Origin of the sequence: Micromonospora sp. ANENR4, from assembly GCF_015354395.1 — a bacterium.
Taxonomy (GTDB): Bacteria; Actinomycetota; Actinomycetes; order Mycobacteriales; family Micromonosporaceae; genus Micromonospora; species Micromonospora aurantiaca.
In genome coordinates this window covers 284,336-508,866 of sequence record NZ_JADKYQ010000002.1, presented here as the reverse complement: position 1 = coordinate 508,866, position 224,531 = coordinate 284,336, and the positions used below count along the sequence as shown (strand labels likewise).

Below are 224,531 nucleotides of genomic sequence, written 5' to 3'. Positions count from 1 at the left end.
GATGGCCGCCTGGAGCTGCCGCAGCACCGCGTCGTCGATCTGCCTGGTGTTGCGCAGCCGGGTGATCTCCTGCCGCTTGTGGTCGAGCACCCGCAGCCGCAGCCGCCGGGCCATCTCCCGCTCCGCCTCCGCGTCCTCACCGCCCGGGTCGCGGGCGTCGGCCAGGTGCTCCTCGTAGTCGGCGCGCAGCCGGTCCACCGTGTCCTGCGTGGCGCCCACGTCGTCGGCGGCCCGGGGCAGCGCCTCCAGGGCGGCCTCGGTGGCCCGGATCCGGGCCCAGCGCACCTCGTCGTCGCGTTCCCGATCGCCGGTCAGGCCGGCCCAGCTCACGACAGCGGGCAGGGTGGTGCCCTGCACCAGCATGATCACCACCACGGTCACGAAGATGATCAGGTCGCGTTCGCGCACGGCGCTGCCGTCGTGCATGGTGACCGGCACGGCGAGCGCGGCGGCGAGCGAGACGGCGCCGCGGAACCCGGCCCAGCCCACCGCGGTACGCATCCGGCCGTCGAAGTGCCGCGCGCGGCTCGACTCCCGCCGGTCCACCCGTTGCAGCGCCGACACCGACAGGTGCACCCAGACCAGCCGGATCACCACCACGACCAGGGCGACGAGCGCCGCGATGCCGAGCGACGCGGCCGGCGAGTGGCTGGTGATGCTGCGCAGCGAACGCGGCACCTGCGTGCCGAGCAGCACGAACAGGCCACCGTTGACCATGAAGGTGGAGAGGTCCCAGAACGCGAACGCGGTGACCCGGGAACGGGCCCGGATCACCCGGGGCGCGGCGTACGACAGCAGCAGCCCGGACACCACCACCGCGAGCACGCCGCTGGCGTGCACCGCGTCGGCGAGCAGGAAAGCGACGAACGGGGTGAGGATGCTCAGCCCGCCCTCGCGCATCGGATCGTCGACGTGTTTGCGGATCAGCACCACGACCGTGCCGACGAGCAGGCCGGCGGCCACCCCACCGGCCGACTTACCGACGAACTCGCCGGTGAGCGTCAGCGCTCCGGGCACCGTCCCGCCCGCGACAACGCCGGCCGCCACGGCGAACAGCACGAGCGCCGTACCGTCGTTGACCAGGCTCTCCGCGCGCAGTGTGGTGAGGATGCCACGCGGCATCCGCTTGGCCAGGCCGGCCACGGCTGCTGCGTCGGTCGGCGCCAGGACCGCGCCGAGCACCCACGCGGCGGCCGGCTGCACGCCGAGGGCCTGCGCGGTGAACGCGACGGCGGCCATCGTGACGATCACCAGCACGACGGCGAGGCCGATGATCACCACCAGGTTGGCCCGGATCTCGCGGAGGCTGATGACCAGGCTCTCCCGGTAGAGGATCGCCGGGAGGAACAGCACCAGCACGACCTCGGGTTCGAGGATCAGGTCGTCGAACGGCGGCAGCAGGCCGATCAGCGCGCCCATGGCGATCAGCAGGACCGGGGGCGCGACGCTGTAGCGACCGCCGATCGTGGTGCCGACGAGCACGGTGGCGCCCAGCACCGTGATCAGCACGAGTGCTTCCACGCCGTACCCCCGTCACCGTCCGCCGGGAATCACGGTGCCGTACGGCGGCGGCCGGGCGGGACGGAATCGGTGATCGCTACTCGAAGCGGGACGGATCTCCGGCGCCGTGGCGCAGGATCTCCGGCTCCGGGCCGGACAGGTCGACCACGGTCGTCGGCTCCAGCCCGCAGTCCCCGGCGTCGACCACCGCGTCGACGAGGTGGTCCAGCCGTTCCTTGATCTCCCAGCCCTGGGTCATCGGCTCGTCCTCGCCGGGCAGCAGCAGCGTGCTGGTCAGCAGCGGCTCGCCGAGTTCGGCGAGCAGCGCCTGGGTCACCGTGTGCCGGGGTACGCGCGCGCCGACCACCCGCCGCCGCGGGTCCTGCAACCGGCGCGGCACCTCGGCGGTGGCCGGGAGCAGGAACGTGTAGCTGCCCGGGATGACGGACTTCACCTGCCGGAAGACCGCGTTGCTGAGCTTGACGAACTGGCCGAGCTGGGCGAAGTCGGCGCACATCAGCGTGAACGGATGGCGGTCGTCGAGCCGCCGGATCTCCCGGATCCGCTCCACGCCGTCGCGGTTGCCGATCCGGCAGCCGAGCGCGTAGCAGGAGTCGGTCGGGTAGGCGATCACTCCGTCGGCGCGCAGCAGGTCCACCACCTGCCGGATCACGCGGGGCTGGGGGTTGTCCGGATGCAGGTCGTAGTACCTCGCCACGCCGGTCAGCCTATGTCCGCGCCCGGGCGGGCGCAGGTTTGGCCCGGGCGGTTTCCGGAAACAGGTGGGGGCCGTTCACGACAGGGGGACCGAATCATGTCCGAAGCCAGCACAGACCGCGTCGCCGACCGCCCCGCGGAGGTGACCGATCCGCTGCTGTGGGACCTGGCCGCCGCGGTGGCCGACGCGCACCAGCCGGACGACGAGCGCGTCTGCGCCAGCCCGAGCTGCGCCGGGGCGGCGTGGCCGTGCGCGGCCTGGAACAACGCGCAGGCGGGGCTGAGCGCCGCCCGGACGCCCCGGCAGTCCGCCGGCTCGCCGCAGTCCGCCTCGCGGCCGATCGCCGGGCAGCCGGGGACCGGCCGGGCCGGTGCCGCCGGCGAGCCGGGCACGGCCGCGGTACGCACCGACGCGCGGAGCCTCGCCGCCACCGCGGCCTGACTCAGCGTAGGCGCACACGTCCTCGCGCCGCCTCCGGTCGCCTCGGCCGGAGGCGGCGCTCGTGCGCGCCGTCGACGCTGGTCAGCGCGCTTCGCGAGGTGACCGGTGGAAGTTCCTCGCGCTTGGGAGAGCGCTCTCTTTGGTAACAAGACATTGACGGATCCGTAACCCGAACCTTACTGTCCCTTCTCAAGAGAGCGCTCTCACAACTGCCGGACCACCACTCCGTACCCCGCCTTCTCCTCGTGAAGGGGACCTCCATGACCCTCCTGCGGGACTTCTCCCCCGACCCCGTACCCCCGGCCCCGCCCGTCCCGTCCCCGGCCCGCCGGCGCGGCCTGCGGGCGACCGCCCTCGTCGCCGCGTCGGTGCTCGCCGCCGGCCTGCTCGGAGTCGTGGTCGGCGGTGGCGGCACCGCCACCGCCGGCGCCGTCGGCGCGGGCAGTTACACCGAGACCCGGCCGCCCGGCACCCTGCTGCCGAAGGGCTGCGGCGCGATCAGCACCGACCCGAGGACGTTCGTCACCGCCGACGCGCCGTCCGGCGCGATCCCCACGAACGACTGGTGGTCGTCGCTGATCTGGAAGCGCAACAACTGCACCGGCAGCGAGATCCTGCACGCGCACCCACTGGCCTTCAAGGCCGAGAACAACGGGCTCGGCCTGTCGTACACCACCACGCCGGCGATCAGCGGCACCGCTACCGGCGTCGGCGAGTTCCACTACCCGTACGGCGAGGACGTCCGCGTCGGGATGCCCGGGCTGTCCGCACCCGTGGTGAAGGCCGCCGGCTGGAGCGACTGGACGGTCACCGCCGACTGGAGCGACGGCAGCCGCACCATGCGCGCCACCATCGGCCACGGCCTGCCGTTCAGCTACTACACGGTCAGCGGCGGCACCGCGCAGCTCACCGCCACCGCGACGCCCACCGTGTGGCGCAACTCCGGCGCCACCATCGGCTTCACGGTCAACGGCCACGACTACGTCGCGTACGCCCCGGCCGGCGCGACCTGGACCGTCAACGGCGCCGGCATCAGCTCGACGCTGGCCGGCAAGGGGTACTTCTCGGTCGCGGTGCTGCCCGGCGGTGGCGACCGGGCGGCACTGGCCGACACGTACGCCCGGTACGCCCACGCCCACGTCACCGGCACCCGGATGAGCTACGCCTACGACCCGTCCGCCGGCACCGTGCGCACCACGTACGCGTTCACCACCACGCCCCGCGAGGGCAGCGAGACGAAGACAGTGGTGGCGCTCTACCCGCACCAGTGGCGCAGCCTCACCGGCGCCACCCCGATCAGCCCGACCTACGTCTCGGCGCGCGGCGCCATGCGGGTGCTCACCGGCGTGCCGTCGTTCACCACGTCCATGCGCTTCACCGGTGTGCTGCCCGAGGTGCCCGCCGTGGGCGACTCCAGCGGCGCGGACCTGTCCACGGTCACCGGCTACCTCAACGCCGAGCAGGGCAACCCGGAGGGCGTCAGCGGCACCGACACCTACTGGGCCGGCAAGGGACTCGGCCGGGCCGCCCGGATCGCCGAGATCGCCGACCAGCTCGGGCAGACCTCGGTCCGCGACGCGGCGCTGACCGCGATGCGGAACCGGCTGACCAACTGGCTCACCGCCGGCTCCGGCGAGACCGGGCAGCTTTTCTACTACGACCGCAACTGGGGCACGCTGATCGGCTACCCGGCCTCGTACGGCTCCGACGAGGACCTCAACGACCATCACTTCCACTACGGCTACTTCATCGCGGCCGCCGCCACGCTCGCGAAGTTCGACCCGGGCTGGGCCGACGACAGCCGCTACGGCGGCATGGTCGACCTGCTGATCCGCGACGCCAACAACTACGACCGCGCCGACAGCCGCTTCCCCTACCTGCGGGACTTCGACATCTACGCCGGGCACGACTGGGCCTCCGGGCTGGCGCCGTTCTTCGCCGGCAACAACCAGGAGTCCTCGTCGGAGGGGATGAACTTCGCCAACGCGCTGATCCAGTGGGGCCAGGCCACCGGCGACACCGCCGTCCGCGACGCCGGTGTCTACCTGTGGACCACCCAGTCCGCAGCGATCTCCGAATACTGGTTCGACGTGTACGACCAGAACTTCCCGGCCGCGTTCGGGCACAAGACGGTCGGCATGGTCTGGGGCGACGGCGGGGCCTACTCGACCTGGTTCTCCGCCGCGCCGGAGATGATCCAGGGCATCAACATGCTGCCGATCACCGGCGGTCACCTCTACCTGGGTGACTTCCCGGAGTACGTCAAGGCCAACTACGCCGAGCTGGTCACCAACAAGGGCGGCCCGCCGACCGTGTGGCAGGACATCGTCTGGGAGTTCCTGGCCCTCGGCGACGGCGAGCAGGCGCTGCGCAACTTCCGCGCCAACAGCGGGTTCACCAGCGAGGAGGGCGAGAGCAAGGCACACACGTTCCACTGGATCCGCAACCTGGCCGCGCTCGGCACCGTGGACACCACAGTCACGGCGAACCACCCGCTGGCGAAGGTGTTCGTCAAGAACGGCGTCCGCACCTACGTGGCCTCGAACATCACCGCCCGGCCGCTGACCGTCACGTTCTCCAACGGCACGACGCTCGCGGTGCCGGCCGGGAAGACCGCGACGTCCGGGGCGTACACGTGGAGCGGTGGCAACGCCACCGGCGGCGGCACCGTGCCGACCGGTCCCCCGCCGACCACGACGCCCACCCCGACCCCGACGGCGACCACCGCGAGTCCCACGCCGACCACCGCGAGTCCCACGCCGACCTCCGCGAGCCCCAGCCCGACGAGTACGGCCGGCCCGCTGACGCCGGTGCGGTACCTGCGGTCCGGCGGCGGGCTGGACGGCACCGCAGGCACCGCCGGCACGGTGAACGTGGCGGCGGCGACCGGCAACTCCGACGGCACGCCGACCAACCCGCAGGTGTTCACCGCCACCGGGCTGACCGGCACGTACACCGGCGGGGCGACCGCCTTCGACCTGGCCGTCGACGCGGGCACCGCGGTCGGCAACGGCGTCCAGATCCGGGTCTCCTACGACCTGACCGGCAACGGCAGCGTCGAGCGGGTGGAGACCTACAGGTACTTCGCCACCGACCCGATCCCGGGTGCGGAGCGGTACCGGCAGACCCAGGGCCTGCTCTCGTCCACCGGCACGCTGGGCAACCTGGCCGGCGGCACGGTACGCGTCGAGGTGTGGAACGCCATCGGTGGCGCACCCACGATCGTCGGCGTCGGCAACGCCTCGACGGTCACGCTGCCGTACGGCTCCTGACCCACGGTTCCGGCGCCCCGGCCCTCGCGGCCGGGGCGCCGGCGGCGGCAGCCCGGCGAGGTCAGGCGGTCACGTGGGCGCTGTCGCCCGCCGTCGCGGCGAACGACGTGCCGCTGACCATCCGCGCGGCGTCGGAGGCGAGGAACACGACGAGTGGCGCGACGTCCTCCGGTTCCACCCACGGCACGCCCAGCGGCGTCTTCGACCGCAGCGCCTGAATCGCGGCGTGTTCCACCTCGGCGAGGTCACCGGAGGCCGGCTTCCCCGCCTCGACCAGCGCCTGCACGTACCGGTCCCGATGCCGGGTCAGCGCGGTGTCGACCAGCCCCGGGATGACCGCGTTCACCGTCACGCCGTGCGGCCCGAGTTCCAGCGCGGCGGACTTGACCAGCCCGATCAGCCCCCACTTCGACGCCGAGTACGCGGACCCGTTCGTGGTGCCGTGCTGCCCCTGGGTGGACGACGTGACCACGATCCGGCCGCCGCCGCGGCGTACCAGCAGCGGCGCGAAGACCCGCAGCACGTTCGCCGCGCCCGTGAGGTTGACGTCGATCTGGTCGTGCCAATGCCGGTCGGTCATCTCCAGCAGCGGCGCGAACGCCTGGATACCGGCGTTGGCGAACAACACGTCCACGCCGCCGTGTTCGCGTTCCACCGCCTCGGCCACAGCGCGTACCGCGCCGATGTCGCGCTGGTCGGCCACGTGCGCGGACCAGCGGGCACCGGCCGCCGTCACCCGCCGGCCGGTCTCGGTCAGGTCCTCCGGGCCGGCGGGCGGCAGGTCCAGGATCGGGCTGACCGGCCCCGCGATGTCCATCCCGGCCACGTCCGCGCCCGCCTCGGCCAGCGCGACCGCCGCGGCCCGGCCGATCCCCCGCGCCGCGCCGGTGACCACAGCGACCCGTCCCGACAACATCCCGGCCGCCACCGCGTCACCCCTCCCGTGGACTCCCCTCTCGCACCGTAAGCCCTGCCGCCCCCGCCCCGCCCGCAATCGAGACCCCGGTACGCCCGCCCAGCTCACGGCGCCCGCTCCCCTCATCACCGACGCCTCCCTCAACCGGCACACCGCCCCACCGGCGGCGGCATCCCTTGGACGAAGCCAGCCGCCCCGCCCGACCTGGTGTCGATCACGCAACCACGCGCGCCCGGCCCGGCCAAGGTCAACACCATTACGGGGATGTGGTGCCATCCAACCCACCTGGACCCCGCCACCACCCCGAACTGGTGTCGATCATGAACCCCAGGGCGCACCCGGCCACGCGAAGATCAACACCATTGCGGGGAGGTGACCGCGTCCACCCCGCCCGGACCCCACCACTCCCCCGATCTGGCGTCGATCACGCGAGCAGTCGGCACCCACTCGACCACGGCCAAGGTCAAGGCCACCGCGGGGAAGTGGCGGTGTTGGCCCCGCGCGAACCAGACCACCTCCCGGACTGGTGTCGATCACGCGAGCAAACGGCACCCGGTCGAGGCCAAGGTCAACACCAGTACGGGGAAGTGGTGCCATCCAACCCACCCGGACCCCGCCACCAGCCCGAACTGGTGTTGATCACGCGAAAAGCCGGCACTCCGCGGACGTCGCTACGGCGAGGTGGCCTCGGCCAGCAACTCCAGCAGGTGCCGGTACGGCTGCCCGGTGGCCCGCGCCAGCCCGATCTCGCAGGTCCGGTTCACCGAGGCGTACCCGTCGAAGGGGCGTGCCGTGACGGCGGCGGCCTCGGCCCGGGTGGCCGACGCGGTCAGCTCCGGATGCAGCAGCCCCCGGTCCCCGGCGAAGCCGCAGCACTGCCAGCCCTCCGGGACCACCACCTCGTCGGCGACCGCGCGGGCCACTGTGAGCAGCGCGTCGTCCAGGCCGAGCCGGACCGACGAGCAGGTCGGGTGCAGCGCGAGCGAGCCGATCCGGCGGCGCACCGTCAGCCGGGGCAGCAGCGTGCCGGCGGTGTACGCGACCGCGTCCACGACCCGCACGTCCCCGGCGCCGTCGAGCAGCCGTTCGAAGCCCTCGGTGCAGGACGCGGCGTCGCTGACCACCGGCAGCGCACCGTCCCGGCTGGCCGCGCGCAGCACCGGCGGTACGCGGTCGCGCACCGCCCGGTAGCCCTCGGTGAGTCCCTTCGACGACCAGGGGGTGCCGCAGCACAGGTCACCGATGCCGTCGGGCACGAGCAGCCGTACGCCGGCCCGCTCGGCGAGCGTGAGCAGCGCGGCTGCCACGCCGGTGCCGCCCCGCTCCGGGGCGAACAGGGTGCCCAGGCAGGACGGGACGAACACCGCGTCCGGGTCGTCGGCCCGGTGCGGGCGGCGCGGGGTGCCGCCGCGCGGCAGGTCCCGTTGCCACCGCGGTACCCGGTCGGCGCCGAGCACCGCGCGGGCGGCCCGGGTGGCGGTCTCGGGCAGCGCGGGTGGCAGCGCCCCGGCCAGGTCGAGTCCCCGGGCCATGCCCCGGGTGGTGGCGCCCCAGCGGCGGGCGGCGCCGCGCCAGGCGGTCCCCGCCGCCCGGCCGTGCTCCTGCGCGCGCAGCCGCTTCACCAGGTCACCGGTGTTGATCAGCACCGGGCAGGCGGTGGCGCACATGCCGTCGACGGCGCAGGTCTGCACCGCGTCGTAGTCGTAGGCGTCGGTCAGTTCCCGGGCCAGCGCGGTGTCGCCGGCGGCCCGCGCGGCGGCGATCTCCCGGCGCAGCACGATGCGCTGCCGGGGCGTGGTGGTGAGGTCGCGGCTGGGGCAGACCGGCTCGCAGTAGCCGCACTCGACGCAGCGGTCCACCTCTTCCTCCACCGTCGGCACGGTCTTGAGGTGCCGCATGTGGATCTCCGGGTCGTCGCTGAGCAGCACGCCCGGGTTGAGGACGCCCTCCGGGTCGCAGAGCGCCTTCAGCTCCCGCATCACCTCGTACAGCTCGTCACCGAACTGGCGGCGCACGTACGGGGCCATCACCCGGCCGGTGCCGTGCTCGGCCTTGAGCGTCCCGCCGTGGCCGAGCACCAGGTCGACCATCTCCTCGGTGAAGTCGGCGTAGCGCGCCGGGGCCTCACCGCCGTCGAACCGCTCGTTGAGCATGAAGTGCAGGTTGCCGTCCTTGGCGTGGCCGAAGATGACGCTGTCGGCGTACAGGTGCCGGTCGAACAGCTCGGCCAGCGACGCGCACGTGCCGGCGAGCGCCTCGACCGGGACGGCGATGTCCTCCAGCAGCGCCGTGGTGCCGGACGGGCGGGCGCCGGCCACGGCCGCGTACAGGCCCTTGCGGATGTGCCACAGCGCGGCGCGGGCAGCGGGCTCGCCGCTGAGCCGGGCCGGTGCGCTCAGCGGCAGGCCGGCGAGCACCGGTTCGGCGCCGGCGACCCGGTCGGCGAGCGCCGCCGGGTCGGACTCCTGCCACTCGGCGAGCAGCGCGGCGTGCCCGCGCACGGCCAGGCCGCGCAGCGTGGCGTCCGCCTTCGGGTCGCGCTGGGCCACCCGCAGGGCGGCGGCGTCGAGCAGTTCGATCGCCGCCGGGCCGGCGGCCACCAGCGCCGGCATGGCGGCCATCGCCGCGCCCAGGGAGTCGAAGACCAGCAGGCCGGTCGCGGCGTGCCGGTGCACGGGTACGGTCCGGAACGTCGCCGAGGCGACGAACGCGAGCGTGCCCTCGCTGCCCACCACGAGCCGGGTGAGCAGGTCGGCCGGGTCGTCGTGGTCGAGGAACGCGTTCACGCCGTACCCCATGGTGTTCTTCATGGCGTACTGGGCGCGGATGCGGCGCACCGAGTCGGGGTTGCCGCGTACCCGGTCGCGCAGCCGCAGCAGCCCGGCGTGCAGTGCCGGTTCGGCGGCGCGCAGCCGGGCGTCGGCGTCCGGGGCGCCGGTGTCCAGCACGGTGCCGCTGGGCAGCGCGAGGACCAGCGACTCCAGCGTCCGGTACGTGTTGAACTCGGTCCCGCAGGTCATGCCGCTGGAGTTGTTGGCGACCACGCCGCCGACCGTGCACGCGGACTCGCTGGCCGGGTCGGGGCCGAGCTTGCGGCCGTACGGCGCGAGGCGCGCGTTCACCTGCCGCAGTACCACCCCGGGCTGCACCCGTACCCGCCGCCCGTCGTCGAGGACCGTCAGGTCGCGGAAGTGCCGCCGCACGTCGACGAGCAGCCGGTCGGTGACGGCCTGGCCGCTGAGGCTGGTACCGCCGGAGCGGAACGTCAGCGGGGTGCCGGTGCGGGCGCCGTACGCCAGCAGCGCGGCCACCTGACCGGCGTCGACCGGCGTGATCACCGCGCCGGGGTGCAGCAGGTAGTGCGAGGCGTCGTGGGCCATCCGCAGCCGGTCCGCGGCCCGGGTCGCCACGCCACCGGGCACCACCGACTCCAGTCCGGCCCGCGTGGACGCGCTCAGCTCCGTCATGATCACCGCACCTCCCCCGGCTCACAGTAGTCACGCGCGGCGGGGCTCACCGCGCGGTGATCCGGTCCAGCACCCGCCGCTGGAACGCGCGGGCGCCCGGGCCGGACGGCGGCGTGCCGCCGCCGCGTGCCTCGATCGAGGCGCGGATCAGCGCGGCGTCCGGGTCGTCGGCGGCGACCCGGAGCCCGGCGTCGACCTTGCCCAGCCAGACGCCGTCGCGGATGCGCACCAGCGCCCGGCAGGCGCCGAGCACCGCGTCCTCCGCGCCGGGGGCGGGTTCGTCGCCGGATGGCGTGGGCAGCGCCAGCCACCAGCGCAGCGCGTCGGCAAGCAGTGCCCGCAGCGCCTGCGGGGACGGGTCGGCGAACACGTCGGCGGCGGGCGGGCCGAGCAGCGTCAGGCCGGACTGGCGCAGGATGCTGCGGTCCAGCGCGTACCAGAACCGCCCGTCGGCGGCCGGCCGGTCGGCCGGGTCGTAGGTGGCGCGGAACGGCATGGTGGCGCCGGTGTTCAGCTCGACCTCGAAGCCCGGCTCCGCGGTGCCGGAGGCGGCCACGTCGCGGCGGTAGACGACCAGTTCCAGGCCGCGTGCCGGGCAGGGCAGCGACCCGTGCCGCAGCCGGTCCACGAGCAGGCGCTTGTCCGGCTCCGGCATCGGCCCGGCGGCCACCAGCGCCACGTCCACGTCGCTGCGGCCCGGCTGGTACGCGCCCAGCCCGACCGACCCGGCGGCGTACGCGCCGACCAGGTCGTCACCGAGCACGTCCCGGGAGCGGCGGACCACTTCGGCCAGGTAGTCGCGGATGTCGTCGCGCATTCCGGCATCCTGCCCCGGCCCGGGCGCGGTCAGTCCGCCGGGTCGGGACAGCACACGGTCAGCGCGCCCGGCACCACCTTCACCTTGAGGCGTTTCGCCTTGCCCCGGGCGCCGCCGTCCAGCTCGTACGTCTTCGGCGCGTCGAACCGCACCCTGATCTTGCGACCCCGGGTGATCCGCACGAACGGCGACTCCTCGGAGCGCCCGGCGGCCATCCGGCCCAGCGTGCGCGCCCAGTCCACCGCGCCGCTGGCGGTGGACACGCCGATCTCCAGCGCCCCGTCGTCCGGGCGGGCGTCGTCGAAGGCCGGGATGCCGCCGGTGATGGTGCCGACGTTGCCGAACAGCACGCAGCTCGCCTCGTCGTCGAACCAGTCGGCGCCGTCGACCCGGATCCGGGTCCGTACGCACTCGCCGCGCACGTGCCGCAGCCCGGTCCAGACGTACGCGATCCGGCCGAACCGGCCCTTGAGCTGCCGGTCGGCGTCCCGGATCAGGTCGCCGTCGAACCCGGCGCCGGCCATCACCGCGAAGTGCTCGCCGTTGATCCGGCCCAGGTCCAGCTCGCGCCGGCGGCCGTGCAGCGCGATGCGTACCGCCTCCGGCAGGTCGACCGGGATGCCCAGGTTCACCGCGAACAGGTTGGCCGTGCCGGCCGGCAGGATGCCCATCGGCACGCCGCTGCCGGCGAGCGCGTCGGCGCACCGCTGCACCATGCCGTCGCCGCCCCATACCAGCACCAGCTCGGCGCCCTCGTCCAATGCCGCGCGGACCCGCCTGGGTGCCTTCCGGCTCTTCGGCACCTCGTACCAGAGCAGCCGCCCGACCCCGGCGGCGACGAGCCGGGAGCGCAGCTCGTCGAGCCCTCCCCCGAACGTCTTCTTCCGGTGGGCGACGACAGCGACCACACCGGCCGGGGGCGCGGCGGGTGCGGGGGTGGTGTCCGGGCGTTCGGCCGTGCGCGTGTCCATGACCCGGCTGGTACCCGGACGCCGCGGATCCCACGCCTGCGCGCGACGCGCCCGACACCCGTCGGCGGCGTACTGTGCCCGGGCCGCCACGTTCGGTACAGTGCGGGACGTCGATCCGTGCCGCCGGGTGCGGGCGCGAAAGGTGTGGAATGTCGGGACAGGCCGGGCGGGTGGCGCGCTGCACGCTGCGCCTCGGTCTGCTGCTCGGCGGCGTGGCAGTGGTCTGGGGCGCCCACGAGGCCGCCTTCGGCTCGGCCGCCCACGCCGCCGAACGTCCGTCCGGCCCGCTCACCGCCACCGTCGGGGTGCTCACCCACACGCTCGGGACGGTGCTCGGCCTGCCCACGTCCGAACCCGGCGAGGCGCCCACCGCCGGTTCCGGCGGCGCCACGGCGGAACCGGCGACGCCAGCCGCGTCCGCACCTGCGCCCGCACCCGACGCGACCACGCCGAAGCCGGACACACCCGCGTCCGGCACGCCCGCGTCCGGCACCGGTCGGCCGAAGGCGCCGCCGGCCCCCGCGACCCCGGTCACCGGCCGGGTGGTCGAGGCGGTGGTGACGCCGGTACGCGACCGCGTGCTCGCGCCGGTCGCCGAGGGCCTGAGCCCGGTCACCGATCCGGTGCAGGCAGGCGTGCTCGACCCGGTGGCGGACCTGCTGTCGCCGGTCGTGGAGCCGCTGCGCCCGATCCTCGGCCCGGTCTGGCGGGGCCTGGAACCGGTACTCGACCCGCTGGCACCGGTGCTCGACCCGCTCAGCCCGGTGACCGATCTGCTCGACCCGCCGTCCGCGCCGGACCCCGGATCGCCTCCGGCACCCGGCGAGCCCGGGCCGGTCGAGCCGGGCCCACCGGCCGAGCCCGTTCATCCGGCCGACCCGGCCGCGACGCCCGCGCCCGCCGCCGAGCGTGCGCACGACAGACCGTCCCGCCTCGGCGGTCCGGTCCTCGCCGCCCCGGCGGCGCGCACCCTGACCGTCGTCGGCACCCGGTGGGCCGACCCGGCACAGAGCCGGGCACCGGCGGCTGTCGGCCCGGCGGTGCACGTCACGACCACGCCCGCCGTACCGCTGCCACCGCACGGCCTGAGCCACGGCGGCGGCGCGGTGCACAGCGAGGCGGCCGACGCGGACACGAACCGCTGGCGGCTGCCGACCCTGGCCCACCGTTACGCGCGGCCGACGGCCGATCCGCTGCCGCCGTCGCGTACGTCGCGCCCCGGCACCAGACCCGCCTGAGCGGACCCCACAGGCACCACCTCCGATCCGGAGCACGGGCGTGTCCCGCCCGTCTGCCGCATGCCGCGGCGGCGCCGTCGTCCGGCGCCCGCAACCGACCCGATCACGCCTGGACAACAGGAGTTCGTTCATGAGCACAGCCCTGCCCGTCGTCCGCGCCCGGTGGTGCGACATCGGCCGCATCGCCGATCTCGTCGCCGAGGCCCTCGCGCCCACCGCGCTGGCCGCCTGGCTCGTCCCCGACACCTCCCGCCGCCTGCCGGTCCTCGCCGCCGTGGCGCGGATCTGGACCGAACACGCGTTGCTGTTCGGCGACGCGTTCCTGCTGCCCGACGGCAGCGCCGCCACCGTGTGGTTCCACCGCTACCGCCCGATCCCCGCCCCCCACCGGTACGCCGACCGGCTCGCCGGCGCCGCCGGGCCGGACGAGGACCGGTTCCGCCGCCTCGGCGCGGAGCTGGCGGCACGCCGTCCGGCCGAGCCGCACAACCATCTGGCGCTGCTGGCCGCGCCCCGGGGCGGCGCGACGCAGGCGCTGTCCTCGGCGCAGCGCCGGATGGACACGTTGAGCCTGCCCACGTACGCGCATCCGTGCGCCGGTGAGCAGACGGAGGAGCTGCTGCGGCGGCACGGCTACGCCGAGCGGGAGACGTTCGCCGCCCCCGACGGCACGCCGGTGCGGTCCTTGTGGCGGTCGGCGCCGTTCCACGCCGGCGGCAACGACAGGTGGCGGACCCGCCGGGCCGCCCGCCGGGAACGCGACGGCCGCGCCGCCGGACGGGCGGCGCGCTGACCAGGTGAGCCCTCCGGGCCGGGGCGGCGCCCGTGCGCCCCGGCCGGAGCACGCCACACCATGCGGGTTCTTCGGCCGGTGCCGTCGGCGCTGCTCGGTTAGCCTGCGAGCCGGGCACGACTCAGCCGAGCAGTCGGAGGTAACGCATGCGGAACAGCGGATCCACAGCGGCACCGGGCGGCGCGGCACCGGTGCGCCCGAAACGCAAGCGGCGGCGTCTGCTCGTCGTCCTCGCGGTCTGCACGCTGCTGGCCGGCTGCGGGCTGGTCGCCGGCGGCTACTACTTCGACAGCGTGCCGACGCCCAGCGACCTGAAGCTGCCCGAGTCCACCACCGTCTACTACGCCGACGGCCGCACGCCGATGGCCAAGCTGGGCGCGCAGAACCGCACCATCGTGCCGTACGACGAGATGAACGACTCGGCCAAGCAGGCGATCGTGGCGGCCGAGGACCGCACGTTCTGGACGAACCAGGGCATCGACGTCAAGGGTGTGCTGCGGGCGGCCTGGGCCAACATCAGCGGCGGGCAGCGGCAGGGCGCGTCCACCCTCACCCAGCAGTACGCGCGCATCGCCGCGGACCTGCGCGGGGTCACCTACTCCCGCAAGCTGCGCGAGGCGGTGATCGCGTGGAAGCTCGACGACGCGTACTCCAAGGAGGAGATCCTCGGTTTCTACCTGAACACGGTGCCGTTCGGGCGGGGCGCGTACGGCATCGAGGCGGCCGCGCAGACGTACTTCGGCAAGACGGTACGCCGGGACGCGCCCGCCGCGCGGCAGCTCACGCCGGCCGAGGCGATGGTGCTCTGTGCGATGGTGAAGCAGCCGGAGGCGGACCCGGCCGACCCGGAGGGCTCGCCCGGCTACGACCCGCGCCGCAACGCGCTGGCCCGGCAGAACTCGATCGACAGGTGGAACTACATCCGCGACGGCATGGTCAAGCTCGGCTACCTGACGCCGCAGCAGGCGGCGGATCTCGCGTACCCGGACACGGTCCGGCCGATCGACAAGGACGCGGGCCGGTCCGACCTGGACCGGCCGACCGGCCTGGTGGTCAACCACGTGCTCGCCGAGCTGCGCGAGACCGAGCCGTTCCGCGGCAAGCCCGACGAGGTGATCCGCGACGGCGGCTACCGGATCGTCACCACCATCGACAAGCGGGTGCAGGACGCGGCCGAGGCGGCGGCGGACATCCGCCGCGACACCGCGCCGCAGGCGGTACGCGGCCAGCCGCGCAACTGGCAGGCGGCGCTGGTGGCGGTGGAGCCGGGCACCGGCCGGGTGCTCGGCTACTACGGCGGCGACAAGGGCTCGGGCGCGGACTACGCGGGGTGGTACTACGACGAGAACGGCGAGACCCGCGGGTTCGGCCAGCATCCGCCGGGGTCGTCGTTCAAGGTGTACGACCTGGCGGCGGCCGTCCGCGACGGGATCTCGGTGAAGCAGCGGTTCGACTCGCCGGACACCAAGGAGTTCCCCGCCTCGGGGCGCACCAAGGGCAGCGCGGCGGGGCCGATCCGCAACGCCGAGCGTGCGCCCTGCCAGCCGGACTGCGCGCTCTGGGAGGCGACCGTCGCCTCGCTGAACGTGACCTACTTCGAGCTGACCGAGAAGCTGGGCACCGACAAGGTGATCGAGATGGCCCGGCAGGCGGGCGTGGAGTCGATGTGGGAGACGGTCCGGGGCAATCCCCGGCCGCAGCGCGTCGACCTGCGCAGCGACCCGGCCGACGAGGTGGCGAAGCGGTTCTCCACCGAGGTCGGGATCGGGCAGTACGGCATCACCGTGCAGGACCACGCGAACGGCATGGCCACGTTCGCCGCAGGCGGCAAGCGTGCCGACGCGCACTTCGTCCGGTCGGTCGGCAAGGACGACGAGGACGTGTGGACCGAGCAGCTCCGTACGACGGATCTGGGCCTGGACCGGGAGGCGATCGACCAGCTCGACTGGACGCTGCGCCGGGTGCGGTCCGCCGAGCTGGGCAACGGCTGGGACTCCGCCGGCAAGACCGGCACCTGGCAGGCCGGGCAGAGCACCACGCAGAACGTGCACACCTGGATGGTGGGCTGGACCGGCGCGCTCGCCTCGGCCGTCTGGCTGGGCACCACCGACGGCAAGCCGCTGCGGACCAGGGGCGGCAGCTACGAGGTGTACGGCTCGACCGGTGCCGCGCCGATCTGGCGGCAGTTCATGACCCGGGCCACCGCGGCGATGAAGCTCGACCCGGACAAGTACCGCTTCGGTCAGCCGGCGTTCCCCGGCGAGACCCCGGAGCCGACGCGGTCGGCGCCGCCGCCGACCACCGCCGCGCCGACACCGTCGGAGTCGCCGAGCCCCAGCCCGTCCTCGTCGAGCCCGAGCCCGGATCCGACCGGGCGGCCGACCTCGCGGCCGACATCGACGCCGTCGCTGCCACCGCTGCCCACCGTGTCGCCGACGCGGACCCGCGGCCCGCGCTGACCCGCCCGGGCGCAGGGCGGCGGCCTCGCGTCTATGCGCGCCATTCGCACACAGCGGCAACGTCCGCAATTTGCACCGGCACCCATCCACCGTCGGCGATATTCGCCCTGATCAGGGCCTATTGAAGATCATGGTTGCCTGAATCGACGCGCGCGGCGACACGCCCGACTATCAGTCGTTGCCCAGGTCACTTATTGCTCCGGCCTCGCACGGCGTGTGATTGTGCACCAGCGAGCCGCCGACCCCCGGCGAATCGCGACGGTCGATCTGTCGACCCGGAGCCACGCCGGCAGCTCCGGTGACCGGCCGTCACCCTGCCTCGCACCACCGCGCCGCCCGTCCCCACCGGGCTCCGTGCGGCGCACCTGTAGAACAGGAGCAAACCCCCGTGAAACTCTCACCTCGCCTTGCTGCGCTCACCGGCGCGGCCGCGGCCGGCCTGCTCGCCGCAGGAACCGCCGCCGCCGTGCAGGCCGCGCCACCCGGGCCCGCCGCCCCGAACCCGGCGCAGGCCCGCGCGACCGCCGCCGACTCCGCCCGCGCCCTGGTCGCGAACCGCCCCGCCTACCTGCAGGCCGGCTCCGACGACGCGTTCGTCCAGAAGCCGGTCATCTCCTCCGAGGGCACCCAGTACGTGCCCTACGAGCGCACCTACAAGGGCCTTCCGGTGGTCGGCGGCGACTTCGTGCTCGCCACGGACTCGGCCGGCAACCTGAAGTACGCCTCGGTCGCCCAGCAGCGGCCCATCGGCGCCCTCGCCACCACGCCCGCGCTGACCCCGGCCGCCGCCGCGAGGACGGCGCGCGCACAGCTCAAGACCGTCGACGCGGTCGAGGGCACCACGCTCGTGGTCTACACGCTAGGCGCCGCACCGGCGCTGGCCTGGGAGAGCACTGTGCGCGGCACCGGCGCGGACGGCCCCAGCCGCCTCACCGTCGACGTCGACGCCCGCACCGGCGCGGTCCTGCGCAAGCAGGAGCACGTCGTGCGCGGCACCGGCACCGGCGCCTGGAACGGGCCCAGCCCGCTCACCCTCAACACCACCCAGTCGGGCTCCACGTACACCATGAAGGACCCGACCGTCACCAACCTGAGCTGCCAGGACGCGGCGAACAACACCACGTTCAGCGGCTCCGACGACGTGTGGGGCAACGGCACCGCCACCAACAAGGAGACCGGCTGCGTGGACGCGTTGTTCTCCGCGCAGACCGAGCACAAGATGCTCGCCCAGTGGCTGGGCCGCAACGGCGCCAACGGCAACGGCGGCTACTGGCCGATCCGGGTGGGCCTCAACGACCAGAACGCCTACTACGACGGCAGCCAGGTGCAGATCGGCAAGAACACCGCCGGCCAGTGGATCGGCTCGCTGGACGTGGTGGCGCACGAGATCGGCCACGGCATCGACGACAACACCCCCGGCGGCATCTCCGGCGGCGGCACGCAGGAGTTCGTGGCTGACACGTTCGGCGCGGCCACCGAGTGGTTCGCCAACGAGCCGTCCAGCTACGACGCGCCGGACTTCCTGGTCGGCGAGAAGATCAACCTGGTCGGCTCCGGCCCGATCCGCAACATGTACAACCCGTCCGCGCTCGGCGACCCGAACTGCTACTCCAGCAGCATCCCGTCGACCGAGGTGCACGCCGCGGCCGGCCCGGGCAACCACTGGTTCTACCTGCTCGCCAACGGCAGCAGCCCGACCAACGGGCAGCCGTCCAGCTCGACCTGCAACGGCAGCAGCGTGACCGGCCTGGGCATCCAGAAGGCCATGAAGATCATGTACAACGGCATGCTGCTGAAGACGTCGTCCTCGTCGTACCTGAAGTACCGCACCTGGACGCTGCAGGCGGCGAAGAACCTCTACCCGGGCAGCTGCGCGGAGTTCAACACGGTCAAGGCGGCCTGGGACGCGGTGAGCGTGCCGGCCCAGTCCGGCGACCCGACCTGTGCCGGCGGCACCCCGACGCCCACGCCGAGCACCACGACCACCCCGCCGTCGGGCGGCTGCTCCGGCAACAAGCTCGCCAACCCGGGCTTCGAGTCGGGCAACGTGAACTGGAGCGCCTCGTCCGGCGTCATCACCACCGACAGCGGCCAGGCCGCGCACGGCGGCTCGTACAAGGCGTGGCTGGACGGGTACGGCTCGTCGCACACCGACACGCTCAGTCAGTCGGTGACGATCCCGGCCGGATGCCGGGCGACGTTGAGCTTCTGGCTGCACATCGACAGCGCGGAGTCGACCACCAGCACCGCGTACGACAAGCTCACCGTCAAGGCGGGCAGCACCACGCTGGCCACCTACTCCAACCTGAACAAGGCCACCGGCTACGTGCAGCGGTCCTTCGACATCTCTTCGCTGGCGGGCACCACGGTGACCATCTCGTTCACCGGCGTGGAGGACAGCTCGTTGCAGACGTCCTTCGTCGTCGACGACACCGCGGTCACCCTGAGCTGACAGTGGCGTAGCGCGGCCGGTCGTCGTCCTCCCGGCGGCCGGCCGCCTCGTCGTGCCGGGGCGTGTGCGGTCGGGTCAGACCGCGCGCCCGGCCCGGGACCCGGCACCGCGGTCGCGGTGGATCCGCGCGGCCGCCTCGTGCATCGCGCGGCCGAACAGCTCGGCCTGGTCGCCCATGTTGCCGAGGCGGGCGGCGAGCGCGTCGGCGTCGGCCCGGGCCGACGCGCTGACCCGGTCGTCCAGCTCGGACAGCGCGGCGTTGGCGGCGGTGACGAGGTGTCCGCAGAGGACGTCGAGGGGCTCGCCGGCCAGCTCCGGGTCGATCGTCACGGACTCGAGCCGGCCACCCTGGACGGCGACCGCGCGAACCCGGCCGCCGGCTGCGGTGCCCTCGGCGAACAGCAGCTCACCCGGCTCGCCGTCGGCATGCGCCGAGGCCCGGGAGCGCATCGCGGTGAGCGCCTGCTGCGTGCGGGTCAGCAGCTCGTCGATGCTCGCGGCCGCCGAGAACGGGTCGTTGGTCATATCCGCGCTTTCTTCACGTCTTAGCCGAGCATGCGTGACCCTAGCAACCGGCTCCGACGAATCGCGGTCACCGGCCGGTCCGGGTCGCGTCCCGGCCCCGCGAGCAGGCCGGACACCGGCCACGCGGCGTGTCGCGGACGGCCGAGCGCCCGGCCGGGGCGAACCGGCCGGGCGCTCGGACGAGGTCAGCGCAGGCGCAGCTGCTGACCGGGGAAGATCAGGCCCGGGTCGTCGCCGACCACTGCCCGGTTGCGCTCGTGCAGGGCACGCCAGCCGCCGTCGACGCGCTGCGCCACGGCGATCTCCGACAGCGTGTCCCCGCGCCGGACCACGTACGTCCCGGCAGCGGAGGACGGCCGCGGCACCGCCTTCGTCGTGGCGCGTTCCGGCGCGGCCTTCGTCGCGGCGGCCCGCTTCGGCGCCGCCTTCTTCGGTGCCGCCTTCGTGGTCGCCCGCTCGGACCGGGTCGCCGCGCTCGCCGAGCCGCCCTTCTTGCCGCAGACCGGCCACGCGCCGATGCCCTGGCCGCGCAGCACCTTCTCCGCCACGGCGATCTGCTCGGACCGGCTGGCCAGGTCGGCGCGCGCGGCGTACTTCTGGCCGCCGTAGCCGTTCCAGGTGGCGCGGGAGAACTGGAGCCCGCCGTAGTAGCCGTTACCGGTGTTGATCTTCCAGTTGCCGCCGGACTCGCAGCGCGCGACCGCGTCCCAGTTGACGCCCGCGCTGGCCGGAGCGGCCGGGCCGAAGAGGGTCGCGGCGCCGACGGCGGCGCCGGCCAGGACCGCCCCGAGAGCGGTACGGCGGCTTCGGGCTGAGTATTCAGTTGCCATGTGGATTCCTCCACGCCGACGAGGTGAGCTGTCGGGTTCGGGCCGAGGAGCCCGGCCGCCGGTGGCGGCTTCACCCCGAGGTGACGATGCACCGTGGAACGTGTGGTTCCCCCGCTCCCGCACGAGGTTCGGTTACCGGGGCCGGCGGCGGGATTTGGCGTTTCCGGCACTCGGTGTCCGCGTCTGCGAACGAAACCGACGCTAGGAGCGATTTGCGACGATCGTCCACTTCTTGTGACGCTCTTCACCCGGCCGGGCGACCGGCGGCGGCGCTACGGTGGCAGGGCCAGGCAAGATCACGGGAGGGCTTGACGGATGACCGATCACGGACACGAGCTGACCTTCGGCGGCTTCATCACCCCCGCCGCCGCGCAGCCCGACCAGGTGGTGGCGCTGGCCCGGCTCTGCGAGCAGGTCGGGCTGGACCTGGTCACGTTCCAGGACCACCCCTACCAGCCGGGCTTCCTGGACACCTGGACGCTGATGTCCTACGTGGCCGCCGCGACCGAACGTGTCCGCCTGGCCGGAAACGTCCTCAACCTGCCGTTGCGCCAGCCGGTGGTGCTGGCCCGCAGCGTCGCCAGCCTGGACCTGCTCACCGGCGGCCGGGTCGAGCTCGGGCTCGGCGCGGGCGCGTTCTGGGACGCGATCGAGGCGGCCGGCGGGCGACGCCTGTCCCCCGGCGCCGCCGTCGAGGCCCTCGACGAGGCGATCCGGGTGATCCGCGAGGTCTGGGACACCGACCGTCGCGGCATGATCCGCGTCGACGGCGAGCACTACCGGGTGGTCGGCGCCAAGCGTGGCCCGGCGCCCGCGCACCCGGTGGGCATCTGGGTCGGCGCGTACAAGCCGCGCATGCTGCGCCTGGTCGGCCGCGCCGCGGACGGCTGGCTGCCGTCCCTGTCGTACCTGCCGAAGGGCCCCGACGAGCTGCCCGCCCTCAACGCGCTGGTCGACGAGGGCGCGGCGGCCGCGGGACGCGACCCGGCCGCGATCCGCCGCATGCTCAACGTGACCGGCACGTTCGCCCGCTCGTCGGCCGGTTTCCTGGCCGGGCCGCCGGAGCAGTGGGTGGAGGAGCTGGCCGGGCTCACCCTGGAGCACGGCATCACCACGTTCATCCTCGGCAGCGACGAGCCGCGCGCGATCCAGATCTTCGGCCAGGAGGTCGCGCCCGCCGTGCGGGAGCTGGTCGCCGCCGAGCGCGCCGCGCCCGCCGGCGGAACCCGCACGGCCGCCGACGAGCAGACCTCCGCCGGCGGCCCGAGCACGCTCGGCGTCACCCCCACCCCCGACCCGGGGGTACGCCTGAGCGCGCGCCGCCCGTGGGACGAGTCCACCCGCCCGAGCGCCCCGCCGCCGCCGGCCGGGCACGTCTACCCGGCCCGCGGACAGGCCGCCGGCCAGCACCTGGTGGACGTGCACGACCACCTGCGCCAGGAGCTGGCCCAGGTGCGCGACCTGCTGGAACAGGTCAAGCAGGGCTCTGTCACGCCGGGCCGGGCGCGGGCCGCGCTGAACGAGATGACCATGCGGCAGAACAACTGGACGCTCGGGGCGTACTGCGCGGCGTACTGCACGATGGTCACCCAGCACCACGGGCTGGAGGACGCCTCGATCTTCCCGCACCTGCGCCGCTCCGAGGCCGGGCTGGCGGCGGTGCTGGACCGCCTGGAGGAGGAGCACGTGGTGATCCACGGCGTGGTGGAGAGCGTCGACCGGGCGCTCGTGGAGCTGGTCCGCCGGCCCGGCGACTTCACCGGACTCCAGGAGGCGGTGGACCTGCTCACCGACACGCTGCTGTCGCACCTGTCGTACGAGGAGCACCAGATCGTCGAGCCGCTGGCCCGGCACGGATTCTTCCCCGGCCAGCTGTGAGGTAGCTGGCTTTTGCTTTCCTAAGTCAGGTGGGTACCGTTGACGCCATGACGGACCTCCTCGCGCAGCGTGACTCCTGGTCCACCGCCAACTGCTCGATCGCCCGGGCGCTGGAGGTGGTCGGCAACCGCACCACGCTGCTCCTGCTGCGGGAGGCGTCGTTCGGCACCCGCCGCTTCGACGACTTCGCCCGGCGGGTCGGCGTCAGCGAGCCGGTGGCCGCCGCTCGCCTCAAGCAGCTCGTCGCCGACGGGCTGCTCGACCGGCGTCCCTACCGCGAGCCCGGGCAGCGCACCCGCGACGAGTACGTGCTCACCGCCAAGGGCAGCGACCTGATCCCGGTGCTGGTCGCGCTGCGGCAGTGGGGCGACACGTACGCCGCCGACGAGGCGGGCCCGGCGGTCCGGGTGGCCCACGACGAGTGTGGCGCCCCGGTGCACGCCCGGCTGCGCTGCGACGCCGGGCACGACGTACCGCCCGGTGAGCTCGCCGTCCTGCCCGGTCCGGGCCTGCTGTCCGCCTGACTCCCTCCCTCACCACACCTCGGAGCGACACATGAAGATCGCTGGAAGCACCGCCCTGGTCACCGGCGCCAACCGCGGCTTCGGCCGGCACCTGGCCGCCGAACTCGCCGCGCGCGGCGCCACCGTCTGGGCCGCCGCCCGCAACCCGGACACCGTGGACCTGCCCGGCGTTACCCCGGTGCGCCTGGACGTCACCGACCCCGCGTCGGTCGCCGCCGCCGCGGAGCGGGCCGGTGACGTGACGCTGCTCGTCAACAACGCGGGCGTGAGCACCGGCACCGACCTGCTCGACGGCGACCTCGACAAGATCCGGCTGGAGCTGGAGACGCACTACCTCGGCACACTGTCGGTGGTACGGGCGTTCGCGCCCCGGATCGCCGCGAACGGCGGCGGCACGATCCTGAACGTGCTGTCCGCGCTGTCCTGGTTCACGTTCCCCGGCGTCGGCGCGTACGGCGCGGCCAAGGCCGCCGAGTGGTCGATGACGAACGCCCTGCGCCTGGAGCTGGCCGGCCGGGGCGTCCGCGTCGCCGGCCTGCACGTGGGCTACATGGACACCGAGATGGCCGCCGCCGTCCCCGGCCCGAAGGCGCACCCGGCCGACGTCGCCCGGCTCGCCGCCGACGGCATCGAGTCCGACAGCTACGAGATCCTGGCCGACGACGTGGCCCGCCGGGTCCAGGCGGGGCTGTCCGGCGGGGTGGCAGCGCTCTACCCAGCGCTCCCCTGAGCCGACCCGTCGTCGCCGAGGTGGCGGCGCCACCTCGGCAAGACAGTTCCGCTGCCACAACTACCGCCCGAGGTCCCTCCATCTGGGACCAGCCTCCCCCACTTTGGGACACCCCAGCGTCATCGACACCAGCTCGCCGAGGTGGCCGGGTCAGAGCCCGTGGGATGCCGCCACTTCGGCGCAGTGGTGTCGATCAAGCGGCTGCCACGACTACCGCCCGGGCACAGTCGATCAACAGCGGCGCTCCGCCATCCACCCCGACCCACACCTGTGCACCGGGGCAGCCCTGCCGATGCGGGCGGAAGCCCTCACCGCCCCGGGCATCCCTCCAGGTGGGATCGATCTTCCCCAGTCTGGGATACCCACCGTGATCATCACCAGTACGGCGAAATGGCGGGGTCAGAGCTCGTCCGATACCACCACTTCGGCGAGCTGGAGTGGATCATCAGCTGACCCGACACCCGCCCGACCATCGACTTTCCGAGCGGGGTCGACACCGGCTCGGCGAGGTGGCGGTATCGGAGGCATGCCGATACCGCCACCTCGGCGTCATGGAGTCGATCACGCCGGCCCGCCGGGGTTGGTCGGGCGAACCGGGTCGGGGTGGGGCTACAGCCCGCGGGCCAGGCGGTCGGCGAGGATGCGGGTGAACCGGGCCGGGTCGGCCAGCTCGCCGCCCTCGGCCAGCAACGCCATGCCGTACAGCAGCTCGGCGGTCTCGGTCAGCGCGGCCGTGTCGCCGCCCTCGCCGTGCGCCTTGCGCAGCCCGGTGACCAGCGGGTGGGCCGGGTTCAGCTCCAGGATCCGCTTGATCTGCGGCACCTCCTGGCCCATCGCCCGGTACATCTTCTCCAGCGTCGGCGTCATGTCGTGCGCGTCGCCCACCACGCAGGCCGGCGAGGTGGTCAGCCGGGTGGACAGCCGCACCTCCTTGACGCTGTCGGCCAGCGCGCCGCCGAGGAACGTGAGCAGGTCGGCGTACTCCTGCCGCTCGGCCTCGGCCTTCTCCTTCTCCTCCTCGGTCTCCAGGTCCACCTGCCCCTTGGCGACCGAGCGCAGGGTCTTCCCGTCGTACGCGCCGACGCGCTCGACCCACACCTCGTCCACCGGGTCGGTGAGGATCAGCACCTCGTAGCCCTTGGCGCGGAACGCCTCCAGGTGCGGCGAGTTCTCGATGGTGGCCCGGTTCTCGCCGGTGGCGTAGTAGATCTCGCTCTGGCCGTCCTTCATCCGCTCCACGTAGTCGCGCAGCGTGGTCGGCTCGGCCGGGTCATGGGTGCTGGCGGCCCGGACCAGCTCCAGCAGCGTCTCGGTGTTGTCCGGGTCCTCCAGCAGACCCTCCTTGACCACCGCGCCGAACTCGGTCCAGAACGTGCGGTACGACTCGGCGGACATGTCCTTGAGCGTGGCGAGCACCTTCTTGACCAGCCGGCGGCGCACCGCGCGGATCTGCCGGTCCTGCTGGAGGATCTCCCGGGAGATGTTCAGCGACAGGTCGTGCGCGTCCACCACGCCCTTGACGAAGCGCAGGTAGTTGGGCATCAGCGCGTCGCAGTCGTCCATGATGAACACGCGCTTGACGTAGAGCTGCACACCGCGGCGGCCCTGCGGGGAGAACAGGTCGAGCGGGGCGTGCGAGGGCAGGAACAGCAGCGCCTCGTACTCGAAGGTGCCCTCGCCGCGCATGTGGATCGTCTCGAGCGGGTCGGCCCAGTCGTGCGCGACGTGCCGGTAGAACTCCTTGTACTCGGCCTCGTCGACCTCGTCCCGCGAGCGCGCCCAGAGCGCCTTCATCGAGTTGAGCGTCTGCTCCTCGCGGGTGGTGGCGCCGTCCTCGCCGGGCTTGTCGACTGTCATCCGGATCGGCCACGAGATGAAGTCGGAGTACCGCTTGACGATCTCGCGGATCGTCCACTCGGCGGTGTAGTCGTGCAGGTTGTCCTCGGTGTCGACGGGCTTGAGGTGCAGCGTGACCGAGGTGCCCTGGGGGGCGTCCTCGACCTCCTCGATCGAGTACGTGCCCTCGCCCGCGGACTCCCAGCGGGTGCCGCCGGACTGCCCGGCGCGGCGGGTCAGCAGCGTCACCTTGTCGGCGACCATGAACGTGGCGTAGAAACCGACGCCGAACTGGCCGATCAGCTCCTGGGACGCGGCGGCGTCGGCGGACTCGCGCAGCTTGCGCAGCAGCTCGGCGGTGCCCGACTTGGCGATCGTGCCGATCAGGCCGACCACCTCGTCGCGGGTCATGCCGATGCCGTTGTCCCGCACGGTGAGCGTACGGGCGTCCTTGTCGACCTCGATCTCGATGTGCAGGTCGGACGTGTCGGCCGGCAGCTCCTTGTCGACGAGCGACTCCAGCCGCAGCTTGTCCAGCGCGTCGGACGCGTTCGAGATCAGTTCGCGCAGGAAGACGTCCTTGTTCGAGTAGATCGAGTGCACCATCAGCTGCAACAGCTGACGAGCTTCGGCCTGGAACTCCAACGTCTCGACCCGGTCGCTCACACCGACTCCCTTCCCTCTGGCGGGCCTACGGCGCAAAGGATACGAGGGGTGACCAAGGAGGCACGCACCGGCCGTCCTCGAAATCGACTGGTACAACCAGTTGACGGGTTGATGTGTTCGGGGCCACACTGCTGCACATGACCTTCGATCCCGCTCCCCGTGTCTCGGTCTCCGACCACGTCTTCGGGCGGCTGCGCGACGCGATCGTGTCCGGTCGCTACGCGCCGGACGAGACGCTGCCCGGCGAGCGGGAGCTGGCCGGGGCGTTCGCGGTCAACCGGCACGCCGTCCGGGAGGCGCTGCGCCGCCTGCAACAACTCGGCCTGGTCCGGGTCAGCCAGGGCGACGCGACCCGGGTGCTGGACTGGCGGGTCCACGCCGGACTGGACCTCGCGCTGTCCCTGGCCCGCTCCGGCGACGTACTCCCGGTCGAGACGCTGGTGCGCGACATGCTGGAGATGCGGGCGTGCGTCGGGATCGACGCGGCCCGGCTCTGCGCCGAGCGCGCGGACGCGGCGGTCGTCGCCGCCCTGGTCCGGGCCGCCGAGGAGTACGGCGACCTGGCCCCCGACCTGGACCTGATGAACGAGGCGAACATCGCCGTCTGGCGGCTGATCGTGCGCGGCAGCGGCAACACCGCCTACCAGCTCGCCTTCAACAGCCTGGTGGCCGGCACGTTCGCGGTCGGTGACGTCCCCCCGGACGCCCGAGCGGCCGAACTGCTCGACGTGGCCGGGCACCGCCGTCTCGCCGCGTCGATCGCCTCCGGTCAGGGTGCGGCGGCGGCCCGGCACGCCCGGGAGCTGCTGACCGCGCCGGTCACCACCCCCACCACCCCCGTCCCCGGAAGGGAAGCGCGCGCATGATCCCCGCCGTGCTGTACGCCGTCCCGGCGTTCCTGCTCCTGATCGTCATCGAGGCGGTCTCCTACCGCTTCCTGCCCGACGACGACGAACGCGGCTACGAGCTGCGCGACACCACCACCAGCCTGTCGATGGGGCTGGGCAGCCAGATCATCGGCTTCCCGTGGAAGCTGCTCACCGTCGGTGCGTTCGCCGCGCTGTGGACCGTGGCGCCGGTGCACCTGTCCCCCGGCGACTGGTGGACCTGGGTGATCCTGTTCTTCGCCGACGACCTGGCCTACTACTGGTTCCACCGCTCGCACCACGAGGTACGCGTGCTCTGGGCCAGCCACGTCGTGCACCACTCCAGCGTCTACTACAACTTCTCGACCGCGTTGCGGCAGAGCTGGACGCCGATGACCTCGCTGCCGTTCTGGCTGGCGCTGGCGCTGCTCGGCATCCCGCCGTGGATGATCTTCCTCCAGCAGTCGGTCAGCCTGCTGTACCAGTTCTTCCTGCACACCGAGCGGATCAGGGTGCTGCCCCGGCCGATCGAGTGGATCTTCAACACGCCGTCGCACCACCGCGTGCACCACGGCTCGAACACCGAGTACCTGGACCGCAACTACGGCGGCATCCTGATCATCTGGGACCGGCTGTTCGGCACGTTCGAGCCGGAGCGGGCCACCGCGCGCTACGGCCTGACCAAGAACATCGGCACCTACAACCCGCTGCGGGTGGCCACCCACGAGTTCACCGCGATCTGGTCCGACGTACGCCGGGCCGACTGCTGGCGGCACCGGCTGGGCTACCTGTTCGGCCGTCCCGGCTGGCAGCCGGCCCGATGAGGCGCTCCTGGCTGCTGCCCCTGTTCGGGCTGGTCGCGGCCGTCGAACTGGTCGGCGTCGCGCTCGACTCGGCAGCGCTCCAGTGGGTGGCCAAGCCGCTGCTGGCGCCGGTGCTGCTGGCGTACCTCTTGACGCACCGGCGCCGCGTCGACGCGGTGGCGGTCGGCCTGGTCGCCGCCACCGCAGGCGACGTCGCACTCCTCGTGGAGGGCGACACCGCGTTCCTGGCCGGGATGGGCTTCTTCCTGGTCACCCAGATCGCGTTCATCACCGCCTTCATCCGGCACCGGCGCGCGCCGGTCGTGGCCTGGGCCGGTTACCTGGTCGCCTGGGCCGGCGCGAACGCGCTGCTCTGGAGCATGCTCGGGCCGCTTCGGCTGCCGGTGCTCGGCTACAGCCTGGCCCTGTGCCTGATGGCCGCCGCCGCGACCGGGGTGTCGGCGCCTGTCGCCGCGGGCGGGGCGCTCTTCCTCGTCTCCGACCTGCTCATCGGCGTGGGCGCGGCCGGCGTGGACCTGCCTGGGCGAGGGCTGCTGGTGATGGTCACCTACTGCGCCGCGCTGCTGCTCATCACCACCGGCTGGGTGGCCGCGACGCGCCCGGCGACCGGCCCGCAACCGCCGCCTGCGGGTACCCTGCTCGCGTGGCCAGGGAGAACGGGCGCAAGCTGATCGCCTCGAACAAGAAGGCGCGGCACGACTACGACATCCTCAAGACGTACGAGGCGGGCATCGTGCTGGCCGGCACCGAGGTCAAGTCGCTGCGCGAGGGGCGGGTGTCGCTTGTCGACGCGTTCGCCCAGGAGCGCGACGGCGAGATCATGCTGTACGGCCTGCACATCGCCGAGTACGGCTTCGGCACCTGGACCAACCACGCGCCCCGGCGCACCCGCAAGCTGCTGCTGCACCGGGTGGAGATCGCCCGGATCCTGGAGAAGCTGCGCGACGGCGGCGTCACGCTGGTGCCGCTGTCGATGTACTTCGCCGACGGCTGGGCCAAGGTGGAGCTGGGCCTGGCCCGGGGCCGCCGGTCGTACGACAAGCGCCAGGCGCTGGCCGAGCGGGACGCGAAGAAGGAGATCGCCCGGGAGATGGGCCGCCGCCTCAAGGGCCGGACGGCGGCGCGGCGGGGCTGAGCGGGCCGTTTTCTGTCCCAGGGCGGTGGCACGCTGAGGCGCATGACCGATCTGACCTGGAACCCGCTGCTCCGCGAGCAGCTCACCTGGCACTGGACGTACCAGTTGCGCGATCGCCTCGCCGGGCTCACCGACGCCGAATACCTCTGGGAGCCGGTCCCCGGCTGCTGGAGCGTGCGGCCGCGCGGCGACGACGGCACCCCGGCGATCGACTTCGCGATGCCGCAGCCGGACCCGCCGCCGTTCACCACCATCGCCTGGCGGCTCGCCCACGTCGTCGTCGGCGTGCTGGCCATGCGCAACGCGTCGCACTTCGGCCGCGCGCCCGCCGACTACGCCTCGTTCCCCTACTCCCCGACCGCGGCCGGCGCGCTGGCCCAACTCGACGAGGAGTACGCCGCCTGGACGGCGGGGGTCGAGGCGCTCGGCGAGGAGGGCCTGGCCCGCCCCTGCGGCCCGGCGGAGGGGCCGTTCGCCGATGTCCCGATGGCCACGCTCGTGCTGCACATCAACCGGGAGGTGATCCACCACCTGTCCGAGGTGTGCCTGCTGCGCGACCTGTACCGCCACACGCCGGAGCCGACGCGATAAATACAAGACTCCTTGTACATCGTGTCTTGTAGGTCTAGCCTGGCGTCATGACTGACGGAACCGGCAACCGGCGCGTGAGCGACCCGCGAGCCATGCGGGCGCTGGCCCACCCCACCCGGCTGCGGCTGCTCGGCGAGCTGCGCCTGCGCGGCCCGCAGACGGTCGGCATGCTGAGCGAGCGGACCGGGGAGGCGATCGGGTCGGTCAGCTACCACGTCGGCAAGCTGGCCGAGCACGGCTTCGTGGCCGAGGCGCCCGAGCTGGCCCGGGACCGGCGCGAGCGGTGGTGGCGAGCCGCGCACGCCACCACCGACTGGGATCCCCTCGAACTGCTCGACGACCCGGAGCGCCGGCTCGCCGGCAACCTGCTGCGCCAGGCCGCCATGCAGCGCTACGTGGCCCGCTACCAGGCGTACCTGGACTCCGAGGCGAGCCTCGACCCGGCCTGGGTACGCGGCACCACCAGCAGCGACATCGTGCTGCGCCTGACGCCGGAGGAACTGGTCGAACTGCGCGACGAGTTGTCCGCACTGGGCCGGCGCTGGCAGGAGCGCGGCGCGCCCGGCCGGCCCGGCGCCGAGATGGTCACGCTCATCTGGCAGGCGTACCGGGGGCCGCAGTGACCCGCGACCGCCGGCCCCTGGCCGGACTGCTGATCGGGCACGCCGTCTCGCTGACCGGCAACGTGCTCACGCTCATCGCACTGCCGCTCTACGTGCTGGCCGAGACCGGCTCACCCGCCGCCACCGGGCTCGCCGGGGCGTTCGCCACCGCGCCGGTGGTGCTCGGCGGCGCGTTCGGCGGCGTCCTCGTCGACCGGATCGGCTACCGGCGCTCCAGCGTGCTCGCCGACGTGATCTCCGGCGTGACGATCGCCGCCGTACCCCTGTTGCACGCCACCGTCGGCCTGCCGTTCCCGGCGCTGCTTGCCCTGGTCTTCGCCAGCGGCCTGCTCGACACGCCGGGGCAGACCGCGCGCACGGCGTTGCTGCCGGAGGCCGCGGCGGCGGCCGGGGTGCCCATCGAGCGGGCGGTCGGCTGGGCGGAGGCGACCTCGCGCGGCGCCCGGATGATCGGCGCGCCGGTGGCCGGCCTGCTGGTCGGCGTGTTCGGCGCGCTGCCGGTGCTGGCGGTGGACGCGGTGACGTTCGCCGTGTCGGCGCTCGTGGTGGCGCTGCTGGTGCCGCGCGGCCTGAGCCCGTCCGGCGAGGAGAGCGAGCCGGAGACCGGCGGCTACTGGCGGCAGTTCGCCGCCGGGCTGCGCTTCCTGGTCCGCGAGCCGCTGCTGCGCGCGATGGTCCTGCTGGTGCTGGTGACCAACCTGTTCGACGCGGCCAAGAGCCAGGTGCTGCTGCCGGTGGTCGCCGACCGGGAACTCGGCGGACCGGCCGCGTTCGGCCTGCTGGTGGGTGTCATGGGCGGCGGGGCGCTGGTGGGCTCGCTGGTGTTCAGCGCGATCGGGCACCGGCTGCCCCGCCGGGCCACGTTCGTCACCGCGTACGTACTGTGCGGCGCACCCCCACTGTGGGCGCTCGCCGCCGCGCCGCCGCTGCCGGTGGTGGTAGCCGTGGTCGCGGTGGCCGGGCTGGCCGCCGGCTCGCTCAATCCGCTGATGGGCGCCGTCGAACTGGAGCGCGTGCCGCCCGCCATGCGGGCCCGGGTGTACGGGGTGATCGGCGCGGGCGCGTGGGCGGCGATGCCGGCCGGCGCGGTCGGCGCGGGATTCGCCGCGGACCGGTTCGGCCCCACGTCCACGCTCGTCGTGATGGGCGCCTGCTATCTGCTGGTGGTGCTGACGCCGCTGCTGGGCGGCCCGTGGCGGGACATGCGCCGGCCCACTGTGGTGCGGCAACGCGACCCGGAGCCCACATCGGAGCGACAGCGGGAAACGCTCTCTTGACATCGACCGACTTCGTTCATACCTTCATCGAAGTCTATCTGTATGGTTTGTTAACCGTTGGGCGGGGCCGGCCGCCGTGACGGGGAACGGCCACCGCCCCCGCAGGAGGCGCCCCGTGCGCACCATCCGTACCCTCGCCGCCCTGACGGTGACAGCGGTCGGTCTCACCGCCGCCCTCGCCGCCGTCCCCAGCACCCCGGCCGCCGCCGCCCCCGGCGCGGTCACCTGGTCCGACGACTTCAACGGCCCAGCCGGCGCCGCCCCCGACGCGAGCAAGTGGCGCTACGACATCGGTGGCGGCGGCTGGGGCAACAACGAGCTGCAGTACTACACCAACAGCACCCGCAACGCCGCGCTCGACGGCAACGGCAACCTGGTCATCACCGCCCGCAAGGAGAACCCGTCCGGCTACTCGTGCTGGTACGGAAGCTGCCAGTACACCTCGGCCCGGCTGCTCACAAACGGCACGTTCGCCCAGGCGTACGGGCGGTTCGAGGCGCGCATCAAGGTCCCGCGTGGTCAGGGGCTGTGGCCGGCGTTCTGGATGCTCGGCAACGACATCGGCACGAACCCGTGGCCCGGCAGCGGCGAGATCGACATCATGGAGAACGTCGGCTACGCGCCGTCGACCGTCTGGGGCACGCTGCACGGTCCCGGCTACTCCGGCGGCAGCGGCGTCGGCGCGTCCACCTCGCTACCAGGCGGCCAGGCGCTCGCCGACGCCTTCCACACGTTCGCGGTGGACTGGGCGCCGGACTCGATCACCTGGTACCTCGACGGCGTGGCGTACTCGCGCAAGACGCCCGCCGACATCGGCGGCAACCGCTGGGTCTTCGACCACCCGTTTTTCATGATCATGAACGTGGCGGTCGGCGGGAACTGGCCCGGCTCGCCGGACGGCAGCACCACGTTCCCGCAGACCATGACCATCGACTACGTCCGGGTGCAGGCGTGGGACAACGGTGGCGGGGGCACCGGCGGGCAGATCGCCGGGTACGGGAACAAGTGCGTCGACGTGGCGAGCGCCGGCACCGCGAACGGCACAGCGGTGCAGCTGTGGACCTGCAACGGCACCGCCGCCCAGCGCTGGACCTGGAACGCCGACGGCTCGGTACGCGCGCTCGGCAAGTGCCTCGACGTGGCCGCCGGATCGACGGCGAGCGGCGCCAAGGTGCAGCTCTACGACTGCAACGGCACCGGCGCGCAGAAGTGGGTGTTCAGCGCGGCCGGGGACATCGTGAACCCCCAGGCGAACAAGTGCCTGGACGCCACCGGTCCCAGCTCGGCCGACGGCACCCGGCTGCAGATCTGGGACTGCACCGGCGCCGCCAACCAGAAATGGCGCCGCTGACCGGCGTCCCGCCCCGCCACCCCTCCCCCGCGATCTTGCACTTTCGGCCCGAGCGGTGACGCGAATGTCCCATTCGCCCGGGCACAAACTGCAAGATCGCGAGGGCTGACCGCCTCGCCGGGGGCACGAATGGCGTTGCGGGCTGGGATACCGTGAGGTCCGTTTCGCTCCCGCGAGACCAGGTCATCGATCCCCTGGGAACCGCCATCATGGATGAACCGACCGGCGCGCTGCCGTCGACGAGCGGGTTCACGCCGGAGCCGATCTCCACCGCACGGCTGGACCTGCTGCCCCTGGCCGTCGAGCACGCCCGGGAGATGGCCGCCGCCCTCGCCGACCCGGCGCTGCACACGTTCATCGGCGGCGAGCCCGCTTCCCCCGCGGCGCTGCGGGCCCGCTACGAACGGCTGGTCGCCGGCTCCCCCGACCCGGCCGAGTCGTGGTGCAACTGGGTGATCCGGCTCCGGGACGACGGCCGGCTGGCCGGCTTCGTCCAGGCCACGGTCACCGGGCCACACGAGCCGGTGACGGACGCCGCCACGGCGGGCGCGCGGGCAGTCGGGCACCGGCACCTCGACGAGGCGACACCGGCCACCGCGGGACCGGTCGCGGAGATCGCATGGGTGGTGGGAACACAGTGGCAGGGCCGCGGGATCGCCACCGAGGCCGCCCGTGGGATGGCCGGCTGGCTGGGCCGGCGCGGTGTGCGTACCCTCGTGGCCCACGTCCATCCCGACCACCGCGCGTCGGCGGCGGTGGCCACGGCCTGCGGCCTGGCTCCCACCGACGTGTGGCAGGACGGCGAGGTCCGCTGGACCGGACCGGCTGCCCCGCCTCCCCCGCCTGCCCGGGGTTGACCAAGGGGTTCGTGTCGGAGACGGCGGGGATCAGAAGGGGGCGTCCACCGACAGGCGGCGGACCTGGGTCAGGTAGGGGTCCAGTTCGCCCACCTCGAAGCGGCACGTGCCGATGACGTGCCAGAACTGGCCGCCCGGGTCGCCGTCCAGCTTGTACCGGCCGTCCGGGCTGACCGCCGCCCACCCGTCGGGCAGGCCGATGAGCGTGGTCCGCAACTGGGCGTGCTCCGGGTCGGCCACGTCCCACAGCCGTACCGTGCCGTCGTCACCGGCGCTGGCGAGCAGGCTGCTGTCCGGGCTGAAGTGCACCGACCAGACGCGCCGGGTGTGTGCCGCAAGGGTGCCGTGCAGCCGGCCGGTGACCGGATCCCACAGCCGGATCACCAGGTCGTCGCCGGCGGTGGCGAGCAGGTTGCCGTCCGGGCTGAACGCGCAGGACCAGAGCCGCCCGTCGTGTTCGGTGAGCACGAGGCGCCGCTCGCCGGTGACCGCGTCCCAGACCACCGCCGTGCCGTCGTTGCCGGCGCTGGCGAGCAGCGTGCCCTCGCTGTTGAAGCCGACCGAGTAGACCCGGTCGGTGTGGTGTTCGAGGGTGAGCCGGCAGGTGGCGGTGGCGGCGTCCCAGAGCCGTACCGTCTGGTCGTCGCAGCCGGTGGCGATGGTCTCGCCGTCGGGGCTGAACGCGACGGTGCGCACGCGCCCCCGGTGCGGGGTGAGCGTGGCGAAGTGGCGGCCGGTACGGCGGTACCAGAGGCGCACCGTGTCGTCGTCGTTCGCGGTGGCGAGGGCGTCGCCGTCGGGGCTGAACGCGACCGCCCACACGTGGTCGGTGTCCACGTTGAGTTCCCGCTCGTCGGCGCCCGTGTCGGTGTTCCACAGATGCACGCCGCCGTCGCCGCTGGGCGTGGCCACCAGCGGCTCGTCGGGGCAGAACACCACCGACAGCAGCCGGTCGGCCGGGCTGGCGAGCTGCCGCAGCAGGCGGCCGGTACGCGGCTCCCAGAGGCGGATGACGCCGTCGTTGCCGCAGGCGGCCAGCACCTCGCCGTCGTCGCGGAAGGACAGCGCGGTGACCTTGCGGCCGTGCCCGCGCAGCGTGTGCTGGAGCTGCCCGCTGCGGACGTCCCACAGCCGGGTGGTGCCGTCGTTGCTGCTGGTCGCCACCTGGTTCTGGTCCGGCCGCCAGACCACCGGCCACACCGAGCCGCGGTGCCGGGTCAGCTCGTGCCGCACCTGCCCGTCGTCGGTGTCCCAGAGCTGGATCGCGCCGTCGCTGGCGGCGGTGGCGAGCAGGCTGCCGTCGCCGTTGAACCGGACGCTGTAGATCGCGCCGCGCTGCCGGCCGAGCACCCGCACCGGCCGGCCCGTCTCGGTCTCCCACAGCCGCAGCGCGCCGTGCGTGTCGCCGGTCGCCATCAGCGTGCCGTCGGGGTGGATGTCGAGGGCGTACACGTCGGCCTCGTGGCCGCGCGGCGCGCGCAGCAGCTCACCGTCGGTGGCCCGGCGGATCCAGATGCGGCCGTGCTGCCCGACGGCGGCCAGCAGCCGGCCGTCCGGTGAGTGCACGACCCGGTAGACCACCTCGGGCTCCTGCACCTCGAACGCCAGCTTGCCGGTCGGGATGTCCCACCCACGGACCGTGCCGGCGCTGTCGGCCACCACCACGCGCCGTCCGTCCGGGCTGAACGAGGTGCCCCAGATCGGCGCGGAGTGGCCGGGCCACTCGTGGCGCAGCCGGGCGCCGCGGGTGTCGTAGAGCCGCACCACGCCCGCGGCGTCGCCGACCACCAGGCGGCCGCGGCGGCCGTCGGTGAGCAGCGGCCACACCCAGCCGGTGAACACGTCCTCGATGACGTGCCGCACGTCGCCGTGGTCGGCGTCCCACAGCCGTACGGTGAGGTCGGCCGAGCCGGTGACGAGCTGGTGGGACGCGGCGTCGTAGCGGACCGCGTACACCCGGGACCGATGTCCCTGGAGCGTGCGTACCGGCAGCCCGGTGGCGGTGTCGCAGAGCAGCACACCGCCGTCGTCGCTGCCGACGGCGAGCACCGCGCCGTCCGGGCTGTACGCCACCGGCACCGGCAGCCGGCCCACCTCGAAGCCGTACCCGACGCCCACGGCGGGCGGGGCGAGGCCCGGCGCGACCGGCCGGCCCGGTGCGACGACGGCGCCGCGCAGTTCCGGGGCGCGCAGCAGCGCCGGGTCGGCGCTGACGTCGATCAGCGCGGTGCGGTGCCAGCTGCTGCCGGCCACGCGCGCGCCCCGCAGGTCGGTCCGGAACAGCCGGGCACCGGCCATCTCCGCGTCGCGCAGGTCCGCCCCGGCGAGGCGGGCCTGGTCCAGCCGGGCGCCGCGCAGCCGGGCGTGCTCCAGCCGCGCCTCGGTCAGGTTGGTGGCGATCAGCCGCGCGTCGGTCAGGTCGGCGCCGGTCAGGTCGGCGCCGGCGAGTTCGCGGTGCGACAGGTCCTCGCCGCGCAGCACCGCGCCGCGCAGGTCGGCCCGGTCCGGCAGGCGCAGCCGGGCGGACAGCCGCAGCGCGTTGGCGCGCAGCGTCTCCCCCGCCGACTCGTCACCGAGCACCCGCGCGGTCCACGCGGTGCAGCGGGCCGGGTCGGCGAGGTCGCCGAGGAACTCCACCGCGAGCGCGGACAGCGACCGTACCGCCAGCGCGCCCGGCTCCTCGCCCCTGTTGATCTGCTCGGCCACCCCCTCGGCGACGAGCCACTCCATCACCGAGGTGTGGATGAACCCGAACAGCCCGTCGTCGGTACGGACGAGCAGGCTGCCCGCGCCGACCGCGTGCGCCGCCTGCGGGCCGGACAGCCGCGAGTCGGCCCGGCCGGCGAGCCGGCCGGTGGACTCGGCCAGCTCGGCCAGGCGCAGGTACGCCTCGCCGCTCTCCCACAGCTGGAACGCCAGCCGGCTCACCGCCTGCCACAGCTCGGGCCGGCGCAGGCTCACCGGCGCGCCCGGGATGCCCTGGGTGCGGCGCTCCTCGAAGTCCAGCCAGGACTCCAGGATCTCCCGGTACAGCGCGGCGGCGCTGAACGTGCCGCCCGCCCCGGCCACGGCGGCGAGCCGCCCCTCGTCCAGGTTGGCGATGAAGCCGAGCATGCGGGGGTTGCGGGAGAGCCCGAGCAGGTCCTTCACGCCGGCGAGCAGGTCCATCCGCTCGCGGGCGGCCCGCTCGTCGCCGCCGTACCGGTTGCGCAGGAACGCCTCGATCTGCCCGGGGGTGAAGTCCTCCACGGCGAGTACGCGGCGGTGCGGCAGCAGGCCGACCCGCTCGCCGAGCGCGGTCAGCACCTGCGAGTTGGTCTTGAAGTGCTGGGTCCGGCTGCTCACCACGATCTTCGCGTTGCCCTCGGCGGCTTGGAGCAGCGTCTCCAGGTGGTCGGCCGCCCGGTCGTAGGTCACCCGGGCCACCAGCTCGTCGAAGCCGTCGAACAACAGCACGATGCGGCCCTGGCGCAGCATGTAGCGGAACGCCTTGAGGTCGATGACCTGCTCGCCGTGGTTGGCCAGGTGCGCGGCGACCAGGCCGTCCACGGAGTGCGCCTTGTCCAGCGCCCGCAGCTCGACCAGGATCGGGATCAGGTCCGGCGCGGCGGTGGGCAGCCGCCGGGCCACCTCCCGCAACGCGAACGTCTTGCCCCGGCCGAAGTCACCGAGCACCAGCACGAACCGGCCGTCCGGCGCGGACACGGTCTCCAGCAGCTCGTCCACCACGTCGTCGCGGACGCGCTGGTCGGCGCCGACGAGGTGGCGGTAGCGCTGCGGCACGTACTGCCCGGGCGGGTAGAGCCGGTCGGCCTGGAGCCGGGCGGTCTGCGCGGCGACGTACTCGCGCAGGTCGAGCAGGCCCTGGAACTCGGTCAGGTGCAGCACGCGTACGCCCCGGCGCTGCGCCTCCTCGGCCAGCCCGCGCGGCACCCGGTCGCCGTCGTAGACCAGCTCGGAGGCGATGTCCGGGTCGGTGGCGTGCACCCGCCGGGCGAAGACGTCCACGTCGGCGGCGGTGGGGGTGCCCACGTGCGCGCCGACGCGCTGCTGGCGGACCACCCCGTCGGAGCGGTAGCTGATGTACAGGTGCGGCGGGTCGGTGCCGACGCGGCGTACCACCACCCGGTCGTAGCGGGCCTCGCAGACCTCGGCTAGCCGGTCCAGCAGCCGCTGCACCGGGGCGACCGGCGCGGCGGCCACCGCCGCGCCCTGGGTGGCCCCCTCGACGGCGGCCGGGCGGCGCGGGTCGGGCACCTGCGCCGGGCCGGACGCGCCGAAGGTGGCCTCCGCGTGCGGCCAGGACACGGCGGTGACAGTGCCGCCGTCGAGCCGGTCGTCGCGGCCGAGCACCCAGCGGGTCATCCCGTCGCCGCCGAGCCGCAGCACCTGCGCCCGGCCGTCGCGGGGCGCGGCGGCCAGCGGCACCACCGGGTCGACCCGGGCCGACGGCGCGGCGTCGGAGAGCAGCAGGTTGAGCATCGGGCCGACCAGCCGGTTGACCGAGCCGCGGTCGCGCAGCGACACCGGGTCCGGGGGCACCTCGTCGGCGTACGGGCTGCGCGCCCCCGGCGCGTGCGCCATCGCGCCCAGCCGCAGCCAGCCGGACTGCTGGTAGTGGCGCAGCCGCTGGGCGAACCAGCTGGACTGCGCCTCGCCGAGGAAGCCGTACCGGTCCTCCTCGCGGTGGGTGATGGCGATGGTGGAGTTCAGCCCGGCCACCACCACCCGCAGGTCGGGTACCGGGAACAGTGTCCAGGGCTGCTCGCTGTCGAAGATCCGGTCGTCGAGCCCCTGGTAGAGGTCGTCGAACAGGCGCGCGTAGTGCCGCCACTTCGGCCAGTACGGCGGCTGCGGGTCGACGTCGTCGGCCTCACAGGTGGCGAAGTACGCGCGGCACGCGGCCATCGTCACGTCGCGCGGGCCGGGCACCACGACGAGGCGGTGCGGTTCCAGCCCGAGCAGCACCCGCAGGCCGGTGAGGAAGCTCAGCGCGTCGGAGAACTCGCGCGGGCTGCCCGACTCGGTGAGGTTGCCGGCGACGACGAGCAGGTCCGGCCGGGGCACGCCGTCGTTCATCAGCAGCGTGAGGTCGCCCATCAGGTGTTCCTGCACCTCACCCGGGGTGACCGGCGCGCCGGGGGTGATCACGCCCCGGCCGAAGCGCGGCCCGGCGACCTGGAGCACGGTGACGGTGTCCCGGGTGGTCGGTGGCGCCACCGCGGCGGGCGGGAACGGCGGCGGGTTGATCGGGGTACGCCGGGCGCGGCGGGGCGCGGGCGCGCCGGCGGCCGGCGCGGCGAGCACCCCGTGCGGGTCGGCCGGGTGGTGCGGGAACGCCGGCTGCCGCATCGGCTTGGCGCGGCCGTCGAGCGCCTCCCGGATCCGGTCGAGCACCCGGTTGCGGGCCTGCACCGGGTCGTCCACGCCGACCAGGTCCACATAGGTGATGGTGGCGAGGAGGCCGTCGATCGGGCAGTCCTCGACTCGTACCGTGACGAGCTTGTTGCCGGTGCCGTCCGGGTCGGCGCGCAGCGCGGCCTGCCACTCCAGCTTGCCGTACGTGGAGTGCAGGTAGCGTTCGGACAGCACCGCCACGACCACCTCGGCCTCGCGGACGCCGCGGTCCATGAAGTCGATGAAGTTGGTGCCGGCGACGAAGTCCCACGCCTGCAGCAGCGTGCGATAGCCGGCCGCCTCGAACTCCCACGCCAGCCACGTGGCCCAGCGTTCGTCGGCCGGTGAGTAGCTGATGAAGAAATCGATGGGTCGGTCGGACCGGGTGGGGTGCGCGCCTACAACCACATGGTCATTATGGCCACCGACGGTCAACAGATCGACACCCTCGGCAGCCCGGTTCGCGACCGCGTCGGGCTCCTGCCTCCGCACCGGCGTGTGGGAGGATCATCCCTCGTGGAGACCCCCGGCGATCCGCCGAACGCCGTGCCCGACCGCTCCCGCTGGGGCCGCCTGCACGTGCTGGACTGGATCGCGATCGGGCTCGCAGTGCTCGGCGTGGTGTTCGTGCTCACCGGGCTGCTGCCCCGCGCCGACGCCGAGGGCACGATGCGCCGGATCATCCCGATCCTGATCTTCCTCGGCACGGTCGTGGTGCTGGCCGAGCTGACCGCCGTGGCCGGGGTGTTCGACGCGCTCGCGACCCGGGTGGCGGTGACCGCGCGGGGCAGTTTCCGGGCCCTGTTCTGGCTCTGCGTCGGCTTCGCCTCGGTGACCACCATCGCGCTCAACCTGGACACCACGGCGGTGCTGCTCACGCCGGTGATGATCGCGCTGGCCCGGGCGCTGAACGTGCCGCCGACGCCGCTGGCGATGACCACCGTGTGGCTGGCGAACACGGCGAGCCTGCTGCTGCCGGTGTCCAACCTGACGAACATCCTGGCCAGCGACCGGGTCGACCTGGACCCGGTGCCGTGGGCGGCCCGGATGTGGTGGCCGCAGCTGGTGGCCGTGGCGGTGACCGCGCTGCTGCTCTGGTGGTGGTACTGGCGTCCGGCGCGCGCCGGGGCCGACCCGTTCGTCCCGCCGCCGTCGTACGTGCCGCCGGACCGGGTGCTCTACCGCACCGCGCTCGCCGCCTGCCTGCTGTTCGTCGCCGGGATCCTCGCCGGGGTGGAGATCGGCATCGCCTCGGCGGTGGCCGCCGCGATCCTGGTCGCCGGCTTCGCGGTGCGGGCCCGGCACCGGCTGCGGCTCGCGCTGGTGCCGTGGCGGCTGCTGGTCTTCGTGACCGGGCTGTTCCTGGTGGTGCAGACCATCGGCCGGCACGGCCTGGACACGGTGATGGGCACGCTCATCGGCACCGACCCGGGCGCGGAGGGGGCGCTGCGGGCGGGCGCGGTCGGCGCGCTGTTCAGCAACGTGGTGAACAACCTGCCCGCGTACCTGGCCGGCGAGGCGGTGATCGCGGCCGACCGGCACACCCAGTTGCTGGCGCTGCTGATCGGCACGAACGTGGGCCCGCTGGCCACGCCGTGGGCGTCGCTGGCCACACTGATCTGGTACGAGCGCTGCCGGGCCGCCGGGGTGGCCGTACCGCTGGGCCGGTTCGTGGCCACCAGCGCCGCGCTCGCCGTGCTCGCCACCGCCGCCACCGTGACGGCGCTTCTTGTCGGTCCCGGTGCCTAGCATCGCGACCATGAGCAACGCACCCGAGATCGTCCGCCGCTACTTCGCGCTCGCCGGCCAGGCCGACAAGGAGCCCTACCTCGCGCTGTTCGCCGACGACGCGGTGGTCGAGGACGAGGGACGCACCCACCGCGGCATCGACGAGATCCGCGCCTGGCGCAGCGGCACGCCGCTGGTGTCGTACGAGATCACCGACGTGGAGCAGACGCCGGCCGGGACCGTGGTGACGGCCACGATCAGCGGCGACTTCCCCGGCAGCCCGTTCGCCGGGCTGCGGTTCCGGTTCGAGGAGTACGACGACACCCGCATCCGCCGGCTGCGCATCGCCCCCTGAGCCGGGGCGGGAAAACCGGTACGGCCCGATCCCGGCCGGTGGCTACCGTGCCCACATGACCGCCGCGCCCACGCTGCACTTCTGCACCGACCCGGGCGAGTTCCTCGACGCCGCCGAGGCGTACCTGGCCGCCGACCCGGTGATCAACACGGTCGTCGCCAGCGTGACGCGCCGGATGGCGGCCCGCCGCGCCGAGGGCGTCGCGCTGCCCGAGGACGACTGGTGGCTGGTGGTGCGGGACGGCTCCGGGGCGGTGGTGGGCGCCGCGATGCGTACCGCGCCGTCCCCACCGCGACCGCCGTTCCTGCTGCCGATGCCACGGGAAGCAGCCGTGGCGCTGGCCCGGGCGTGGCACCGGCGCGGCGAGCGGGTCCGCGCGGTGAACGGCGCGCTCCCCGCCGCGCGCGCCTGCGCCGACGAGGTCGCACGCCTCGAGGGCGGGCGGGTCGCTGTGGCCCAGCACACCCGGCTGCACCTGCTCGGCCACCTGACGCCGCCCGCACCGGTGCCCGGCGCGCTGCGGAGCGCCACCGTCGACGACGCCGACCTGGTCGCCGCGTGGTTCGGCGCGTTCATGGCCGATGCCGACGAGCAGGCGGGCCGTCCGCGCGGGACGAGCGCCCACGAGGCGCCCGACCACGCCGAACTGCTGCACCGGATCCGGGACGGGCGGGTCTGGTTCTGGACCGACGGGTCGGGTGCTCCGGTACACCTGACCGCCGCCAACCCGACGTCGTTCGGCGTGGCCCGCGTCGGCCCGGTCTACACGCCACCCGAGCAGCGCGGGCGCGGCTGGGCCGGAAACGCCGTCGCCGAGGTCAGCCGGCTGCTCACCGCCGAGGGCGCACGGGTGTGCCTGTTCACCGACCAGGCCAACCCGGTGTCGAACCGGCTCTACGCCCGGCTCGGTTTCCGGCCGGTGGTCGACATGGCCAACCTGGTCGTCGCCGGCTGATCCGGGCGCCTCACGCCCCGGCCCGCTGGAGCGTCCGGCGCGTCGAGCGTCGCGGACGCCAGCAGCGCCAGCTTCTCGGCGTCGCCGGACCCGGCCTCCGGGTGGAAGACCACGAGCATCAGCGTCTCGGCGCCGCCGATGGCCAGCCGCTCCCGGTTGAGGGTCAGCTCCCCGAGCTGCGGGTGCCGCATCCGGATCGGCCCGCCGCTCTGTCCGCGTACCTCGTGCCGGGCCCAGAGCTGGCGGAACCGGGCGCTGGCGAGCGCCAGCTCCCTGGTGAGCTCGATGAACCGGGGGTCGTCCACGTCGGTGCCGACCGCCTGCCGCAGGTTCGCGACGAGGCATTCGGTGAGGTCCTGCCAGTCCGGGTAGCGGGCCTGCTCGGCCGGGTCCAGGAACATGTCCCGGAGCTGGTTGCCTCCGACGGCGAGCCGGGGCGACAGCGCGCGGGCGAGCGCGTTCGAGGCCAGGATGTCGAAGTACCGCCCCTCGATGTACGCGGGCTGGGCGAGTGAGTCCAGGAGCTTGAGCGCGCCCGGCGGCGGTGTCTCCCTCGGCGACCGGCGGCGCCGCCGGGGCTGCTCCGCGACGAGCGTCAGCAGGTGGGCGAGGTGGTCGTCGTCGAGGCGCAGCACCCGGGCGATCGACTCCAGCACCTGCACCGACGGGCGGCGGTCCCGGCCCCGCTCCAGCCGCAGGTAGTAGTCGGCGCTGATGCCGGCCAGCATGGCGACCTCCTCGCGCCGCAACCCGGGCACCCGCCGCACTCCCCCGTCCGGGATGCCCGCCTGCCGCGGGGTCACCAGTTCCCGCCGCGCCCGCAGGTACGCGCCGAGCGCGTTCGTCGTCTCGCTCACCGGACCACCGTACGGCGCGGCGACGCCCTCAGAGGGGGCCCTGTCAGGACCCCGGTCCGACAGGGCTCTGGCCGGTGCGGACGGCCGTTCGTAGCGTTCCCCGCGGCCAGTCCGGCCCACGTACCGCGAGGAGAGACATGACCGTCACACTGATCACCGGCGCCAACAGGGGCATCGGTTTCGAGACCGCCCGGCAGCTGCTCGACCTGGGCCACGTCGTGTACGTCGGCGCCCGGGACGTCGAACGGGGCGAGACGGCCGCGGCGACGCTCGGCGCGCGCTTCGTGCAGCTCGACGTGACCGACGACGCCTCGGTCACCGCCGCGCTGGCCGCGATCGACGCGGCCGAGGGCCGGCTCGACGTGCTCGTGCACAACGCGGGAGTGCTCGACGAGGCCGTCAGCGGCCCGACCGCCCTGCGTGTCTTCGACACCAACGCGGTGGGCGTCGTCCGGGTCACCGAGGCGGCGCTGCCCCTGCTGCGCCGGTCGCCGAACCCCACAGTGGTCACGGTGTCCAGCAGCGCCGGGTCCTTCTGGGCGACGACCAACCCGCAGCGCCCGGAGTACGGCATGCCGGCCCTGCTCTACGCCTCGTCCAAGGCGGCGGCCACCATGCTGACCCTCCAGTACGCCAAGGCGAACCCGGGCATCCGGTTCAACGCGGTCGAGCCCGGCTTCACCGACACCGACATGACCGCCGCGATGGCCGGCGGCCGGTCGCCGCGGGACAGCGCCCGGGTGATCGTACGGCTGGCGACGCCGGACGCGGACGGCCCGACCGGGACGTTGCAGGACGAGCACGGCGAGCTGCCCTGGTAGGACGCGGCTCAGCCGGCGAGGCCCAGCGCGGCCAGCCGGTGCGGGTCGGCGATCACGTCCACCGCCGCGATCCGGCCGCCGGTGACGGTGAACGCCATCACCGACAGCGGGCGGTCCCCGGCGCTCACCAGCACCCCGGCGGCGCCGTTGACGAGCACCGGCCGGGCGTGCGGGAAGAGCCGGCCGAACGTGGTCGCCTGCGCCGCCACGGTCGTCGCGCCGGTGAGCACGACCGTGTGGCGGGCGCGGGCGGTCCCGGCGTCGGAGCGCAGCACCACATCCGGGTGCAGCACCGCGATCAGCGCGTCGAGGTCGCCGTCGCGGGCGGCGGCGAGGAAGGCGTCCACCACCGCCCGCTGCCGGGTCAGGTCGGGATCGGGGGTGGGCGCCTGTCCGCGTACCCGGCGGCGGGCCCGGCTGGCGAGTTGCCGGGCCGCCGCCGGTGAGCGGTCGACGAGCGGGCCGATCTCGTCGAACGGCACGCCGAACATGTCGTGCAGCACGAACGCGAGCCGCTCGGCCGGGGTCAGCGTGTCCAGCACCACCAGCAGCGCCAGGCCCACCGAGTCGGCGAGCACCGCGGCGTGCGCCGGGTCGTCGGCGCCGGTCTCCACCACCGGGTCGGGCAGGCGTACGTCGAGGGGGTCCTCCCGGCGGGCGGCGCGGGACCGCAGCGTGTTGAGGCTGACCCGGGTGACCACAGTGGTGAGCCAGGCGTCCAGGTTGTCCACCGAGGCCGCGTCGGTACGGGACAACCGCAGCCAGGTCTCCTGCACCGCGTCCTCGGCGTCGGTGAGCGACCCGAGCAGCCGGTACGCCACCGCGCGCAACCGCTGCCGCTCCCGCTCGAACCGTTCCGCCAGCCCGGTGTCCATCACCTGAGCCTCCCCTCCCACACGCCGTCTCGACCCGCACCGGGTCACCGATGTGACCAGACGTGACGGCTGTCACATCCGTCACGTCGGCGGGCCGGCGCGGGTCGACGTGACAGCGCAGGCGACGGAAGGCGACACGATGAACAAACAGATCCTGGTCACCGGCGGCACCGGCACGATCGGCCGGCACGTCGTACCGCTGCTGCGCGCCTCCGGGCACCCCGTGCGGGTGCTCAGCCGGCGCGGCGGGCGGTCCGGCGACGGCGTCACCCATGTGACCGCCGACCTGCTCGGCGGCGCCGACCTCGGCCCCGCCCTGCGCGGGGTGTCCACGGTGCTGCACCTGGCCGGCGGCGCGAAGGGCGACGACCGCGCCACCGTACACCTGGCCCGCGCCGCGCACCGGGCCGGTGTGGCGCACCTGGTGCACATCTCGGTGACCGGCGCCGACCGGGTGCCGCTGGCCTGGATCCGGTCCAAGCTCGACGCCGAGCGCGCGGTGACGGACTCCGGCGTCCCGTGGACGGTGTTGCGCGCAGCGCAGGTGCACGACCTGGTGCTGACCATGCTGACGGCGATGGCCCGGCTGCCCGTGGTGCCGGTGCCGGGCGGGCTGCGGTTGCAGCCTGTCGACGCCGCCGAGGTGGCGGCCCGGCTGGCCGAGTTGACGCTGGGCGCACCGGCCGGGCTGGTGCCGGACCTGGCCGGGCCGGGCACCCACGGCATCGGCGAGCTGCTGACCGGCTACCTGACCGTCACCGGGAAGCGCCGGGCCCGGCTGCCGGTACGCATCCCCGGGCGAGCCGGCCGCGCGTACCGGGACGGCGCGAACCTCGCCCGGCCCGGTGCGGCGAGAGGCGTGCGGACCTGGGCCGACTTCCTGGCCGAGCGGGCGCCGTCGCGGCCGGTCAGCTGACGCGCTGCGGCAATTCAGGCGTCGGCGGCACGCGTGACGGGATGGAACTGCTCGAACATGACCTCGTAGCCGTCCGGGTCGAGCCCGTAGAAGATCCGCGCCCAGCCCACGTCCTCCGGCTCCAGCGTCACCGGCAGCCCTTCGTCGCGCCACAGCGCGTACGTGGCGTCCAGGTCGGCGGTGGGCACGGTGAGCACGACACCGAGCCCCGGCGGCCCGGCCTTGACCTCGCGTTCCCGCTCCGCGTTGTGGTGCCCGTGGCGGTGCAGGTCGGACAGGATCAGCCAGGTGTGGCCGAACGTGAGGTAGCGCAGGTTCGGCTGATCCGCGTTCGGGATCTCCTTGAAGCCGAGTCGCAGGTAGAGCCGGTGGGAACGGTCCAGGTCACGGACCCGGAGCCCGAGCTTGAGCTGTCTGGCGGCCATCCGGCCGAGGCTAGCCGACCCGGGTCACCAGCCCACCGAACCGAGGCCGACCGGGGTGAGGCGGCGCACCTGCGGCTCGATCCACTGTGCCGCGGTGACCAGCTTGACCAGCCGGTCGATGGTCTCCGGCGGCCCGGCCACGAAGCTGCGCCGGTCCGCCGGGCAGCCGTACCTGTCGTCGAACGTGCCGCCGTCGAGCGCGCGTACCGCCATGCCGGCCTCGACGGCGAGCAGCATCCCGGCGGGCAGATCGACCGCCTCGGGGCGGTAGCCGACGATGCCGTCGATGTCGCCGCGGGCCAGCATCACCCAGGACAGCAGCGGCGCCCACAGTTGCAGCACCCGGCGTGCGCTGGTGTCCAGCACCACCTTCAGCGCCCGGGCGGTGCTGTCGTCCCGGCGTACCTCGTGCCCCTGGGTCCAGGCCAGCACGGGCGCGGACGGGACCGGACGCTGCGCGGCGCGCAGCGGCCGCGCGGCCGGGCCGGACGCGTGCACGAACGCGCCCCGGCCGCGCACCGCCGACCAGGTACGGCCGGCGACCGGGTCGTGCACCACGCCGAGCACCGGCGAGCCGTTGTCGCACAGGGCGATCCCGACCACGTACGCGGGCAGCCCGATCGCCACGTTGTTCGTGCCGTCGAGCGGGTCGACGAGCCACGCCCAGGCGGTGTCCGGGGCGTACTCGCCGCCCTCCTCGGCGATCACGCCGTGCTCCGGCCAGCGGGCCCGGATCCGGTCGACGATCAGCCGCTCGGCGGCCAGGTCGAGGTCGGTCACCAGGTCACCGGTGTCGTTCTTGGCCCGGGCGTGCACCTCCCCCCGGGTGCCCCGGCGCAGCAGTCGGCCCGCCGCCTGCGCGGCCTCCACCGCGAACCGGTGCGCGTCGCGCAGGTCGGGCCCGCCTCTGCTCGGCTCCACGTCCATGGCTCCTCCAGCCAGTCAGCCCCGTGCCACAAGTCGCGCGATCTGCCGCGCCATCCGCGCGGTCTCCGCCGCGTCGCAGCGGTCCCGGCGAACCCGGTGGCTGCGCCCGTCCACCGCGCCGAGGCTCAGGTCGCACGCGCCGGGAGTGGTCCGGCCGAGCGCCACAGTCACCGCCGGCTCACCGGCGTCGACCTCCGAGGTGTGGAAACCGCCGGCGCGCAGCGCGTACGAGTCGCCTGCGGAGTGCGTCTCCACCGTCGCGGTCATCGCGGTCACCAGCCGGTCGGTGGCGGCCATCTCGTCCACCTCGCCGAGGCTGTGCACCTCGTAGATCCGCCAGGCCGGGTCGGCCGGCGCGTCGTCGACCTCGATCAGCTCGTTGCGGACGGTGCCGTGCAGCACGTGGCTGAGCAGGTCCCAGCTGTGCGAGTGCATGGTGGACGTGGTCGGGCGCACCGGCGGCGGGTCGGCCGGCCAGGCGTGCACGCAGATGCCGTCCGGGCCGTCGCGTTCCACCGGCAGGCAGGTGAAGCCGAGCGGATGCCGGACCGCGCGCAGCGGCCGACGCCCTTCGGCGACGTCGCCGAGCACGTCCAGCACCCAGCCGCGCAGCATCTCCGGCCGGGTGCCCCGGTCGATCTCCCGTTCGAGGTCGGCGTAACTGGTCATGAGTAGGGGTTCCTCGCCTGGACGGCCTTGCCGATGATGTCGGCGACCTCACGGTCGCCGAAGGACCGGGGCAGCGTCAGGCCGAGGGCGGTGAACAACCGCCGTACCTGCTCGACCGACGGCTCGTCGTCGAGCTTGACCTGGGCCGCCGCCTCGATCGGCACGCGCCGGCTCTGCCGGCGGCTGTAGTCCAGCTCGATGTTGAAACGGTTGTAGTAGACCTCGCCGCGGTCGATGCGCAGCGCGGGCGTCTGCGGGTTCTCCTGGGTGATGACGACGCAGGACGAGGAGAGGTCGTAGCGGAACGTGGTCATCTGCGCGGAGAGCCGGACGTCGACGGTGAGCAGGCCGGACCGCTGCAGGTGCCAGCAGGCGGCCAGCACCGTCGCGTACGACTCCTTGCGGGTGCGGTCGACGGTCCACGGTTCGCCCGGCGCGTCCGGGTCGAGGCTGCGCCGGAACCGCGCGTACCGTTCGCAGACCTCCTCGTCGGTCGGATCGATGATCTCGATCGCGACGGTGAGCGTGGCGTTGCGCCGCCGGGCGTGTTCCAGGCAGTCCGGCAGCGTGACCGCGCGCAGGAAGGTGCCGGTGCCGCCCTTGAAGCTCCACTGGTCGGTGTGCCGCCGCGCCTCGGCCAGCGCCTGCCCGACCTCGCTGCCGTGCAGCACGCGCACCATCGAGACACTGTCGATGGCCTCGCGGGCCCGGTTCAGCGCGCCTTCCGGCCCAGTGATCTCCTGCATCTGCGGGACCAGGTCGGTCAGCCGGTCACGGGTGTCCGAGATGACCTGACGGACCTCCCGCTCGGTGGTGCGCCGGCGCAGCCGGTCGCGCAGCATCGCCTGCGCGAGCAGGCCCAGGACCAGCAGGATCGCGCTGTTGACGACCTCCTGGTCGACCGCGTTGGTGAGGCCGAGCACGGACACCGTGAGCGCCAGGACGAGGCCGATGAACGCGTCGAGATTGGTCACGACCCAGGCGAGCAGGCGCGTCATGACATCCCCCGGTCGACGACGGAACCTCCATGATAGCCCGCTGTCAATGTCGCCATCACACCCTGTTTCGGGCCGGTGGCGGTCCGCCCTGCCGGCGGGCGGCGCAGATCAGCGAACCGCCCAGGCCGGGCGCGGCGCGGGCCAGCCGGCGCGAGGTCACCCACCGGCCGCCCGGCAGCCGCCAGCCGACCTCGTTCGAGCGCAGCGCCACCGGCGTGAACCCGGCCCGGCGCAGCGTCCGGCGCAGCAGCGAGGCGGTGAACGGGCGGATGTGCAGCCACAGGTACGGATGCAGCGGGTCGACCTGGCGCGGCGCCCGGCCGGCGAGAAACGCCAGCCGGTCCTGCACCGGCGCCAGGTTCGGGGTGGTGAGCACCAGCAGGCCGCCGGGCGCCAGCACCCGGTGGCACTCCCGCAGCAGCGCCAGCGGGTCGTACACGTGCTCGATCAGCTCCCCGGCGAGCAGCCCGGCGAAGCTGCCCGCCCGGAACGGCAGCCCACGGGTGGCGTCCAGGCAGACCGGCAGCGCCCGTCCGCAGGCCGCCGCGCGAGCAGTGCGCAGCGCCGTCTCGGCCGTGTCGGCGAGCATCACCGGGCCGGGCAGCGCAGCCGGCTCGAGCATGCCGCGCGGCCCGCAGCCCAGTTCCAGCACCGGCCCGCGGCCGGTCACCCCCTCGGCCATCAGCCGGGCCGCGACCGCGCGGCGCACCCGGTGGTACGGGTCGTCGACGTACCCGTCGACCTCGGCGCCGTCGTGGTAGCGGCGGTGGTTGGCGTGCCTGCCGTGCGCCTGCGCGCGGTGCGACGACGTCCCGGTCGGCGGCTCGGCCATCACCCCTCCACAGCGGACGCCGGCCCCGTCGGCGGCGTCCGCTCCAAGCCTCGCACCGGTCGCGCCCGGCGGCGCGCACATCCGTCGCCGGATGTGCGCGCGGCGGTACGTCAGATCGCCCGCGCCCAGTCCAGCCGGGTGCTGTCGTCGTACTCGTCGCCGGGGATCCACCACTGCTCGCCGAAGCCACTGGTGGACACGATGATGTTGCCGCCGTCCGGGTACTCGTTCTCCGGCGGGATCGACAGCGCGGCGCAGTAGCGGCCGTCCGGGGAGAACACCGGCGACAGGTAGAACCGGGGCTCGTCGGTGAGCTTCTTCAGCCCGGTGCCGCCGATGCGCACCGACGCCAGCGACTGGTTGTAGACCTCCCGGTCCAGGTGCCAGCGGTTGGTGCAGAAGACGACGCGCCCGGAGTCGGGCATGAAGACCGGCGAGATGAACATCTCGCCCGCCACCGGCGTGTAGACGGGCCGCACCGTGCCGGTCGCGAGTTCCAGCACCCGCAGTTGCCAGCCCTGCGAACGGCTACGCCACTTCACGACGATCATCGAGCCGTCCCGGGACCAGTCCGGGTCCCTCATGGAATGCCCCTCGACCAGCACGCGGGTGGCGCCGGTGACCACGTCCACAGCGATCAGCCGGTCGTTGTCCTGCCCGGTGACGAGCGCGATCTCGGAGCCGTCCGGTGACCAGGTCGGCGCGCCGTAGCGGACACCGAACGGGTCGGCGAGCAGAGTGCGCTTCTGGCCGGTGACCCGGTCGTACACGGCCACGAACGGCTCGAGCGTGCCGTCGCCCGAGCGCGCCGTGTTGACCCAGGCCACGTACCGGCCGTCCGGCGAAGCCTTCGCGTGGTCCCCGTTGGGCAGCAGCTCCCGCGGCGTGGTCCGGCCCGGGTCGACCTGGAGCACACCCCAGCCGACGCTGACCAGCCACGACCCGTTCACCGCGTCGGCGGCGGACACCGGTGCGGCGGACGCGGCGGAGGGCGCGGCTGCCAGCCCGGTCGCGGCGGCGAGCCCGGTCAGCGCGGCGGTACGCAGCAGGGCACGACGATTCAGTGCGGTCATTCGACAACCCCCGTGAGAGACGTGGCCCCAACCCTCCCGAGTGGATCGACGCACCGGAATCGGACGAGCGGCCGCTTCACGTTCGGCTGCTCGTCCATCACCGCCGGTGAGCCCGGAGCGGCCCGGTACGCTCGCCCCGATGACCTCCGACGCGCTGCACCGCGCCCTCACCGAGGCGGGCGACCCGCCGCTGCTCCCGCTCCCGGGCGTGGCGGTCGAGCTGCTGGCCGCGCTGGCCGCCCCGCCGCGCCTGGGCGCGCACCTGCGGCTGGTGCACGACGTCGCCTGGCACCTGACCGCCGCGTTCGCCGACCGGTTCGCCGCGGTGCCGTTCGACAGGCAGGCGGTGCTGTTCGGGGCCGCCGTGCACGACCTGGGCAAGGTCGAGCATCCCGGCGAGCTGACCGGCCCTGGATCGGCGCACGAGGAGGCGGGCTACCAGTTGCTGCTGCGCTTCGGCGTACCGGAGGAGCGGGCCCGTTTCGCCGTCACCCACGCCGCCTGGCACTCCCCCGGCGTGCAGCTGGAGGACCTGATGGTCAGCCTCGCCGACAAGGTGTGGAAGGGCCGCCGCGTCACCGACCTGGAGCAACTCGTGGTCGACCGGCTCGCCGGCATCACCGGCCAGGAGCGCTGGCAGACGTTCCTGGACCTCGACGACGTGCTCGCCGAGCTGGCCGCCGGCGCGGACCGCCGGCTGGCGTTCCAGGCCGAACATCCGGTGTACGGCTGACGCCGGACCGACGGCGGCGATGAGTCCGGCACCGGCCGGTGGTCTGCCCTGAGTCGGTGTTCTCCGATCTCCGGGAGGAAACATGAGCACAAGCGAAGCGCGGGGCCGGGTACGGGCGTTCGTCACCGTGTCCCTGGACGGCTACGTCACCGGTCCGGACGACCACGCCGGCCAGGGGCTCGGTGTCGGCGGCGAGCGGCTGCACCACTGGGTGATGGGTGGGCCGTGGACCTACGACACGCCACGCGAACCCGGCACCGGCATGACCGGTGCGGACCGCGCGTACTTCGACGAGCTGCTGGCGGGCGTCGGCGCCGCGCTGTGCGGCCGAGGCATGTACGACGCCGCCGGCGCGTGGGGCGGCCGCAACCCGTTCGAGGCGCCCCTGGTCGTGCTCACCCACCGCACCGCCGACCAGCCCGACCCGGACGCCGGCTTCCTCATGGTCGACGGGTTCGACGCGGCGCTGGCGGCGGCCCGGCGCACGGCCGGTGACGGCGCGGTGGTCATCGGCGGGGGCGCCGACGTGATCCGGCAGGCGCTCGCGGCCGGCGTGGTCGACGAGCTGGGCCTGTCCACCGCGCCGGTGATCCTCGGCCGCGGGAAGCGGCTGTTCGAGGGCTTCGACCGGGACGTCGACCTGGAGATCCGCGCCGTGCACCATTCGCGCCACGCCGTGCACGTCCGCTACGCCGTCGGCCGCCACGCGAGCGATACCGATTGACTTTCGATAGGTTCCGCGCGATAGTCGATGCATGCTTACGGCGCAACGCGCGGTCACACCACTCCGCGCCTTCCTGGTCCTGCTGTTCGCGATCCTGGTGCTGTTCCAGACCATGTCGCTGCCCGGGCAGTTCGCGCACATGGCGCGCGAGAACCCGGACATGGCGTACCTGCGGTGGCCCGCCACCGCGGTGACGATCTTCTGGGTGCTGTGCGTGCAGGTGGTGATCGTCTGCACCTGGCACCTGCTCACCCTGGTCAAACGCGACCGCATCTTCACCGAGGCGTCCCTGGGCTGGGTCGACGGGATCGTCTGGGCGGTCGCCGCCGCCTGGGTGGTGCTGGTCGGTGTGTTCCTCTACGTCGGCTTCAACGCCGACGACCCGGGCCTGCCGCTGCTGCTGTTCCTGCTGGTCACCGGCGTCAGCGTGCTGGGGCTGCTGATGGTCGTGCTGCGCGCGCTGCTGCGCCAGGCCACCACGCTGCGCACCGACATGGAAGCGGTGATCTGATGCCGATCGTCGTGCGCATCGACGTCGAACTGGCCAAGCGCAAGATGAGTGTCGGCGAGTTCGCCGAACGCGTCGGGCTCACCCCGGCCAACGTCGCCGTGCTCAAGAACGGCCGCGCCAAGGCCGTCCGGTTCAGCACCCTGGAGGCCATGTGCCGGGTGCTCGACTGCCAGCCCGGCGACCTGCTCGAATGGGTCGCCGACGAGGAGGAGCGATGAGATACCTGGCCGCCGTCGTCGCCCTGCTCGCCGTCGCGCTCGGCGTCGCCGGCTTCGTGTACGGAGAGGCCGACGACTCCCCCGGCCTGCAGCTCCTGTCCGCGCTGCTCGTCATCGGCGCGGTCGCCATCGGCGTCCGCGTCGTCCGGCGTACCCGGTAGGGCCGGCGCCCCCTCGACGCCGGCCCTGCCGCTCAACCCTTCACGCAGACGACCTGCTTGAGGTGGGCGACCACCTCGACCAGGTCGTCCTGCTGGGCCATCACCTCGGTGATGTCCTTGTACGCGCCGGGGATCTCGTCGACCACCCCGGCGTCCTTGCGGCACTCCACACCGGCGGTCTGCGCGGCCAGATCCGCCGTGCTGTACGTCCGCTTCGCCTGCCCCCGCGACATCCGCCGCCCGGCGCCGTGCGACGCCGAGCAGTACGCGTCCAGGTTCCCCTTGCCGCGCACGATGTACGAGCCGGTGCCCATCGAGCCGGGGATGATGCCCAGGTCCCCCTTGCCGGCCCGGATCGCGCCCTTGCGGGTCACCAGCACGTCCACCCCGTCGTAGCTCTCCTCCGCCACGTAGTTGTGGTGGCAGGAGATCGGCTCGTCGTAGCCGACGTGCGGGAACGCCTCCCGGACCACCTGGCTCAGCAGCGCGAGCATGACCGCCCGGTTGCGGCGGGCGTACTCCTGCGCCCACCACAGGTCCCGCCGGTACGCCTCCATCTCCGGCGTGCCGGTGAGGAACACCGCGAGGTCCCGGTCCGGCAGGTCGGTGTTGTGCGGCAGCCCTCGAGCCACCGCCATGTGCCGCTCGGCGAGTTCCTTGCCGATGTTGCGGGAACCGGAGTGCAGCATCAGCCAGACCCGGCCGTCGTCCGGGCCGCCCTGCTCCAGGCAGACCTCGATGAAGTGGTTGCCGCCGCCGAGCGTGCCGAGCTGCCGCTGCGCCCGCGTCTCGAGCTGGGCCACCTTCCGGTCCAGCGTGCCGAACCGCCGCCAGAAGTCGTCCCAGCCCGCCTGCTCCAGGCCCCGGACCCGGCGCGGATCGACCGCGTCGTCGCGCATCGCGAAGCCGACCGGGATCGCCGCCTCGATCGCCGACCGCAGCGGCGCGAGATCGTCGGGCAGGTCGGCGGCGGTCAGCGAGGTGCGCACCGCGGACATGCCGCAGCCGATGTCCACGCCGACCGCGGCCGGCGATACGGCCTGCCGCATCGCGATCACCGAGCCGACAGTGGCGCCCTTGCCGAAGTGCACGTCCGGCATCACCGCGACGCCCTGCACCCACGGCAGTGCGCCGATGTTGCGCAGCTGCCGGGCCGCCTGCGCCTCGATCGCGTACGGGTCGGTCCAGACCCGGACCGGTGCCCGGGTACCAGCCAGCGGGGTGAAACCCATCGTCGTCTCCTTGTTCGTGTCCGTCCTGGACAGGTGCCCCGGACACGGAGAACCGCCCGGCTCCGGTGTCGGGGCGGGCGGTTCGCGCGGATCGTCGCGCCGGCGCTAGACGCGCCACCACCCGGGTTGCCACTGCCGTCGCCGGCCCGTGCCCGATTCGGACAGCAGGACACCGGCGCGCGGCGCTTGCCGCTCGGCGCGGGTGCGGTTCTGCTGCGACACGGCAGGCTCCCTGGTGGATCGGATCGACGTTGCCCGTTCACCGTACGGGCGCCGCACACGGGCAGCAACGCGATATTCCTTCGCGCACGGATGAGCGGCGCAGGCGCGACGTGATGAGCGCCGGGCGGGTCCGGCGGCTAGCCGGCGTGCGCCACCGGGTGGCGGCGCATCTCCTCCATGAACGGGTAGCGCGCGGTCAGCTCGGCGAGCGTGATGCCGGCCCGCCACGCGGCGGCGACCTGCGCGACCTGGAGCAGGTCGGTGGCGTCACCCCGGGCCTGGACGTCGCCGTCCACCCGCAGGTCGATCATGAAGTAGCGGGCCTGGGAGCCGAGGCTGACGCAGACGACGCCCCGGGGGGAGGCCATCTCGGCGCAGGTGAACCGGCTGCGTCCCTGCTCGGGCGCGGTCACCTCGCCGACGTCGAGCTGGTTCGCGGCGGCGGTCGCCACGAGCGCGGGGGCGAGACCGCCGGGCTCGACCAGATCCGGGTAGAGGCGCACACCCAGTGCGGCGGACACGTCGCTCATGCCTGACTCCCACTTCCTCGTGACAGAGACCAGCAGCGCGCAGGTTACGAGTGTGTTTCCGGCACGCACGGCCATCCTTTCCCGTACGACCGTCCCGGGGCAATAGGAACGCCCTCATCGAACCCCTCCGAGGTACGCTGCCGCCTCATGGCGCTGATCCGGTGTGACTTCTTCTCCGAGGCGTTGGGCATGGGCACGTCGATGACGGTGCTGCTGCCCGATCGCGGCGCGGCCGGGATCGGCGTGCCGGGCGCGGCCGCCGACGGCGATCCGCCGGTGCTCTACCTGTTGCACGGCCTGACCGACGACGACACGGTGTGGACCCGGCGTACCGCGATCGAGCGGTACGTGGCGCCGCTGGGGCTGGCCGTGGTGATGCCGCAGGTGCAGCGGAGCTTCTACTGCGACGAGGCGCACGGCAACCGGTACTGGACGTTCCTCAGCGAGGAGCTGCCCGAGGTGTGCCGGTCGTTCTTCCGGCTGTCCGACCGGCGGGAGGACACGTTCGTCGCGGGCCTGTCGATGGGCGGCTACGGGGCGATGAAGTGGGCGCTGCGCCGCCCGGAGCGGTTCGCGGCGGCGGCGAGCCTGTCCGGCGCGCTGGACGTGACGCGCCGCCGCCACCATGCGACGCATCCGGTCGACCCGGCGGTCTGGCGCACCGTCTGGGGTGACGGCCCGGTGCCCGCCGACGACGACACGGTGGGGCTGCTGGAGCGCTCCGGCGAGGACCGGCCGGCACTCTACGTCGCCTGCGGCACGGAGGACTTCCTGTACGAGGACAGCATGCGGTTCCTGGACGTGGCCCGGAAGCGTGACGTGCCGGTCACCGTCGACTTCGGTCCGGGTGACCACGACTGGGCGTACTGGGACGCGCGGATCCAGGATGTGCTGGCCTGGCTGCCGCTGCGCACGCGCTGACCGGTGTGCGCGGGCGTCCGAGCGGGCTCAGACGCCCACGGTGCCGTCGATCGCCTCGCGGATGAGGTCGGCGTGCCCGTTGTGGCGGGCGTACTCGTGCAGCATGTGCAGCATGACCAGGCGCAGCGAGACGTCCTCGCCCCAGCGGGCCTGGTGACCTGTCACGTCGAGCGACTCGGCCTCCCGTTCGATGCGCCGGGCGTGCTCGATCTCGCGCCGCCACGCCTCGAACGCCTCCGCCACGTCGGCGTCGCGGGCGTCGTACGCCTGCTGGAAGTCGCCGCTGTCCGACCACACCAGCGGCACGTCCTCGGCGGCGATGACCCGGCGGAACCAGGTGCGCTCCACCTCGGCCATGTGCCGGACCAGGCCGAGCAGGGACAGCGCGGACGGCGGTGACGCCGCCCGGCGTAACTGCTCGTCGGTCAGGCCCTCGCACTTGAGGGCCAGCGTGGCCCGGTGGAAGTCGAGGAAGGCGCGCAGCGACTCCCGCTCGCCGGCGAGCAGCGGCGGGCCGATCCGTTCGGTCTCCATGAGCGCCGAGCCTAGCCGCGATCGATCTTGGTGGAACGACCGCGTCACCGCAGTGACGAACCGGCCACCGGGAAGTCGAACCAGGTGTCCGGGTACGGCTCGTCGACGTACCGGTAGTGCCACCACTCCAGCGGATAGTTCTCGAAGCCCTGCGCGGACATCAGCCGGCGCAGCAGGTCCCTGTTGTTCCGGGCGGTGTCGCTGATCCGCGCGTCGGCGGTGTGGGCGCGCGGGTCGAAGCAGTCGAACCCGGTGCCCATGTCGATCGAGTCGTCGGCGAAGCGGCGCCCGGCCGGTTCGGTGCAGGGCACGAGCGCCTGACCGGGCGTGTACGCCGGCTGCGGGGGCCCGGAGACCGGGACCAGGGTCAGGTCGACGGTGCTGCCCCGGCTGTGCGCGGTGGGGGCGCCGATGTAGCCGTCGGCGAACAGCCGGTCCTTGGGCACGCCGGGATAGAACTCGCCCTTCATCCGCTGCTCGCCGGGGAGTTTCGCCCAGGCGACGAAGTCGTCGGCGGCGCGCTGCGGGCGGTAGCAGTCGTACACCTTGAGGCTGTGCCCGCCGGCGAGCGCGGCGGTCTGCACCCGGTGCAGCGCCTGCGCCGCCGGGCGGGTGAGCAGGCAGCGCGGCTCGGCGTACCCGTCGATCGGGCGGCCGACGAAGTTGTGCGGACCCGCGTACCGGATGTCGGTGCGAACGGTGGGGTCGACGGCGGTGAGGTCCACGATGTCCGCCGGGGCCCGCGGGCCGGTCGGGGTCGGTGACGGCTGCGCGGACGGCGACGGCGACGGCGCGGGCCGCTGGCAGGCGGTGGCGATCAGCGCGGCCGCGACGGCCAGGACCGCCGTCGCGCGCATGCCGGTGCCCATCCGCCGTGTCTACCAGCCCTCGCGGGCCGGCGTCGGCGGAACGGTGGTCAGCCGCCCAGCACGGTACGCAGGAAGTCGACAGCGGCGGCGTCGTCGTCGATCGCGCCCGCCTCGTGGCCGTTGAACCGCCACACCGTCAGGTCCTTGTCGCCCCGGTAGTCGTGGTAGGCGGCGTAGACCGTCGACGGCGGCACGATGTCGTCCATCAGCGCGACGGAGAAGCGGACCGGCACCGTGGCGCGGCGGGCGAACGCGACGCCGTCGACGTAGCCGAGCGTGCGCAGCACCTGCTCCTCACGGTCGCGGTGCACGGCGAGGTAGTCGCGGATCTCCCGGAACGGCGTGGTGTCGGTGATCGTGATCGCGCGCGGGATGTCGCAGAGGAACGGCACGAGCGCCACCGCCGCCCGCACCTTCGGCGCCAGGGCCGCGGCGGCGAGCGCGGCCGCGCCGCCCTGGCTGTGCCCGAGTACGGCGATCCGGTCCGGGTCGACGCCCGGCAGCTCGCACGCGGCGTCCACGGCGCGGACCGCGTCGGTGAGGAAGCGCCGGTAGTAGTACCGGTTCGGGTCCTCGATGCCGCGGGTGGCCATGCCCGGCGCCTGCGGTCCGGCGGCGGCGATGTCCGGCGTGTCGCCCCGGCTCCACCCCGAGCCCTGACCGCGCGTGTCCATCTGGAGGTGGGCGAAGCCGGCGGCGGACCAGAGCAGGTTCTCCAGCGCGTGGCCGCGCCCGCCGCCGTACCCGACGTACTGCACGATCGTGGGCAGCGGCTCCGTCGCGCCGCGCGGCACCCGCAGCCAGGCGCGGATCGGCTGTCCGGCGAAGCCCGGGAAGGTCACGTCGAAGACGTCGACACCGGTCAGCGGCGTGGACAGCGGGGTCGCGGACACGGGGTCGCCGCAGGAGCGCGCCTGTGCGAGAGTGTCAGCCCAGAAGGCGTCGAAGTCCGGCGGTTCGTGCAGGTCGCTGCGGTAGGTGCGGAGTTCGGCCTCGGTCAGGTCGGTGAACACGCCTCGGTTTTCCTCGTCGTTCGTCGGGGGTGGACGGCGACTCGCCGGAAGATGACTGGCGCATTTCCGGAACGTTTCCGCAACTCGTGCGAACGCTAGGGCCGGTCCGGCCTGTCGTCAAGCCCTCGCCGTACGGCAAGATGTGCGTGGGGCGGGACGGTCTACCGGTCGGTTCCGGCAGCCGGCGAAGGGAACACGGGTGAGCGCGGACGACGAGCGCAGGGTGACCATCACCGCGATCGCACGGGAGGCCGGCGTCTCGGTCCCGACCGTGTCGCGCGTGCTGAACGGGCGTTCCGACGTCGCACCGGACACCCGGGAGCGCGTCGAGGAACTGCTGCGTCACCACGGCTACCGGCGCCGCGGCAGCCGTACGGTGCGCCGGGCGGACCTGGTCGACCTGGTCTTCAACGACCTGGACAGCCCGTGGGCCGTGGAGATCATCCGCGGCGTGGAGGACGTCAGCCACGCCGCCGGGGTGGGCACCGTCGTCTCGGCGATCCACCGCGAGTCCAGCTCCACCCGGCAGTGGCTGCACAACCTGCGCGCCCGCGCGTCCGACGGCGTGATCGTGGTGACCTCGCACCTGAGCCCGGCCGTGCAGGCCCAGCTGCGGCGCCTCAACGTGCCGGTGGTGGTGGTCGACCCGGCCGCCGGCGTGGCCGCCACGGACGTGCCGGCCATCGGCGCCACCAACTGGACCGGCGGCCTGGCCGCCACCGAGCACCTGCTCAAGCTCGGCCACCGCCGGATCGGGTTCGTGGCCGGCCCGCCGCACCTGCTGTGCAGCCGGGCCCGGCTGGACGGCTACCGGGCCGCGCTGGCCGCCGCCGGTGTGGCCGCCGACGACCGGCTGGTGCAGCCCGGCGACTTCTACCACGCCTCCGGGTTCACCGCCGGTGGCGCGCTGCTCGACCTGGACGACCCGCCGACCGCCATCTTCGCCGCCAGCGACCAGATGGCCTTCGGCGTGTACGAGGCGGTACGCCGCCGCGGACTGCGGGTCTGCGACGACGTGAGCGTGGTCGGCTTCGACGACCTGCCCGAGGCGCGCTGGGCCTCCCCGCCGCTGACCACTGTGCGCCAGCCGCTGGTCGAGATGGGCCGGCTGGCCGCACGTACCGTGCTGCGGCTGGCCCAGGGCGAGGAGATCGACTCGCCCCGGGTCGAACTGGCCACCGAACTGGTGGTGCGGGACAGCACCGCAGGACCCGCCTCCCGCTGATCCGGGCCCCCTGCTTTCACTCCTGTTCCGGAATTTCCGGCTCCCGCAGCGCCGACCCGGTCGACATGGCTACCACGGCGGCGTGGCGGCGCCGCCGGGCCAGCAGCAGCGCTCCCCCGGCCGTCAGCACCGCGCCCACCGCCACCGTCACCCCCGCGCCGGGCCGCGGCCCGGGCGCCGCCCCGCCGCCGCGCAGATCGGCGTGCCCGGCCAGCGCAGAGGCCGCCCCGCCCGCCGGTGGCGCCGAGCGCTCCAGTTCCCCCGGCTCGACGAGCCGGCCGACCTGCGCGTCGCGGGGCTGCGCGAACCCCCAGTCGAGCAGCGCCGCGCCCTGCTGCCAGCCCCGCTGGGTCGTCACCTCGGCACCGAGCAGCGTGACCACGAGGCGTCGGCCGCCGCGCTCGGCCGCGCCGACATAGGTGTGCCGGGCCAGGTCGGTGAAGCCGGTCTTGCCGCCGAGCGCGCCCGGATAGTGCTCCAGCAGCATGTTGTCGTTGGAGATGGCGAACCCCTTCGCCCGCTGCGCCGGCTGGGCCGGGATCTGCGCGACCCGGGTGGCGGCGTATTCGCGGAACGCCGGGTCGGCGAAGCACGCCCGCGCGATCAGCGCCATGTCGTACGCGCTGGTGAACTGCCCCGGTCCGTCCAGCCCGGACGGGGTGACCGCGTGCGTCTGCCGGGCCCCGAGCCGGTGCGCCTCCTCGTTCATCGCCCGCACCCCGCCGGCCAGCCCGTCCGGGCCGCCGCCGAGGCGGGCCAGCGCGTTCGCCGCCTCGTTGCCGGAACGCAGCAGCAGGCCGAGCCAGATCGTCTCGATCCGGTAGTGCCCGCCCTCGACCAGCCCCACCGCCGAGCTGCCCGGTTCCACGGCCAGGTCCCCCGCGGTCACAGTGACCTCCCGGTGCGGATCCAGCCGGGGCAGCATCGTGGCGGCGAGCAGCAGCTTCTGCACGCTCGCGGGCACGCCGTACTCGTGCGGGCCGCAGCCGCCGAGCACCGCGCCGCTGTCCAGGTCGGCGACCACCCAGGAGGTGGCGGTCACCGCCGGCGGCGCGCTGGACGCGGGCGGGACGACGAGGCCGGCGGTGTCGAGCGCGGCGCCACCGACGGCGCGCGCGGCCGGGTCGGGCGCGGGCGGCGGCTGCGGCGGCCGGGTCGCCGGGGCCGGCACGTTCGGGCAGGGCGGCGCAGCCGGCAGCCGGCGTACCGGCGCGCGGGCGGCGGCCGCCGCCGGTGTCACGGAGGCCGGCAGCAGCAGGGCGGCGGCCAGCGCCACGAAGGGTCCCCAGGTCCTCATGACCCGGACGCTAGCCACGCCGACCCGAACGGGTCACCGGCTCCGGGATTCGGGCCCCGGCACCGAGGTAAGGCGGTAGGCTCCGCGGCTCGCTCGCGGCTCAGCGCGCGCGGAGCCCGTGCCCGGCGAGCGGGCCGACCTGCCATCCACGGCGGCGGCACTCGGCCAGCACACGCGGGAGCGCGGCGAGACCGGCCCGCCAGGCGCCCGGCGCGGCGGTACGGGAGGAGTCGTGCAGCAGGATCGTGCCGCCCGCGTCCAGTCCGGCCAGCACGGTGCGCGCGACGGTGTCCGCGGTGGCGGTGGCGGTCCAGTCCCGGCCCCAGCAGCTCCACAGCACCGGCCGCAGCCGCAGCCGCCGGGCGGCCACCAGCGCGGCGGTGGTGAGCACGCCGTACGGCGGTCGCATGAACCCGGGCGGACGGCCGGTCACGTCGGTGACCAGGTCGTAGGCGCGGGTCAGGTCGCTGACGGTGCGGGCCGGGCCGCTCAGCAGCAGGTTGTCGTGCGTCCAGCCGTGCACGGCGATCTCGTGGCCCTCGCCGGCCGCCCGGCGGCCCAGCGCGGGGTGGCGCCGCAGCATCGCGCCGAGCACGAAGAACGTGGCGCGGACCCGGTGCGCCGCCAGCACGTCCAGGACGTGCCCGGTGGACTCCGGGTCCGGGCCGTCGTCGAAGGTCAGCGCGACCCGGCCGGGCGTCCCGAGCCCGTGCAGCCCGGGCAGCAGCCGTCGCCGCAGCGCGGGCAGCGCCGTCACCGCCGGTGCCGCGTGCAGCACCGGCAGCGCGAGCGCGGCGGCCCCCGCCAGGGTGACCGCTCTCATCGCAGGCCGCCGGTGGACTGCAGCAGCGCGGCGAGCACGGCGACGGCGTCTCCGACCGGGTCCAGCAGCGGGCGGCGCTTACCGGCCGGTCCGGCCGGCGGTGCCCGGCGCGCGGCCTCGGCGACCAGGCCCGCCGGGTCGCGGTACACGTCGTCGCGGGACGGGCTCACCGGTCCGGTCCCGATCACGGCCGCGAGGACCGGCCCGAGCTGCTGCGGTGTGGCCGCCCACCGGCTCAGGCCGGCCCGGGCCAGGATCGCGGCGTTGGCGCGCCCGTGCCCGGCGATGGGCCGGTACGTGACCACCGGCAGCCCGGCCGCCAGCGCCTCCTGGCAGGTCAGCCCGCCGGCGTTCTCCACCATGACGTCGACCGCGCGCATCAGCGCCGGCATGTCGTCGACCCAGCCCAGCACGTGCCGCCCGGCGCCGCGCAGCCGGTGACGCAGCGCCGCGTTGTGCCCGCACACCACCACCGGCCGGACGCCCGCGGCGGCGACCTCGGCCACCGTGGCCGCCACCTCGCCGGCGCCCCAGGAACCCGCGACGACCAGCGCGAGCACCCCGTCGGCCGGTAGGCCGAACCGCTGCCGGGCCCGCCGACGGTCCTCCGGGGCGGGCCGGGCGAAGGCGCGGGACACCAGCGGCTGCACGGCGGTGACGTCGGCGGCGCCGGTCCGGTGCGTCTCGGCGTGGCGGACCGCGCAGTACACGTCCACGCCCGGCGCGAGCCAGGTCGGGTGCACCACGAAGTCGGTCACATAGGTGATCACCGGGACACGGAGCCGCCCGCGCCGCCGCAGCGGACCGAGGAGCTGGTTGGCGAACGGATAGGTGGTGACCACGGCCCGGGTGTCGGGCGGGATGCGGCGGCGCAGGCGGCGGCGGAACGGCCGCATCAGCGCGCGGATCGCGCGTACGGCGGTCCGCGAGTTGCCGGTCAGCCGGAACAGCGCGTGGTAGCCCCAGGGGAGCCGGTGCAGCACCCCCCGGTACGTCTCGCGTACCGCCCGGTGCACCGGGCTGGGCAGCAGGTGCAGGAGGTTCAGCCGGTCCACCGCGAAGCCCCGCGCACGCAGCCGGTGCGCCAGCTCGTCGGCGGCCCGGTCGTGTCCGGCGCCGATGTCCGCCGAGACCACCACGATCCGGCCCGGGTGCTCCATGCCGGGCGCATACCCACGGAATCGGTGTCCACGCGATCCGCCGGGACGCCGGGTTCAGGCGCGGCGGCGTCCGCGACGGCGTGACCGGCTCCGGCGGGCGGCGAGCACCGCCGCCACCCCGCCGACGGTCAGTGCCAGCAGACCGGCGAGCGGCACGATCATCCGCCAGTCCCCGTCGCCGACGCGGCGCAGCGCGGTCCCGGCCGGTCCCCGCCAGGGCGGGGATGCGGTACGGCTCGGCTCCGCGGCCGCCGCCTGCTTGGGCTCCGCCGCCTCGGCGTCCCGTTCGCCCGGTTCGACCAGCCGGCCGACCGAAGCGTCCCGGGGCTGCCGGAAGCCCCAGTCGAGCAGCTGGGCGCCCTGCTGCCAGCCGCGTACCGGGCGGGCCTCGGCGCCGAGCAGCGTCACCACGAGGCGGCGTCCGTCGCGCTGGGCGGCGCCGACGTAGCTGTGCCGGGCCAGCTCGGTGAAGCCGGTCTTGCCGCCGAGCGCGCCGGGATAGCGGTAGATGAGCTGGTTCTCGTTCTGGATCTGGAACCCGCCCTTCTTCAGCGCGGGCTGGGCCGGGATCTGCGTGCGCTCGGTGCGCGCGTACCGGCGGAACGCGGCGTCGGCGAAGCAGGCCCGCGCGATGAGTGCCAGGTCGTACGCGCTGGTGAACTGGCCGGGGCCGTCGAGGCCGGACGGGGTGACCGCGTGCGTCTGGCCGGCGCCGAGCCGGCGGGCCTGCGCGTTCATCTCGGCGACGCCGGCCTGGGAGCTGCCGGCGCCGAGACGGGCCAGCATGTTCGCGGCGTCGTTACCGGACTGGAGCAGCAGGCCCAGCCACAGCGTCTCCACGCTGTAGCGGCCGCCGACGAGCAGGCCGACGGCCGAGCTGCCCGGCTCGATGTCCAGGTCGGCGCGGGTGGCGACGGCGACCTGCCTGGGGTCCAGTCGGCTCAGCATGGTGGCGGCCAGCAGCAGTTTCTGGGTGCTGGCCGGGGTGCCGGGGACGTGTGGGCCGCACGCGCCGAGGACCGCGCCGGTGTCCAGGTCCGCCACGAGCCAGGTGGCGGCGGTGACCGCCGGGGGCGCGGGGCTGCCGGGTGGCGTGACCAGCCCGGTACCGGCCAGCGCCTCGCCGCCCACCGCCGCCTGTTCGGGCGTCGTGGCCGGCGGCGTCGGGCGGGGCGGCCGGCTGACCTTCGGCGCGGGCAGGCGCGGGCAGGGCACGGGTGCGGCGGCCGGAGCGGCGGGTGCCGCGGCCGGCGCAGCCGCGGGCGTGCCGGCCGGGGCGCCTGTGGCCGGGGCCGGAACGCCGGTGGTGAGCAGGGTGACGGCGGTGGCGGCGGCCAGGACCCGGGCTCTCATGAGATGGCACCCTACCGAGCCGGATGATCAGGTCCGGACGGCTCACCGGTGTCGTGACACGGTGCCGATCACGCGGTCCCGGTCGGTGACCGATTGGCGCGTCAGCGCACGCCGCGCAGCCACCACCGCTGCCACGGCGTCTCGACCGCGCGCCTGTGGTAGCCGGACCGCACCCAGGCCACCGCCCGCGCGGGGGGCAGCCCGTCCAGCACGGCGAGGGCGGCCAGCGCGGTGCCGGTGCGCCCGACTCCGCCGTGACAGGCCACCTCGACCCGCTCCCCCGCGTACGCGCGCCGCCGCGCCTCCCGGAGCGCGTCCAGGGCATCGGCCCGGTCGGCCGGGATCCAGAAGTCGGGCCAGCGGACCCGCCGGGCCGGCCACTCCGGCTCGGGACCGGGCGCCAGCAGCAGGGCGAAGTCAGCCGGTGACGCGGGCCCGGCGACCCGGCGACCGCGCACGGTGGCGCCCCCGGGAAGCGTGAGCAGGCCGGTCCGGTCGGTCCACGGTGTCGCGTCCATCGGGTCATTGTGTCCCGGCGTCCGGACACGTGAGTGCCCGCCGGACGAGGTCCGGCGGGCACTCACGATCGAGCCGGGTCGTCCCCGGCGCACCCCGGATCAGCCGAGGCGACGGCGACGCCAGGCCATCGAGGCCAGAAGCAGCACCGCACCGGCGGCGGCGAGGCCCCCACCGAGCTTCAGCGGCGTGCCGATGCTGTCACCGGTGACCGGCAGCCCGCCGTGGTGCGGCGACTTGGTCGGCCGCGGCGGCAGGACGGTGCCGGTCGCGCTCGCGATCCGCCCGGACGTCAGGCCGGTGGCGGTGAACGTGTACCGGCCCGGCCGGGTCGGCCGGTAGGTGACGGTGAAGTTGCCGCTGGCGTCGGCCGTCACGGTGAACGTGGTCGGCGCGGGCTGCGGCTGGGCGCGGTTGGGCGTGTAGGCGACCGGCGCCATCGCCACCGTGCTGCCGTCGCTGCGCCGCGCGGTCCCCTCGGCCGGGGCGGCCGCGGGCAGACCCGAGATCGCCACGTCGATCCGCACCGACTCGTTCGGCGCGAAGTTCGAACCCCGCAGGGTGAACGTCTCGCCGAGCCGGATGGTCGTCGGTGAGACGGTCAGCGACGCGACCTCGGGCGGGTAGACCGGGGGCTGCGGCTGCGCCGCCCCGGCCGCGGTCGGCACGGCCGCTACGGCCAGGCCCACCGTGAGCGCCATGATGATGCGGGATAGCCGCATGATGGATTCCCTCCTACTGTTCACAGCTTGGTGCGTTGACTACTTGGGTGGTCCATGGGGTGACGGTGGGCGTGTGCACCAGCTCGGCGGTCCCGGCGCCGGTCTGGCCGGTGAGCACCGTGACGTCGAGCGTCCGGGTCTGCCCCGGGCGGGTCTCCACGTTCGCCACCGCCACCTGGCGGCGGCCGTCGGTGCCGCTGCCCATCGCGGTGTCCCGTCCGTCCAGCCGGCCGGTGAGCACGGCGCCGCCGGTGGGCGTGTGCACGGAGACGAAGGTGCGTGCGGTGTACTTGTCGCCGGCCAGGGCCAGCCCGGTGACCGACTTGCTCAGGCCCGACTTCGGGGCGGTGGAGTGCACCGTGACCCGCAGCCGCAGCTCGCGGCGCCCGTCCGGATGGCATTCACCGACCGTCACGGTGGCCGAGAACCTGAGGTAGTAGCCGAGCTTCGCGCCGCTGCCGTCGTTGAGGAACACGCCGACGGTCGGCACGGTGTCCTTCTCCGGGAGTTGACCGGCCAGCCGGCTGCCGGCCAGTGCGCGTTGCTCCTCAGATCGGACACTCCAGAACAATATCCGACGTTCATTGATTGAACGGGTAAAAACGGTCAAAAGCGCCCTCGGGTCTACCGTCTTGGTGAACAGCGTGTCGAAGACGCCCGACGCGGATCTGCTGAAGAACTCGTCCTGGTCCTTCGTCTCCAGATCCCGGTACGAGTCACTGAGCAGCGTCCGTACCGCGGTGGCGGCGGCCAGCGACGGCCCGTCCGGCACGGGCACCGGACCCACCACGCCGAGCAGGTACGACAGGACCACCGGGTCCACCGCCAGCACCCCGTCCACAGTGGTGCCGGTCCGTCGGCGCACCATGTCCCGGTAGAGCGCGGCGGCGGCCGGGAAGTCCGGCGTGAGGTTCACGTCCGCCGGATAGATGCCCGGCAGCTCACCCCAGAGCCGTTTCGCCTCCGCGCCGACCTTCAGCGGCGGGTCGAAGAGCCGCAGGTCGGACGAGCTGCCCTGCTTCACCAGGCGAATCCCTCCACCCTCGGCGCGCAGCACGGCGTACGCACCGAACATGCCGCCGGTGGCGCGCAGCTCGGCCGGGTTCTGCGAGACCAGCAGGTAGGTGCGCGGCCCGTCCGCGCCGAGCAGCGGCGGCAGCAGCCGGGCGCCCCGGTCGGCGGCCGAGGTCAGCTCGCCGAGCTGGTCCAGCTCGGTGCGCAACGCGACGACCGCGTCGCGTACCTGCGTCACGAGGTCGCCGGTGGGCACCTGCCGCAGCCGGTCGGCGGTGCGGCGCACGGCCTGGTCGGCGGCGGACACCTCGGCCGAGACGGCGCGCAGGCGGGCGAGATCCAGCTTGCCCTGCTTCGGCACCAGCGAGGCGAGGTCGACGCGCAGCAGCGTGGGGAACGCGAGCCGGGCCAGGTCGTCCACCGCCACCGAGATCTGCCGGACCGCGGCCAGGTTGTCCCCCGCGTACGGCGTCTGCTGGCCCACCCACCACACCGGATCGCCGGTCTCGCCGCGCGCGGCGGCGGCCTGCTCCTGCAACGCGGCGAGCGTGCGCTGGGCGCGGGCCACGTCGCCGTCGAGCACCTGGGCGCTGAGCTCCCGGGCCAGCCCGGCGGCGTTCACCAGGTGGGCGCGGGCCTGCCAGCCCCGGAACGCGACCCAGCCGCCGGCGCTGAGCAGCACCGACACGACGACCAGCCCGGTCAGCAGGATCCGGCGGACCCGGGCGCGCCGGCGCCGTCGCGAACGGCGCCGCCGGCCGGGCGTGGCACCAGGTCCGGTCACGGATTTCCCCCCTACGTGTCGGTCGAATCGGACACAATTCGCGATCGAGTGCTTTTTAGCACGAGAAAGTCCCTGTTCGAGGCGTTATTCGACACTCTGCCGTCTTATCGGCTGGGTGCGAGCTTCGTTCGGTTCGAGGACCGCTCGGCCGCCTCGTGCAGCAGCGCCTCGATCCGGTCCACCCCGGCTCGCAACGACATGTCCCGCAGGTACGCGTCGCGGCCCCGCCTGCCCATGTCGAGCCGGGCGGCCGGCGGAATGGCGGCGGCCAGCCAGAAGCGGTCGGCCAGCGCCGCCCAGTCCTCCGGCGGGCAGGACAGGCCGGCGCGGGCCCGCTCCACCAGCTCCGCCGTCTCCCCCGCCGCGGAGGCGACCACCGGTGCGGCGCAGGAGAGCGCGGCCTGCAGCTTGCCGGGCACCCGGCCCCGCAGCTCCGGCAGGTCGCGCTGGGCCACGAGCTGGTAGTCGGCGGCGGCGTACAGCTGCGGCATGTCCACCGCGGACCGTCGCTCCAGGAACCTGACGTTGTCCGCGCCGAGATCGGCGGCGAGCCCCCGCACCCGCCGCTCCTGCGGACCGGAACCGACGAGCACCAGATCCATCCGGTCGCCGAGCGCCGCAGCCGCCCGGACCGCCGTCTCCAGATCCTGGTGCGCGCCGATCGTCCCGGCGTGCATCACCACGCAGCGGTCGTCCCGGCGGACCAGCCGCCGCACCGCCGGACCGGCCTGGGTGGGGCGGAAGATGCGCTCGTCGGTCCAGTTCGGCACCGTGCGCACCCGGCCCGGGGCGGCCCCACCGGCGCGGACCAGATCCGCCATCGACGGCGAACCGACGGCCACCACCGCCGCCTCCCGGTAGAGGCGGCGGGAGGCGGACTCCAGCCGCGCCGACCAGCCGCCGTCCGGCGCCGCACGACCGTCCCGCTCCGTCCACACGTCCTGCACGTGCAGGACCGTCGGCGTACGGCCGAGCAGCCGCAGCAGCCCGGTGGCGGCGAACGTGACCGCCGGGTGCCCGTAGACGTAGAGCACATCGACGTCGCGCAGCAGGCCCCGTCCGGCGAGCGCGGCGCTGCCGGCGAAGGAGAGCCAGCTCGCGGTACGGGCACGGGCGGAGCCGTCGCCCGCGGCGTAGCGGGGCACCCGGCGCACGGTCAGCCGCTCGCTGTGCGTCTGGTGCCGCCAGCGCTGCCGCCAGCCGGGATAGACGTGACCGCCCGGGTAGTCCGGGAAGCCGGTAAGCACCCGTACCTCGTGACCCCGGGCCACCAGCTCCTCGGCCAGGCTGCCCGGGACGAACGCCGGCTCCGGCGGGAAGTGGTAGGTGAGGATGCCGACCCTCATGACCGCGCTCCCGGCGCGGCTTTCCGGACGGCCGGGCGCCGCACCGCGTACCATTCCCGCATCCCCTCTGCGTCCGGCCGCGACCGCCGGAAGAACGCCGTCGCGGCACCCTCCGTCGCGACCCTGCCGACGAGAGGGGTGCAGATGGTCGACGAGGTGCTCTTCGTCTGCCACGCGAACATGTGCCGGTCACCGATGGCGGAGTTCATCGCCCGCCGCATGCTGGCCGGCCTGCCGCTGACGGTGGCCAGCGCGGGAACCGACGCGATCGACGGGGCGGTCATGCACCCGTACGCGGTCGAGGTGACCGCGGCCACCGGCGCGGACCCGGCGGCCTTCCGGACCCGCCGGCTGCGCGCCGAGCACCTGACCGGTGCGGCGCTGGTGCTGACCGCGACCCGCCGGCAACGCTCGGCCTGTACCTCGCTGGCGCCGGCCGCGCTGACCCGGACGTTCACGCTGCGGCAGTTCGCCCGGCTGGCCGCGGAGGCCCGCCCTGCCGAGGCGGAGGCGGACGCGGGCACGCCGTTGCGCGCGGCGGTGTCGGCCGCGGTCCGCGCCCGGGGGCGGCTGCAACCCGCCGCCCCCGACGCGGAGGACCTGCACGACCCGATCGGCGGCTCGCCCGCCGACTTCCGGCGGTGTGCCGAGGAGATCGAGCGGTCGATCCGGCCCGTGCTCGCACTCATCGCGAAAGCCGGGTGAGTTCCTGCGTCCGGTCGCCCACGGCCTTCGCGCCCCGCCGGGTGCCGGCCCGGTCGGCCGGTACGGAGGGCGCCGCGGGTGGCACGACCACCTTGTACGCCTCGTACTGGTAGGCGTCCGCCTTGGCCACCTTGGCCATGTTGAGCACGCAGCCGAGCAGGCGCACCGACACCGAGCTGAGCGCGTGCGCCGCCGCGGCGACCTGGCTGCGGGAGGTACGCCCCTGCTGGGTCACCAGCAGCGCGCCGTCGGCCTGCACGGCCACCACCACACCGTCGGTGACCGCCAGCAGCGGCGCGGTGTCGATGACCACGATGTCCGCCGAGTCCCGCAGCGCGACCAGCAGGTCCGCCATGGACTTGGAGCCGAGCAGCTCGCTCGGGTTGGGCGGGGTGGCGCCGCTGGGCAGCACCAGCAGGGACTTCTCGCCCCAGCGCTGCACCACGTCACCGACCTGGACGTCACCGACGAGCACGTCGGTGAGGCCGACACCGCCGTCGAGCCCGAGGTAGTCGGCGACCTTGGGGCGGCGCAGGTCGGCGTCGATCAGCAGCACCCGCCAGCCCGCCTCGGCCAGCGCGATGGCGGTGTTGCAGGCCATCGTGGTCTTGCCCTCGCCCTGCAGCGCGCTGGTCACCGCGATGACCCGGGCCGGCTCGTGCACGTCCACGAAGCGCAGGTTGGTACGCAGCTTGCGGACCGCCTCGGCCCGGGCGGAGGTGGCCGCGTCGCCGACGATCAGCGGCGCCGACCGCGCGCCGGTCTCGTACGGGATCTCGCCGAGCAGCGGGCTGCCGGTCACCCGTTGCAGCCCGGCGCCGTCGCGCATCCGGACGTCGGCCACCCCGCGCAGCACTGCGAGGCCGGCGCCGAGCAGCAGGCCGAGCAGACCGCCCAGGACCAGGTTGCGGGTGGGCTGGGGCGAGACCGGGTCGGAGGTGACCCGGGGACCGCTGACCACCTCGATCTTGATGGGCGGGGCCTTGCCGTCAGGCGGCGTCTCGACCTTGCGGACCAGCTCGGTGAACTTGGTCGCGAGCATCTCGGTGGTCTTCAGCGCCCGGGTCTGGTCGGTGTCGGTGATCGTCGCCTGGAGCAGGACCGTGCCGGTCGTGGCGGTGGTGTGGATCCGGCTGCGCACCTGGTCGGCGGTCAGGCCGAGCGGCGCGTCGGCCACCACGCTCTGCGCCAGCCGGTCGCTGGTGAGCAGGTCACCGTAGGACTTCACCCGCTGCTGGAGGAATAGGCCGCCCTGGTAGGCGTCGGTGACCCCCTGGCTGGGCGTGGTGACGAAGAAGGTCACCGAGGCCTCGTACCGAGGCGCCGTCCGGACCGTCACCAGCGCGGCGGCGCCCAGACCGAGCATCACCGTCACCAGCACGATCCACCAGTGGCGTCGGACCAGGCGCAGGTAGCCGAGAACGTCCATCACGCTCCCCCTCGCGACACGCCGGTCTGCCGATGAAACTGCACGAAAGCCCCCTAAAAACCCCAGTTGCCGTGCCAGGATCGAATCGCCTATTCACGACGTTACGTGACTGGACGACAGTAAACGACCGAACAGGCACAGACGGTCTAATCCTTTCAATACGGATAGGACGTAGAGGGCAGCTCATGGATCGTGATGCGATCACAGCCGTTCGACCCCCCGGCCGGATCACCCACCGCGCCGCCACCCTTTCCCTGTTAACGCTGGACACGGCCGCGTGGTGCGGCGGTTTTCTCGGCGCCGCCTGGACGCGGTACGAGTTCGACCTCACCGCCGCCGCCAGCGCCCGTACGCTCGGCGTGGCGCTGGCCTGCGCCGCGCTGTACGCCGCGCTCACGCTGCTGCGGTCCCGGCTCTACGGCCGGTATCCGATCGGCAGCGCCGGCGACGCGCAGGGCCTGGCCACCACCGTCGCGCTCGTCGCGGCCGTCGGCTTCGTCGCCCTGCTGCCGTGGACGGAGCACCCGGTGCCGGCCAGCACGCCGCTGGTCGGCGGCGCGGTGGCGCTCGTGGTGATGGCGACCGCTCGCGGGCTCTGGCGGGCCCACGCCGACCGCCGGCCACCCGCCGCGGGACACGCCGAGCGCTGCCTGATCTACGGGGTGGACGCGGCGAGCGAGCGGCTCGTCCGGGCGCTGCTGCACGACCCGGACAGCAGCTACCGGCCGGTGGGTCTGCTCGACGACGCACCCGACAGCCGCGGCCTGCGGCTGGAGCGGCTGCGCGTGCTCGGCGGCCGGGAGCAGACCGGCATCGCCGTCCGGGCCACCCGGGCGAGCACCGTCATCTTCTCGATGAGCGGCTCCGACCCGCAGCTGCTGCGCGACGTGCGCACCCGCACGCTGGAGGCCGGGGCGGCGTTCAAGGTCCTGCCGCCGGTACGCGAGGTCCTCGACCGTCCGGTGGCCGCCACCGACGTACGCGACCTTCAGCTCACCGACCTGCTGGGCCGCGCGCACCGGGTGGCCGAGCTGAGCGTCGAGCGCGGCGGGCTGGCCGGACGCCGGGTGCTCGTCACCGGCGCCGGTGGCTCGATCGGCTCGGAACTGTGCCGGCAGATCGCCCGCTGCGAGCCGGACGAGCTGATGATGCTCGACCGGGACGAGTCCGCGCTGCACGCCCTGCAGATGTCCCTGCACGGGCGCGCGCTGCTGGACGGGCCGGAGCTGATCCTGGCCGACATCCGCGACGCCGAGGGCATCGCCCGGGTGATCGCCGACCGGCAGCCCGACGTGGTGTTCCACGCCGCGGCGCTGAAGCACCTCACGCTGCTCCAGCGCCACCCCGGGGAAGCGATCAAGACCAACATCCTGGGTACGCTGAACGTGCTGGAGGCGTGCCGGGACGTCGCCGAGTTCGTGAACATCTCCACCGACAAGGCGGCCAACCCGGCGAGCGTCCTCGGCTACTCCAAGCGGATCACCGAGCGGCTCACGGCGTACCACGCGCAGCGGCTCGGCGGCCGGTACCTGAGCGTCCGGTTCGGCAACGTGCTCAGCAGCCGCGGCTCGGTGCTCACCGCGTTCCAGGCGCAGATCCGCGCCGGGGTGCCGATCACCGTCACCCACCCCGACGTGACGCGGTACTTCATGACCGTGCAGGAGGCGGTGCACCTGGTGCTCCAGGCCGCGATGATCGGCCGGGGCGGCGAGGCGCTGGTGCTCGACATGGGCGAGCCGGTCCGGATCGCCGACGTGGCCCGCCGGCTCGCCGCCGAGGCGGACCGCCCGGTGGAGATCGTCTTCACCGGTCTGCGGCCGGGCGAGAAGCTGCACGAGCACCTGTTCGGCGCCGACGAGGTGGACACCCGGCCGCTGCACCCGCTGATCTCCCACGTACCGGTGCCCGAGCTGGACCCGGACGAGGTGCGCGGGCTCGACCCCTACGCCGACGCGGACGAGCTGATGAAGTGGATGGCCGCGTTCTGCGACCCGGTCGGGGCGTCCCTGCCGGCTCTGCCCGGGCAACGCTGACCCGCCGGCCGATGGGACGCTCCGCCCGAGTGGTGAGACGGGCGTCCCATCGGCCGGCACGGCTCGCCGCGGGTGGCGGCGCCCGTTAGGGTTGATCCCGGTGTGCCGGGAAGCCTGGTCGGCGATGGTTCCGCCGACCCCAGCTCCCGAACGGACGCCACATGCCCCAGCACACCCCGCACCGCTCGCGCCTGCTGTCCCGCCGCTCCTGGCCGGAGGCCCGCTTCCTGGCCGACGTACTGCGCACCGAGACCGTCGGCGGCGGCCTGCTGCTGCTCGGCGCGGTCCTCGCCCTGATCTGGGCCAACTCGCCGTGGCGCGCCGCGTACGCCGAACTGAGCCACTGGGTGCCCTGGCCCGGCGGCGCCGGGCTGCACCTCGACCTCGACCTGCGCACCTGGGCCGCCGACGGGCTGCTGGCGATCTTCTTCTTCGTGGTCGGCCTGGAGCTCAAGCGCGAGTTCGTCGCCGGTGACCTGCGCGACCCCCGGCGGGCCGCGTTGCCGGTGGTCGCCGCGCTCGGCGGCATGATCGCGCCGGCGTTGATCTACCTGGCCGTGACGCTCAGCGCCGGCGGCGCCGGCCTGCGCGGATGGGCCATCCCCACCGCCACCGACATCGCTTTCGCGCTCGCCGTGCTCGCCGTGATCAGCTCCCACCTGCCGCAGGGGCTGCGCGCGTTCCTGCTGACCCTCGCCGTGGTCGACGACCTCTTCGCGATCACCATCATCGCGGTCTTCTACACCGACGCGTTCCACCCGCTGCCGCTGCTCGCCGCGCTGCTGCCGATCGCCGCGTTCGGGCTGCTGGTGCAGCGGCGGCGGACCTGGTGGTGGGCGCTGATCCCGCTCGCGGTGGCCGCCTGGACGCTCGTGCACGCCTCCGGCGTGCACGCCACGGTGGCGGGCGTGCTGCTCGGTTTCACAGTGCCGGTGCTGCGCAGCCGCGACGGCGCGCCCGGCCTGGCCGAGCGGCTCGAGCACCGCTGGCGGCCGGTCTCCGCCGGCCTGGCCGTGCCGGTCTTCGCCTTCTTCGCCGCCGGGGTGACGCTGGTCGGCGTGGACGTGGGCGGCGTGCTCACCAACCCGGTGGTGATCGCGGTGGCCGCCGGGCTGGTGCTCGGCAAGGTGATCGGCGTCTTCGGGTCGACGTACCTGCTCGCCCGGTTCACCCGGGCCGAACTGGACGAGGAGATCACCTGGGCCGACCTGCTCGGGCTGGCGTTGCTGGCCGGCATCGGCTTCACCGTGTCGCTGCTCATCGGCGAACTGGCGTTCGGTGCCGGCAGCCCGGAGGAGGACGGCGTCAAGGTGGCCGTGCTGCTCGGCTCGTTGATCTCCGCCCTGCTGGCCTCGGTGGTGCTGGTGCGCCGCAACCGGGTCTACCGGCGGATCAGCGAGCGGGAGAGCCGGGACGCCGACGGTGACGGCGTACCGGACGTGTACCAGGAGGGCCCGGCCTGAACCGGCACGGCGGGCGCGACCATCCGGTCACGCCCGCCGCCACCCTCGACGCGGTACGCCTCAGCGACGGCGCTCGGCCGGCCGCGGCTCGCGCTTGCGCTCCGGTTCCTCGAGCGCCTCGGCGGCCGGCCCGGTGAGGTCGTCACCGGGCACTGCCACCTGCTCGGCGCGGTCCTGCTCGTCCTCGCGCCCGCCCGGCGGCGGCTCCGGCGCGGTGGCGCCTCCGGCGAAGCCGTACTCGTTGGGCTCGTCGTGCCTGCTCATGGGCGGAACCTCCCGGTCGTGCCGATTCGTCCTCCGCCGGGCGGTCACCGCCACGGCGCTCACCCGGGCTGCTTACCCACCGGAGCGCTCTCCGATCATCGGGCGCCGCCGCACCACTCACGTCAGGTCAGCTCGGAGACCGCCTCGAAGATCAGCCAGAGGCCGCAGATGGCGAACAGCACCGCCGCGCCGTAGCGGATGGTCCGCTCCGGGAGGTGCCGGCCGAGCATCCGGCCCACCAGGATCGCCAGCGCGTCCGCCGCCACCATGCCGAGCGTCGAGCCGAGCCAGGTGCCGAACCAGCCGTACTTGGTGGCCAGCGTGATGGTGGCGAGCATGGTCTTGTCGCCCAGCTCGGCCAGGAAGAACGCCACACCGACGGCGATGACCGCGGACCGGCCGCCGCGCTCGGCCTTGCGCTTCTCCTCCTCGGTCAGCTTGTCGCCGCGCAGCGTCCAGGCACCGAAGCCGAGGAACGCCAGACCGGCGATGAGCGAGATCCAGTCGGTGGGCAGGGCCGCGTTCAGGCCGTACCCGATGGCCACCGAGGCCAGGTGGACGACGGCGGTGGCGACAGTGATGCCGATGAGCACCGGCACCGGCTTGAACCGCGTGGCGAACGTCAGAGCCATGAGCTGGGACTTGTCGCCCAGCTCGGCGACGAAGATGACGCCGAAGCTGACCACCAGCGCGACGAGGAAACCCTCCATGTGAACCTTCCCGATCAAGCCGGGAGGAGGAACGGGGGCGCCCTCGACCCGGCTGCGACAGCCTGAGTCGAAGGTCTCGCCCGCCCCGGAGACCGGGGCCGCGTGGCCGGATGCGGAACGCACCAGTGTGTCGACCACGACATTGGGGGCTACTCCCCTTCGCGCCGCCAGCCTAACCGATCACCCGCCGCCCCGGTCACCGGGTGTGGCCGGGGCCACTGCGGCCCTCAGTCGGCGCGGGCCAGGTTCACCCCGAACAGCCCGTCCGGATCGGTCCAGAACGCCCGCCTGTCGAACCCGGCGGCGGTCAGCTCGGCCGCGATCCCCTCCGGCCGGAACTTGGCCGACACCTCGGTCCGCAGCTCCTCACCGGCGGCGAACACCACGTCGGTGTCCAGCACCCGCACCCGGGTCGGGTGCTCGGCGCGCAACCGCATCTCGATCCACTCCCGCTCGTTATCCCAGACCGCCACGTGCCGGAACGCGTCGACGTCGAAGTCCGCGCCCAGCTCGCGGTTGATCACCCGCAGCACGTTGCGGTTGAACTCGGCGGTCACGCCCGCCGCGTCGTCGTAGGCGGGCACGATCACGCCCGGGTCCTTGACCAGGTCGGTGCCGACCAGCAGCCAGTCGCCGGTCTCCAGCGCCGCGCGCATCGCGGTGAGGAACTCGGCCCGCTCCATCGGCAGCAGGTTGCCGATCGTGCCGCCGAGGAACGCCACCAGGCGCCGGCCGCCGGTGGGCAGCCGGTCCAGGTGGCGGGTGAAGTCGCCGACGATCCCCCGCACCCGCAGCCCCGGGTACGCGGCGGCGATCTGCTCGGTGGACGACCGCAGCGCGCTCACCGACACGTCCAGCGGCACGAACGTGCCCAGGTCGCCGTGGCGGGTGAACGCGTCGAGCAGCAGCCGGGTCTTCTCCGACGAGCCCGAACCCAGCTCGATCAGCGTCTTCGCGCCGGTCATGGTGGCGACGTCGTCGGCGTGCGCGGCCAGCACCGCCCGCTCGGCCCGGGTCGGGTAGTACTCCGGCAGGCGGGTGATCTCCTCGAACAGCTCGCTGCCCCGGGCGTCGTAGAACCACTTCGGCGGCAGCCACTTCGGCGCCGCGGCCAGCCCGACCCGTACGTCCTCCCGCAACCCACGGTCGAGGTCCTGCTGCTCCAGGTGGATCTCCAGCGGCTCCGCGCTCATCGAGTGTCCTCTCTTGCGGTGGGTACTGATCGTCAGGCGGCGGTCGTCTCCCGCACGTCGAGCCCGCCCGTGGTCGCCACCACGAGCCGGCCGTCCGGCACGGCCCGCCAGGCCGGGTCGTCGTCGAACGGTTCGGACGCCAGCAGCACCGAGTCCGCGCCGCGGCGCACCGACAGCGCGTGCCCGGCCGTGCTCGCCACCACCGTCGTACCGTCGGTGAGCAGCAGGTTCAGCCGCGAGCCGGGAGCGGCCGCGGTCACCGCCGCGACGGTGTCCGCCACCGCCTCGTCCGGCGGCACGCCGGCCCGCAGCCGGTGCCGGACCAGCGCCCACAGCAGCGCCGAGTCGGTCGGCACGTCCAGGGTGATCAGGTCGCGGACGGGCAGGCCGGCGGCGAGCGGGACCAGGCTGTCCGGCCAGCCCCGCACCACGCCGTTGTGGCTGAACAGCCACCGCCCCTCGGCGAAGGGGGCGGCGGCGGTCTCGTGCAGCGGCATGCCGACGGTGGCCGAGCGGACCGCGGCCAGCACCGCCCGCACCCGCGTCACGGCGGCCAGTTCCGGCAGCGTGGTGTCGCTCCACATCGGCTGGGCCCGCCGGTAGCGGACCGGGTCGCCGTCACCGGGATACCAGGCGACACCGAAGCCGTCGGCGTTGATGGTGCCGCCGCCGCGCATGTCACGCGGCGCCCACGACTGGCGCAGCAGCCCGTACGGCGGGTCGAACAGCAGGCTGGACAGCAGCACGGGTGGACCGAGGTACGCGAGGTGACGGCACATCGGGCCGGCTCACTCCTCCGGGCCGGCGTCACGGGCGCAGCGGAAACCGCTGAAGATCTGCCGCCGGATCGGGTAGTCCCAGTTGCGGAACGTGCCCCGGCAGGCGGATCGGTCGGTGCCGAACGAACCGCCCCGCAGCACCCGGTGGTCGTCGCCGAAGAAGACCTCCGAGTACTCCCGGTACGGGAACGCGGTGAAGCCCGGGTGACCCCGGAACGGCGAGGAGGTCCACTCCCACACGTCGCCGACGAGCTGGTGCACGCCCAGCGGCGAGGCGCCCGCCGGGTACGCGCCCACCGGCGCCGGCCACAGGTGACGCTGCCCCAGGTTGGCGTGCTCGGTGCCCGGATCCTCGTCCCCCCACGGGTAGCGCCGGGACCGGCCGGACGCCGGATCCCAGCGGGCCGCCTTCTCCCACTCCGCTTCAGTGGGCAGCCGCTTGCCGGCCCACGCCGCGTACGCCTGCGCCTCGTGCCAGCAGACGTGCACCACCGGCTCGTCGTCGCGTACCGGCGACCAGCGGCCGAACCGGCGGTACGCCCACCCGTCCCCGTCGCGCCGCCAGTGCATCGGCGCGCTCAGGTCCGCCTCGACGCGGTGCCGCCAGCCCGCCTCGCTCCACCAGCGCGGCTCGTCGTACCCGCCGTCGGCGATGAACGCCCGGTACTGACCGTTCGTCACCGGCGCGGCGTCGATGACGTACGCGGGCAGGTCGACGGTGTGCGCCGGGCGCTCGTTGTCCAGCGCCCACGGGTCGGTGGAGGTGCCCATGGTGAACGGCCCGGCCGGCACCCGTACCTCGCCGCCGACCCGGGCCCGGGGCTCCGGCGGGGGCGGCGCGTCCAGCACCGGGGCGCCCGCGCGTAGCTGGTGGGTGGCGAGCATGGTCTCGTCGTGCTGCTGCTCGTGCTGCACGATCATGCCGAACGCGAACCCGTCGGCGACGAGCGGACGCTCGGTGAAGCGGATGCCGTCGAGCAGGTCGAACACCTTGTCGCGGACCGTACGCACGTAGGCGCGGGCCTCGGCCGGCGGCAGCAGCGGCAGCGCCGGGCGGTCCTTGCGGGGCTGCTTGAACGCGTCGTACAGGTCGTCGATGTCGTGGCGCACCGGTTCGCGGCCGCCGACGTCGCGGACCAGCCACAGTTCCTCCTGGTTGCCGACGTGCGCCAGGTCCCAGACCAGCGGCGACATCAGCGTGGAGTGCTGCCGCACCAGGTCGTCGTCGTCCACCGCGTCGGTCAGCAGCGCGGTACGGGCCCGGGTCCGCTCCAGTTCCGCGGCGATCCGGTCGCGTAGTCGCTCGATGGTGGTCACCGGTGTCCCCTCTCCGCGGCGGCGCGGTGCCGCCGGATCGCTCGATCGGTCTCGTCGTGGATGCCCTCCGGCAGGCCGAGCCTCGGCAGGGCCGTCAGGGCCAGGTCGAACAGCGCCGCCGCGGCGCTCGCCAGCGGACGCTCGGCCAGCCCGCACCGGGCCGCCGCGCGCCACCGGTCGGCGACCGGGCCGGCCGCCGCCAGCGCGTCCCGGGTGGTGGCCGGGTCGGTGAAGAGCGACGTGAGCACGGCCAGCGGCACCGTCCACTCCGGGCCGGGCTGGGTGTCCAGGTAGCGCAGCTCCAGGTAGCCGCGCGGGCGGACCGGCGGGAACAGCGTGCTGAGGTGGTATTCCAGGTCGCCGGTGGTGGGCGGGCGGGGCAGTGCCCCGGCCAGCCAGTCGGCGAACGTGACACCGGGCGGCGCGGTCCAGTCCGGGCCGTCGCCACGTACGCACAGCAGCGGCGCGGCGAGCGCGTACCGGGTCCAGGTCGCCACCGGGTCCTCGTCGGCGCGCTCGGGCGACCAGACCGGACGGGTGCGGGCCGGGTCGATGGCCAGCCAGGTGGCCATCCGGGCGGAGGCCCAGCCGGTCCGGCGGCCCGCGTGCCGGTCGGCGGTGGCGAAGGCGGCGAGCAGCGGCGGGCCGACGGCGTGCGCGGCGGCCCAGCGCTGCGCCAGGTGCTCCGGCTCGCCCGCGTCCAGGCAGACCTGGAGCCCGGCGGTGCTGTACATCATCGCCCGTCCCGCCGGGCCACGCCGGTCGAAGGCGCAGCGCATGGCGCGGTACCGGGGGGTCTCCACGACGGGCCGGGGAAGGCGCCACGGGTCGATGCCGCTGCGGCCGAGCACCAGGCCGGCGGCGTCGAGCCGGGCCCGCAGCTCGGCGACGTCGGCCTCGGTGGCCAGGATGAGGGCGCCGACCGACGATCGCGGCGTCGCGGAGATCTCCACCTGCCCGCCGGGCTCCACGGTCACGGCGCCGCCGTGCCGGAGCTCGTCGGCCGGGCTGGTGGGGTCGAGGGTCACCGGGCTGTGCCGCCCCAGCGCCTCGCGTAGTCGCTCGCGGTCGACCGGCCGGGCCGGGTCCGCGGCGTCGTGCACGGTCCATTCCAGTTCGACGCCGACGAGTGCGGGTGGGCCGGTCTTGAAGCAGATCCGGGCGAGGTGGCCCCGGGCCGCCTCCTCGTCCCCCAGGACGACTGCGCGGTCCAGGTCCGGCGACATCACCACGGGACGGCTCCTCCTCGGCGATGGGCGACGACGTCGTCGCGACGCGCCGGCCGGGACGGCACGGCACGCCGCCCCACCATCCTCTGTCTAGCAGACGAGATCCGCTTGCCCGGAGAGATGAATTTTTGTCCGGAATCTGATTGCGCCGCGCCGCTCAGTCGTCCGCTTCCCGGCCCGGGCGCTCGGGCTCCGGCGCGTCGTCCGGGCTCTCCGGCGACGCGCCCACGAGGTTGCGGCAGTAGCTCTCCACCTGCTCGGGGCCGCCGGCGGCGGCCACCAGGTCGGCGAAGCCCGGCTTGGTGAGCGCCTTCTCCCGCTGTCGTTCCGGCTTGGCCAGGTAGGCGCGGCAGTGGCCGGCCAGGCTCGCCCCACCGTCCGGGGGCGCGGATGGCCGGCCCTTGGCGCTCGGCGTGCCGGACGGGGCCGGCACCGGCGGGGACTCCGCGCCGGACGCGTCACCGGCCGGCGTGCTCGGTGCCGGCCGGGACGGCCCGGTGACGGCGGGGCCGGTCCCCGTCGGTCCGGCGCCGGTGGGGGCGGCCGTCGTCGCGGGCGGCACCACCGGCTCCGGGTCGTGGTCCAGGCGCACGGCGGCGAACGCCACCCCGGCGACGGCGGTGGCGGCGAGACCGGCCAGCGCGGCGGCGATCCGCAGGCGCCGGCGCGGGCGCGGCGCGATCACCGGCGCCGGCGCGGTCCCGGCGCGGGCCGCCCGGAAGGCGGCGAGCGCCTGCTCCTCCCCGGCGACCTCGTCCGGGCCGGCCGGTCCGGCCGCAGCGGACAGCAGCCGGGTCAGCGGGTCGGCGTCGGCGCCCGGCGGCGTGCCGGCGCGAGCGGCGTCGAGCAGCCGGTCGGATTCCGCCCGGTCGGCGGGCCCGACGGACCGGCGAGCGTGCATGCCGTCGTCTCCCCTCACGTCAGCCCTCCGCCGGTTCGGCCTCGGGCGCGTGCGGCACCTGGCGCTCGGTCCGGGGACGCGGCGCGACGGCGTCCCGGGTGTCCGCCGGCGCGGCCTGCGCCGCCGAGCGCTCCAGCAGCGCGGCGAGCCGGCGCAGGCCGCGGTGCGCGGCGGTGCGCACCGCGCCGGCCCGCCGGCCCAGCACCCGCCCGGCGGTCTCCGCGTCCAGGCCGATGACGGCCCGCAGCATCACCGCCTCGGCCTCGGCCGGCGGCAGCGTACGGATCAGCGCGAGCGCGCTCTCGGTAGCGATGGCCTCACCGGCCCGGTCGGCGGTGTCGACGTCGGCGACCAGGTCGTTGAGGGCCTGCACCGGCACCGGCACGGAGGGCCGCCGCCGCTGCCGGCGCAGATGGTCCATGGCCCGGTTGCGGGCGATGGTGACCACCCAGGCGCGGAACTCGCCACCGGTGAACGACGGCAGGTCGCGGGAGATCTGGAGCCACGCCTCCGAGGCCACGTCCTCGGCGTCGGCGCCGACGAGGGCGGTCAGGTAGCGCAGCAGCGCGGGTTGCAGGCTGCGGTAGAGGAACCGGAACGCCTCCTCGTCCCCCGCCTGCGCCGCGGCGACCGCCTCGTTCAGTTCGGCCGTCACGCGCGCCGCCCCGGCCGGATGACGACCCGGAGCCGGGCGTCAACGGGTGCCAGTGACCACACCGCCATCCGCACTCGGCCCCCCGGTGAGCTGAATCAGGCACCCGCACGAGGGTGCGGTGCGCCGTGGACACTGCCGCGCGGCACGGGCGTCGGCGGGACATACCGTACCGGCGTCCGGGTGCGGCCGGGAGTCGGGCCGACGCCGGGGCGGGCGGGTCGCGTCGGCAAGCCTCCGCACGGCGGAGAAACAGAGAGAAATGTCTACCTGCATCACCGGCGTGTCGGGGTAACACCGACGGCGGTCGCGACGCTCCCCGGATCGGAACCCCGCCGGGGGCGGCGGGCCGCGAGCGCGGGGGCGCGTCACTTTCTGGCCGATCGTACCGGGTCGATCACGATCAGCCGATCGGCGTCCCGGGTGCCGGACACCCGGCCGAACGGCCGGCCGGACCGGCCACGGATATCGCGGGAAATACTTCGCGCCTGCTGTGGGTACGGTATGGGGGTGCTGTCCTCAGACGTCGTACTCAGCGGTCGGTACCGCCTCGATGACCGTGTCGCCACCGGCGGCATGGGCGACGTCTGGCGTGCCACCGACCTTGTCCTCGGTCGCCCGGTCGCGGTGAAGGTGCTGCTTCCCGCCCTGGTGTCCGACCCCGACTTCATCGCCCGGTTCCGTTCCGAGGCCCGGATCATGGCCTCGCTGCGCCACCCCGGCGTGGTCCAGGTCTTCGACTGCGGCGAGGACGACCTGCCCGGCGGCGGCCGGGCCGACTACCTGGTGATGGAGTTCGTCGCCGGTGAGCCGCTGTCGCGGCGGATCGAAACCGCCGGACAGCTCGAGGTCGCCGAGACCATGTCGATCGTGGCGCAGGTGGCGCAGGCGCTGCACGCGGCGCACGGCCGCGGCATCGTGCACCGGGACGTGAAGCCGAGCAACCTGCTCGTGCAGGACGACGGCACCGTGGTCCTGGTCGACTTCGGCGTGGCCCGGTCGACGAACGTCACGAGCATCACCAGCACGAACGCGGTGCCGGGCACCGCCCTCTACATGGCGCCGGAGCAGGCCGCCGGCCGGCCCGTCTCGGGCGCCACCGACGTGTACGCGCTCGGCGCCGTCGCGTACTGCTGCCTCACCGGCAGCCCGCCGTTCACCGGCGACAATCCGCTCCAGGTGGCCGTACGCCATCTCGACGACGAACCGCCGGAGCTGCCGGCGGAGATCCCGGCGTCGGTGCGGGAGCTGGTCTCCCGCGCGCTGGCCAAGGATCCGGCCGACCGTTACCTGAGCGCCGCGGCGATGGCCGACGCGGCGCGGGCCGCGCGTACCGACTCGCCGACCGCGACGGTGGCGCTGCGCGGCGCGGCGGGCTCGGCGCGGTCCCGCGACGACCAGCCGGCGGTCCGCCCGGGCGCCGCGGTGGCGACGTCGCGGCGGCGGGGCCGGCGTGGCACGCTCGTCGGCGCGCTGGGCGCGGTGCTGGTGGCGATGGGCGCGCTGGGCGCGCTCGTGGCCGCCGCCAACGACACCGCCGAACCGGCCACGAAGATCGACAAGACGGCGCCCGCGGTGGCGCCGAGCGACCCGGTCGCGGAGCCGGTCGCCGACGAGCCGTCGGCCGACGACGAGTACACCTACCGGCCGGTCGGCCCGGGTGGCCGGCCGTCGGCCACGCCCTCGGTGACGCCGAGCACCTCGGCGACCCCGTCGGCGCAGCCGAGCGTGACCGACGAGCCCGCCCCGTCGGCCGAGCCGAGCAGCACGCCGTCGAGCGCGCCGACGACGACGGAACCGGTCACGCCGACGACGACCCCACCGAGCACTCCGCCGACCGAAGGCGGCGGTGACACCGGCGGGCAGCCGGCCACCCAACCCTGACCCACCACGAGCCGGCCCCGCCCACGGCGGAGCCGGCTCGTCCGTGTCCGGGCGGCGGTGCTCAGTCCGCGCCGAGCGACGCCACCACCGGCCGGGACAGCGCCCGGCGGGCCGGCAGGACCGAGGCGAGCAGCGCGGCCACCACCGCCACCGCGACGATCAGTCCGATCCGTCCCCAGGGCAGCACCAGCGTGAAGTCGCCGCCGATGCGGGCCACCACTGCCATCGCCCCGGCCGCCGCTCCGGTGCCGAGCGCGATGCCGAGCAGCGTGCCGACGAGCGCGGTGAGCACCGCCTCGACCGCCAGCACGCCCCGCATCCCGGCCCGGCTCAGTCCGACCGCGCGCAGCACCGCGGTCTCCCGGGTGCGTTCCACCACCGACAGGCTGAGCGTGTTGGCGACCCCGACCAGCGAGATCACCACGGCCAGGCCGAGCAGCGCGGTGACGAACCCCAGCACCATGTCGACGGTGCCGGTGAGCATCTTCTTGTACGCGGCCTGGTCCATCACGTTCACCGTCGGATAGCGGGCCAGCACCGACTCGACGGCGGTCCGGGCGGCGTCGACACCCACCCCGGGGGCCGGGTCCACCTCGGCCAGGTAGCCGCGCTCGCTGGGGAACATGGCGGTGAAGTCGGTGTCCAGCACGTCCACCAGGTGACCGGCGGGCACCGGGCTGCCGGCCAGGACCGGCTCCTCGTCGGCCACCACCGCGACGACCCGGAACGGGCGGCCGGCGAGCGTGATCGCGGAGCCCGCCGTCCAGCCCCGCGCCGCAGCCAGCTCGCGGTGCACCAGCACCGAACCCGGCCCCAGGTCCGCCGGGTCACCGGCGTCCACCGCCGACAGCGTGCGCCGGACCAGCGCCGGATGCGCGGCGCGCAGCTGCACGTCGCCGACCACCCGGCTGCGCTGCTCGTGCACCACACCCAGCTCCGGGCGGGCGGCCAGATCGTCGGCGACGGTGGCCGGCAGGTCGCCCCCGATGCCGGTGACCAGGAAGTCCACCCCGATCCGGGCGTCCACCGCGCGTTCGATGCCGGACTTGACGCTCGCCGCGCCGACGACGAACGCGGAGACCAGCCCGATGCCGATCACCATGGCCGTCGCGGTGGCGGCGACCCGGCGCGGGTTGCGCACCGCGTTCGACACGGCCAGCCCGCCGGTGGCACCGAACGCCGCGCGGAACGGCCCGCCGAGCACCCGTACCAGGGCCGGCACCAGCACCGGGCCGAACGCCACGATGCCGCCGAAGGCCAGCAACGCGCCGGCCGCGACCAGCACCACCTGGCCGGTGGCACCCGCGCCGGCCAGCGCCGCCACACCGGCGGCGAGCGCCAGCGCGCCGACCGCCAGCCGGACCCGCCCGGCCGGGCGTACCGGGTTGATCGCCGCGTCGGTGAGCGCGGCAACCGGGGCGACGCGGGTGCCCTGCCAGGCCGGCAGCGCGGCCGACGCCACGGTGAGCAGCGTCCCCAGCCCCAGCGAGAGCAGCAGCGTCCGCGGGGTCAGGGTGAGCCCGCTGCCGAGCGGCGCGCCGGTGCCGGCGAGCAGGACGCCGAGACCGCCGGCCACCGCCGCGCCGGCCAGCACCCCGGCCGCGGAGGCGAACAGGCCGGTCACCGCCGCCTCGGACAGCGTGGCCCGGTAGATCTGCCCCCGGGTGGCGCCGACCAGGCGCAGCAGCGCGGTACGCCGGGAGCGCTGGGCGAGCACGATGGCGAAGGTGTTGGCGATCACGAAGCCGGCCACCACCACCGCCACCGCCGCGAACGTGCCCAGCAGCATGCCGAACTGCCGCAGGTCGCGGACCGCGTCGTCGACTGCCGCGTCGAGGATGGCGTCGCGGTCCCGGACCGTCACGTCCGGTCCCAGCACGGCACGGATCCGGTCGGCCAGCGCGGCCGTGTCCACCCCGGGCCGCGCCGCCACCATGATCCGGCCGTAGCCCTTCTCGCCGCTGACGGTGAGCGCGTCCGGTCCGATCAGCCCGATGTACGGGCCGCCGACGTCGCGGGAGCTGCCGTCCACGTCGACGGTGCCGACCAGGGTGTACGGGCGGGCCGCGCCGTCCTGCCCGCCGATCGACACCGGCCCGCCGACGGTGAAGCGCTGCTCGGCGACGGTCTCGTCGTCGAGCACCACCTCGCCGGGGCGCTGCGGCAGCCGCCCGGCGACCACGTCGTAGGACTGCAGGTCCGTCTCGGTGGGGATCGCGGCGAGGACCGCGTACCCGAGCACGGGACGGCCGTCGCGGCCGACCACCCCGGCGGAGCCGGTCAGTTCGCCCGCGGCGGCGGCCACCCCGTCGACGGCGCGCACCCGGTCCACGAGCGCCGGGGGCAGCGGGCTGGTCTCGGCGTACGCGGCCAGGTCGGTGTGCCTGTCGAACTCACCGGCCCGCTCGTACGCCCCGGCGCGCATGCCGTCGATGAACATCAGCGTGCCGGCGACGAACGCGACGCCGAGCACGATCGCCAGCGAGGACAGCAGCAGGCGCAGGCCGTCGGCGCGGACCTGGCGCAGGGTCAGGCGCAGCATCCCGGTCACCGCCCCGCCGGGGTCACGGCCGGGTCGAGCCGGCTGAGCGCGTCCCGGACCGCGCCGACCGTCGGCGCGTGCAGTTCGTCGACCAGCCGGCCGTCGGCGAGGAAGACCACCCGGTCGGCGTACGCGGCGGCGGCCGGGTCGTGGGTGACCATGACGACGGTCTGGCCGAGCGTGTCGACCGCCTCGCGCAGCAGCCGCAGCACCTCCGCGCCGGAGCGCGAGTCGAGGTTGCCGGTCGGCTCGTCGGCGAAGATCACCCACGGCCGGGTGATCAGGGCGCGGGCCACCGCGACGCGCTGCTGCTGGCCGCCGGACAGCTCCGCCGGGCGGTGCCCGAGGCGATCGGTCAGGCCCACCGCGGCCACCACCTGACGCAGCCAGGTCGCATCCGGCCGGCGGCCGGCGATGGCCAGCGGGAGGACGACGTTCTCCTCGGCGGTGAGCGTGGGCAGCAGATTGAACTTCTGGAAGACGAAGCCGATCCGGTCCCGGCGCAGCCGGGTGAGCCGCCGGTCGTCCAGGCCCGTCAGGTCGGCGTCGCCGATGTGGACCGCCCCGGCGGTCGGCCGGTCGAGGCCGGCGAGGCAGTGCAGCAGTGTGGACTTGCCGGAGCCGGACGGGCCCATCACGGCGGTGAACCGGGCGGCGGCCAAATCGAGGTCGACGCCGTCGAGCGCGACGACGCGGGACTGGCCGGCGCCGTACTCCTTGCGCAGCGCGCGGGCGGCGAGGGCGACGCCTGTGGTCGGTGGTGCGGACACTGTGGTGCTCCTGTCGGACACGGTCTGAAGACAGTTCCGACGCTAGGCCCGGCACCGCTGAGTCGATCTCCACCTGCGCGCTCGACCTCGGTGCGACCACGGTCGTCCCCCACCGGGGGAACCCGTACGACCTGAGACGTACGGCCGGTCAGCCGCCGGGCGTGACCAGGCCGCTCTCGTACGCCAGCACCACCGCCTGGACCCGGTCGCGGAGCTGGAGCTTGGCCAGGATGCGGCCCACGTGGGTCTTCACCGTCGCCTCCGCGACGTGCACCCGGGCGGCGATCTCGGCGTTGGAGAGCCCCTGCGCCACCAGCAGCAGCACCTCTCGCTCCCGCTCGGTGAGCTGGGCCAGCCGGGGGTCGGTGGCCGGCGCGGGACCGAGCTGCCCGGCGAACCGGTCGAGCAGCCGCCGGGTGATCGACGGTGCCACCACCGAGTCGCCCTGTGCCACCACCCGGATCGCCGCCATGAGTTCCTCCGGCGGCACGTTCTTGAGCAGGAACCCGCTCGCCCCGGCACGCAGCGCGGCGAACGCGTCGGCCTCGGTGTCGAACGTGGTGAGCACCAGCACGCGCGGGCCCCCGGCCGGCCGGGCGCAGATCCGCCGGGTCGCCTCCACCCCGTCCATGGTCGGCATCCGCAGGTCCATCACCACCACGTCGGCCTCGATCCGGTCCAGCACCCGCAGCGCGTCCGCGCCGTCGATGGCCTCGCCGACCACCTCCAGGTCCGGCTGGGAGTCGAGCACCATCCGGAACCCGGCCCGCACCAGCATCTGGTCGTCGACGATCATCACTCGCACGGTCACGCCGCCGCGCTCCCTTCCTCGGTGCCGGCGCCCGCCGGCAGTGGCAGCCGCGCCTGTACCCGCCAGCCACCGGCGAGTGTGGGTCCGGCGGCGAGGCTGCCGTCGTACACTCCGACCCGTTCCCGCATGCCGACCAGGCCGTGCCCGCCGGACGGCGCCGGCCGGACCACCGGAGCGCCGCCGCCGTCGTCGACCGCCCGGACCACGACGGCGTCGGCGGCCCAGTCCAGCGTCAGCTCCACCGACGCGCCGACGCCGGCGTGCTTGAGCGCGTTGGTCAGGCTCTCCTGCACCACCCGGTAGAGGGTCAGCTCCAGGCCGGGCGGCAGCGCCCGCGGTGTGCCGGCGCCGCCGCAGGTGATCCGCAGCCCGGCGGCGCGGAACCGGTCGAGCAACGCGGGCAGCTCCACCAGCGCGGGCCGCCGGTGCGCCGGTTCGGCGGCCGGCTGGTCCGCCGGCGCCGGCTCCGGGCGGTCCGGTTCCCGGAGTACGCCGACCAGCCGCCGCATCTCCTCCAGCGCCGCCCGGCCGGTGTCGGCGACCACCTTGGCCGCCTCCCGGGCGGTGGCCGGATCGCGGTCGAGCGTGAACCGCACCCCGTCGGCCTGCACGATCATCACGGCCATGCTGTGGGCGACCACGTCGTGCAGCTCACGGGCGATGCGAGTGCGTTCCTCGGCGACGGCGGCGCGCGCCTCGGCCTCCCGTTCCCGTTCCAGCGTGGCGGCGCGTTCCTCCAGGCTGAGCACGTAGAGCCGGCGGGTCCGCAGGTTCAGCCCGGCCAGGAAGACCGCGCCGACGATCAGGGTGTAGAAGACCGCGCCCATCCACCAGGGACCGGTGCCGGGCGTCTGGAGCGCGGCGAGCACCCCGCCGATCAGGGCGACGATCCCGGCGGCGATGCCGTCGCGGAGCCGGTCGGCGTACTTGACCACGCTGTAGAGGGCGATCAGCACGGCGATGTCGTAGCTGAGCGGGCCCCAGCCGGCGATCACCTGGACCAGCGCGAGCGCGGCCACCAGGGCGCCGACCGCCGACGGGTGGGTACGCCGGAGGAACAGCACCGCTGCCATCGCCAGGCCGACAGCGGTCGCCGGGATCCCGGTGTGCCCGGCGACGAAGCCGGACAGCGCGAAGAACGCGACGAGGCCGCAGACTGCCGCGTCGAACGCGACACCCCGCAGCGGTCGACCGAGGATCAGGCGGTTCACGACCTCCCAGCCTAGGCCCGCCCTTCGCCCCTCCCCCGCCCGCTCCCAGGTCAGCGGGTCAGGAGGGCCTGCATGCGGCTGATCTCGGCGGACTGCTCGACGGCCACCGAGGTGGCGAACTCCTGCATCGGCTGGTCGACGCCGACCTTCAGCAGGTCGGTGGACATAACGATCGCGCCCCGGTGGTGGTCGGACATCATCTGCACGAACAGCTTGTCGAACGCCGTGCCGCGGGCGTCGGCGAGCCGCCGCATCGCCTCCGGGGACTGCATCCCGCGCATGCTGCCGTGGTCGTGCCCGGGTACGTCGGCGGGCAGGTCGCGCGTGCTGAGCCAGGCCCGCAGCAGGCCGACCTCCGGCCCCTGCGCGGCACGGATCCGGTCGGCGACGGCGCGCACCCGTGCGTCGGCGGCGCGCCCGGGCGCGAGGGCGGCCATCTCCAGGGCCTGCTCATGGTGCGGGATCATCATCCGGACGTACCAGACGTCGAGGCTGTTCCAGCGCGGCGTGGTGGCGCCCCGGACCTGTTCGGCCGGGCGGGTCGCGGCGGGCTCCCCCGGGCGCCCCGGCACCACCACGGGCGGCGCCGACCCGGCGGCGCTCGCGCTCGGCGCGGCCGGCGCGGCGGTTCCGGCCGCCTCCGGGGTACGGGTGTCCTCGCGCCCGGTCAGCGCCAGTGCGCCGACCACCAGGAGGGTCACCAGTGCTGTGACGCCCACCCACACACGCGCCTGCCGGCTGGTCATACGACGCCTCCTCCGGTCAAGGTGAAAGCGATCCTATCCATAGACGAAAGTTCCCAAGTGTGACCCAGCTCACATTGATGACCGTCTCAAATAGGTAAGGTGTGGCGAATCATGACCCCCTTTCGAAGGGCGTTGCCGATGATCAGCCTCCGCACGTCCCGAATCCGGACCGTCAGCCTGGCCGCCGCCGGCCTGCTGCTCGCCGGTGTGTTCACCGCGCCCCCGAGCAGCGCGCAGGAGATCCCCCGCGCCCAGGCCGCGCCGGCCACCGTGGACAACGCCGTCCCCGGTGTCGACGAGATCTCCAGCAGCCCCAACCTGCGCCAGGTGGCGAACCTGCCGAAGCAGGCGCCGTTCGACACCACTGCCGCCCTCGGCACCGACATCGCCTTCCAGGGGCGGTACGCGTTCGTCGGCAACTACGACGGGTTCGTCGTCTACGACGTCTCCCGCCCGAACCGCCCGGCGATCGTGTCCCAGGTGCTCTGCCCCGGCTCGCAGAACGACATCTCGGTCCACGGCGACCTGCTGTTCCTGTCGACCGACTCCTCCCGCAGCGACGACTCCTGCGCCAGCACCACCCAGCCGGCGTCGGTGAAGGAGTCCTGGGAGGGCATCAAGATCTTCGACATCCGGGACAAGCGCAACCCGCGCTACATCAAGTCGGTGGAGACGGCGTGCGGCTCGCACACCCACACCCTGGTGCCCGGCAAGGACAAGCGGAACGTCTACCTGTACGTCTCCTCGTACAGCCCGCGGGCCGAGTTCCCGGACTGCCAGCCGCCGCACGACTCCATCTCCATCGTCAAGGTGCCGGTGAAGAACCCGACCACCGCCTCCGTGGTCGCCACGCCGAACCTGTTCCCGGACGGCGGCTACCCGGGCATCCCGGGTCAGTCGTCGGCCACCACCGGCTGCCACGACATCACCGCGTACCCGTCGAAGGACCTGGCCGCGGGCGCCTGCATGGGTGACGGCATCCTGCTGGACATCAAGAACCGTGAGGCGCCCCGGGTGATCGAGCGGGTCACCGACGCGGAGAACTTCGCGTTCTGGCACTCGGCCACGTTCAACAACGCCGGCACCAAGGTCGTCTTCACCGACGAGCTGGGCGGCGGCGGCGCGGCCACCTGCAACGAGGTGGTCGGCCCGAACCGCGGCGCGGACGCCATCTACGACATCACCGGCCGCGGCGACGCCCGCAAACTGGAGTTCCGCAGCTACTACAAGATCCCCCGGGTCAACGCCGACACGGAGAACTGCGTGGCCCACAACGGCTCGCTGATCCCGGTGCCCGGCCGCGACATCATGGTCCAGGCCTGGTACCAGGGCGGCATCTCGGTGTGGGACTTCACCGACTCGCGCAAGCCCAAGGAGATCGCCTACTGGGAGCGCGGGCCGCTGGACGCCTCGCAGCTGCGTACCGGCGGGTCGTGGTCAGCCTACTGGTACAACGGCCACATCTACTCCAGCGACATCCAGAAGGGACTGGACGTGCTGGAGCTGCGTGACCCGCGCACCTGGCTGGCGCAGTTCCTGCTGGTGCCCGAGCTGAACGTGCAGACCCAGGCCGGTTACCTGAGCTGGTGACCCGCTGACCCGTCCCGGGCCCGGCGCTCCCCTCGCGGGACGCCGGGCCCGGTGCGTGCGGCGGCCCGGAAACCCCTGGCCGCGCCGCCCGGCGCGGGCAATGCTGTCCGCGTGAAGCGGTACGTGAGCGACCCGCTCGACGGCGCCGCCGTCGTGCTCGTCGGGCTCTTTCCGGCCAAGGACAAGGACTACGAGGCCCGCCTCGACCGGCTCGCCGCCGTGGCCGAGGAACGCGGCGCCCGGGTGGTGGACCGGTTCGCGCAACGCCGAGGCGTCTCCGATCGGTGGCACGCGCGTCCCGGCGGGGCTGCCCGGATGTCCCGGCCCTTCTCCCGCCGGACACTGCTCACGCACGGCCGGATCCGCGAGATCGCCGACGCGTGCCGGGAGGCTGGCGTCGACGCCGCCATCTTCGTGAACACCCTGACGCCGGTCCAGCGGACCGTGCTCGCCGACCTGCTGGGCTGCCTCGTGATCAGCGGCGACGACCTGGGCCGGAGAGGCCGGGTCAGCTCATCGGCAGCCGGTAGTCGCGGGTGCCGCCGCCGGCCGTGACCACGCGCACCTCGCCGCTGCGCAGCCCGTACGTCACCGACCAGCGGGTGTGCGACTGACGTACCGCGTTCAGCAGCCGCAGCGCACCGGCGGCGTCGACCACCCCGCCGGTGCGGTCCAGCTCCTTCGCCAGCACCCCGTACCTGCGGTCCTGGCGCAGTTCCCGGTCCGGCACACCGACGGCCGGCACGTTCGTCAGCGCCTGCCACGGGCCGCTGCGCCGGTCCACCGTCATCTTCCCGTCGACGAACTCCACCACCGCGGACGCGCCGGTGGCGTCGGCCAGCAGGTAGTGCAGCGGCGGCCCGCCGTCGAAGTCCAGGTTGTAGCGCTTGAACACGGCGACCGCCTCGTCCACGGTCGCGGCCGAGTCGAGCACCAGGCGCAGGATGCGCACCGAGCCGACAGTCGGCAGGCCGGGCACCGGCTCGGCGCGGGCCCCGTCGTCGGCGGCCAGCCCGACCGCGAGACCGCGCTCGTTCATGCCGTCGAACGGCAGCAGCGGCGCGTCCAGCAGCCGCCGGTCCCCGGTCGGGTCGGCGGACACGCCCAGGTACGAGATGTCGACGAGGGAGATCGAGGCGTACCCGTCCGGCGGGTCGGTGCGCAGCACCAGCGCGGGATTCGGCTCCCAGTCGAAGTTGCGGGCGAACAGCGGGCGCTCCCGGTCGGCGAGCGCGGCGAACAGCGAGCAGCCGAACGGGCTCGGCGGCGTGGACCCGGCCAGCCCGGCGGTCGGGTCGTAGTCGCCGTCGTACGTCATCTCGTACATCGGCAGATCGTCGATCTTGCGGAGGCTGGCCAGCGTCCGTTCGACCTGGCCCGGGTCCTGCCGCGAGGAGGTCGGCGAGCCGGCCGCGGTCGGTGGGTCGGACCGGCGGCTCTCCCCGCAGGCCGTGGCGAGCAGGAGCAGCGCGAGCCCGCCGGCGATGAGGGTCCTCCGCATGACAGCGACGCTAGAAGAGGCGTGCGCCGATGTCCATCGGGGACCCGGTCAGCTCCGCACGACAGCGAACATCCAGCAGCCGTACACCACGTTGCGGCTGTGCAGCTGGTCCACCGCCGGGTCGGCGAACAGCTCCGCGATCACCGCCTCCGGATCGCCGCCGTCGTGTCGCCGTCCGCCCACGATGCGGCCCCGGCTGTCGTACGCGCGCAGCACCTGCTCCCGTCCGCGCCACCGCGACGGGTACGTCGTCACGTCGTCCGGGCCGGCGCAGCCGGCGGCGTGCGCGAACACCGGCCCCACCTCGCGGTACGGGCCGGGTGGCAGCGGCGGGGCGTACCCGAACAACAGCAGCGCCTCGTCCGGCCGGGCGTCGCGCAGGCAGCAGCGCAGCGGCTCGCCGCCGGTGGCGCGCCGGTGCTCGGGCGGCTGGCCGGTGGCGTCGCGGCCGGTGCGTCGCAGCTCGGCGAGCGTGCCGGCGGGCAGCGGGCGGATTCCGAACGCGGTACGGGTGGTCGTCACGGTCCCAGCCTGGCGCGGCCCCGGCCGCGGCGCTGGCGGCGATCGGACCTGGCGCTCGGGCGCCGCGAGATTGCGCGCCGAGCGGGCACCCGCCGGCCGCGTCCCACGCCGACAATGGCCGGATGGACGTCGACGACTACCGGACCCACTCGCCGTACAGCGATCCCCGTCACCACGCGGCGCTGCTCGACGCCGTGCCCGCCGACCTGCCGACCGTCGCGGCGACCGCCCGCAACGTGATCGTCCACTACCGCGCCGGCGGCGTGGAGCTGCCGGACGTCCGCCAGGCCGAGGTGAACCTGCGCTGGATGGACCGCATCCTCGACACCGACCAGTCTCGGTTCCCGCTGCCGCTGACCGCCGAGCGCCCGGCCGCCGAGCGGGTCGCCGGCTGCTGCCGGGACCACACGCTGTTCACCGTCGCGGCGCTGCGCGGGCACGGGATCCCGGCGCGCAGCCGGGTCGGGTTCGTGAGCTACTTCGCCCCGGACTGGCACCACGACCACGTGCTGGCGGAGTGGTGGAACGGCGAGCGCTGGGTCTGGTCCGACCCGGAGCTGGACCCGGCCGGCGAGCAGCCGTTCGACGGCTACGACATCGACCCGGAGGCGGGGCACTTCGAGTCGGCGGCCCGGGTGTGGCTGGCGTACCGGGCGGGCCGGATCGACCCGGACACCTATGGCGTCGACCCGTCGCTGCCGAGCCGGGGCGACTGGCTCGTCCACGCCTATGTGCTGCTGGAGCTGGCCCACCGGCACAAGGACGAGGTGCTGCTCTGGGACGGGTTCGGGGCGATGACCGAGGACCTGACCGGCGTCGATCTCACCCTCGTCGACGAGGTCGCCACGCTGCTGGTGGCCGCCGACCGCGGCGACGCCGCCGCCGGGCGTGAGCTGGCCCGGCGGTACGCCTCGGACGCCCGGTTGCGTCCGGGCCCGACGGTGCACTGCATGGACCCGGTCTCCGGGGTGGCCGCCGACGTGGACCTGCGACGCTGACCGGGCTCACCCGGGCAGGGGCGCCTCGTCGCCTCGGGTGCGGCGCGGGTTGACCAGCCGGCGGACCATCGGCGCGGCGTTCCACCGGGCAGCGCCGACCAGGTCCCGGGCGTGTTCCAGCACTGTGTAGTCGGGCCGGGCGATGCCCTCGGCGATGGCCCGGTCGAGGTCGTTGCCGCAGCGGGTGAGCACGCTGTCGAAGTCCCGGCGGACCGGTTCGAGCAGGTCGTAGCCGAAGGAGCGGTGCAGCCGGGCGAACAGCGGCTTGTAGAGGCGGGCGCGTTCGTGCAGTCCGGACGAGTACGACATCGGGTTCTTCGGCCGCTGCCGCACGTAGGAGGGCAGCAGGTCGGCGAAGGCCCGCCGGACGATCCACTTCTCCTGCCCGTCGCGCAGTTTCAGGTCCAGCGGCAGCCGCATGGCCAGTTCGACGACGCTGAGGTCGAGGAACGGCACCCGGGCCTCCACGCCGTGCGCCATGCTGGCCCGGTCCACCCGCTGCAGCTCGGTCCGGCACAGGTTGCGGATCTTGTGCAGGAACAGCCGTCGGGACCGCTCCGGCCCGACCTGGTGGTACATCGGGTACCCACCGAACAACTCGTCGGAACCGTCGCCGGTGAGCACCACCCGGACGCCCAGCTCGCGCAGCCGCCGGAAGATCGGCACCGAGACGACGGCGTTGATGATGTCGCCGTACTCGGTCAGCTCGGAGATCCGGATCGCCTCGCGGACGTCGGCGAGCCGGATGTCACGCGGCCGCAGCTCGATCACCTCGTGCGGGACGCCGAGGTCGGCAGCGAGCCGCCGGGCGTACGCGACGTCCGGGCTCTCCGGCACGCCGATGGTGACCGCCACGCAGTCCGGGTGCAGTTCCCGGGCGTGCAGCAGCGCCAGCGAGCTGTCCAGGCCGCCGGAGAGCACCACGCCGACGGTGAGGTCGGTGTCCAGCCGGGCGCGCATCGCGTCGGTCAGCGCGACGCGGACCAGCAGGGCCGCCTCGTCCGGGTCGTCGATCACCGGCAGGCCGTCGCCGAGGGTGAGCAGGTCGACGTGCGGGCCCAACCGGACCGGCCGGCCGGGCTCGACCCAGCCGTGGTGCCCGGGCGCCACCTCGCCGATCGGCGCGCCGTGCCCGACCAGCGCCTTGACCTCGGAGGCGAGGTGCAGGCAGCCGGGCAGGCGGGACCAGTACAGCGGCTTGACGCCGAGCGGGTCGCGGGCCAGGTACGCCCGGCCGGTGTCGCGCTCGACGATGACGAACGCGTACTCGCCGCGCAGCCGGCGGACCGCGTTCTCGCCCCACTGGCGGAACGCGGCGAGCACCACCTCGGTGTCGCCCGCGGTCCTGAACCGGTGCCCGAGGCGGGTCAGCTCGGCGCGCAGCTCGTGGTGGTTGAAGACCTCGCCGTTGAAGCAGAGCAGGTGCCGCTCGTCCGGCGACATCCACGGCTGGACGGACCGTTCCCGGTCCACGATCCTCAGCCGCCGTACGCCGGCGAGGAGGCCGTGTTCCTGCCGGGTCTCGGTGACCTCACCGCGCGGTGCTAGCGCGGCGAGCATCCGCCGGAATGTTGCCGGGTCCGCCTCGGGGCCGATGCTCAGCGCGATGCCGCACACCGGGTCACACCCCCATCTCGGCCTCGTACGCCCGCCGGTAGCGGCGGCGGACGGCCGGGGCGAGACACACGTGCCAGGCCTGTCCCTCGTCGACCACGTTCACCTCGCCCGCGTCCTGGCGGGCCAGCAGCAGCCCGGCCAGCGCCGGGCGGGCACCGAAGCGGTCGTACCACTCCAGTTCGACGTCGGCGGCCCAGCCGAGGCAGTGCCCGCTGGGCACCATCGCCGCGTACCCCAGGCGGCGCAGCCGGTACTGGTGCTCGGCGCTGCGGGCCAGGCTGGTCACCCAGAGCGGTGGCGTGCCGGCCGGCGCGGTCGCGGCGAACTCGCGGGCCAGGTCGTTGAGGAACGCGATCATCTCGCGGCGGGCCCGGCGGAACAGCAGTCCGGCGGTACGCGGGGTGGCGTCCGGACGCAGCCGCCGCCGGACCGCCCGCAGCCCGCGTCCCACCACTGTGGCGGGCTGTTCCTGGTATCGGAACTCGACCAGGCCGCGGCGGCGCAGCCATTCCAGGTCGACCAGTTCGGTGCTGGTGCGGACCTGGTCGTCGGTGAGGAACGTCGGGCTGTCCCGCCACCAGAGCACGTCGACGCGGGAGAGCAGGTAGATGCGGACCAGCGCGGTGAGGTCCTGCGCCGAGCTGCGCGCGTTGGGCTGGTAGCGGGCCATCTCCAGCAGCAACGTCTCCCGGGCGCCGATCAGGCCCTGCGGCGTGGCGTCGAGGACGGCGGCGACGGCCGGTTCACGCAGGCGCTGGTCGAGCAGCACCTGGCGGGCGGTGGTGGACGGCGCGTCGGCGAGCGCGCCCACCTCGACCAGGAGTTCCGCCACCGCCGCCCGGTACGCGGACAGGTCCGGCTCGGCGCCGGCGCGCCGGCCGCCGGGCACCCGCCGGGCGGGAGCGGTGGACGTGACGGCGGGACCGGGCTGGCGACCTGGGCTGCGGCTGGGCACTCGCATGGTCTCCGTCCCCTCTCGTTCAGGACACGGCGTGATTGGGCTTGCACACACCGTAAAGACCGGAGAAGGCGCGATTCCTCCCATCTCCCCCGAAGTGCCCGATCAGGTGGCGGACGGCGACACCAGGGCCTGCACCTCCTCGTATCCGGGCGGCGCCGGCAGGCCCGCGTCGCGCCCGGCGCCGATCGCGTCGGTCAGGTGCAGCGCGGCACCGAGCGCGGCCCGGAACAGCAGCGAGCCGGTGCTGACCCGGGCCACGCCGAGCCGTCCGAGGGCGGCGAGGTCCGGGCCGCCCGGCCGGTACAGCACGTTCAGCGGCAACCCCGCCTCGGCGGCGAGCAGGCCGACCAGGTCGTCGGGGGCGCCGGGCACGAACAGGCAGTCGGCCCCGGCGGCCCGGAACGCCGCCGCCCGCCGCCGTGCCTCGTCCAGCGGCGCCGGCACGCCCAGCCACCAGGCGTCGGTGCGGGCGTTGACGACCATCCGCGGCACTGCCGCGCGGACGGCCGCGATCACGGCGGCGACGTGCTCGGCCGGGGCCAGTCGCCCGTCCGGGCGCCCGTCCTCCAGGTTCACGCCGACCACGCCGAGCGCGGCCAGCTCGCCCACGAACCCGGCGACCTCCGCCGGGTCGTCGTGGAAGCCGTCCTCGATGTCCACCGTGAGCAGCGTCGGCAGGCCCCGCAGCCGGTACGCCAGATCCAGCGTCTGCGCGCGGGTCGCCCGGACGGCATCCGGCTGCCCGGCGGCCGCCGCCACGCCCAGGCTGGTAGTGCCGATCGCCTGATGGCCCCGGGCAGCGAGCGCCGCGGCGGAGGCGTGGTCCCAGGCGTTCGGCAGGAGCAGCGGTTCACCGGGCCGGTGCAGGTCACGGAATGCGCGGTACCTGTCGGTCATCGGAGGAACACCTCGAGTCGGGTCGTCGGGACGTCAGGGGTCGGGCGGGCGGGACGGCAGCGGCGGCGCAGCACGCCGACCACGCCGGCGGCCAGGGCGAGCGCGTGCCGCTGCCCGGGGCAGCCGCGGGGGCCCGCGCCGAACGTCAGCGCGGCGTTCGCCCGGCCGGCGCGGAAACGGTCCGGCTCCGGAAAGACCGCCGGGTCGCGGTTGGCGGCGTCGAACCGCAGCAGCAGCCGCTCCCCCGCGCGTACCACCTGGCCGCCCAGGCTCAGCGGGTCGGCGGCGACCCGGCGGGTGACCCGTACCGGCGGGTCGAGGCGCAGCACCTCGGCCAGCAGCGCGTCGGTCCCGAGCCCGTCCGGCGCGTCGAGCCCGTGCCGGACGGCGGCCACGATCAGCCCGGCGGTGGCGTCGGCGGCCTGCACCAGCAGCCCGAGCCGGTTCGCTGTCACCTCGGCCGGAGCGGGCGGCGACATGGCCAGCAGCGCCGGCACCGCCCGGTCCGCCCGCCGCACCGCCGCCGGGCCGGCGCCCGGGTGGTAGGCGGCGGCCACGGCCGTCACCTCCGCGACGGCCGCCGCCGGGTCGGCCAGGCCGAGCCGCTCCGCCAGCACCACAAGGGGTACGCGCCGAGCCAGGTCACCGGTCACGTCCACCCGGTCGCCGCCGTTGTCCGCGGTCGCGGCGCGGTCGAGGGTTCGCCCGGTCAGCCGTTCCGCGGCCACGCGCAGTTCCCGTGGGTCGAGCGTGTCGAGCGCCGCCACCCCGACGGCTCGCCGCGCGGCATGCCGGTCCGGCGGGCTGAATCGGCTCACCGAAGCGCGCAGCCATGCCAGGCCACCCTCCGGCGCCTCCTCGGCGGGCGGCACCACGCAGCGTGGATCGGTCAGGACGGAGACGACGTCAGCATACCGGGTGACCACCCAGCCGCCGTCGCCCGAGGTCGGCGGCCCGCAGGGCGGTGTGCCCGGAGCAGCCGTGATCGTCGGTGAATCCATCGCCCGACCGTAGGGCGCCGACAGTTCGGCCCGGACCGAACGGTCCGGCCGGGCACACCCGGCGGTCAGTCGCGGGCGGGACCGGTGCCGCGGGGCACGGGCGGGTCAGGCGCGCGCCGGGCCGGTGTCGCGGGTGGCGGGCGGGGCCAGCAGCGCCGGGTCGAGCCCGAGTGCCTCGGCCAGCGCGTCCCGCCCCGCCGGGGTGACCCGTACCGCCCGGCCGTTGCCGCGCGCGGTCCAGCCGAGGTCGAGGAAGCGCCCGCACAGCGCCGCCCCGACCGCGCCGGCCAGGTGCGGGCGCCGTTCGGTCCAGTCCAGGCAGTCGCGGACGAGCGGTCGCCGGGTGCCGCGCAGTGGTTCGACGGGTACGCCGAGACGGTCCAGCCAGCCCATGCCGGTCTCGGTCAGCGCGAGGCCGCCGGTACGGTCGAGCACGCCACGCTCGAGCAGGGCGTCGTGCAGCAGCACGCCGAGCCGCCCGGCCAGGTGGTCGTAGCAGGTGCGCGCGTACGCCAGGGCGGCGCCGGCCGACGCGGCGCGCAAGGTGCGGGGCGGGGTGACCGGTGCGGGCGCCCGCGCGGCCAGGTCCTCGACGAGCTGGGCGACGCCCGGGTCGGCGAGGCGGACGTACCGGTGGCGGCCCTGCCGCTGCTCGACCAGCAGACCGCCCGCCACCAGCCGGGTGAGGTGGCCGCTCGCGGTGGACGCGGCGACCCCGGCGGCGCGGGCCAGCTCCCCGGCGGTCCAGGCGCGGCCGTCGAGCAGGGCCAGGCAGAAGCCGGCCCGGGTGGGGTCGGCGAGCAGCGCGGCGAACCCGGCGAGTCCGCGGCCGTCGGCACCGGTGGTCATCGGCCCATGCTGACACGTGACCGGCGCGGCCACCGCCGGGCTGCGGCTGGTGGCGTGGGCGTCCGCGCCGGGCGCGGCCGGCTGAGCGCCGGCGCCGTGTCCACCGCGCTGCCCGCCAGCCTCGACCTGCGCGACCGGCACGATCTCGCGATCGAGGTACGCGGGCGGCGTCGCCACGCTCGGCCCGTCCCGCCTCGGCGACCCGGTCGCCCAGGTGTCGCTGCGGCTGCCGCGCCCCGCGACGGGTGAGCTGTCAGTGCGCGGCACCGGTGGTGACGGCCGAGTTCGACTACCTGCGCTTCCACCGCTGATCCGCACGGTACCCACAGCGGTTGCGGCCCTCGCCCCATACCGGGGGCGAGGGCCGCAGCGCGGCGGCTGCCAGCACAAGAGCCGAGATCGTAAGCGTCTGTGAGCAGGACCCAACAACGGCTCCACGCAGTTCAGGGTCGTCGCAAAGACCTCCGCGCGGACTCCATCGCATCAAGCCTTTGATTCAGTGCAGGCGGGAGCGCGTTGCGGCATTTCATGGCGATCTGCTCAACAGCTGTCGCAGCCACGATCAGTCGTCCGGTGTCAGATCCGTCTACCACCGGATCACCCAAGACCGACAGCGCCGGTCCGAGGTTCTCCTGGACCTCGTCGGGCATGGAGTCAAAAAGCTTCATGTCGTCCGTGAACATCAGATCGACGACCGCCTGTGCTGCTTCGCGAAACCTACGCTCATCGCTCACGATCACCTCCCTGCTTCTCGAACCTTCGCCGTTCACACCCAACAGCCTCTCCACGAGGTCATCGCTCGACCGGCAGCTCACCGCATCCGCCACCGCTTCAGCAGGCACCACCTCGGCTATCGGTGCGGGAACGCCGCCTCCCCACGTATCCCACCCCTCGACGAAAACGTGATCATCGAGAAACGCGCCGAGCAGGCCCGTGCGCCCCGCACGCCCCACTTCCATCTCGAGTTCTCCGAGCACCCGTCGGAGAGACTTCGCCGTTATCGCTTTCCCGGCGCCGATGCTCCAGCAGCCGAGCCAGCCACTTCCGGCCACCGGATCCTCCGGTGCCACGCACACCCAGAACCGGGTGGCGACAGCGGCGTCACCAGCGACGACTACAGCGATCAACCGCTGCTCGACGTGGAGCAAGACCTTGTACGTCGCCACGCTCAGCCGCCGGAACGCGGGCAGGCGGTGGTCAGCTCGCTGACGGTGCGGGTGTCGCCGTCGTAGCTGCGCGCCGCCACGAACGCCCCGGCCGGCGGGTGCGCACCGGCGACCGCCCGGGCCCGGCGCCGGTCGGCCGCGCCGAACCGCAGCGCCAGGCTCAGGTGCGGCACCCACCGGCCGGGCTGGTGCCACGAGTGCCCGCCGGACGCCTCGGCGAGCACGTCCCAGACCGCGCCGTGCAGCGCGACGAGCTGCGGTGTCGGGCGGACCAGCCACACCAGCGGCGCGCTGCCGTCGAGCACCGTCACCCGGCCCAGCCGCACCGGCAGCGGGAGCGCCGCGTCGCAGAGGTCGGCCAGGCGCTGCTCGGCGCCGGGCGGGAACTCCTCCACCGAGGCGAGCGTGAGGTGCGGCCGGTTCGTCTGGTGCGTGTTGCGGGCCAGGCTGGGCAGCCCGGCGGCGGCGAGCCGGTCCCAGGCAGCGCGAACCGCCGCTTCCAGTTCGGGAGAGCAGAGCAGTTCGACCGTCCGCACGTGATCAGGCTAGTCGCCGACGACCGCCCGCGACGCCCCGTACGTCAGAGCCAGCCGGCCTCCCGCGCCCGCCGGACCGCCTCGGCCCGGTCGGCGGCGCCGAGCTTCTGCACACAGGCGCTCAGGTGGTTGCGGACCGTGCCGGCGGCCAGGTGGGTCCGCCGGGCGATCACCGCGACCGGCGTGCCCAGCTCGGCCAGCCGCAGCGTCTCCAGCTCACGCGGCGTGAGCGGGCACTCCGGCAGGGTGAGCGCATCGGCCGCCAGCGCGGGATCGACGTAACGCGCCCCGGAGTGCACCCGGCGGATCACGTCAGCCAGCGCGCCGCCCGGGGCGCCCTTGGCGAGGAACCCGCGTACCCCGGCGGTGAGCGCCGGGCGGAGCTGGGCGGGCCGGCCGTGTCCGGTGAGGATCACCGGCGCGCAGCCGGGCAGCGCCCGGGTCAGCTCGGCGGCGACCTCGACGCCGCCGGGCGGCGGCATCTCCAGGTCGAGCACGGCGACGTCCGGGCGGTGGGCGAGCGCCGCGTCCAGGGCGCTGCGCCCGTCGCGGGCGTGCGCGACCACCTCGATGTCCGGTTCCAGGTCGAGCAGCGCGGCCAGGGCGAGCCGGATCAGCTCCTCGTCGTCGGCCAGCAGCACCCGGATCACGGCGTCACCGGCACTGTCGCCACCAGGCTGAACACGCCGTCGGCGGCCTCGGCCCGGACCCGTCCGCCGACCGGGGCGAGCCGGTCGGCCAGGCCGCGCAGGCCGCCGCTGAGCCGGTCCGGTCCGGCGTCGTCGCGGACACCGTCGTTGCGTACGGTCAGCGTCACCACGCCGTCCTCCCGGGTGATCTCGATCCGGCACCAGCCGGCCCGGCTGTGCCGCAGCACGTTGGTTCCGGCCTCACGCAGTACGGCGGCCAGGTCGGCGGCGACCGGCGCGGGCACCTCAGCGGCGGGCGGGACCACTGTCGTGCGGACGCCGCTGGAGCGCAGCACCTCCCCCACCGCAGCGGCCTGTTCGGCCAGGTCGACGGCGCGGTAGCCGTGCACCGCCGCCCGGACCCGGGTCAGCGCCGAGCCGGCCAGCCGCCGCGCCTCGGCCGCCTCGCGGGCGGCCCGGCCGGCGTCACGCGGCGCCAGCCGCTCCGCCAGCTCGGCCTTGAGCGCGATCACCGTGAGGTCGTGGCCGAGCAGATCGTGGACGTCGCGGGCGAAGCGCAACCGTTCCTCGGCGGCGGCGAGCCGCGCCTGGGCGGCCTGCCCCTGCCGGGCCTCGACGAGCAGGTCCCAGAACCAGACCTGGACCCAGGTGAGCGCGCCGATCCCGGCACCGACCAGGCCGGTGACCAGCAGCGCCGTGGTCACCGGCCCACCCGTCGCCCCGGTGACGGCGGCGGACACCGCGAGGACGCCGGCCGCCGCCACCGCCGCGACGGCGGGCCGGAACAGCAGCGGTGTCATGCCGACCAGTGAGGCGCCGAGCCACGCCCAGGTGGGCCAGGAGCCGGCCGCGACCGGGCCGAGCAGCGGCAGGCTGAGCAGCGCCGCCACGGTGAGCGCGGCGTGCCGGCGGCGGCGGGCCGGTACGGGCAGCCACGGCGTGACGGCCGCGTGCAGCACCGCGATCTGGGCGACGGTGAACGCGAGGAGCCCGGCGGCGCCGAGTGCGACGCGTACCGGGTCGGGTTCGCGGGCCAGGCCGACGGCGGGCAGCAGCACCGTGGTCCACACGTTGGTGGCCAGCGACAGCAGGGTGACCCGCCGGGCCCGGCGCAGCCGGTGGTCGGCGGAATCGACTGTCATGCCCGCCGATCCTAGGGCGTGCGCCGGCCCGCCCGCCCCTGCGAGATGTCACGGCCCGGTCGTGCGTTCCGCACGGTTTCCCGGTGACGGACGCGCCTTCTCCGGTGCGCCGGACGGCGGCAGGGTCGGGGCATGACGGAGATGACTGTGGTCGTACCCCGGCGGTGGGCCGGGTGGGCGCGGACCCGGCACCTGGCCGGGATGGTGGTGGCGATGCTGGCCGGGATGGTGCTGCTCGGGCCGCTGTGGCAGGTGGGCGGGAGCCTGCTGGGCGGCGCGGCGGTGCTGGCGCGGCCGGACGTGGGCGCGCTGGTGATGGCGACGAACATGGCGGCGGGCATGGCCGCGTGGATGTGGTACCGGGGGGACGGCCGGGCCGCCACCGCCGAGATGTCGGCGGCCATGTACGTGCCGTTCCTGCTGCTGCTCCCGCCCTGGTGGGCCGGGTGGGTCGGGGACGACACGCTGCTGCTCGGCGGCCACCTGCTGATGGTGCCGGCGATGCTGCTGGTGGCGCTGCGGCACCGGCACACGCCCGCGGCGCCGCCGCGCCGGCACCCGGTCGCCGCGGCCCTGGCGCGCGGGTGGCCGGCCGGGCTGGCGCTGCTCATGACCGTGGACATGTGGTTCGCGCCCACCGTCTTCGCGCCGTGGACGCTGCTGGTCCTGCCGGCCGGCTACCTGCTGATCGGCACCTGGCGGCGGCAGTGGGGCGACCGGCGCGCGCTGGCCGCGCAGCTCGCCGGGGCGGCCGTGTGGGGCGGCCTGGCGGTCGTGGCGATGATCGCGTCCGCCGACGTCGCCGGGGTTCTCGTCGGGGTGGGCTGGCTCGTCCACGCCGCCTGGGACGCCTGGTACCACCGCACCGGCGCGGTGGTGCCGCGCGGCTACGCGCTGTGGTGCGCGGTGTTCGACGTCGGTGTGGGCCTCACCACGCTCCTGGCCGTCCTGTCCCGGTGATCCGCTGCCCTGTCCGGGTGATCCGGCGAGGGCACGGGGCCGCGCCGGATCACCCGGAGGGGACGGCACCCGGGTGGCGCGGCGAACGTTTGCCCCGGTCGCCGCGACCGCCGCGCGGCGGTGATGAAAAACTTGTCGCATGACCGCCGCACCGACCCCGACCGACCCCGCCGTTCCCGACGACGCCGAGGACGCCATCGCCTTCGCCGATCTCGGGCTGCGCACCGAGTTGCTGGGCGCGCTGTCCGCGCTCGGGTACGAGGAACCGACGCCGATCCAGCGGGAGGCCATCCCTCCCTTGCTGGCCGGGCAGGATCTGCTGGGGCAGGCGGCGACCGGTACGGGCAAGACCGCCGCGTTCGCGCTGCCGCTGCTGCAGCGGATGCCGGTGGGGCGGGCCGAGGGCGACCCGGTGTCGCTGGTGCTGGTGCCGACGCGGGAACTGGCCGTGCAGGTCTCCGAGGCGTTCCACCGCTACGGCAAGGACCTGGGCGCCCGGGTGCTGCCGATCTACGGCGGGCAGCCGATCGGCCGGCAGTTGCGCGCGCTCGACCACGGGGTGGACGTGGTGGTGGCGACGCCGGGCCGGGCCCTGGACCACATCGCCCGGGGCACGCTGCGGCTCGGCGCGCTGAGCACGGTGGTGCTGGACGAGGCGGACGAGATGCTCGACATGGGCTTCGCCGAGGACATCGAGGCGATCCTGGAGCACGCCCCGGCCGGCCGGCAGACGGTGCTGTTCTCGGCCACCATGCCGGCCCGCATCGACGGGCTGGCCCGGCAGCACCTGACCGACCCGGTGCGCATCCGGATCGAGCGGGAGCGGCCGGTCGCCGGAGAGGCGCCCCGGGTGCGCCAGAGCGCGTACATCGTGGCCCGGGGGCACAAGCCGGCCGCGCTGGGCCGGGTGCTGGACGTGGAGTCGCCGACCGCGGCGATCGTGTTCTGCCGCAGCCGCGACGAGGTGGACCGGCTCACCGAGACGATGAACGGCCGGGGCTACCGGGCGGAGGCGCTGCACGGCGGGATGAGCCAGGAGCAGCGGGACCGGGTGATGGGCCGGCTGCGCGCCGGCACGGCGGACCTGCTGGTCGCCACCGACGTGGCCGCCCGAGGGCTGGACGTCGAGCAGCTCACCCACGTGGTCAACTACGACGTGCCGTCGGCCCCCGAGTCGTACGTGCACCGGATCGGGCGGGTCGGCCGGGCCGGACGGGAGGGTGTGGCGATCACGCTCGCCGAGCCGCGTGAGCACCGGATGCTCAAGACCATCGAGCGGGTCACCGGGCAGCGGATCGCCATCGACAAGATCCCCACTGTCGCCGACATGCGGACCCGGCGGCTGGAACTGACCCAGGCCGCGCTGCGGGAGAGCCTGCTGGAGGACGACCTCGACCCGTACCGGGCGATCGTGGAGTCGCTCACCGACGAGTTCGACCTGGTCGAGGTGGCGCTGGCGGCGGTGAAGCTGGCGCACGAGGCGACGTCACCGGGCTCGGACGACGAAGAGGAGATCCCGCAGGTTCCGGTCCGCGGCCCGCGCGAGGGCCGGCCGGAGACCGGCGGGCGGGGCGAGCGCCGGGGGCCGGGCCGTCCGCGTACCGGCGGGACCACCCAGGTCTTCATCGGGCTGGGCCGGCGGGCCGGGGTGCGGCCGCAGGACCTGGTCGGCGCGATCACCGGGGAGACCCGGATCAACGGCCGGGACATCGGCTCGATCGAGATCGCCGACCGGTTCTCCCTGGTCGAGGTGCCGCAGGCGGTGGCCGACGAGATCATCGCGGGGCTGCGCGGCACCACCATCAAGGGCCGCAAGGCGACGGTACGCCGGGACCGGGACGGCGGCGAGTCCGACGGCCGAGAGCGTCCCTTCGACGCCGGCCGCCGCGGCCGCCGCTGAGGCGTCCACCGCCGGCGGGTGCCCGTCACCGCCGGCGGTGACGGTCACCGGCCGTCCCCACCCGCCATGCGGTTCGTCAGCCGCCCGACGACGGTACGCGACCACGGACGGTACCTGGTGTTCTGGAACGCGGTCACGAGCCAGTCGTCCCCCTGGTGGACGAGGACGAACGTGACCGCCGAGAGCCGCTTCGCCGACGGCTCGGTACGGCCGCGCTGCCAGCGCATGATGATCCCGCCCAGCGCCCACACCACGGCGACGTCGGTGGCGACGTGCCGGATGCGCGGCTCTCGGACGGTCATGCGCGAGCCGCGCATGACGCCCCCGAACAGCGCCCGGTGACCGTCGGCGATTGCGCGCCGACCCGCCATCCGGGTGCCGTCGTAGGCCGTGTAGTCCGCGTCCTCGCTGAAGAGGGCCGCGTACCGGTCCGGGTCGCCCTCACCCCAGGCGTCGGCGACCCGGGCCAGGGCGCGGCGGACGCCGGCTTCCGTAGATTGATTCAGCATGCTAAACATTTTAGCGCACTGAAATGTTTTTGTCAGGCCCTGTCAGTCGAGGAGTCGGAGACACGGGAGGTCTGCTCCTGGAGGATGACCACCACGTTGCGGACGAAGTGCTCGACGGTGGCGAGCTGCGCCTCGGTGTACCCGCGGGTCAGCTCCCTGATCGCCGCACCCAGCGGCGCGAAGACCGGGCCCATCTCGGCGTCGAGCCGCTCCACGTCGGCGACGACGAACGTCTTGCGCCGGTCCGTCGCGTCCGGGCTGCGCCGTGCGTACCCGGCGCGGGAAAGCCGGTCCACCAGCCCGGTGACCGCTCCCGGCGTGAGCCCGAGCTGACGGGCGAGATCACCGGAGGTGAGCGGGCCACGCCGGGCCAGCAGATCGAGCGCCTTGTTCTCCGTGGCCGTCAGGCCACGCCGGGCGGCGACCGCCTCGTGGAACATCACCACGGCGGTGCTCAACTCCCGGCCCAGAAGATCGCCGAGGTCCGGAGTTCCGCTTCCCGGCGGATCCCCGTCAGTTGCTCTGCGCGCCACCTGACCAGCCCTCTCCGTGCGGCGTCCGTCGGTCCTGGCCGCACGCCGGCCAGTATGCCGGGCCGGGAACGGCTGTCGACGCTCCGGCCGGCCGGGGTGCCGGACGGACCATCCGGTCGCGCCGTGGAGCGGGGGTCCGGCTGTCACCGGACCCCCGCCCCCGCTCAGGCCGCGGCGAGCGTTCCCGCCTCGATCTCCGCCGGGCGCAGCGCCAGCGCGAGCACGTCCGCCACGTCGGACAGCGTGTGCACGGTCAGCGCCTCCCGCACCTGCGCCGGCAGGTCGTCCAGGTCCGGCTCGTTGCGCTTCGGGATGATCACCTCGGTGAGGCCGGCCCGGTGCGCGGCGAGCAGCTTCTGCTTCACCCCGCCGATCGGCAGCACCCGGCCGGAGAGCGTCACCTCGCCGGTCATCCCGAACTCGGGCCGCACCGGACGCCCGGTCACCAGTGAGGCCAGCGCGGTCACCATGGTGATGCCGGCGCTCGGGCCGTCCTTCGGCACCGCGCCCGCCGGGACGTGCAGGTGGATCCGCCGCCCGGCCAGCGCGTTCGGGTCCAGCCCGTAGCGCCGTCCGTTCGACCGCAGGTACGACCACGCGATGTGCGCGGACTCCTTCATCACGTCGCCGAGCTGGCCGGTCAGCGTCAGTCCCGGCTCACCCTCCATCGTGGTGGCCTCGATGAACAGCACGTCGCCACCGGCGCCGGTGACGGCCAGGCCGGTCGCCACGCCGGGCACGGCGGTGCGTTCGGCCGACTCCGGGGTGAACTTCGGCCGGCCCAGGTAGCGGGCCAGGTTCCCGGCGTCCACGTGCACCGGCGCGGGGTCCGTGGCGAGCGCGACGGCCACCTTGCGCAGGATCTTCGCCAGGGCTCGTTCGAGCTGCCGGACGCCGGCCTCCCGGGTGTACTCGCCCGCGATCAGCGCCAGCGCCTCGTCGGCGACGGTGACCTCCTCGCCGGTCAGCCCGGCCCGCTCCCGCTGCCGGGGCAGCAGGTGGTCCCGGGCGATGGCGACCTTCTCGTCCTCGGTGTAGCCGTCCAGCGCGACCAGCTCCATCCGGTCCAGCAGCGGGCCCGGGATCGCCTCGACCACGTTGGCGGTGGCGAGGAACAGCACGTCGGACAGGTCGAGGTCGACCTCCAGGTAGTGGTCGCGGAACGTGTGGTTCTGCGCCGGGTCGAGCACCTCGAGCAGGGCCGCCGCCGGGTCGCCGGAGTAGCCGGCGGCCAGCTTGTCGACCTCGTCGAGCAGCACGACCGGGTTCATCGAGCCGGCCTCGCGCAGCGCACGCACGATCCGGCCGGGCAGCGCGCCGACGTAGGTGCGCCGGTGGCCGCGGATCTCCGCCTCGTCCCGGACGCCGCCGAGGGAGACGCGGACGAAGTTGCGGCCCAGCGCCCGGGCGACCGACTCGCCGAGGCTGGTCTTGCCGACACCGGGCGGGCCGGCCAGGGCCAGCACCGCGCCGGAGCCGCGTCCGCCGACGACGCCGAGGTTGCGCTCCGCGCGCCGGTTGCGCACCGCGAGGTACTCCAGGATTCGGTCCTTCACGTCGGCCAGGCCGGCGTGGTCGGCGTCGAGCACGGCCCGGGCCGCGGCCAGGTCGGTGTTGTCCTGGGTACGCGTGCTCCACGGCATCTCCAGGACGGTGTCCAGCCAGGTACGGATCCAGCCCGCCTCGGGTGAGGCGTCACTGGCCCGCTCCAGCTTGCCGACCTCGCGCAGCGCCGCCTCGCGTACCTTCTCCGGCAGGTCGGCGGACTCCACCCGGGAGCGGTAGTCGGCGGAGCCGTCCGGCTCGTCCTCGCCGAGTTCCTTGCGGATCGCGGCGAGCTGCTGGCGCAGCAGGAACTCCCGCTGGGACTTCTCCAGCCCCTCGCGGACGTCGCTGTTGATCTGCTCGGTGACCTCCTGCTCGGCCAGGTGTTCCTTGACCCAGCCGACGAGCAGGTCCAGCCGGGCGGTGACGTCCGGCGCGGCGAGCAGTTCGGTCTTCTGGGTCAGGCTGAGCCAGGGCGCGTAACCGGCCGAGTCGGCCAGCTCGGACAGGTCGGTCATCCGCTCCATCGCGTCGATCACCTGCCAGGCGCCGCGCTGCTGCAGGACCGAGGTCATGAGCGCGCGGTACTCGCGGGCGAGTTCCCGGGCGCGGCCGGCCGGGGCGGGTTCGTCGAGTGTGGTCGCCTCGACCCAGAGCGCGGCGCCGGGACCGGGCACGCCGGAGCCGATGCGGGCACGGGCGAGACCGCGGACGACCGCCGCCGGTTCGCCGCTGGGCAGCCGGCCCACCTTCTCGATCGTGGCGACCACGCCGACGGAACCGTACTCGCCGTCGATGCGGGGCACGGCCAGGAGTTCCTTGTCGCCGGTGGCGCGGGCCGCGTCGACGGCGGCCTGGGTGGTCGGGTCGAGGGTCACCGGGACGACCATCCCGGGCAGCAGGACGGCGTCGGTCAGTGGGAGTACCGGAAGAGTTGCCATCGAACACCTGCCATCACGTTGGTTGAGCGTGTCTGGCTCAAGTAACAAAAGATGCCCCTTGTTCCTGGTTGTGACCCACGCCACGCCGAGCGCTCCCGTTCCGGCGCTCCGCGCCCAATGGCGGCACCGTTTACCGCGACCCGCCGAATGGAAACAGTCGGCTATTGTTGCGGGATTACCGCGCGGTAGGTCAAACTCTTAGCCACACCCCGCCCGACACAGGGAGTAATGGCGATGGCAAGGAAAGTAATCACCGTTCTGACCGACGACCTCGACGGCGGAAAGGCCGATCGGACCGTCGAGTTCAGCCTGGACGGCGTGGCGTACACGATCGACGTCTCCGACGAGAACGCGGGCGTCCTGCGCAAGGCCCTGGATCCGTACATCAGCGCTGGCAGGCGAATCGGCCGGGGAGCCGCCGAGATCACCCGCGGCGCCCGTCGCACGACCCGGCCGAGCACCTCGGGAATGGACCGCGAGCAGAACCGCGCCATCCGGGAATGGGCCGCCAAGAACGGGTTCGAGATTTCCGAGCGCGGGCGCATCCCGGTGTCGGTGGTCGAGGCGTACAAGAACCGCTGACCGTCACCGGTTCACCGTCGGGCATCCCGGGGTCACGCTGAGAAATCGGCGTGGCCCCGATCGGCATTCTCCGCACGGCGCTTTTCGTCCGGCGGATACCCACGGCACGAGATTTCCTCCGGGATCGCCTCCCACCGTTCCCGTACGCGGAAAGGCCGCGGCCGCCCGGAGGAGTCCCCCGGACGGCCGCGGCCGTCGCGTCGCTCAGTTGACCCGGATGCGCACCACGTCGATCGCGGGGGTCTGGTTCGCCCGCTCCATCATCGGGATGCGGTGCGAGCCGTCACCGGCCCAGACCGCGCACTGCGCCACGCCCGACTGCGCCAGGCCCGGGATCTGGATCAGCACGTCGTCCGGCTGGTTGCCACCCCGGCCGTCCTCGGTGGCGACGAAGAACGCCGGCACGTCCTGCGGGTTCGGGGGCTGCCGGGTGCTGCCGAGCATCCGGCAGGCGGTGTGGAAGTGACCGCGTACCAGGCCCTGGCCGTTGAGCAGCGAGCTCTCCAGGTAGTAGCCGCCCTGACCGGCGGCGAGGAAGCGGTCCCGCACCAGGTTCTTGGTGGTGACCCGGAGCGTGAACGGCTGGTTGCGCCGCACCTGGTTCGGGAACTGCGTGATCAGCAGCGACGGGTTGTTCGCCGCGGCACCCACCTCACCGAATGCGGTGCTCACACACCGGTTGCCGTTCTGGAAACCGTCGTGCGCCTGGAGCTGGCTGCCGGAGCAGTCCTTGGCGAGCACGTTCAGGCCGTTGTTGCCGCCGTTGTTCTGGCCGCCGCCGTTGTTGTTCCCGCCGCCGTTGTTCCCGCCGTTGTTCCCGCCGTTCTGGCCTCCGTTGTTGCCGCCGTTCTGACCGCCACCGTTCTGACCGCCGCTCTGCGGCGTGTCGCTCACCGCGCACCGGGCGAACTGGTCCAGGCCCTGCGGGCGCTGCGCGAACCGGCCGATGGCGGTGGCGATCCGGTTGAGCGCCGCGGTCCGCTTGTCCGCGAGCGGACCGAGGATCGCGTTGTCTATGAACTCACCGCCGTTGCGGCCCTCCGCCGCGAGCCGCCGGTTCGCCTCGGCGATCTGGCTCTCCAGCAGCGCCAGCGTGCGGTCCACCTCGGCACGGGCCCGGCCGGGCACCTGCGGCAGCCGGCCGCGGACGTCCGGGCAGGCCACCGTCGGGGTGCCGGCGCCGGCACCACCCGCGTTGGTCTGCTGGCACTCGGCCGGCGACATCTGACCGTCGCCCCAGTGGTTGCGGACCCAGCGGCCGTTCTGCCAGGTACGGGTGGTGCTGCCCTGGCCGTCCGGGGCGGTCGCCCCCGGGCTCGCGGGCACGCAGGACGCCGAGGCCGCGCGGGTGGTCGTCCGCCGGTCCTGGGCGGACGAGATCTGGGTGACGGCGACGATGCCGCCGAAGACCGCGAGCGTGCCGACCACTGCCAGCATCCGCTTGCTCCGCGCGTTACCGGATGACCGGCGCGCCCGTGTGGACCTGCGCATCGAATTGCTCTCCTTCTCGATCCGGTAGTTGACTGGTGATCCCGGCGGACCGACGAATTCGGGGTGTGAGATCACTGCGACGCTCAGTCGCGCGTCAATGGCCGACGGTGCCCTTTCCGCACCGTCTCCGCGCCGTCCGGGCGCGGCGGGGAAGATCTGCGTCCATTCCCGATGAGGTACGGAGCGCCGTCGGTGAAGGTTCAACCGGAGATCGGAAAAAAATCGAAAAGCCGCCGTCCGCTCCGGCGAGGACGGTTCAGTCGGCGCAGAGGTGGTCGAAGGCGAAGCCGCCGTCGAAGGAGTCCCGCCGGGCGGCGAGCGCACGGACCTGCCCGAGAAGCTCGTCCCGGTCCAGCAGGGACGGCACGGCGCCGTCGAGGCCTCGCAGCCGCTCCCCCAGCGCCACCACGGCCAGATCCTCGGCGAGCCGCCCCGCGTCGACCCCGCAGGCGAAGCCGCGCGAGGTCAGCCGGACCCGCTCCAGCAGGCAGCGGCCGGGCCGCACCTCGGCCCAGGCCCAGCCCTCCGCCGGCCCGTCGGTCCAGCGCACGTGCAGTCCGCGCACGATCGGGTCGGCGATCCGGCCCGCCACGTACGCCTCGACCGCCTCGACCCGGGCCAGCGCGCCGAGGTCGTTCACCGGTCCGCGCCGGCCGTCCGGCAGCCGGCCGATGATGTCCCGGAACCCGACCGCGTCGTCGGCGTCCGGGTCGGTGCCGTCGGCGTAGGCCCGCGCGTCCAGCACGTACCCGGCGAACCGAAGGACCTGCTCCGCGCCGCCCAGCGCCGGCGACTCGACGCGCACCAGCGGCAGGCCGACGGCGGCGCAGACCGCGTCGGTGAGCCGTTCCTCCCGCCGGGCCGGCGACCCGTCCGGAGCGGGCGTGGTGAACCGCACCGCGAAGCGCGGCAGCTCGGTGTCGGCGGCGCAGACCACCAGGTCGAGCGACGCCCGCCCGGCGGTGCTCCACTGACTGCCGGTGACCCCCGGCGGGCGGCCCTGCACCAGGTCACCGAGCCGCCGGCCGGCGTGACCGAGGTGGCCGGCCCGGACCAGGGACGGCGCGACGCCGGGCGGGACCGGCCGCAGCCAGGAGGCGGTCACGCTGCCTGTGCTCGTCATCTCGCCCCGATCCCCCTCGTCCGGTCGACCCCCGAGTCTAGGCGGTGCGGCGCAGTCGGTACGGCCGCCCGGTGCGCTACCGCGTCCGTCCCTCTAGGCTCTGCCCGTGCCCAGCGGACGGACCCCGGAACAGTTCACCAAACGCAGTCTCGTCGCCGTCTCCCACGCCATCGAACGCGCCGCGCTCGCCGAGGCCGAGGACGGCCCGCTCGTCGTGCTCGCGCTGTTCCAGCGGCTGCCGTACTTCGCCCGGGAGCGCGAGGTCTACCGGCGCATCGCCGGCCGTGCCGCCGTGACGGTGGTGGCGATGGTCGGCGGACCGCCGCCCGACCTGCCCGAAGGGGCGTACGGCGTGACCCTGGACGAGGCGGAGGCGCTGGCCCGGGAGTGGACGGTGGTCGCGCTGAGCCCGCGTTTCGGCGCCACACTCGTCGCGCACGACCGGGCCGAGGTGGCGCCCGCGCCGACGCTGGAGGCCGGCCGGCTGTTCGAGGGCCGCTGGGGTTTCCGCCGCGACGAGGCGCTGCACGAGGTGATCCGGCTGCGCGAGCAGCTCGCCGAGCGGCTGCCCGCCGCGGCGCGCACCGCGCTGGACGAGGCGATCGCCCGGGTGCGGGACATCCCGGCCGGGCCGGGCGAGCCGCGCGCCGAGGCGGCGCTGCGGATGCTGGCCCGCCGCGGCGACCGGAACCACCAGCCGGTCGAGCCGGCCGAGACCATGCTGGACGAATCAGGCCTGGCCCGGTGGTCCGGCGCGGACGGGGTGACCGCCTCCGGCACGCTGCCGGTGGCGCTGGTCGGCCTGCGGGTCGAGGCGCCGCCCGGCTCGCCGGAACGCTTCGGCCGGCGCGGTGTCGCCCGCGAGGGGCACGCCGTGCTCACCGCGATCACCGCCGTGCTGCGGCCGGTCGACCGCGCGGTGCGCGTCACCGAGAACGAGTTCCAGCTCGTCCTGCCCGGACTCGACGAACCGGCCGCGCTGGACGTGGTACGCCGGTTGCACGACGCGATCGGCGCGCTGGCCCGGTCGTACCCGTTCATGGCGTACATCGTGCACGCGGCGGTCGGGGTGACCACCCGGCGGCCGCTGCCCACCGCGGACCTGCGCGCCGCCGTCGACTGGGCGGTACGCAAGGGCCTGCCCGTGGCGGGCCTGCCGCCGGAGAACGCCGACGCCGTGCCCGCGCCGGCCCGCTGACCGGCCGGTCCGGTTCGAGGAGAGGGAGACGCGGTGCGGGTGGTGTCGCTGGTGCCGTCGCTGACCGAGGCGGTCGCGGCCACCCGCCCGGAGGTGCTGGTCGGTGCGACCGACTGGTGCACCCATCCGGCCGGGCTGGACGTCGCCCGAGTCGGTGGGACGAAGTACCCGGACCTGGAGCGGGTGCTCACGCTCGAGCCGGATCTGGTGCTGCTCAACGAGGAGGAGAACCGGCTGGCCGACGCCGAGGCGCTGCGCGCGGCCGGGGTGCCGGTCCGGGTCACCTTCCCGCGTACCGTGCCGGAGGCCCTCGACCAGCTGGGTGAGCTGGTCGTCGCGCTCGGCGTGCCGGCCGAGCCGCCGTGGTTGCGCGAGGCCCGCCACGCCTGGGCCGCGCTGCCCTCGCCGGGACACGTCCGCACCGCCGTGGTGCCGGTGTGGCGGCGCCCGTGGGTGGTGCTGGGACGGGACACGTTCGCCGGGGACGTGCTGGCCCGGCTGGGTGTGCGCAACGGCTGGGCCGGGGACGCGGAACGCTATCCCCGGCCCGGCCTGGACGAGCTGCGCGCCCGCGCGCCGGAGCTGGTGGTGCTGCCCGACGAGCCGTACCGGTTCACCGCCGACGACGGGCCGGAGGCGTTCCCCGGCGTGCCCGCGGCGCTGGTCTCCGGCCGGCACCTCACCTGGTACGGCCCCTCGCTGGCCGAGGCCCCGGCGCTGCTGGCCGCCCAGCTCGCCGCCGCGGGCCCCACCTGACCGGTGAGGCCCGGGTGACGGCGCTCAGGCGACCGGGGTGGCGTGCACCGGGTCCAGCTCCATCAGCGTGGTGTCGTCCACGTCGTACCCGATCGCGTTGTGCACCGCGACCACACCCGCGACCTGCGCGGCGAGGCGGCCGGCCAGCTCGACGGCGCTGCGCCGGTCCAGCCGCCCGTCCATGGTGACCTCGCCGCCGCGGACCTGGACCGTGACCAGGCCGTCGCGCACGGACAGCACGCGGCGCAGCACCTCGTGCACGACCTCCTCGCGGATCTCCGCGTCGGTACGCAGGTGCACGCGCAGCAGGTCACCGCGGGTGACGATGCCGGCGAGCCGGCCCAGGTCGTCCAGCACCGGGAGCCGCTTGACGGCCTCGTGGTCCATCAGCCGGGCGGTCGCCGCGAGCGACGCCCGCTCGTGGGTGGTGACCGCGGGCCCGGTCATCAGGTCCCGGGCGACGAGCGCGCCCGCCTTCTCCCGCGCGGTACGGCGGCGCCGTCCCTCGAAGACCCGCCGCTCGTCCGGGTGACCGGACCGCTCCACCTTGTGCAGCAGGTCCGCCTCGGAGATCACCCCGAGCACCCGGCGGAACGAGTCCACCACCGGCACACCGCTGATCCGCTGCCGCACCAGCACGTCGACGACCTCGCGGTACGGGGTCTCCTCCGTCACCGTGGCGACGTCCCTGGTCATCACGTCGGTAACCTGCCACGCCCTCATCACGACCTCCTCGTACCGGGTCTCCACCTACGACGGTAGGCCGCAGGCGTACGGCCTGGTCAGGGGCGGCGGACCGGCTGCGAGGGGCCGACCGGACCGGGTACGGACGGGACCAAGGACCCGGTCACGAGGGCACCTCTCGGCCCTGCTCCCGGACGCCGCGCGGCGGTGGAATGAATGTGCCACCGGGAAGCGCGGTGCGAGGCACAGGAAGGGACGTGGACACCATGACCGCGACAATCGAGCGGACCCCCGCCGTCAAGCGGACCCCCGCCGCCACCATCGCTCCGGCGGCGCACATCGAGACCACCCGGCAGAAGGCCACCCGGTACGTGTGGGCCGGTCTGCGGCTCGCGCTGGGCTGGATCTTCCTCTGGGCCTTCCTCGACAAGATGTTCGGCCTCGGCCACGAGACCCCGGCGAAGAACGCCTGGATCAACGGCGGCAGCCCGACCAAGGGCTTCCTGGGCAACGCGGTCGAGGGCCCGTTCGCGGACCTCTACCGGAACATCGCCGGCGCGGCCTGGGCGGACACCCTGTTCATGGTCGGTCTGCTCGGCATCGGTGTCGCCCTGATGCTCGGCATCGGCATCCGGATCGCCGCCGTGGCCGGCGGACTGCTCCTGGTCCTGATGTGGACGGCCGTGCTGCCCCCGGCGAACAACCCCTTCATGGACGACCACCTCATCTACGCGGGCCTGCTGGCCGGTCTGGCCCTGGTGGGCGCCGGCAACACCCTCGGCCTCGGCCGGATCTGGGCGAAGCTCCCCCTGGTCCAGCGTCTCCCCTGGCTGAAGTGAACCAGCCCGCTCCGGGGCGGGCGTCGCCGACAGGCGGCGCCCGCCCTCTTTCGTGTCCCCGCCACGCCGGTGTGCGGGGTCCGGCGCGTATCGGCCGGTCGCGATCCGGCAGGATCGACTGTGACCACACCGTCAGCACCGAGGAGACCCGCTCATGGACAAGCCCCAGATCGGCCCGATCGAGGGCGCGCCGCCCGCCGATCTGGTCGTCGAGGACATCACCGTCGGCGACGGCCCGGAGGCCCGCGCGGGCCAGCTGGTGAGCGTGCACTACGTGGGCGTGGCCCACTCGAACGGCCGCGAGTTCGACGCCTCGTGGAACCGGGGTGAGACGTTCGAGTTCCCGCTCGGCGGCGGCCAGGTCATCGCCGGCTGGGACCAGGGCGTCGTGGGCATGAAGGTCGGCGGCCGGCGCAAGCTCACCATCCCGCCGCACCTGGGCTACGGCGCCCGGGGCGCGGGCGGCGTCATCAAGCCGAACGAGACGCTCGTCTTCGTGGTGGACCTGCTCGGCGTGCGCTGAGCGCGACACCGTTCCCGTCGGGCCGCCGGCTTCCGGGCCGGCGGCCCGCCCTGTGCCCGGGCCGACGGTCCGCCGTTGCTCCGGCGGGCCGCCCGCGCCCGGGCCGCCGGCTGTTCAGGCCGCGCAGGCCACCAGCTCGCGAGCGCGGCCGGGCAGGTCCGGCGCGCGGTCGGGCAGGTTCTGGGCGCGGTCGGAGCAGCGCACCGGGAGCACCCGGTGCAGGCCGGTCACCCGCAGCACCCGGGCCACCACCGGGTCGGGGTCGGTGAGCACCAGCTCGCCGCCGCGGGAACGGACCCGCAGGTGGGTGGCGACCAGCGCGCGGACGCCGGCGGCGGAGAGCAGCCGCACACCGGACAGGTCGACCCGCAGCACCGGCCGGGCCGGCGCCGCCCAGAGCGCGGCCCGGAACGCCGTCACGGAGGCGATGTCGATCTCGCCGACCGGGCGCAGCTCGACCACGTGGTCGTGCACGTCCATCGCCACGTGGAAGCGCTCAACGCTGTGTACCATGCGGCCAAACCTACCCGGCCCCACCGACATTTCCGGGCCTCCCGGCGGGGGTTCCGGGTACTGTCCGGGACCCGACCCCGAGCCGCCTCAGGGTCATCCCGCAGCCGCCACGCCACGCCGCGCGGAACGCCGCGAAACGCCGTCGGGGACTGCCCGGCGCGACGCCGCCGGGCCACAATGAGCCGATGGTCGTCCCCCGCCCGCGCGCCCCACTGCTGATCCGGCCGGTCCGCGAGCCGGCGACGGTACCGCCGCCGCTCACCGGCCCCTGGTCGCCCGCAGACACCCGGCTCGACCGGGCCGACCTGCTGCCGCTGCCGGCCGGCGGGCACGGCCCGGAGGACGTCGTGGTCGACGGCGACGGCCGGGTGGTCAGCGGCGACGAGGACGGCCGGCTCTGGTGGTGGCCGGCCGACTCCCCGCCCGGCACGCCGCCGACCCTGCTGGCCGAGACCGGCGGCCGGCCGCTGGGCATCGAACGCGATCCGGTCGACGGCGGGTTGCTGGTCTGCGACGCGTACCGGGGGCTGCTGCGGGTCGACCCGGCCGGCCGGGTGCACGAGCTGACCGGGACCGCGCCGCCGGTGCACCTGGCCGACAACGCGGCGGTGGCGCGCGACGGCACCGTCTACTTCACCGACTCGTCCGACCGGTTCCCGCTCTCGCACTGGAAACGCGACCTGCTGGAGCACCGGCCCAACGGGCGGGTCCTCGCGTACGACAGGCGCACCGGGCGCACCGACGTGGTCGCGGACGGGCTCTACTTCCCCAACGGGCTCGCGCTCACCCCGGACGAGTCGGCGCTGATGCTCGCCGAGACCGCCACCCATCGGCTGCTCCGCCTCGACCTGCCGAGCGGGCGGGCCACGGTGCTCACCGACCTGCCCGCGTATCCGGACAACGTCTCGGGGGTCGGCGACGGCACGTACTGGGTCGCGCTGCCCAGCCCTCGGCTGCGGGCGATGGAACGGCTGCTGCCGCATCCCCGGGTCCGGCAGATCGTGGCCCTGCTGCCCGGCGCGGTGCAGCCGCAGCCGCGCCGCTACGGGCTGGTCGCGCTGGTCGACGGCGACGGCCGGGTGCTGCGCACGCTGCACGGCCCGAGCGGGGCGTACCCGATGGTCACCGGCGTGCGGCAGCACGGCCGCCACCTCTGGCTGGGCAGCCTGACCGCGGCCGGGGTGGCCCGCGTCGGCCTGGACTGAGACGACGCGGGGCCGGCCCGCGCGGACGCGGGCCGGCCCCGTGGCCGTTCCTCCCCAGGTTCAGCCGCCGCTGTTGCTCCGCGAGGGGGCCGGGGCCGGTGACGACCCGCCGGCCACCGCGCCCGGGTGCGGCGTGGCGCTCTGTGTGGGCTTCAGGCCCGCCGGTACGGGCAGCGCGCTGCCCTTGGCGAACTCGTCCCAGCTGACGTTCCAGGCGGTGAAGCCGTTGCCCTGGTCCAGCTTCACCTCGGTGCCCTTGACCGTCACCAGGTCACCGACCTGCGTGAAGCCCATCAGCCAGTCCGCGGCGGTGGCCGAGACGTTGGTGCAGCCGTGCGAGACGTTGGTGCTCCCCTGGTCGCCCTCCGACCACGGCGCCGAGTGGATGAACTCGCCGCCCCAGGTCAGCCGCTGGGCGTCGTCCACGTCGACCACGTAGCCGCCGTTCGGCTCACCCCGGGTGTCGAACGTGGTGTGCTCGTGCTTCTCCATGATCACCATGGTGCCGCTGGACGTCGGCGTGCTCTCCTTGCCGAGGCTGACCGGGATCTTCTTGAGCACCTTGCCGTCCTCGTAGACGGTCATCTGCTTCGTCCCGTTGTCGATGTCCAGGGTCACCTGCCGGCCGACCTTGGCGCTCGCGACCCGGTCGGAATCGCCGACCGCCTCCTTGCCGATGGGCAGCCCCTGCAGCGCGCTGCGCACGCTGATCTTCGTGCCCGGCTTCCAGCGGTCCGGCGCGCGGTACTCGGCCTGCTTGCCGTCGGCCACCCAGGACCAGGTGCCCGGCTGCGGCGGGTCGGTCTTCACGAACAGCCGGCGCTGCACGTCCGCGCGGGCCTCCTTCGGAATCGGCGGGTCGAATCCGAGCACGACCGGCATCGCCGTCCCGTACGTCTGATTCGGCCGGAAATACAATTCGCTGGTGACTGCCGGTTTGGTGGATTTGGCCATCGTCGTGAACGTCGTCTTCTGCGTGGCGGTCTTGCCGGAATCGCCGGTCGCGGTCACCTCCGCGGTGTACGTCCGGGAATTGGCGAGCGGCCGGTCCGGCACCCAGCCGGAACCGTCCTCCCGCGGCTGGGCCGGCACCGCGTTGCCCTTGTCGTCGGTCAGCTTGACGGCTGTCACCTTGCCGTTGCTCACCTTCGTGCCCACCTCCGCGCTGATCGGCACGTCCCGGGTACTGTCGGCCGGCGTCACGGAGACCGACGGCGGCGCCGCCTCGGCCCGCTTCGCCACCGACTTCGGGCCGGCGGTGCACGCGCCGACCGCCAGCGGCGCGGCTGCGACGGTCATCGCGAAAAGCGTCAGTCGGCGCCTCGCAAACATATTTCGCCCCCCATTTCCGAACCCTCTCGCCCACATTCTGTAGGCCCGGGATCGCGCCGTGGCACCTTCGGCGGAATTGCTCGGAAACGGTTGCGGAGAATCATGCCGGACAGGTAATTCCCGTCCCCGCTTGCGCCCCACGCGCCCTCCGCCCGGTTCGCCACCCCCTCGCTCGCCTCCCAGCACGCCCCGGCCCGTCGATCATGAAGTTGACGGCACACGGCGTCCGTTTTGTCCCCGCCAACCTCATGATCGACGGGACGGAGGCGATCCCACGCACCGGCACAACGGTCTCGCAAAGCGGGCAGCGCTGGAGGTGATCACCCCACGCCGCCCGCGTCATCGCCGCGATCTTGCAGTTGCAGCCCCGGACAAGAGTGCGAATCGGGCATATCGTGGACCGAAAGTGCAAGATCGCGGGCGGGCTGCGGGGACGGGCGCGGCCCCGGCCCTCCCACGGAGAGCCGGGGCCGGGAGCCGGACCGGTCAGACGTTGGCTACCAGGAGGGCCGGCTGCTCGACGCAGTCCGCCACGTGGCGCAGGAAGCCGCCGGCCACGCCGCCGTCGCAGACGCGGTGGTCGAAGGTGAGGCTGATCTGGGTCACCTTGCGGACGGCGAGCTGCCCGTCCACCACCCACGGCTTGTCCACGATCCGGCCGACGCCGAGCAGCGCCGCCTCCGGGTGGTTGATGATCGGCGTGGAACCGTCCACGCCGAACACGCCGTAGTTGTTGAGCGTGAACGTCCCGCCGGTCAGCCGCGCCGGCGGCAGCGTACCGGCCCGGGCCGCCGCAGTGGTCTCGGCGAGCGCGGCGGCCAGCTCCCGGGTGGTCAGCCGCTGCGCGTCGCGCAGCACCGGCACGACCAGGCCCCGGTCGGTCTGCGCGGCGATGCCCAGGTGCACGCCCCCGGACTGGACGATCCGCTGGCCCTCAGTGTCGACGTGCGCGTTGAGCTGCGGGTACCTCCGCAGGCCGCTGAGGCAGATCCGGGCCAGCAGCGCCAGGATGCTCACCGGCGAGTCCGGGTTGGCCGCGTTTATCGCGGCGCGCGTCTCCAGCAGGCCGGTGGCGTCCACGTCGACCCAGATGGTCACCTCGGGGATCTCCCGCCGGCTGCGGGAGAGCTTGTCGGCGATCACCTTGCGGATGCCGGTGAGCGGGATGACCGTGTCCCCGTCGCCCGCCGGGGCGAGCCCGACGTGGGCGGCCGGGGCGTCCGGCACCGCTGCGGGCCGGGTCGCCGGAGCGGGGGCGGTCACGGCGGCGTCCAGGTCGGCCCGGCGGATCACGCCGCCCGGCCCGGTGCCGCGCAGCGACGCCAGGTCGATGCCGTGCTCCTTGGCCAGGCGCCGCACGATCGGCGAGATGACCAGCGGCGCCGAAGCCGGAGAGCCAGTCGCCGGACCGGACGCGGGGCCCGTCGAGGCGGACGTGGCGGGCTCGGGGGCCAGCGCCAGCCGCGGCCGGCGCCGCCGCCGGCCCGATCCGCCGTGGCCGGTGCCGTAGCCGATCAGGACGTTGCCGGACCCGGCCCGCTCCTCCTCGCGGTAGGTGGCGTGCGGGTCGGGGGCGTCGTCGAGCGGGGCGATGGTGATCAGCGGCTGGCCGACCGGGCGTACCTCACCCGCGGCGCCGTGCAGGGCCACGACCCGTCCGGCGTACGGGCACGGCACGTCGACGACGGCCTTGGCGGTCTCCACCTCGACCACCGTCTGGTCCACGGTAACGACGTCGCCGACGGCGACCCGCCACTCGACGATCTCCGCCTCGCTCAGCCCTTCCCCGAGGTCCGGCAGGAGGAAGTCGCGGGTCCCAAGAGCCGTGCTCATGCCGTTCCGGCCGGGCATGCCCTCACGGCCCTCGCTCCGCTCGGTGCGTTCGGTCAGGCTGTGCTGACCGGGCATGCCCTCACGGCCCTCGCTCCGCTCGGTGCGTTCGGTCATGCCGCCACCCACCTCGTGTCGGGCTGGTCGTCCCACTGGAGCCGCGCCACGGCGTCCAGCACCCGGTCGACCGAGGGCAGGTGGGTGTGCTCCAGCATGGGCGCCGGGTACGGGATGTCCAGCCCGGACACCCGCAGCACCGGCGCGTGCAGCGCGTGGAAGCAGCGCTCCTGCACCCGGGCGGCGATCTCCGCCCCGACACCGGCGAAGCCCTGCGCCTCCTGGATCACCACGCATCGGCCGGTACGGCGGACCGAGGCGGTGACGGTGGCGTCGTCGAACGGCACGATGCTGCGGACGTCGACGACCTCCAGGTCCCAGCCCTCCTCGCGGGCGGCCTCGGCGGCGGCGAGCGCGACCGGCACCGCCGGGCCGTACGCGATCAGCGTGGCGTCGGTGCCGGGGCGGCGCACGACGGCGCTGCCGATCGGCGCGGTACGGGCCGGCAGTTCCGCTTCGGCGCTGGTGAAGTAGAGCTTCTTGGGCTCCAGGAACACCACCGGGTCGGGGTCGTCGATGGCGGCGCGCAGCAGCGAGTACGCGTCGTCCACAGTCGCGGGCGTGACCACCTTCAGGCCGGGCGTGTGCGCGTAGTACGCCTCGGACGAGTCGCAGTGGTGCTCCACGCCGCCGATGCCGCCGGCGTAGGGCACCCGGATGACGATCGGCACGCTCAACGCGCCACGGGTGCGGTTGCGCAGCTTCGCCACGTGCGAGGCGATCTGCTCGAACGCCGGGTACGCGAACGCGTCGAACTGCATCTCCACGACCGGCCGCAGCCCGGACATGGCGAGGCCGACGGCGAACCCGACGATGCCGGCCTCGGCGAGCGGGGTGTCGAAGCAGCGCTTGTCGCCGAACCGGGCCTGAAGCCCGTCGGTGATCCGGAAGACGCCGCCGAGCTGGCCGACGTCCTCACCAAAGACGAGCACGCGCTCGTCGTCGAGCATCGCGTCGGCGAGCGCCGCGTTGAGCGCCTTCGCCATGGTCATGGTGGCCATCAGGCGCTCCCCTCCGCGTCGGCGGCCAGCTCGGCCCGGACCATCTCGCGCTGCTCGACGAGTTGCGGCGTCGGCTCGGCGTACACGTGGTCGAACAGACTCAGCGGGTCCACGCTCGGCTGGGAGTCCATCCGGCGACGCAGCGTCGCGGCGTACTCCTCGGCCTCCTCGGCGACCGCCGCGACGGCGGCGTCGTCGAGCACGCCCTTGGCCCGCAGGTACGCCTCGAGCCGGGCGACCGGGTCGCGGTCGCGCCACGCCTCGACCTCGTCGGCGTCGCGGTAGCGGGTCTGGTCGTCGGCGTTCGTGTGCGGTTCCATCCGGTACGTGTGCGCCTCGACCAGGTAGGGGCCCTTGCCGGCGCGGGCGTGCGCGACGGCGCGCTCCAGCACCGCCAGGACGGCCACCGGGTCGTTGCCGTCGACCTGCTCGCTGGGTACGCCGTAGCCGACGCCCTTGTACGCGAGGCTGGGCGCGGCGGTCTGCCGGGACAGCGGCACGCTGATCGCGTACTTGTTGTTCTGCACGAGGTAGACGACGGGCGCCTTGAACACGGCGGCGAAGTTGATGCCCTCGTGGAAGTCGCCCTCGCTGGTGGCGCCGTCGCCGATGAACGCCAGCGCCACGGTGTCGCGACCCTGGTACGACTCGCCATAGGCCAGCCCGGCGGCGTGCACGCACTGGGTGGCGAGCGGGGTGCACTGCGGCGCGGTGTGCATGGCGGCCGGGTCGTACCCGCAGTGCCAGTCGCCGCGCAGCAGCGTGAGCACCTCGACCGGGTCGAGGCCGCGCGCGGTCAGCGCCATCGACTCGCGGTAGGTGGGGAACACCCAGTCGGTGTCGCGCAGCGCGAGGACGCCGCCGATCTGGCACGCCTCCTGGCCGCGCGCGGACGGGTAGACGGCGAGGCGGCCCTGCTTGGTGAGCGCGGTGGCCTGCACGTCGAAGCGGCGGCCGACGACCATCCGCCGGTACATCTCGCGCAGCGTCTCGACCGGCGGCTCCGGGTAGTCGTCGCGGGCCGGCAGCGGGGTCCCGTCGGGTTCGAGCAGCCGGACCGGTTCCCGCTGCGGCATGAAGCCGGCCGACGGGTCGGGTGCGGCCGGGGTGGTCTTCCGGCGGGTGCGCGGGGATGCCCTGCGGACCGCCTGGGGTGTGGTCGTCACGGCGGGGACCTCCTGGACGTGTGGTGGCCCTATGCTCCCGGTCGTGGATGATTGACTCAACATGCGGGATGAACGCGGGACGAATGGCACAGGAGGGCGGCTGAGATGAGCCAGGAGACCGGCGCCACACCGGGCGCGGCGGGCGGAACGGGACGTTCGGCCGGGCCGCTGGACGAGGTGGACCGGCGGATCCTCCGCGAACTGGTCCGCGACGCCCGCACGTCCATCCGTACGCTCGCCGAACGGGTGCACGTCTCCCGCACCAACGCGTACGCCCGGGTGGAGCGGCTGCTGCGCGACGGCGTGCTGACCGGGTTCACCGCGCGGGTCGCACCGGAGCCGGCCGGGCTGGGCACGTCGGCGTACATCGCGTTGACCATCGAGCAGAACACCTGGCGGGAGGTCTCCGCCGAGCTGGCCCGGGTGCGCTACATCGAGCACGCGGCGCTGCTCAGCGGCGAGCACGACGTCCTCGCCCTGGTCCGGGCACCCGACAACGCGACGTTGCGGGACGTGGTGCTGGACCGGGTGCAGAGCATCGCCGGCGTGCTGTCCACACGTACCTGGCTGGTGTTCGAGGAGTTCGACGGCACGCAGAGCCCCTGGGACTGACCGGTCAGCGCTCCGGCGGCGACTCCAGCCCTTCGGCGTCGGCCCGCTCCAGCAGCGCGTCCAGCGAGTACCGCCGCCCGTCCAGCCCGGCGTGCGGGTCGCCCCGCCCGGCGAACCGCTCGGGCATGCTGAGCACGTCGAAGTCCTCCGGCCGGGCGTCGTCCAGCTCGGCCCACTCCAGCGGCGCCGAGACCAGCGCCGCCGGGGTCGGCCGGATCGAGTACGCCGAGGTCATGGTGTGGTCGCGGGCCATCTGGTTGTAGTCGACGAAGACCGGCCGGTCCCGCTGGTCGCGCCACCACGTGGTGGTGACCAGGTCGGGCAGGCGGCGCTGCATCTCCCGGCCCAGCGCCAGCACCGCCCGCCGGCACTCGCCGAAGCTCCAGCGCGGCTCGATCGAGACGTAGACGTGGATGCCGCGCCCGCCGGTGGTCTTCGGGAAGCCCTCCAGGCCCAGCTCGGACAGGAACGCGCGTACCTCGTGCGCCACCGGCACCACCTGCGCGAAGTCGACACCGGGCATCGGGTCGAGGTCGATGCGCAGCTGGTCGGGGTGCTCCACGTCGTCCTTCGACACCGGCCACGGATGGAACCGCAGCGTGCCCAGGTTCGCCGCCCAGATCACCACGGCCAGCTCGCTCGGGGCGACCTCGTCGGCGGTACGCCCACTGGGGAACGTGATGTGCGCGGTACGGACCCAGTCGGGCGCGCCGGCCGGGAGCCGCTTCTGGTAGAACGCGTCACCCTTGTTCGTCTGCCGGGTGGCCACCTTGGCGCCCTCGAACACGCCGCGCGGCCAGCGTTCCAGCATGGTCGGCCGGTCCCGCAGCGCGCGCAGGATGCCGTCGCCGACGGACAGGAAGTAGCTGATCACGTCCAGCTTGGTCAGCCCGCGCTCCGGGAAGTAGGGCTTGTCGGGGCTGGAGACGCGGACCAGCCGCTTCCCCACCTGGATCTCCTGCGCCGCCGTGGTCGCCACCGTCACACCGTAGCGACCCGGCGCGGCCGTGGGGACCGGCTCACCGGGACTCCGCCGTCACCGACAGCCGGATCCAGGCGTCCACCCAGGCCCGTCCCGCCGGTTCGCCCGGGTCGGCGCCGAGCGCACCGGCCAGGCCCGCCACTGCCGCGCCGCAGCGATCCAGGCCGACTGCGGCGAGCCCGGCCGCCGTCGCGCGCAGCCGCTCCGGGAAGCCGGCCGGCAGGTGCCGCAGGCCGGTGTGCGCCGCCTGCGCGAGCAGCGCCGACGCCGCACCCAGCGCCGCGGCGACCGGGTCGGGCCGGGTGTCGACCGCGCCGGCCAGCCGGCCGTCGCCCACCCCGGGTGCCAGATCGGGTACGACCACCGCGTCGGCGACCACCGCCAGCGGCTCGACGACGAGTCCGTCGGCGCCCCGGCGCACCGTCCCGCTGACGTAGCGCGGCGGCCCGTGCGTGCCGTCCAGCGCCGCCGCGAGCGCGTCGAGTGCACCAGGGACGGCGGCGTGGTGGGTGGCGGTGATCGTCGCCGTGCCGCCGTCGGCCCCGGTCACCGTGGCGTGCAGGCGCTGCTCGCCGGCCGCGTACCCGATGGCGCGCACCTCGCCGAGCGCGAGGACCCGCACCGACTCGGCGGCGGTGCGGGGACCGCAGCGGCCGGGGTGGCCGCCCGGCCAGCTCGGCGGCGAGCGCGTCCGGGTCGCGGGTGAGCAGGCCGGGCGGCAGGCCGGACCACTCCCCCGCGCCGGGGGTGACAGTGGTGCGGGCCAGCCGGCCGGCGGCGATCCGGAGCCGGTGCGCGGCGCTGCGCACCGCCGACTCGGAGACCACGTTGCCGGTGGCCAGCGCGCCGAGCGTGGCGCCGGTGACGCGCCGTCCGGCCAGCTCGTGGCCGGTGGGCGGGCCGTCGTCGCCGGCGGGATAGGCGCGGTGCAGCACCAGCACGGAGACGGCCGCCGGGTGGGCGAGCACCACGTCCACGCCCACCTCGCCGCCGCTTTCGCGGACGCGGGCGCCGAGGCCGGTCAGCCGTACCCGCCGCAGCGGCGTCTCCGCCGGCTCGTGGGTGCCGAGTACCCGCTCCGCCGGAGTGGCACCCGCGTTCACCACCGCGCGCCGCCGGGCGGGCAACTCGGCGAGCAGGTCGGCGAGGGTCTCCGGCCGGTACCGGGCGCCGCGCGCGGCGTACGCCTCCAGCTGCCCGGCCAGGTCGTCCACCGCCAGCAGCGGCCAGCGCAGACCGGCCGCGTCGAGGTCACGCCGGACCGCCGCGAGCCGGGCGTCCACGCCGGAACCCAGGTGCGTGGCCCCGGTCAGCAGCACGTCGGCGGCCAACGCCACCGCCGCGTCCAGCGCCGGATGCTCCGTCACGGTGGCGGTTCCGCCGACTCGTACCTGCGCCTCGGGCCGGTCCGGCTGCTCCCGGTCGGCCGTCCGGCACGCCCACACGGCGAGGGCGATCGCCTCGCCGCCGTCGTCGGCCGCGTCGCCGCGCGCGTACCCGATCTGGCGCGGCACCAGGAAGCGCACAGTGCCGGTGGGCAGCTCCACGCGCGGCACCGGGTCGGCGGCGTCCGGCCGGTGGACCACGGCGGCGTAGCCGCGCCGCAGCCGCCGTCGCGCGGCGGTGAGCGCCGGCGCGCCGATCGCAGCGGCCAGTTCCTCGTCGGTGACGTCGCCCGGCGACCACCGCCACGGCTCGCTCCCGGCTGTGGCGTCCTCCCGGGCCGGCGCCGCAACCCGGCCCGGCGCGGCCTCGCGGTCCGGGGCGGCGGCGTGCGTGCGCTGGTAGGTCAGCACGACGGCGAGCAGGTGCCGGCACACGCCGGGCGCCGGGCAGGAGCAGATCCCGGCCGCGAGGCCGCCGCCCCCGGGCAGCGTCACAGTCACCCCGTCCGGGTACGCGGCACACACCGCACCGTCGGCGTCCTCGGTGAGCATCGGCCGCTCACCGGCGTCGACCTCCTTCGTGGCGCGCTTCACCAGGCCCCTGTTGCTCAGCGCGGCCAGCACGTCCGGGGTGAGCGCGATCAGGTCGTCACGGGTCATCCGGTCCCCCTACCGGCCCACGTGCTCGGCCACGAAGGCGGCCAGCTCGCCCGGCGTCATCGCGCCTACCGCAGCGCCCACGTCGGCCAGCCGCTGGGCGGTGGCCCGGTCGTACGCCGGGTCGGCCTCCTCGTCCAGCGCGGCCAGCGCGAGCACGTGCGTGCCCTGCTCCACGAGCTGCTTCACCGACCGGACCAGACGTCCGGCGTCGCCGCCCTCGTAGAAGTCGGACACCAGCGCGACGATCGTCCGGCGCGGGTTCTCCACGAGCTGCGCGCCGTACGCGACCGCGCGGGCGATGTCGGTGCCGCCGCCGAGCTGCACCTTCATCAGCAGCTCCACCGGGTCGTCCACGTCGGAGGTCAGGTCGACCACGTCGGTGTCGAAGGCGACCAGGTGGGTGCGGACGCCCGGCAGCCCCCACAGGCAGGCGGCGGTCACCGCGGCGTGGATCACCGAGCCGAGCATCGAGCCGGAGCACGATGGTCTGGCCGCTGCGGCGCAGGTCGTCGAGCAGGCGCCGGACGTCCTCACCGGACGCGGTGTCCAGCGCGCCGGTCGGCTCGTCGGCCAGCAGGAGCGTGGGCCGGTTGACCAGGGCGCGGGCGACGGCGACGCGCTGGCGCTCACCCCCGGAGAGGCGTCCCGGGTACGCGTGCGCGTGCCGGGCGATGCCGAGCGAGTCCAGCAGGGAGGCCGCGTGTTCGCGCGCCGCGCGGGCCGGCGCGCCGGCCAGTTGGGCGGGCAGCAGGACGTTGTCCAGCACGGTCAGGTCGTCGAGCAGGTTGAAGAACTGGAAGACCAGTCCCACGTGCGCGCGCCGGAACCGGGCCGACGCGGCCTCGCCGAGCTTGTCCAGCCGGGTGCCCGCGACGGTCACCGTGCCGGCGTCCGGCCGGTCGAGCGCGGCGAGCAGGTTGAGCAGTGTGGACTTCCCGCTGCCGGAGGGGCCGAGTACCGCCACGCACTCGCCGGGCCGGACGGTCAGCGACACGTCGTGCAGCGCGGGCGGTCCTTCGCCGTAGCGGCGGGTCACCCCGCGTACGTCGATCACCGGATCGGTCATGTGTCGCCCCTTGCGGTCGGGTCGGGCCGGTCTACTGGACGCCGTGACGTTAGGGGCGGATCCGGGGGCCGGGCATCGGTCCGGCGACGCATCGCCGTACCGCCGGAGGTGGATCTTCGCCCGGGGTCATCCCTGCGATGTAGTCGCACTGCACACCGGGGCCGATGCCCCGGCCGGGCACCGGCGGCGAGAATGGACGCGTGAGAGGCATCGTGGCGACCGGGCCGCTGCCGCGGCCGGGCTGGCGCGCGCTGCTGCTCGACGCGGCGCTGGCGGGGGTGCTCGGGCTGGTGTGCTTCCAGGCCGCCACCGACGACGTCGGCGTCCCGCCCCCGCCGTTGCCGCCGCCACTGCCGCTGCCGCCGTTGGCGGTCCCGCCGGAGACGCAGCCGGCGCAGCCCGGGTCGACGCTCGGGGCACTGCTGCTGGTCTTCGTCATGTGCGCGCCGCTGGTGCTGCGCCGCCGGTATCCGCTCGCGGTGCTCTGGGCGACGACGGCCGCCGCGTCACTGGTGCTGGTGACCGACGGGGAGCGGCAGCCGGCCCTGTACCCGTGCGTGGTGCTGACCTGCCTCGTCGCCGTCTACAGCGCGGCGGCGCACAGCCCGTACCGGCTGCCGGTGCTGGCATCGGTCCCGGCGGTGGCGCTGCTCGCCCTGGGGCTGCGGGAGCTGATGCCGGTCACGGTGCCCGCGGCCAACCTGCCGTTCGTCGTGCTGGCCCCGCTGGTGGCCGCCGCGGGCGGCCACCACGTGTGGCGGCGACGGGCGGGTGAGGACCGGCGGCGGCTCACCGCCGAGGCCCGCGCCCACGAGCAGGCGCTGCGCGACGCGGTCGCCGGTGAACGGGCCCGCATCGCCCGGGAACTGCACGACGTCGTGACGCACCACGTCAGCGTGATGGTCATCCAGGCCGGCGCCGCCCGGACGGTGCTCGCCGCCGCCCCGGATCAGGCGCGGGAGGCGCTGCTCGCCGTCGAGTCGACCGGCCGGTCCGCGCTCACCGAGCCGCGGCACGTCATGGGCCTGCTGGCGGATTCCGAACCGGACGACCCGGAGGACCCGCAGCCCGGGATCGAGGGCCTGCCCGAGCTGATCGAACGCGTGCGTGACGCCGGCGTGCCGGTACGGCTGACCATCTCCGGCGAGCGCCGGCCGGTCATCTCCGGTGTCGGGCTGACCGCCTACCGCGTGGTGCAGGAGGCGCTGACGAACATGGTCCGGCACGCGCCCGGCGCCGCGGGCACCGTCGTCGTCGAGTACTCGCCGGATAGCCTGCGGATCGAGGTCGGCAACACCGAGCCCGGCGTCCCGGCCGCCATCGGGGTCTCGGGCGGGCGCGGCCTGATCGGGCTGCGGGAGCGCCTCGCCGTCTACGGTGGGACGTTGCGCGCCGGCGCCCGGCCGGGCGCCGGCTACCACGTCGAGGCACTGATCCCGTGGGAGGCGCCATGACGGTACGAGTGGTGGTCGCCGACGACCAGGCACTGGTCCGTACCGGGTTCCGCATGATCCTCACGGCCGGTGGGGTGGACGTGGTGGCCGAGGCGGCGACGGGCGCGGAGGCGGTGGACGCGGTCCGCCGTACCCGGCCCGACGTGGTGCTCATGGACGTGCGCATGCCCGAGCTCGACGGTCTCGAGGCCACCCGCCGCATCCTCACCGGGGCCGTCGCGGCGCCCCGGATCATCATCCTCACCACGTTCGACCTGGATCAGTACGTCTACGCCGCGCTCGCCGCCGGGGCGAGCGGCTTCCTGCTCAAGGACGTGACGCGGAACACCTGGTCGCGGCCGTACGCATGGTGCAGGACGGTGACGCGCTGCTCGCGCCGGCCATCACCCGCCGGCTGGTGCGGCGCTTCGCCCGCCGCGACCCGGAGACGGCGGCGGTGCACCGCGACCTGGCCACGCTGACCCGTCGCGAGACGGAGGTCCTGCGCCTGCTGGCCGGCGGCCTGAGCAACGCCGAGCTGGCGGCGGCGCTGCACCTGTCCGAGGCGACGGTGAAGACCCACGTCGCCCGCATCCTCGCCAAGCTCCGTCTGCGCGACCGGGTCCAGGCGGTGGTGGTCGCCTACGAGACGGGCCTCGTGAGTCCCGGTTCGCCGGGGGACTGATCGGTCCGGCGACGGCCGTCACGTGCTCAGGTGATCAGCAGCGCACCGACGACGATCAGCGGCACCGAGACGAACAGGAAGATGCCGACGCCGGTGAGCACCCGCCCGCCGCCGCCGTCCTCCCGCTCGGGCGCCAGACCGAAGGTCGAACGGGCCGGCAGCATGCCGATGCGGCTCAGCGTGAGGTCGCCGGTCATCCCGATCACGGCGCCGACGATCATGAACGCCACGCCCAGCCGGTGCGTGAAGTCGCCGCCGCCGACCGCCACCCAGATGCCGACCGCCGCCGCGATCACCACGGCGGCGATCAGGAAGAGCACCAGCGCCTCCCGCAGACCCCGCACCACAGTCGCCATGTGCGCCTCCCTCGGACCCGAGCCGTCCGTCCCGCGTCGTGGGACATTGTGCCGGGTCGATGCACGGCGGCGTAGTCCCGCGCCGGGCCGGTCCGGCACGGTTATCCCCGGTCGAGCCCGGGTACCGGGAGCCGCATGGCGGAGTTGGGATCGCTCTGGATCGTCCGGCACGGCGAGAGCACGGCGAACGTGGCGGCCACGGCGGCCGAGACGTCCGGCGCCGAGCTGATCGACCTCAGCCACCGGGACGCGGACGTGCCGCTGTCGCCGACCGGCGAGGAGCAGGCGCGGGCGACCGCCCGCTGGCTGGCCGGGCTGCCGGAGTCGAGGCGGCCGGACGTGGCGGTGGTGTCGCCGTACCTGCGTGCGGTGCGCACGGCCGAGCTGGCGCTCGACGGCACCGGGATCCCGGCGAGCGTCGACGAGCGGCTGCGCGACCGGGAGCTGGGCGTCCTCGACGGGCTCACCGGCCACGGCGTGACCCGGCGCTACCCGGAGGAGGCGCAGCGGCGTACCCGCCTCGGCAAGTTCTACTACCGCCCGCCCGGCGGCGAGTCCTGGACCGATGTGGCGCTGCGGCTGCGGGCGCTGCTCGGCGACCTGCGCCGCGACCACGAGGGGGGCCGGGTGCTGCTGTTCGGCCACGACGCGCTGGTCTTCCTGCTGCGCTACCTGGTGGAGGGGCTCACCGAAGCGGAGCTGATGGCGCTGACCCGCGAGCACGTGATCGCCAACTGCTCGGTCACCGCCTGGCACGCCGACGACGCCGGCCGGCTCGTGCCGGAGGTGTTCAACGACGTCGCCCACCTGCACCGGCAGGGGGCGAAGCCCACCAGGGAGGACGAGGTCAATGCCGAGCCGGTCTGACGTGATCACCCCCGCGCTGCTGCGGGACTGGGCGCTGCCGGTGCCCACCGGCGGCAAGGAGGCGCGCGGCACCGTGCTGGTGGTCGGCGGCTCCCGGTTCACCCCCGGCGCGGTGCTGCTGGCCGGGGTGGCAGCGCTGCGGGCCGGCGCCGGCGTGCTCCAGCTCGCCGCGGCCGAGTCGACTGCGGCGTCGCTGAGCATCCAGGTGCCCGAGGCGCTCGTGATCGGCCTGCCGGAGACCGGCGACGGCGCGGTCCGCGGCGACCCGGGCGACCTGCTCCGCGGCCTGGTCACCGAGGCCGACGTGGTGGCGGTCGGACCCGGCCTGACGGACATCGAGGCCACCGGGGAGCTGCTGCGCCTGGTCCTGGACGCGGCCGGCCGGGAGACCGCGCTGGTGCTCGACGCGTACGCGCTCGGCGCGCTCAGCCACGCGCCGGATTTGCTGGCCGGGTCCGGCCGCAAGGCGGTGCTCACTCCCAACCTGACCGAGGCGCGGCACCTGCTGGGCCGCGATCCGGGCGACGACCTGGACGCCGAGGCGGTGGAACTGGCCGGCCGGTACGACGCGGTCGTCTCGCTGTACGGGCACATCGCGACGCCGGACGGCCGAGCCTGGCGGGAGGAGAGCGGAGACGCCGGACTGGGCACCTCGGGCAGTGGCGACGTGCGGGCCGGACTGCTCGCGGGTCTGCTCTCCCGGGGCGCCGACCCGGCGCAGGCGGCCTGCTGGGCGGCGTTCGCGCACGCGGTGAGCGGGCAACGGCTGGTCCCCCGGTACGGGCGGATCGGCTTCCTCGCCCGGGAACTGCTCGACGAGATCCCCTGCACGATCGCCACCGTCTGACGATCCACTTCACCGGGCTCCCACCACGTGTAACACCCCGGGAGGCGGTGGCGCTGGTCCGGGCGAGGCCGGTACTTCGCCGTGCCTCCGCCCGGACCGCAGCCCGCTCAGGGGTGCGGTCCACCCGCACGAACCCCTGGGAGTCTGTGTGAACAACCTCCGTCGCAAGACACTCGCCGCGGCGTCGGCAGTGACGCTCGGCGCCGGGCTCGCCCTCATCGGCGCCACGGCACCGGCCGCGGCCGTCGGACCGGAAACCTCTTACATCGTGCTCGCCCCGCAGGGCAACAGCACCGCCAAGGCCGCCGCCCGCGTGGCGGCCGCCGACGGCACCGTGGTGGCCGCGTACGACAAGATCGGTGTGCTGGTCGTGCGCTCGTCCGCCCCGGACTTCGCCACCCGGGTGGCGGGCGCCGGCGTCGAGTCGGTCGCCTCCACCGCCGGCCTGGGCACCGCCCTGGACGAGGGCGAGACGGTCGAGGTGCCGGCCGCCGCCGTCGCCGCGGCCACCGGCGACCCGACCGCCGAGCCGCTCTACAACCTGCAGTGGGACATGCCCCAGATCCGCGTCCCGCAGGCGCACGCCGTGACCGGCGGCAGCCCGTCGGTCGTGGTGGGTGTGCTGGACAGCGGCGTCTCCAGCAGCCACCCGGACCTGGCGACCCAGATCGCCAAGGACAAGAGCGCCTCCTGTGTGGGCGGCGTCCCGAACACCGCCGAGGCCGCGTGGAACCCCACCACCAGCGACCACGGCACGCACGTGGCCGGCACCATCGCCGCCGCCGTCAACGGCGTCGGTGTCACCGGTGTCGCGCCGGGCGTGAAGGTCGCCGCCGTCAAGGTGGTGAACGACGACGGCTACATCTTCCCGGAGGCCGCGGTCTGCGGGTTCATGTGGGCCGCCGAGCACGGCATGCAGCTGACCAACAACAGCTACTACATCGACCCGTGGGAGCTGAACTGCCGCAACGACGCGCGTCAGCGCCCGGTGTGGAAGGCCGTGCAGCGGGCCCTGCGCTACTCGCAGTCCCAGGGCGTGCTGCACGTCGCGTCGGCCGGTAACTCGAACTACGACCTCGCCCACAAGATCACCGACACCGGCAGCCCGAACAACGGCACGCCGGAGGAGCGCGAGAACCTCACCAACGCCTGCCTCGACCTGCCGGCCGAGGCGCCGGGCGTGGTGACCGTCGCGGCCGTCGGCCCGACCGGGGAGAAGAGCTACTACTCCTCGTACGGCCAGGGCGTGATCGACGTGACCGCGCCGGGTGGCGACACCCGGTTCCGGACCCAGGGCGCCCGCTCGACGTCCGCCGACGGCATCCTGTCCACCACCTTCAACACCGCCACCCGCACCAACGGGTGGGGCTACAAGCAGGGCACCTCGATGTCCAGCCCGCACGCTACCGGCGTCGCGGCGCTGGCGCTGTCCGCGCACCCGGGCATGACGCCGGGCCAGCTGGCCTCGTTCCTGGAGCGCACGGCGGTCGCGAAGTCCTGCCCGTCGGGCGTCTACAACCCCGTTCCGCTGATCCCGGCGGGCCCGAACGCGTACGACGCGACCTGCTCCGGCGGGAACCGCAACGGGTTCTACGGCGCCGGCGTCGTGGACGCGTACAACGCGGTGAAGTAACCGGTATCCGCGTGGACCGGGCCCGGCGATCACGCCGGGCCCGGCCTGTTTGTCCTGGTGGGGCGCCGGGTAGGGGGGCACCGTCAGCCGACTTAGGAGGTAACCGGTGTCCACCGATGCGATCGTCCTGCTCAAGGAGGACCACAAGGAGATCCGCCGCCTGTTCAAGGCCTTCCAGGAGGCCGAGGAGGGACCGGCGAGCAAGCGCGGGAAGATCGTCGGGCAGATCCTCGAAGCCCTCACGGTGCACACCTACCTCGAGAACGAGGTGATGTACCCGGAGGTCCGCGAACTGGTGCCCGACGTCGAGGACGACGTCCTGGAGTCGTACGAGGAGCACCACGTCGCGGACGTGCTCTGCTTCGAGCTGTTCACGATGGACGCCGGCGACGAGCGGTACAACGCCAAGACGACGGTGCTGATCGAGAACGTGCTGCACCACATCGAGGAGGAGGAGCAGGAGTGGTTCCCGAAGGTCCGCGAGGCGCTCGGCCGTAACCGGCTCCAGGAGATCGGCCGGCGGATGCTCGACCTGCGCCCGAAGGCGCCGAAGACGCCGACCGCCCCGAAGGCGCTGAAGAAGTCGCTGGACGCCGTGGTCGCCTGACACCGGCCGCGTTACGCGAGCGGGACCGCCCCTCGGCGAAGGGGCGGTCCCGCTCGCATGGTGGGGTCAGTCGCCGGAGCCGGGCTCGGCCATCTTGCGGTGCTGCTCGGCCTTCAGCCGATCCGGAACGATCTTCCCGGCCGCCACCTGGATCTTGTTGACCAACGAGCCGGCCGCGACCTTGTGCTCCCCCTTCATCAGCGCCTCGAACGCGTCCTCGGCCACCTTCCGGGGGTCGTCCTTGGGCCCCTGGCCGACCCGGGTGTCGGTCATGTCGGCACGGTCGAAGAACTCGGTGTCGGTCGGGCCCGGCATCAGCGAGGTGACCGTGACGCCGGTGTCCTTCAGCTCGTTGCGCACCCCCTCGGCGAAGGACTGCACGAACGACTTCGAGGCGTTGTAGACCGCCTGGTACGCCCCGGGCATGGTGGCGGCGATGGACGAGGTGAACAGCACCCGCCCGGCGCCCCGGCGGACCATGTCCGGCAGCAGCAGCTTCGCCAGGTGCACGGTCGATCGGACGTTCAGGTCGATCACGGTGAGCTCGTCGGCCAGGTCGGTGCCGCCGACGAAGTCGCCGCCCTCGCCGCGCCCGGCGTTGAGCGCCAGCGCGTCGACCGGCCGGCCCAGGCCGGTCACCTCGCCGGCCAGCCGGGTGACGCCCTCGGGCGTAGCCAGGTCCACCCGGACCGGGTACACCTCCGGGCCGCCGTCGCGCCGCAGGTCACCGGCCGCGCGCTCGATCGCCGCGTCCTCGGCGGCGACCACCACGTCGTAGCCGTGCTCGACGAACTGGACCGCAAGCTCGTACCCGATGCCGCTGGACGCGCCGGTCACCACGGCGAGCGGCCGTCCGGTGCTCGGTGTGGTCATGGTCGTGCCTCCTCTCCCCCGGGCCGGGCCGGGGCCGGCCCTCCCCCACGGTGTGCCCCGGGACGGGCGGCCCAACCCCGCAGGTCCCGGCCGGGCCGGTAGGATCGGCACGGGCCGTGACTGGCGCGTGGAGATGGAGCACCATCGGGGAGCGGCCTCGTCATGAGGACGCATGCCGAGCGCCTGGGCCTTCCGCACGTCACCTGGAGGTCGCATGTCGCGCAACGCCGAGTCCACCGCCTTCCGCAGCGCGCTGGAGGTCGTCCGCGGCGTCGAGCCGCGCGTGGCCGACGCCATCGCCGCGGAACTGGCCGACCAGCGCGAGTCGCTCAAGCTCATCGCCAGCGAGAACTACGCGTCGCCGGCGACGCTGCTGGCGATGGGCAACTGGTTCAGCGACAAGTACGCCGAGGGCACGGTCGGGCGCCGGTTCTACGCCGGCTGCCAGAACGTCGACACCGTCGAGGCGCTCGCCGCCGAGCACGCCCGGGAGCTGTTCGGCGCGTCGCACGCGTACGTGCAGCCGCACTCGGGCATCGACGCCAACCTGGTCGCGTTCTGGGCGATCCTGGCCGACCGGGTCGAGTCCCCCGCGCTCCGCAAGGCGCAGGCGCGGCAGGTCAACGACCTGACCGAGGCGGACTGGTTCGCGCTGCGCCGTGAGCTGGGCAACCAGCGGATGCTCGGCATGTCGCTCGACGCCGGCGGGCACCTCACCCACGGTTTCCGGCCGAACATCTCCGGCAAGATGTTCGACCAGCGCAGCTACGGCACCGACCCGGCCACCGGCCTGATCGACTACGACCGGGTGGCCGAGGCGGCCCGCGAGTTCAAGCCGCTGATCCTGGTCGCCGGTTACTCCGCGTACCCGCGGAAGGTCAACTTCCGGATCATGCGGGAGATCGCCGACTCGGTCGGCGCCACCTTCATGGTCGACATGGCCCACTTCGCCGGGCTGGTCGCCGGCAAGGTCTTCACCGGCGACTTCGACCCGGTGCCGCACGCCCACATCGTCACCACCACCACGCACAAGTCGCTGCGCGGCCCGCGCGGCGGCATGGTCCTCTGCGGGCCGGAGCTGGCCGACCAGGTCGACCGGGGCTGCCCGATGGTGCTCGGCGGGCCGCTGCCGCACGTGATGGCCGCCAAGGCGGTCGCGCTGGCCGAGGCGCGCCGCCCCGACTTCGCCGACTACGCCCAGCGGATCGTGGACAACGCGCAGGCGCTCGCCGACGGGTTGCTGCGCCGGGGCGCGACGCTTGTCACCGGCGGCACCGACAACCACCTGGTGCTCATCGACGTGTCCGGGTACGGCCTGACCGGCCGGCAGGCCGAGCAGGCGCTGCTGGACTCGGGCATCGTCACCAACCGCAACTCGGTGCCGCAGGACCCGAACGGCGCGTGGTACACCTCCGGCATCCGCATCGGCACCCCGGCGCTCACCACCCGGGGCCTCGGCGCCACGGAGATGGACGCCACCGCCGAGCTGATCCACACCGTGCTCAGCCAGACCACGCCCGGCACCGGCCCGGACGGCGCACCGTCGAAGGCGAAGTACGTGCTGGACCCGGCCGTCGCCGAGTCCGTCGGCAAGCAGGCCGCCGACCTGCTCACGCCGTTCCCGCTCTACCCCGCCGTGGACCTGGGCTGAGCCCGGCCGACACGACGGCGGCGCCCCGGGAGAACGAGTCTCCCGGGGCGCCGGTGTGAACGGGGTCAGCGCAGCGGGCGCTTCAGGTGGTAGCGGTGGACCTCGGTGCTGCCCTGCACGTTGTTCACGTCCTCGGCGGCGGAGACCAGCTCCCAGCCCTCCCGGCCGACCCGGTTGAGGTGCGCGATCGCGGTGTCGCCGTACGCGGTCACGTCGGTGCGTGACCCGTCCGGGCCGTACCACACGAACGAGACGTGGAAATTGCGACCCTGACCCTGATACCGACGAACGAGCAACGCGTACTCCCAGGCAACCATTCGTCCATTATCAACAGACGAACGGCATCAGGAAACACGCACTGTGCCGGAACCCTGACACTCCGGCGTCGCATCGCCGTTCATGGTGTCCGTGACCAGCGCGGCCAGCCGGTCCAGGCCGACATCGATCGACTCCGGTGTGACGGCGCTCACCGACAGCCGTAGCGCGTTGACCGGTGTGCCCGCGTCGTAGAAGTGCGCCATCGGCGTCCAGAGCACGCCGTACTCGCGGGCCGAACGGTGCAGCAGCGCGTCGTCGACAGCGAACGGCACGCTCACCACCACGAAGAATCCGCCCGCCGGCACCGTCCAGGTGACCGGCCCGCCGGCCGGGAAGCGCCGGGCCAGGCCGTCGGCCAGATGGCGCAGGTTGCGGGCGTACGCGGCCCGCTCCCGCACGTTCGCGGCCACCAGCGAGCAGTCGTGCGCCAGCAGCGCGCCGCCGATCACCGCCTGGCTGATCGGCGACGTGTTCACGGTGACCATGCTCTTGATCTTCGCGAGATGGTCGGCGAACGGGACCACGGTGCCGTCCGCCTCCCCCACCCGTTGGTCGGCGACCACGTAGCCGACCCGGGCGCCTGGCAGCACGGTCTTGGCAAACGACCCGAGGTAGACCACCCGCCGCGCGGTGTCGAGCGCCTTCAGGGTGGGCCGCCGCTCGGTGCCGTCGGCCGGGAACAGGCCGTACGGGTTGTCCTCGATCAGCAGCAGGTCCTCCTCGGCGGCCAGCTCCAGCAGCCGCCGCCGCTGCGCGGTGTCCATGCTGACGCCGGACGGGTTGGCGAAGTCGGGCATCACGTAGCAGCCCCGGGGCCGCAGCCCCTCCGCGCGGGCCCGGCGCACCCCGGCGCGCAGGTCGGCCAGGTCGACGCCGCCGGGTCCGCCGCCCACCGGGCGCACCGGCAGGTCGACCAGGCGGGCCGCGCCGGTGAGCCCGACGTACGTGGGCGCCACCGCGAACAGCACGTCGGCCGGACCGGTCCGCAGGGCGCGCAGCACCAGGAACATCGCCTCCTGGCAGCCGACCGTCACCACCATCGACTCCGGGTCGACGGCGAGGCCCTCGTCCACGGCGAGGTGCCGGGCGATCAGGTGGTGCACGATCCCCTTGGTGCGCCCGTACTGCAACAGCGTCCGGTCCACGCCGGCCCGGTCCAGCCCGACGTCCTCGGCGAGGTGGCGGCGGAAGCGGTCCAGGTGCGTGTGCAGCAGCGCGGAGTCGAAGAACTCCTCGTACGGCCGCCCGGCCGCCAGCGACACCGCGTCCGGGTAGTGCTGGGCCACCTCGTTGAGGAAGTTCATCGAGTTCAGCGCCGGGTCGCCGACGCTGCCGTGCAGCGCCGAGACGGCCAGGTCGACGGGTTCCACGTCAGCCTCCGATCCGGGTACGCAGCCGCCGGGCCGAGGCCGGGTCGGGGCAGCCGCTGAGGATGAGGGCGTCACGCAGCTCCGCCGCGAGCAGCGCCAGTGCCGCCTCGGCGCCGGCCCGGCCGCCCGCCGCGAGCGCCCAGAGCAGTGGCCGGCCCAGCAGCACGCCGTCCGCGCCGAGCGCCAGCGCGCGCAGCACGTCGACGCCGCCGCGGACGCCGCTGTCCAGCAGCACCTCGCACCGCTCGTCGACCGCCTCGACCACCTCGGGCAGCACTGCCGCGCTGGCCGGGGCGGCGTCGAGCTGCCGTCCGCCGTGGTTGGAAACCACCACGGCGTCGACGCCGGCGTCCGCCGCGCGGACCGCGTCGCGCGGGTCCAGGATGCCCTTGACGAGCAACGGCACCCGGGTACGCTCCCGCAACCACTCCAGGTCCGCCCAGCTCAGCGCCGGGGCGAACACCGCGCCGGTGTGCACCGCCACCGCCGAGACGCCGGGGGTGCCCTGGTGCGCCAGGTCGTCCCGGCCGCCGGGCAGGTTCGCGGCGGTGACGTGCGGCGGCAGCGCGAACCCGTTGCGGGCGTCGCGCAGGCGCCGCCCGAGCACCGGCACGTCCACAGTCACCATCACCGCCGCGCAGCCGGCCGCCTCCGCCCGGTCGAGCAGGTCGGCCACCAGCGCCCGGTCGCGCAGCCAGTAGAGCTGGAACCACACCGTCGCGCCGGTCGCCGCGATCTCCTCGATCGGCGTGCTGGACAGCGTGCTCGCCACGTACGGCACGCCCGCCGTCCGGGCCGCCGCCGCGAGCGCCGGCTCGCCGTCGGGGTGCAGCAGCCGCTGGTACGCCATCGGTGCGACAGCCACCGGCAACGCGGCCCGGCCGCCGGGCAGCACCGCCTCGGTGGACGGGTCGTCCACCCCGGCCAGCATCCGGGGCAGCACCGCCACCCGGTCCAGCGCGGCCCGGTTCGCCGCCAGGGCGGTCTCGGTGCCGCTGCCGCCGTCGACGAAGTCCCACACGTCGGCCGGCAGGACCGCCCGGGCGAGCGCGGCGAACTCGGCCAGGCTGGCCGGCGACACGAACCCGTCCGCCGGGTCAGCCATGATCGGCACCCGTCGCCACGTGCGCCGGGTCGAGCCCGAACACGCGGCGCAGGAAGGCGGCGGCCCGCTCCTGGGCCTGCCGTCCGGCGCCGAACACGCCGGGCATGGCGAAGAACCCGTGCACCATGCCCGGGTAGTCGTCCGTCTCGGTGGGCACACCGGACTCGCGCAGCCGCTCGGCGTACCGCAGGCCCTCGTCGCGTAGCGGATCGTGCCCGGCGGTGACCACGAACGCCGGGGGCAGGCCGGACAGGTCCTCGGCGAGCAGCGGCGACGCGAGCGGGTGGGCGGCGTCGCCGGGGTCGACGAGGTAGTGGCCGCGGTACCAGCCGACCGAGTGCCTGTTGAACAGCATCGGGTCCTCGTCGTCGCCCGGCCGGTGCCCGGGCCGCTGGTCGGTGTTCGGGTAGACGAGCAGCTGGGCGGCGAGCCGGGGACCGCCGTCGGCGCGCGCCAGCAGCGTCACCGCGGCGGCCAGGTTCCCGCCCGCGCTGTCCCCGCCCACCGCCAGCCGGTCGGCGTCGACACGGAACTCGGCGGCATGCGCGGCGAGGTGCCGCAGCGCGGCGTGGCAGTCCTCCACCGCCGCCGGGAACGGGTGCTCCGGGGCGAGCCGGTAGCCGACGGTCACGGTCTGGACGGTGGCCAGGTTGACCAGCCGCCGGCAGATCCCGTCGGCCGTGTCGACACTGCCGAGCGTCCAGCCGCCACCGAAGAAGTAGACGAGCGTGGGCAGCGGACCGTCACCGTCCGGCCGGTGGATCCGCACCGGCAGCGGCCCGGCCGGGCCGGGCACCGTCGTGTCGCGTACCTCGGCGACCGGCTCGACCGCGCCGGACCCGGCGCGGATCGCGGCGAGGTCGGCGGCGCGGGCCTCGGCCAGGGTCTGGGTGTAGAGCGGCACGGTGCCGGCGGCGGCGCGCGCGGCCCGCCACGCGACCACCTGCGGATCGAGTGTCATCCGGCCTCCCCGGTGGTGACGAAGAGTTTGTCGATTCCACGCAGGAACAGGCTCCCGCTGTACGTGTAGGGCTGGGTGACGGCGAGCCGGGGAAAACGCGCGAACAGGCGCGGCAGCGCCAGGCGGCCCTCCAGCCGGGACACCGCCGAGCCGAGGCAGAAGTGCAGCCCGACGCCGAAGGCCAGCGACGGCGGGCCGGCGCGGTGCGGATCGAAGCGGTCCGGGTCGGGGAACCGGGCCGGGTCGCGATTGGCGGCGGCGATGAGCAGCAGCACGTTGTCGTCGCGGCTGATCGGCACGCCGCCGAGGTCGACGCCGGCCGGCGCGGAGCGGGCCAGGAAGTGCACCGGACTCTCCATCCGCAGCACCTCCTCCACGCAGCCGCGCGCCAGCTCGTCGTCGCCTGGCAGCGCGGCGGTGACGTCCGGGTGGTCAAGCAGCAGCGGCAGACCGTTGCTGAACATGTAGACGGTGGTGACGAAGCTGGCGTTGAACAGCACGATCAGGTTGCTGATCAACTCCTCCTCGGTGAGGTCGACGCCACCCGCGTCGAGCACCTCGACCAGCCCGCTGATCAGGTCGTGGCCGGGCGTGCGGCGGCGGTGGGCGATCAGGTCCCGGTAGTAGACGCGCAGTTCCTCGGCGGCCTGGTTGGCCCGAGCCAGCCGCTCCGGCGTCTTGCCGGACACGTCCATGTACTCGTCGATCCAGTCGACCCGCTGCCGGTACCAGGTCAGGTCGGCCGCGGGCAGGCCGATGAACTCGGCCATCACCAGCGCCGGGACCGGGTACGCGAAGTCGGCCACGAAGTCCACCTCGTGCCCGCCCGCGCCCGCCTCGGCCAGGTGGTCCAGGCGTTCGGCGACGATCCGCTCGATCACCGGCTCCAGCGCGCCGAGGCGGCGCGGGGTGAACGTCTTGGCGAACACCGCGCGCATCCGGGTGTGGTCCGGCGGGTTGACGAACATCATCGAGGTGAGGAACGTGCGCAGGATCTCCTGCTCCTCCCAGCCGGGCGGGAAGCCCTTGTACCAGCCGGGATCGCGCAGGATCTGGTCCACCACGTCGTACCCGCCGGCGACCGCGCTCACGGTGCTGTGCTCGGCCCGGGCCGGCACGGCGTTTATCGGCCCGTGCTCGTGCAGGGCCGCGTAGAAGGGATAGGGGTTCTGCCGGCCCTGCTCGCTGTACAGGCCGGTCAGGATCTCGCTGACGTCCACTGTCTCTTCCTCCCCAGGAAAACGGTGGCGGGGGCGGCGTCGTGTCGACCGCCGCCCCCGCCCGGTGTCACAGTCCGAGCAGCTTCAGTGGTACGGCGTTGGCCATGACCGCGGCGCCCGTGTCGTTCGGGTGGATGTGGTCACCCGAGTCGTACGCCGGCAGCAGCCGACTCGGCTGGGCCGGATCCCGCATCACCGCGTCGAAGTCGACGATGCCGTCGAACTCGGCCCGGCCGGGCCCGCGCAGCCAGGTGTTCACCGCCTGGCGGGTGGCGTCCTTCTCCGGGGTCCACACGCCCGGCCCGCCGTTGCCCTCGTACGGCATGAGCGTGCCGGCGATGCTGGTCAGGCCCCGCGCCTGGACCTGCCGGTTGAGCTGGCGCAGCGCGGCGATGATCGCCTCGGGGCTGTCGCCGTTCATCCAGATGTCGTTGATGCCCAGGTGGGTGATGACGGTCCGCACCCCGGTCTGCGGGAACACGTCCTCGTTGAGCCGGGCCAGCGCGTTCGGGCCCAGCTCGTAGTAGCCGGGGAAGTTGTCCGCGCCGGGCTCGGTGCCCTCGTGGTTGAGCCGGTTGCCGGCCAGGCTGAGGTTGAGCACACCCGGCGTACGCGGCTCCGGGCGGGCGTCGATCAGCCGCTTGGCCAGCAGGTCGGACCAGCGCTGGTCGGCGTTGACGGTGCTGCCGTTGCCGTCGCTGATGGAGTCACCCAGCACCACCACCGAGCCGGGCGTGGCCTTGCGTTCCACGTCGATGCCGGACAGGAACATCCAGCAGCAGTTGGGCCGGATGGTGAAGCCGGTGCCCTCGGCCGCCGAGGTGAGGTCGGTGGCGCCGATGAAGTTGGTGACCCGGGACTGGCCGTGGAACGTGACCGGCCCGGTGAGCACCGGGAAGTACAGGGTGACGACCAGGTCCTCCTGCTCGGCCACCGGGAAGGCCACCGGGTCGCTGAGCAGTTCGGCGCCCTTGTTGATGGTCGCCGAGCCGGCGCCGGAGAACGTCAGCTGGCGGACGCTCGACCCGACGATGTCGGACAGGTCGTCCGGGGTGGCGGTGTTCGGCCGGGCGATGGTGGCGCGGCCGACCTGGACGGCCTGCTCGCCGTACAGGTTGGTCAGCCGCACCCGCAGGCGCGGGCCGCCCACCGAGGTCTGCACGGTCATCCGGATGCTCTGGTTGTTCAGGCCGGTGTTGGTCAGGCCCACTGTGTTCCCGCGGGTCACCGCGGCGGCCCAGGTCCCGGCCCACTCGGCGCGCCCGTGCCCGGCGCGCCCGTGCCCGGCGCGGTCGTTCCCGGTCGGGCCGGCGCTCGCCGTGACCGCCGGGGTGGCGGCGATCAGCAGCGTGACGGCGGAAGCTATGACGTGCCATCTCTTCGGGGTCGGCATCGATCCTCCATGGTCGGCAGCCCCGGGCGTGACGCGGTCGGCGGCACCGGCCCGGGCGATGGACCGGAAACTAGCTTCCGGCTGTGACGAGCGTCAATCAACCTGATCGACATGATCAAATGCCCGCGGGACGGGACGCAGCGACGATCGGCTCTGTCCGCCGTGGACCGCGGCTGCCTAGGCTCGGGGCTGGCGGCGGTGCGGTCGCCGACCCTGGCACCTGCCGTCTTGTCCCGGCCCTGACCTGGCCGGACGCCGCTCGCGGACCATGATGGGGGCTGCCCGATGACCGACCGGCCGAACTATGTGCACGAGGCGCTGGAGCTGTTCGCCGGGTTCGGCGACCGGGAGGCGCTCGTCGGCGGCGGACGCCGCCTCACCTACCCCCAGGTCGCCGCCGGGGTACGCGGCCTGGCCGCCGCGTTGCACCACCACGGGGTACGCCCCGGCGCCGCGGTGCTGGTGATGCTCGGCAACACGGTCGAGGGGCCGCTGCTGCAACTGGCCCTGCACCTGCTCGGCTGCCGGAGCATGTGGGTCGCCCCGGTGACCTCGCGGCGGGAGGTCGACGAGTTCGTCGCGCTGTCCGCGCCGGAGGCGTTCGTCCACGACCCACGTGACGCGCAGGCGGTGGAGATCGCGGCGGGCCTGTCCGGCGTACCGGTGCTCTGCCTCGGTCCCGGCGGCGCCGGACCGGACCTGACCGCCCGGGCCGCCGGGCCGGTCGCGGAACCGCCCGCCGGGGTGCCCGCGCCGGAATCGTTCCTGCAGACCAGCGGCACCACCGGCACGCCGAAGCTGGTGCACCACCGGGAGAGCTTCTACCGGCAGGTGCTCGCCCTGGCCGCCGACTTCCGGGGCGCCGGGTACCCGCTGCTGCGGCACCTGTCGCACTCCCCGATGTGGCTGGCCAGCGGCCAGATCACCACACTGTTCAACCTGTTCACCGGCGGCGTGCTGTTCCTGCGCGAGCAGTGGGATCCGGCCGCCTTCATCGCCACCGTGGACGCCGAGCGGCTCACCTCCACCTTCGTCACCCCGCCGATGCTCTACGAGGTGCTCGACCACCCCGACCTGCCGGGCGCCGACTTCTCCGCCATGTTCATGTTCAACGTGGGCGCCGGGCCCGCCGCGCCGGCCCGGCTGCGCCAGGCCATCGCCCGCTTCGGCCCGTGCCTGCGCATCGTGTACGGGCTCAGCGAGGCGGTGGTCATCTGTGCGCTGCCGGGGCTCACCGAGGACCCGGAGCACCCGGAGCGGCTGCGGTCCTGCGGCCGCCCGTACGGCGACGTGACGGTGGAGATCCGCGACGCCGACGGCCGGGCGCTGCCCGCCGGTTCCGACGGCGAGGTGTGGGTACGCACCAAGCTGAGCTTCGCCGGCTACCACGGCCGGCCGGAGCTGACCGCCGAGACGCTCGTCGACGGGTGGGTCCGCACCCGCGACATCGGGCACCTCGACGCCGACGGCTACCTCTACCTGGTCGACCGGTTACAGGACCGCATCCTCACCCGGCAGCGCAGCTGGCCGATCTACTCCCGCCCGATCGAGGACGCGCTCGCCGGCCACCCCGAGGTACGCGCCGCCGCCGTCATCGGCGTACCGGACCCGGTGGCCGGGGAACTGCCGCACGCGTACGTGGTGCCCGTGCCGGACGCGTCGGTGACCGGCGAGGAACTGATCGCACTCGTGGTCCGGGAACTGAGCGAGACGTGGGCGCCCGGCGCCGTCGAGTTCGTCGACGCGCTGCCGCTGAACCGGTCCGCGAAGGTGGACAAGCGCGCCTTGCGTGCCCGGTACGCCGCCGGTCATCCGGCCGGCGCCGACCCGATCGGCAGTCCGGCGTGAACCCGCGCCGGGAGTTGTACACCCTGGTCGGCGCCGACCTGCTGTCCAACCTCGGCACCCGGATCTCGGTGGTCGCCATCCCCTGGCTCGTGCTGGAGACCACCGGCAGCCCCACCAAGATGGGGCTCGTCGCCGCGGCGGAGACGCTTCCGTACATGCTCTCCAGCGCGCTCGCGACCCCGTGGGCGGACCGGTTCGGGGTACGCCGTACCTCGGTGTTCGTGGACGCGGCGAGCGCCGTCGCGATGGCCGTGGTGGCGCTGGCGCCCTGGCTCGGCTTCGGCACGCTGCTGGTGCTGGTGGCGATCGCCGGCGGGCTGCGCGGCATCGGCGACCGGGTCAAGCATGTGCTGTTCAAACCGGCGGCCGAGCGGGCCGGCGTGCCGCTGATCCGGCTCACCAGCGCCTACGACGGCCTGGCCCGGGGCATGACGCTGTTCGGCGCGGTGCTCGGCGGGCTGCTCATCGACTGGGTGGGGCTGACCCGGGCCATCTGGATCGACGCGGCCACGTTCGCGGTCTGCGCGCTGCTGATCGGCGTGCTGGTCCGGCCACCGGCACCGGCGCAACCGGCGCCCCGGGAGCCCTACCTGCGGGCGCTGCGCGGCGGCTTCGCGTACCTGCGCACCGACCGGACGCTGATGATCATGCTGATCGTGGTCTCGGTGTCGAACATGTTCGCCAACGCCAGCGTCGCGGTCTGGATCCCGCTCTGGGTCAACCAGGTGCTCGGCGACCCGGCCGGATTCGGTCTGCTGCTCGGCGTCTTCTCGGCCGGCGCGCTGCTGGGCAACCTGCTGTTCACGATGTTCGGCACCCGGCTGCCGGCCGGGACGACGTTCGCGCTCGGGCTGACGCTCAGCGGCGCACCCCGGCTGCTCGCACTGGCACTCAGCGACGACCTGGTCGTGGTGCTCGTCGTGACGTTCCTGTCCGGCATCGGCATCGCGGCGGTCAACCCGCTGCTCGGCGCCGCCCTGTACCAGCGGGTGCCGGGCGAACTCCAGACCCGGGTGCTGGGCATCTCCGGCTCGGTGGCGTTCCTCGGCCTGCCCGTCGGCGCGCTGCTCGGCGGCTGGTCGGTGGCGCTGCTCGACCTGACCCCGGCGCTGCTGGTGATGTCGGTGGTCTGCCTGGTGCTGACCGTCGGACCGCTGCTGCTGAATCGCGCGTCCCGCCGCCCAGCTGCGGAACCGGCCACGCCCACCCCGGTCTGAGCCCGCCGGGTCCGAGCCTGCCGGTCCGCTCTGAGCCTGCCGGTCCGGGCCGCGGTGTCGGGGGGCGGCGGTAGGGTCGGGGCCATGGCGACCTGGGACGACGTGCGGCGCATCGCGCTGGCGCTGCCGGAGACCACCGAACGACCCACGTACGACCAGGCGCCGGCCTGGCGCGTGCGCGACAAGTCGTTCGTCTGGGAACGGCCGCTGCGGCGCGGCGAACTCGAGTCGCTCGGCGACGCCGCGCCGGACGGCCCGATCCTCGGCGCGCGGGTGCCCGACCTGGGCGCCAAGGAGGCGCTGATCGCCGACGACCCGGCGGTCTACTTCACCACGCCGCACTTCGACGGCTACCCGGCAGTGCTGGTCCGGCTCGACCGCATCGGCGTGGACGAGCTGACCGAGCTGGTCACCGAGGCGTGGTACGCGCGTGCCCCGAAGCGGCTCGCCACCGCCCACCGGGCGGAGACCGCGTGACCGGCCCGGTGGAGGCGATCGTCTTCGACATGGACGGCACGCTCGTCGAGTCGCACGCGGTCGTGCCGGCGGCGTACCGGGCGGCGGTGCGGGCCGGCGGCGGCCCGTCGTACACCGACGCCGAGGTCATCGCCGGCTACTCGATCGGCTCCCCGGCGGACCTGCTGACGCACCTGCTGCGGCGGCCGGCCTCCGGCGACGACCTGGATCGCTACCACGCCGAGCTGGATGCGCTCGCCGGGCGGGTACGCGTCTACCCCGGCGTCGCGGACGCGCTCGCCGAGATCGCCGCCCGGGTGCCGGTCGGCGTGTTCACCGGCGCGAGCCACCGGGCCGCCGAGATCCTGCTCGACCGGGCGGGCCTGCTCGGCCACTTCCAGGTCGTCCTCGGCGGCGACCAGGTCGACCGCCCGAAACCGGCGCCCGACGGCGTGGAGGCGGCCTGCCGGCACCTCGGCGTGCCACCCGGCCGCGCCGCGTACGTGGGTGACTCACCACTGGACGTACGCGCCGCCCGGCACAGCGGCGCGGTCGCGGGGGCCGCCGCGTGGGGCCACCAGTACGACCCCGACGAGCCGGCCGACCTCAGCCTGTCCCGGCCCGGGGAGCTGCTGGCCCTGCTGCCCTGAGCCTCTTTCCCGGCGCGGGACGCTCGGCTAGCCTGCCGGTCATGCCATCGACGTTGACCGAGGCGACCGACCCGTGGTGCCTGCGTCCGGGAGAGGCCGCCGACCTGCTGCGCGGGCACCCGTGGCGCCGGTTCGTGGTGCTGGGCGACAGCGTCGCGGAAGGGCTGTGCGAGCCGGCCGACGGCTACCCCGACCTCCAGTGGGCCGACCGGATCGCGGCCGAGCTGCGCGCGGTCCGGCCGGAGCTGGCCTACCTCAACCTGGGCCGGCGCGGACTGCGCGCGCACGAGGTCCGGGCCACCCAGCTCGCCGACGCGCTGGCCTTCGAACCGGACCTGGCCCTGGTGGTGTGCGGCGGCAACGACGCGTTCCGGTCCGCCTACGACGCCGAAGCGGTCGACGCCGAGCTGACCGCCATCATCACCGCGCTACGGGAGGCGGGGGCGGACGTCATCACCGTGGGCATGTTCGACGTGTCGCACAGCCCGGCGGTGCCGGAGACGCTGCGCGCGGCGCTCGGCGAGCGGATGCGCCGGCTGTCCCGGCACACCCGGGGCGTGGCCGAACGGCTGGGCACGCTGCACGTCCACCTGACCGACCATCCGCTGGTGGCCGACCCGTCGCTGTACAGCAGCGACGGCCGCCACGGAAGTGCCCGCAGCGACGCCATAGCCACCGCCGAAACCCTGAAGGTCCTCGCCACCCACCTCCCCCACCCCTGACCCGCCCTCCCCCTGCCCGGCCCGGCCCAACCCAATCCGCCGATCATGAAGTTGGCGGCGCTGAGCGTCCGATTTGTTCCCGCCAACTTCATGATCAGCGGGGCCGGGGGCAAGGGTCGAGCGCCCGACCCCGGATCCACGTTGTTGACCAAGGAGTTCGGGTCGCTGACGCCTCCCCGTGAGGACAGAAACTCCTTGATCAACGCTGGGAGGGAGGGGGACGGGGGTGGACGGGGAAGGACCGGGGTCAGTCCGTCAGGAGGATGCCGGTCAGGAGGACGCCTCTCGCCAGGTTGAGCACCTCGTCGCAACCCGGGTAACCGACCCGCGCGAGCGCGCCGGACCCGGTGCGGTCGAACAGGTACGGAGCGAGGCTGTACGGGACGTCGGCGGTGACCGTCTCACCGGTCTCGATCTGCACGAAGTCCATCGCCACCCGGTCCGCCTCGTGGTAGCGCTGCAGGATGTTGCCGCCCTCGTCGATCGCCGCGCGTACCCCGTCCGCCCACGCCACAGGTGTCATCTCCCGGCCGATCAGCACGCCATGCCCGGCCGAGCCACCCGCCGGCTTGGCTACCAGGTCGGCCTGTTCGGCGAGCGCCCGGTCGAGCTGGTCGGCGGTGAGCGCTACGGTGTGCGGCACGTACCGGCGGATCAGCTTCCGGTCGTCCGCCGGCAGCAGGTCCAGGTCGTCCCAGAGCCAGGCGTAGTTCAGCTTGTTGCTGAGAAGCCAGGCGGCGCTGCTGACGAACATCGGCAGCGTGCCCGCGGCGAGCGCACCGGCCACCGCGTCCAGCCCGGCGCTCGGCGTGACCCGGTTGGGCACGAACAGCCGGAACAGGGCGTCCACCGGCGCGCCGCCGACGACCAGCCGGCTCTGCGCGTCCAGGGTGGCGGTGGCGACCGGGGCGATGACCAGGTCGATGCCGAACGGGCGGGCCTGGTCGATCAGCGGGGACAGGATCCGGATGAACGTCTCCGGGTCGTCCAGTCCCGGGTAGTCGGCGTCGAAGTCCATCAGCAGCGCCACCCGGGCGCCGTCGGGCAGGCCGAGCGTGTCCCGGATGGCCACGAACCGCTGGTCCAGCAGTGAGGGCGCGGGCCGGGTGCCGTCGAGCAGGTCATGGGTACGGTACAGCTCGGCGTACCGCTGGATCACCGTGTCGGCGTCGAAGCCGCCGCCGAGGCTGCTGTCGATGTTGTACTCCACGATGCACGGCACGCCGCCGGAGAACAGCACGTCCGGCCGGTACGCGGCGAGCAGCCCCTCGTGCAGTTCCTCGTCCGGATCGAGCAGCCGGGTCTCGCCGTCCGGCACGTCGAGCAGCAGGCGCAGCTCACCGGCGGTGCGGGCACGGCGCCGGCAGGCCTCCAGGATGAGCTGCGCGATGCGGTCGCAGACCTCGTTCAGCTCGCGGAACGCGTCGGCGGTGAACACCGGCGGGCGGGCCAGCCGCCACTGCTTGTTGTACGTGGCCCGGCCGTGGAAGATCTTCTCCCACGCCGCGGCACCGGTGGTCACCATCGCGGTACGGGTGGACTCGGGCAGGTCGGTCCACGCCTGGCCGAGCGGCGGCCACGTGTAGTTCGGGTCCATCGTTCATCCGTCCTTGAGGGTCAGTTGGATGGCGGCGGTGAGCTGTTCGCGGCCGGGTTGCACGGCCCGGTCGAGGGCGGGCGCGAAGGGCAGCACCGCGCCGTCGGGGCGGGTCACCCGGCGGGGCGGCGCGGCCAGCCGGACCCGCTCGACCACCGTGGCGATGATCTCCCCGGCGATGCCGCAGGAGCGGTTGCCGTCGTCGACGACGACGAGCCGCCCGGTGCGGCTCACCGACTCGACGAGACCGTCCCAGTCGAACGGGTAGAGCGTGCGGGGATCGAAGACCTCCACCGAGGCCTGTCCGGCGAGTTCCTCGGCGACGGCGAGCGCGTCGTGCACCAGGTGCCCGACGGCCACCACCGTCACGTCGGTACCGGCGCGGCGGACGATCCCGCGACCCAGCGGCACCGGCGCCGGGTCGGTGACGTCGGCGCGCAGGTCCAGGGCGCCTGCCGGGGCGAAGACCACCACCGGGTCGTCGCAGCGGATCGCGGAGACCAGCAGCCCGTACGCGTCGGCCGGGGTGGCCGGTACGACTGTGGTCACGCCGACGTGGGCGAACAACGCGTACGGGTGGTCGGAGTGCTGCCCGGCCCAGCCGGTGCGGGAGCCGGAGCCGGGCACCACGTAGGTCACCGGCACCGCACACTGGCCGCCGGTCATCAGCGGGAACTTGTGCGCGTGGTTGACGATCTGCTCGAAGACCAGGAACAACAGCGACGGGATCTGGAACTCCACCACCGGGCGGGCCCCGGCCAGCGCCGCGCCGGTGGCGAAGCTGGTGAACGCCTGCTCGGACAGGGGTGTGTCGCGGACCCGTTCCGGGCCGAACTTCTTCAGCAGGCCGGTGGTGACGTTCGCGGCGGCCACCCGGATGTCCTCGCCGAGCACCACGACCGACTCGTCGCGGGCCATCTCGTCGGACAGCGCCCGGGTGAGCGCCCTGCGGTAGGAGAGCCGGGGCATTCAGCCACCTCCGGTCCGGGCGGTGAGCCCGCTGGCGTACAGGTGGTCCAGGGCGGTGGCCGGGTCGGGGTGCGGCCCGGCGAGCGCGTAGGCGACGGCGGCGTCCAGTTCCGCCTCGACGGCGGCGTCCACCTCGGCGCGTGCCGCCGGGTCGAGTCGTGCGCCGGCGATGTCGACGGGATCGCGGGACCGTCCCTCGGCCACCTCCTCCGGCGGCCGGTAGTCGAGGCGTACCTGATGTTCGAAGGTGTGGTGGGCGTCGAAGCGGTAGGTGCGGGCCTCAACCAGCTCGGGGCCGCCGCCGGCGCGCATCCGCGCGACGGCGGCGGCGGTGACCTCGCGTACCGCCTCCGGGTCCTGCCCGTCGACGACGGCGGCCGGCATGCCGAAGGCGGCGGCCCGCCCGGCGATGGTGCCGGCGACCGCGCCGTCGACCGGCATGGTGGTGGCGTAGCCGTTGTTCTCGCAGACGAACAGCACCGGTATTCGCCAGAGCGCGGCCAGGTTGAACGCCTCCAGCAGCATGCCCTCGTTGACCGCGCCGTCGCCGAAGAAGGTGGCGCCGACGATGTCGGCGCCGCGCCGCCGGCGCTCCCACACCGCTCCGGTGAGGATCGCGCCGGCGGCTCCGACGATGGCGTTGGCGCCGAGGACGCCGACGCCGAAGTCGGCGGCGTGCATCGACCCGCCCCGGCCCCGGTTGAGCCCGGTGACCCGGCCGCACAGTTCGGCCAGCATCCGGGCCGGGTCGGCGCCCTTCGCGAGCACGTGCCCGTGCCCGCGGTGGGTGCCGGTCACCAGGTCCTCGGCGCCCAGCGCCGCGCAGACGCCGGCGGCGATCCCCTCCTGGCCGAGGTACGGGTGGATGCCGCCGACGATCTCGCCGGCGCGGACCAGCTCGATCGCGCGTTCCTCGAAGCGGCGGATCAGCCGGACCGTCCGGTAGAGCCGGAGCGGGTCGGAGCCGGTCACGCCGGACGGCCCTCCTTGACGGCGGCGAGGATGTCGTCCCAGAGGCGGGCGCGGGCGGCCAGCGCGGCGTTCACCGTGTCGGCGCACTCCTGCCACTTGGTGTCGTCGTCGCCGCACAGGTCGGCCAGCATCTGCATGGCCATCGGGGTGTGCTGCTCGCCGTCGACCTCGATGTGCCGCTCCAGGTAGTCGACGAACTTGTTCAGCCGGTTGCTGCGTTCGTTGACGGCGACGACCTGGGTGAACATCTCCGGGATGAGGTCCTCGCGGCCGAACGCGAACGCCGCGGCCTGGCAGTGCACCGGGGTGGTCTCGATGATCCGCCAGGTGGTGCCGGCGAACGCGGCGGACGCCGCGGGGACGCCTGCGGCGCCGAGCGCCTCGGTGACCGGGGTGCCGTCGCGCAGCAGGTCGACCAGCTTGTCGACGGCTGTGGTGTCGGCGCCGGCCTCGGTCATGCCCTGCACGTACAGCTCGAAGTGGCTGATGTAGCCGTCGCCGAGTTCGTCGCTCTCCTCGACCATGACGATGTCGTTGATCAGGCGGCGGCTGCCGGTCGGCCCGGTCGGGATCCACGGCACCGTGACGCAGGTGAGCTGCCGCTGCAGCGACTTCAGCAGGGACATGAAGTCCCAGACGGCGAAGACGTGGTGCTCCATGAACGTGACGAGCGCGTCGTGGGTGTCGAGGTTGGCGTAGAGGGGGTGCTTGACCACCACGTCGCGGCGCTCGGTCACCGCCCGCTCCAGCCGCTCGATGCCCGGGTGCGTCTTACCCCAGTCGTACCGTGACATTGTCAGCCTCCCTGCTGGGCGCGGTCGCGCCAGATGACCGGGCAGTAATCGGGGTCCGCGTAGTCCGGCCGGCCCTCGTGGGTGCGGCGGACCAGCACGTCGTGGTTGTACGCGGCGAGCGTGCCGTCGGAGAGCGGATACTCCCGCCAGGCGTTGTCGCCGTCCTGCAGGTGCAGCGAGATGGCCCGGCGGGGCCGTCCGCTGACGTTCGCACCGCTGCCGTGGTAGGTGCGGCAGTGGTGGAAACTCATGTGTCCCTTGGGGATCACCATGGGGATCTTGCGGATCTGCGCGCCGTTGTACGCCGCGTTCTCGGCGAGCATCGCCTCGAGCTGGTCGCGGTCGCGGTCGGCGAAGTGCCGCACCACCGTGTCGTCGGCGCCGATCTCCCGCCAGCGGTGGGAGCCGTCGACCATCGTGATCGTGCCCATCTCCTCGCCGCAGTCGTGGAACGGGATGAACGCGGTGAGCATGTTCTCCGACGACGAGGACGCCCAGTAGTGCTTGTCGAAGTGCCAGGGCACGATGTTCGACGGCTCACCGGCGATCGGCGGCTTCCAGATCAGCGTGGACTGGAAGATGCGGATCTCGGCGGCGCGGGCCAGCCGGGCGGCGACCGCTCCGATCAGCGGCTTGCGCAGGATGCGGGCGATGCCGTCGTGCTCGTGGTGGACGTAGTCGTTGTGCCGCTGCACGTCGCCCTTGGAGGGCTCCCAGTAGGCCAGCTTCGGCGGGCGTACCGGCAGGCGGCGGTCGCGTTCCCCGGCGTAATAGCCGTCGGTGGCGGCGACCAGCTCGTCCACCTCGTCGTCGGTGAGCAGCTTCTTCGACAGGTACCAGCCGTGCTCGGCGTAGTGCCGGACGTCCTCGTCGGAGGGAAGCAGCGCCTCCTCCTCGGCGGTCAGCCCGGGATCGATGGTGGTCATGCCGTAACCCCTTCCGCCGCGGCCAGCTCGCGTTCCTTGGCCTCGTAGAGCGCCTTGATGTTGCCGCTGCCGAAGGTGCGCGCCCCGCGCCGCTCGATGAGTTCGAGGAAGAGGGTGCGGCGCACGTGCATCGACTCGGTGAAGATCTGCAGCAGCTGCCCGTCGTGGTCGGAGTCGACCAGGATGCTCAGCTCGCGCAGCCGGTCCACCGGCGCGTCCAGCCGGCCGACCCGCTGCTCCAGGCCGTCGTAGTAGGCGCCGGGCGTGCTGGCGAAGCGCACCCCGCGCCCGGCGAGCGCGCCGACGGCGGTGACGATGTCGTCGGTACGCAGACCCAGGTGCTGCACCCCGGCGCCGGCGTGCCAGCGCAGGAAGTCCTCGATCTGCCCCGGCCGGGCGCCGGTGTCCGGCTCCAGCAGCACGAACGTGACGGTCCCGGAGGGGCTCTGCACCACCTTGGAGTTCATCGCCTGACCGGCGACCTCGATGTGCTCGGTGAAGATGTCGGCGAAGCCGAACACCTTCTCGTAGTGCGCGACGGTCTCGTCGAGCTGCCCCGGCGGCACGCAGATCGCCAGGTGGTCCACCTCGGCGAGCAGTGTGTCCGTGCCGTCCGGCGCGGTCACCGGCTCGATCGCGCCGGGCAGGAACACATTCGGGTCGCCGCGCCGCTCGACGAGGCGGTGCACCACGTCGCCGAAGCCGCCGACCTCGGCCACCACCACCTCGGCGTCCGCGCCGGTGAAGGTGCGCGGCGGGCTCAGCGCCGTCGCGCCACGGTCCACCAGTTCCGCGTACGCCCCGGCGGCGTCGTCCACGGCGAGGGCCACCACGGCGATGCCGTCGCCGTGCCGGTGCACGTACGTGGCCGCCGGGTGCTCGGCGGACAGTCCGGTGGTCAGCAGCAGCCGGATGCCGGCCTGGGCCAGCAGCAGCGACCGCTGCCCGTCCAGCCCGGTCTCCGGACCGCCCTGCCCGCACAGCCGGAAACCGACGGCGTTGTCGAAGTAGAAGGCCGCCTGCCGGGCGTCCCCCACGTACAGTTCGAGATGATCTATCCCGTTGATGGTCATATGGGCTTCCCCTGTTCCCCCCGTGATCGCGACCCGGACGGACGCCCGGGACTGGAGTCCGGTCAGCCCGCGGCCGGGGTGGCGGCCCGGCGGGCCGGCCCGGAGAGCCGGCGCAGGAGCAGACTGACGTTCTGGCCGCCGAACCCGAACGAGTTCGTCAGCGCGTGGCCGGCCCGGGTGGGCCGGGGCACGGCGCGGACGTGGTCCGCCTCGCACTCCGGGTCCGGGTCGTCCAGGTGGTAGGTGGGTGGCAGCAGGCCACTGTCGAGCGCCAGCGCGGTGGCGGCGGCCTCCAGCACCCCCGATGCGCCGAGCAAATGCCCGGTGAGCGCCTTTGTAGAGCTGACCGGCACGCCACCGGTGCCGAACACCCCGGCCAGCGCGACCGTCTCGGCGACGTCACCGAGCTTCGTGCCGGTGCCGTGCGCGTTGACGTACCCGACGTCGGCGGGCACGACCCCGCCTGCCGCGAGGGCCCGGCGCATGCACGCCGCCGCACCGGCGCCGTCCGGCCGTGGCGCGGTCGGGTGGTACGCGTCGGTGTTCGCCCCGAAGCCGGCGACCTCGGCGTAGCCGCGCACACCCCGGCCGTCGGCGTGACCGGCGCGCTCCAGCACCAGCAGTGCCGCTCCCTCGGCCAGTACGAACCCGTTGCGCCGCTTGTCGAACGGGCGGCTCGCCTCGGTGGGCTCGTCCCAGCCCCGGGCCAGCGCCCGGGCGTTGCCGAACGTGTCGGCGAACGTGCCGAACAGCGGCGCCTCGCTCGCCCCGCACACCACCACGTCGGCCTCGCCGGCGCGGATGAGGCGTACCCCGTCGGCGACGGCCTGGGCGCCGGAGGCGCAGGCCGTGCCGACCGACGAGCTGTAGCCGCGGATGCCGTGCGCGATGGCGATCCGCGCCGACGGCATGTTCGGCAGGATGCCCGTGAGCAGGTACGGGCTGACCGCCGCCCGGCCCCGTGCGGCCCGGGCGAGCACCTGGCCCTCCAGCGTGGACATTCCGCCGACACCGCCGACGATCACCGCGACGCGCTCCGGGTCGACGTCGCGGCCCACCTCGATGCCGGCGTCGGCGAGCGCCTCGGCGGCGGTGATCAGGGCGAGCAGCACCACCCGGTCGAGCACCTTCGTCTCCGGTCCGGAGGCGACGCTGCGCGGGTCGATGTCCGGCAGCACCCCGGCCACCTCCAGGCTGCCCGCCGCCGGGTGTCCCTCGGGCGGGCGGCGCAGCCCGGACCGGCCGGTGAGCAGGGCGTCGAACGTGTCCGCCGCGCCGCGCCCGGCCGGGGTGAACAGGCCCATACCGGTGATGACGGCGGTCACGACGGCGCCTCGGTCAGGTAGCGCTCGCGCAGCGCCACCTTGCGCACCTTGCCGGTGACGGTGACCGGGATGTCGTCGGCGCGTACCGGCACGATCCGGCGCAGCGTGGCGGCCACGTCCGGGCCGAGCGCGGTACGGATGCGCTCGGTGCGGTCCGCGTCGGGGTCGGCACCGGCGGCCAGTTCCAGCAGCACGTCGGTGGTGACGGTGCCGTCGTCCGCCTTGACGATCACCACTGTGCAGTCGGTGACGTCGGGGCTGGCGGCGAGGATGCGTTCCTCGGACAGCGCGGTGAAGAACCGCTTCCCGTCGCCGGTCTCGACCGAGTCGACCGCCCGGTCCAGGTGGTAGTAGCGGCCGTCGTCGTCGGCGTACACCAGGTCGCCGGTGAGGTACCAGCCGCGCAGCCGGAACCGGTACGTGGTGACCGAGTCGTTCCAGTAGCCGCGGAACAGCGACGGCGAGTCGATGCCGAGCCAGCCCACCTGCCCGGGCGGCAGTTCGTTGCCGTCGGCGTCGAGCACGGCGACCCTGGTGAACCGGTACGGGCGGCCGACGCAGCGGCCGTACCTGCCGGTGTCGGTGGTGTGGGTGATGTGGAACATCGAGTGGCCCATCTCGCTGGAGCCGAGGCCGTCGATGAACACCGACCCGGGTACCCGGGTGACGCCCTGACGGGTCACCACGTCCCGGGAGCCGACGGCGACCAGCCGCCGTACGTGCGGCTCGTGCGAGCAGTCGCCGGTGTTGAACCACAGCCGCACCGAGTCCAGGTCGTAACCGGACAGGTCGAAGCGGGCCAGCTCGGCCCAGGTGACCGAGAAGCCGAACACGCCGTCCGGGCGCCACCGCTGGATCGCGTCGAGCACCCGTTCGCCGCCCTGCTCGGAGAGCAGGAACATCTCCGCCCGGTTGCCGAGCGCCTGGTTGACCATGAGCACCGTGGCGGTGTGCGGTGCGGGCAGGGCGTTGAGGATGCGCGTGGTCCCCTGCGCCTGCGGCATGGACAGCAGGTGGCGGGTGGCGGCGAACAGGCTGGCGTGCGAGTGCAGCACCGCCTTCGGCACGCCCGTGGTGCCGGAGGTGTGGGTGATGACGATCGGGTCGTCCGGGTGGTGCCGGTAGTGCGCCGGTGCCGCGTCCGGGTCGCCGGTGCCCGCCTGCGCGGGTTCGCCGATCATCGGGGCGCCCAGGTCGTGCCCGGCCAGCGCCTGGGCGTGCGCGGCGTCGGCGAGCACCCCGGCGGCGCGTAGCCGGCGGATGTACTCGGCGGCGATCTCGGGGCGCAGCCTGCCGTTCATCAGCGCCGGGATGGCACCCAGGCGGGTCAGCGCCAGGAACGACAGCACCATGTCGGCGGCCGTACCGGCCCAGACGGCGATCGGGTCACGGGGTTTCACCCCGCGTTCGTGCAGCCAGGCCGCCCGGGCGGCGACCATCCGGTCGAGACGGCCCAGGGTCAGCGGGGTCTCGGCCGGGTGGCCGTCGATCTCGGTGTCGAACGTGAGCCCCGGCCCGTCCGGGTCGGCGCCGTGCGCCAGCACCCGGGCGAGCACGTTGCCCGCGCCCAGTTCCGCGTCGGCCGCGAGCGCGCCGCGCAGTCCCTTCGTCCTCATTGACGTGTTCCCTCCCCCAGCAGCACCGCGGTCGCCTCGCCCGGCGTACCGTCCGGTGCCAGTTCGATCAGGATCAGCAACGCCTGTGCGGCGTCGCCGTCGTACAGCAGCAGGTCCGCCTCGGCCTCCCCGTCGGCCCGCGGGTCGCCGGTCGGGCTCAGGCACACCACCGGCCCGTCCAGTCCCCAGCGCGCCGCGACGTGCCCGGCCACGCTGTTCGGCACCGACTGGAAGAAGAACAGCGGCCCGATCCGCCCGCCCGCGTCCACAGTGGCGCGGACGTGCGCCGCCCCGGCGGTGTCCCCGCCCGCGCTGACCAGCACCACAGCGATGCGGTTGCCCGGCGGCAACGGCCCGTCGCCGTACCGCCGCGCGAGGCACCGCTCGGCGACCGCGACCACGAGAGGCGCGAACGGCGAGTGCACGAACCCCGGCACCCCCGCCGGCCCTGCACCCTCATCCCCCGCCTCGGGCCACCGCGCCTCCGCGAGCGCCACCACCCCTGCGCGCGATCTTGCGGTTGGTGCCCCCTCGGCGGGCGTTGTGCCCGTTTCGCCGGGGCCGGAAGTGCAAGATCGCGGAGGGCTGGGCACGGAGGCGGTCATGGGACGCTCACCAGGAGGGCCGTGTTGGCGCCGCCGAAGGCGGCGTTGAGGGTCAGGGCGTGTCCGGTGCGCGCCGGGCGCGGGGCGTCGCGGATGACGTCCAGCGGGCACTGCGGGTCGGGGCCGAGCCAGCCGGCGGTGACCGGCAGCTTGCCGTGCCGCAGGGCCAGCACGGTGACGAGCAGCTCCAGCAGCCCGGACGCCTCCAGCGCGTGCCCGTGGACCGACTTCGTGGAGCTGACCGGCAGCCGCCCGGCGTCCTCGCCGAACACCCGGACCAGCGCCGCCGCCTCGGAGGCGTCGCTGAACGGGGTGCCGGTGGCGTTGGCGTTGACGTAGCCGATCGCGTCCGGGGGCAGCCCGCTGCGGCGCAGCGCCGCCTCGACCGCCCGGGCCAGCCCGAGCCCGTCCGGGTGCGGCTGGCACGGGTGGTACGCGTCCCCCGCCCGGCCCCACCCGGCCACGCTCGCCAGCGTCTCGGCGCCCCGCCGGGCGGCGGCACTCGCCGACTCCAGCACCACGGCGGCCACCCCGTCGCCCAGCAGCAGGCCCTTGCGGCCGGCGCTGAACGGGCGTACCGCGCCGTCGGCGGCGAGCGCCCGCCCGGCGTCGAACAGCGCGTACTGGTCCGGTTCGACCAGGTAGCCGGCCGCGACCACGACCCGCTCCAGGTCGCCCCGGCGGATCAGCGCCGCCGCGTCGGCGACCGCGCTGCTCGCCGACACGCAGGCGGTGGTGTAGATCCGGGTCCGCCCGCCCAGGCCGCACCGCGCAACCAGGTGACCGGCCAGCGCCGGCACGGTCGGCTCCTCCCATCCCTGCGGTACGGGCAGCGAGTACGGCCCGCCGTGGGTGGCCAGGAACAGCGCCGACTCCGCCCGCCCGGCCCGGTCCAGCCCGGCGGCCCGGGCGGCGGCGTCGATCGCCTCGGTCAGCTCGCCGGCGAGCGTGCCGACGTCGGGCACTGTGGCCGCCACCGTCACCCGGCGGCCGGTGGTGTCGAAACGGCGCACCGGCGCGAACGCCGGGGTACCGGTGAGCACCCCGGCCAGCAGCGCGTCGGCGCCCCTGCCGAGGGCGCTGAGCGCGTACGTGCCGGTGATCCGTACGGTCTCCCGCTCAGCCATCTGCGGGAGCGGTCAGAGAGCCACGGAACACCGCGAGCGCGTCGTCGACGGTGCGGATGCCGGCGAGTTCGTCGTCGCCCAGGTCCAGCCGGCGGTCGTACCGCTGCTCGACCATGTGCACGAGCCAGGCCAGCTCCATCGAGCCGAGCCGGTCCGGCACCTGGTCGGCGGGTTTCGCGGTCAGTTCGGCGAGCATGCTCACCAGGTCAGCTCGCCCCAGGTCGGGCTGACCGGACATCAGGACTTGTCGCTGTTCGCGGCCACCCGGTCGGCGACCATCGTGGTGAACTCGCCGACCGTCATCAACGCCATCTTCTCCGACTCGTCGTCGGCGAACTTCAGGCCGTACCGGTCCTCGACGCGGACCGCCAGGTCGGCCAGGGCCAGCGACTCCAGGTCGACGCCGGAGGGGCCGAGCGTGGTGTCGTCGTCGAGCTCCTCCACGTCGTAGTTCATGTCGGCGAGCTGTTCGACGACGAAGGTGCGGACCTCGTCTCGCATGGGTTCAGACCTCTTCTCCGTGTACCGGCTGACGGTGCCCGGTCGGGACACCGTGTGCGTGGGAACCGGCGGGGTCGGGCGCGCGGGTGGCGCGTTGCCCGGCCGGTCCGGGGCGGGAATCGGGGTGCACGGGACGCCCGGCGGGCGTCCGGTGGGTGTACGGCTCGTACAGCGGGCCGGTCACGACGCCGCGTCCCGCAGCGCCGGTACGGACCGGACCAGCTTCCCGGTGGTGGTGCGGGGCATCTGGTCGAGCAGCCGCAGGGTGCGGGGACGTTTGAAGCCGGCCAGCCGCTCGGCGATCAGCTTGTCCAGCGTGTCCTCGGTCAGTGAGCCGTCCGTCTGGACGTACGCGGTGATGCCGTCGTCCCAGACCACCACCGCGGCGGTGACGCCGGGCAGCCCGGCGACAGTGGCCTCCACCTCGGTCAGGTCGACCTTCAGGCCGCCCACCGACACCTGCGAGTCCAGCCGGCCCTTGATGGTGACCAGACCGGTGCCCGGGTCGACCACGCCGGCGTCGCGGGTGTGCAGCCAGCCGTCGGCCCACCGGGTCGGGTCGGCCAGTCCGACGTACGGGTTGTCCGGGCAGCTCACCCACAGCTCGCCGTCGCGCTCCCGCACCTCGATGCCGGGGGCGGGCGCGATGGCGGGACGGTGCCGCCCGTACAGGTCGGTGCCGATGACGCCGACCTCGGTCATCCCGTACATGTTGCCCAGCGGCACGCCGTAGCGGTCGGTGAACGCGTTCGCCACGGCGGCGGACACCAGCTCGCCGCCGGTGGTCATGCGCTTGAGCTGCGGCAGCGGCCCGGCGGGTGTGGTGGAGGCGAGCAGCCCGATGTGGAACGGGACGCCGAGCACCGTGGCCGGGGTGTCCTGGGCGGCGACGGCGGCGAGGATCGCGTCGCCGCTGAGCCGCTCCGGCGGGCACAGCTCGACGCCGGCGTGCAGCCCGTAGAGCAGGCCGCCGACCAGGCCGAGCACGTGCACCATGCTGGGGAGCAGGATGATCCGCTCACCGGGCAGCGCGACGCCGTCGATGCGGGTGTAGCGGTGCACCTCGCCGATCAGGTCGGCGGCGGTACGGCCGATCACCTTGGACGGCCCGGTGGAGCCGGAGCTGAGCTGGATCACCGCGTGCGGGCTGCCCGCCGGGCGGTCGGAGTACGCGCTGACCCCGGCGGTGACGTCGACGAAGATCCGCAGCGCGCCGCCGCCGGAGCGGACCGGTGCGACCACCACCTGCGGGCTGAGCCGGCGCAGCGCCTGGTCGACCTCGTGGTCGGTGAGCCGGTGGTCGAGCAGCACCGCCTGGGCGCCGGTACGCCAGGTGGCGAGCAGGTACGCCACGTACGCCAGCGAGGGCGGCAGGCGCAGCGCGGCCGCGCCTCCGGCACGGAGCCCGGCCCCGGCGAGCCGGTCCTGCGCCTCGCCGACGAGCCTGCGCAGCGTGCCCTTGTCGACCGGTTCGGGCAGGCGCAGGCAGACGTCGGTGTCGCGGCCGGTGAACAGGATGTCGTCCACCCAGTTCACCGTCGTCGAGGCAGGATCTTCCGCCACGGGATGTGCAGTCACGACCAGCCACCGTTCCACTGAGGAACTGGGCGGATCCGCCCAGCGGGTACGTCGTTCGGGGTATGGCGGAACCCTACGACGGCCCTCTTCTGCATCGCCAGATGCAAATGGCTAGATCCAAAACAGCGGCTGGGTGGATTGCTCAGGCTCGATCGGACAGGCAGGATCGAGGCCACGCCGGCAAGGTAGTCCGCCGGCCGCCGGATGCTGTGCGCGCGGGCTCCTGCGCGGACGGCCGGCGACTACGCTCCCGGTATGTTCCGTACCGCCCGGCCCGACGACTTCCCGCAGCTCATCCGCCTCTACCGGCAGCTGAACCCGGACGACCCGCACCTGAGCGACGGCTCCGACGAACGGGCCTTCTCGCGGATCCTGTCCACCGAAGGGCTGCACCTGTTCGTGCTCGACCTGGACGGCACGGTCGTCGCCACCACGTACCTCAACGTGATCCCCAACCTGAGCCGGTCGGCGTCGCCGTACGCGGTCGTCGAGAACGTGGTGGTCGACGAGTCGCGGCGCGGCACCGGCCTGGGCAGGCAGATCATGGCCGGCACGCTGCGGGCCGCCTGGGACGCGGGCTGCTACAAGGCGATGCTCATGACCGGGTCGCGCTCGCCCGCGACCCACGCCTTCTATCTGGCCTGTGGGTTCTCCGGCGACGCGAAGACCGCGTACCTGGCCCGGCCGTCGTGACGGTCAGCGTTCGCCGGCCGGTGGGGGCGCGGCGCCGCGCAGCACCAGCGCGCTGTTGAACCCGTCGAAGCCGCGCGCCCCGACCAGCGCGATCCGGCTGCGCGGCGGGCGGGGCCGCCGCAGGAACGTCAGCTCGCAGCCAGGCGCCGGCTCGTCCGGGCCGGCCGAGGCGGGCAGCATCCCGTGGCGGAACGCCAGCAGCGCGGTGGCCGCGTCCAGCGCGGACCCGCCCTGGTGCGCCCGGCCGGTCAGCGGCTTCTGCGTGGTCACCGGCGGGGTCCGGTCGCCGAACACGGTGTGCAGTGCCGCCGCCTCGGCCCGGTCGTACGCGGGCACGCCGAGCGCGTCCGGCCAGATCACGTCCACGTCGTGCGGCCGTACCCCGGCGCGCTCCAGCGCCAGCCGCAGCGCGCGGGCGTAGTGGGCCGGGTCCGGGCCGACCGCCGGGTCGGTGGGCGCGGCGTCGTGGGTGGCGGCCCAGCCGGTGACCTCCCCGTAGACGCGGGCACCCCGGGACAGCGCGTGGCCCAGTTCCTCCACCACGAAGACCGCACCGCCCTCGGCCGGCACGTACCCGCTCGCCGCGACGTCGAAGGGCCGGTACGCCCGCTCCGGGTCGGACACGTCGCTGAGCAGGCCGGAACGGAGCTGGCAGGCCAGCGCGTACGGGCTCAGCGGGCACTCGGTCGCCCCGGCGATCACCACGGGTGTGCCCCGGCGGATGGTGCGCACCGCGTGCGCCAGGCTGTCCAGCCCGCCGGCGGACTCGGACACGGTCACCCCGGACGGCCCCTTGAACTGGTGGCGGATCGACAGCTGCCCCACGCTCGCCGCGTAGAACCAGGCGATCGACTGGTACGCCCCGACGGTGCGGCTCGGCCCGCCCCAGAGCCGTTGCAGCTCCCGCTGCCCGAACAGGTTGCCGCCCGACGAGCTGGCGAGCGTGACCGCCCACTTGTACGGGTCGGGCGACACCTCGGGCAGCCCGGCGTCGGCGAGCGCCAGCTTGGTGGCGGCGAAGCCGAGGTGCGTCCACCTGTCCGTCTGCACCCGCTGCCGGGTGTCGCTGAACCCGGCCGGGTCGAAGCCGGCCACCTCCCCGGCCACCCGGGTCGGGTACCGCTCCGGGTCGAACAGCGTGATCGGCCCGGTGCGCCGGGTGCCCGCGAGCACGGTGTTCCAGTGCGCCTCGGCGCCGACGCCGCTGGGCGCGACCACGCCGATGCCGGTCACCACCGCACGCGCGGTCATGTCGGCACCGCCGCCAGCCGGCGGAACACCATCGCCGACTGGAAGCCGCCGAACCCGCTGCCCACCGACAACGCCACGTCCACCGGCACCTCCCGGGCCTCGTTCGGCACGTAGTCCAGGTCGCACTCCGGGTCGCGGGTGGTCCAGTTCGCGGTGGGCGGCACCACGCCGTACTCGATGGCGAGCGCGCAGGCAGCCATCTCGATCGAGCCGATGGCGCCGAGCGAGTGGCCGACCATCGACTTGATCGAGCTGATCGGCACCCGGTACGCCGTCTCCCCCAGCGCCCGCTTGAACGCCGCAGTCTCGTGCCTGTCGTTCTGCCGGGTGCCGGAGCCGTGCGCGCTGACGTACGACACGGCCGTCGGGGCCAGCCGGGCCTGCCGCAGCGCGTCGCTGATAGCCACCGCCATCTCCGCGCCGTCCGGGCGCAGCCCGGTCATGTGGAAGCCGTTGCTGCGGCTGGCGTACCCGGCGACCTCGCAGTAGACGTGCGCGCCCCGGCGGCGGGCGTGCTCGGCCTCCTCCAGCACCAGCACCGCGGCGCCCTCGGCGAGGACGAACCCGTGCCGGTCGGCGTCGAACGGCCGGGAGGCGTGCTCCGGGTCGTCGTTGTCCGGACTGGTCGCGCCGATCGCGTCGAACGAGGCGACGGTGACCGGGGAGATCGGCGAGTCGGCCGCGCCGGCCAGCACCACGTCGGCCTCGCCGTCGGCGACGAGCTGGTGGGCATACCCGATGGCGTCGATGCCGGAGGTACAACCGGTGGAGATCACCTGCGCCGGGCCGTGCAGGCCGTGCCGGCAGGCCACGTCGGCGGCCAGGCTGCTGGGCACCAGCGCCTGGTAGAGGTACGGCCCGCCGAGCGCGTGGTCGACCAGCCAGTGCCGGCCGGAGTCGCTGACCCGCACGTACTCCTGCTCCAGCGCCATGGTCCCGCCGACGGCGGTGCCGAGCACCACACCGGCGCGTTCCCGTTGCGCGTCGCTGAGGGCGAGGCCGCTGTCCGCGAGCGCCTCGGCGGAGCAGGCGAGCGCGAACTGCACGTACCGGTCGGCGCGCTGCCGTTCGGCGAGCGTGATCCCGGCGGCGTCCGGGTCGAAGTCGCACTCGGCGGCGATCTGCGACCGGAACGGCGACGGGTCGAAGAAGCTGATCCGTCGGGTCGCGGTACGTCCCTCGGTGATCGTCTTCCAGAAGCGGTCCCGGGTGGCTCCGCCGGGTGCGACGACGCCGATGCCGGTGACCACGGTACGGCGGCCGGTCACGACGGCTCCCGTGGCGGCGGTGCGGCGCTCTCGGTGTCGACGTGGCCGAGTTCCGGGCGGGGGGCGAGCGGTCCGAGGTGGAACACCACCTCGGCGGGCTCGTCGCCGGTGTTGCGCAGCCGGTGCCGCACGTCCTTCGGCACGTAGAGCGCCTCCCCGGCGGCGACCGGCACCGGCGTGTCGTCCAGGTCGACGGTGATCGCGCCGCGGGCGACGTAGAGGAACTCCTCGCTGTACGGGTGGTAGTGCTCGGCGATCCGCTCCCCCGGCGCGAGCGTGGCGACGCCCATGAATCCGGAGGTGCTGCCGACCGTCTTCGGGCCGAGCAGCACCCGCAGTTCCCCGCCCCGGCGGCGGTCGGCGGGTACGTCGTGGACGGAGACCCGGGCGGTGGTGGTGTCGGTCATCGCGCGCCTCCCGCGTGCGCCCGCTCGATCTTCTCCTTGATCACGGCGAGCTGGATCGTGCTGTTGGTGTTGATCCGGTCGGTCATGCCGGCGTTGTCGACGGGCGCGTCGGGCTTCATCGCGAAGTCCTGCGTCCAGGTCATCCGGGTGCCGCCGGGCGTCTCGTCGTAGCGCCAGTGGATGCGCATGTACTCGAACGGGCCGGTCTCGACGCGCCGGGCGTGCACCTCGCGGGTGGCCGGGTCGGCGGTGCGTTCGCTGACCCAGCTCCACGCCACGCCGTTGGAGTCCGGGTGCATGGTGAGCCGGAAGCGCACGGTGGCGCCGTCGCGGTGCAGGATCTCCGCGGTCGCGTACTCGGTGAACAGGTCCGGCCACCGGGCCACGTCGTTGGTGATCTCCCAGACCAGCGGCAGCGGCGCGGCGATCTCCACGGCGTTCTCGGTGTGCCCGGGCGGGTCCGCCTTGCGGGCCACCAGGTCGGCGACGCCGGCGATGCTGAGCTGCCCGGCCTGTTCGGGGATCTTCACCCGCCACCTGTCGGCCACCACCGCTGACAGTTCGAGCAGCGCCAGCGAGTCCATGCCCAGCTCCTCCAGGCTCGCGGCGGGCGCGCCGGCGGCGGCGTCCGGGTCCAGGCCGCAGTGCGTGACCAGGATGTCGGTGATCTCACGGGCGAGCGGGCGGTCGGGGGCGACGGTCATCGGTTCCTCCAGGTGGTCGGGCCGGCGGCGGGCACGGCGCTGACGGGGGTACGGCTGCCCGGCTCGGCCGCAGCGCGCGGGTCGGGCACGACGGCCCGCGCCGGGGGCGCCCCGGCCGCGTCGTCGGCGGGCGGGGCGAGCAGGCGTTCCACCAGGGCGGTGGTGTGCCGGGCGGCGCGGAACGCCGGGTCGCGCAGCACCCGCCGGGCGAACGGGATGGTGGTACGCACGCCGGGACCGGCCACGTCGAACTCGGCCAGCGCCCGGTCGAGCCGGTCCAGTGCGGCGTCGCGGTCCGGCGCCCACACCGCCACCTTCGCCAGCAGCGAGTCGTAGTGCGGGCTGACCAGGTAGCCGACGTGCCCGTGGGTGTCGACCCGGGTGAACGGGCCGCCCGGCGGGCGGAACCGGTCCAGCCGGCCCGGTGCGGGCGCGAAGTCGCGGTCCGGGTCCTCCACGTTGACCCGGCACTCGATCGCCACGCCGTCCAGCCGTACGTCGGACTGGCGCAGCCGCAGCGGCGTGCCGTACGCCACGTGCAACTGTTCCTGCACGAGGTCGATGCCGGTGACCATCTCGGTGACCGGGTGTTCCACCTGGATCCGGCAGTTGATCTCCAGGAAGTGGCAGCGTTCGGCCTCGTCGACCAGGAACTCCACCGTCCCGGCGCCGGTGAAGCCGACCGACAGCGCGCCGCGCAGCGCCACCTCGGCGACGGTGTCCAGGGTGGCCTGCCGCAGCGCGGGCGCGGGCGCCTCCTCGATCAGCTTCTGGTGCCGGCGCTGCACCGAGCAGTCCCGGGTGCCCAGGTGCACACCGTTGCCGTGGCCGTCGCAGAGCACCTGCACCTCGACGTGGCGCGCGTCGGCGAGATACCGCTCGACGTACACACGGTCGTCGCCGAACGCGACCTGCGCGGCCGCGCGGGTGCGGGCGTACGCGCGGGGCAGCTCGGCGGCCGAACGCACCACTGTCATGCCGCGCCCGCCACCGCCCGCCGCGGCCTTCACGATCACCGGGTAGCCCACCTCGGCGGCCACCTCCTGCGCCTCGCCGACGCTGGGCAGTGTCCGGACGCTTCCCGGCGGCAGCGGCAGCCCGGCTGCGCTCATCAGCGCGCGGGCGGTCGACTTGTCCGCCAGTGCGGCCATCACCTGCGGCGGCGGGCCGACGAAGACCAGCCCGTTCTCGGCGCAGATCTCGGCGAAGTCGGCGTCCTCGGACAGGAAGCCGTAGCCGGGGTGGACCGCCTGCGCGCCGGTCTGCCGGGCGGCCTCCACGATCGCCGCCGCGTTGAGGTAGCTGCGCCGGCTGGCCGCCGGGCCGATCCGTACCGCCTCGTCGGCGAGCCGTACCGGCAGCGAGTCGGCGTCGGCGCTGGAGTGCACCACCACCGTGCGCACGCCGAGTTCCCGGCAGGCGCGCAGCACTCGCAGCGCGATCTCGCCCCGGTTGGCGATCAGCACCTTGTCGAACATCAGGAGTCCTGTCCGGTGACCGGTTCCAGGGCGATCAGCGGCTGGTCGTACTCGACGGGCTTGCCGTCGTCGACAAGCACCTCGACCACCCGTCCGGCCTGGCCGGCGGTCACCTCGTTCATCAGCTTCATGGCCTCGACGATGCCGACCACCTGGCCCGGGCGGACCATGTCGCCGACCGCGACGAACGGCATCGCGCCGGGTTCGGGAGCGCGGTAGAACGTGCCGACCACCGGTGAGCGAACGACCGGCCGGTCGGTCGACGGCGCCGCACGCGCGGCGGGTTCGGCGGCCCGTGCCGGCAGCGCCCCGGCCGGTTCGGCGGCGCGCTGCGCCGGTGCCGCCGGGTCGTGCCACTCGACCTCCAGCACCGACTCGCCGGTGCGCAGCCGCACCCGGCGCACCGGCCCGGCCAGGTCGGCGACGAGCTTGCGGGCCTGCCGGCGCAGCCCGTCGAGCACCTGCTCGGCCTCGGCGTCCGCCATCACGCCACCTCCGCCCGGCCACCGGCCGGGGAGGCAGCCGGGGACGGTCCGGCCGCGCGGGCCGCGCCGAAGCGGCGGAAGCGCTGCCGGCGGCGGCGGACCAGCGTGGCCGGAGGGACGGTGAGCAGCGGGGCGAGGTTCGCCGCCACCGCCCGGCGCAGCAGCTCGGCCGCGCCGCCCGGGTCGGCGTGGGCGGCCGGGCGCGGCTCCGGCACCAGCTCGTCGACGACGCCGAGGCGGCACAGGTCGGCGCCGGTGAGCCGCAGCGCGCGGGCCGCCTGCGGGGCGGCCGAGCTGTCCGGCCAGAGGATCGCGGCGCAGCCCTCCGGGCTGATCACCGAGTAGACGGCGTGTTCCAGCATGAGCACCCGGTCGGCGACCGCGAGCGCGAGCGCGCCGCCGCTGCCGCCCTCCCCGGTGACCACCGCCACCACCGGCGTGGGCAGCACGGTGAGCGCGAGGATGTTCTCCGCGATCGCCGCCGCCTGGCCCTGCTGCTCGGCGCTCACCCCCGGGTCCGCGCCGGGCGTGTCCACGAGCGTCACCACCGGCAGCCGCAGCCGCGCCGCGAGACGCATCAGCCGCAGCGCCTTGCGGTGACCGGCGGGGCTGGCCATGCCGAAGTTGCGGGTCACCAGCTCGGCTGTGGTGTGCCCCTTCTGGTGGCCGATCACCATCACCGGCCGTCCGTCCAGGCGGGCGATGCCGCCGACGACAGCCGGGCAGTCCGCGCCGAGCCGGTCGCCGTGCAGCTCCACGAAACCGTCGAACGCGGTCTCCAGGTAGTCCAGTGTGGTCGGCCGGCCCGGGTGCCGCGCCGTGCGTACCGTCTCCCAGGGGTCGCGGTCCGGCCGCGTGGTCGCTGTGGGCGCGGTGGCCGGCGGGCGCGGGGCGGGCGCGGTCTCCGGGGCGCGGCGGCCCGCCTCGGCGGCGGCGAGCAGCGCCGCGAGCCGGCCCCGCAGCGCGTGCCGGGGCACCACCATGTCCACCTGGCCGTGCCGCAGCAGGTATTCCGCGGTCTGGAAGCCCTCCGGCAGCTTCGCGCCGGTGACCTGGCGGATCACTCGAGGGCCGGCGAAGCCCAGCCGGGCGCCGCTCTCGGCCAGCACCAGGTCGGTGTTCGTGGCGAAGGAGGCGGCCACCCCGCCGTACGTGGGATCGGTGACCACGCTGACAGTGAGCAGGCCCGCCTCCCGCATCCCGGCGAGGGCCTGGCTGACGGTGGCCATCTGCATCAGCGACAGCGCGCCCTCCTGCATCCGCGCCCCGCCCGACGCGGTCACCAGCACCAGCGGGATGCCGTCGGCGAGCGCCCGCTCGGCGGTCCGGGTGATCAGCTCACCGACCGCGCAGCCGAGGCTGCCGCCGAGGAAGCGGAAGTCCATCACCGCCAGCGCGACCGGGTGCCCGCCCAGCCGGGCGGTGCCGCAGAGCACCGCCTCGTCCAGGCCGGTCGCCGCGCGGGCCGCGCCGAGCCGGTGCGGGTACGGCAACTCGTCGACGAACTCGATCGGGTCGACGCGTACCGCCCGGTCCGGCAGCGGGACGAACGAGTCCGGGTCGGCCAGCTGCGCCACCCGGTCCGGCGCGTCCAGCCGCGCGTGCGAGCCGCACTCCGGGCAGACGTCCAGGTTCCGGCGCAGCCGCTTGCGGTAGAGCAGCGACGCGCATCCGTCGCACCTCGACCAGAGCTGCTCGTCGCGCGGGGCGGTCGTGGTCACAGTGGCCGCCCGGCGGTGTCGTACCGGTGGGCCGGCGCGTCGTAGCGGTAGAAGCAGTGCGCCATCGCGTCGCGCGGCGACCGCCAGGTCGGCAGGTACGGCGAGATGTACGGCCGCAGCCGCTCGCTGATCCGGATGAACTCCGGATGCCCGCGGTTGTCCTCCACCGCGCCCTGCGCGGGCGTCTCCGTCTCCAGCAGATGGACGTAGAGGTCGTGCAGCCGGTACAGCGAACGGTGCCGGACCCCGACCAGGCCGGGCAGCTCGGTCGCGTCGGACTCGGCGAAGATCTCGGCCACCCGGTCCTCGGCCGTCGGCACCACCTTGGCGACGATGAGCGAACGGTCCATTCGCGCCTCCTGGACGTCCCGGTGCGCGGCGAACCGGTCGCGCCGCACGGATTGCCACACGGTCGCGCCGACGGCGTCTACCGGGCGTCAACCGGGCCCCATCGGGCCACAAACATGGTGACGCTGCGTTGACGCAAGCTGTGCGCGAGCTATGGGAAGATCGCTTTCCGGCCCCCGGGTGACGACACTTCTTCGCAGATCACGGGCGTATTACCGAGCCCACTACGGATAGTCAGGTGACCGACCGACCGTTGACTGAGAGTAACAGGCGTTGATATTCTGCGTCTCGGTCAGCCCGGCCACGGTGGAGCTTCCGGCCGTGGCGGAGGCGTTCCGACACCGGCGTCGCGGGCGGCGGTCCGGGCAACGCGAAACGGTCGGGACGAGGGTTCCGGTGCTGGGGGGTGCGCCGTGTCGGGTGGATCGAGAATGCCGACGGCGGGCGAACCCGCCCCACGGGTGTCACTGCATCTGCTGGGCGGCTTCCAGCTGCTGCACGACGGCACGCCCGTGGTCGTACCCCGGGGGTTGCAACGCGTCATCGCGCTGATCGGCCTGCGCCCGGCCGCGACCCGCAGCCACCTCGCCGGGCTGCTGTGGCCCGAGACGCCTGAAGAGCGGGCGCTGTCGTCGCTGCGCACCGCGCTGTGGCGGCTGCGGCAGGATCCGTGCTGCCCGCTGCGCACCGACGGCGACACCGTCCGCCTCGGACCGACCGTCCGCCTCGACGTGGACGACCTGGTGGAGACCGCGGCGCTGGTCCGCGAGGGCGCCGTCCCGCGCGGCGCCGCCGGCGCCGGACGCCACGACCTGCTCCCCGGCTGGTACGACGACTGGGTGCTGCTGGAACGCGAACGGCTGCGCCAGCTGCGCCTGCACATGCTGGAGGAACTCGCCGGCAACCACCTCACCGCCGGACGGCACGGCGAGGCGCTGGAGGCGGCGCTGGAGGCGATGGCCGCCGAACCGCTGCGGGAGACCCCGCACCGCCTGGTGGTCCGCATCCACCTGGCCGAGGGCAACGCGTTCGAGGCGGTCCACTCCTTCTACGTCTACCGGGACCTGCTGCTGCGCGAGCTGCGCCTGGAGCCGTCCCCGGCGATGACCGCGCTGCTCGACGACACCCTCGCGCCGATCCGCCGGGCCAGCCGGTCGGACCCGCCGCCGCGCCGCACGGACCGGACCGCCAAACCGGCGCCGCGCGCCCCCGCCGCGCCGTCGCCACCACCATCAATGCCCCGGAGTACGCGGTGACGGCGAGGTGACAGCGCGACCGGCACGGTGAGGCCAGCACCGCGGCGGCGAGAGGGGTCACGATGAGTCGACTGTTGGTGGTCAGCCGGATCGTGCCGGGCGCACAGGGGCGGGTGGCGCAGATCTTCGCCGAGTCCGACGCCACCGAACTGCCCCACCTCACCGGCGTCCGGCACCGGTCGCTGTACTACCTGCACGACCTGTGCGTCCATCTGATGGAGACCGTCGACGTCGCCCCCGGCCTGACCGCGGAACTGCGCGACAACCCGCTCTACGAGCAGGTGAACAAGCGGCTCTCCGCGCACACCTCCCCGTACCTGCCGACCTGGCACTCCCCCCGCGACGCCGTGGCCGGCTGCTTCTACAGCTGGGACGCCGCCGGCTCGCCTGCGCCCGACCGGATCCACTGACCGGCCACGGGCGACGGACGGGGCGCCCCGGAACCACGCACGGCACCCAGGTTCCGGGGCGTCTCCCCGCCCTGTCGCGCCGCTCGACCCCGGTTTCCGGCACACGCTCGGTCATCCTCCGGGCACCGGCCGACACCGCCGGTCCCGCCGCCGTGGTCCGGCCCCGGCCTGCCTGTCGTGCGCCGCGCGCGTGTGCGAAGCTGCCCCGAGTCTTTCGCCACCGTCGTGCACGTACATACAAGGAGGTTGGCCATGCCGTCGAGCTTCGGGCAGTGGCTGTTCGTGATACTGGCCCTGCTCATCGGATTCGGTGCCGGCTGGGTGGTCGTCGGCCGCCGCCGGTCCGGCGCCCCGGCGACGCCCACGGTGGAGACCGCACCCGAGGTGACCGCCACCGTCGACGCGCCGCGTCCGGTGGCTGTGGTCGACGAGCCCCCGGCCGCAGCCACCGTGTCCGAGCCCGCCCCCGCCGAGTCCCCGACCGCCGAGCCGGCCGTCGCCACCGCCGCCCGTTCCGACGACGAGCCGGCCGCGTCCTCCCCCGCCGCCTCCGACGCGGCCGTCTCCGAGCCCGTAGTGTCCGAGCCCGTAGTATCGGAGCCGGTCGTGTCCGAGCCGGTCGTGTCCGAGCCGGTCGTGTCCGAGCCGGTCGTGTCCGAGCCGGTCGTGTCCGAGCCGGTCGTGTCCGAGCCGATGTCGGCGACGTCCGAGACCGAGCCGGTGTCCACCGAACCGGTTGCCGCGCCCGTGGCCGACGCCGAGCCGGTGACGGCTCCGGCCACCGCCGACGTGGACGAGCCGGTCGAGGAGAAGCAGCCCGCGATCGGCGCAACCATCGACGCGCCGGCCACCGAGGCCGCGCCGGTCGAGGCCACCGAGCCGGTCGCCGTGCCCGCCCCGCGTACCTCGGTCGAAAACGACGTACCCGCCGCGGCGGACACCGACGCGCCGGACGACTTCCGGCGGATCCAGGGCATCGGGCCGAAGCTGGCAACCGCCCTGCAGGACGCCGGGATCCGCACCTACCGGCAGCTCGCCGAGCTGGACGAGGCCTCGCTGCGGCAGACGGTGAAGGCCGCCGGCCTGCGCTCCGCGCCGGGTCTGGCCACCTGGCCGCAGCAGGCAAAGGTGCTGGGGGGTGCCGGCGCGGACGCCGACCGGGTGCTCCCGGCCGGCGCCGAGTAAACGCTCCCCCGTGTTCCAGGCCGGTGGTGACGATGGTCGCCACCGGCCTGGCGCGTTTCCCACCCGCCAGTACCGGACCGGCTACATCATCACCCCACCGACCCCGCCACCTCCCCGAACTGACGCATCGCCCACCAGAACCCCGAAGTGGTGACACCACCACCCACCCCATCACCCCAAGCCTGACCGGTATGCCGGAAAGCCGACCGTGCGGGGACGGGCGTCGCTACCGTCGGTGAAGGGCCGGGACGGCCCGCCGCGCGTACCGCCACCCGCAGGAGCATCTCGTGCCCACCGCAGCGCCGGAGCCCGCCGACCGGCGACCGCCGGTCCGCGATCCGGAGGCGCCGCGCCGGGTGACGCTGCTCGAACTCTTCTTCGACCTGGTCTACGTGGTGGCGCTGGCGTTGATCTCGCGCAACCTGGTCGGGTCGGTCACCTGGGAGCGGGCCGCCGAGTCGCTGGTCATGCTGATGGCGATCTGGTGGACGTGGGCGATCACCACGCTGGTCACCGACATCTACGACCCGCGGCGCACCGAGATCAAGCTGCTGATCGTGGCGGTGATGTTCGGCGCCCTGCTGATGACCACCGCCATCCCGGAGGCGTTCGGCGCCCGAGGGCTGGTGTTCGCCGGCACGTACGTGGCGATCCATCTCGGACGCGGCCTGTTCCTGATGCCCGCCGTACGACGGCACCCGCAGAGCAGCCGCCGGGCCATCCGCATCTTCGTCTGGTTCGCCGTGTCGGCCGTACCCTGGCTGGTCGGCGCGCTCGCCGCGCACGGCACCACCCGGCTGTGGTTGTGGGCGGGTGCACTGGCGATCGACTACCTGGGGTTCCGGCTGGCGTACCCGGTGCCGGGACTGGGCGCGGTGCCGGAGGCCCAGCGCAACGTGACCGCCGAGCACCTGTCCGAGCGGTACCAGCAGTTCTTCATCATCGCGCTCGGCGACGCCGTGCTGGTCGCCGGCACCGTGTTCAGCCTGCACCACTCCGAGCTGGAGAACCTGGCCGCCTTCACCATCGCGTTCGCCACCACGCTGCTGCTCTGGCGCGTCTACGTGCACAAGTCCGGTGAGCTGCTGCCGAACGCCATCGCCCGGGCGGCCCAGCCGAGCCGGTTCCTCAACACCGCGCCGTACACCCATCTGCTGATGGTGGCCGGCGTGGTGACCACCGCGGCGGGCTTCGACCTGGTCCTGCTGGAACCGACCGGCCACACGCCGCCCGCCTGGCTGGCGGTGATCCTCGGCGGGCCGGCGCTGTTCCTGATCGGCCGGGGCGCGTTCGAGTACGAGGTGTTCAGCCGGGTGTCGGCGTCCCGGCCCGGCGGGATACTGGCGCTGCTCACGATCGCCCCGGCCGGGTTGTTCCTCGCACCGGTCTACGCCTCCGCCGGGGCGTTGCTGGTACTGGCCGGGGTGGCGTTCGCCGACTACCGCCGCAGCCGGGGCCGGCCGCCCGAGGAGCCGATGCCGCCGCACTGAGGTAATCGGAATCGGCCGTGCCGGCACCGGTGCGCCGTTTGGCGGATCACCCGCACGGGGTACAAGGCCTCCACCTCGAATCCACCACGACCCCAGTGGAGGCAACTGATGCGCGGCACCTCGATAGTCGGCGTCCTGGTCGTCATCTGGCTCATCATCGGCGCCATCGCCGCCGGTCAGCGCGGCTACTACGGCAACGACGAAACCAACTGTGCGGAGGCGGGCACGATCCTGGTCACCATCGTGGCCGGCCCGCTGAACTACATCGGCGCCAACCCGAAGGTGGACTGCAAGCTTCCCGAGCCGTCGAAGTAGGCCACCACCCCCGTACCTTCCGGCCCGCGCCCGCCCGGCGAGCGCGGGCCGTTTCGTGTCCGCGGCGCGGACCGTCACCACTCCTACGGCGTCCTAGGAGGCTGGGTTCCGCCTGGTTTGCCGCCGGAACCGGTGGGAACGGCAGCGGTTCCGCGACGACGGAACGGAGAACCGGGCATGCGCATCGGCTACAAGCTCGCCTCGGAGGCGTTCGGGCCCCAGGAACTCATCCGGCAGGCGATCCGGGCCGAGGAGGCCGGCTTCGACTTCGTCGAGATGAGCGACCACTACCACCCCTGGCTGGAGGTGCAGGGCCACTCCTGCTTCACCTGGAGCGCGCTCGGCGCGATCGCCGCCCGGACCACCACCCTCGGCCTCGCCACCGGCGTCACCTGCCCGTCGGTCCGCTACCACCCGGCGATCGTCGCCCAGGCCGCCGCCACCATGGCGCTGATCTCCGACGGGCGGTTCACGCTCGGGGTGGGCGCCGGCGAGCGGCTCAACGAACACGTCATCGGGCAGGGGTTCCCCAGTGTCCGGGGGCGGCACGAACGGCTGCGCGAGGCGTTGGAGATCATCCGACTGCTCTGGCAGGGCGGCTACCGCTCGTACGACGGCCGGCACCTGAAGCTGGAGGACGCCCGCATCTGGGACCTGCCCGACCAGCCGCCGGTGATCGCCGTGGCCGCCAGTGGCCGGGAGTCGGCCGGTCTGGCGGCCGAGCTGGGCACCGGCCTGTTCGCCACCGAGCCGAAGTCGTCGATCGTCGACCAGTACCGCAACGCCGGCGGCGGGGGTCCGCGCTACGCCGAGGTGCCGATGGCCTGGGCCGCCGACGAGGAGTCGGCGGTACGCGCGGCGAAGGAGACCAGCCGCTGGGCGATCACCGGCTGGAAGGTGATGAGCGAGCTGCCCAACCCGGTGAACTTCGACGCCGCCACCGCCTGGGTCGAGGACCACCACATCCGGCAGCAGTTCTCCGTCGGCCCGGACGCCACGCCGCACGTGAAGAAGGCGCGCACGTACGTCGAGGCCGGCTTCGACCACATCGTGCTGCAGAACGCCGGACCGGACCCGGACGGGTTCCTGGACTTCTGCGCCCGCGACCTGCTCGCCCGGGTCCGCGCCCTCGGCTAGTCCCCCGTGCCCGGCCGGCCCTCGCGCTCAGCCGGTCCCCGTGCCCGGCCGGCCCTCGGGCCTCAGCCGCCGACGTGGATGCCGGGGCGGCGGGTCGGGTCCGGCTCGGACTTGCGGATGATCTCCCGCACCACGGGCGGGGTGTCGCCCCGGCCGAGGATGAGGTAGCGCAGCAGGTGCGCGATCGGGTTCCCCTCCGACCACTCGAAGTGGCAGTGCGGGCGTACGCCGGTGGCGTCGCGCAGCGCCAGCAGGATCGCGGCTATCGCGTTCGGCGCGGCCGGGCTGCTGGCGCGCAGGATCCGGTATCCGCCGGACTCCACCCCGTGCACCCGCAGCACCTGGCTGAACTGGGACGGGTCGCTCACGTCGATCTCCAGGAACAGCACGTCGGCGGCGCCCGGCACCGGGTTCATCGACCGTTGCGCCCGCTCCTTGACCCGGTACTCCTTGACCGACCCGCGCTGCCGCTTGTTGGCGATCAGGTGCAGCCGCCCGTCCCGGGCGACCGACTCGTCGACGAAGCGGCGGGCCGCCTCGTCGAACTCGATCCGCTCGGCGCGCAGCTCGGTGGTCCGGGTGACCCGGGAGATCAGCGACACCGCGATGATCCCGGCGATGAAGAACCCGGAGATGGTGATGCCGTCGGGCTTCTCCACCACGTTCTCCACCAGCGCGTACAGCAGCACGGCGGTGAGCAGCGCGAAGCCGGCCGCGGCGGCGCGGCTGCGGGCGCGCACCGCCGCGATGGTCACCGCTATCGCGCCGGAGACCATCATCGCGAGGATGCCCGTGGCGTACGCGCCGGCCTGGGCGTTCACGTCGGCGGAGAAGGCGATCGTGATGGCGATACTGATCGCGGTGTAGACCAGCACCACCGGGCGCACCGCCCGCCCCCACTCCGGGGCCATGCCGTACGACGGCAGGTAGCGGGGCACGATGTTGATCAGCCCGGCCATCGCCGAGGCGCCGGCGAACCAGAGGATGAGCACGCTGCTGATGTCGTAGACAGTGCCGAACGCCTCGCCGAGGTGCTCGTGGGCGAGGAAGGCCAGCGCCCGGCCGTTCGCCGGACCGCCCGGGTCGAACGCCTCGGGCGGGATCAGCACGGTGGTCACGAACGTGGTGGCGATCAGGTAGACCGACATGATCAGCGCGGCGGCGGTGAGCAGGCGGCGGGTGTTGCGGATCCGGGCGTCCAGCCGCCGCTGCGCGTCCTCCCCTTCGCCCCGCACCAGCGGCATCATGCTCACCCCGGTCTCGAACCCGGACAGGCCGAGCACCAGCAGCGGGAACGCGAGCACGCTGGTGACCAGGACGTCGCCGGGCCCGCCGGCGTCGGTCAGCCGGCCCATCCAGTCACCGAGCAGGCCCGGATCGGCGACGACCTCGGCCACCCCGGCGACCACCACCACCGCGTTCAACGCCAGGAACACGGCCACCAGCGGAATGGCGACCTGCACGGCCTCGCTGAACCCGAGCAGGAACACGCCGCCGAGCACGAGCAGCAGCGCCACGGTGACCAGCACCGCCGCGGTGCCGCCGTGCGGGAACGACCCCGGCAGCACCGGGTTCTCCAGCAGGTGCACGCTGGCGTCGGCGGCGGACAGCGTGATCGTGATGATCCACGAGGTGGCGACGAAGCCGAGCAGCACCAGCACGAAGATCTTGCCGCGCCAGAACGGCAGCAGCCGCTCCAGCATGGCCACCGAACCCTGCCCGTGCGGGCTCTCCCGGGCCACCCGGCGGTACATCGGCAGCATCCCGAGCAGCGTCAGCGCCACGATCAGCAGCGTGGCCAGCGGGCTGAGCGCGCCGGCCGCGACGGCGGCGATGCCGGGCAGGTAGGACAGCGTGGAGAAGTAGTCGACGCCGGTCAGGCACATCACCTGCCACCACGGGTGGGACCGGGTCTGGTGCTCGCGGACCTCCGGGCCGACCGGCTCGACCCGGTGGGCGAACAACCACCGGTGCAGGCGGCCCGCCGGTGCCGCCGGCCGCGTCGGGGCCGCCACCCGTTCCGGCAGCTCCGGCACGGTACGGCCGGCCCGCTCGGCGTGGTCGCCGTGCCGACCGGCCCGGGCCGCGGCGGCAGCGTGCGCCTCCCGGCGCCGCTCCCGCGTACGCCGGGGCTGTTCCGGCTCCCCCGCCTGCCCCATCTGCTCCCCTTCGTCCCTATGAAGACGGTAGGGGTTGTCCCGGGCGCGGCCCGGCCGAACCGGTCAAAGATCCGGTCCGCGGGTCAGCGCGGCGCGCACCGCCGCAGGGTCGGCCACCGTCACGGTGACCGCCGGGTGCCGCACCCAGGGGCCGGGGGCCAGCGCCGGCACCGGCTCGGCGAAGCGCAGGCAGAGCCCGCCGGCCACGCTGGTGCCGAAGGTCACCCCGCCGTCGGCCGCCGACAGGTGCGGGCCGATCGCCCGCCACCAGCGGTACGGCCCGCTCACCTCGGCTCCGGTCACGTTGCCCGGCGTGGTGCGCAGCAGCCACGGCCCGAACCGGACGACGAACGCGTCCGGGCCCCAGTCGAGCCAGGCCGTGGCGGGCCGGACGCCGAGCAGTGCCAGCGGCAGCCGGAACGCCGGGTCGAAGCGGAACGGGAAGCGGCGGGCCGGGCCCGGCGGGAACGCCCCGGGGCCGGCCGGTTCGTCTGGTGGCACGGCGCCGAGGTACCCGGTGCGGCGGGCTCGACACCCCCGGGCGGCGTTCCCGCGTCCCGCGCCCGGACGGCGGGACGCGGGAACCCCCCGTCCCGGCTACTGCAGGAACGCCCCGAGGGGCGACAGCAGCAGCCGGCCGAGCAGCGCGGCGTTGTCGTCCAGCCGCGTCCGCTCACACTCGCGGGCGTCCGGGTCGTGCCGGCAGCGCCAGATCTTCTGCGCGTTGCGCCAGGCCACGTTCCGGGTGTACTCCACCAGTTCGCCCTGGTACCAGTCGTCGATCTCGCCGTTCACCATGTCGATCATGAGCTGCCAGTTGTCCAGGTAGCCACGGCGCAGGTCCGGGATCCGCTCGGCGAAGATCTTGTTGATCTCCAGGTAGTCGCGGTGCTGGTCGCTGCCGTCGATCGGCTCGGACTCCAGGCTGTCGAACGTGGTCACCAGCGCGAACGGCAGGTCGTAGTTGATGTGCGCGTTGACGCCCGCGGCGGCCGACGGCAGCGGTCGGGCGTCCGGGCCGCGCATCCGCTTGAACAGGCACGACCACGCCTTCGGGGTGCTCGGGCTGGAGTCGGTCCAGAACCGCAGCGCCTCGAAGTAGCGGGCCGCGAACTCCACGTCCAGCCGGGCCAGGAACGCCGGGTCGCAGAACCGGTCGTCGTACAGGCCGTCGAGCACGGTGCTGGTGATGACCAGGTAGAGCTTGTTGAAGTCGGCGAGCGGGCAGCTCTCCTCCAGCGGCGGCAGCCGGACCAGCAGGTCCTGCAGCTTGGTCAGATGGTCCACGACCGCCGGCACGTCGGCGGGGTGGTCGGCGAGCAACCCGACGATGTCCTGGTGCACAGGACCCCAGACCGGTTCGGTCATCTCTCCTCCACCGCGCCCCCGGCGCCCCCACGACGCCACCACCCCTGTTCCGCGGGACAGCCTGCCAGGCGCCGTCCACCCGGCGGATCCGTCGAACGACGTATTGGCGACGTACGCCTACTCCACGCCGTTGCGCAGGAAGATGGCGCTGGCCTGCACCCGCGTGCGTACCTGGAGCTTGTCGAAGATGTGCGAGACGTGGACGCCGATGGTCCGCTCGCTGATGAACAACCGCTGGCCGATCTCCCGGTTGGTCAGCCCCTCGGCGACCGCGGCGAGCACCTCCCGCTCCCGGGCGGTGAGCGTCGCCAGCTCGTCCACCGCCGGTCCGGCGGGCGCCGCCGCCCGCTGCCGGGGCACCGGCGCGGGATCCGGCGCGGCGTCCAGGGGCACCCGGGCCCGCGAGGCGATGGTACGGATCTCCGCGGTCAGCGGCACCGCGCCGAGCGACTGGGCCATTGCGTACGCCCGGTGCAGCAGCTTGCCGGCGGTGGCCACCCGGCTGCGGCGGGCCAGCAGCGCCTCGGCCTGCCGCAACCGCGAGTACGCCGCCGGGTAGGGGTGGTTGCGCCGGTCCCATTCGAGCGCGGAACGCTCCCACAGCGCCGGGTCGCCACGGCCGTCGTCGAGCCGGCTCAGCTCGGCGTCGCAGAGCGCGAGGAACCCCTCGGCGACGTACCGCACCGGCGCGCCCGCCTTGGCGCTCTTGCCGGTCACCCGGTCGACCACCTCGCGCAGCCGGCGTACCGCGTTGGGGTCCACCTCGATCGTCCGGCCGGCCGCCGCCTCGGCCTCCGCGCGCAGCCCGTGCCAGGCCAGCGTGGCCAGCACGATCACGTCGTCGGAGCGGCTCTCGGTCAGGCCCCGCTGCACCGCCTGCCGGGCCAGGTCGTGCCGGCCCTGCCACATGGCCAGGCCGGCGCGCAGGATGAGCATCGGCAGCACGTGCCGGGCGCCGCCGCCGGCCAGCACCGTCGCCACCGCCTCCAGATCGCGGTCGGACGCCTCGACGTCGCCGTACCCGACGGAGAGCCGGCACCGGGCCAGCAGCAGCTCGACCGCGTCGGCCCCGGAGGGACGGTGCCGCAGCGCGGCGGCGACCACCTTCTCCGCCTCGGCCCACTGCCCCACCCGGAACAGCCCGTTCGTCGCCACCGCCAGCAGCCGGGTCTCCCAGGTGCGGCCGAGCCCCAGCTCGGCGACCCGGTCGGCGCCCCGGCGGGCCACCACCACCCCCTCCTCGAGGATGTTCAGCGGGCCGGTGAGCAGCTCGGCCAGGTGCAGATACGCGCAGGCCACGTCCTCCGGCCGGCCGGACCGTTCGGCGGTGTCCAGCGCCCGGCGCATCACCGCCAGCCCGGCGGCCGGATCCTCCAGGAACGCCTCGCTGAACCCGAGCGCGGCGCTGGCCATCACCACCTCGGAGGTGGTACCGGGCACGTCGGCGGCGAGCGTGAGGGCCTCCCGGGCCTGGTCACCGGCCTCGGCGTAGCGGCCCAGGTGCAGCAGCAGCTCGGCCAGCCGGGCGGCGGCCGTGCACCGCTCCCGCGGCGTGCAGTCGGGCGAGTCCAGCACCTGCCGGTACTCCTGCTCGGCGGGGGCGGACCGGCCGGCCGCGGCCAGGTAGCGGGCCCGGCGGATACGCAGCGCGCAGACCGGCGGGCCGGACGGGTCGTCGGCCAGCTCCTCCAGCAGCGTCAGGGCGCGGGCGTGCTCACCGCTGTGGTGCGCGGCCTCGGCGGCGTGGCTGAGCAGCTCGGCCCGGTCCACCTCGACCGGCTCGGGCCGCGCCCCGTCGGGCAGCACGGCGGCCGGCTCGGTGGCCAGGGTCAGCGCGGCGGACCAGTGGCGGTGCGCCTCGGCGTACCCGTGCAGCCGTTCCGCCTCGCGGGCCGCGGCCATCGCGGCGGGCAGCGCCCGGCCCGGCTCCCCCGCGTGCCGCCAGTGGTGGGCCAGCCGGGCCTGGTGCAGCTCGGCCGGTACGGCGGTGAGCGCCTCGGCGTAACGGCGGTGCAGCGCGGCCCGCTCGGCGGGCAGCAGTTCGTGGGCCAGGACCTCGGCGACCAGCCGGTGCCGTAGCCGGTAGCCGTCGTCGGCGCCGACCAGCAGCCGGTGCGCGACCGCCTCCCGGACCGCGTCGAGCAGCTCGTCCTCGGGCAGCCGCACCACCTGGGCCAGCAGCCAGTGTTCGACCGGCTCGACGCCGACCGCCACCGCGTGCACCACCGCGTGCGCCGGCTGCGGCAGCGCGTCGACCCGGTCGAGGAACACCTCGCGCAGCGTGTCGGAGAGACCGTCGCGGCCGTCGCGCCGGTCGCGGGCCAGTTCCTCCACCACGAACGGGTTGCCGCCGCTGCGCTGCCAGAGCTGGTCGGCGGCCTCCGGCGGCAGCGGCGCGCCGACCACGGCGGCGGCCAGCTCGTCGGTGGCGGACCGGTCCAGCGGCAGCAGGTCGATCACCCGTACCGAGCGCAGCCGGCGGAGCTCGGTGAGCACCCGGCGCAGTGGATGCGCGCCGCGCAGCGACTCCGCCCGGATCGCCGCCAGCACGGAGAGCTGGAGGTCGCCGAGGCCGGCCAGCAGGTAGAGCAGGAGCTGGCGGGTGCTGCGGTCGACCCACTGCAGATCGTCGAGGACGAGCACCAGCGGCCGTCCGCCGGCCACCACGTGCAGGCCCTGCGCGACGCGTTCCAGCAGCGCACCGGCCCCGTCCGGGCCGGGGGTCTCCTCGTCGAAGACCTGCAACACCCCGCGGATCGCCGAGGTGGTGCGCGCCTCGGACTGCTCGGCCTCGAGCCGGCGCAGCGCCTGCCGTACCGGATGCAACGGCGAGGCGTCTCCGATGTCGAGGCAGGTGCCGGTGAGCACCAGCGCGCCGGTCTGCCGCAGCTGCTCGCCGACCTCGGTCAGCAGGCGGGTCTTGCCCACTCCGCTCTCTCCGGTGAGGAACACCGCGCCGGTCTGCCCGGGCCGCAGGTCGTCGTAGAGCGCCGACCGCAGCGTCGCCATCGTCCCGGTACGGCCGACGAGCGGTGCCGTGTCCACGTCGCTGGCCATGGAACGCAGCCTAGTCACAGGTCCCCGCACCGTTCTACGGCCTCCGGGCCGGACTCGTACCTCTCGCGTCGACTACACGACTAATGGTTGCGGGTGCCCGACATACGTCGTCCTACAGATCCCCCGAGAACCCGGTGGTGAAAGTCTGCGGAGGTCGTCGGGCACCGCTATCGGGAAAGGGTGGGTGCGATGTTGATCACCACGCCCGTGGGGAGTCGGGAAGCCGTCATCGCGGCGTGCCGGCCGGTGCCCGAGGAACGACGGATCGTGACCGTCCTCTTCGTCGACATCGTGGGCTCGACCCGGCTGGTCGAGCAGCTCGACCCGGAGGACGTGCGCGCCTTGCAGCGCGCCTACTTCGGCACCGTCGCCTCGGTGCTGCGCCGCTGGCGGGGCGTGGTGGAGAAGTACGTCGGCGACGCGGTGATGGCGCTGTTCGGCGCGTCCGGTTCGGACGGTCTCGACGCGTACCGGGCGGTGCGGGCCGGGTTGGACATCCAGGCCGCGCTGGCGCGGCGGCGCCCGGCCGGCGTCCGGCTGAGCGTGCGGGTCGGCGTGGCGACCGGTGAGGTGCTGCTGGACCTGGCCGGGGTCCGCGACGGCGGCCACGGCGCGGCCAGCGGCGCGGTGATCACCACGGCGGCCCGCCTCCAGGAGCACGCGCCGCCCGGCGGGGTCGTGGTCTGCCCGGCCACCCGGGACGCGGTGGCGGGGCTGGTCGAGCAGCGTCCACTCGCCACCCTGACGCTCGCCGGCAAGACGCTTCCGCTCGACGTGTGGCGGGTGACCGGGCCGGCCGGGAGCCGGCCGGCCCGGCACCGCGTCCCGCTCGTGGGCCGCCGCCGGGAGCTGGCGAGCGCGGCCGACGAGGTGACCCGGGCGCTCCGCGAGCGGCGTCCCCGCTGGATCTCACTGGTCGGCCCGCCGGGCAGTGGCCGCAGCCGGCTGCTGCACGAGGTGACCCGCGCCGTGTCGAGCGTGGACGGCGTGCCGGTGCGCCGGCGGGTGACGGCCTGCCCGCCGTACCCGTGCGGGGAGCTGGCGCCCCTGGCCGGCCTGGTGCGGCCCCGGCCGGACGCGACGGGCGTGGACGGCCCGGGCGACGTGCTGGCGGCGTTCCTGGCCACGCCGGACGACGACACGGTGGCGCAACGCGCCGTGGTCGCCTGCCGCGAGGCGCTGCTCGGCCTGGCCGCCGAGGCGCCGGTGGTGGTCGCGGTGGACGACCTGGACCGGGCCGCCCCGGCGCTGCGCCTGTTCCTGCAGCAGCTCCACGTGGCGGCCGGTGAGCGGGGACTGCCGCTGGCGGTGGTCACCACCTGCGGATCCGGCTCGGCCGACCCGCTGCCCGCGCCGGCGCGGCGGATCCCGCTGGAGCCGCTGGGCCCGCTGGACACCGGGCGGCTGCTGCGGCACCTGCTCGACCGGGCCGGGCGGCCGGCCGCGCTCGCCGCGCGGCTGGTGACGCTCGTCGGCGGCAACCCGGCGGTCGCGGCTGCGTACGCGGGCGCGGAACCGTCCGGCGTACCCGCCGCCGCGCGCCGCCTGGTGGACGCCCGGCTGGACCGGCTCGACGGTACGCACCGGGCGGTGCTGCTGGCCGCTGCCGCTCACGGCGGTCCGGCCGGGGCCCCCGCGGTGGAGGCGATGCTCGGCTGGCCCGCCGGCCGGGCCGAGCCGGTACTGCGGGAGCTGGCCGCGGCGGGGCTCCTGTACCCGGTCGCGGCGGGCGGCTGGGCGGTCGACGCGCTGGTGGCGCGAGTGACCGCGCTGCGGCTGTCCCGTGCGGTACGGGCGGACTTCGCCCGCCGCCTGCGTGCCGCGAAGGACACCGCTGCCGGCCGTGTGCCGGGAGCGGCGACCGGCGTCCCGTCCCGGGGCGCCGGCGAGCGGGAGGTCTGCCCGCTCGGGGCGGGGCGGTCGCGCCGGTCGGGTGGAGGGGCCCGACCGGCGCCCGTCCCGCCGGACCGGACCGATGCCTGCGACACGGCGCCCGGGCAGCCGGGCCGGGCCGGCGGACTCCCGGCGGAGCCCGGACGGGCGGGCCAGCCGGTGCGTGCCGGACCGGCCGCCGCCGCGACACGGATCGTCCCGGGTGTCAGGGCGTGGCCGGGGTCGTCGTCCACGGTCGCGGCGCGGCCCGGGCGGTCCGATCCGGCACCTGTGGTCACGGCGTGGCGGGAACGGCGGACCGGTCCGCCCGGGCGGGTGGGCCGGAACCGGCGAAGAACCGAGCCCGGCGGGCACGCGCTCGGGCTGGCGGCATGACGTCCGGGTCGGAGCGGGCACGGGGCCACTCCGGCCCGGACGTCACTCGGCGGGCAGGTCGGCCGGGCGGGCCGGACGGATCAGTCGCGGGCGATGGTGCGGCTGCGGCCCCGGAACTCGGCCACCACCTCGTCGCCGCGCCGTACCGTCACGTCGTAGATGCCGCTGCGGCCGTGCCGGACCCGCTCGGTGGCGTACGCCTCCAGGAGGTCGCCCTCGCGTACCGGGCGCAGGAAGCTGATCTCGCCGCCGGCCGCCACCGTCGCCGGGCCGTGGCTGTTGCACGCCAGCGCGAACGCGGTGTCGGCGAGCAGGAAAACGAAGCCGCCGTGCCCGATCGCGTGCCCGTTGAGCATCGACGGGGTGACCCGCATCCGGGCCACCGCCGCGCCGTCGCCGGCCGAGACGAGCTCGATGCCGAGCCCCTTGGACGCCACGTCGGCGTCGAACATGTCGTGCGCCGCGGTACGGCCGCCGTCACCGCTCATCTCAGGACTCCCGCCGCTGGTCGACGATGCGGCGCATCTTGCCCATCGAGCGTTCCACCCCGTCCGGCTCGACCACCCGTACCGCCACCGACACTCCGATCGTGTTCTTGACCTGCTCGACCAGCGTCGCGCCGGCCCGCTCGGCCTCGTCGGCGGCGGCGCCCGCCCGCCGCTCCACGTGCACGGTGAGCGTGTCGAGCCGGCCCCGCCGGTCGAGCACGCACTGGAAGTGCGGCGACAGGGCCGGGGTACGCAGGATCAGCTCCTCGATCTGGGTCGGGAAGACGTTCACCCCCCGGACGATCATCATGTCGTCGGTACGTCCGGTGATCTTCTCGATCCGGCGCATCGGGCGGGCGGTGCCGGGCAGCAGCCGGGTCAGGTCGCGGGTGCGGTAGCGGACCACCGGCATGGCCTCCTTGGTCAGCGACGTCAGCACCAGCTCGCCCCGCTCCCCGTCGGGCAGCACCTGGCCGGTCATCGGGTCGATGATCTCCGGGTAGAAGTGGTCCTCCCAGAGGTGCAGGCCGTCCTTGGTCTCCACGCACTCGACCGCCACGCCGGGGCCCATCACCTCGGACAGGCCGTAGATGTCCAGCGCGTGCATGTCGAGGCGCTGCTCCAGCTCGCGGCGCATGTCCTCGGTCCACGGCTCGGCGCCGAAGATACCCACCCGCAGCGAGGTGGTGCGCGGGTCGACGCCCTGGCGTTCCATCTCGTCGACGATGGCGAGCATGTAGCTCGGGGTCACCATGATGACCTCCGGCTCGAGGTCGCGGATCAGCATCACCTGGCGCTCGGTCATGCCGCCGGACACCGGGACGACGGTGCAGCCCAGTTCCTCGGCGCCGTAGTGCGCGCCGAGGCCACCGGTGAACAGCCCGTAGCCGTACGCGACGTGCACCCGGTCGCCGTGTCGGCCCCCGGCGGCGCGGATCGAACGGGCCATGAGCGTCGCCCAGGTGGCCAGGTCGGCGCGGGTGTAGCCGACCACTGTGGGACGGCCGGTCGTGCCGGAGGAGGCGTGCAGCCGGGCGACCCGCTCGCGGGGCACCGCGAACATGCCGAACGGGTAGTTCTCCCGCAGCTCCGCCTTCGTGGTGAACGGGAAGCGGGCCAGGTCGGCCAGTTCACGCAGGTCATCGGGGTGCGCGCCGAGGGCGTCGAAGGCGCGCCGGTAGTGGGGCACGTTGTCGTACGCGTGCCCCAGCGAGTGCCGCAGCCGGTCCAGTTGCAGCGCGCGCAGCTCGTCGACGCCGATCCGCTCGACGGGATCCAGCTCGTCCGGACGGGGCGTGCGCTCCTCCACGGTGACCTCCTGGCACGACGGGCCCCGGACGCCGCGCGCCGGGCGCTGCGCCCACCGTACGCCCGCCACCCCGTCCCCCACCCCCCTCCCCCGCGATCTTGCACTTGCCGCCCCTCGGGTGCCCCCCTTCGCACCCTTTGCCGGGGCCGAAACCGCAAGATCGCCGGGAGCGGGGCGAGGGGCGGGAGGGCGGGGTTATGCTCTCGGGTGCTGGTGGGAGGTGTCGTGTCGGATCCCCGGGTCGATCCGGATGTCGACCTGCGCGTACCGGCGGACCGGTCGGAACTGTCCGCGCACCCGGCGGCCGTGCTCGGCGTGATCGCCGGCGGTGGCGTGCTCGGTGCGCTGGCCCGGGCCGGCGCGCAGGCCGCGGTGCCGCAGCAGCCCGGCGAGTTCCCGTGGGCCACGTTCGCCGTCAACGTCGCCGGGTGCCTGCTCATCGGCGTGCTGACGGCGGTGCTCGCCGCCCGCCCGGCCCACCCGCTGACCCGGCCGTTCCTCGGGGTCGGCGTGCTCGGCGGGTTCACCACGTTCTCCGCGTACGCGGTCGACGCGCAGCGGCTGCTGACCGACGGCGCGGCCGGTACGGCGGGCGTCTACCTGGCCGCGACGATGCTCGGCGCGCTGGCGGCGGTCGTCGCCGGGGACACGGTGACCACCCGGCTGCTGCCCGCCCGGGACGGGGGCCGACGGTGACCGTTCTGCTGATTGCGCTCGGCGCCGCGATCGGCGCGCCGCTGCGCTACCTGACCGACCGGGCGGTGCAGGCCCGGCACGGCTCGCCGTTCCCGTGGGGCACGCTCACCGTCAACGTGGCCGGGTCGCTGCTGCTCGGCGGCCTGCTCGCGGCACCCGTCGACCCGGGCGTGACAGCGCTGGCCGGCACGGGCTTCTGCGGCGCGCTGACCACCTGGTCCACGCTCAGCTACGAGACGCTGCGCCTGGCCCGCACCGGGAAGCGCCACCTCGCGTACGCGAACGTGGCGCTCAGTGTGGCCGCCGGCCTGGGCGCGACGTTCCTCGGCTACGCCGTCGTCACCGCGCTGACCGGCTGACCGCGCCGGTCAGCGGGCCCGCCGTTCCGGGTGGGCCCGGTTCCATGCCCGCATCCGCTCCGGGTAGCCGGTGCGGGCCGCCTCGTACAGCGGCACCGCGTGCTTCTGGGCGATCCGCCCGGCGACGCGGGGCGAGCCGGTACGGCGGCGGATCCACTCGCCGTCGTGCGCGATGGCGACGACTGTGGTGTCGGTGGCGGTGGTCTCCGGTTCCAGGTAGAACTCGACCCCGCGCCGGCTGGTGACGAACGCCTCCAGCTGCGCCAGGTCCTCCTTGGTCGCCTCGCGGTCGAGCTTCGTGGGCGTCGTCGGGTCGGCGGCCCGGCGGCTGAACCAGCCCATGCCCGCCTCCTCTCCTCGGCGTTCGCTCCAGTGCAGCACGCCCGCCTGGCAGGCGGCTGGGAGCACGGTGGGAGTCGGCTGGAGCGGCTCAGCCGACCTTCGCCGCCGGGGTGCCGGCCTGCGCGTCCGGCGCGGCGGGGCGTTCCCGCAGCACCGGCACCAGCGCGAGCGTGGGCAGCAGGAGCAGCGGCACCACGACGAGCGCGGACAGCACGCCGAAGTGGTCGCCGAGGAAGCCGAGCAGCGGCGGCCCGGCCAGGAAGGCGGTGTAGCCGATCACCGCGACCACGCTCACCCGGGCCGGGGCCTTGTCCTCGTCGTCGGCGACGGCGCTCATCCCGACCGGGAAGCCGAGCGAGGCACCGAGTCCCCACAGCGCGACGCCGGCCACCGCGAGGGGGCCGTTCCCGGCCAGTACGGCGAGCGCCGCGCCGGCGGACGCCATCGCGATGGTGGTGAACAGCACCGGCACCCGGCCCCACCTGTCGATGGCGACGGTGCCGACGGTGCGGCCGATCGTCATGCCCACCACGAACACGCCGAACACTGCGGCGCCGACCGCCTCGTCGACCCCGTACCCGTCCACGAACGCCACCGCGAGCCAGTCGTTGGCACTGCCCTCGGTGAACGCCATGACCAGCACGAGCAGCCCGATCAGCAGCGTGCGGGGCTCGCGCCAGGCGGCCAGCAGCGCCTGCCGCCGGGCCGCCGGCTCCCCGGCCCCGGCCGCCTCGGCGGTAGCCGCGAGGAACGCCCGGGCGCCGACCAGCGTGCCGGCCAGGATCAGCACGGACAGGACCGGCAGGTGTACGCCGACGGGTACGCCGAAGTGCGCGGCGCCGGCGCCGAGCCCGGCCCCGGCCACCGAGCCGAGGCTCCAGGCGGCGTGAAACCGGGGCAGGATGGTGCGACCGAGGCGCTTCTCCACCGCGGCGCCCTCGACGTTCATGGCCACGTCGCACAGGCCGGAGCCGAAGCCGAACGCGGCGAGCCCCAGCCCGACGCCGGCGGCCCATCCGGCCAGGCTGGCGGCGAGACCGGCCACGGTCAGGCCGAGCGCGACGAGCACGACCGAGACGGCCACCGTGCGCGCCGGCCCGAGCCGTTGGGTGACCAGGCCCGCGGTCGGCATCGCCAGCAGGGAGCCCGCCGAGGCGCAGAGCAGCAGCAGGCCGAGCCCGCCCGGGTTGAGGTCGAGCGCGTCCTGAGCCGCCGGAACCCGGGAGAACCAGCTCGCCACCGCGAGCCCGTTGAGGGCGAAGACGGCGGCGACGCCGTTACGGGCGGTCAGCACCGCCCGGGGCGCCGGTGGCCGCTTGCCGGCCGGTGCGTCGATGGTGCTGCTCACGGTGCGGTGGTCCCTTCCCCCGTCTGGTTCTCGACGACAATCGCACACCTGAGAGCGCTTCCACCACAAGCGCCGTTAAGGCTTCGCCCATCCACGCCGGAGCAGGCATGATGCGGACATGGGTACGCCGACCGCACGTCCCGCCACGCTCGAAGACGTCGCCCGCGACGCCGGGGTGTCCCGGGCCACCGCCTCCCGGGTGCTCGGCGGCTACGGGTTCGCCTCGGCGGACGCCCGCGCCCGGGTGCGGGCCGCCGCCGAGCGCCTCGACTACGTGCCGGATCTCGCGGCCCGGTCGCTGGTGCGCGGGGCCGGGGTACGCCTGGTGGTGGCCGTGGTGGGCCGCGACGACACCGTGCTGGACGACCCGTACGTGCATCGGGTGGTGGGCGCGGCGTCGCGGGTGGGCGCGCCGCACGGCGTCGGGGTGGCGCTGGAGTGGCTGCCGCTGGCCGACCCGTCGGGGCTGGCGCGGCTCGGCGCGGACCGGGGCGTTTGCGGGGTCATCCTGGTCAACACGACCCAGGCCGCGCTGGACGCGGTGCCGCCGAGGCTGCGCGGCCGGGTCGTCTCGATCGGTCAGGGCTCGCCGGCGGTGCCCTCGTTCGACGTCGACAACGCCGGCGGCGCGGGCGAGGTGCTGCGTCACCTGTACGCCACCGGCCGCCGCCGCATCGTCATGGTCACCGGGCCGCGCTGGCTGAGCTGCGCGGAGCGCTCGGTGACCATGTACCGGGAACTGATGCGGGAGTCGGGGGCGCCGGAGCGGCTGGTCACCGGCGACTTCACCACGGCGCGGGGCGGCCGGGCGGCGCTGGAGGCGCTGCGCCGGTGGCCGGACGCCGACGCGGTCTACGCGGCCAGCGACGCCACCGCGTTCGGCGTGATCGCCGCGCTGCGCGGGCGCGGCGTGCGGGTGCCGCACGACGTGGCGGTGGCCGGGTTCGACGACCTGCCGTACGCGGCGATCAGCAGCCCGCCGCTGACCACCGCGACCCACCCGGTGGACCGGATCGCGGCCGCCGCGGCCACTGCCGTGCTGACGCGCGAGCCGGCCGCCCCGAGCACCGCGTTCCCGTCGACGCTTGTCGCCCGGGAGAGCGCCTGAGCGCCGGTCGGTGCCCGGCGGCCGCGGCGTCGACCCGGTCGGGGATCGTGTCGTCGTCGCCGGCGTCCACGGCGCGCAGCAGGTGGACGGCGGTGTCCCGGACCTGACCGGTCACCATCGCCAGGGGCAGCGTGGCGTCGCCGGTGAACAGCCGCCCGGCGCTCCGGACGGCGTCCAGGCGTCGCCCGCCGCGCGGACGGCCCGGCCGAGGGTACGAAGCGCATCACCCATCTCGGCCTGGACGGGCGTACCGCCACTCAGGGGCGTCCGGTGGCGGGCGGTTCACGCTGCGGTGACGCGTTACGGGCCGGTCGGCCCTGGCCGCCGCCGGGCGGACGTCCGTCAATGGGTACGGGAGAAGGAGAGGTCCGATGGGCGGGGTCATGACGTGGATGTACCGGGGCGGCCGGCCGAACCGGCTGGCCCGGATGATGAACGCGCTGTCGGCCTGGCAGTACGGCGCCGGCCTCGCCCCCCGGCACTGGGTGACGATGGAGGTGCCGGGCCGTCGCACCGGCCGGATCGTCTCGGTGCCGATAGTGGTCGCCGACCTCGACGGCGAGCGGTACGTGGTGTCGATGCTGGGCGCGGGTGCCAACTGGGTGGCGAACGTGCGTGCCGCGGACGGGCGGGTGGTGCTGCGGCGCCGCCGCCGCGAGCCGGTGCGGCTGGTCGAGGTGCCGGTGGCGCAGCGGCCGGCGATCCTGCGGCGGCACCTGGCGCTGGCCCCCGGTGCCCGGGCGCACGTGCCGGTGGACCGGCACGCTCCGCTCGCCGAGTTCGCCCGCGTCGCCGCGGACATCCCGGTGTTCCGGGTCGTGGCGGGCACCGGATGAGAACATCCGGACACAACATTCCAGAATATCGAGCGCGACGGTTTCCCGGGGTCGGCCGAATGGGAGAGACGGCCGGTAAGATCGGCGACACGAAGGCGGCTGATCGCTGACTGTCGCGCCCGCCGCGGGCGCTCACACTTGCCGCATGAATACGAGACTCCGCCGCAGCCGGGCATTCGGCCTCGCGGTGTGTCTCGCCCTCGTGGCGATAATGAGCGGCTGCATGCAGCTCAATCTCGGGCTGACCGTGAACGACGACGACACCGTCTCCGGCCAGCTCCTGCTCACCGCACCGAAGTCCGTGCTCAAGCAGCGGAACCCGGATCCGGCGGTGGCGTTCGCCGAACTGCGGCCGAACATTCCCTCACTTCCGCCCGGGGCGGAGACCCGGTACGAGGACGCCACCTCGTACGGCATTCAGATCACGTACCGGAAAACGCCACTGGCACAATTCACGAGCGAAAGTGTGAATCTCGCCCGGGACGAGGATCTCATTCGCTTCTCGCTCCCGCTGGACCCGAAGAAATACGGCGGCAAGTTCGGGCAGCAGGATCCGCGCCAGCAACAGGCGTTCATGACCTTGATGGCGTTCGAGATCTCGGTGACGTTCCCCGGCCGGGTGCTCGACACCAACGGCACGGTCACCGGACGCTCGGTCAGCTGGAAGGTGATCGCCAACCAGCCCAAGCCGGCCGAGTTGCGCGCCGTCGCCCAGGCGCCCCCGCCGCCCGCCACCAGCCCGGCCGCCGTGGTGACCGGGAACGGTTCCTTCCCCTGGGTGCCGGTCGTCGGCGGCGTGGTCGTCCTGCTGCTGGCCGTCGCCGCGGTGGTCGTGCTCCTGCTGCGCCGCCGGGGCTCCCGCGGCGGCCCGGACGCGACGGCGACCGCCGGCCCGGGTGCACCCGCCGGCCCCGCGCCTGCCGCCACCACGGGCCCGGCCGCACCGGTACCACCCGGCGGTCCGCCGGTCTGAGACCCACCGACCACCGACGGCGCCCGCGCCGGCGGCCCACCAGCACACCGGGCGGAACCCGGGTCCAGTGAATCCGGTCGCCGCCGCACCACTCCACCCCGACCGCACCACCGCACCATCGAAAAGAGGGGGATCGCCGTGAACGATCTCTTCACCTGGGCCGCCCTGGGCAGCCTCACCGGCGCCAGCGCCGCCACCCTGCTCGCCACGAACGTCATCGGCGGGCTGATCGGACCGAGCGGCGACAAGGCGCGCAAGTGGATCGCGCTGGGCTTCGCGCTCCTGCTGTCCTACCTGACCGCCGCGTTCGCCACCGACGCCGGCCCGGAGAAGTGGATCATCGCGTTCTTCAACGGTCTGGTGATCTTCTCCGCCGCGCTCGGCATCAACCAGCTCCCCCCTGGCAACCGGCAGCCCACGCAGGCGTCGCCGAGCCAGCTCGCCCAGGGGCGCGAGCCCCGCTACGTCCGCTCCTGGGTCTGAGAGAGGTGACCCCATGATCTTCGGCATCCTCAGCGCCGCCGTCCAGGTCGTCTTCGGCGCCCTGCTCGGGCAACTCGCCGCCGGCACCGTCGGGCTGCTGGTCGGCGCGGTCGTCGGACTGCTCCTCGGCGCGCCCTTCGGCTGGGCGTCCGCCTCCGCCGGGACGTACGGCGCCGACCCGAAGGGGATCTTCCTCTTCGTCGTCGACCACACCTGGAGCCTGCTCAACACGTTCGCCGGGGCGCTCTTCCTGGCCCTGCACCTGGTCTTCGGCCACCAGCTCGACCGGATCGTCTCGGCCGGCAGCGGCCGGGTCAACGTCGTCGAGGGCGTCTCCCCCCGGTACGCCACCACCATCGGCACCGTCTGCGCCGGGTCCAGCCCGGGCATCCAGCGGCACGAGGACGTGCACGTGTTCCAGGCCCGGCTGCTCGGCCCGTTCTACCTGCCGCTGGTGGCGCTCAACTACGTGCTGTTCACCGTCGCTCCGGTGTGGCTGCTCTGGCACGACCACACCAACGCGCCGATCAACCGGTTCACCCGCTACTTCGAGATCGGCGTCTACCCGCACGTGTGGAACGAGGCCATCGCGTACCGCATCCAGGGGACGCCACCGCGATGACCGGCGCGATCGAGGCGGCCGTCGCGGACGTCGCGAGCTGGCTGGCCGGGGCCGCGGGTGAACCCGTACCGGTCGGTCCGCCGCGCGACGACCCCGGCGGCGGTCTCACGGTCTGGCCGCTGGAACTGCGACCGGCCCGGCAGACCGCGACCGGCGGCGCGACCCGCGAGCCGTACCGGTTCGTGGTCCGCCTGCTTGTGGCGGGTGGCGGGCCGGCGGCGCTGGCGGCGCTGGACCGGGTGCTCGCCGCCGCCACCACGGCGGGCCGGCCCGAGCTGGTGCTGGCCGCCGGCGACCCGGCGTTGTGGCGGGCGCTCGGCGTGGCGCCCCGGCCCGCGCTGCTGCTGGACGCGCCGGCCCGGGTGGAGCGGCCGGTCCCGGTCGCGCCGCCGGTACGGCAGCCGCTGCGGTTGCGGCAGCTCGGCATGCGCACGCTGCACGGACGGGTGGTCGGGCCGCAGGACCAGCCGCTCGCCGCCGTCCGGGTGGAACTGGTGGGCGCCGCCCAGGCCACCGAGACCGACGCCGCCGGCCGGTTCCGGCTGGCCGGCGTGCCGCACGACCCCGACGCCCCGGACGCCCCGGTGCGGATCCGGCTGGTCGGCGCGGGACGCGTCCACACCGCCGAACTCGATCCGGACGGCGACGGGCTGATCGTCGTCCGCGCGCCCGACTGACGTCCGAGGAGGACCGATGCCCACCTACTTCTCCCCCGGCATCTACGTCGAGGAGGTGCCCAGCGGGGCCCGCCCGATCGGGCCGGTCGGCATGAGCACCGCCGCGTTCGTCGGGGTCGCACCCGACCGCGGCGCCCACGTCGGCGAGGCGCTGGCGGTGAACAGCTGGACCGAGTTCCTGCGGCTGTACGCCGACGGCGAGCACCTGGAGAGCACCCCGCTGGCCCGCGCCGTGTTCGGCTTCCTGGACAACGGCGGCACCCGCTGCTGGGTCGTCAACGTCGGCGAGGGCGGCCGGCTCACCGGCACCGGCGGGCGGCGCGGCGGCCTGGAACTGCTGGAGGCGATCGACGAGATCTCCATCCTGGCTGCGCCCGGCTACCACGATCCGGTCTCGCACGAGGCCCTGATCAGCATGGCCGAGCGGCTGCGCACCATGGTGGCGATCTGCGACCCGCCGCCGGAGGTCACCGACGTCTCGCGACTCACCCGCGTCGCCACGCCGGGCCGGCCGCCCAAGCCCGCGTCGTCCGGGTCGTCCGACAAACCCGCCGAGGGTACGCCGGGCGACGCCGACGACGAACCGCCCGGCACCGGCGGCGACCGGCCCCGGCAGTCGGACTTCGCCACCTTCTACTTCCCGTGGATCCGGGTCCGCGACCCGCTCAGCGGCGACCTCGTGCTCACCCCGCCGAGCGGGCACGTCGCCGGCATCTGGGCCCGCACCGACGCGCTGCGCGGCGTGCACAAGGCGCCCGCCAACGAGCCGGTACGCGGCGCCGTCGACCTCGCGTACCGGGTGACCCGGCCGGAGCACGACGTGCTCAACCCCAAGGGCGTCAACGTGATCCGGTTCTTCGCCGGGGAGGGCATCCGGCTGTGGGGCGCCCGTACGCTCGCCGCCGAGGCAAGCGAGTGGCGCTACCTGAACGTGCGGCGGCTGTCCATCTCCATCGAGCAGGCCATCGCGGGCGGCACCCGGTGGATGGTGTTCGAGCCGAACGACTTCACGCTGTGGCGCTCGATCCGCCGCGACATCGGCGCGTTCCTCACCCGGGTGTGGCGCGACGGCGCGCTGCTCGGCCGTACGCCCGAGGAGGCGTTCTTCGTCAAGTGCGACGAGGAGACCAACCCGGCCGACGTCCGCGACGCCGGAATGGTGGTGGCGCACATCGGCATCGCCGTGGTCAAGCCCGCGGAGTTCGTGGTGTTCAAGCTGAGCCAGTGGGCCGGCGGCACCGAGACCAAGACGATCGGAGGCTGACATGCCCACCACTGCGACGCCGCAGCCGGGCGCACCCGTCGACCCGTACCGGGCGTACCACTTCAAGCTGCTCATCAACGGCATCACCAATGGGCACTTCACCGAGGTCAGCGGCTTCGAGGTGGCGATTCCGGCGCTGTCGTACCGGGAGGCGGGCAACGAGCGCATCCGGGCCGTGCCGGGCCAGGTCGAGTACGCCCCGGTCACCCTCCACTTCGGCCTGACCAGCTCGCGGGAGCTGTGGGACTGGGTGAACGCGGCGGCGAAGGGCACCGTCAACCGGCGCAACGTGTCGGTGGTGCTGCTCGACCCGGCCGGCACCGCCGAGGTGCTGCGCTGGAACATGATCAACGCGTGGCCGACCCGGTGGCGGGGCGCGCATCTGAACACCCTGTCGCAGGAGATCGCCATCGAGGCGCTGACCCTGGCGTACGAGGGCCTGGAGCTGGAGGCCGGCGGTGCCGCCGCCCCGGCGACCGCGTGACCGGCTGGCCCGCGTCCTGCGGGCCACCGCGGATCGCCTGTCCGGACCGGCCCCGGCCGAGGACGCGCCATCCTCCCCCGGACAGCCGCCCGAGCACTGGCGGCTGCTGGTGGCGGCGCACGCCCCCGGCCTGCTGCGCGACCTTCCGCCCTCCGCTCCTCCCCCGCGCTCCGACGATCGGCGCCAGAGGAGCCGGTGGCGCTGGATGGCACGTTTGATCAACGGACTCGCCGCTTTCCGCAACAGCCCGCCGAGATCTTGGTACGAAAGGGCCCCTATGGGGGCCGCTTCCTACCAAGATCTTCCGGAGGTCCTGGGAGGCGGGACGGGGATCTCGGGAAGCGGGAACTCGGGGCCGGGGCACGGTGCGCGGTCGCCGGGAGCGACGAGTGCCGAGTGGGAAGTGAGCGGGGCGACGCCTTCCACGCCGACGCCGGGCGCCCGGTCCCGCTCGGACGGGGCCTCGCGGTCGTGGGACAACGGGGCGTCTGCGGGTGAACCCGCGAACCGGTTCGTGACGGAGCAAATCGGCGTGGCCGGGGCACCGGAGAGGACGAGAGCGGCGCGTATGTCGGACCGGACCGGATCACCGAGCGCCGTCGGTCCGACCGGTACCACAAGCACCACGGAAGCCATCGGTGGCGCGCCCCCGGCACGATGGCCGGCGGTGACTCGCGCCCTCAGGCCGGCCCTCACCGGCACGAGGAGCGCGAGCAGCGACGGCACCGAGAGCACCCGCACCGGTCGGTCCACCGACCCGGGCGTGCCCGCTGGCACCGCCGGGCCCGTACACCCCGCCGGCAGCCGGGACACGATCGGATCGCCGGGTCGCGTGAGATCCGGCGAATCGGACCGGCCGTCACCGTCCGAGCGGAGGCCCGACCCCGATCGGGTGGACCCGCTCCGGAACCTCCCACAGGTCGACCGGAGCCGGCCGACGCGCAGGGACGACATCGCCGGAGCGGACGTGCCGTCCGATCGAGGGGACATGCCCCCGCTCGCCTTCGCGGCTGCGCCATCGTCGTTGCCGCGCGGACCGGCCGCACGCACCAAGGGCGGTCGAACCGGATCAGCGAACGGTCGCGACGGGACAAGGGACGGATCCGTCGCCCAGTACCCGGGGCGCGCCGCCGCTTTGCCGTACCCGGGCGGACACGACCCGGCGTCCGGGGAGAGGCAGGGGCGGTGGCCCGCGCGTCCCACGTACAGCGGCCCGTGGCCGACCCTGCCGGACGGTTCCGACCCGATCCGCGCGACGGGTCAGGTGGCGACCGGGATGGCCGAGGGCGGCGGGACGCAGGCGGTCCCGTGGCCGATGCTCCCGGCCGAACCGGCGTGGCTACCGGCACGGACGACGCCTTGGAGCGACACGGCCCGGCTGGACCGGGAACAGGCGGGTGACTGATGGAACGCGTCGCCTTCCTCGTGGACGAGTCCGGCACCCGGGTCGACTGCCTGCTCAACCCGGAGACCGTGCAGGTGACCCGGCTGGCCGGAGTACGCCCGCGCGGCGGACCGGACGGGTCGCTCACCGGCGCCGGGCTGGCCGACGACCCGCTCGTCTTCACCGGCGGCGGGCGTACCGAGCTGGTCCTGGACCTGCTCTTCGACGTCGACTTCGTGGAGTCCCCGGCCCGGCCGGAGGACGTCCGCGCGCTGACCCGGCCGCTGTGGATGCTGGCGGAGAACTCGGCGGTCGAGCACGGCTGGCTGCGCCCGCCGCTGGTCCGCCTGGTGTGGGGCAAGACCTGGAACGTCCCCGGCGTGATCACCGCGATCGCGGAACGCTTCGACGCGTTCACCCTCACCGGTACGCCCCGGCGGTCCTGGCTGCGGTTGAAGCTGGTCCGCGTCGCGGAGGGCGCGGAGGCGGCGCGCGCCGGATTCGAGGAGGAACTGGCCGCCGCGAGCACACCCGTCGTCGCGCCCGGGTCGGCGGTGGTCGCCGCCGCCGACGGCGCGGCCGAGCCGGGCTGGTCCGGGGTGCGCTTCGACCTGCTCGCCCACGACGCGCTGGGTTCGCCGCTGCGGTGGCGGCTGCTCGCCGAGCACAACCGGATCACCGACCCGCTCACCGTGCCCGCCGGCACCGCGCTCGCCGTCCCGCCGGTCGGCGCCGCCACCGTCGCGCCGGACGCCGTCACCACGGGAGGCACCCCGTGACCCGCCACGCGGCCAGTCCGGCGCGGCGAGCGGCCGCCGGGGGCAGGCCGTGAGCCGGGCCGCCCTGGTCACAGTCGACGGCCGGCCGCTGGCCGACCCGGCCCGGCTGCGCGGCATCCGCGTCGCCGCCCGGCTGGACCGGCCCGCGCAGTGCGAGCTGACGCTCACCGCCGCCCCCGGTGCGGGCCCGCTCGACCCGCCGGTACGCCCCGGCGCCGCCCTCGACGTGCGCCTCGACGGGCAGGCGGAGGCGCTGTTCACCGGCGAGGTGACGGCAGTCGAGCGGGAGTACGCCGGTGACGGCGCCGCGCTGACCCGGATCCGGGCGTACGACCCGCTGCACCGGCTGCGCAAGCGGCAGGAGCTGCGGGTGTTCGAGTCGGTGACGGCCGCCGAGCTGGCCGCCGACCTGTGCGCCGGGCTGGGGTTGAGTGTGGATGCCGAGGACGACGGGCCGCGCCTGGACCGGCTGCTCCAGCACCGGCACACCGACCTGGACCTGCTGTGCGAGGTGGCCGGGCGGGCCGGGCTGCACCTGGGCGTCGACGGTGACCGGTTGCGGCTGTTCACGCTGGACGGGTACGGGGAGCCGCTGCCGTTGACGCTCGGCGAGACGGTGCACGCGTTGCGGGTCACCGAGAACCTGGACCGGGCGGGCGCGGAGTGCGCCGTGCTCGGCTGGCATCCGCAACGCGCGGAGCCGCTGGGCCAGCGGGCGGGCGAGGCGCGCAGCGGGCGGCGCATCCCGCTGCGCCCGGACCCGGGCGACGTGGGCGCGGACGGTGTGCGTACCGCCGTGGACCAGCCCGGCCGCAGCGACGACGAGCTGGCCGCGCTGGCCCAGGCCGGGCTGGACGCCCGGGTAGCGGCGCTGGTCACCGCCGAGGGCACCGCGGAGGGCGACCCGGCGCTGCGGCCGGGCCGGCGGATCGCCCTGGCCGGCGTCCCGGAGCCGGTGGCCGGGGTGTACGTGCTCACCGAGGTGGTGCACACGGTGGACGCGGACGGGCACCTGAGCCGGTTCTCCACGGCGCCGCCCGGCCCGCCGCCGTCGGCCGCGCCCCCGGCCGCCACTGTCACGCTCGGCACCGTCACCGACATCGACGACCCGGACGGGCTGGGGCGGGCCCGGGTGACGCTGCCCGCGTACGGCGATCTGGACGCCGGCTGGCTCGCGGTGCTCTGCCCGGGCGCGGGCCGGGGCAAGGGCATCGTCGCGCTGCCCGACCCGGACGACACCGTGCTGGTGGCGCTGCCCGGCGGCGAGCCGGCCTCGGGCGTGGTGCTCGGCTCGCTGTTCGGCGCGGTCGAGCCGTACGACGCGGGGATCGTGTCCGGGCGCTCACGCCGCTGGTCGATGCGGACCGGCACCGGGCAGTCCATAGTGATCGACGACGACGGGCGGACGCTGCGCCTGGCCACCGACGCGGGCAGCTTCGTCGAGCTGCGTCCCGAGCTGACCACCGTGCACGCCGCCGGTGACCTGGTGCTCTCCGCGCCCGGCCGGGCCGTCGTGGTGCGCGGCCGCACCGTCGACTTCCTGCACGCCCCGGCGGCCGAGGACGCCGAGACCGCCGCCGCGCAGGCCCGTACGCTCGCCCGTTCCGCCGGAGGTGGCTGATGCGCTGGATCCACCGCGACTCGCTGATCACCTGCGGACACGACGGGCGGGTGACCAACCGCCCGTCCCAGCACTGGGTGACGGTCCAGGCCGTGCCGGTGCTGGTACGACCCGACCCGGAGGGACGTGACATCACCGCCTGCCCGAACTACGGCCCGACGATCAAACCGTGCCTGCACACGCTGACCGTGACTGTGGGTTACAGCACGTGGGTGCGGGTGGACCGGCAGCCGGTGGTGCTGTCGCACCTGGACGGCCTGACCGACGGCACCCCGCCGGGCACCGTGCACCACCAGGTCCGCGACGTGCGGCAGGGCTTCCTGGGTGCGGACGCATGAGGGCCTTCCGCTTCGTCGGCGCCGGCTTCGACGCCGGCCGCGCCGGTGGTCTCGCGCTCACCGCCGCAGGCTCGCTCGCCATGACCGACGGCGACGAGACGGTACGCCAGGCGCTGTACCTGCTGCTGTCCACCACACCCGGGGAACGGCTGATGCGCCCCGGGTACGGGTCGCGGCTGCACCGGCTCGTCTTCGCGCCGAACGACGACACCACCGCCGGGTTGGCGATCCACTACGTGCGGCAGGCGATCCGGCGCTGGGAGCCCCGGGTCGAGGTGCTCGACGTGGACGCCGGCCCGGACCCGGACGACCCGTGGCGCCTGGTGATCCGGCTCGACTACCGGGTGCGGGCCAGCCTCTCCCCCGGCCACCTGGTGTTCTCCGTCGACCTGCTGCCCGCCGACGAGGAAACCGGAGACGAGGAGGGCACGCCATGACGCTGCCGGTGCCGCACCTGGACGACCGCGCCTTCCTCGACCTGGTCACCGAGGCGCGGGAACGCATCGCCCGGTCCTGCCCGGACTGGACCGACCTGTCCGCGCACGACCCCGGCATGGCGCTGGTGGAGGCGTTCGCCTACCTGACCGAGGTGATGATCTACCGGCTGAACCAGTTGCCGGAGAAGGCGTACGTCGCGTTCCTGAACCTGCTCGGCGTCACCCGGCACCCACCGGCGGCGGCCTGGGCGGACGTGCGCCTGACCCGTACCGGCCCGGACCGCGGCCCGGTGCGGGTGCCGGCCGGCACCCGCGTCGCCGCGGCCCGCGGCGCGGACCCCCGGCCGGTCGTCTTCGTGACCACCGAACCGGCGGTGCTGCCCGCCGGGGAGACCACGACGACGGTACGTGTGCACCACTGCGAGCCGGTGGAGGCGGAGCTGCTCGGCACCGGCACCGGGCAGCCCGGTCAGGTGTTCCGGGCCGCCCGCGCGCCGTTGACCCGTACCACCGAGGCGCTGGACCTGCTGCTCGGCGTGGAGGTGCCGGCGGGCTCGGTGGAGCTGGGCGCCGCCGCCCGGGAGCACGAGGGCCGCACGTACGAGATCTGGCGGCCGGTGGACAGCTTCGCCGGTGCCGGGGCGCAGGCGAAGGTCTACCTGGTGGACCGGGCCTCCGGGGTGGTCACGTTCGCCCCGGCGCTGGACCTGCGCCCGGACGTGAGCGCCCCGGCCGTCGAGGGGGCGGCCGGGGCGACCACTGTGGCGGCGGTGCCGCCGGCCGGGCGGCAGGTGCGGCTCTGGTACCGCTGCGGCGGCGGACCGGCCGGCAACGTGGCGGCGGGCGTGCTGACCAGCCTGCGTGATCCGCTGCCGGGGGTGAAGGTGGACAACCCGGAGCCGGCCACCGGCGGCCGGGACCTGGAGTCGCTGGAGTCGGTGCTGGCGCGCGGGCCGTACGAGTTCTTCGCCCAGCAGCGCGCGGTGACCGCCCGGGACTTCGAGATCCTCGCCACCGGCTCCGGCGCGGTGGCGCGGGCGCGCGCGTTCACCAGGGCCTCCGTCTACAGCTTCGCCCGGCCCGGCGAGGTCGAGGTGGTGCTGGTGCCGTCCGTGCCGGACGCGGCCCGCCCCGGCGGGCGGCTGCCGGTGGCGGTGCTGCGCGAGCACGAGGTGGAGGAGGCCCGCCGCCGGGTCGAGGCCGACCTGGAGCGGCGCCGCGCCCTCGGTACGGCGGTGCGGGCGGGCTGGGCCCGGTACAAGGCGGTGTCCATCCAGGCGCGGGTGGTGGTGCGCCGCGAGGAGGACGTGGACGCGGTGCGCCGCCGCATCCACGACCGGCTGCACCAGACGCTCAGCCCGCTGCCCACGCCGCTGAACCCGGCCGGCTGGGCGTTCGGCGAGCCGCTGCGCGCCTCCAACGTGTACCGGATGCTGGAGCACGCCGAGCCCGGCGTGCGCTACGTCGAGTCGGTGCGGTTCGTCGTCGACGAGGCGCCCGACGCGCAGGTGCGCACCGTGGCGGTGGACCAGTACCAGGCCGACACCTGGTACGCCGGCGGCGGCCCGGTGCTGTTCCGCTCCACGAACGCCGGTGCCGGCTGGGAACCGGCCGGCCGGTTCGACGACGAGACGGTGGTGCGGGTGGTCCCCGCGCCCGCCCCGGTACGCCCCGGCGTGGTCCCCCGGGCCGGTTCGGTGGCGGTGGTGACCACCCGCGACGCCGGTGGCTCCCGGGTCCGGCTGAGCACCGACCTGGGCGAGACGTGGACGCTGCTGACCGACCTCGACTCCGGCGTCCGCGACCTGGCCTGGATCGACCGGGACGGCACCGGTGCGCTGCTGCTGGCCACCGACACCGGCCTGTACGAGGTGCCGCTGCTACCAGGCGCGGTGCCGCTGCAGATCCTTGTCGACCCGGCCGACGCCGACCGGGGCTTCTACGCGGTCCGCGCGTTCGTCTCCGAGCGCGGCGCACCAGGGGTGGCGGTGGCCGCGCAGGCCGGATTCGGGATCTACCTGTCCACCGCTGCCGGACGGCCCGGCACGTTCGCCCACGTCGGCCTCGCCAACGTGGACAACCGGGTCCTCGCCGTGCAGTACGACGGCCCGGCCACGCTGCTGTGGTGCGGAGCGGGCGAACCGGACCCGAAGAAACCCGGCCAGGGCTGCCACCGCACCCGGCTGTTCGAGTCGGACGTGAAGTGGCAGTCGATGGCGTCAGGCTGGATCGGCGGCACCTGCCGGGACCTGACGTTCAGCGGCCCGCTCGCGCTGGCCGCGACGCAGAGCGGCGGCGTGGTCCGGCTCGACACGCTCGCCGGGCAGCCGCAGTGGTCGCCCGTCATGGTCAACTGCGGCCTGCCGCTGCGGGACCGGACCCGGTTCGTCCCGGTCGACGCCATCGCCGCCACCGCGCCCACCGGCACCTCCGGCACCGGGCGGCTGGTGCTCGCCGGCGGCGAGCGCGGCGTGTTCCGCAGCGGCGACGGCGAGGACTGGACGCCCAGCGCCAACCAGGCCACCGCCGACGTGGTCACCGTCCCCGGCACCTGGCTGCTCTGCTCCGGCGAGCACGACATCGAGGTGGTGCGGCAGGATGCGCCGAGCGGCGATTGAGCGGCTGCTGCCGGCCGCGTACCAGCGGGCCGCCGGCCCGGGCAGCGTGCTGGGCGCGCTGCTGGACGTGATGGAGGCGCTGCACGCCCCGGACGAGGCGGTGCTCGCCGACGTCGACGCGCTGTTCGGGCCGTACCGGACGCCGGACGGGTTCGTGGCGTACCTGACCCGCTGGGTGGCGATGGACCACGTGGTCGCCGCGCCCCGCGCCGACGCGCCGCTGCCGTTGCCGGCGGGCCGGCTGCGGGACCTGGTGGCGCACGGCGCGCTGCTGGCCCGGTGGCGCGGCACCCCGTACGGGATGCGGACCGCGCTGGAGCTGGCCACCGGCGTGACCGGCTTCGTGCTGGACGAGCCGCCGGAGCGGCCGTTCCACCTGGTGGTGCGGGTGCCGCCGGCCGCCGCCGACCGGCTGGCACTGGTCACCCGCATCGTCGAGGCGGAGAAACCGGCGGCGGTCACCGTCGAGGTCGTCGCCGCCCCGGCCGACCGGCCCTCCGACCCGACGCCGGCCGAGCCAGGCCCGTCCGGCACAGGGCCGTCCGAAGCGTCGCCGTCCGACCCGGTGCCGCCCGAGCCGGACGCCCCCGAGCCCGCCGCCGGGGTCGCGACGGTACGCGCGGTCGGCCGGGCGCACGTACCCGCACCCCCGCCCCACGATCCGCCCGAGGAGCCGTCATGACCACCGAATGGACAGTCGTCGCCGCCGCCGAACAGTTCACAGTGGACGCCCGCAACAGCGGTGAGCTGACGTTCACCGTGTCGAACCCGGGTACCGCGCCGGACACCGTCGTCTTCGACGTCGCGCCCGGCGAGGGCAGCCAGCGGGCCTGGTTCACCGTGGCCGAGCCGCAGCGGGTGGTGCCCGGGCAGGGCTCGGTGTCGTTCCTGGTACGCCTCGCCGTGCCGCCCGGCACGCCGCCCCGGCGCTACGACATGACCGGGTTCGCGTACTCGGCCAACACCGCACCGGAGGAGAGTTCCCGCTCCAGCGGCCGGGTCACGTACGACGTGCGGGCCGTCGTACCCCCGAAGCGCGCGCCGTGGCCGTGGATCGCCGCGGCGGCGGCGCTGGTGCTGGTCGTCGCCGGGGTGGTGGCCTGGCTGGTCACTCGCGGCCCGGACACCCCGGCCCCGCCGCAGGCCGGCGCGGTGGCGGTGGAGGCGGAGACGCTCGTCTCCGGCGCGACGGTGCAGTCCCCCACCGGCACCAAGGCGGAGGTGGTGGCGCAGGAGAACTGCTGCGACGTGGTGTGGTCCGGCGACGCGCAGCTGTTCTTCCTGGGCCGGGGCGTGGGTGACCGGGTGACGGTGCAGGTGGACCTGCCGTCCGACGGCACCTGGCGGTTCTCCACCGTGCGGACCACGTCGTTCGACTACGCGAACACGATCTGGCTGGTCGACGGCCGGCAGGTCGGCGACACGTTCTTCGGGTTCACCCCGACGGTGGTCCGCACCGACGAGGTGGACGTGGGCACCCTGGAGCTGACCCGCGGCCCGCACAAGCTGACGCTCGTGGCGGTGAGCAAGACGCAGGGCACCGACAGGTACTTCGCCGGGGTGGACGAGATCCGCTTCACGCCCGTCGTCCGGCCATGACAACCAGGCAGAAAGTGCTGCTGGTCGCGGTGGCCGTGCTGCTGGTGGCGCTGTACGTGGTGGCGGTGGCCGGGCGCTCCGGCGACAGGGGCGACCCGGCGGCCGGGCCGGGCGCGCTGGCCCGGCTGGGACGCGGATCCGGGACCGTGGACCCGGCGACGGTGGCCGTGACCTGCCTGCCGCCGGCCGCCCAGCCGGCCACCACCGCCGACGGGGTGACGCTCGCCTTCGGCACCGTGTGCCGGCTGCGGGTGGCCGACCCGGGCGCGCTGCGCACGCTCGTGCTGCGCGGGGCGACGCCGTTCGAGGTGACAGCCCGCGCACCCGGCGACGCGGACGTCACGGTCACCGACGAGGTCGCCCCGGACGCGGACACCTCGGCGGTGGCGAAGGTTGCTGTGGACCGGGAGACCGAGGTGCTCCTGCGGTGTCCGGGAGGTGGCGGATGTTCGGTCACGCTGGCCCGGTCCTGACCGGGACGGAGACGCGGCATGGGTGAGTTGCGCAAGCCGTTCCTGCTGCTGGCCCTGCTCGCGGTGGCGCTCGTGGTCGGCGTGGAGCTGGGCGCGGCGGCCCTGACCGGCGGTGGCGACGCGAGCGGCGCGCTGCGGGACAACGCCGGCCGGCTCGGCGTCGAGCTGGGCGACGTCGGCGCGGTGTCCGAGCCGTCCGGCCGGGGCATCGGCTACCTGGCGCTGATCGACGTGGTGGCGCTCTGGACGACCGGACTGTTCTGCCTGAGCCTGGTGCTGCCGGACCGGATGCAGGGCCGGGTGCAGGGCGTGGCCACGCTCGTCTTCTCGATCGTGCTGCTGCTGGTGTCGCTGGTCCTGCTGATCGTCGCGTTCGTCGAGCTGACGGTGATGGTCTCGCTGTTCCTGGCCCCGCCGTTCGGCACGCTGGCGTACCTCGCGGTGTGGGGGTTCTTCCCGGTCGACGACGCGGCGGTGCTGCTCGGGCTGACGCTGCTGCTCAAACTGGTCTGGGTCGCGCTGCTGCTCGCCGCCCAGCCCCGGTTCCTGCGCAACAAGGGCCTCGTCGCGCTGGCGCTGACCACGCTGCTGTGCACAGTGGTGCTGCAGTTCCTGCACGGCCTGGTGCCGGTGATCCTGGTCAGCATCCTGGACGACGTTGGCGCCGTGGTGTTCGCCGTGGTGGCGCTGATCTGGGCGCTGGTGCTGCTGATCGGGTCGATCCCGGCGATCGTGAAGGCGATCCGGACCACCGCCACCACGTCCGGCCGTACCGTCACCTGACCGCGCCGCCGGCGGCGAGCGTGGCCAGGCGTGGCAGCTGCTCGGGGTCGGTGAGTGCCGACCCGACGGCCACCACGCGCGCCCCGGCGGCGAGGAAGTCACCCGCGTTGCCGGCGTCGACGCCGCCGGTGGCCACGAAGCGGGCCTCCGGCAGCGGCCCGGCCACCGCCCGGAACCAGGCCGGGCCGAGGCTGACCGCCGGGAACGCCTTGAGCCACACCAGGCCGTGGTCGAGGGCGCGCTGCGCCTCGGTCGGCGTGGCCACACCGGGCAGATGCGGCACGCCGAGACCGGCCGCCGCGTCGGCCACCGCCAGGTCCAGGCCGGGCGCCACTGTGAACGCCGCCCCGGCGGCCACCGCGTCGTGCACCTGCGCCGGGGTACGCACAGTACCCGCGCCCACGATCCGGTCCCGCCGCCGCCCGGCCGTCACGGCGGCGCGCAGCGCCGGCACCGCGTCCGGGGTACGGATGGGCACCTCCACCACGGCGATACCGAGATCCCAGGCCAGTTCCGCCAGCCGGACCGTCTCGTCGGCGGGCAGGTCGCGCAGGATCACCATCACCCGCGCGTCGCCGAACAGGGCCTCGAAGTCGTGCCCGCTCATCTGTCGCTCCCTCCCCTGACCGGCGCTCGCGCATCCTCGGGCCACGCCTCGTCCGGCAGCGCCAGTGCCCGCGCGATCGTCTCCGCGTCCGGTGGCGGCGCGGTGTCGCCCGGCACGGCCAGCACCGGCGCGGCGGTCAGGTGCCCCAGCCGCAGGCAGGCTCGCAGGTCGAGGTCGCGCAGCAGCCCGGAGAGGAACCCGGCGGCGAACGCGTCACCCGCGCCGACCGGCTCCACCACGTCCACCGGCAGCGCCGGCACGACCACCGCCGGCCCGGTACGCGGCAGCGCCGTCGCGCCGACCGGCCCGTCCTTCACCACCACCAGTTCCGGGCCCGGCAGCAGCGCACGGACGGCGGCCGGATCGCCCGCCGACCAGAGCACTGCCGCCTCGTCCCGCCCGACCAGCACCACGTCGGCGCGGTCGGCCAGGTCACGCAGGACCGGTCCGGCCCGGTCGGCGGGCCAGAGCGCCGGGCGGTGGTTCACGTCGAAGCTGACCCGGGCGCCGGGCAGCGCGCGCCCGTCCAGCGCTGACACGAGCAGGTCACGGCAGGTGCCGGAGAGCGCGGCGGTGATCCCGGACAGGTGCAGCAGGCGTGCCCCGGCCAGCCCGGGACACGCGAGGTCGGCGGTGCCGAGGCGGCTCGCGGCCGACCCGGCGCGGTGGTAGTGCACGCGGGTGCCGTCCGGCCCCGGATCCTTCAGGTAGAGCCCCGTCGGCGCGTCCGGATCCACTGTGACCAGGCTGACGTCCACGCCCGCGGCGGCGACATCGGCCACCACCCGCCGCCCGAACGGGTCGTCGCCGACCCGGCTGACCCACGCCGCGCGGTGCCCGAGCCGGGCCAGCCCGGCCGCCACGTTTGACTCCGCGCCGCCCACGCCCACCCTGAGCCGCGCCACGCGCTCCAGCGACCCGCCGTCGTCAGGGGCGAGAACCACCATCGTCTCGCCCACGCACACCACCTCCGGCCCGCCCGTCGGGCTCATGGCGTCACTCCCAGGCGGGCCGACACGTCGGCCGGGTCGAGGTGGCCGTCGGCGACGAGCACGCGGTGCCGGTTGTGCCGCAGCTGCCCGGCCGCGACCACCGCCGGGGCGTCGAACGCGTACGCGACGCAGACGCCCGGGTACATGGCGGTGCGTACGAACCACCTGTCACCAGGCCCCAGACCGGTGAACACCAGCGTGTACGCGCCACCACCGGGAGCGGTGGCCGACAACGCCAGCCAGGGCGCGGCCGAGCCGTTCACGTCGCCCTCACCGATGGCGTCGGCGGTGCGGACGCGCGGTTCGTCGTCGGCCACGGCACGCCAGAAGAAGCCGCCGTAACCGGCGCCGCCCGGGCGGCCGTTCGTGGCCGGGCTGCCCAGGTGCACGTCGGCGCCGGTGGCGGAGGTGAGCGTGGCGGACAGGTCCAGCCACCACGCGTCCTCCCCGGCCGGCGCGGCGGTGATCCGCCGGTGCTCGCGCAGCAGCACCCGGCCGTGCCGGTCCCGCCACTCCAGATCGTGGTCGAGCCGGTCGGCGGCCCGCTCCCGCCAGCCGGTGTGCGCGATGACGCCGTGGTCGTCGCGCCAGGTGTAGCCGGTGCCGCGCACGTACGTCCGGCCGCCCCACAGGTTGACGCCGTCCACGTCCTGCACCGCAAGTGACGCCCCGAGGTGCCAGACGTGGTCGGCCGGGAGCGCGTCGGTGACCGGGGTGCCGGCCCGGGTGCGCACCGGATGCAGGTACGGCCGAGGGCCGTGGCGGGGATCCAGGTCCGGCCGGACCAGGTACCGGGCCACCTCGACGCCGCCGACGACCAGCCGGGGTTCGGTGGTCACGACGGTTCCGGGGCGGGGACCGGGCGGCGGGCGTCGAGCGCGTGCAGCGCCGCGAGGGTGTACCCGCCGAGGATCGGTACCGCGACCGGCGTGACCAGCACACCCAGCACCACGGCGAGCGCGCAGACGCCGGAGGCGGCGGCCCACACGCCGGGGCGCTGCGGGCAGGTGCGGGACACCTCACGGGCGGCCGTCCGCCAGCCCCGGCCGCCGGTGCGCCCGACGGCGACGGCGACCAGGCCCGCGTACCCGAGCAGGACCGCCACCACGACGGCGGTGAGCGCGAGCGCGGGCCCGCCGCCTGGTACCCGGCCGGTGGTGAGCGCGGACAGGTCGGCGGCGAGCAGCGCGGCGGCGGCCAGGGCGACGGCGCTCACCGCCAGCCCGGCGGGCAACGCGCGGCCGAACCGGGTCAGGCTGGTCCGCGCGTCGGGCCAGGCGCCGGTGACCGACCTGTCGTGCAGCGCGGCACTGGCGGTGGCGACCGCCGGGGCGAGCGTGAGCACCGGCAGCGCGGCGAGGGCCACGGCGAAGCCGAGCAGCGCCAGGTCGGTCGCCTCGCGCAGCGTGTCCCGCCAGTCGGCACGGGCCGGCGCGGGGTGGGCGGATACGGCGTCGGTGGGTACAGGCACGGCGGTCATCCCTTCAGCCCGCTGGTGTTGATGCCCTCGACGAGCATCCGCTGGAAGGCGAGGAAGAACAGGAACACCGGCAGCAGCGACAGCACCGACATGGCGAACATCGGGCCGACGGCGCTCTGGCTCGTCGAGTCGATGAACAGGGTCAGCGCCACCGGGACCGTGTAGTCCTCCAGGCTGGACAGGAACACCAGTTGGCGGAAGAAGTCGTTCCAGGTCCAGATGAACGAGAAGATCGCCGTGGTGACCAGCGCCGGGCGGCTCAGCGGCAGGATGACGTGCCGGAACACGCCGTACGGGGACGCGCCGTCGATGGTGGCCGCCTCGTCCAGCTCGCGCGGGATACCGCGCATGAACTGCACCATGAGGAAGACGAAGAACGCCTCGGTGGCCAGGAACTGCGGCACCAGCAGCGGCAGGTACGGCCAGTCGCCGCCGACCAGGCCGAGGCTGCGGAACAGGATGTACTGCGGCACGATCAGCACGTGCCCTGGTAGCAGCAGCGTCCCGATCATCACGGTGAACCACAGCTTGCGCAGCCGGAACCGCAGCCGGCCCAGCGCGTACGCGGCGAGCAGGCAGGACAGCGCGTTGCCGACGACGGTGAGTGCGCTGACCACTGCGCTGTTGAGGAAGAACCGGCCGAAGCTGATGTCGAAGTTGGTCCAGCCGTCGAGGTAGTTGCCGGGGGTGAACTCCTCCGGCAGCAGGCCGACGTTGTTGACGATCTCGGCCTGCGACTTGACCGACGTGCCGAGCATCCAGAACAGCGGGTAGAGCACCACCGCGACGATCACCACGAGCACGACGAGCCGCAGGACGTTCCGGCCGCTGCCCGGCCGGCGGCGAGCGACAGTGAGCGCGGTCATGAGTCGTCTCCGTCCGAGTAGTGCACCCAGAACCGGCCGGTGCTGAAGAAGACGGCGGTGACCACGCCGATCGCCACCAGGAACACCCACGCCATCGCCGACGCGTAGCCCATCTCCAGGTCGGTGAAGCCGGAGATGTAGAGCTTCAGCGTGTACATCAGGGTGGAGTCGACAGGGCCGCCGGTGCCGTTGCTGAGCACGAACGCGGCGGTGAAGCCCTGGAAGCCGTTGATGGTCTCCAGCACCAGGTTGAAGAAGATCACCGGGGAGAGCATGGGCAGGGTTACCGCGCGGAAGCGCCGCCACGCCCCGGCGCCGTCCACGGCCGCCGCCTCGTACAGCTCGGTGGGCACCTGCTTGAGCCCGGCCAGGAAGATCACCATCGGCGCGCCGAACTGCCAGATCGCCAGCACCATCAGCGTCTCCAGCGCCCAGTCCGGGTCGCTGACCCAGGGCAGCCCCTCGACGCCGAACAGGGCGAGGAACGAGTTGAACGCGCCGTCCCGGTTGAACATGTTTACCCAGACGATGGCCAGCGCGACGCTGCCGCCGAGCAGCGACGGCAGGTAGAACAGGCTGCGGAACAGCCCGACGCCGCGCCAGGCCCGGTTGAGCAGCAGCGCCACGCCGAGGGCGGCGGCCAGCTTCAGCGGTACGGCGACCAGCGCGAACGTCAGCGTGACCCGCACCGCGTGCCAGTACGACGGGTCGGCGGTGAACATCCGCTCGTAGTTGGCCAGCCCCACCCACCGCACCTCGGACAGCGGGGTGAGGATGTCGTAGTCGGTGAAGCTCAGCCAGAGCGACAGCAGCATCGGGATCGCCGTGACGCCCATCAGTCCGATGAGCCAGGGCGAGAGGAAGACGTACCCCGCCAGGCCCTCGCCGAGCCGGGCCCGGCCGGCCCGACGCCGCGTGGGGCGAGGGCCGGCCGGTCCGGTGCGCGGGGTCCGGCCGGGCGCCGTGGTGAGAGCCACGGGACCGGTCCTTTCGTGGGGTCAGGCGATCGCGGACTTGCAGGCGGTGACGAACTGCTCCGCCGCCTGGGCCGGGGTGGCGCGGCCGTACTGGGCGTTCTCGGCGGCCTTCACGAGCTCGGACTTGACCTTGCTGTGGCCCTTGATCGGCACCTGGGGCGAGGCGCCGAACTTCTGCGCCAGGTCGGACTCGACCTGGATGGACTGCTTCATGGCCGGGTCGGTGGCGGTCTCGCTGACCTTGGCGCGCAGGTCCATGTTCGACGGCAGACCGCGGTCGGTGCCGAGCAGCGCCACCGCCTCCGGGTCGTTGTTGAGGAAGTTGATCACGTCGACGGCGACGTCCTTGTGCTTGCTGCCCTTGAACACCGACCAGTACATCGAGGCCCGAGCCCACTGGGCGCTCGGGTCACCCGGGTAGGCGATCACGCCCAGTTCGTCCTTCGTGTTCTTCTTCAGGTCCGGCATCTGGTTGACCCAGACCCAGGAGGTGGCCGACTTGCCGGTGACCACGAGTTGCTTGGTGATGTCGCTGGAGTTGCCCTCGTGGATGACGTCCGGCGTCGGGGTGGCGCCCCGGTCCCGCGCGCCCTTCCACAGCTCGAACCACTTCGTCACGTCCTCGGCGGTGAAGCCGAGCTCCTTGCCCTGGTACAGGTCCTTGCCCTGCTGGCGCAGCCACACCCAGAGCGCCTTGTAGTCGGCGCTCGGGTCCTGGGTGCCGGGAACCTTCGTCTTCTTCGCCACCTGCTCGGCCCAGGCGATGTGCTCCTCCCAGCTCATCCCGGTGGTCGGCTCGGGCAGCCCGTTCTTCGTCAGCAGGGTCTTGTTGTAGACCAGGCCCTGGGTGTTCTCCCCGGCGGCCACCCCGGCGAGCTTGCCGTCGACCACGCCGTACTCCAGCAGGCTCTTGGGGAACTTCGACACGTCGAGCTTGCCGGAGTCGCGGTAGCTGCCCAGGTCGAGCGTGGTGCTGCGGCCGGCGTACTCGGCCAGGTAGTTGTCGTCGATCTGGAACAGGTCCGGCGGGTTGCCGCCGGCGGTCAGCGTGGCGAGCTTGTCGAAGTAGCCCTGGTTGGCCTGCCAGGTCTTCTCGAACGTCACCTCGGGGTGCTTCTTGGTGTAGAGGGCCAGGGCGTCCTCGGTGAGCTTCGCCCGGGCCTCACCGCCCCACCAGAAGACGGAGAGTTTGACCGGGCCGCCGTCGCCGCCGGCGTCGTCGTCGCCGCAGCCGGCCGCGCCCAGGGCGAGCGGCACGGCGAGCGCGACGGCGGCCAGGCCGCGCACGAGTCGGCGTCGGGTCAGGGGGGTACGGTGATCCCGCCCGGCGGGTACGCCGGCGGTGGGGGACGTTGCGGGGTGCATCTGCGCTCACTCCTCGGCTGTGGGAGGCGACGACGTCACCGGCGGCCGTCCACGGGCCGCCCGGGTCCGCAGTGCTGTGCGGGCCCGGGCCACCTGCTCAGGCTCCGGTGCCGTCCCGGCCGGGCGCGGGGACGGGCCCGGTCGAGTCGCGGACGACCAGTTCGGTCTGGAGCATTACCTGTGCGGTGGTGCGACGGTCGCCGGCCGCCGCGCCCCGGCCCCGGGCGCCACGCGGCGCGTCGGAGTCGAGTTGCAGCAGCATGTCGACGGCCGTCCGGCCGGCGGCCGCGGTCGGCGTGGCCACCGTCGTCAACTTGGGGCGGGTGAGCCGGCTCAGCGCGATGTCGTCGACGCCGACGACGCTCACGTCGTGCGGCACCCGCGCCCCGATCGCGTCCAGCCCCTCGATCAGGCCGATCGCCATCAGGTCGTTGTAGGCGAGCACGGCGGTGACGCTGCTGCGGCGTACCTGTTCGGCGAGCGCGCCGCCGCCGGTCTCGGTGGGCTGGTTGGGTCCGAGGACCGTCAGTTCCGCTCCCCCGCCCCGGGCGGCGGCGGTCGCGGCGCGGCGCATCTCCCGGGCGGTCCAGGAGCCGCGCGGGCCGCCGAGCAACGCGATCCGGCGGTGACCGAGCCCGAGCAGGTGCTCGATCGCGGCCCGGGCGCCCTGCCCGACGTCCATCATCACGCAGGGCAGGCCGGCGACCTGGCGGTTTATCACCACCACCGGGACCTCGCGGCTGACCTGCTCGATCAGGCTGTTGCTCATCCGGGGGCTGCACAGCAGCACGCCGTCGACCTGCTTGGCCAGGGCGTGGACCAGATCCTCCTCGGCGACCGGGTCCTCGTTGGTGTCGGCCACGAACACGTGGTAGTCGCGGTGCCGGGCCTGCCCCTCCGCCGCCTTGATCAGCGGCGGGAAGAACGGGTTGGCGATGTCGGCCACGATCAGGCCGATGTTGTGCGTACGGCCGGTGATGAGGGCCCGGGCCGCCCGGTTGGGCCGGTAGCCGAGGTCCTCCGCGCAGGCCAGCACCCGGACCCGGGTCTCCGGGTTGACCAGGTGCGGGGCCGAGAACGTCCGGGAGACGGTGGAGATGTGCACACCGGAGGCGCGGGCGACGTCCCGGATGGTGGCTGGCACGGCGGGCTCCCTCGTCCGATGTGGTGAGCGTCACGGGTGCCGCCCATTAATGCAAACGGTTGCGCCCGTGTCAACGGTCCATTGTTGCGGCTCGATTGCGCAGACGTTCCCGCCACGCGCATGAATGCCCATCAATACGGATGGATAGGGCGGCTTGGGCGGCAACCGTTGACGACGCATCCACAGTCATGGTTTCTTCGGCTGCAAACCTTTGCAGCCGACTGGCGGGGAGGCCGACGTCATGTCACCACCGGCCCGGGAACGGGTCCGCCACGCCCTGGTGGGTGCCGGGGCACGCGCCGAGATGTTCGTCAGTGCCCTCGCGCTCGACCACGCCGACACCGCCGAACTGGTGGCGCTCGCCGACGTCAACCACACCCGGATGGACGCCCACAACCGCTGGCTGGCCGAGCTGGGCCACCCGCCGGTGCCCACGTACGCCGCCGGTGACTTCGCCGCCATGCTCGCCAAGGAGCGGGTCGACGTGGTGCTGGTGACCAGCGTGGACGCCACCCACGACGAGTACGTGACGGCGGCGCTGCGGGCCGGCTGCGACGTGGTCGTCGAGAAGCCGATGACCGTGGACGCGCAACGGTGCCGCCGCATCCTCGACGCGGTCGCCGAGACCGGCCGGCGCGTCACCGTCGCGTTCAACTACCGCTACAACCCGCTGCACGAACAGGTCCGCCGGCTGCTCGCCGACGGCGCGGTGGGCGAGATCGGGTCGGTGCACTTCGAGTGGCTGCTCGACGTGCGCCACGGCGCCGACTACTTCCGCCGCTGGCACCGGGACAAGTCCGTCTCCGGCGGGCTGCTCGTGCACAAGTCCGGCCACCACTTCGACCTGGTCAACTGGTGGCTGGACGCCCGCCCGGTCGAGGTGCACGCGTACGGCCGGTTGTTCTTCTACGGCGCGGACGGCCGCCGGCACGGCTACGCCCGCGACTACGACCGGGCGCACGGCTCCCCTGCCGCCGACGGGGACCCGTTCGCGCTGCGCCTGGCCGACCACCCGCGCCTGCGCGAGCTGTACCTCGACGCCGAGGCCGAGGACGGCTACCACCGCGACCGCAACGTGTTCGCCCCCGGCGTGACCATCGAGGACGACCTCGCGGTGCTGGCCCGCTACGACACCGGCGCGACCATGACCTACCACCTGACCGCGTACGCCCCCTGGGAGGGCTACCGGGTCATGGTCAACGGCAGCCGGGGCCGTCTCGAACTGGAGGTGACCGAGAGCGACCACGTCAGCCCGTCCGTCGCCGGTGCGCTCAAGGGCGCTGCGCTGCACGGCGACGAGGCGGCGGTGGAGCAGGGCACGGCCCGGCTCACGCTGCGCCCGTTCTGGGCGCCGCCGCAGGAGATCCCGGTCGAGGGCTGGACCCGGCGCGGGCACGGCGGCGCTGATGCCCGGATGACCCGGGTGCTGCTCGGCGGCGAACCCGACCCGCTCGGCCGGGCCGCCACCGCCCGGGACGGCGCGCTCGCCCTGCTCACCGGCCTGGCCGCCAACCGCTCGCTGGAGACCGGCGCACCCGTCCGGGTCGCCGACCTGCTCACCCTGCCCTGACCGAGGAGCCCGCACCCGTGCCGATCATCTCCCCCAGCGATCTGCTGCTGCCCGCCGAGCCCGGCCTGCGCGCCCTGGCCCGAGAGCTGTACGCGCTCGCCGCCGAGCAGCCGCTCATCTCCCCGCACGGGCACGTCGACCCCGGGCTGCTGGCCGAGGACCAGCCCTTCCCCGACCCGGCCCGGCTGCTCGTCGTACCCGACCACTACCTGACCCGGATGCTGCTCAGCCAGGGCGTACCCCCGGCCGACCTGGGTGTGCCGAGCGTGGACGGCAGCCCGGTGGAGACCGACGGGCGGACCATCTGGCGGCGCTTCGCCGCGCACTGGCACCTGTTCCGCGGCACCCCGTCGCGACTGTGGCTGGAGCAGACGTTCCGGAACGTGTTCGGCGTCGACACGCCGCTGAGCCCGGACACCGCCGACACCGTCTACGACGCGCTCGCCGCGCGCCTGGCCGAACCGGGGTTCCGGCCCCGGGCGCTGTTCGAACGCTTCGGCATCGAGGTGCTCGCCACCACCGAGTCGCCGCTGGACGACCTGGGCCGGCACGCCAAGCTCGCCGCCGACGGCTGGGGCGGGCCGGGCGGCCGGGTGGTCACCACGTTCCGGCCCGACGACGTGGTGGACATGGAGTTCGGCAACTGGTCGGCCAACGTGGACCGGCTCGCCGAGCTCTCCGGCGAGGACACCGGCACGTACGCCGGCTACCTGGCCGCGCTGCGGGCCCGGCGGGAGGCGTTCGCCGCCGCCGGCGCCACCTCCACCGACCACGGGCACCCGACCGCCCGTACCCTCGATCTCAGTCCGGCGCAGGCCGCGGCCCTGTTCGACAGGGGCCGGCGCGGCCTGGCCGACGCCGCCGACGCGGAGGCGTTCCGGGCCCACATGCTGCTGGAGTTCGCCCGGATGTCGCTCGACGACGGCCTGGTCATGCAGCTGCACCCGGGCGCGGTGCGCAACCACAACCGGTGGCTGCACGCCCGGCACGGCCGCGACGTGGGCGGGGACGTGCCGCAGGCCACCGAGTACGTGCACGGCCTCGCCCCGCTGCTCGACGCGCACGGCAACGACCCCCGGCTCACGGTGGTGCTCTACACGCTCGACGAGGACACGTTCACCCGGGAACTCGCCCCCCTGGCCGGCGGCTACGCGGCGCTGCGCCTCGGCGCGCCCTGGTGGTTCCTGGACTCCCCCGAGGTGCTGCGCCGGTTCCGCGAGGCGGTCACCGAGACGGCCGGCTTCTACAACACCGCCGGGTTCGTCGACGACACCCGCGCGTTCTGCTCCATCCCGGTACGCCACGACGTGGCCCGCCGGGTCGACGCCGGTTTCCTCGCCCGCCTCGTCGCCGAGCACCGGATGACCGCGGACGACGCCGCCGAGACGATCGTCGACCTGGCGTACCGGCTGCCGAAGCAGGTCTTCAAGTTCGGAGGTGGGCCTTCATGACCACGATCGTCGACGTCGAGGTGCACGACGTGCGCTTCCCCACCGCCGCCAGCGGCGACGGCTCGGACGCGATAAACAGGGGCGACTACTCGGCCACGTACGTGGAGCTGACCACCGACGGCGGGCCCACCGGCACCGGGTTCACGTTCACCAACGGCCGGGGCAACGAGATCACCTGCGCGGCGGTCCGCGCGCTCGCCCACCACGTCCGCGGACGCACCGTCGCCGAGATAGCCGCCGGACCCGTCGCGTTCTGGCGCTCCCTGGCCGCCGACGTGCAACTGCGCTGGCTCGGGCCGGAGAAGGGCGTGATCCACATGGCCACCGGCGCGCTCGTCAACGCGGTCTGGGACCTGCGCGCCAAGCTCGCCGGCAAGCCGATGTGGCGCCTCCTCGCCGAGATGCCCACCGACGAGCTGGTCGCGACAGTCGACTTCCACCACATCACCGACGCGCTCACCCCCGACGAGGCGGCGGCCATCCTCGACAAGGGACGAGACGGCCTGGCCGACCGGCTGGCCGCGCTGGAACGCGACGGGTTCCCCTCGTACACCACGTCGGTGGGCTGGCTCGGCTACCCGGACGAGCAGGTGCGCGCGCTGACCCGCGACGCGTACGCGCAGGGGTGGCGCGCGATGAAGATGAAGGTCGGCGGGCGGATCGAGGACGACCTGCGGCGGGCCCGGATCATCCGGGCCGAGATCGGCCCGGACGCGCTGCTCATGATGGACGCCAACCAGGTATGGGACGTGGACGAGGCGATCGCCGCGATGGGCGTGCTCGCCGAAGTCGACCCGTACTGGATCGAGGAGCCCACTCACGCCGACGACGTGCTCGGGCACGCCCGGATCGCCCGCGCGGTGACCGAGCTGACCGGCGGCCGCTGCCGGGTCGCCACCGGCGAGGTCGCCGCCAACAAGGTCATCTTCAAACAGCTGCTCCAGGCCGAGGCGATCGGCGTGATGCAGGTCGACGCGTGCCGCGTCGGCGGCGTGGACGAGGTGCTCGCCGAGCTGCTGCTGGCGGCGAAGTTCGGCGTGCCGGTCTGCCCGCACGCCGGCGGCGTGGGCCTGTGCGAGTACGTGCAGCACCTCGCGATCTTCGACCACCTGCGGGTCGGCACGAGCCTGGACGGCCGCATGGTCGAGTACGTCGACCACCTGCACGAGCACTTCACCGACCCGGTCCGCACCCGGGGCGGGCGCTACCTGCTGCCCACCGCGCCCGGCTACAGCGCCACCATGCGCCAGGAGTCGATCGCGCGGTACCGGTTCCCGGACGGCCCGGCATGGCGCTGACCCCCGACCGGCTCGGCCTGGCCACGCTGCGCCACCTGCCGCCGGAGTCCCGGCCGCTGCTGCGCCCCGGCACCGTACCGGCCGGCATCGTCCACCTCGGCCTCGGCGCGTTCCACCGCGCCCACCAGGCCGTGCACACCGAGGCGGCGGTCGGCGCGGCCGGCGGCGACTGGGGCATCGTCGGCGTCGCGCCGCGCAGCACCGACGTGGTCGACGCCCTGGCCGCGCAGGACTGCCTGTTCAGCGTCACCACGCTCGCCCCCGACGCCGCGACGACCCGGGTGGTCGGTGCGCTCGCCGGGGTACGGCACGCCGCGAGCGACCCGGACGCGGTGGCCGCCCTGCTCGCCGACCCGGCGATCCGGGTGGTCACGCTGACGGTGACCGAGAAGGCGTACCGGCTCGATCCGGTGACCGCCGCGCTGACAGTGGACGCGGACCTGACCGCCGACCTCACCAGCGGCCGTCCCCCGCGTACCGTGCCCGGTCTGCTGGTGCGTGGGCTGCTCGCCCGCGCCGCCGCCGACGCCGGGCCGATCGCGCTGGTGAGCTGCGACAACCTGCCCGCGAACGGGCGCCGCCTGCGCGGCCTGGTGGAGCAGTGCCTCGCGCTGGCCCGGGTGCCGGACGCGACAGCCGAACGGGTGCTCACGGCGGTGACCTGCCCCGGCACCATGGTCGACCGGATCGTGCCGGCCAGCACCGACGAGACCCGGGACACCGCCCGGCGGGCGCTGGGCGTGACCGATCTGGCGGCGGTCGCCGCCGAACCGTGGTCGCAGTGGGTGATCGAGGACGACTTCCCCGGCGGCCGCCCGGCCTGGGAACGCTCCGGCGCGATCCTCACCGGCGACGCCGGCCCGTGGGAGCGGCTGAAACTGCGGGCACTCAACGGCGTGCACTCCGCCACCGCGTACCTCGGTGCGCTGGCCGGCGCGGAGACGGTGGCCGAGGCGCTGACGCTGCCGCACCTGGACGCGGTGCTGCGGCGGCTGCTCGCCGAGGAGATCGCGCCGAGCTTCACCCCGCCGCCCGGCGCCGACGTGGCCGGCTACGGCGAGCAGGTGCTCGCCCGGTTCGGCAACCCGGCGATCCGGTACCGGACGACGCAGGTCGCCATGGACGGCTCGCAGAAGCTGCCGCAGCGGGTGCTGCAGACAGTCGCCGACCTGCGGGCCGCCGGCCGATCGGCGCGGTGGAGCGCGCTCGTGGTGGCCGCCTGGCTGCGGTTCCTGCTCGGGTACGCCGACGACGGCCGGCCGCTGCCGCTGGACGACCCGCTCGCCGACCGGCTGCGCACCGCCCTCGCGGCCGGAGCGCACACCCCGGCCGGGGTGGTGGACGCGGTCTTCGCGCTCCGCGAGGTGTTCCCGGCCGACCTGGCCGACGACGACGAGTTCCGTGCCGACGTGACCGGCTGGCTCACCGCGCTGGAACGCCACGGCGTCCGGGCGACCCTGGCGGACGCCCGGTGACCGGCGGCGCGCCGCGACCGGCGGGGTTTAGCCGGTGAGTGGCAACGACCCGCCGCGGGTGGCGCTGATCGGGGCGAACGGGCACGGCCGCTGGCACCGCCGGACCATCGCGGAGCTGCACGCCGCCGGGCGTGCACGCCTGGTCGCGCTGGTCGACGTGCGGCCGCTGGAGGCCGAACCGGAGGCGCCCGTCCCACCGGAGGCGGCCGTCCTCACCGACCACCGGGACATGCTCGCCGCGTGCCGCCCGGACGTGGTGGTGATCTGCACGCCACCGCACACCCACCTGCCGATCGCGCTCGACGTACTGGCCGCCGGGGCGGACCTGCTGCTGGAGAAGCCGCCGGTGCTCGACCTCGCCGAACACCTGATGCTCACCGAGGCCGCGCACGCCGCCGGCCGGGCCGTGCAGGTCAACTTCCAGGCGCTCGGCTCGGCCGCGCTGACCGAACTGACCGGCGCGCTCGGCTGGCTCGGCCCGGTCACCGGCATCGCCACGCTCGCCGCCTGGCAACGCCCGGACGCCTACTACGCCCGCTCCCCCTGGGCCGGACGGCGAACCGTCGACGGCCGCCCGGCGCTGGACGGCGCGCTCGCCAACCCGCTCGCGCACGCGCTCATGCAGTGCCTCGCCGTCGCCGAATCGGTCACCGGCGCACCCGTACGCCCGACCCGGATCGCTGTGGAGCGCTACCGGGTCCGCCCGATCGAGGTGGACGACACCACAGTGCTGCGGCTGACCCCGCACGCCGGGCCGCCGGTGCTGGCCGCGCTCACCCTCGCCGCCGAGGAACACGTCCCCGGGGAGGTACTCGTCACCGGCGAGCGTGGACGGGCGCTGCTGGAGTACCCGACCGACCGGCTGCGGCTACCAGGCGACGACGCGCCGCGCCCGGTGCCCGGCCGCCGGGGGCTGCTGGCGAACCTGCTCGACCACCGCGCGGACGGCACGCCGCTGATCGCGCCGCTGGCGCGTACCGAGCCGTTCACCGCGGTGCTGGACGCGCTGCGGGACGCACCCGTTCCGACGCTGCTCGACGGGGACCTGGTAGGCGAGGCGGGCGACGGCCCGCAGCGGGTGCGGATGGTGCGGGGCGTCGGCGCGGTGCTGCGGGCCGCCGCGCAGACCGGCGCGCTGCCGTCCGAGGCGGGCGTGCCGTGGGCGGTCAAGCCCCATGTGGTGGACCTGCCAGTGCAGTGAATGTCCCTCCAGGAGAACGGAACGAGTCATGCGTACCCGAACCGCAGTCGTCGCGGCGCTGACCGCCGCGCTCGTCCTCACCACCGCCGCGCCCGCACCGGCCGCACCCGGTGAGCCGTCCCGGGCCGCCGAGCTGATCGGCCGCCAGGCCCTCGCCGCGAACGACGGCTGGGCCGCCGCCGGCACCGGCACCACCGGCGGATCGGCCGCCACGCCGGACCGGGTACGCGTCGTGCATACCCGCGCCGAGCTGGTCGCCGCGCTCGGCGGCGACAACGCCACGAACGCCGCCGACGGCACCGCCAAGATCGTGTACGTGGCCGGGACAATCGACGGCTTCGAAGGCCCGGACGGCACGCCGCTGGACTGCGCCGACCTGGCCGACCCGGAGTACTCGCTGGCCGCCTACCTGGCCGCGTACGACCCGGCGACCTGGGGCCGGACGAACCCGAGCGGGCCGCTGGAGGCCGCCCGGGTGCGGTCGGTGGCCGCCCAGACCCGGCAGACCCAGATCAACGTCGGCTCCAACACCACGATCATCGGTTTGCGCGGCGCCCGGCTCACCGGCCTGACGCTGATGATCGACCGGGTGGACAACGTGATCGTGCGCAACATCGAGTTCACCGACGCCCGGGACTGCTTCCCCGCCTGGTCCCCCACCGACGGCGACACCGGCAACTGGAACTCCCAGTACGACCAGATCTCGGTGCGGCGCAGCGAGCACGTCTGGATCGACCACAACACGTTCACCGACGGCGACAACCCGGACAGCGCCCAGCCCGTCTACTTCGGCCGGCCCTGGCAGGTACACGACGGCTCGGTGGACGTCACGCACACGGCCAGCCTGGTCACCGTCTCCTGGAACCGGTTCACCGGCCGGGACAAGGTGATGCTGATCGGCTCGTCGAACACCGTCGGCCCCGACGTGGGCCGGCTCGACGTCACCGTGCGGCACAACCTGTTCGACGGCACGCTGCAACGCCTGCCCCGGGTGCGGTTCGGCCGGGTCGACGTGCACGAGAACCACTACCGGCTCGGCGGGCCCGGCTTCGCGTACGCCATCGGCGTCGGCGTGCAGTCCGCCCTGTACGCGGAGAACAACTTCTTCACCCTCACCGGCGACACCGCCCCGGCCGACCTGCTCTACGACTGGGGCGGCACCGCCCTCACCGAGCGCGGCAGCTGGGTCCGGCAGGGTGACCGCCTGCCCCGGCCGGTTGACCTGCTCGCCGCGTACAACGCCGTCCACGACCCGGACCTCGGCGGCGACGCCGGGTGGGCGCCCACGCTGCGGGCCGCCCGGCCGCTGCCGACCCCGCTGGTCCCGTTCGTCGTGGACGCCTTCGCCGGGGCCGGCAGACTGCCGCTCTGACCTGCTCCGGAGCCCACCCGGCGACCGGGCCGGCGTCCCTGCGGGGATGCCGGCCCGGCGTCGTCATCGGCCCGCCGGCTGACACGCCGCCGCCGATGCGCGATGATCACGTTGACGGACATCGCCGCCGGGGGAATGAATCGGCGGCCACCGGGGACAACAGGGTGAGAATCAGGCGGTGAGAGCGCGAGTGGGCGCCCAGGCCCGGGGACGGGCACGGGACGGAGGGCCGGACGTGACGGGTGGGACATCCGGCGACGTCGGCCCGGTCCTCACCATCGACCTACCGGCCGACCCGGCCCGGCTCGCCGCCACCCGGGAACGGTTGCGCGGCTGGCTGCACGCCCAAGGCGTGAGCGAGTGGGACGTCGACACCGTCCTCATCGCCACCGGCGAGGCGTGCGCAAACGCGATCGAGCACGGGTACCGCTTCGCGCCGGAGGGGATCACCACGCTGCGGGCCGAGCTGCGCGGCGACCGGTTGGAGATCGAGGTACGCGACCAGGGCGGCTGGCGGGCAGCCGACGGCGACGACAGCGGCGACCGGGGGCGCGGGCGGCTGATCATGGCGCGGGTGATGGACGAGGCCACCATCGTCGGCACGCCGGAGGGCACCTGCGTACGCCTGGTCAAGCGCCTCACCGGCGACGTGAGCGGCCCGGCGGGCACCGGATCTAGCGAAGATCAGCTATAAGGGACGCATGGAGTTCCCCGCGTACCTCGCCACCATGCCGATGCACGCGATCACCGAGATCCACGGCGAGCCCGGCCTGCTGGCCCGGTTCCGGCTGGAGATCGAGGCGTTCGACGAGACCGCCCGCGACCGGCTGACCGAGGCGCTCGACCTGGCCGCCGACCTGCACCGCGACGACCGGCGGGTACGCGAGCCGTACCTCAACCACCTGCTGCGGGTGTCGATCCGGCTGATGCACCACTACCAGGTGCGGGACGTGGACGTGATCGTCGCCGGGCTGCTGCACGACGCGGTCGAGGACCACCCCGCCGAGCTCGCCGGGCTCGACCCTTCGGCCACCGGGCCCGACGTGACCTCGGCGGCACTCGCCGCGCTGTCCGGCCGGTTCGGGTCGCGGGTCGCCCGGCTGGTCGCGGCGGTCACCAACCCGGCGTACGACCCGGGCCGGGACCGCGACGAGCAGTACCGGGAGCACGTGGCGGCGAGCCTGGAACGGGAACCCTGGGCGCGGGTGATCAAGGTGTCCGACTTCACCGACAACGGCGTGGGCGTGATCCACACGGTCGGGCCGAAGGTGGCCCGCGCCGCCGCCAAGTACCGCCCGCTGGTGCCGCTCTTCCGTGACCTGGTCACCCGGCCCGACACACCGCTGTCACCACCGGTCAAGCAGCACATCCTGGCCCAGCTCGACCTGGCCGAGGAACGCTTCAGCGCCATCCTCGACCACCCCGCCTGACGCCACCCGCGCACCACCCGGCTCGCACTCATCCTCACCTCGCCACTTCCCCGACCTGGCGCCCGGCTCGCCAGTTCCCCGAAGTGGCCGCATCCCCACTCACCGGACCCCACCACTTCCCCGACCTGGCGCACGGCCCACCACTAGGCCGGGGAAGTGGCGGGGAAACGGCACCCGGTCAGGCGGGCGCGGGTGGGCCGGCGAGCCGTCCGCCGAGCACGGCGGCGACGCGGTCGCGCAGGGCGGGCAGGCGGTCGGGGTGGTCGTGCAGCACCACCCGCAGCGTCTCGTGGCCACCGGCGGCGACCGCGCCCAGCACGTCCAGCAGCGTGCCGAGCTGGGCGGGCGGCTCGTCGGCGAGCAGGTCCGCCGCGTCGGTCACGACGACTGTCAGCGGACCGGCGTCGAGGCGGTCGGCGAGCGCGTCGGCGAGGGCGTCCCAGTTGCGGCCGTACCAGTCGGGCAGTTCCAGCGCACCGGCCAGCGTCTCGTGCAGCCCGGCCCGGGTGCGGCCGGCCGTACCGGAGACCGGCACACCGTCCGGTTCGGACGGAGTGCCGACGTACACAAGCCAGGCCGGCAGCCGCGTACCCATGATCCGTCCTTTCCCGACGGCGCCGACCGGGCACTGCGGGCCCGGCCGGCGTCGAGGCTGCTCAGAGCCGGTAGAAGTTGGCGTAGTGGTCGGGTGAGAACCAGGTCGCCCCGGTGCTCTTGTTGACCACGATCCGGTACGCGTCCCGGGAGGCGTTGCAGGCGCGCGGGTACACGTCGTACTCGTAGTAGGTGGCGCCGGTGGGCAGCTGTCCCTCGTAGTTGTAGAACCGGCCGCCGGCGAAGTTGCACTTGCCGCCGCTCCACGAGTACCAGCCGCGGCTGGTCGGGAAGCTCTTCGCGGACCAGCCGGATCGCGCGGTGCGCGCGTCGGCGCAGCGGGACTGCGTGCAGGAGCCGTAGACGGCTGCCGCAGCGGGCTCGGCGAGGCGGGTGGAGACCGTGGACGGTGCGACGAGCGCGGCGGCGGCCACGGCGGTGACCAGGGCGGACGCGGCGAGGGCGCGGCGTACGCGGGCGACGGCGGCGCGGAGCGGGGTCAAGGGATCCTCCTTGAACGGGACGACAGCGCATCGATCAGCATTGATGGCCGAACGATGCTCAGTCTGTCCGGGATCCTGCCCGCCGTACAGTCCCGATCCGGCGACGGCGATCCGAACCGCGCGTGAACACACGGTGGCGGGTGCGGACGGACGACAACGGCCGCCCGTCCGCACCCGCCGTGTGTGTCAGCGCGTGAACGCCTGGAACTCGGCGATCCGCACGTTCTGCGCCTGCGGGCTGGCGGTGGCGCAGTCGGTCGCCGCCCGCGGGTCGTCGTCCTGCTCACCGGCGTAGTCCGGCGCGCCCGTGCACTGGTTGGTCAGCACCTCGACGCGCAGGTGCGTGGCAGTGGTGCGCGGGATGTCGAACGACCGCATGATCAGCTCCGGCGCCCGGGGACGCGGCGCGACGGCCGGGAACGCGTCCGGCCGGCTGGTGTAGACCGGCCGGAAGTCCGCCGCGTCGGCGCAGGTCACCGGCCCCGTCGCGGTGCACGCCAGGACCCGGAACTGCCGCACCGCGGAGTACCGGCTCTGGGTGCCGGCGTCGGCGTCACCGGCGACCGGCGGGCGCAGCATGGCGCTCACCTGCACCCGGCGTACCTGCTGGACGTCACCGGCCAGGTCGACTGTGACCTGCCGGCCGGCGACCGGCGCGCCGAGCGCGGCCCAGTTGGTGGCCTCGTCCTCGTCGGCGATCTGCGGCAGGTTGATCCCGTCGCCGCTGACCGCCGCGCCCGCGGTGGCCGAGGCCAGGTTGGGTCGCAACATCACCGGCAGTGTCCGGCTCTGGCCCGCCTTTACGGTCACCGGGCCGATCCGGGTGTGACCGTAGCCGGGCGCCCGTACCACGAACTCGTACGTGCCGGGCACGAGGTCGACCCGGTCGGTGAGCGGGGTGGCCGCGTCGGTGTCCGCCACCGGCACGGCCCGGGCCTGGTAGCGCCCGACGAACAGCTGCGCGCCGGCCACCGGCCCGCGCTCGCCGACCGGCAGGAACCGCAGCGCGGCCTCCCGCGCGTACGGCGAGGTGAAGCCCGGCGTGGGGTCGGCGTCGGTGTGGCCGACGCTGGCC

The 224,531-nt window shown here is 74.3% G+C and carries 208 protein-coding genes, 4 pseudogenes and 2 riboswitches (2 of these 214 running past the window's edge); of the genes and pseudogenes, 93 read left to right on the top strand and 119 right to left on the bottom strand.

All coding sequences use genetic code 11. The features are described 5' to 3' along the window. A protein-coding gene (locus IRY44_RS05530) for a Na+/H+ antiporter (protein WP_194799372.1) crosses the window boundary here: on the bottom strand, window positions 1–1,521 show its 5' portion. It extends 45 nt beyond the left edge of the window; the window shows 1,521 of its 1,566 coding nt (coding positions 1–1,521); its start codon is at window positions 1,519–1,521; its stop codon lies off the left edge, out of view. Between the two features lie 76 nt (window positions 1,522–1,597). Beyond that, window positions 1,598–2,218: an L-threonylcarbamoyladenylate synthase gene (locus IRY44_RS05525; protein ID WP_194799371.1), complete on the bottom strand. Its 621-nt coding sequence runs from the start codon at window positions 2,216–2,218 to the stop codon at window positions 1,598–1,600. A gap of 96 nt (window positions 2,219–2,314) precedes the next feature. On the opposite strand from IRY44_RS05525, the gene IRY44_RS05520 reads away from it, so the two are divergent. Together IRY44_RS05520 and IRY44_RS05515 are read left to right on the top strand one after the other, a co-directional pair. Then, window positions 2,315–2,659 carry a hypothetical protein gene (locus tag IRY44_RS05520; RefSeq protein WP_194799370.1) on the top strand — a complete coding sequence of 115 codons (345 nt, stop codon included), beginning with the start codon at window positions 2,315–2,317 and terminating at the stop codon, window positions 2,657–2,659. A gap of 260 nt (window positions 2,660–2,919) precedes the next feature. Next, window positions 2,920–5,931: a glycosyl hydrolase gene (locus IRY44_RS05515; RefSeq protein WP_194799369.1), complete on the top strand. Its 3,012-nt coding sequence runs from the start codon at window positions 2,920–2,922 to the stop codon at window positions 5,929–5,931. Window positions 5,932–5,992: 61 nt separating this feature from the next. On the opposite strand, the gene IRY44_RS05510 is transcribed toward IRY44_RS05515, so the two are convergent. The 4 genes from IRY44_RS05510 to IRY44_RS05495 form a co-directional block, all read right to left on the bottom strand. Continuing rightward, window positions 5,993–6,859 carry an SDR family NAD(P)-dependent oxidoreductase gene (locus IRY44_RS05510; RefSeq protein ID WP_269697068.1) on the bottom strand — a complete coding sequence of 289 codons (867 nt, stop codon included), beginning with the start codon at window positions 6,857–6,859 and terminating at the stop codon, window positions 5,993–5,995. A gap of 659 nt (window positions 6,860–7,518) precedes the next feature. Further along, window positions 7,519–10,314, bottom strand: coding sequence for an FAD-binding and (Fe-S)-binding domain-containing protein (locus tag IRY44_RS05505; RefSeq protein ID WP_194799368.1), 2,796 nt, complete (start codon window positions 10,312–10,314; stop codon window positions 7,519–7,521). 46 nt (window positions 10,315–10,360) lie between these two features. Continuing rightward, window positions 10,361–11,131: a nucleotidyltransferase domain-containing protein gene (locus tag IRY44_RS05500; protein ID WP_194799367.1), complete on the bottom strand. Its 771-nt coding sequence runs from the start codon at window positions 11,129–11,131 to the stop codon at window positions 10,361–10,363. Between the two features lie 29 nt (window positions 11,132–11,160). Continuing rightward, complete coding sequence (locus IRY44_RS05495; RefSeq protein WP_194799366.1) at window positions 11,161–12,102, bottom strand: diacylglycerol kinase family protein; 942 nt, start codon at window positions 12,100–12,102, stop codon at window positions 11,161–11,163. Window positions 12,103–12,251: 149 nt separating this feature from the next. Here IRY44_RS05495 and IRY44_RS05490 point away from each other — a divergent pair, with 149 nt between their 5' ends. The 4 genes from IRY44_RS05490 (at window position 12,252) to IRY44_RS05475 (ending at window position 19,044) form a co-directional block, all read left to right on the top strand. After that, window positions 12,252–13,340, top strand: a complete 1,089-nt coding sequence (locus IRY44_RS05490) for a hypothetical protein (protein ID WP_228531461.1) — start codon at window positions 12,252–12,254, stop codon at window positions 13,338–13,340. A gap of 130 nt (window positions 13,341–13,470) precedes the next feature. Next, a complete protein-coding gene (locus tag IRY44_RS05485; RefSeq protein WP_194799365.1) occupies window positions 13,471–14,133 on the top strand; it encodes a hypothetical protein in 663 nt (220 codons plus the stop codon). Window positions 14,134–14,279: 146 nt separating this feature from the next. Next, entirely contained in the window at window positions 14,280–16,592 is a 2,313-nt protein-coding gene (locus tag IRY44_RS05480) for a transglycosylase domain-containing protein (RefSeq protein WP_194799364.1), read from the top strand. A 388-nt stretch (window positions 16,593–16,980) separates the two neighbouring features. Continuing rightward, entirely contained in the window at window positions 16,981–19,044 is a 2,064-nt protein-coding gene (locus tag IRY44_RS05475; protein ID WP_194799363.1) for a M4 family metallopeptidase, read from the top strand. Window positions 19,045–19,119: 75 nt separating this feature from the next. Here IRY44_RS05475 and IRY44_RS05470 read toward each other — a convergent pair whose 3' ends face one another. Together IRY44_RS05470 and IRY44_RS05465 are read right to left on the bottom strand one after the other, a co-directional pair. Further along, complete coding sequence (locus tag IRY44_RS05470) at window positions 19,120–19,569, bottom strand: YbaB/EbfC family nucleoid-associated protein (RefSeq protein ID WP_194799362.1); 450 nt, start codon at window positions 19,567–19,569, stop codon at window positions 19,120–19,122. 185 nt (window positions 19,570–19,754) lie between these two features. Then, window positions 19,755–20,399 carry a transglycosylase family protein gene (locus tag IRY44_RS05465; RefSeq protein ID WP_194799361.1) on the bottom strand — a complete coding sequence of 215 codons (645 nt, stop codon included), beginning with the start codon at window positions 20,397–20,399 and terminating at the stop codon, window positions 19,755–19,757. Further along, window positions 20,398–20,543, bottom strand: a riboswitch (cyclic di-AMP (ydaO/yuaA leader). (Overlaps the previous gene by 2 nt.) Before the next feature lie 171 nt (window positions 20,544–20,714). Here IRY44_RS05465 and IRY44_RS05460 point away from each other — a divergent pair. Genes IRY44_RS05460 through IRY44_RS05450 form a run of 3 tightly spaced genes read left to right on the top strand, consistent with a single transcriptional unit; the run spans window position 20,715 to window position 23,531 of the window. Beyond that, on the top strand, window positions 20,715–22,277 hold the full coding sequence (locus IRY44_RS05460; RefSeq protein WP_194799360.1) for an LLM class flavin-dependent oxidoreductase: 1,563 nt from the start codon (window positions 20,715–20,717) through the stop codon (window positions 22,275–22,277). Between the two features lie 47 nt (window positions 22,278–22,324). Then, window positions 22,325–22,801 carry a helix-turn-helix domain-containing protein gene (locus IRY44_RS05455; RefSeq protein WP_194799359.1) on the top strand — a complete coding sequence of 159 codons (477 nt, stop codon included), beginning with the start codon at window positions 22,325–22,327 and terminating at the stop codon, window positions 22,799–22,801. A 31-nt stretch (window positions 22,802–22,832) separates the two neighbouring features. After that, complete coding sequence (locus IRY44_RS05450; RefSeq protein ID WP_194799358.1) at window positions 22,833–23,531, top strand: SDR family oxidoreductase; 699 nt, start codon at window positions 22,833–22,835, stop codon at window positions 23,529–23,531. 609 nt (window positions 23,532–24,140) lie between these two features. Here the strand turns inward: IRY44_RS05450 and htpG are convergent. After that, a complete protein-coding gene (gene htpG, locus IRY44_RS05445) occupies window positions 24,141–26,033 on the bottom strand; it encodes a molecular chaperone HtpG (protein ID WP_194799357.1) in 1,893 nt (630 codons plus the stop codon). Window positions 26,034–26,170: 137 nt separating this feature from the next. Between htpG and IRY44_RS05440 the strand changes: the two genes are divergently transcribed. The 9 genes from IRY44_RS05440 (at window position 26,171) to IRY44_RS05400 (ending at window position 33,557) form a co-directional block, all read left to right on the top strand. Continuing rightward, on the top strand, window positions 26,171–26,899 hold the full coding sequence (locus IRY44_RS05440) for a FadR/GntR family transcriptional regulator (RefSeq protein ID WP_194799356.1): 729 nt from the start codon (window positions 26,171–26,173) through the stop codon (window positions 26,897–26,899). Next, window positions 26,896–27,723, top strand: a complete 828-nt coding sequence (locus IRY44_RS05435; protein ID WP_194799355.1) for a sterol desaturase family protein — start codon at window positions 26,896–26,898, stop codon at window positions 27,721–27,723. The genes IRY44_RS05440 and IRY44_RS05435 overlap by 4 nt, the downstream gene beginning before the upstream one ends. Next, window positions 27,720–28,394: a lysoplasmalogenase gene (locus IRY44_RS05430; protein ID WP_194799354.1), complete on the top strand. Its 675-nt coding sequence runs from the start codon at window positions 27,720–27,722 to the stop codon at window positions 28,392–28,394. Before IRY44_RS05435 ends, IRY44_RS05430 begins: the two co-directional genes overlap by 4 nt. Continuing rightward, complete coding sequence (smpB, locus tag IRY44_RS05425; protein ID WP_194799353.1) at window positions 28,367–28,858, top strand: SsrA-binding protein SmpB; 492 nt, start codon at window positions 28,367–28,369, stop codon at window positions 28,856–28,858. Before IRY44_RS05430 ends, smpB begins: the two co-directional genes overlap by 28 nt. Window positions 28,859–28,900: 42 nt before the next feature. Beyond that, window positions 28,901–29,449 carry a DinB family protein gene (locus IRY44_RS05420; protein WP_194799352.1) on the top strand — a complete coding sequence of 183 codons (549 nt, stop codon included), beginning with the start codon at window positions 28,901–28,903 and terminating at the stop codon, window positions 29,447–29,449. A gap of 47 nt (window positions 29,450–29,496) precedes the next feature. Beyond that, a complete protein-coding gene (locus IRY44_RS05415; RefSeq protein WP_194799351.1) occupies window positions 29,497–30,072 on the top strand; it encodes a helix-turn-helix transcriptional regulator in 576 nt (191 codons plus the stop codon). Then, on the top strand, window positions 30,069–31,349 hold the full coding sequence (locus tag IRY44_RS05410; protein ID WP_194799350.1) for an MFS transporter: 1,281 nt from the start codon (window positions 30,069–30,071) through the stop codon (window positions 31,347–31,349). Before IRY44_RS05415 ends, IRY44_RS05410 begins: the two co-directional genes overlap by 4 nt. A gap of 115 nt (window positions 31,350–31,464) precedes the next feature. Beyond that, window positions 31,465–32,700, top strand: a complete 1,236-nt coding sequence (locus IRY44_RS05405) for a family 16 glycosylhydrolase (protein ID WP_194799349.1) — start codon at window positions 31,465–31,467, stop codon at window positions 32,698–32,700. 209 nt (window positions 32,701–32,909) lie between these two features. Further along, window positions 32,910–33,557 carry a GNAT family N-acetyltransferase gene (locus IRY44_RS05400; RefSeq protein ID WP_194799348.1) on the top strand — a complete coding sequence of 216 codons (648 nt, stop codon included), beginning with the start codon at window positions 32,910–32,912 and terminating at the stop codon, window positions 33,555–33,557. A 30-nt stretch (window positions 33,558–33,587) separates the two neighbouring features. On the opposite strand, the gene IRY44_RS05395 is transcribed toward IRY44_RS05400, so the two are convergent. Next, window positions 33,588–39,362, bottom strand: a complete 5,775-nt coding sequence (locus tag IRY44_RS05395) for a TIR domain-containing protein (RefSeq protein ID WP_194799347.1) — start codon at window positions 39,360–39,362, stop codon at window positions 33,588–33,590. A gap of 108 nt (window positions 39,363–39,470) precedes the next feature. Between IRY44_RS05395 and IRY44_RS05390 the strand changes: the two genes are divergently transcribed. Genes IRY44_RS05390 through IRY44_RS05380 form a run of 3 tightly spaced genes read left to right on the top strand, consistent with a single transcriptional unit; the run spans window position 39,471 to window position 41,992 of the window. Then, a complete protein-coding gene (locus IRY44_RS05390; protein ID WP_194799346.1) occupies window positions 39,471–40,703 on the top strand; it encodes an SLC13 family permease in 1,233 nt (410 codons plus the stop codon). 10 nt (window positions 40,704–40,713) lie between these two features. Further along, the gene (locus tag IRY44_RS05385) at window positions 40,714–41,037 is read left to right on the top strand and encodes a nuclear transport factor 2 family protein (RefSeq protein ID WP_194799345.1); all 324 of its coding nucleotides are present in this window, start codon (window positions 40,714–40,716) and stop codon (window positions 41,035–41,037) included. Between the two features lie 55 nt (window positions 41,038–41,092). Next, window positions 41,093–41,992: a GNAT family N-acetyltransferase gene (locus tag IRY44_RS05380; RefSeq protein ID WP_194799344.1), complete on the top strand. Its 900-nt coding sequence runs from the start codon at window positions 41,093–41,095 to the stop codon at window positions 41,990–41,992. Here IRY44_RS05380 and IRY44_RS05375 read toward each other — a convergent pair. Beyond that, entirely contained in the window at window positions 41,932–42,849 is a 918-nt protein-coding gene (locus IRY44_RS05375) for a helix-turn-helix transcriptional regulator (protein ID WP_194799343.1), read from the bottom strand. The two genes, IRY44_RS05380 and IRY44_RS05375, sit on opposite strands and share 61 nt — an antisense overlap. Window positions 42,850–42,986: 137 nt before the next feature. On the opposite strand from IRY44_RS05375, the gene IRY44_RS05370 reads away from it, so the two are divergent. Further along, the gene (locus tag IRY44_RS05370; RefSeq protein WP_194799342.1) at window positions 42,987–43,670 is read left to right on the top strand and encodes an SDR family NAD(P)-dependent oxidoreductase; all 684 of its coding nucleotides are present in this window, start codon (window positions 42,987–42,989) and stop codon (window positions 43,668–43,670) included. Between the two features lie 8 nt (window positions 43,671–43,678). Here the strand turns inward: IRY44_RS05370 and sigJ are convergent, their stop codons facing one another. Further along, window positions 43,679–44,545, bottom strand: a complete 867-nt coding sequence (sigJ, locus tag IRY44_RS05365; protein ID WP_194799341.1) for an RNA polymerase sigma factor SigJ — start codon at window positions 44,543–44,545, stop codon at window positions 43,679–43,681. Window positions 44,546–44,684: 139 nt separating this feature from the next. On the opposite strand from sigJ, the gene IRY44_RS05360 reads away from it, so the two are divergent. Next, the gene (locus IRY44_RS05360) at window positions 44,685–45,461 is read left to right on the top strand and encodes an SDR family oxidoreductase (protein WP_194799340.1); all 777 of its coding nucleotides are present in this window, start codon (window positions 44,685–44,687) and stop codon (window positions 45,459–45,461) included. A gap of 14 nt (window positions 45,462–45,475) precedes the next feature. Here IRY44_RS05360 and IRY44_RS05355 read toward each other — a convergent pair whose 3' ends face one another. The 6 genes from IRY44_RS05355 to IRY44_RS05330 all read right to left on the bottom strand — a co-directional run bounded on the left by IRY44_RS05355 (window position 45,476) and on the right by IRY44_RS05330 (window position 50,385). Then, window positions 45,476–45,886, bottom strand: a complete 411-nt coding sequence (locus IRY44_RS05355) for a VOC family protein (RefSeq protein WP_194799339.1) — start codon at window positions 45,884–45,886, stop codon at window positions 45,476–45,478. Window positions 45,887–45,910: 24 nt separating this feature from the next. Further along, window positions 45,911–46,813 (bottom strand): inositol monophosphatase family protein, encoded by a 903-nt coding sequence (locus tag IRY44_RS05350; protein ID WP_013286528.1) that lies wholly within the window; start codon window positions 46,811–46,813, stop codon window positions 45,911–45,913. A 15-nt stretch (window positions 46,814–46,828) separates the two neighbouring features. Beyond that, on the bottom strand, window positions 46,829–47,482 hold the full coding sequence (locus IRY44_RS05345; protein WP_194799338.1) for a hypothetical protein: 654 nt from the start codon (window positions 47,480–47,482) through the stop codon (window positions 46,829–46,831). Then, window positions 47,479–48,480, bottom strand: coding sequence for a hypothetical protein (locus IRY44_RS05340; protein WP_091418084.1), 1,002 nt, complete (start codon window positions 48,478–48,480; stop codon window positions 47,479–47,481). The genes IRY44_RS05345 and IRY44_RS05340 overlap by 4 nt, the downstream gene beginning before the upstream one ends. Window positions 48,481–48,535: 55 nt before the next feature. Then, window positions 48,536–49,312 (bottom strand): class I SAM-dependent methyltransferase, encoded by a 777-nt coding sequence (locus IRY44_RS05335; RefSeq protein ID WP_194799337.1) that lies wholly within the window; start codon window positions 49,310–49,312, stop codon window positions 48,536–48,538. Window positions 49,313–49,422: 110 nt separating this feature from the next. Beyond that, window positions 49,423–50,385 carry an LpqB family beta-propeller domain-containing protein gene (locus tag IRY44_RS05330; RefSeq protein WP_194799336.1) on the bottom strand — a complete coding sequence of 321 codons (963 nt, stop codon included), beginning with the start codon at window positions 50,383–50,385 and terminating at the stop codon, window positions 49,423–49,425. 139 nt (window positions 50,386–50,524) lie between these two features. Between IRY44_RS05330 and IRY44_RS05325 the strand changes: the two genes are divergently transcribed. The 5 genes from IRY44_RS05325 (at window position 50,525) to IRY44_RS05305 (ending at window position 52,732) form a co-directional block, all read left to right on the top strand. Further along, the gene (locus IRY44_RS05325; protein ID WP_135240342.1) at window positions 50,525–51,118 is read left to right on the top strand and encodes an HD domain-containing protein; all 594 of its coding nucleotides are present in this window, start codon (window positions 50,525–50,527) and stop codon (window positions 51,116–51,118) included. Window positions 51,119–51,200: 82 nt separating this feature from the next. Continuing rightward, window positions 51,201–51,842, top strand: coding sequence for a dihydrofolate reductase family protein (locus IRY44_RS05320; protein ID WP_194799335.1), 642 nt, complete (start codon window positions 51,201–51,203; stop codon window positions 51,840–51,842). A gap of 31 nt (window positions 51,843–51,873) precedes the next feature. After that, window positions 51,874–52,353: a DUF2975 domain-containing protein gene (locus IRY44_RS05315; RefSeq protein ID WP_135240344.1), complete on the top strand. Its 480-nt coding sequence runs from the start codon at window positions 51,874–51,876 to the stop codon at window positions 52,351–52,353. After that, the gene (locus tag IRY44_RS05310) at window positions 52,353–52,571 is read left to right on the top strand and encodes a helix-turn-helix transcriptional regulator (protein ID WP_013476639.1); all 219 of its coding nucleotides are present in this window, start codon (window positions 52,353–52,355) and stop codon (window positions 52,569–52,571) included. The genes IRY44_RS05315 and IRY44_RS05310 overlap by 1 nt, the downstream gene beginning before the upstream one ends. Next, window positions 52,568–52,732, top strand: coding sequence for a hypothetical protein (locus IRY44_RS05305; RefSeq protein WP_194799334.1), 165 nt, complete (start codon window positions 52,568–52,570; stop codon window positions 52,730–52,732). Before IRY44_RS05310 ends, IRY44_RS05305 begins: the two co-directional genes overlap by 4 nt. A gap of 32 nt (window positions 52,733–52,764) precedes the next feature. Here IRY44_RS05305 and IRY44_RS05300 read toward each other — a convergent pair whose 3' ends face one another. Further along, window positions 52,765–53,964 carry an RtcB family protein gene (locus tag IRY44_RS05300; protein ID WP_194799333.1) on the bottom strand — a complete coding sequence of 400 codons (1,200 nt, stop codon included), beginning with the start codon at window positions 53,962–53,964 and terminating at the stop codon, window positions 52,765–52,767. 359 nt (window positions 53,965–54,323) lie between these two features. Beyond that, on the bottom strand, window positions 54,324–54,716 hold the full coding sequence (locus IRY44_RS05295; protein ID WP_194799332.1) for a hypothetical protein: 393 nt from the start codon (window positions 54,714–54,716) through the stop codon (window positions 54,324–54,326). A 147-nt stretch (window positions 54,717–54,863) separates the two neighbouring features. On the opposite strand from IRY44_RS05295, the gene IRY44_RS05290 reads away from it, so the two are divergent. After that, window positions 54,864–55,637, top strand: coding sequence for an alpha/beta hydrolase family protein (locus IRY44_RS05290; protein WP_194799331.1), 774 nt, complete (start codon window positions 54,864–54,866; stop codon window positions 55,635–55,637). A gap of 27 nt (window positions 55,638–55,664) precedes the next feature. Here the strand turns inward: IRY44_RS05290 and IRY44_RS05285 are convergent, their stop codons facing one another. From IRY44_RS05285 to IRY44_RS05275, 3 genes are read right to left on the bottom strand one after another with little or no spacing between them, the layout of a single operon-like run. Beyond that, window positions 55,665–56,171: a DinB family protein gene (locus IRY44_RS05285; protein ID WP_194799330.1), complete on the bottom strand. Its 507-nt coding sequence runs from the start codon at window positions 56,169–56,171 to the stop codon at window positions 55,665–55,667. Window positions 56,172–56,215: 44 nt separating this feature from the next. Beyond that, window positions 56,216–57,028 (bottom strand): M15 family metallopeptidase, encoded by an 813-nt coding sequence (locus IRY44_RS05280; protein WP_194799454.1) that lies wholly within the window; start codon window positions 57,026–57,028, stop codon window positions 56,216–56,218. Between the two features lie 59 nt (window positions 57,029–57,087). Beyond that, window positions 57,088–58,053 carry an acetylxylan esterase gene (locus IRY44_RS05275; RefSeq protein ID WP_194799329.1) on the bottom strand — a complete coding sequence of 322 codons (966 nt, stop codon included), beginning with the start codon at window positions 58,051–58,053 and terminating at the stop codon, window positions 57,088–57,090. Between the two features lie 199 nt (window positions 58,054–58,252). On the opposite strand from IRY44_RS05275, the gene IRY44_RS05270 reads away from it, so the two are divergent. Further along, entirely contained in the window at window positions 58,253–59,278 is a 1,026-nt protein-coding gene (locus IRY44_RS05270; RefSeq protein ID WP_194799328.1) for a LacI family DNA-binding transcriptional regulator, read from the top strand. A 16-nt stretch (window positions 59,279–59,294) separates the two neighbouring features. Here the strand turns inward: IRY44_RS05270 and IRY44_RS05265 are convergent, their stop codons facing one another. The 8 genes from IRY44_RS05265 to IRY44_RS05230 all read right to left on the bottom strand — a co-directional run bounded on the left by IRY44_RS05265 (window position 59,295) and on the right by IRY44_RS05230 (window position 68,293). Further along, window positions 59,295–60,575, bottom strand: a complete 1,281-nt coding sequence (locus tag IRY44_RS05265) for a D-alanyl-D-alanine carboxypeptidase family protein (RefSeq protein WP_194799327.1) — start codon at window positions 60,573–60,575, stop codon at window positions 59,295–59,297. A gap of 100 nt (window positions 60,576–60,675) precedes the next feature. Beyond that, window positions 60,676–61,398, bottom strand: a complete 723-nt coding sequence (locus tag IRY44_RS05260) for a polysaccharide deacetylase family protein (protein ID WP_194799326.1) — start codon at window positions 61,396–61,398, stop codon at window positions 60,676–60,678. Continuing rightward, window positions 61,395–62,558, bottom strand: coding sequence for a glycosyltransferase (locus IRY44_RS05255; RefSeq protein ID WP_194799325.1), 1,164 nt, complete (start codon window positions 62,556–62,558; stop codon window positions 61,395–61,397). Before IRY44_RS05255 ends, IRY44_RS05260 begins: the two co-directional genes overlap by 4 nt. A gap of 54 nt (window positions 62,559–62,612) precedes the next feature. After that, on the bottom strand, window positions 62,613–63,911 hold the full coding sequence (locus IRY44_RS05250; protein ID WP_194799324.1) for a D-alanyl-D-alanine carboxypeptidase family protein: 1,299 nt from the start codon (window positions 63,909–63,911) through the stop codon (window positions 62,613–62,615). Between the two features lie 101 nt (window positions 63,912–64,012). Further along, a complete protein-coding gene (locus tag IRY44_RS05245) occupies window positions 64,013–64,429 on the bottom strand; it encodes a protein-tyrosine phosphatase family protein (RefSeq protein WP_194799323.1) in 417 nt (138 codons plus the stop codon). Between the two features lie 99 nt (window positions 64,430–64,528). After that, window positions 64,529–65,149 (bottom strand): hypothetical protein, encoded by a 621-nt coding sequence (locus IRY44_RS05240; RefSeq protein WP_128138550.1) that lies wholly within the window; start codon window positions 65,147–65,149, stop codon window positions 64,529–64,531. Window positions 65,150–65,162: 13 nt separating this feature from the next. After that, entirely contained in the window at window positions 65,163–66,947 is a 1,785-nt protein-coding gene (locus tag IRY44_RS05235; protein ID WP_194799322.1) for a DUF4012 domain-containing protein, read from the bottom strand. Window positions 66,948–67,051: 104 nt separating this feature from the next. After that, a complete protein-coding gene (locus IRY44_RS05230) occupies window positions 67,052–68,293 on the bottom strand; it encodes a glycosyltransferase family 4 protein (protein WP_194799321.1) in 1,242 nt (413 codons plus the stop codon). Between the two features lie 144 nt (window positions 68,294–68,437). Here IRY44_RS05230 and IRY44_RS05225 point away from each other — a divergent pair, with 144 nt between their 5' ends. Further along, window positions 68,438–68,998: a low molecular weight phosphatase family protein gene (locus tag IRY44_RS05225; RefSeq protein ID WP_194799320.1), complete on the top strand. Its 561-nt coding sequence runs from the start codon at window positions 68,438–68,440 to the stop codon at window positions 68,996–68,998. On the opposite strand, the gene IRY44_RS05220 is transcribed toward IRY44_RS05225, so the two are convergent. Further along, window positions 68,979–70,427 (bottom strand): polysaccharide biosynthesis tyrosine autokinase, encoded by a 1,449-nt coding sequence (locus tag IRY44_RS05220; RefSeq protein ID WP_194799319.1) that lies wholly within the window; start codon window positions 70,425–70,427, stop codon window positions 68,979–68,981. The genes IRY44_RS05225 and IRY44_RS05220 overlap by 20 nt on opposite strands. Window positions 70,428–70,612: 185 nt before the next feature. Between IRY44_RS05220 and IRY44_RS05215 the strand changes: the two genes are divergently transcribed. Beyond that, complete coding sequence (locus IRY44_RS05215) at window positions 70,613–72,460, top strand: nucleoside-diphosphate sugar epimerase/dehydratase (protein ID WP_194799318.1); 1,848 nt, start codon at window positions 70,613–70,615, stop codon at window positions 72,458–72,460. A 161-nt stretch (window positions 72,461–72,621) separates the two neighbouring features. Then, window positions 72,622–73,923: a Na+/H+ antiporter NhaA gene (gene nhaA, locus IRY44_RS05210; protein ID WP_194799317.1), complete on the top strand. Its 1,302-nt coding sequence runs from the start codon at window positions 72,622–72,624 to the stop codon at window positions 73,921–73,923. A gap of 60 nt (window positions 73,924–73,983) precedes the next feature. On the opposite strand, the gene IRY44_RS05205 is transcribed toward nhaA, so the two are convergent. From IRY44_RS05205 to IRY44_RS05170, 8 genes are all read right to left on the bottom strand, one after another. Further along, complete coding sequence (locus IRY44_RS05205) at window positions 73,984–74,187, bottom strand: hypothetical protein (protein ID WP_194799316.1); 204 nt, start codon at window positions 74,185–74,187, stop codon at window positions 73,984–73,986. A gap of 122 nt (window positions 74,188–74,309) precedes the next feature. Next, window positions 74,310–74,897, bottom strand: coding sequence for a TMEM165/GDT1 family protein (locus IRY44_RS05200; RefSeq protein ID WP_194799315.1), 588 nt, complete (start codon window positions 74,895–74,897; stop codon window positions 74,310–74,312). Window positions 74,898–75,124: 227 nt separating this feature from the next. Next, the gene (egtD, locus tag IRY44_RS05195) at window positions 75,125–76,090 is read right to left on the bottom strand and encodes an L-histidine N(alpha)-methyltransferase (RefSeq protein WP_194799314.1); all 966 of its coding nucleotides are present in this window, start codon (window positions 76,088–76,090) and stop codon (window positions 75,125–75,127) included. 32 nt (window positions 76,091–76,122) lie between these two features. Further along, entirely contained in the window at window positions 76,123–76,869 is a 747-nt protein-coding gene (egtC, locus tag IRY44_RS05190) for an ergothioneine biosynthesis protein EgtC (RefSeq protein WP_194799313.1), read from the bottom strand. A 9-nt stretch (window positions 76,870–76,878) separates the two neighbouring features. Then, window positions 76,879–78,186 (bottom strand): ergothioneine biosynthesis protein EgtB, encoded by a 1,308-nt coding sequence (gene egtB, locus IRY44_RS05185; protein ID WP_194799312.1) that lies wholly within the window; start codon window positions 78,184–78,186, stop codon window positions 76,879–76,881. After that, window positions 78,183–79,418 carry an ergothioneine biosynthesis glutamate--cysteine ligase EgtA gene (gene egtA / locus IRY44_RS05180; RefSeq protein WP_194799311.1) on the bottom strand — a complete coding sequence of 412 codons (1,236 nt, stop codon included), beginning with the start codon at window positions 79,416–79,418 and terminating at the stop codon, window positions 78,183–78,185. The genes egtB and egtA overlap by 4 nt, the downstream gene beginning before the upstream one ends. A 154-nt stretch (window positions 79,419–79,572) precedes the next feature. Continuing rightward, a complete protein-coding gene (locus IRY44_RS05175; protein WP_194799310.1) occupies window positions 79,573–80,334 on the bottom strand; it encodes a hypothetical protein in 762 nt (253 codons plus the stop codon). Window position 80,335: 1 nt separating this feature from the next. After that, on the bottom strand, window positions 80,336–80,971 hold the full coding sequence (locus tag IRY44_RS05170) for an RNA polymerase sigma factor (RefSeq protein ID WP_194799309.1): 636 nt from the start codon (window positions 80,969–80,971) through the stop codon (window positions 80,336–80,338). Window positions 80,972–81,478: 507 nt separating this feature from the next. Here IRY44_RS05170 and IRY44_RS05165 point away from each other — a divergent pair. Next, on the top strand, window positions 81,479–82,852 hold the full coding sequence (locus IRY44_RS05165; protein WP_194799308.1) for a serine/threonine-protein kinase: 1,374 nt from the start codon (window positions 81,479–81,481) through the stop codon (window positions 82,850–82,852). A gap of 61 nt (window positions 82,853–82,913) precedes the next feature. Here IRY44_RS05165 and IRY44_RS05160 read toward each other — a convergent pair whose 3' ends face one another. From IRY44_RS05160 to IRY44_RS05140, 5 genes are all read right to left on the bottom strand, one after another. Next, complete coding sequence (locus tag IRY44_RS05160; RefSeq protein ID WP_194799307.1) at window positions 82,914–85,394, bottom strand: ABC transporter permease; 2,481 nt, start codon at window positions 85,392–85,394, stop codon at window positions 82,914–82,916. Between the two features lie 5 nt (window positions 85,395–85,399). Next, on the bottom strand, window positions 85,400–86,164 hold the full coding sequence (locus IRY44_RS05155; protein WP_194799306.1) for an ABC transporter ATP-binding protein: 765 nt from the start codon (window positions 86,162–86,164) through the stop codon (window positions 85,400–85,402). Window positions 86,165–86,312: 148 nt separating this feature from the next. After that, window positions 86,313–86,975 (bottom strand): response regulator transcription factor, encoded by a 663-nt coding sequence (locus IRY44_RS05150; RefSeq protein ID WP_194799305.1) that lies wholly within the window; start codon window positions 86,973–86,975, stop codon window positions 86,313–86,315. Beyond that, window positions 86,972–88,186, bottom strand: coding sequence for a sensor histidine kinase (locus IRY44_RS05145; protein ID WP_269697089.1), 1,215 nt, complete (start codon window positions 88,184–88,186; stop codon window positions 86,972–86,974). The genes IRY44_RS05150 and IRY44_RS05145 overlap by 4 nt, the downstream gene beginning before the upstream one ends. 50 nt (window positions 88,187–88,236) lie before the next feature. After that, a complete protein-coding gene (locus IRY44_RS05140; protein ID WP_194799304.1) occupies window positions 88,237–88,932 on the bottom strand; it encodes a DUF305 domain-containing protein in 696 nt (231 codons plus the stop codon). Between the two features lie 138 nt (window positions 88,933–89,070). Here IRY44_RS05140 and IRY44_RS05135 point away from each other — a divergent pair, with 138 nt between their 5' ends. Together IRY44_RS05135 and IRY44_RS31220 are read left to right on the top strand one after the other, a co-directional pair. Continuing rightward, entirely contained in the window at window positions 89,071–90,522 is a 1,452-nt protein-coding gene (locus IRY44_RS05135) for an LVIVD repeat-containing protein (RefSeq protein WP_194799303.1), read from the top strand. A 111-nt stretch (window positions 90,523–90,633) separates the two neighbouring features. Further along, window positions 90,634–91,077 carry a hypothetical protein gene (locus IRY44_RS31220; RefSeq protein WP_269697090.1) on the top strand — a complete coding sequence of 148 codons (444 nt, stop codon included), beginning with the start codon at window positions 90,634–90,636 and terminating at the stop codon, window positions 91,075–91,077. On the opposite strand, the gene IRY44_RS05125 is transcribed toward IRY44_RS31220, so the two are convergent. Further along, the gene (locus IRY44_RS05125) at window positions 91,031–92,023 is read right to left on the bottom strand and encodes a carcinine hydrolase/isopenicillin-N N-acyltransferase family protein (RefSeq protein WP_194799302.1); all 993 of its coding nucleotides are present in this window, start codon (window positions 92,021–92,023) and stop codon (window positions 91,031–91,033) included. The two genes, IRY44_RS31220 and IRY44_RS05125, sit on opposite strands and share 47 nt — an antisense overlap. A 48-nt stretch (window positions 92,024–92,071) precedes the next feature. Continuing rightward, window positions 92,072–92,545, bottom strand: a complete 474-nt coding sequence (locus IRY44_RS05120) for a DUF1203 domain-containing protein (protein ID WP_194799301.1) — start codon at window positions 92,543–92,545, stop codon at window positions 92,072–92,074. A gap of 122 nt (window positions 92,546–92,667) precedes the next feature. Here IRY44_RS05120 and IRY44_RS05115 point away from each other — a divergent pair, with 122 nt between their 5' ends. Beyond that, window positions 92,668–93,543 carry a transglutaminase domain-containing protein gene (locus IRY44_RS05115; protein ID WP_194799300.1) on the top strand — a complete coding sequence of 292 codons (876 nt, stop codon included), beginning with the start codon at window positions 92,668–92,670 and terminating at the stop codon, window positions 93,541–93,543. A 6-nt stretch (window positions 93,544–93,549) separates the two neighbouring features. Here the strand turns inward: IRY44_RS05115 and IRY44_RS05110 are convergent, their stop codons facing one another. From IRY44_RS05110 to IRY44_RS05070, 9 genes are all read right to left on the bottom strand, one after another. Further along, window positions 93,550–95,160, bottom strand: coding sequence for an asparagine synthetase B (locus IRY44_RS05110; protein WP_194799299.1), 1,611 nt, complete (start codon window positions 95,158–95,160; stop codon window positions 93,550–93,552). A 4-nt stretch (window positions 95,161–95,164) separates the two neighbouring features. Continuing rightward, a complete protein-coding gene (locus IRY44_RS05105; RefSeq protein WP_194799298.1) occupies window positions 95,165–96,121 on the bottom strand; it encodes a hypothetical protein in 957 nt (318 codons plus the stop codon). A gap of 102 nt (window positions 96,122–96,223) precedes the next feature. Next, entirely contained in the window at window positions 96,224–97,018 is a 795-nt protein-coding gene (locus tag IRY44_RS05100) for an isocitrate lyase/phosphoenolpyruvate mutase family protein (RefSeq protein ID WP_194799297.1), read from the bottom strand. Next, window positions 97,015–98,019 (bottom strand): cytochrome P450, encoded by a 1,005-nt coding sequence (locus tag IRY44_RS05095; protein ID WP_228531457.1) that lies wholly within the window; start codon window positions 98,017–98,019, stop codon window positions 97,015–97,017. Before IRY44_RS05095 ends, IRY44_RS05100 begins: the two co-directional genes overlap by 4 nt. Window positions 98,020–98,124: 105 nt before the next feature. Beyond that, complete coding sequence (locus IRY44_RS05090; protein WP_194799450.1) at window positions 98,125–98,868, bottom strand: helix-turn-helix transcriptional regulator; 744 nt, start codon at window positions 98,866–98,868, stop codon at window positions 98,125–98,127. Window positions 98,869–99,311: 443 nt separating this feature from the next. Then, window positions 99,312–100,034 (bottom strand): hypothetical protein, encoded by a 723-nt coding sequence (locus tag IRY44_RS05085; protein ID WP_194799296.1) that lies wholly within the window; start codon window positions 100,032–100,034, stop codon window positions 99,312–99,314. 2 nt (window positions 100,035–100,036) lie between these two features. Further along, window positions 100,037–100,570 carry a 2'-5' RNA ligase family protein gene (locus tag IRY44_RS05080; protein WP_194799295.1) on the bottom strand — a complete coding sequence of 178 codons (534 nt, stop codon included), beginning with the start codon at window positions 100,568–100,570 and terminating at the stop codon, window positions 100,037–100,039. 44 nt (window positions 100,571–100,614) lie between these two features. Next, on the bottom strand, window positions 100,615–101,220 hold the full coding sequence (locus tag IRY44_RS05075) for a response regulator transcription factor (RefSeq protein WP_013286580.1): 606 nt from the start codon (window positions 101,218–101,220) through the stop codon (window positions 100,615–100,617). Continuing rightward, on the bottom strand, window positions 101,217–102,362 hold the full coding sequence (locus IRY44_RS05070) for a sensor histidine kinase (protein WP_194799294.1): 1,146 nt from the start codon (window positions 102,360–102,362) through the stop codon (window positions 101,217–101,219). The genes IRY44_RS05075 and IRY44_RS05070 overlap by 4 nt, the downstream gene beginning before the upstream one ends. Window positions 102,363–102,494: 132 nt before the next feature. On the opposite strand from IRY44_RS05070, the gene IRY44_RS05065 reads away from it, so the two are divergent. Beyond that, the gene (locus IRY44_RS05065; protein ID WP_194799293.1) at window positions 102,495–103,322 is read left to right on the top strand and encodes a hypothetical protein; all 828 of its coding nucleotides are present in this window, start codon (window positions 102,495–102,497) and stop codon (window positions 103,320–103,322) included. 139 nt (window positions 103,323–103,461) lie between these two features. Continuing rightward, window positions 103,462–105,222, top strand: coding sequence for a DEAD/DEAH box helicase (locus IRY44_RS05060; protein ID WP_194799292.1), 1,761 nt, complete (start codon window positions 103,462–103,464; stop codon window positions 105,220–105,222). 44 nt (window positions 105,223–105,266) lie between these two features. On the opposite strand, the gene IRY44_RS05055 is transcribed toward IRY44_RS05060, so the two are convergent. The 3 genes from IRY44_RS05055 to lon form a co-directional block, all read right to left on the bottom strand. Beyond that, window positions 105,267–105,731: an SgcJ/EcaC family oxidoreductase gene (locus IRY44_RS05055; protein ID WP_194799291.1), complete on the bottom strand. Its 465-nt coding sequence runs from the start codon at window positions 105,729–105,731 to the stop codon at window positions 105,267–105,269. A 32-nt stretch (window positions 105,732–105,763) separates the two neighbouring features. Continuing rightward, window positions 105,764–106,189: a MarR family winged helix-turn-helix transcriptional regulator gene (locus IRY44_RS05050; protein WP_228531456.1), complete on the bottom strand. Its 426-nt coding sequence runs from the start codon at window positions 106,187–106,189 to the stop codon at window positions 105,764–105,766. A gap of 239 nt (window positions 106,190–106,428) precedes the next feature. Next, complete coding sequence (gene lon / locus IRY44_RS05045; RefSeq protein WP_194799290.1) at window positions 106,429–108,750, bottom strand: endopeptidase La; 2,322 nt, start codon at window positions 108,748–108,750, stop codon at window positions 106,429–106,431. Window positions 108,751–108,984: 234 nt separating this feature from the next. Here lon and IRY44_RS05040 point away from each other — a divergent pair, with 234 nt between their 5' ends. Continuing rightward, on the top strand, window positions 108,985–109,332 hold the full coding sequence (locus IRY44_RS05040; protein ID WP_194799289.1) for an Lsr2 family protein: 348 nt from the start codon (window positions 108,985–108,987) through the stop codon (window positions 109,330–109,332). Window positions 109,333–109,536: 204 nt separating this feature from the next. Here IRY44_RS05040 and IRY44_RS05035 read toward each other — a convergent pair whose 3' ends face one another. After that, window positions 109,537–110,769: a hypothetical protein gene (locus tag IRY44_RS05035; protein WP_194799288.1), complete on the bottom strand. Its 1,233-nt coding sequence runs from the start codon at window positions 110,767–110,769 to the stop codon at window positions 109,537–109,539. 310 nt (window positions 110,770–111,079) lie between these two features. Then, the gene (locus tag IRY44_RS05030) at window positions 111,080–111,946 is read right to left on the bottom strand and encodes a DUF2726 domain-containing protein (RefSeq protein WP_194799287.1); all 867 of its coding nucleotides are present in this window, start codon (window positions 111,944–111,946) and stop codon (window positions 111,080–111,082) included. A gap of 106 nt (window positions 111,947–112,052) precedes the next feature. On the opposite strand from IRY44_RS05030, the gene IRY44_RS05025 reads away from it, so the two are divergent. Next, the gene (locus IRY44_RS05025; RefSeq protein ID WP_194799286.1) at window positions 112,053–113,144 is read left to right on the top strand and encodes a DICT sensory domain-containing protein; all 1,092 of its coding nucleotides are present in this window, start codon (window positions 112,053–112,055) and stop codon (window positions 113,142–113,144) included. 33 nt (window positions 113,145–113,177) lie between these two features. Continuing rightward, on the top strand, window positions 113,178–113,900 hold the full coding sequence (locus IRY44_RS05020) for a helical backbone metal receptor (protein ID WP_194799285.1): 723 nt from the start codon (window positions 113,178–113,180) through the stop codon (window positions 113,898–113,900). A 24-nt stretch (window positions 113,901–113,924) separates the two neighbouring features. Here the strand turns inward: IRY44_RS05020 and IRY44_RS05015 are convergent, their stop codons facing one another. Next, window positions 113,925–114,623, bottom strand: coding sequence for a CBS domain-containing protein (locus IRY44_RS05015; RefSeq protein ID WP_194799284.1), 699 nt, complete (start codon window positions 114,621–114,623; stop codon window positions 113,925–113,927). Window positions 114,624–114,841: 218 nt separating this feature from the next. On the opposite strand from IRY44_RS05015, the gene IRY44_RS05010 reads away from it, so the two are divergent. Then, a complete protein-coding gene (locus IRY44_RS05010) occupies window positions 114,842–115,423 on the top strand; it encodes a hypothetical protein (RefSeq protein ID WP_370584856.1) in 582 nt (193 codons plus the stop codon). Between the two features lie 154 nt (window positions 115,424–115,577). Beyond that, the gene (locus IRY44_RS05005) at window positions 115,578–115,946 is read left to right on the top strand and encodes an FKBP-type peptidyl-prolyl cis-trans isomerase (protein ID WP_013286592.1); all 369 of its coding nucleotides are present in this window, start codon (window positions 115,578–115,580) and stop codon (window positions 115,944–115,946) included. 114 nt (window positions 115,947–116,060) lie between these two features. On the opposite strand, the gene IRY44_RS05000 is transcribed toward IRY44_RS05005, so the two are convergent. After that, window positions 116,061–116,489, bottom strand: coding sequence for an STAS domain-containing protein (locus IRY44_RS05000; protein WP_194799282.1), 429 nt, complete (start codon window positions 116,487–116,489; stop codon window positions 116,061–116,063). A 155-nt stretch (window positions 116,490–116,644) separates the two neighbouring features. On the opposite strand from IRY44_RS05000, the gene IRY44_RS04995 reads away from it, so the two are divergent. After that, complete coding sequence (locus tag IRY44_RS04995) at window positions 116,645–117,664, top strand: SMP-30/gluconolactonase/LRE family protein (RefSeq protein ID WP_194799281.1); 1,020 nt, start codon at window positions 116,645–116,647, stop codon at window positions 117,662–117,664. A 60-nt stretch (window positions 117,665–117,724) separates the two neighbouring features. Here the strand turns inward: IRY44_RS04995 and IRY44_RS04990 are convergent, their stop codons facing one another. The 4 genes from IRY44_RS04990 to pdhA all read right to left on the bottom strand — a co-directional run bounded on the left by IRY44_RS04990 (window position 117,725) and on the right by pdhA (window position 123,143). Beyond that, window positions 117,725–118,996 carry an Ig-like domain-containing protein gene (locus IRY44_RS04990; protein ID WP_194799280.1) on the bottom strand — a complete coding sequence of 424 codons (1,272 nt, stop codon included), beginning with the start codon at window positions 118,994–118,996 and terminating at the stop codon, window positions 117,725–117,727. Window positions 118,997–119,482: 486 nt separating this feature from the next. After that, window positions 119,483–120,829, bottom strand: coding sequence for a dihydrolipoamide acetyltransferase family protein (locus IRY44_RS04985; RefSeq protein WP_194799448.1), 1,347 nt, complete (start codon window positions 120,827–120,829; stop codon window positions 119,483–119,485). A gap of 110 nt (window positions 120,830–120,939) precedes the next feature. Further along, window positions 120,940–121,944, bottom strand: coding sequence for an alpha-ketoacid dehydrogenase subunit beta (locus IRY44_RS04980; RefSeq protein ID WP_194799279.1), 1,005 nt, complete (start codon window positions 121,942–121,944; stop codon window positions 120,940–120,942). Then, entirely contained in the window at window positions 121,944–123,143 is a 1,200-nt protein-coding gene (gene pdhA, locus IRY44_RS04975) for a pyruvate dehydrogenase (acetyl-transferring) E1 component subunit alpha (protein ID WP_194799447.1), read from the bottom strand. The genes IRY44_RS04980 and pdhA overlap by 1 nt, the downstream gene beginning before the upstream one ends. A 72-nt stretch (window positions 123,144–123,215) precedes the next feature. Here pdhA and IRY44_RS04970 point away from each other — a divergent pair, with 72 nt between their 5' ends. Then, window positions 123,216–123,722 (top strand): Lrp/AsnC family transcriptional regulator, encoded by a 507-nt coding sequence (locus IRY44_RS04970; RefSeq protein WP_013286599.1) that lies wholly within the window; start codon window positions 123,216–123,218, stop codon window positions 123,720–123,722. Window positions 123,723–123,726: 4 nt separating this feature from the next. Here the strand turns inward: IRY44_RS04970 and IRY44_RS04965 are convergent, their stop codons facing one another. The 4 genes and pseudogenes from IRY44_RS04965 to IRY44_RS04950 all read right to left on the bottom strand — a co-directional run. Further along, window positions 123,727–124,707, bottom strand: coding sequence for a DNA polymerase domain-containing protein (locus tag IRY44_RS04965; RefSeq protein WP_194799278.1), 981 nt, complete (start codon window positions 124,705–124,707; stop codon window positions 123,727–123,729). A gap of 34 nt (window positions 124,708–124,741) precedes the next feature. Next, a pseudogene (locus IRY44_RS04960) lies at window positions 124,742–126,749 on the bottom strand (hypothetical protein). A 9-nt stretch (window positions 126,750–126,758) separates the two neighbouring features. After that, a pseudogene (locus IRY44_RS04955) lies at window positions 126,759–127,226 on the bottom strand (VWA domain-containing protein); the annotation flags it as partial. Then, window positions 127,225–127,815: pseudogene (locus IRY44_RS04950) on the bottom strand (ABC transporter ATP-binding protein); the annotation flags it as partial. The pseudogenes IRY44_RS04950 and IRY44_RS04955, both read right to left, overlap by 2 nt. A gap of 200 nt (window positions 127,816–128,015) precedes the next feature. On the opposite strand from IRY44_RS04950, the gene IRY44_RS04945 reads away from it, so the two are divergent. Then, a complete protein-coding gene (locus IRY44_RS04945; protein ID WP_370584855.1) occupies window positions 128,016–129,269 on the top strand; it encodes a sensor histidine kinase in 1,254 nt (417 codons plus the stop codon). After that, a pseudogene (locus IRY44_RS04940) lies at window positions 129,266–129,933 on the top strand (response regulator). The gene IRY44_RS04945 and the pseudogene IRY44_RS04940 overlap by 4 nt, the downstream one beginning before the upstream one ends. Window positions 129,934–129,959: 26 nt before the next feature. Here IRY44_RS04940 and IRY44_RS04935 read toward each other — a convergent pair. Continuing rightward, on the bottom strand, window positions 129,960–130,289 hold the full coding sequence (locus IRY44_RS04935) for a hypothetical protein (RefSeq protein WP_135240406.1): 330 nt from the start codon (window positions 130,287–130,289) through the stop codon (window positions 129,960–129,962). A gap of 135 nt (window positions 130,290–130,424) precedes the next feature. Between IRY44_RS04935 and IRY44_RS04930 the strand changes: the two genes are divergently transcribed. The 4 genes from IRY44_RS04930 to IRY44_RS04915 all read left to right on the top strand — a co-directional run bounded on the left by IRY44_RS04930 (window position 130,425) and on the right by IRY44_RS04915 (window position 134,243). Continuing rightward, complete coding sequence (locus IRY44_RS04930) at window positions 130,425–131,156, top strand: histidine phosphatase family protein (RefSeq protein WP_194799276.1); 732 nt, start codon at window positions 130,425–130,427, stop codon at window positions 131,154–131,156. Further along, entirely contained in the window at window positions 131,140–132,003 is an 864-nt protein-coding gene (locus IRY44_RS04925; RefSeq protein ID WP_194799275.1) for an NAD(P)H-hydrate dehydratase, read from the top strand. Before IRY44_RS04930 ends, IRY44_RS04925 begins: the two co-directional genes overlap by 17 nt. 148 nt (window positions 132,004–132,151) lie before the next feature. Beyond that, window positions 132,152–133,636, top strand: a complete 1,485-nt coding sequence (locus IRY44_RS04920) for a S8 family serine peptidase (protein WP_194799274.1) — start codon at window positions 132,152–132,154, stop codon at window positions 133,634–133,636. A gap of 106 nt (window positions 133,637–133,742) precedes the next feature. Continuing rightward, entirely contained in the window at window positions 133,743–134,243 is a 501-nt protein-coding gene (locus IRY44_RS04915) for a hemerythrin domain-containing protein (protein WP_194799273.1), read from the top strand. A gap of 66 nt (window positions 134,244–134,309) precedes the next feature. On the opposite strand, the gene IRY44_RS04910 is transcribed toward IRY44_RS04915, so the two are convergent. Continuing rightward, window positions 134,310–135,116 (bottom strand): SDR family oxidoreductase, encoded by an 807-nt coding sequence (locus IRY44_RS04910; RefSeq protein WP_194799272.1) that lies wholly within the window; start codon window positions 135,114–135,116, stop codon window positions 134,310–134,312. 106 nt (window positions 135,117–135,222) lie between these two features. Beyond that, window positions 135,223–135,312: riboswitch (ZMP/ZTP riboswitch) on the top strand. A gap of 18 nt (window positions 135,313–135,330) precedes the next feature. Here IRY44_RS04910 and IRY44_RS04905 point away from each other — a divergent pair. Then, a complete protein-coding gene (locus tag IRY44_RS04905) occupies window positions 135,331–136,767 on the top strand; it encodes a glycine hydroxymethyltransferase (protein WP_194799271.1) in 1,437 nt (478 codons plus the stop codon). A gap of 65 nt (window positions 136,768–136,832) precedes the next feature. Here the strand turns inward: IRY44_RS04905 and IRY44_RS04900 are convergent, their stop codons facing one another. The 6 genes from IRY44_RS04900 to IRY44_RS04875 form a co-directional block, all read right to left on the bottom strand. Further along, entirely contained in the window at window positions 136,833–137,084 is a 252-nt protein-coding gene (locus tag IRY44_RS04900) for a hypothetical protein (protein WP_013286617.1), read from the bottom strand. Window positions 137,085–137,111: 27 nt separating this feature from the next. Further along, the gene (locus tag IRY44_RS04895) at window positions 137,112–138,455 is read right to left on the bottom strand and encodes a PLP-dependent aminotransferase family protein (protein WP_194799270.1); all 1,344 of its coding nucleotides are present in this window, start codon (window positions 138,453–138,455) and stop codon (window positions 137,112–137,114) included. 1 nt (window position 138,456) lies between these two features. Then, complete coding sequence (locus IRY44_RS04890) at window positions 138,457–139,560, bottom strand: alpha-hydroxy acid oxidase (protein ID WP_194799269.1); 1,104 nt, start codon at window positions 139,558–139,560, stop codon at window positions 138,457–138,459. Further along, complete coding sequence (locus tag IRY44_RS04885; protein WP_194799268.1) at window positions 139,553–140,521, bottom strand: alpha/beta hydrolase; 969 nt, start codon at window positions 140,519–140,521, stop codon at window positions 139,553–139,555. The genes IRY44_RS04890 and IRY44_RS04885 overlap by 8 nt, the downstream gene beginning before the upstream one ends. Next, window positions 140,518–141,741: a cytochrome P450 gene (locus tag IRY44_RS04880; protein WP_194799267.1), complete on the bottom strand. Its 1,224-nt coding sequence runs from the start codon at window positions 141,739–141,741 to the stop codon at window positions 140,518–140,520. The genes IRY44_RS04885 and IRY44_RS04880 overlap by 4 nt, the downstream gene beginning before the upstream one ends. 67 nt (window positions 141,742–141,808) lie before the next feature. Continuing rightward, complete coding sequence (locus IRY44_RS04875) at window positions 141,809–143,134, bottom strand: SGNH/GDSL hydrolase family protein (RefSeq protein WP_228531453.1); 1,326 nt, start codon at window positions 143,132–143,134, stop codon at window positions 141,809–141,811. A gap of 285 nt (window positions 143,135–143,419) precedes the next feature. Here IRY44_RS04875 and IRY44_RS04870 point away from each other — a divergent pair, with 285 nt between their 5' ends. From IRY44_RS04870 to IRY44_RS04850, 5 genes are all read left to right on the top strand, one after another. Beyond that, the gene (locus IRY44_RS04870) at window positions 143,420–144,982 is read left to right on the top strand and encodes a class I adenylate-forming enzyme family protein (protein ID WP_194799266.1); all 1,563 of its coding nucleotides are present in this window, start codon (window positions 143,420–143,422) and stop codon (window positions 144,980–144,982) included. Beyond that, window positions 144,979–146,199, top strand: a complete 1,221-nt coding sequence (locus IRY44_RS04865; protein ID WP_194799265.1) for an MFS transporter — start codon at window positions 144,979–144,981, stop codon at window positions 146,197–146,199. Before IRY44_RS04870 ends, IRY44_RS04865 begins: the two co-directional genes overlap by 4 nt. Before the next feature lie 84 nt (window positions 146,200–146,283). Then, window positions 146,284–146,676: an MmcQ/YjbR family DNA-binding protein gene (locus IRY44_RS04860; protein WP_194799264.1), complete on the top strand. Its 393-nt coding sequence runs from the start codon at window positions 146,284–146,286 to the stop codon at window positions 146,674–146,676. Continuing rightward, window positions 146,673–147,305 (top strand): HAD-IA family hydrolase, encoded by a 633-nt coding sequence (locus IRY44_RS04855; RefSeq protein ID WP_194799263.1) that lies wholly within the window; start codon window positions 146,673–146,675, stop codon window positions 147,303–147,305. Before IRY44_RS04860 ends, IRY44_RS04855 begins: the two co-directional genes overlap by 4 nt. Window positions 147,306–147,346: 41 nt before the next feature. Next, a complete protein-coding gene (locus tag IRY44_RS04850; RefSeq protein WP_194799262.1) occupies window positions 147,347–148,027 on the top strand; it encodes an SGNH/GDSL hydrolase family protein in 681 nt (226 codons plus the stop codon). 247 nt (window positions 148,028–148,274) lie between these two features. Here IRY44_RS04850 and IRY44_RS04845 read toward each other — a convergent pair whose 3' ends face one another. The 13 genes from IRY44_RS04845 to IRY44_RS04785 form a co-directional block, all read right to left on the bottom strand. Continuing rightward, a complete protein-coding gene (locus tag IRY44_RS04845) occupies window positions 148,275–149,624 on the bottom strand; it encodes a hypothetical protein (RefSeq protein ID WP_194799261.1) in 1,350 nt (449 codons plus the stop codon). Window positions 149,625–149,627: 3 nt separating this feature from the next. After that, the gene (locus tag IRY44_RS04840; RefSeq protein WP_194799260.1) at window positions 149,628–150,593 is read right to left on the bottom strand and encodes an alpha-ketoacid dehydrogenase subunit beta; all 966 of its coding nucleotides are present in this window, start codon (window positions 150,591–150,593) and stop codon (window positions 149,628–149,630) included. Continuing rightward, window positions 150,594–151,565 carry a thiamine pyrophosphate-dependent dehydrogenase E1 component subunit alpha gene (locus IRY44_RS04835; RefSeq protein ID WP_194799259.1) on the bottom strand — a complete coding sequence of 324 codons (972 nt, stop codon included), beginning with the start codon at window positions 151,563–151,565 and terminating at the stop codon, window positions 150,594–150,596. Continuing rightward, window positions 151,562–152,359, bottom strand: coding sequence for a DUF3050 domain-containing protein (locus tag IRY44_RS04830; RefSeq protein WP_194799258.1), 798 nt, complete (start codon window positions 152,357–152,359; stop codon window positions 151,562–151,564). Before IRY44_RS04830 ends, IRY44_RS04835 begins: the two co-directional genes overlap by 4 nt. A 2-nt stretch (window positions 152,360–152,361) precedes the next feature. Beyond that, a complete protein-coding gene (locus IRY44_RS04825; protein WP_194799257.1) occupies window positions 152,362–153,285 on the bottom strand; it encodes a phytanoyl-CoA dioxygenase family protein in 924 nt (307 codons plus the stop codon). Beyond that, window positions 153,282–154,358, bottom strand: a complete 1,077-nt coding sequence (gene hppD, locus IRY44_RS04820) for a 4-hydroxyphenylpyruvate dioxygenase (RefSeq protein ID WP_194799256.1) — start codon at window positions 154,356–154,358, stop codon at window positions 153,282–153,284. Before hppD ends, IRY44_RS04825 begins: the two co-directional genes overlap by 4 nt. Before the next feature lie 62 nt (window positions 154,359–154,420). Further along, window positions 154,421–155,683, bottom strand: coding sequence for a beta-ketoacyl synthase (locus IRY44_RS04815; RefSeq protein WP_194799255.1), 1,263 nt, complete (start codon window positions 155,681–155,683; stop codon window positions 154,421–154,423). Continuing rightward, a complete protein-coding gene (locus IRY44_RS04810) occupies window positions 155,680–157,299 on the bottom strand; it encodes a class I adenylate-forming enzyme family protein (protein WP_194799254.1) in 1,620 nt (539 codons plus the stop codon). Before IRY44_RS04810 ends, IRY44_RS04815 begins: the two co-directional genes overlap by 4 nt. Continuing rightward, window positions 157,296–157,796: a hypothetical protein gene (locus IRY44_RS04805; protein ID WP_194799253.1), complete on the bottom strand. Its 501-nt coding sequence runs from the start codon at window positions 157,794–157,796 to the stop codon at window positions 157,296–157,298. The genes IRY44_RS04810 and IRY44_RS04805 overlap by 4 nt, the downstream gene beginning before the upstream one ends. Window positions 157,797–157,900: 104 nt before the next feature. Continuing rightward, window positions 157,901–159,031, bottom strand: coding sequence for a beta-ketoacyl synthase (locus IRY44_RS04800; protein WP_194799252.1), 1,131 nt, complete (start codon window positions 159,029–159,031; stop codon window positions 157,901–157,903). Further along, on the bottom strand, window positions 159,024–159,269 hold the full coding sequence (locus tag IRY44_RS04795) for an acyl carrier protein (protein WP_194799251.1): 246 nt from the start codon (window positions 159,267–159,269) through the stop codon (window positions 159,024–159,026). The genes IRY44_RS04800 and IRY44_RS04795 overlap by 8 nt, the downstream gene beginning before the upstream one ends. Then, window positions 159,269–159,532 carry an acyl carrier protein gene (locus IRY44_RS04790; RefSeq protein WP_120569629.1) on the bottom strand — a complete coding sequence of 88 codons (264 nt, stop codon included), beginning with the start codon at window positions 159,530–159,532 and terminating at the stop codon, window positions 159,269–159,271. The genes IRY44_RS04795 and IRY44_RS04790 overlap by 1 nt, the downstream gene beginning before the upstream one ends. Before the next feature lie 180 nt (window positions 159,533–159,712). After that, entirely contained in the window at window positions 159,713–161,110 is a 1,398-nt protein-coding gene (locus tag IRY44_RS04785) for a class I adenylate-forming enzyme family protein (protein WP_194799250.1), read from the bottom strand. Between the two features lie 204 nt (window positions 161,111–161,314). Between IRY44_RS04785 and IRY44_RS04780 the strand changes: the two genes are divergently transcribed. Then, window positions 161,315–161,803 carry a GNAT family N-acetyltransferase gene (locus tag IRY44_RS04780; protein ID WP_228531452.1) on the top strand — a complete coding sequence of 163 codons (489 nt, stop codon included), beginning with the start codon at window positions 161,315–161,317 and terminating at the stop codon, window positions 161,801–161,803. Window positions 161,804–161,806: 3 nt separating this feature from the next. Here IRY44_RS04780 and IRY44_RS04775 read toward each other — a convergent pair whose 3' ends face one another. From IRY44_RS04775 to IRY44_RS04740, 8 genes are read right to left on the bottom strand one after another with little or no spacing between them, the layout of a single operon-like run. Next, window positions 161,807–163,054 (bottom strand): beta-ketoacyl synthase N-terminal-like domain-containing protein, encoded by a 1,248-nt coding sequence (locus IRY44_RS04775; protein WP_194799248.1) that lies wholly within the window; start codon window positions 163,052–163,054, stop codon window positions 161,807–161,809. Then, complete coding sequence (locus IRY44_RS04770) at window positions 163,051–164,322, bottom strand: beta-ketoacyl synthase (RefSeq protein WP_194799247.1); 1,272 nt, start codon at window positions 164,320–164,322, stop codon at window positions 163,051–163,053. The genes IRY44_RS04775 and IRY44_RS04770 overlap by 4 nt, the downstream gene beginning before the upstream one ends. Then, window positions 164,319–164,729 (bottom strand): cupin domain-containing protein, encoded by a 411-nt coding sequence (locus IRY44_RS04765; RefSeq protein ID WP_013286648.1) that lies wholly within the window; start codon window positions 164,727–164,729, stop codon window positions 164,319–164,321. The genes IRY44_RS04770 and IRY44_RS04765 overlap by 4 nt, the downstream gene beginning before the upstream one ends. Next, on the bottom strand, window positions 164,726–165,433 hold the full coding sequence (locus tag IRY44_RS04760; protein WP_194799246.1) for an SRPBCC family protein: 708 nt from the start codon (window positions 165,431–165,433) through the stop codon (window positions 164,726–164,728). Before IRY44_RS04760 ends, IRY44_RS04765 begins: the two co-directional genes overlap by 4 nt. Then, window positions 165,430–166,911 (bottom strand): acetyl/propionyl/methylcrotonyl-CoA carboxylase subunit alpha, encoded by a 1,482-nt coding sequence (locus IRY44_RS04755; protein ID WP_194799245.1) that lies wholly within the window; start codon window positions 166,909–166,911, stop codon window positions 165,430–165,432. The genes IRY44_RS04760 and IRY44_RS04755 overlap by 4 nt, the downstream gene beginning before the upstream one ends. Further along, window positions 166,911–167,396, bottom strand: a complete 486-nt coding sequence (gene accB, locus IRY44_RS04750) for an acetyl-CoA carboxylase biotin carboxyl carrier protein (RefSeq protein ID WP_194799244.1) — start codon at window positions 167,394–167,396, stop codon at window positions 166,911–166,913. The genes IRY44_RS04755 and accB overlap by 1 nt, the downstream gene beginning before the upstream one ends. After that, the gene (locus IRY44_RS04745) at window positions 167,396–169,117 is read right to left on the bottom strand and encodes an acetyl-CoA carboxylase carboxyltransferase subunit alpha (RefSeq protein WP_194799243.1); all 1,722 of its coding nucleotides are present in this window, start codon (window positions 169,115–169,117) and stop codon (window positions 167,396–167,398) included. The genes accB and IRY44_RS04745 overlap by 1 nt, the downstream gene beginning before the upstream one ends. Next, entirely contained in the window at window positions 169,114–169,467 is a 354-nt protein-coding gene (locus IRY44_RS04740) for a TcmI family type II polyketide cyclase (RefSeq protein WP_194799242.1), read from the bottom strand. Before IRY44_RS04740 ends, IRY44_RS04745 begins: the two co-directional genes overlap by 4 nt. A 411-nt stretch (window positions 169,468–169,878) precedes the next feature. Between IRY44_RS04740 and IRY44_RS04735 the strand changes: the two genes are divergently transcribed. The 6 genes from IRY44_RS04735 (at window position 169,879) to IRY44_RS04710 (ending at window position 175,258) form a co-directional block, all read left to right on the top strand. Beyond that, on the top strand, window positions 169,879–170,721 hold the full coding sequence (locus IRY44_RS04735) for a BTAD domain-containing putative transcriptional regulator (protein WP_370584852.1): 843 nt from the start codon (window positions 169,879–169,881) through the stop codon (window positions 170,719–170,721). 62 nt (window positions 170,722–170,783) lie between these two features. Further along, window positions 170,784–171,131 (top strand): TcmI family type II polyketide cyclase, encoded by a 348-nt coding sequence (locus IRY44_RS04730; protein WP_026267578.1) that lies wholly within the window; start codon window positions 170,784–170,786, stop codon window positions 171,129–171,131. Window positions 171,132–171,383: 252 nt separating this feature from the next. Beyond that, a complete protein-coding gene (locus tag IRY44_RS04725; protein WP_194799240.1) occupies window positions 171,384–172,316 on the top strand; it encodes a helix-hairpin-helix domain-containing protein in 933 nt (310 codons plus the stop codon). A 287-nt stretch (window positions 172,317–172,603) separates the two neighbouring features. After that, window positions 172,604–173,806: a low temperature requirement protein A gene (locus IRY44_RS04720; RefSeq protein ID WP_194799239.1), complete on the top strand. Its 1,203-nt coding sequence runs from the start codon at window positions 172,604–172,606 to the stop codon at window positions 173,804–173,806. A 108-nt stretch (window positions 173,807–173,914) separates the two neighbouring features. After that, on the top strand, window positions 173,915–174,121 hold the full coding sequence (locus IRY44_RS04715; protein WP_013286658.1) for a hypothetical protein: 207 nt from the start codon (window positions 173,915–173,917) through the stop codon (window positions 174,119–174,121). Window positions 174,122–174,298: 177 nt separating this feature from the next. Further along, the gene (locus tag IRY44_RS04710; RefSeq protein ID WP_194799238.1) at window positions 174,299–175,258 is read left to right on the top strand and encodes a TIGR03557 family F420-dependent LLM class oxidoreductase; all 960 of its coding nucleotides are present in this window, start codon (window positions 174,299–174,301) and stop codon (window positions 175,256–175,258) included. Window positions 175,259–175,320: 62 nt separating this feature from the next. Here IRY44_RS04710 and IRY44_RS04705 read toward each other — a convergent pair whose 3' ends face one another. From IRY44_RS04705 to IRY44_RS04690, 4 genes are all read right to left on the bottom strand, one after another. After that, window positions 175,321–177,417, bottom strand: coding sequence for an APC family permease (locus tag IRY44_RS04705; protein ID WP_194799237.1), 2,097 nt, complete (start codon window positions 177,415–177,417; stop codon window positions 175,321–175,323). A gap of 63 nt (window positions 177,418–177,480) precedes the next feature. Next, window positions 177,481–177,918, bottom strand: a complete 438-nt coding sequence (locus IRY44_RS04700; RefSeq protein ID WP_194799236.1) for a hypothetical protein — start codon at window positions 177,916–177,918, stop codon at window positions 177,481–177,483. 96 nt (window positions 177,919–178,014) lie between these two features. Further along, window positions 178,015–178,785, bottom strand: a complete 771-nt coding sequence (locus IRY44_RS04695; protein ID WP_194799235.1) for a DUF5995 family protein — start codon at window positions 178,783–178,785, stop codon at window positions 178,015–178,017. 117 nt (window positions 178,786–178,902) lie between these two features. Then, on the bottom strand, window positions 178,903–181,842 hold the full coding sequence (locus IRY44_RS04690; RefSeq protein WP_194799234.1) for a helix-turn-helix transcriptional regulator: 2,940 nt from the start codon (window positions 181,840–181,842) through the stop codon (window positions 178,903–178,905). A 267-nt stretch (window positions 181,843–182,109) separates the two neighbouring features. On the opposite strand from IRY44_RS04690, the gene IRY44_RS04685 reads away from it, so the two are divergent. Next, window positions 182,110–184,110, top strand: coding sequence for an adenylate/guanylate cyclase domain-containing protein (locus tag IRY44_RS04685; protein ID WP_269697119.1), 2,001 nt, complete (start codon window positions 182,110–182,112; stop codon window positions 184,108–184,110). 80 nt (window positions 184,111–184,190) lie between these two features. Here the strand turns inward: IRY44_RS04685 and paaI are convergent, their stop codons facing one another. Further along, window positions 184,191–184,598, bottom strand: coding sequence for a hydroxyphenylacetyl-CoA thioesterase PaaI (paaI, locus tag IRY44_RS04680; protein WP_194799232.1), 408 nt, complete (start codon window positions 184,596–184,598; stop codon window positions 184,191–184,193). Between the two features lies 1 nt (window position 184,599). Further along, window positions 184,600–185,907, bottom strand: coding sequence for a phenylacetate--CoA ligase PaaK (gene paaK / locus IRY44_RS04675; RefSeq protein ID WP_194799231.1), 1,308 nt, complete (start codon window positions 185,905–185,907; stop codon window positions 184,600–184,602). Window positions 185,908–186,120: 213 nt separating this feature from the next. On the opposite strand from paaK, the gene IRY44_RS04670 reads away from it, so the two are divergent. Beyond that, the gene (locus IRY44_RS04670; protein WP_194799230.1) at window positions 186,121–186,603 is read left to right on the top strand and encodes a CrcB family protein; all 483 of its coding nucleotides are present in this window, start codon (window positions 186,121–186,123) and stop codon (window positions 186,601–186,603) included. Continuing rightward, window positions 186,600–186,962, top strand: coding sequence for a CrcB family protein (locus IRY44_RS04665; RefSeq protein ID WP_194799229.1), 363 nt, complete (start codon window positions 186,600–186,602; stop codon window positions 186,960–186,962). Before IRY44_RS04670 ends, IRY44_RS04665 begins: the two co-directional genes overlap by 4 nt. A 9-nt stretch (window positions 186,963–186,971) precedes the next feature. Here IRY44_RS04665 and IRY44_RS04660 read toward each other — a convergent pair whose 3' ends face one another. Both IRY44_RS04660 and IRY44_RS04655 read right to left on the bottom strand, forming a co-directional pair. Next, window positions 186,972–187,304, bottom strand: coding sequence for a hypothetical protein (locus tag IRY44_RS04660; protein ID WP_120569611.1), 333 nt, complete (start codon window positions 187,302–187,304; stop codon window positions 186,972–186,974). 88 nt (window positions 187,305–187,392) lie between these two features. Then, window positions 187,393–188,652 carry an MFS transporter gene (locus tag IRY44_RS04655; RefSeq protein ID WP_194799228.1) on the bottom strand — a complete coding sequence of 420 codons (1,260 nt, stop codon included), beginning with the start codon at window positions 188,650–188,652 and terminating at the stop codon, window positions 187,393–187,395. 118 nt (window positions 188,653–188,770) lie between these two features. Between IRY44_RS04655 and IRY44_RS04650 the strand changes: the two genes are divergently transcribed. The 17 genes from IRY44_RS04650 (at window position 188,771) to IRY44_RS04570 (ending at window position 205,131) form a co-directional block, all read left to right on the top strand. Continuing rightward, window positions 188,771–189,760 carry a LacI family DNA-binding transcriptional regulator gene (locus IRY44_RS04650; RefSeq protein WP_194799227.1) on the top strand — a complete coding sequence of 330 codons (990 nt, stop codon included), beginning with the start codon at window positions 188,771–188,773 and terminating at the stop codon, window positions 189,758–189,760. Window positions 189,761–190,131: 371 nt separating this feature from the next. Next, window positions 190,132–190,596, top strand: coding sequence for a nitroreductase family deazaflavin-dependent oxidoreductase (locus tag IRY44_RS04645; RefSeq protein WP_194799226.1), 465 nt, complete (start codon window positions 190,132–190,134; stop codon window positions 190,594–190,596). Window positions 190,597–190,741: 145 nt separating this feature from the next. Continuing rightward, the gene (locus IRY44_RS04640; RefSeq protein ID WP_228531451.1) at window positions 190,742–191,569 is read left to right on the top strand and encodes a DUF3153 domain-containing protein; all 828 of its coding nucleotides are present in this window, start codon (window positions 190,742–190,744) and stop codon (window positions 191,567–191,569) included. 138 nt (window positions 191,570–191,707) lie between these two features. After that, entirely contained in the window at window positions 191,708–192,052 is a 345-nt protein-coding gene (locus IRY44_RS04635; RefSeq protein WP_194799225.1) for a hypothetical protein, read from the top strand. 13 nt (window positions 192,053–192,065) lie between these two features. Then, window positions 192,066–192,674, top strand: coding sequence for a glycine zipper family protein (locus IRY44_RS04630; RefSeq protein WP_194799224.1), 609 nt, complete (start codon window positions 192,066–192,068; stop codon window positions 192,672–192,674). Further along, window positions 192,671–193,351: a carboxypeptidase-like regulatory domain-containing protein gene (locus tag IRY44_RS04625; protein ID WP_194799223.1), complete on the top strand. Its 681-nt coding sequence runs from the start codon at window positions 192,671–192,673 to the stop codon at window positions 193,349–193,351. Before IRY44_RS04630 ends, IRY44_RS04625 begins: the two co-directional genes overlap by 4 nt. Before the next feature lie 16 nt (window positions 193,352–193,367). Continuing rightward, window positions 193,368–194,615 carry a phage tail sheath subtilisin-like domain-containing protein gene (locus IRY44_RS04620; protein WP_194799222.1) on the top strand — a complete coding sequence of 416 codons (1,248 nt, stop codon included), beginning with the start codon at window positions 193,368–193,370 and terminating at the stop codon, window positions 194,613–194,615. 1 nt (window position 194,616) lies between these two features. Next, entirely contained in the window at window positions 194,617–195,099 is a 483-nt protein-coding gene (locus tag IRY44_RS04615; RefSeq protein ID WP_013286679.1) for a phage tail protein, read from the top strand. 1,404 nt (window positions 195,100–196,503) lie between these two features. Further along, window positions 196,504–197,262, top strand: coding sequence for a hypothetical protein (locus IRY44_RS04610; protein ID WP_194799221.1), 759 nt, complete (start codon window positions 196,504–196,506; stop codon window positions 197,260–197,262). A 49-nt stretch (window positions 197,263–197,311) separates the two neighbouring features. Beyond that, window positions 197,312–198,883, top strand: coding sequence for a phage baseplate assembly protein V (locus IRY44_RS04605; RefSeq protein ID WP_194799220.1), 1,572 nt, complete (start codon window positions 197,312–197,314; stop codon window positions 198,881–198,883). Beyond that, entirely contained in the window at window positions 198,883–199,221 is a 339-nt protein-coding gene (locus IRY44_RS04600) for a hypothetical protein (protein WP_194799219.1), read from the top strand. The genes IRY44_RS04605 and IRY44_RS04600 overlap by 1 nt, the downstream gene beginning before the upstream one ends. Beyond that, window positions 199,218–199,658, top strand: coding sequence for a GPW/gp25 family protein (locus tag IRY44_RS04595; protein WP_194799218.1), 441 nt, complete (start codon window positions 199,218–199,220; stop codon window positions 199,656–199,658). The genes IRY44_RS04600 and IRY44_RS04595 overlap by 4 nt, the downstream gene beginning before the upstream one ends. Then, window positions 199,655–202,276 (top strand): putative baseplate assembly protein, encoded by a 2,622-nt coding sequence (locus IRY44_RS04590; protein ID WP_194799217.1) that lies wholly within the window; start codon window positions 199,655–199,657, stop codon window positions 202,274–202,276. Before IRY44_RS04595 ends, IRY44_RS04590 begins: the two co-directional genes overlap by 4 nt. Beyond that, window positions 202,257–202,958, top strand: coding sequence for a phage tail protein (locus IRY44_RS04585; protein ID WP_194799216.1), 702 nt, complete (start codon window positions 202,257–202,259; stop codon window positions 202,956–202,958). The genes IRY44_RS04590 and IRY44_RS04585 overlap by 20 nt, the downstream gene beginning before the upstream one ends. After that, a complete protein-coding gene (locus tag IRY44_RS04580; protein WP_194799215.1) occupies window positions 202,955–203,875 on the top strand; it encodes a hypothetical protein in 921 nt (306 codons plus the stop codon). Before IRY44_RS04585 ends, IRY44_RS04580 begins: the two co-directional genes overlap by 4 nt. Beyond that, complete coding sequence (locus tag IRY44_RS04575; protein WP_194799214.1) at window positions 203,872–204,348, top strand: hypothetical protein; 477 nt, start codon at window positions 203,872–203,874, stop codon at window positions 204,346–204,348. The genes IRY44_RS04580 and IRY44_RS04575 overlap by 4 nt, the downstream gene beginning before the upstream one ends. An 18-nt stretch (window positions 204,349–204,366) precedes the next feature. Then, entirely contained in the window at window positions 204,367–205,131 is a 765-nt protein-coding gene (locus IRY44_RS04570; RefSeq protein WP_194799213.1) for a hypothetical protein, read from the top strand. Here the strand turns inward: IRY44_RS04570 and IRY44_RS04565 are convergent. From IRY44_RS04565 to IRY44_RS04530, 8 genes are all read right to left on the bottom strand, one after another. Beyond that, the gene (locus IRY44_RS04565; RefSeq protein ID WP_194799212.1) at window positions 205,124–205,738 is read right to left on the bottom strand and encodes a bifunctional 4-hydroxy-2-oxoglutarate aldolase/2-dehydro-3-deoxy-phosphogluconate aldolase; all 615 of its coding nucleotides are present in this window, start codon (window positions 205,736–205,738) and stop codon (window positions 205,124–205,126) included. The two genes, IRY44_RS04570 and IRY44_RS04565, sit on opposite strands and share 8 nt — an antisense overlap. After that, window positions 205,735–206,730: a sugar kinase gene (locus tag IRY44_RS04560; protein ID WP_194799211.1), complete on the bottom strand. Its 996-nt coding sequence runs from the start codon at window positions 206,728–206,730 to the stop codon at window positions 205,735–205,737. The genes IRY44_RS04565 and IRY44_RS04560 overlap by 4 nt, the downstream gene beginning before the upstream one ends. Next, entirely contained in the window at window positions 206,727–207,569 is an 843-nt protein-coding gene (locus tag IRY44_RS04555; protein WP_194799210.1) for a PmoA family protein, read from the bottom strand. Before IRY44_RS04555 ends, IRY44_RS04560 begins: the two co-directional genes overlap by 4 nt. Next, window positions 207,566–208,210 (bottom strand): hypothetical protein, encoded by a 645-nt coding sequence (locus IRY44_RS04550; protein ID WP_194799209.1) that lies wholly within the window; start codon window positions 208,208–208,210, stop codon window positions 207,566–207,568. The genes IRY44_RS04555 and IRY44_RS04550 overlap by 4 nt, the downstream gene beginning before the upstream one ends. After that, window positions 208,207–209,076: a carbohydrate ABC transporter permease gene (locus IRY44_RS04545; protein ID WP_194799208.1), complete on the bottom strand. Its 870-nt coding sequence runs from the start codon at window positions 209,074–209,076 to the stop codon at window positions 208,207–208,209. Before IRY44_RS04545 ends, IRY44_RS04550 begins: the two co-directional genes overlap by 4 nt. Next, window positions 209,073–210,053, bottom strand: coding sequence for a carbohydrate ABC transporter permease (locus tag IRY44_RS04540; RefSeq protein WP_194799207.1), 981 nt, complete (start codon window positions 210,051–210,053; stop codon window positions 209,073–209,075). Before IRY44_RS04540 ends, IRY44_RS04545 begins: the two co-directional genes overlap by 4 nt. Before the next feature lie 21 nt (window positions 210,054–210,074). Then, window positions 210,075–211,418, bottom strand: a complete 1,344-nt coding sequence (locus tag IRY44_RS04535) for an ABC transporter substrate-binding protein (RefSeq protein WP_194799206.1) — start codon at window positions 211,416–211,418, stop codon at window positions 210,075–210,077. Between the two features lie 97 nt (window positions 211,419–211,515). Then, on the bottom strand, window positions 211,516–212,562 hold the full coding sequence (locus tag IRY44_RS04530) for a LacI family DNA-binding transcriptional regulator (protein WP_194799205.1): 1,047 nt from the start codon (window positions 212,560–212,562) through the stop codon (window positions 211,516–211,518). A 241-nt stretch (window positions 212,563–212,803) separates the two neighbouring features. Here IRY44_RS04530 and IRY44_RS04525 point away from each other — a divergent pair, with 241 nt between their 5' ends. The 8 genes from IRY44_RS04525 to IRY44_RS04490 all read left to right on the top strand — a co-directional run bounded on the left by IRY44_RS04525 (window position 212,804) and on the right by IRY44_RS04490 (window position 222,359). Continuing rightward, window positions 212,804–214,132, top strand: coding sequence for a Gfo/Idh/MocA family protein (locus IRY44_RS04525; protein ID WP_194799204.1), 1,329 nt, complete (start codon window positions 212,804–212,806; stop codon window positions 214,130–214,132). A gap of 17 nt (window positions 214,133–214,149) precedes the next feature. Then, window positions 214,150–215,583, top strand: coding sequence for a glucuronate isomerase (gene uxaC / locus IRY44_RS04520; protein WP_194799203.1), 1,434 nt, complete (start codon window positions 214,150–214,152; stop codon window positions 215,581–215,583). Further along, window positions 215,580–216,881 (top strand): enolase C-terminal domain-like protein, encoded by a 1,302-nt coding sequence (locus IRY44_RS04515; RefSeq protein ID WP_194799202.1) that lies wholly within the window; start codon window positions 215,580–215,582, stop codon window positions 216,879–216,881. The genes uxaC and IRY44_RS04515 overlap by 4 nt, the downstream gene beginning before the upstream one ends. Further along, on the top strand, window positions 216,872–218,356 hold the full coding sequence (locus tag IRY44_RS04510; protein WP_194799201.1) for a mannitol dehydrogenase family protein: 1,485 nt from the start codon (window positions 216,872–216,874) through the stop codon (window positions 218,354–218,356). The genes IRY44_RS04515 and IRY44_RS04510 overlap by 10 nt, the downstream gene beginning before the upstream one ends. Before the next feature lie 34 nt (window positions 218,357–218,390). Next, complete coding sequence (locus IRY44_RS04505; protein WP_194799200.1) at window positions 218,391–219,557, top strand: Gfo/Idh/MocA family protein; 1,167 nt, start codon at window positions 218,391–218,393, stop codon at window positions 219,555–219,557. A gap of 28 nt (window positions 219,558–219,585) precedes the next feature. Then, window positions 219,586–220,929 carry a polysaccharide lyase family 1 protein gene (locus IRY44_RS04500; protein ID WP_194799199.1) on the top strand — a complete coding sequence of 448 codons (1,344 nt, stop codon included), beginning with the start codon at window positions 219,586–219,588 and terminating at the stop codon, window positions 220,927–220,929. A gap of 235 nt (window positions 220,930–221,164) precedes the next feature. Then, window positions 221,165–221,623 (top strand): ATP-binding protein, encoded by a 459-nt coding sequence (locus IRY44_RS04495; RefSeq protein ID WP_194799198.1) that lies wholly within the window; start codon window positions 221,165–221,167, stop codon window positions 221,621–221,623. A 7-nt stretch (window positions 221,624–221,630) separates the two neighbouring features. Further along, on the top strand, window positions 221,631–222,359 hold the full coding sequence (locus IRY44_RS04490; protein WP_194799197.1) for an HD domain-containing protein: 729 nt from the start codon (window positions 221,631–221,633) through the stop codon (window positions 222,357–222,359). Window positions 222,360–222,537: 178 nt separating this feature from the next. On the opposite strand, the gene IRY44_RS04485 is transcribed toward IRY44_RS04490, so the two are convergent. From IRY44_RS04485 to IRY44_RS04475, 3 genes are all read right to left on the bottom strand, one after another. After that, a complete protein-coding gene (locus tag IRY44_RS04485; RefSeq protein WP_194799196.1) occupies window positions 222,538–222,954 on the bottom strand; it encodes a barstar family protein in 417 nt (138 codons plus the stop codon). Between the two features lie 61 nt (window positions 222,955–223,015). Next, a complete protein-coding gene (locus IRY44_RS04480; protein ID WP_194799195.1) occupies window positions 223,016–223,456 on the bottom strand; it encodes a ribonuclease domain-containing protein in 441 nt (146 codons plus the stop codon). A 186-nt stretch (window positions 223,457–223,642) separates the two neighbouring features. Beyond that, on the bottom strand, window positions 223,643–224,531 hold the final stretch of the coding sequence (locus IRY44_RS04475; protein ID WP_228531450.1) for a M36 family metallopeptidase. It continues 2,021 nt past the right edge of the window; 889 of the gene's 2,910 nt are visible here — the last part of the coding sequence; its start codon lies beyond the right edge, outside the window; its stop codon occupies window positions 223,643–223,645.

Excerpts from the sequence above, each read along its gene's own strand:
- lon (WP_194799290.1), bottom strand. The coding sequence starts at position 108,750 with ATGGCAACTCTTCCGGTACTCCCACTGACCGACGCCGTCCTGCTGCCC.
- IRY44_RS05125 (WP_194799302.1), bottom strand. The coding sequence starts at position 92,023 with ATGCGGAGGACCCTCATCGCCGGCGGGCTCGCGCTGCTCCTGCTCGCC.
- IRY44_RS04930 (WP_194799276.1), top strand. The coding sequence starts at position 130,425 with ATGGCGGAGTTGGGATCGCTCTGGATCGTCCGGCACGGCGAGAGCACG.
- IRY44_RS05300 (WP_194799333.1), bottom strand. The coding sequence starts at position 53,964 with ATGGGTTTCACCCCGCTGGCTGGTACCCGGGCACCGGTCCGGGTCTGG.
- IRY44_RS05040 (WP_194799289.1), top strand. The coding sequence starts at position 108,985 with ATGGCAAGGAAAGTAATCACCGTTCTGACCGACGACCTCGACGGCGGA.
- IRY44_RS04985 (WP_194799448.1), bottom strand. The coding sequence starts at position 120,829 with ATGAGCACGGCTCTTGGGACCCGCGACTTCCTCCTGCCGGACCTCGGG.
- nhaA (WP_194799317.1), top strand. The coding sequence starts at position 72,622 with ATGCCCCAGCACACCCCGCACCGCTCGCGCCTGCTGTCCCGCCGCTCC.
- IRY44_RS05090 (WP_194799450.1), bottom strand. The coding sequence starts at position 98,868 with ATGACCACCGGTGCCGACGGCCGCGGACTCGCCGGGTTCGCCGCGCTG.
- IRY44_RS04740 (WP_194799242.1), bottom strand. The coding sequence starts at position 169,467 with ATGGACCGTTCGCTCATCGTCGCCAAGGTGGTGCCGACGGCCGAGGAC.
- IRY44_RS04585 (WP_194799216.1), top strand. The coding sequence starts at position 202,257 with ATGCGCCGAGCGGCGATTGAGCGGCTGCTGCCGGCCGCGTACCAGCGG.
- IRY44_RS05415 (WP_194799351.1), top strand. The coding sequence starts at position 29,497 with ATGACTGACGGAACCGGCAACCGGCGCGTGAGCGACCCGCGAGCCATG.
- IRY44_RS05105 (WP_194799298.1), bottom strand. The coding sequence starts at position 96,121 with ATGCGAGTGCCCAGCCGCAGCCCAGGTCGCCAGCCCGGTCCCGCCGTC.
- IRY44_RS05515 (WP_194799369.1), top strand. The coding sequence starts at position 2,920 with ATGACCCTCCTGCGGGACTTCTCCCCCGACCCCGTACCCCCGGCCCCG.
- IRY44_RS05495 (WP_194799366.1), bottom strand. The coding sequence starts at position 12,102 with ATGGACACGCGCACGGCCGAACGCCCGGACACCACCCCCGCACCCGCC.
- IRY44_RS04640 (WP_228531451.1), top strand. The coding sequence starts at position 190,742 with ATGAATACGAGACTCCGCCGCAGCCGGGCATTCGGCCTCGCGGTGTGT.
- IRY44_RS05340 (WP_091418084.1), bottom strand. The coding sequence starts at position 48,480 with ATGACGCGCCTGCTCGCCTGGGTCGTGACCAATCTCGACGCGTTCATC.
- IRY44_RS05160 (WP_194799307.1), bottom strand. The coding sequence starts at position 85,394 with ATGCTGCGCCTGACCCTGCGCCAGGTCCGCGCCGACGGCCTGCGCCTG.
- IRY44_RS04500 (WP_194799199.1), top strand. The coding sequence starts at position 219,586 with ATGCGTACCCGAACCGCAGTCGTCGCGGCGCTGACCGCCGCGCTCGTC.
- IRY44_RS05065 (WP_194799293.1), top strand. The coding sequence starts at position 102,495 with ATGACGGAGATGACTGTGGTCGTACCCCGGCGGTGGGCCGGGTGGGCG.
- IRY44_RS05350 (WP_013286528.1), bottom strand. The coding sequence starts at position 46,813 with ATGGACGTGGAGCCGAGCAGAGGCGGGCCCGACCTGCGCGACGCGCAC.
- IRY44_RS04545 (WP_194799208.1), bottom strand. The coding sequence starts at position 209,076 with ATGACCGCGCTCACTGTCGCTCGCCGCCGGCCGGGCAGCGGCCGGAAC.
- IRY44_RS05245 (WP_194799323.1), bottom strand. The coding sequence starts at position 64,429 with ATGGACGCGACACCGTGGACCGACCGGACCGGCCTGCTCACGCTTCCC.
- IRY44_RS05370 (WP_194799342.1), top strand. The coding sequence starts at position 42,987 with ATGACCGTCACACTGATCACCGGCGCCAACAGGGGCATCGGTTTCGAG.
- IRY44_RS05505 (WP_194799368.1), bottom strand. The coding sequence starts at position 10,314 with ATGACGGAGCTGAGCGCGTCCACGCGGGCCGGACTGGAGTCGGTGGTG.
- IRY44_RS04810 (WP_194799254.1), bottom strand. The coding sequence starts at position 157,299 with ATGAGGACGAAGGGACTGCGCGGCGCGCTCGCGGCCGACGCGGAACTG.
- IRY44_RS05060 (WP_194799292.1), top strand. The coding sequence starts at position 103,462 with ATGACCGCCGCACCGACCCCGACCGACCCCGCCGTTCCCGACGACGCC.
- IRY44_RS05380 (WP_194799344.1), top strand. The coding sequence starts at position 41,093 with ATGACCGCCGCGCCCACGCTGCACTTCTGCACCGACCCGGGCGAGTTC.
- IRY44_RS05450 (WP_194799358.1), top strand. The coding sequence starts at position 22,833 with ATGAAGATCGCTGGAAGCACCGCCCTGGTCACCGGCGCCAACCGCGGC.
- IRY44_RS05115 (WP_194799300.1), top strand. The coding sequence starts at position 92,668 with ATGGACGTCGACGACTACCGGACCCACTCGCCGTACAGCGATCCCCGT.
- IRY44_RS05295 (WP_194799332.1), bottom strand. The coding sequence starts at position 54,716 with ATGAGCGACGTGTCCGCCGCACTGGGTGTGCGCCTCTACCCGGATCTG.
- IRY44_RS04615 (WP_013286679.1), top strand. The coding sequence starts at position 194,617 with ATGCCCACCACTGCGACGCCGCAGCCGGGCGCACCCGTCGACCCGTAC.
- IRY44_RS04600 (WP_194799219.1), top strand. The coding sequence starts at position 198,883 with ATGCGCTGGATCCACCGCGACTCGCTGATCACCTGCGGACACGACGGG.
- IRY44_RS05135 (WP_194799303.1), top strand. The coding sequence starts at position 89,071 with ATGATCAGCCTCCGCACGTCCCGAATCCGGACCGTCAGCCTGGCCGCC.
- IRY44_RS04870 (WP_194799266.1), top strand. The coding sequence starts at position 143,420 with ATGACCGACCGGCCGAACTATGTGCACGAGGCGCTGGAGCTGTTCGCC.
- IRY44_RS04850 (WP_194799262.1), top strand. The coding sequence starts at position 147,347 with ATGCCATCGACGTTGACCGAGGCGACCGACCCGTGGTGCCTGCGTCCG.
- IRY44_RS04825 (WP_194799257.1), bottom strand. The coding sequence starts at position 153,285 with ATGACCACCATCGATCCCGGGCTGACCGCCGAGGAGGAGGCGCTGCTT.
- IRY44_RS05250 (WP_194799324.1), bottom strand. The coding sequence starts at position 63,911 with ATGAGAGCCCGGGTCCTGGCCGCCGCCACCGCCGTCACCCTGCTCACC.
- IRY44_RS04485 (WP_194799196.1), bottom strand. The coding sequence starts at position 222,954 with ATGGGTACGCGGCTGCCGGCCTGGCTTGTGTACGTCGGCACTCCGTCC.
- IRY44_RS04760 (WP_194799246.1), bottom strand. The coding sequence starts at position 165,433 with ATGACCGTCGCCCCCGACCGCCCGCTCGCCCGTGAGATCACCGACATC.
- IRY44_RS05470 (WP_194799362.1), bottom strand. The coding sequence starts at position 19,569 with ATGACCAACGACCCGTTCTCGGCGGCCGCGAGCATCGACGAGCTGCTG.
- IRY44_RS05200 (WP_194799315.1), bottom strand. The coding sequence starts at position 74,897 with ATGGAGGGTTTCCTCGTCGCGCTGGTGGTCAGCTTCGGCGTCATCTTC.
- IRY44_RS05335 (WP_194799337.1), bottom strand. The coding sequence starts at position 49,312 with ATGGCCGAGCCGCCGACCGGGACGTCGTCGCACCGCGCGCAGGCGCAC.
- IRY44_RS04970 (WP_013286599.1), top strand. The coding sequence starts at position 123,216 with ATGAGCCAGGAGACCGGCGCCACACCGGGCGCGGCGGGCGGAACGGGA.
- egtC (WP_194799313.1), bottom strand. The coding sequence starts at position 76,869 with ATGTGCCGTCACCTCGCGTACCTCGGTCCACCCGTGCTGCTGTCCAGC.
- IRY44_RS04840 (WP_194799260.1), bottom strand. The coding sequence starts at position 150,593 with ATGCCCCGGCTCTCCTACCGCAGGGCGCTCACCCGGGCGCTGTCCGAC.
- IRY44_RS05035 (WP_194799288.1), bottom strand. The coding sequence starts at position 110,769 with ATGCTGGCAGTGGTCGGCACGCTCGCGGTCTTCGGCGGCATCGTCGCC.
- IRY44_RS04775 (WP_194799248.1), bottom strand. The coding sequence starts at position 163,054 with ATGACCGCGCGTGCGGTGGTGACCGGCATCGGCGTGGTCGCGCCCAGC.
- IRY44_RS05030 (WP_194799287.1), bottom strand. The coding sequence starts at position 111,946 with ATGACGAGCACAGGCAGCGTGACCGCCTCCTGGCTGCGGCCGGTCCCG.
- IRY44_RS04510 (WP_194799201.1), top strand. The coding sequence starts at position 216,872 with ATGGCGCTGACCCCCGACCGGCTCGGCCTGGCCACGCTGCGCCACCTG.
- hppD (WP_194799256.1), bottom strand. The coding sequence starts at position 154,358 with ATGACCATCAACGGGATAGATCATCTCGAACTGTACGTGGGGGACGCC.
- IRY44_RS04790 (WP_120569629.1), bottom strand. The coding sequence starts at position 159,532 with ATGCGAGACGAGGTCCGCACCTTCGTCGTCGAACAGCTCGCCGACATG.
- IRY44_RS04590 (WP_194799217.1), top strand. The coding sequence starts at position 199,655 with ATGACGCTGCCGGTGCCGCACCTGGACGACCGCGCCTTCCTCGACCTG.
- IRY44_RS04560 (WP_194799211.1), bottom strand. The coding sequence starts at position 206,730 with ATGAGCCCGACGGGCGGGCCGGAGGTGGTGTGCGTGGGCGAGACGATG.
- IRY44_RS04565 (WP_194799212.1), bottom strand. The coding sequence starts at position 205,738 with ATGAGCGGGCACGACTTCGAGGCCCTGTTCGGCGACGCGCGGGTGATG.
- IRY44_RS04725 (WP_194799240.1), top strand. The coding sequence starts at position 171,384 with ATGCCGTCGAGCTTCGGGCAGTGGCTGTTCGTGATACTGGCCCTGCTC.
- IRY44_RS04995 (WP_194799281.1), top strand. The coding sequence starts at position 116,645 with ATGGTCGTCCCCCGCCCGCGCGCCCCACTGCTGATCCGGCCGGTCCGC.
- IRY44_RS04905 (WP_194799271.1), top strand. The coding sequence starts at position 135,331 with ATGTCGCGCAACGCCGAGTCCACCGCCTTCCGCAGCGCGCTGGAGGTC.
- IRY44_RS05100 (WP_194799297.1), bottom strand. The coding sequence starts at position 97,018 with ATGACCGACAGGTACCGCGCATTCCGTGACCTGCACCGGCCCGGTGAA.
- IRY44_RS05460 (WP_194799360.1), top strand. The coding sequence starts at position 20,715 with ATGACCGATCACGGACACGAGCTGACCTTCGGCGGCTTCATCACCCCC.
- IRY44_RS04660 (WP_120569611.1), bottom strand. The coding sequence starts at position 187,304 with ATGGGCTGGTTCAGCCGCCGGGCCGCCGACCCGACGACGCCCACGAAG.
- IRY44_RS05310 (WP_013476639.1), top strand. The coding sequence starts at position 52,353 with ATGCCGATCGTCGTGCGCATCGACGTCGAACTGGCCAAGCGCAAGATG.
- IRY44_RS05465 (WP_194799361.1), bottom strand. The coding sequence starts at position 20,399 with ATGGCAACTGAATACTCAGCCCGAAGCCGCCGTACCGCTCTCGGGGCG.
- IRY44_RS05005 (WP_013286592.1), top strand. The coding sequence starts at position 115,578 with ATGGACAAGCCCCAGATCGGCCCGATCGAGGGCGCGCCGCCCGCCGAT.
- IRY44_RS05305 (WP_194799334.1), top strand. The coding sequence starts at position 52,568 with ATGAGATACCTGGCCGCCGTCGTCGCCCTGCTCGCCGTCGCGCTCGGC.
- IRY44_RS04630 (WP_194799224.1), top strand. The coding sequence starts at position 192,066 with ATGATCTTCGGCATCCTCAGCGCCGCCGTCCAGGTCGTCTTCGGCGCC.
- IRY44_RS05220 (WP_194799319.1), bottom strand. The coding sequence starts at position 70,427 with ATGGACGTTCTCGGCTACCTGCGCCTGGTCCGACGCCACTGGTGGATC.
- IRY44_RS04645 (WP_194799226.1), top strand. The coding sequence starts at position 190,132 with ATGGGCGGGGTCATGACGTGGATGTACCGGGGCGGCCGGCCGAACCGG.
- IRY44_RS05520 (WP_194799370.1), top strand. The coding sequence starts at position 2,315 with ATGTCCGAAGCCAGCACAGACCGCGTCGCCGACCGCCCCGCGGAGGTG.
- IRY44_RS05330 (WP_194799336.1), bottom strand. The coding sequence starts at position 50,385 with ATGACCGCACTGAATCGTCGTGCCCTGCTGCGTACCGCCGCGCTGACC.
- IRY44_RS04550 (WP_194799209.1), bottom strand. The coding sequence starts at position 208,210 with ATGACCGCCGTGCCTGTACCCACCGACGCCGTATCCGCCCACCCCGCG.
- IRY44_RS05385 (WP_194799345.1), top strand. The coding sequence starts at position 40,714 with ATGAGCAACGCACCCGAGATCGTCCGCCGCTACTTCGCGCTCGCCGGC.
- IRY44_RS04595 (WP_194799218.1), top strand. The coding sequence starts at position 199,218 with ATGAGGGCCTTCCGCTTCGTCGGCGCCGGCTTCGACGCCGGCCGCGCC.
- IRY44_RS04925 (WP_194799275.1), top strand. The coding sequence starts at position 131,140 with ATGCCGAGCCGGTCTGACGTGATCACCCCCGCGCTGCTGCGGGACTGG.
- IRY44_RS04580 (WP_194799215.1), top strand. The coding sequence starts at position 202,955 with ATGACCACCGAATGGACAGTCGTCGCCGCCGCCGAACAGTTCACAGTG.
- IRY44_RS04620 (WP_194799222.1), top strand. The coding sequence starts at position 193,368 with ATGCCCACCTACTTCTCCCCCGGCATCTACGTCGAGGAGGTGCCCAGC.
- IRY44_RS04860 (WP_194799264.1), top strand. The coding sequence starts at position 146,284 with ATGGCGACCTGGGACGACGTGCGGCGCATCGCGCTGGCGCTGCCGGAG.
- IRY44_RS04690 (WP_194799234.1), bottom strand. The coding sequence starts at position 181,842 with ATGGCCAGCGACGTGGACACGGCACCGCTCGTCGGCCGTACCGGGACG.
- IRY44_RS05230 (WP_194799321.1), bottom strand. The coding sequence starts at position 68,293 with ATGAGGGTCGGCATCCTCACCTACCACTTCCCGCCGGAGCCGGCGTTC.
- sigJ (WP_194799341.1), bottom strand. The coding sequence starts at position 44,545 with ATGGACACCGGGCTGGCGGAACGGTTCGAGCGGGAGCGGCAGCGGTTG.
- IRY44_RS04900 (WP_013286617.1), bottom strand. The coding sequence starts at position 137,084 with ATGGTTGCCTGGGAGTACGCGTTGCTCGTTCGTCGGTATCAGGGTCAG.
- IRY44_RS04980 (WP_194799279.1), bottom strand. The coding sequence starts at position 121,944 with ATGGCCACCATGACCATGGCGAAGGCGCTCAACGCGGCGCTCGCCGAC.
- IRY44_RS05325 (WP_135240342.1), top strand. The coding sequence starts at position 50,525 with ATGACCTCCGACGCGCTGCACCGCGCCCTCACCGAGGCGGGCGACCCG.
- IRY44_RS05095 (WP_228531457.1), bottom strand. The coding sequence starts at position 98,019 with ATGGATTCACCGACGATCACGGCTGCTCCGGGCACACCGCCCTGCGGG.
- IRY44_RS04765 (WP_013286648.1), bottom strand. The coding sequence starts at position 164,729 with ATGACCGACACCACCACCGCCCGGGTCTCCGTCCACGACGTACCCGCC.
- IRY44_RS05440 (WP_194799356.1), top strand. The coding sequence starts at position 26,171 with ATGACCTTCGATCCCGCTCCCCGTGTCTCGGTCTCCGACCACGTCTTC.
- IRY44_RS05485 (WP_194799365.1), top strand. The coding sequence starts at position 13,471 with ATGAGCACAGCCCTGCCCGTCGTCCGCGCCCGGTGGTGCGACATCGGC.
- IRY44_RS05420 (WP_194799352.1), top strand. The coding sequence starts at position 28,901 with ATGACCGATCTGACCTGGAACCCGCTGCTCCGCGAGCAGCTCACCTGG.
- IRY44_RS05240 (WP_128138550.1), bottom strand. The coding sequence starts at position 65,149 with ATGCGGCTATCCCGCATCATCATGGCGCTCACGGTGGGCCTGGCCGTA.
- IRY44_RS05480 (WP_194799364.1), top strand. The coding sequence starts at position 14,280 with ATGCGGAACAGCGGATCCACAGCGGCACCGGGCGGCGCGGCACCGGTG.
- IRY44_RS04715 (WP_013286658.1), top strand. The coding sequence starts at position 173,915 with ATGCGCGGCACCTCGATAGTCGGCGTCCTGGTCGTCATCTGGCTCATC.
- IRY44_RS04890 (WP_194799269.1), bottom strand. The coding sequence starts at position 139,560 with ATGGCTGACCCGGCGGACGGGTTCGTGTCGCCGGCCAGCCTGGCCGAG.
- IRY44_RS05070 (WP_194799294.1), bottom strand. The coding sequence starts at position 102,362 with ATGACAGTCGATTCCGCCGACCACCGGCTGCGCCGGGCCCGGCGGGTC.
- IRY44_RS05205 (WP_194799316.1), bottom strand. The coding sequence starts at position 74,187 with ATGAGCAGGCACGACGAGCCCAACGAGTACGGCTTCGCCGGAGGCGCC.
- IRY44_RS04795 (WP_194799251.1), bottom strand. The coding sequence starts at position 159,269 with ATGTCCGGTCAGCCCGACCTGGGGCGAGCTGACCTGGTGAGCATGCTC.
- IRY44_RS04490 (WP_194799197.1), top strand. The coding sequence starts at position 221,631 with ATGGAGTTCCCCGCGTACCTCGCCACCATGCCGATGCACGCGATCACC.
- IRY44_RS04610 (WP_194799221.1), top strand. The coding sequence starts at position 196,504 with ATGGAACGCGTCGCCTTCCTCGTGGACGAGTCCGGCACCCGGGTCGAC.
- IRY44_RS04935 (WP_135240406.1), bottom strand. The coding sequence starts at position 130,289 with ATGGCGACTGTGGTGCGGGGTCTGCGGGAGGCGCTGGTGCTCTTCCTG.
- IRY44_RS05435 (WP_194799355.1), top strand. The coding sequence starts at position 26,896 with ATGATCCCCGCCGTGCTGTACGCCGTCCCGGCGTTCCTGCTCCTGATC.
- IRY44_RS05360 (WP_194799340.1), top strand. The coding sequence starts at position 44,685 with ATGAACAAACAGATCCTGGTCACCGGCGGCACCGGCACGATCGGCCGG.
- IRY44_RS05455 (WP_194799359.1), top strand. The coding sequence starts at position 22,325 with ATGACGGACCTCCTCGCGCAGCGTGACTCCTGGTCCACCGCCAACTGC.
- IRY44_RS04525 (WP_194799204.1), top strand. The coding sequence starts at position 212,804 with ATGTCACCACCGGCCCGGGAACGGGTCCGCCACGCCCTGGTGGGTGCC.
- IRY44_RS05015 (WP_194799284.1), bottom strand. The coding sequence starts at position 114,623 with ATGAGGGCGTGGCAGGTTACCGACGTGATGACCAGGGACGTCGCCACG.
- IRY44_RS04910 (WP_194799272.1), bottom strand. The coding sequence starts at position 135,116 with ATGACCACACCGAGCACCGGACGGCCGCTCGCCGTGGTGACCGGCGCG.
- IRY44_RS04625 (WP_194799223.1), top strand. The coding sequence starts at position 192,671 with ATGACCGGCGCGATCGAGGCGGCCGTCGCGGACGTCGCGAGCTGGCTG.
- IRY44_RS04575 (WP_194799214.1), top strand. The coding sequence starts at position 203,872 with ATGACAACCAGGCAGAAAGTGCTGCTGGTCGCGGTGGCCGTGCTGCTG.
- IRY44_RS05320 (WP_194799335.1), top strand. The coding sequence starts at position 51,201 with ATGAGCACAAGCGAAGCGCGGGGCCGGGTACGGGCGTTCGTCACCGTG.
- IRY44_RS05140 (WP_194799304.1), bottom strand. The coding sequence starts at position 88,932 with ATGACCAGCCGGCAGGCGCGTGTGTGGGTGGGCGTCACAGCACTGGTG.
- IRY44_RS05315 (WP_135240344.1), top strand. The coding sequence starts at position 51,874 with ATGCTTACGGCGCAACGCGCGGTCACACCACTCCGCGCCTTCCTGGTC.
- IRY44_RS04885 (WP_194799268.1), bottom strand. The coding sequence starts at position 140,521 with ATGACACTCGATCCGCAGGTGGTCGCGTGGCGGGCCGCGCGCGCCGCC.
- paaI (WP_194799232.1), bottom strand. The coding sequence starts at position 184,598 with ATGAGCGGTGACGGCGGCCGTACCGCGGCGCACGACATGTTCGACGCC.
- IRY44_RS05500 (WP_194799367.1), bottom strand. The coding sequence starts at position 11,131 with ATGCGCGACGACATCCGCGACTACCTGGCCGAAGTGGTCCGCCGCTCC.
- accB (WP_194799244.1), bottom strand. The coding sequence starts at position 167,396 with ATGGCGGACGCCGAGGCCGAGCAGGTGCTCGACGGGCTGCGCCGGCAG.
- IRY44_RS04650 (WP_194799227.1), top strand. The coding sequence starts at position 188,771 with ATGGGTACGCCGACCGCACGTCCCGCCACGCTCGAAGACGTCGCCCGC.
- IRY44_RS04710 (WP_194799238.1), top strand. The coding sequence starts at position 174,299 with ATGCGCATCGGCTACAAGCTCGCCTCGGAGGCGTTCGGGCCCCAGGAA.
- IRY44_RS04780 (WP_228531452.1), top strand. The coding sequence starts at position 161,315 with ATGCTGTGCGCGCGGGCTCCTGCGCGGACGGCCGGCGACTACGCTCCC.
- IRY44_RS05000 (WP_194799282.1), bottom strand. The coding sequence starts at position 116,489 with ATGTCGGTGGGGCCGGGTAGGTTTGGCCGCATGGTACACAGCGTTGAG.
- IRY44_RS04705 (WP_194799237.1), bottom strand. The coding sequence starts at position 177,417 with ATGGGGCAGGCGGGGGAGCCGGAACAGCCCCGGCGTACGCGGGAGCGG.
- IRY44_RS05355 (WP_194799339.1), bottom strand. The coding sequence starts at position 45,886 with ATGGCCGCCAGACAGCTCAAGCTCGGGCTCCGGGTCCGTGACCTGGAC.
- IRY44_RS04730 (WP_026267578.1), top strand. The coding sequence starts at position 170,784 with ATGAGTCGACTGTTGGTGGTCAGCCGGATCGTGCCGGGCGCACAGGGG.
- IRY44_RS04535 (WP_194799206.1), bottom strand. The coding sequence starts at position 211,418 with ATGCACCCCGCAACGTCCCCCACCGCCGGCGTACCCGCCGGGCGGGAT.
- IRY44_RS05225 (WP_194799320.1), top strand. The coding sequence starts at position 68,438 with ATGGTCGACGAGGTGCTCTTCGTCTGCCACGCGAACATGTGCCGGTCA.
- IRY44_RS05285 (WP_194799330.1), bottom strand. The coding sequence starts at position 56,171 with ATGGAGACCGAACGGATCGGCCCGCCGCTGCTCGCCGGCGAGCGGGAG.
- IRY44_RS05430 (WP_194799354.1), top strand. The coding sequence starts at position 27,720 with ATGAGGCGCTCCTGGCTGCTGCCCCTGTTCGGGCTGGTCGCGGCCGTC.
- IRY44_RS04695 (WP_194799235.1), bottom strand. The coding sequence starts at position 178,785 with ATGACCGAACCGGTCTGGGGTCCTGTGCACCAGGACATCGTCGGGTTG.
- IRY44_RS05055 (WP_194799291.1), bottom strand. The coding sequence starts at position 105,731 with ATGCTGAATCAATCTACGGAAGCCGGCGTCCGCCGCGCCCTGGCCCGG.
- IRY44_RS04515 (WP_194799202.1), top strand. The coding sequence starts at position 215,580 with ATGACCACGATCGTCGACGTCGAGGTGCACGACGTGCGCTTCCCCACC.
- IRY44_RS04800 (WP_194799252.1), bottom strand. The coding sequence starts at position 159,031 with ATGGCTGAGCGGGAGACCGTACGGATCACCGGCACGTACGCGCTCAGC.
- IRY44_RS05260 (WP_194799326.1), bottom strand. The coding sequence starts at position 61,398 with ATGAGAGCGGTCACCCTGGCGGGGGCCGCCGCGCTCGCGCTGCCGGTG.
- IRY44_RS05265 (WP_194799327.1), bottom strand. The coding sequence starts at position 60,575 with ATGAGGACCTGGGGACCCTTCGTGGCGCTGGCCGCCGCCCTGCTGCTG.
- IRY44_RS04875 (WP_228531453.1), bottom strand. The coding sequence starts at position 143,134 with ATGCCGACCCCGAAGAGATGGCACGTCATAGCTTCCGCCGTCACGCTG.
- IRY44_RS05490 (WP_228531461.1), top strand. The coding sequence starts at position 12,252 with ATGTCGGGACAGGCCGGGCGGGTGGCGCGCTGCACGCTGCGCCTCGGT.
- IRY44_RS05215 (WP_194799318.1), top strand. The coding sequence starts at position 70,613 with ATGGATCGTGATGCGATCACAGCCGTTCGACCCCCCGGCCGGATCACC.
- IRY44_RS04570 (WP_194799213.1), top strand. The coding sequence starts at position 204,367 with ATGGGTGAGTTGCGCAAGCCGTTCCTGCTGCTGGCCCTGCTCGCGGTG.
- IRY44_RS05280 (WP_194799454.1), bottom strand. The coding sequence starts at position 57,028 with ATGCGCGCGACGGCGGTCCTGGCCGTCGCGGCCGCGCTGATCGCCACC.
- IRY44_RS05290 (WP_194799331.1), top strand. The coding sequence starts at position 54,864 with ATGGCGCTGATCCGGTGTGACTTCTTCTCCGAGGCGTTGGGCATGGGC.
- egtD (WP_194799314.1), bottom strand. The coding sequence starts at position 76,090 with ATGAGCGCGGAGCCGCTGGAGATCCACCTGGAGCAGCAGGACCTCGAC.
- IRY44_RS04830 (WP_194799258.1), bottom strand. The coding sequence starts at position 152,359 with ATGTCACGGTACGACTGGGGTAAGACGCACCCGGGCATCGAGCGGCTG.
- IRY44_RS05345 (WP_194799338.1), bottom strand. The coding sequence starts at position 47,482 with ATGACCAGTTACGCCGACCTCGAACGGGAGATCGACCGGGGCACCCGG.
- IRY44_RS04755 (WP_194799245.1), bottom strand. The coding sequence starts at position 166,911 with ATGTTCGACAAGGTGCTGATCGCCAACCGGGGCGAGATCGCGCTGCGA.
- IRY44_RS05255 (WP_194799325.1), bottom strand. The coding sequence starts at position 62,558 with ATGGAGCACCCGGGCCGGATCGTGGTGGTCTCGGCGGACATCGGCGCC.
- IRY44_RS04990 (WP_194799280.1), bottom strand. The coding sequence starts at position 118,996 with ATGTTTGCGAGGCGCCGACTGACGCTTTTCGCGATGACCGTCGCAGCC.
- IRY44_RS05400 (WP_194799348.1), top strand. The coding sequence starts at position 32,910 with ATGGATGAACCGACCGGCGCGCTGCCGTCGACGAGCGGGTTCACGCCG.
- IRY44_RS04845 (WP_194799261.1), bottom strand. The coding sequence starts at position 149,624 with ATGGACCCGAACTACACGTGGCCGCCGCTCGGCCAGGCGTGGACCGAC.